We start from the raw sequence: 230686 nt of genomic DNA, 5'->3' as shown, positions 1-230686 counted from the left end.
AGGCGGGGGAAGGGCGTACGGAGGACTTCAGGGAAATATGGCCCGCTGACGCTGGGGATTCCCGGATGCACTGGCGCTGGATCGAGCAGCTTAGCGGCGGCCTGCGCAATGGCAACCTGGAAGCCCTGGAACAGGTCGTGGCGGAGCTTAAGCGGTATATCGGTCATATGGATGAGCATCGGGCGTATGCTGCCGTTAAACTGCTGCATTACTTGCTGATTCATCTGCTGCGCGAAATGCGCGAGCTGCAGATGCTGCCCGGCGAGCAGGAGGAAGCTTTGTGGCAAAGGCTGCAGCGCTCGCTTAGCCTCAAGGACCTATTGTCCCTGATCGTATCGTTGATTGCGCAGTCAAGATCCTGCCTCTCATCCAAAAAGACCTCCGAGCTGCTGATGATGACCGCGGAGAACTACATTCAGCGGCATTTGGGCGACGATTTCGGCATTGAGGAGCTGGCCGATCATCTCGGGATCAGCACGAGTTATTTCTGCCTGCTGTTTAAAAGCCACTTCGGGGAAACGTTCGTCGAATACCTGACCAAACAGCGGATCGAATTGGCCAAATGCCTGCTGCGGGAAAGCGGGCGCTCGATCGCCCAGATCGGCAGCGAAATCGGCTACCAGGAGCGGCGCTACTTTACCAAAGTGTTTCAAAAATATACCGGGATGACGCCTTCCGATTACCGTCAGAAGGAGACGAACGCATCCTGAGCGGGGAGATGGACGGGATATGAACGCAGGAGCACTCACTTTGGAGCAAAAGGTCGGGCAGCTGTTTATTTGCGGTTTTCACGGCGTAACGCCGGATGAGCATATTCGGACGCTGATCCGGCAATACCATATCGGCGGGGTCGTGTATTTTCGCCGCAACATCGAATCGGCCGCGCAGCTTGCGGGTTTGTCGCGTTGCCTGCAAGCGATCAACCGGGAGGCGTCCGCAGTCCCGCTGTTCGTTTCAATTGATCAGGAAGGCGGCATGGTCGCCCGGCTGGATCATGAAGGGATGAGCCGGATTCCGGGAAATATGGCGCTTGGGGCGGCAAACGATCCGAGGCTGACGGAACGGGTGGCCGCTCTGGCCGCAAAGGAGATGGCCCTGCTTGGCATCAACTTTAATTTTGCGCCCTGCGTCGACGTCAACAACAATCCGGCGAATCCCGTCATCGGCGTGCGTTCCTTCGGGGAGAATCCGGAGCTTGTGGCGCAGCATGGGGCTGCGGCGATTCGCGGTTACCTTAGCCAAGGCGTGATCGCCACGGCCAAGCATTTTCCCGGGCACGGCGACACGGACGTCGATTCCCACCTCGGGCTCGCCGTGGTGCCTCACGGCAAGGAGCGGCTGCACGAGGTCGAGCTGGTTCCGTTTCGGCGGGCCATCGAGGCGGAAGTGGATGCGATGATGACGGCGCATGTTATTTTTCCGGCTTTTGAGCCTGACGAAATTCCGGCGACGTTATCGCGGCGCGTGTTGACCGAATTGCTGCGGGAAGAGCTGGGCTACCGGGGACTCATCGTCACCGATTGTCTGGAGATGCAGGCGATTTCCCGCCATTTCGGAGTAGCGGAAGGTGCCGTGCGCGCGATCGAAGCCGGGGCCGACCTGGTCCTCGTCAGCCACACGATGGCGGAGCAGGTCGCCGCGATCGAGCAGGTATGCGCGGCGGTGCGCGGCGGGCGCTTAAGCGAGGAGCGGATCGATGCGTCGGTGGCGCGGATTTTGGCGCTGAAGGCGGAGCGGCTGGGGGGCGCGGCAGGCGAGACGTACGCGGCGGCGTCCGGGCCGCCCGATCCGCTGACGCCGCAGGCGGAAAGCGCCGGCTTGCTCCGCCGCTGCGCCGAACGCAGCGTCACGCTCGTCTGCGATGCCGGCAACCTGCCGCTTGATCCGGCTAGGCCCGTGCTGGTCGTGTGGCCGGAGCTGCGCCACCGCACCGAGGTCGATGAGCCGGCGGTGCATTCTTATACGCTTGCCGATGCGTTAAAGCCGCTGCATGAGCAGGTCGTCCTTGCTCTTATCGGCTCGCGTCCGGCGGATGCGGAAATCGCCGCCGTGCTCCGGCAGAGCGAAGGTTTTGAACAAATCGTCGTGATCACCTACACGGCGGAGGGAGAAATCGATGAAGGGCAGAAACGCTTGGTGAATGCCCTTATTCAAGCCCGGGGCTCACGGCGGCGGCTGATCGTCGCTTCTTCGCGGAATCCTTACGATATCCATGCTTTTCCGGACGTCGGCACGTATTTGTGCCTCTACGAAAATCGTCCTTTTGCCCTGGATGCGTTGGCCGGGGTGCTGACCGGAAAACTTCGGGCCAAAGGAGTCTTGCCGGTGAGCCTGAGTACCCGTTATTCCACGGGGAGCGCGAGGGACAAATAGTTTGTCTAATTTTGTATATAATCTTTAGAAACTTTTCCCCTTTACATGCGTTTAATAGATTGTGAGATCACGAGGGATCTACATAAAAATGGGAGAGTAAAGGGAGTTTAGGCATGAATTTGAAACGATTGTTAATCACCACGATTTTGGCAACATCGCAAATTGCCATGGTTCTTCCGGCAAGCGCAGAGGAGCTCATCCAGGGGGATAATCCGGGCGCGAACAGTGTTTCGGAGCAAACGATAGATCAGGCCACATCGACTGATCAAAGCGGGATGAATGAAGACAATGCGGGTCAGGTTCAAACCGGAGGCCAGACCGGGGACTTAGAGCAGACAGGAAACGACGACACGGACGGAACTGCGGTTCCTGCGGAAGGGCAGGACGGAACGAATGAAGGGAACGGCGATGTGCCGGTGACGGAGCCGGCTACGACGCCAGTGACTCCTGGCTCCCAAACGACCACGACGGGTTCGGGCCAGCTGATTTTGATGGTAAACAGCAATAAAATGTACCAAAACGGGAAGGAATACCTGGCCGGCTATCCGATGGAAGTCAAAGACGGCGTATCCTACATCTCGATCCGCGCCATTGTGGAGCGGGCCGGATTTGAACTCTCTTTTGATAATAATACCAAGGAAACGATCATTAAGCGCGGCAGTGACGAGCTGCGTTTTAAACTGGATACGACCTATTACAAGGTAAACGGCGTGACGCAAACGATGAAGGGGAAATCGTATTCCGTCAAAAACAATTTCATGGTGCCGTTGACGGCGATCACCAAAGCTTTGAACATTTCTTATCAATATGATTCGGTGGGCAAGCGGGTCATCGTGAATCTGGCGACACTGCCGGAAGCTTCTTTTACGATCGGCAATAAGGAGATTATAGCCGGCGAGACACAGGTGCAATATATCACCCAATCCTCTTCTCCGATCGGCCTTGAGATCGTCAATGAAGAATGGACCGGCCGGCAGGACGTGTTCACGGAGCCGGGAAGCTATACCGTTACCTACCGGGTTCAGGATTCCAGCGGCCAGTGGAGTAAACCGTACTCCTTGACCATCAACGTATCGAAGCCGCATACGCCGCCGGTAGCCAACTTCACCACGGACAAAGATACTTACAAAATGGGTGAAGTGATCACCTATACGGATCTTAGCACCGATGAAGTCGGCATTAAAGACCGCATTTGGGAAAACAAGAAATTGGCCTTCTTTACACCGGGCCCGCAAACGATCCGCTTGAAGGTCGTCAACCAGTTCGGCCTGTTTTCGACGGTCGAGAAGACGATCACCATTACGAACGACTTGCTGTATACCGAAGACAATTTCAACAAGCTCTTTACCCCGATCGGCGACAAGTATGCCTTCGATGGTACGACGGTGCCGAGCTGGGAAAAAGTGCAGTATACTTATACGTCCGACCCGGTCACTCTGATTCGCAGCAACAGCCCGGAGACGGTATATAAGAAAGGCTTGTTGTACCGGGAAACCGCAATCGGTGCAACGCGCTTCATGGTCCATCACGTGAACTCTACCGGACAACCGATGGACATGTACGTGATTGCGACGAACAACAATACGGAAACGGCCCATTTGACCCAAACATATCTTGGGTTCGGCGGACCGAGCCCTTATGCCACGGCGGCGGGGAAAGTGTCCGTGCAGCGGTATTTCGAATCGATGCAAACCGGCGACAAATATAAAGACATTTGGATCGCTCCGGGCGAGAGCAAAGTCATCCTGAACGAGCTGAGCGCGAGTACCATGAAGCAAGGGGACGTCATTTCTTTATTTGCCGATTTATACAGTGATCAAACCATGCAATATAACGTGGTGATGGTCGATAAAGGGCAGGACCCGTTCAACGCGCTGCCTTACCTGGCCGCCCTTCCGGAGGACGTTCATAACCGGGGAACTTACATGGAATCCACCCGGAACATTGAAGTCACCAATCTGGTCGGAGATAAGCCGGCCCGCCTGATGATTGGCGACAACTCAAGCGATCCGTTCCAGATCGGCGCGGACGGAGTAACTCAAGCCTATAAAATGAATGCCGGCAATTTCGGCATGTTGTATAAAATTAAGCTGTACCGCGTTGCGCCGAATACGCTCGTGACGTTTAACCCGCGGGGCGGAAGATATATGGGCGTCATTATGGTGAACGGAAGTATCGTAAACCTGGCCAATAACAGCGCCAGCTTAAAGGCTCCGAACGAAAACGGCGTGCTGTTCCGCACCGGGGAAAGTGAACAGACGGTAGAGCTGCTGTTTACGGCGGCTCCGGGCAGCAACCTGCCATTCAGCATTCTGTTCCAGCAACTGCCGGAAAAGAAATTCTAAACGGAAACCAGGCACGGCGATCGCCGTGCCTGGTTATTTTTTAGAAATGTTCTTGATCGGCTTTGCTCCAAAGATTAATTGCAAATCACATTTTGCAACTATTCTATAATCAAAGCCCTGTCTCATTGACGGGGCTTTCGATTTGCGGCATTATTAAAGAAGACGCATGTAGAAACGGTTTAAGACGGGAGGAATGTCACATGCTGTCGACAGAGGAAATTATCAAAGTGATGTCCAGCCGGGGGCTGCGGATTACGGATCAACGCAAAAGTTTGGCGAAGCTGTTTGCCGAGACGGACGGTTATTTGACCCCAAAGGACGTTTATGACTATATGGGCAAGAAATACAGCGGGCTCAGCTTTGATACTGTATACCGAAATTTGCGGGTGATGGAGGAACTGGGCGTACTGGAGCAGATTGTGTTCGAAGATGGGCTGAAGTTCAGGGCCTCCTGCAGCAGTGAAGGAGAACATCATCATCATATGATCTGCCTGCAATGCGAAAAGACGTACCCGATTCATTTTTGTCCGATGCCGCTGACCGATGCGCCCGAACAGTTTCAGGTGGTGAAACATAAATTCGAAGTATTCGGGTATTGTAAAAACTGCCGCCCGGACGCGAAAGAAGCGCAGGTTCCGGAGCAGCACGGGGTGTCCTGAAATGGGCGTGGTGCGCAAGACGTTTCAGGCTCCGATATACGTTTACCGCAAATTTATTTCTCCTCTGAAGCCGCCGACCTGCCGGTTTTATCCAACCTGCTCGGCATACGCCCTGGAGGCGATCGAGGTTCACGGGCCGCTGAAGGGATCCTGGCTGGCGGCCAAACGCATCGCGAAATGCCATCCTTTTCATCCGGGAGGCATTGATCCGGTTCCGCCGAAAGTGGAAAAACGGCGAGATGGACGCGGAACACCGCCGGTAAGGGACGGCCAGGCCTGACGTTAAGCGTTGAGTTGGTGCGCCGCCCTGCTTGACACGGCCTAAAACTTTTCCTAAAATAAAGAAAGTTATATACTTCCAGTGAACGGATAAGTACAAAGAAGGGATTCAGCCACAGAGAGCCGGGGGAGCTGCAAACCGGTCTGAATTCGCTTTGGAAGATGGTCCGGGAGGAACCGCTTTCGAGCCGGCCCCCGCGTTTTTACGGACGGATGGGTAAGGGAGCGGCGTAAATCCGGCGTTAACGGAGGGGTCGTTTATCGACCTGCAGAGCCCGCTGTCTGCGAAGGCGCGGGGAATTTGGGTGGCAGCACGTGAGCAAACTCTCGTCCCATAGGGGACGGGAGTTTTTTTGTTGCATTTAAATGCGTGTTCAACAACCTCTTAATAAGGAGATGAAAGAGTATGTCTAACAACAAACCTACCTTTTACATCACAACGCCGATTTATTACCCGAGCGACAAGCTGCATATCGGGCACGCTTATACGACGGTGGCCGGCGACGCCATGGCGCGCTACAAGCGGCTGCGCGGGTATGACGTGCGCTACTTGACGGGGACCGACGAACACGGGCAAAAGATCGAGCGCAAAGCGCAGGAGAAAGGCCAGACCCCGCAGCAGTTTGTGGACGGCATTGTCGCCGGAATCAAGCAGCTGTGGGAGAAGCTGGACATCTCTTATGACGATTTCATCCGCACGACGGAGCCGCGGCATAAGCAGGTCGTTGAGGAGATTTTCGACCGGCTGGTTAAGCAAGGCGATATTTACAAAGGCGAATATGAAGGCTGGTACAGCATTCCCGACGAAACGTACTATACGGAATCTCAGCTTGTTGATGTAGTCCGGAACGAAAAAGGCGAGGTTATCGGCGGGAAAAGTCCGGAAAGCGGTCATCCGGTTGAATTGGTGAAAGAAGAATGTTACTTTTTCCGGATGAGCCATTATGTGGACCGTCTGCTTAAGTATTATGAGGAAAATCCGGACTTCATTCAGCCGGAATCGCGCAAAAACGAGATGATCAATAATTTCATCAAACCGGGGCTGGAGGATTTGGCCGTATCGCGGACGACGTTCGACTGGGGCGTAAAGGTGAAAGGCGATCCGAAGCACGTTGTGTACGTGTGGATCGACGCTTTGTCCAACTATATTACCGCACTGGGGTACGGTACGGATAATCCGGAGCTGTTCGAACGGTATTGGCCGGCGGACGTGCATCTGGTGGGCAAGGAGATCGTGCGTTTCCACACAATTTACTGGCCGATCATGCTGATGGCCCTGGGGCTGCCGCTGCCGAAAAAAGTGTTTGGTCATGGCTGGCTGCTGATGAAGGGCGGCAAAATGTCCAAATCGAAAGGCAATGTCATGGACCCGAACGTGCTGATCGAGCGCTACGGTCTGGACGCGACCCGCTATTATTTACTGCGCGAGGTACCTTTCGGTTCGGACGGTTCGTTTACGCCGGAAAGCTTTGTGCAGCGGGTAAATTCCGATCTCGCCAACGATCTGGGCAACTTGCTGAACCGGACGGTTGCGATGATCGACAAATATTTCGGCGGCGAGGTGCCGGCGTACCGGCCGAATGTGACGCCGTTTGACGCGGATCTGGTTAAGGCGGCGGAAGAAACGGTCCGCAAGGTGGAGGAGGTGATGGAGAATATGGAGTTCTCCATCGCTTTGACCCACATTGGGGCGTTTATCAGCCGCACGAACAAATACATTGATGAGACGCAGCCGTGGGTGCTGGCGAAAGATGAAGCCAAGCGGGCGGAGCTCGCTTCGGTCATGGTCCATTTGGCCGAATCGCTGCGTTTTGCTTCGATTTTGCTGCAGCCGTTCCTGACGCAGGCGCCGGCGAAAATCTGGGCCCAGCTCGGGATCGCTCCCGGGGAGCTGACGACCTGGGAGAGCCTGCATACGTTTGGCCTGATTCCGGCCGGTATGAAGCTGGTCAAAGGCGAGCCGATTTTCCCGCGGCTCGATGCGGAGCAGGAAGTCGAGTTCATCGTGAACTCGATGAGCGGAGGAGCGCCGGCCGGGGCGGAGGCGGCCGTACCAACAGAGGCGAGCGCTGCTGCGGCGGCACCGGCGGCGGAGCGGCCGGAGCTCAAGGACGAAATCGGCATCGACGATTTCGCCAAGGTGGAGCTGCGAGTGGCGCAGGTGCTTGCCTGCGAGCAGGTAGAGAAGGCCGACAAGCTGCTGAAGCTGCAGCTGGATCTCGGGTTCGAGCAGCGCCAGGTTGTATCCGGCATCGCCAAGTTCTACAAGCCGGAGGAACTGGTTGGGCGCAAGGTCATTTGCGTCACCAACCTGAAGCCGGTGAAGCTGCGTGGCGAGCTGTCGCAGGGGATGATCCTCGCGGCTTCGCAAGGCGATCAACTGACGCTGGCTACGGTTCCGGACTCGATGCCAAACGGCGCGGTCGTCAAGTAAGTTTAACGGGGCTGCGGTCATTCGCCCAAAAAACCGCCGGGAGTCCATGTACTCTTTGGCGGTTTTTTGTTTTTTGCGGGCTTTTTCGAGGAAGACTAGAATGTAGCCGGTCCGGTTATCGCTGCCCACCCTAACGGACCCCAGCGCTCTGATTTGCCCGAAAATGGCCAAAATGTTCGTTGAAACGCCGAATAAGGTCATCTGTAGTAAGATGGCCGGCACTGTAGTTTTACAAAAGCGGCCTGAATTAATAGTTGACAATCGTCTATGAATGGCCCTATAATCCTTTTGGTAATCATTACGATTAAGAAAAGGAGAGATAATCCATGCGTTTACATAAAAAAAGCTGGATCATACCGGCTGCTCTGCTGCTTGCGGGAGCACTGCTGCTTTCCGCGTGCGGGAAGGATTCCGAAGGAAAGATTGTAGAGGGCAAAGTTAATGTTGTGACGAGCTTTTATCCGATATATGAATTCGCCAAGGAAATTGGCGGGGAGAATGCGAATGTCATCAACCTGCTGCCGACGGGTGTGGAGCCGCATGATTGGACGCCGCGCAGCCAAGACATTTTGAATACTTCGAAAGCCCAATTGTTTCTGTACAACGGTGCCGGGCTTGAGGGCTGGGTGCCCAATTTCCTGAAGGGGCTGGGGAATGACGCCCAGGTCAAAACGGTGGAGGTCAGCGAAGGCATTGAGTTGATTCGGGCGGAAGGCGACGACGGCCATGGACATGGAGCGGTGGCTGAGGAATCTGAGGAAGCAGGCCATTCGCATACGGAAGGAACTCAGGATTCGCATGAAGGACATGACGTCGGCGCATCCGTCGATCCGCATACCTGGGTAAGCCCCAAATCCGCGATGGTTATGGCGAAAAACATCAAAGACAGCTATGTCGCGGTCGACCCGGAGCACCAGGCGGATTACGAAGCGCGTTATGAAACGTTGACCGCTAAGCTGCAGGCGCTGGATGCCGAATTTACGGAGCAATTGTCCGCCGTGACCCGTTATGAAATCGTCGTCTCGCATCAGGCGTTTGGGTATCTGTGCCGCGATTACGGTTTGACGCAGCATGCGATCATGGGGCTTTCGCCGGAAGCCGAGCCGCGGGCGCAGGATTTGGTCGCTTTGTCGAAGCTGGTGAAGGATCGCGGAATCAAGTATGTTTTCTTTGAGGAACTGGTCTCGGATAAATTGGCCAAAACACTGGCATCCGAAGCCGGCGTGCAGACGCTGGTGCTGAACCCGGTCGAAGGCTTGACCAAAGCGCAGGAACAGGCTGGGGACAACTATTTCACCTTGATGAAGAAAAATTTGCAAAATTTGATTCTCGCTCTACAATAAGAAAAGTAAGAAGAAACGATGATCGACGAACATTCAATGAAGACAGACCGCATTTAGCGGAGTTTTTCTTGCGATATTAGGGGGCCATTGCTCCGGAAGGAAAGACGTTATGAAATCCGACACTACTGCGGCCTTGGAGGCCGTTTGCCATGACAGTATCATTGAGCTGGACCATGTCTCTTTTGCCTATAAAGAACAAAAAGTGATTTCCGACTTCAGCTTCGTCGTCCGGGAGCGTGATTTCGTCGGGGTAATCGGCTCCAACGGAGCGGGCAAAACGACCCTGCTGCGCATGATGGTCGGTTTGCTGTCGCCGACGGAGGGGGAAATCCGCTTGTTTGGCGAGCCGATCCGGCGTTTTCGCGACTGGGAACGTATCGGATACGTGCCGCAGAAAAACGCGTTTAACCCGCTATTTCCGGCGACCGTTCGCGAAGTGGTAATGTCGGGATTGTACAGCAACAAAAAGATTTTCCGCCGTATCGGACGCGAGGAGCAGCGTAAATGCGACGATGCGTTAGAGGTGATGCGGATCGGTGATCTCGCGGGCAAGCGGATCGGCCAGTTGTCGGGCGGGCAGCAGCAGCGCGTTTTTTTGGCCCGGGCCTTGGTGAATAAGCCGGATTTGCTCGTATTGGATGAGCCGACCGTCGGGATCGACGCGCAGACGCAGGCCGATTTTTTTGAATTGATTTTTCATATGCACGCTCACCATCATATGACGTTCCTCATGGTTTCCCACGATATCGAAATGATCGAAGGGCGTCTGGGGAGCGAGCCGCGCGAGCGGTGCGGCGCGATTAAATTTTATGTGCGCCATTCGCATGAGCAGGATTGCGCCATCCCTGACCTGCAGCATTCGCTGAATTAGCCCTTACGAAGTGAATTTTGCTTCGCAAAATTTTTAGGAGATGTGAATCTTGGAAATCTTAACCGCTGATTTTTTTCAAAGAGCGTTGGCCGGAGGGTTGCTTATCGGGTTGACGGCGCCGTTGATCGGGATATTTCTGGTGCTGCGCCGCTTGTCCATGATCGGGGATACACTGGCGCACGTGACGATTGCCGGCGTCGCTTTGGGCTTTCTCGTCGGCGTATACCCTGTAGGGATCGGGCTGGCCTTTGCCGTTGTCGCTTCCTTTGCGATCGAAAAGCTGCGCAAGGCGTACAAAGGTTATGCCGAGCTTTCGATCGCCATCATTATGTCGGGCGGGGTTGCTTTGGCTTCCCTGTTCTTTACGCTGGGAATGGGTTACAATACGGATGTAGTGAGTTATTTGTTTGGAAGCATTTATACGCTTGATACCACTGATCTGTATGTCGTAGGGGGCGTGACCGTCGTTGTTGTTGCGGTGGTGTCCTTGTTTTTTAAGGAATTCTTTCTGCTCACTTTTGAAGAGGACGCGGCGTCTGTCAGCGGGTTGCCCGTAAAGCTGCTCAATTTGCTCATCACTGTAATGACGGCGCTCGTGATCAGTACGGCGATCAAAATCGTCGGTGCCTTGCTGGTATCCGCGTTGCTGACGATTCCGGCGGCCTGCAGTTTGCTGATCGCCCGCAGCTTCAGGACATCCGTCATTTTCTCGGTTATTGTGGCCGAAATCGCCGTGATTGCCGGTTTGATGACGGCGGGAATTTGGAACTTGGCTCCCGGTGCGACGATCGTGCTTCTGCTGATTTTTATGCTTATATTAACCTTGCTTGGTAAAAAAGGCTTATCTGCTTAAGCCGGCGGTTATGGCGTTTATATAGTACTGAACTGGAGGTTACGATGGCCGATATCAATCTGGGACTCGCTTTCGGCGCGGGGGTGGCTTCGTTTATTTCCCCGTGCTGCCTGCCTTTATACCCTTCCTATCTATCCTATATCACCGGGATGTCGGTTCAGCAGCTGAAGACGGAACAGAGCAAGCGGGAGGTCCGATTCCGGACGATGACCCATACGCTCGCCTTCATTCTCGGTTTTTCCGTCGTTTTTTTCACGCTTGGTTTTGGCGCGGGGTTGTTTGGCGAACTGTTTAACCAATACCGGGATCTGATCCGCCAGCTTTCCGCCATTTTGATTATATTAATGGGGTTGTTTTTGCTCGGCATTTTTCAGCCTCAATTTCTGATGAAGGAGCGCAAGCTCGACCTCAAATTCAAGCGGGCCAGCTACATCGGATCGTTCATTTTCGGCGTCGGCTTTTCCGCCGGCTGGTCTCCCTGTGTCGGGCCGATTTTGGCGGCGATCATCGCGCTTGCCGTCAGCGAACCGGGGACATGGCTTGGCCTGATTACGGCCTATACGCTGGGATTTGCCGTGCCTTTTTTTATTCTGGCGTTTTTTATCGGTTCTACCAAATGGATCGTCCGCTATTCCGCGGTGATGATGAAAATCGGCGGCGCCCTTATGCTGCTCATGGGCGTACTGTTGTTTACGAACCGCATGGCTCAATTCACCATTTGGCTGCAGCAAATTACTCCGGAGTGGCTGAAGTTCTGACATGGGTTGAAGCGAAGAAAGTGTGCAAAAGTGCACTTGCCAACGGACAATCATAACATGTATCATTAACAGAGTAGTGTTTTTTTGCGTACAATGAAGTCTGCTTCAACACATGGAAAAGAGGGAATCATCAAATGCCAACGCCCAGTATGGAGGATTATTTAGAGCGAATCTACAAGCTGATCGACGAGAAGGGATACGCGCGAGTATCCGATATCGCGGAAGGTTTGGAGGTTCATCCTTCGTCTGTCACGAAAATGATTCAGAAATTGGACAAGGATGAATACTTGATTTACGAGAAATATAGGGGACTGGTATTGACCAGCAAAGGCAAAAAAATCGGAAAACGGCTCGTGGACCGGCACCATCTGCTGGAGGAGTTTCTCGGCATGATCGGGGTCGATCATGAAAATATTTATAAAGACGTGGAAGGGATCGAACATCATCTGAGCTGGGATTCCATTACCCGCATCGCAACGCTGGTGGAATATTTCAAACGCGACAGCTCGCGGATTCACGATCTGGAAAACGTGCATCAGGAGTTATTAAACGAATCCTAGAAGAAGCATCTGTCTTATGACCAAGGCAGATGCTCTTTTTTTCGTAAAACCGCAACTCTTGGGCTCTCCAAAGCGTTAATAAAGAAGTAGACGGATTTGTCCATACATAATATTTTTTGGAGGTTACTGATGAAATTTCGCACTTGGTTTATCCCTCTTCTCGTTCTCCTGCTTGTGTGGCCGCTGGGCGGGCAGATGAAGGCGAGCGCAGCTGACGCCATTACGATACTATTGGACGGGACGAAGTTATCCACCGATGCCCCGCCTTATATCAAACCGCAGCAAAACGTGACGATGGTTCCGCTAAGGGTCATTAGCGAAGGCTTGGGCGCAAGCGTGGCGTGGTCGCAGGCCGCGAAAACGGTCACGATCCAAAAGGACGGCAGCACCCTGGCTCTTGTCGTCGGTGAGCAAACCGCTCAGGTCAACGGTGCTCCGGTAGGGCTTGACGTTTCGGTGGAAAATACGCAAGGGCGCACGATGGTCCCGCTGCGCTTTGTCAGTGAGCAGCTTGGGCTGGAGGTTGATTGGAATCAGCAATCGAAGACGATCTCGCTCTCCACGGGGCAGGAAGCGGAAACGCCTGCCGCCGGCATGGATAAGGATACCGGCAAGGACGACTCGCAAATCGGCCTGCCGCAAACACCGCAGGCGCCGCAAACACCGCAGACGGGAACGGCCGCGGACGGGCTGCGCGGCGTCTGGGTGTCCACCGTATCCAATCTGGATTGGCCGAGCAAAAACTCGTATGGAAATGCGGAAGCGCAAAAAGCGGAATACATCAAGCTGCTTGACGATGTGCAGGCGATGGGGATGAACGCGGTGTTCGTCCAGGTTCGCCCTTCGGCGGACGCTATTTACCCTTCCGAGCTTGTTCCTTGGTCCTCTTACTTGACGGGTACGGCCGGTAAAGATCCGGGGTACGATCCGCTGGAGTTTTTGATCGAGGAAACGCATCGTCGGGGCATGGAGTTCCATGCCTGGTTTAATCCGTTCCGGGCCAGCACGGGCGGGGATGCCAGCAAGCTGCCGGCGAACCACGTCGCCAACGAGCACCCGGATTGGATCGTGAAATTCGACGGCAAGCTCTATATTAACCCGGGCATTCCGGAAGCCAGGGAACACGTGATCGAGGCGATTATGGAGGTCGTCCAAAACTACGATATCGATGGCGTCCACCTGGACGATTATTTTTATCCGACGGGAGAAACGGCATCAAGCAAATTTAACGATGACAGCACGTTCAAACATTACAATGCCAATCAAATTTCGAGCAAGGGAGACTGGCGCCGGGATAACATCAATCAATTTGTGCAGGATCTCGGGGCCGGCATCAAGCAGGAGAAGCCGAAAGTCTCGTTTGGCATCAGCCCGTTTGGGGTATGGCGCAACAAAGCGAACGATATGACCGGCTCCGACACAAAGGCGGGCATCACGGCTTACGACAGCACTTATGCCGATGTGCGCGCCTGGATCAAACACGGCTGGATCGATTACGTTGCTCCGCAACTTTACTGGAGCCTGACGCGCAAGGAAGTCCAATACGACGTGCTGGCCAATTGGTGGGCCGGCGAAGTTCGGGGCACAGGCGTGAAGCTGTACATCGGCCATGCTCCGTACAAGATCGGCACCCCGGAAGTCGGCTGGTCCAGCGCATCGGAAATGATCAACCAACTGGAGTATAACCGTCAGGTCCCGGAAATCAGCGGCAGCATCTTTTTCAGCGCCAAAGACCTGCGCAAAAACCCGCTTGGGCTGATTCCGCTGCTTAGGGAATATTACGGTTTGTAAGATTTTTTACTGGATTTGCTTGACAACGGAGTTTGGATCATATAAATTCGTACTCATACTATCTCATATGAAATAGCCGTGATTAAGGACATAAGCATCCATTTCGCGCCCCCAGAGAGGAGGCCAGCGAGCTGAAAGGCCTCTGCCGCGAGGGAATGCTTCCCGCCTTAGGAGCTGTACGGGAGAACATCACAGTAACCCGTACCGGATTCCGCCGTTATCCGGATTAGAGCATCGTTGCTTATTGCGAGAAACGGTGAAAATAGGGTGGTACCACGACACATTCGTCCCTGACGAATGTGTCTTTTTGTGTTTATGCGGTTATTTCATGAAACGATAAGGAGGTCATTTACAGTGCGTCAAAGCAGGTTATTGTTGCCTACGCTAAGGGAAGTTCCGGCCGAAGCCGATTCGGCCAGCCATGCTTGGCTGCTGCGGGCCGGTTATATCCGTCAATTGGCTGCAGGGGTTTATACCTATTTGCCTTTAGGCAGGCGCGTTCTTCGCAAACTCGAACAAATCGTCAGAGAAGAGATGGATCGGGCCGGGGCTCAGGAATTGCTGCTGCCGGCGCTGCAGCCGGCCGAGCTCTGGCGTGAGTCGGGCCGTTATTCCCGCTACGGAGCCGAACTCATGCGGCTGAACGACCGCCACGGGCGGGAATTTGTGCTTGGACCGACGCACGAGGAGGCGATTACTAGCTTGGTTAAAGGGGAGGTTCATTCTTACCGGAAGCTGCCGGTTTCGGTATACCAAATCCAGACGAAATTCCGGGATGAACGGCGTCCCCGCTTCGGTTTGCTGCGCGGCCGGGAATTCCTGATGAAGGACGCCTATTCCTTTGATGCGGACTGGGCCGGCCTTGATGTTTCCTATTCCTTGATGTACCAGGCGTACCGGAATATTATGGAGCGTTGCCAGCTTGACTATCGAGCCGTTGACGCGGATTCCGGCACGATTGGAGGCGAAGGCGGGTCCCATGAATTCATCGTTTTTGCCGGCATCGGCGAGGATGTTGTGGCCGCCTGCGATCATTGCGATTACGCCGCCAATATCGAAAAAGCCTCCTCATCGCATAGCGTGAACACGCCGCCGCTGCCCGGAGGCGCCGCTTTGGAAAAAATGCATACGCCCGAAGTGCATACTATCGAGGAACTGACACAGTTTTTGCAAGTTCCGCCCGAGCAATTGATCAAAACGCTGATTTATGTGCTGGACGGCAAACAACCGGTGGCGGTTGTCGTACGCGGAGATCATGAAGTTAACGAACTGAAGGTGCAAGCCTATGTGGGCGCCGAAAGCATTGAGCTTGCCGATCCGGTTACAGTGGAGCAAGCAACCGGCGCACCGCCCGGTTTTGCGGGTCCGCTCGGCTTAAAGATCCCGATTCTTCTCGACCGGGATGTCAGCACGCTGCGGGAGGGGATCGCGGGAGCGAATGAACGCGATTACCACCTGCGGCATGTCAGCCCGGCCCGGGATATCGTAACAAGTCATATCGGCGATTTTCGCAATGTCGTAGACGGAGAAACCTGCCCGAATTGTCAGGCAGGAAAGCTGAAGTTATCCCGGGGGATTGAAGTGGGGCATATTTTTAAATTGGGGACAAAGTACAGCCAAATGCTGGGCGCGTCCTATTTGGACCGGAACGGCAAGCAGCAGGATATCATTATGGGATGTTACGGAATCGGCATCTCGCGTTTGCTCTCCGCTGTGGTCGAGCAGCATTATGACGAGCGCGGAATCGTTTGGCCGGCAGCTCTGGCTCCTTATCGGGTGCATATCATTCCTGTTTCCGTAAAGGATCGGCAGCAAATCGAACTGGCCGAACAACTGTATGAACAACTCGCCCGGAAAGGAATCGAGGTGCTGCTGGACGATCGCGAGGAACGCCCGGGCATCAAGTTCAATGATGCCGACCTGATCGGCATCCCCAACCGCATCATTATCGGGAAAACAGCCGAACATGGCGTGATTGAGTTTATAAAACGCGGGAAAGCAGAGGTTGAAAAAATAACGGTAGAAGAGGCACTTTCCCGCTTCGCGCCCCCGCTGCAGTAAATCTCCGCATACGTACAACCTCTGCCATCATACATAAGCAGTAGACTTGTGTATGGGATGGGGGCTTTGGGACCGATGCTGATGAACGGCGTGTTTGAAGGCGGGGGCGTCAAAGGCATTTCGCTGGCGGGAGCGGTCAGGGCGGCCGAGAAATACGGGGGGGTGTTCCATCGCGTAGCCGGAACCTCGTCCGGGTCTATCGTGGCTTCACTGATCGCAGCCGGGTATACCGCGGAAGAAATGAAGAACATCATCCTGTCCACGTCGTTTCCCCGCTTTCTGAAACGGGCGCGAATCTTCAATATGGCGTTCATCGGGCCGGCGATGCGGGTGATGCTCAAAAAAGGGCTATACTCGGGCGAGGCGTTTGAGGATTGGATTCGGCAGATTTTGCTGGCCAAAGGCGTAAGGACGTTTGCCGACCTGGCCCAAGGCAAGCTGACGATCATCGCATCGGATATTACAAACGGCAAAATTCTGGTGCTGCCGGACGACCTCTCTAAAATCGGTATTCGCCTGGAATCGTTCGAGGTTGCCAGGGCGGTACGGATGAGCTGCAGCATTCCGTATTTTTTCGATCCCGTGCTGCTGCGCCTGCCGCCAAAGCTGGCCAAAGGCAGGCCGTTTTCCGAACAATTTCTTCATATTGTCGACGGAGGTTTGCTCAGCAATTTTCCGCTTTGGCTGTTTGACCAGGAACCGCCGCGTTGCGGAGAGCGGATTCCGACGGTCGGGTTTCAAATGGTCGGCAAAAACACCAATCAACCGCATGACATTCGCGGGCCGTTTTCCATGCTGCAGGCGATCGTGGAAACGATGCTGTCGGCGCATGACGAAAGATATATCGAACAGTCCAACCGCTATCGGACGGTCAAAATTCCGACGTTGGGGTTTGCCACAACGCAGTTTGATATCAACGAGGAGGAGAGCCTGCTGCTTTACGAATCGGGCTTTCGTGCCGGCGAGCGGTTTTTCGGCAAATGGAATGTCCAATATTATGAAGAGCAATTTAACAAATACCAGCTGGCGAATCCAGGGGCTTTTAAGTGATAGGTTAGGCTTTTGGGGAGAGCAGGCGAAACCTAAAAAAGCAGGGCGAAAGCCATCTTGCATGGCTTAGCGTCCTGCTTATTTTCACTTTAATGGTATTTGGGCAAATCGTCGTCGTTTTTGCCTTTATGGCCGTCAATGACTTGAAAAGGATAAGACTTGCGTCTTTCGCTAGAGGAACTGCGCCGTTGTTCGGCGGCCACTTTGGCCATCGTCCGCGCGGAAGGTTTGATTTTGGGCTGCTGCTTTTTCCGGTATTTCCGCGGCGGGAACTTGTATAGTAGGAATACGACGCCGAGGATAGCGACCGGAACGATGATATTCGCTAAACCAAGGGTACGCCGAACAAATACCGCGTCAACGATCCCGATTACAGCCAAGAGCATGATGATCCCAAACATGATGCCTTGTTTTTTCATGCTTTCATCACCCTTTCAGAGGATCCAAAGTGGAGCTTACCGGCGATTCCACGACATGAACTTTCTCCAGCTCGGCATCCAACTCGCGCATGCGGTTAAAAGAAGCGATCGACACTTCCACCTGATCATCGCTCGGTTCCTTGGTCGTGAGAAGCTGGAGCCAAAGACCCGGGTATCCGAGGAAACGCAGCACCGGAATATCCCGCACGGCGTTGGTGAACCGCAGCAATTCAAAAGAGATGCCAATGACCAGCGGGAGCAGCAGTATCCGGATGTACATCCGTTCCCATACCGTATCCCAGCTGAAAATCGGCAGCGAATAAATGATCACGCCGACGATGACCGTCAAAATAATAAAGCTGCTGCCGCAGCGGTAATGCAGGCGGCTGTATTTTTGCACGTTCTTGGGCGTTAATTCTTCCCCCGCCTCATAGGCGGAGATGACTTTATGCTCCGCTCCGTGATACTGGAACAGCCGCTTGACGACCGGGGTTTGCGAGATAAGCCATAGATAAGTCAGCAGCAGCACGATTTTGATGACGCCTTCCACGAGCGAGTGCAGCATTTGGTTAGCAAAAGCGTGCTGGAACAAGTACTGCTCAAGCAGGGCGGGAACCAGCGTGAAAATGACTTTGCCGGCGATAAAAGACAAAACCCCGGCGACGGCGACGCCGACCAGCATCGTTAGCGAAAAACCGGACTCCTCTTTTTCCTTTTGCTTGGCGCGTTCCTCCGGCGCCACCTCATCATCCGCCATGGCTTCGGCGGAATAATTCAAATGCTTGGAGCCTTTCGCACTGGAATCGACGATGCTGACAATGCCGCGGATGAGCGGAATTTTGCGCAGCTTTTTGACCCAGTTTTTATCTTGTTTGGGAACCTCTAAAAAAGTAATTTCTCCCGTTTTGCGGCGCACGGCTGTCACATTGACATGTTTGCCGCCGAACATAACGCCTTCTATAACGGCTTGGCCGCCGTAAATCGTGGGTGCGGATTGCTCAGGCAAGTATTTCACCTTCCTACAAGAGATATAAGTTGAAATAAGTTTTGTGCGAACGGACGGCGGACATCATTCGTAATGATTCCATTGTATCGAACTTTACGGGCAAATTCTAGTTGTTTAGGCTTTTTGGATTTGAGCATACTAACCAACAAAATATTTCTATATGGGAAGGGTGGAAACGCATGAATCAACCCAAGCGGCAAAACCGGGAACCCGAAGGGAACAAGCAGGAGCTTTCGCGGGGGAGCGGTCATGAGGAGAGCCTGCAATTTTACGGGCAGACCTGGCGGCAGCATAGGAGGGAGCGGACGAACATTTGGTTCTATTCCCTCGAGATCGGTTTTTTTGCCGGCCTGATTTGGGGGGCGGTCAAAGGGCTGTTTTATTTCTTGCGCTTCACGACGGTTGTGCCCGGATATCTGGTGGAGCCCTTTTTTAAAAGATCCTTTTTGCACAGTCAAGCCGGTTATTATGTCGGATGGCTCTTCTTCATCGTTTTTTCCATTTTGGCTACGCTTATCTACACGCTCTTGTTCCGCAAGCTGAAAGGGCCGGGACCGGGAATCCTGTACGGCATCGTTTGGTGGGGGCTCATCTTCGGCATTCTTGGCCCGATGTTTGGAATGACCCGTCCGCTGCTTGAGCTTTCGAGAGATACGCTCATCAGCGAATTTTGCCTCTATTTATTATGGGGATTGTTCATTGGCTATACGACGGCGGAGGAATATACGGACGAAAGGGAGCGCGAACCGAAGAAGTCTTCGGAGGGCGTGCTGCAGTAAGACAAAAAGCTTCTCAAGCGGCTCTCTTCTATGTTAAAATTACTTTTGGTTATTTTTCGGGAAGGGGGAGAGCTTGTGTACCGCATCCTGGTTATGAACGGACCGAATTTAAACTTGCTGGGCGTTCGCGAACCGGGCGTCTATGGCTCCGAGACGCTTGGCGATATTGAGGATCGTCTGCGGAAGCTGGCAGGGGACCATGAACTTGCGCTCTCATTCTTTCAGTCGAATCATGAGGGAGCGCTGATCGACCGGATTCATGAAGCCTTCGGGAACGCTGACGGAATATTGCTCAACCCCGGCGCGCTTACGCATTACAGCTATGCTCTGCGGGATGCCTTGACATCGGTGCGCATCCCCGTTGTGGAGGTGCATTTGTCGAATATTCACGCGCGCGAGGTTTTCCGGCATACTTCGGTCATCGCCCCGATTGCGGTGGGACAAATTGCCGGTTTTGGATCGTACGGTTATGAAATGGGGCTGCTCGCGCTCAAACGCCATGTGCAGACGAAAAACGCCTAAGCTGGCGGATCGCGCAACAGAGCTCTAAGTGAAAACAAGGGAGAGTTTGTTATGGCGAGCACTCGAGTTGTTCGGCTTCGCGAAGCGATGAAGCTTCAAAATATCGAAGCGCTGCTGATTACCGGAGAGGTGAACCGCCGCTATTTGACGGGATTTACGGGAAGCTCCGGCTACGTGCTGGTTACCCCGGAGAAAGCCTGGCTGCTGACGGATTTCCGTTACTTGACCCAAGCCGCCGAACAGGCGCCCGGGTTTGAAATCGTCGACCACGGCGCGTCCGTTACGGGGACGATCAAGTCCTTGCTGGCCCAGGAGAACCTGGAACGGCTCGGCTTTGAGGAAGAGCATGTCGTTTTTTCGGCTTACCGCACTTATGAACGTGAATTGAAACCGACCGCGCTCGTTCCGGTGAGCGGGTTGATCGAGGAGCTTCGGTTGTACAAGGACAGCGAGGAATTGGCGCTGATGAAAGAAGCGGCGGAACTGGCCGATCGCACATTCCTACATATGCTGGACGTTCTGAAGCCCGGCGTCAGCGAATGGGACGCGGCGCTGGAACTGGAAACGTTCATGCGCAAGCACGGGGCCGAAGGCACTTCGTTTGACACGATCATCGCCTCCGGGGAACGTTCGGCGCTGCCGCACGGCCGGGCCAGCGAGCGCATCATGCAAACGGGCGAACTGGTGACGATGGATTTCGGGGCGTTCATGAACGGATATTGCTCCGATATCACCCGTACCGTCGCTTTAGGCAAGCCGGCCGACAAGCTGCGCGAAATTTACGATATCGTGCTGGAAGCGCAGCTGCACACGCTGGAGCATCTTCGTCCGGGCATGACCGGACGGGAGGCGGATGCGCTGGCCCGGGACATCATCGCCCGCTATGGGTACGGCGAGTATTTTGGGCACAGCACCGGGCACGGGCTCGGCATGGAAGTTCACGAAAATCCGCGCGTGTCCAAAACGAGCGATACCGTGCTTAAGCCGGGTATGGTCGTTACGGTGGAGCCGGGGATTTATTTGCCGGGGCTCGGCGGCGTACGTATCGAGGATGATGTCGTGATCACCGAAACCGGCGTACGGCGCTTGACCGAATCGACGAAGGACTATATCGCGCTCGGCTGACAAGCGGCCTTCGGCGGATAAGCCAAAGGCAAAAGCCGGCGGAATGGCGAGGTTATGCGGGTACTCCCCGAGTGTGGGGTAACAGCAGATAACAAACGTCACTGTTAATTTAGGGTATTCTTTAAATCAAATATAATAAATTTGTTAACCCACTTGAGGAGGTACTTTTGTGATTTCAGTAAACGATTTTAAAACAGGCTTGACCGTCGAGGTGGACGGCGACATTTATACGGTGCTTGAATTCCAGCACGTTAAACCGGGCAAGGGCGCTGCTTTCGTCCGCTCCAAGCTGAAAAATCTGCGCAACGGCAACACAGTGGAAAAAACATTCCGCGCCGGTGAAACGATCGGCCGGGCCATGATCGAAAACCGCGACGTTCAATATTTGTACGCCAGCGGCCAGGAGCATACGTTCATGGACAACGAGACGTACGACCAGTTTACGCTGTCGTCGGATCAGCTGGAATGGGAACTGAACTTCCTGAAGGAGAATATGAACGTTAAAATCGTCAGCTACCAAGGCGAAATTATCGGGATTAACCTGCCGAACAGCGTGGAGCTGAAAGTCATCGAAACCGAGCCGGGGATCAAAGGCAACACCGCAACCGGGGCAACCAAAAACGCCAAAGTTGAAACAGGGCTTAACGTTCAGGTGCCGCTTTTCATTAATGAAGACGATGTGCTGTTGATCGATACGCGCGAAGGCAAATATATTTCGCGGGCCTAAGCGGTTTTGCGATGAAGTTTCGGACGGGAACGCCAGGACGATAGACTGGTGTTCCCGGAAGAATGCTGCATCCTCCACCTTTCAAGGTGGGGGAATTTTTTGTAATGTCCGCCAAAGCATTGACGACCTTCGGGTCCTTCGTATTATACTGGTTTAAAGCGTTACTGGTTCAAATGGTTGTATGCTCCGAGGAAACGGGCACATTAGGGAGGGTCTGACTTGGCTTTATACGTGATGAAATTTGGAGGCAGCTCCGTCGGCGATACGGAGCGGATGCAGCGTGTGGCAAAACGCGTTGTCGACAAGCAAAAGGAAGGGCACCAGGTCATGGTGGTCGTATCGGCGATGGGGGATACCACCGATGATCTGATCGATCAGGCGAAGCTGCTCAGCAAGGAACCGCCGCTACGGGAAATGGATATGCTGATGACGACCGGCGAACAAATTTCCATTGCTTTGCTGGCGATCGCGATAGATGCGCTTGGAGCCAAAGCGGTTTCGTATACGGGATGGCAAGCGGGCTTTCGTACGGAATCGGTTCACGGCAAAGCGCGAATCACCGGCATCCAGCCGGAGCGCGTGCTGAAATCGCTGGAGGATGGATATATCGTCATCGTCGCCGGATTCCAGGGCATGACCGAGGACGGGGAAATCACGACGTTCGGCCGCGGCGGTTCCGATACGACGGCGGTGGCGTTGGCGGCCGCGACCTCGGCCGATACTTGTGAAATTTATACCGACGTGGACGGCGTCTATTCGACCGATCCGCGGATCGTGAAAAACGCGCGCAAGCTGAATGAAATTTCGTATGACGAGATGCTGGAGCTCGCCAACCTGGGGGCTGCGGTGCTGCATCCCCGCGCGGTGGAATACGCCAAACATCACCAGGTGCGCCTCGTCGTCCGTTCCAGTTTTAACCAGAATGAAGGCACAGTAGTTAAGGAGGAAGCCAAGATGGAGCAAGGAGTAGTAGTCAGCGGGATCGCCTACGATAAAAATGTAGCCCGGATCAGCATTATGGGGGTTTCCCACGTTCCCGGCGTACTTGCGAAAGTGTTCGGTTCGCTGGCGGAAGCGAAAATCGACGTCGACATTATCGTCCAGAGCGGCGTACAGGACGGAAAGGCCGATTTCTCTTTTACCGTTGCTTTGTCCGACTGCGAAAAAGCGCTGAAAGTGCTGGAAGGCATCCGCAGCGAGCTTCCGTATGAAGAAGTGACTTCGGAAGACGGCTTGGTCAAGGTTTCGATCGTTGGCGCAGGCATGGTCAGCCATCCCGGCGTTGCCGCGGAAATGTTCGACGTGATTTCCAAACAGGGGGTCAACATCAAGATGGTCAGCACCTCGGAAATCAAAGTATCGTGTGTCATCGACGCCGACAAGTTAAATGAGGTCGTGACCGCGCTGCACACCGCTTACGGCCTGGATACGGAAACGCAGGCGTTTGTAGGCGGGCCTAAGGAGCGCCGGTAGACCGAAGCGAATATACGTTTTTGCATAAGGAGCACCTTCAAGCCAGCGGCTTGGGGTGCTCCTTTTTTTAGAGGCTAAAGGACTCCAGAGACCTTATCTGCGGAAAAATGGAGGTTTGCAAAATGTAACGGACACAGATGACCCTATTTACCTCGAATTGGCCCTGATGTACACGTTTAGAACGAAATAACGTCGTGTGGGTCCGTTAGGCTGGGAAATACCCGGGAAATGGGCGGATAAGGTCGCTGGTGTCCGTTAGAGCTGTGTCCACAGATTAGAAAAAGCCGAAGTTCTCGGCACTTCTGATTATGAAAGAAGGGGAGGGTTTCTCATAGTAGAACTGAAGAGGGATTGGGTATGGGTTTGCACGACAAAGGACCTCGCCGGCGGCGAGGTCTTTCTTTTCTATTAATAAATAGAAATGTACAGGCATATCGTTAAGAGAGCACGATTTGGACAAGGAGGCGAAGATGGATATGCTCGATAAATTTGTAGTCAGCATGGCGGCGCTGCGAATGTTTTCCGGGACCATCGAGGTTTTGGCGGCCCTGCTCATGCTGAAGCTGGGAAGGGTGGATAAGGCGCTGGCCGTCAATTCGGCCCTGGCACTGGTCGGGCCGACGATCCTGATCGTCACGACGTCCATCGGACTGGCTGGAATTGCCGACAAGCTGTCCTGGGGAAAAATGATCTGGATCGGCTGCGGCGTCGCCTGTCTCTTAATCGGGATTTTGAAGAAATGATAGATTGCCCGGAATAATGACAAAGTACAGGCATACATATGAGGTATAGCAAAAAACAATTCATTAAGAGGTTGTTGAAAAACACGCACATTAAGAGTTTTGGGGGTACGCCATGAACCCAAGTTGGTTAACCGTATTTCCCGACAACATCCGGGCCTTGCTGCTCAAACTGCCGCCTTCCGTTTTTCCCGTTCTGGAGGAGATTCGTATCCGCGAGGGGCGCCCGCTTGAGATTAATTCCGGCGGCCGCTACTATTTTCTGACGCCGGACGGAAGCCTGACGCAAAACCCGGAGTCTGCTTACAAGCCGGGAAAACAGGACGGCAACCGGCTGCTTGATCTGATCACCAACCACTCGCTTTATACGATGGAGGAAGAGCTTCGCAAAGGCTTCATCACGATTGCGGGGGGCCACCGGATCGGACTGGCCGGCAGGACCTTGCTGAGCGGAGGAAAGGTGGAGCATCTGCGCGATATCAGCGGCTTTAATGTGCGGATCGCCAGGGAGGTTAAAGGCATTGCCGACCCGATTTTGCCAAGGCTGCTCGATTTCAAGCACAGAAGCGTATATCACACGCTGATTCTATCTCCCCCGCAGCAGGGCAAAACGACGCTGATCCGCGATTTGGCGCGGCAAATCAGCAGCGGAACCTGGGGCCACCCGGAGGCGTCCTGGCCGGGGCTGAAAGTGGCCGTCGTCGATGAACGTTCGGAGATCGCCGGCAGCAAAAAAGGCGTTCCCGGATTTGACGTCGGTCCCCGCACGGACGTGATGGACGGCTGCCCGAAAGCGGAAGGGATCATGATGATGATCCGTTCCATGTCGCCGGACGTGCTGATCGTGGACGAGATCGGACGGCCGGAGGATGCCGAAGCTTTGGCCGAGGCGCTGCATGCCGGCGTACGCGTCATCGCCACGGCGCACGGGTCGAGCGTGGACGACCTGTCCTCCCGGCCGGCGTTGTCCAAGCTGTCGGAGACCGGCTTTTTCCAAATGTACGCGGTGCTTGCGCGCACGGAAAAAGGACTGGCTTTCAGGCTTTGGGACGGCAAACGGCGGGGAATCCAGCTGCACGGGGCCGGATGGAAAGGCAGGGAAGAACATGCTTAAAATGTTTGGGGCTGCGCTCGTCATATTGGCCGCTACCCTGGCCGGATGGGTGCAGGCGAGGCAGTTCGCCAGCCGGCCGAACCAGATCCGCAGGCTGATTCTGGCGCTCAAGCGGCTGGAAACCGAAATTATGTACGGTTTTACGCCGCTTCCCGACGCACTTCGGCGGATCGGGGAACAAAGCCAGGAACCGGTCAGAGCCATCTTCGTCACCGCGGCGGACAACATGAGCGCATCCAACCGTTTGAGCGCCCAGGAGAGCCTGGAGCAGGCGGCCATCAACGTTTGGAAATTTACCGCCATGAAGGCTCCTGAGCAGGAGGTGATCCGCCAGCTCAGCTATACGCTTGGGACAAGCGACCGGAAGGATCAGCTAAGACATCTGGCGACGGCCGTCCGGCAGCTGGAGAGCGAGGAATCCGCGGCGCGGGAAGAGCAAGCCCGTTATGAGAAAATGTACCGCAGCTTGGGGCTTTTGTGCGGAGCGTTCATCGTCATTCTGTTCTACTGAATTCATTTCCCTCCAGGGCTGATTCGCCTGTGAAATTGATCGTGAGGTGCCAAATCAATGAACATAGAAGTGAACGCCATTTTTCAAATCGCGGGCATCGGCATTATTATCGCCATGATCCATACGGTGTTGAAGCAGATGGGAAAAGAAGACATGGCGCATTGGGTAACGCTGATCGGGTTCGTCGTCGTGCTGTTTATGGTCATCCGGCTGCTGGATAGTCTGTTTCAAGAAATCAAATCGATCTTTTTGTTCCAGTAGGTGACGCCCGGTGGAAATTATCCAGGTTGTAGGGCTCGGACTGATCGCGACGGTGCTTATTCTGGTCATCAAAGAACAAAAGCCGATGTTTGCCTTTTTGATCGCCGCCAGCACGGGCATCCTCATTTTTCTGTATTTGATCGGCAAAATCGGAAGCATCATCGAGGTGCTGGAGGATTTAGCCGAAAAATCCGGCGTGCAGATGATCTATTTAAAAACGATTCTGAAAATCATCGGCATCGCCTACATCGCCGAGTTTGGGGCGCAAATCGTCCGCGACGCGGGGCAGGAAGCCATCGCTTCGAAAATTGAAATGGCGGGCAAAGTGCTGATCATGGTGCTCGCCATCCCGATCATCAGCATCATTATAGAAACTGTAATCAAGCTGCTGCCGGCTTAAAGTAAGAGTTCAAAAAGTCAGGTTTTCAGCACCGAACAACCTCTTAAAGAGGGTGGGGGACGGATGATAGGAACGACAAACGGGCTTTGGCGCGGCAAAACGCTGTTTCTGATCGCCCTCGGGGCACTGCTGGTGTGGCTGATGCCTCAGGTCTCGCTGGCCGAAGGTGCGGACGGCGGTTGGATCCAGCGGCAAGCCGAAGATCTGCCGACCGACCAGGTGGAGACTTACTGGCAGCAGTTGATGAAAGATTATGGCGGTTTTTTTCCGGATCAGAAGCTTCCGTCCTTTATGGATATGCTTTTGCAGCAGGATCAAAGCTTCAGCCTAAGGACGGGGTTAACCGGTCTGATGAAATATATGTGGCACGAGGTGCTGTATAACGGCCGCATTTTGGTAACGATCGTGCTATTGTCCATCTTCAGCATGATCCTGGAGACGCTGCAAACGGCGTTCGAGCGCAAGCAGGTCAGCAAAATCGCGTACTCCATCTGTTATTTGGTCATCCTCGTGCTGGCGATCAACAGCTTCCATGTAGCCATAACGTATGCCTCCAAGGCCATCGGCGGCATGATCGATTTCATGATGGCGATGGTGCCGCTGCTGTTCACGCTGCTGGCCTCGATGGGGGGCGCGGTTACCGTGACAGTCACCCACCCGCTCGTCGTGTTTATGGTGCACGCGGTTGGCACGGCGGTGCATACGATCGTTTTTCCGCTGCTCTTTTTCTCGGCGGTCCTGCATATCGTCAGCTCCTTATCGGACAAATACAAGCTGACCCAACTGGCCGATCTGCTGCGCTCCATCAGCATGGCGTTTCTCGGAGTGCTGCTGACCGTCTTCCTGGGGGTCATCTCCGTGAAAGGCATCGCCGGTTCAGTGACGGACGGGGTGACGCTGCGGGCCGCCAAATATTTAACCGGCAATTTCGTGCCGGTTGTCGGCAAGGTGTTCGCCGACGCGACGGACACGGTGATCTCCGCTTCACTGCTGGTGAAAAACTCGATCGGGCTCGTCGGCGTCATCATTCTGCTGTTCCTCTGCGCCTTCCCGGCGATCAAAATCATCACGCTGGCGCTGATCTTTAACCTTTCGGCAGCGGTGATGCAGCCGCTCGGCGAATCGCCGATCGTCACCTGCCTGGAAACGATCGGCAAGAGCATGCTGTACGTTTTTGCCGCGCTCGCTGCCGTTGGATTGATGTTTTTTCTGGCGATTACGATCATGCTCACCGCCGGCAACATTACGGTCATGATGAGGTAAGTGCGGGGCAGAGGCCCGCCGATAAACGGGAAGGTGATCCGAGCGATGAACTGGCTTGCGGAATGGCTGAAAGAAATCATTTCTATCGTACTCATCGCCGTCTTTGTCGATCTGCTTCTCCCCAATCGCGCAATGGAGCGTTACGTCAAGCTTGTCGTCAGTCTGCTGATCTTGCTGACGCTGATTTCCCCGGTCATGCGCTTCTTTAGCTCCGACGCCAAGAAAGAGCTGGAAACGGCTTTTTCCGAAAGTATGGAAGGGCTGGAGAACGAAGCGGCGGGGCAAAGTACGGATGCGATTCTGCGGCAGGGCGAAGAGCTGCGCCAAAAGCAGGAGGCCGAGGCGCTGCAGTGGGCGGGCGAGGAAACGGCGCGGCAAATGAAGGAGCAGATCGAACGTGAGACCGGGCAGCCGGTAGAACGTGTTTCGGTCAAGCTGATCACAAAACCCGTGCAGCCGGGTGCGGACAAGGATGGTGGTAACCCGCCGGCAGCGGAGCCGGTCATCTCCGGGGTTGAGGTGGTCATGGCCGAGGCCAAAACGGAATCGTCCAACGCGGACAGCGGTGCTTCCGGACGGGGGCCGGAGATAACGGTTGCACCTATCGAAAAAATAACGGTCCGCGTTGGCGCAAACGCAAATGAGAGTTCCGAACAAATGTCAAGCGGCGGTGCGGACGGCCAAACCACCGCGGCGATGGCCGGCTCCGGTGGCGGCGCGGCGGAAAGGAAGCGTTCCGGGGAGAACGGGAATTCAGTGAATGGAGCGGAGCCGGAAAAGCTCGTGACGCAAATTGAGGAACTGCTGAGCAAAAACTGGGGGGTTGCCGAAAATGCAGTAACGATCATCCGGCCGCAGGCGGAAAAAAGCTAGTCGGGAGGTGAAGGGACATGCCGGGATGGCTGAAAAAGCTCGAGCAATGGATCGGCAAAGGCGCGGACGGGAAGAAGCGCGCAAATACGTTCCGCCTGCTGCTGATTCTCGGATTGGTAGGCATCGCGATTATGCTGTTCAACTCTTTTGTAAACGTCAAGGAGATGGATAGCGGAGGGGAAGGCAGAGAGCCGCCGGTGATGCAGGATGTGGCGCCCACGGGTATGGAAGAGAGCGCCACAGGCAGCGACTTCAGCAGTATCGAGTTGTCGCTGGAGAACAAAACGAAGGAGATTTTGGAAAAAATCGTCGGCGTCGGCGCGGTGGATGTCCTCGTTACGATCGATTCGACGGAGGAAGTCGTCGTGCAGCGCAACATCAAAGATACTCAGGAGTTGACCGAGGAAAGCGACGCGGACGGGGGGAAACGGCATGTGACGCAGTATACCCGGGACGGCCAAATCGTAACTTACGAGAATTCCGGCAGCGAGCAGCCGATCGTCACGAAAAAAATCAAGCCCAAAATCAGAGGCGTTCTCGTCGTGGCGCGGGGTGCCGAAAACAAAACGGTGAAAGGCCTGATCGTGGACGCTGTCGAGAAAGGATTAAATGTTCCGGCATATCGGATCTCCGTTGTTCCGCGCAAGCAGTCTCAGTAGTTCTTCAGTCGCGATGGTTAAGAAGAGGGAGACATCAATAAATTGACTTTTAGGAGGAAACACTCATGAAATCCAAAAGACAAACGATTTGGCTTGTATCGATGCTCAGTTTGATGGTTGTTTTATCGGCTTATTATCTGTTTACGGAAGAAGGGCCGGCGCCTTCGGCGAAGACCGACGGCCAGCAGGTCAGCATGGAGGGCGGAACGGCTCAAAACGGCGCGCTGGAGGAATCCGGGCTGTCCCCGCAAGATGAAGTGATCCTTTCCGAGATCACAAGCGATGGCGAAGCCGGCAGCGACGCCGTGACCGACGACGAAGCCGCCGCGAAGACGGATGAAGCCGGAGCCGCGGAGGAAGGAACCGCAACCGAAGAAAGCGGGGCTGCCGGCGGCGCGGCGGATACGTCCTCCCAGCAAAGCGGAAAAGAAGCGGCCAAAGACGGCGAAGCGGCAGCTCAAGGGGAAAAAGCGGCAGAACCGTCTGCTAGTGCGGGGGGTTCGGAACAAACCAAAACCGACGAAGACGTGTTGAATCAAATGGAGGCGCAAGGCATTACTTCTTCCGATTCGCTGACGGCCTACCAGTTTGAACGGACACAGGAGAACCTCCAAAAGCAGGAGGAACTGATGAAGGCGATCAACGATGATAACAAATCGCTGGACGAGGCCGCCATGGCGCAGCAGGAGTTAAACGCTTTGGAGGAAAAAGAAGAGAAAATTTACGACATCGAGGAGAGACTGCGCCAGCAATATGCCAACGCCGTAGTGACCGAAGCGGACAACAAATACAAAGTCGTGGTCGTCAGCGAAAAAATGGAGGCTAAAGAGGCCGTAAGCATTATGGACCTCGTAATGAAAGAGCTTGATGTGTCCCAGGATAAAGTGAGCGTGCAATACGTCACTCAATAAAGCACGGCCGTATGTTGAAATGGAAAATACGCAGGGGTTAGGAAGAGTCCGGGGAAGCTTGGACTCTTTCCATTTTGATCGATTATGATATAATACATAAAGTTATGAACTGATGGTCCAGGCAATAGGCTAAGGCTTTCCCGACAAAGCGAAGGAGAGAGTGAAGACATGTTTAATTTGAACGAAATCAAAGAATTGATTGAATTGGTAGACAAAACGTCCATTCAGGAAGTGGAAATTGAAAACGAAGGCGCACGCCTGTGCATTCGCAAGCCAGGCAAAAGCGAAATCGTTCAAGTGCAGCCTCAGTTGGCAGCTGCCGTTCCGCAAAACGTTCCGGCGGCCATGGCGATCGCTCCGGCTGCGAACGAACCGGCGGCTCAGCCTGCGAAACCGGCCGAAAACGCGGCTAACCTGCATACCATCGCTTCGCCGATGGTGGGAACCTTCTATCGCTCATCCTCCCCGGATGCCCAGCCTTTCGTCAACATTGGGGACAAGGTTGGCGAGAAGACTACGGTCTGCATTATCGAAGCGATGAAGCTGATGAACGAGCTGGAGGCCGAAGTCAAGGGCGAAATTATCGATATTCTTGTGGAAAACGGCCAATTGGTAGAGTACGGACAACCTCTTTTTTTGGTGAAGCCGGAGTAAGTCGGGGGCCAGCCGCCCCTGATTTTTAGTGAGAGGGCAAGGAGGATGGAGGACAGATGAAATTTCATAAAATATTGATCGCGAACCGCGGAGAAATCGCGGTGAGAATCATTCGGGCATGCCGCGAGCTGGGAATATCCACGGTCGCGGTTTATTCTGAAGCCGATAAAGACTCGCTGCACGTGCGGCTTGCCGACGAAGCATACTGCATCGGCCCGACGTTGTCCAAGGACAGCTACCTGAACCTGACCAATCTGATGAGCGTGGCAACGTTAACCGAATGCGACGCCGTGCATCCGGGTTATGGCTTTTTGGCCGAAAATGCCGATTTCGCCGAGATTTGCGGCTCCTGCAACATCACGTTTATCGGCCCGTCTCCGGAAGCGATCAACCGCATGGGAGATAAAGCGGTGGCCAAGCAAACGATGAAGGACGCGAACGTTCCGGTCATCCCCGGTTCCGAGGGCCTCATCGAGGATCTGGACGAAGCGGTCATGGTCGCCCGGGATATCGGCTATCCGGTCATCATCAAAGCGACCGCCGGCGGCGGCGGCAAAGGCATCCGCATCGCTGAGGACGAAGAGTCGCTGATCAAGCAAATCACGACGGCCCAGCAGGAAGCCCAAAAGGCTTTCGGCAACGCGGGCGTATACCTTGAAAAATACTTGACGGGCATGAAGCACGTGGAGATCCAGATCATGGCCGACAAACACGGGAACGCCGTTTACCTTGGCGAACGCGACTGCTCCGTGCAGCGCCGCCGGCAAAAGCTGGTGGAGGAAGCGCCGTGCCCTGTGCTGACCCCGGAAAAACGCCGCGAAATGGGCGAGGCCGCCGTGCGCGCGGCTCTGGCCGTCAATTATTCCGGCGCGGGGACGCTGGAGTTTTTGCTAGGTCCGGACGGCAAGTTTTATTTCATGGAGATGAATACGCGGATTCAGGTCGAGCATCCGGTCACGGAGATGGTTACCGGCATCGATCTCATTCGCGAGATGATTTCGGTGGCCGAAGGGAATCCGCTCTCCTTTACCCAGGACGATGTGGTACTGAACGGCTGGTCGATCGAGTGCCGGATCAACGCCGAGGATCCGGCGCGCAATTTCATGCCTTCGCCGGGCAAAATCGGTTTTTACCTGGCCCCGGGCGGACCTGGCGTTCGCGTGGACAGCGCGGCTTACCCGGGATATACGATTTCCCCGCATTATGATTCGATGATCGCCAAGCTGATCGTGTGGGGAGCGACAAGGGAAGAAGCCATTGCGAAGATGAAGCGGGCATTGTCCGAATTTGCCATTGAAGGCATTCATACCACAATCCCCTTTCACCAGAAGCTGCTGAATCATCCGACCTTCGTCAAAGGCGATTTCGATATCAAATTTCTGGAAGAAAACGAGATTTAAGACGCCGCCGGAAGTTTGTCATAATGAACCCAAAATGATATAGTATGTATAATAAGTGCGCAGTATCAAGGGATTGAGCAGCGTCATACTTATTGAGAGGTGGATGAGTAGAAAATGAGTACATTGCCTACGGAATTCGAACGCACGGATATCGGGGAAATCCAGATCGCTCCGGAAGTGATCGAAGTGATTGCCGGTTTGGCCACCGTCGAGGTGAAAGGCGTGGCCGGCATGAGCGGCGGTTTCGCCGGCGGCATTGCCGAACTGCTCGGAAGAAAGAATCTTTCCAAGGGTGTTAAAGTCGAAGTCGGACAACGTGAAGCGGCTGTAGACGTATCCGTCATCATCGAGTACGGCAACCGTTTGCCTGAAGTCGCCTCGGAAATTCAACGCAACGTCAAGCGTTCCATCGAAACGATGACCGGCCTGAACGTCGTGGAAGTGAATGTGCATATCCATGACGTCATTTTTAAGGCGGCCGAAAAAGCCGAAGATGCGGAGCCGACCCATCGCGTGAAATAATGTACTTTAGGTGCGAACCCCCGACCAATCAGGGTCAGGGGTTTCTTTTAAGGAGGCTGTACCCGTCGTGGCCAAAATTTTAGACAGACTTTTGCTGTTTGTATACAGCTTGAGCATCGGAATTCTATCCGTCATCGCGATCCTCCTGCTGACGGACGCCGTGCCGCTGGATTTGAACGTGATCCGGGAAAAAAATCTGTACATAGCGGCTTGGGTGGTTGCCGTCGTAATGTTTTTGCTGAGCATCCGCTTTTTTTACATTTCGGTAAAAAGAGAGCGCGGATCCCTGCCGTCCATCGATCAGCGCACGGAATACGGGGATATTCAAATTTCCGTGGATACGATCGAGAACTTGTCGTACAAAGCGGCTACCCGCGTACGCGGCATCAAAGAGGTCAAGACGCGAATCCGGATTACGGAAGCGGGCCTGGAAATCGTGGTGAGAGCCCTTGTGGATGGAGAAACGTCGATTCCCGCTCTAACGGAAGAAGTGCAAAAACAGGTTCACGATCACGTGGAGGAAATTACGGGGATCCCCGTATCCTACGTTTCGGTTTACATCGCCAACCTGGTTCATTCGCCTGCCGTCAAAAGCCGGGTTGAATAGGGGTGAGTAGCGGGGTGTTCTGGAAGCAATTGTGGGAGAGTCACAGGGGACGCTTGCTGGGCGTGGCTGCGGCGGTATTCTTATGCCCGATTTATCTGTTTTTCGGATTTTGGAATATGCTGTTTTGCGCGCTGCTCCTGTTTATCGGGTATACGATCGGCAAACAAAAGGATTTGGATCAAGGCCCGCTGTTGCCCTGGGGCGAGATCTGGGAATGGTTGTCTTCGCGCTGGCGTCCTTTTAAATGATTCCTGTGATAAGCTTTCTCCGGAAAAAGACGATGTTGCCATTTTGTGGAGAAAGCCTATTACGGGTTTTTTTGTGCGTAGAGAAGGTTTTGGTGAAAAAGTGATGATCGGCGCGTTTTTGGTCCATGCTGAAAAGTAGGATCGCGATTAAAGGAGGAAGCAGATGAAACGGCGATTGGCGAGAGAAATTGCAATTCAAAGTTTGTATCATATGGAAATGAATGAAGTGGAAGCGGAAGAAGCGGTTTCGATGCTGCTTTCCGAAGCTGCGGGGGACAATGAGAGCGAAGTCAAGCTGACCGATGCCGAAGGAGACAAGGCGTTTGTCCTTGAGCTCGTAAACGGGACCTGGAGCCGGAAAGACGCGATTGACGGGCTGCTGTCCGATTATTTGAAAGGATGGCAGATCAGCCGGCTTTCGAAAGTCGACCGTCAGGTGCTGCGGCTGGCGGCTTACGAAATGATTTTCCGCGAAGACGTTCCGGGCAAGGTTGCGGTCAACGAAGCGATCGAACTCGCCAAGCATTTCGGTACCGAAGAATCGGGCAAATTCGTAAACGGCGTACTCGGCAAAATGATTCAGGACGTGGAACAGCTCAAAAGCAAAATTTAAACCATTTTACCGGCAGAGGAGAGGATGACAATGTCAGCACCGATTATTAACGGAAAACAGGTTTCGCAGAATATTCGCGCGAGCCTTCGCGAAGAAGTGGAAGAGCTTAATAAGCAAGGGTTTACGCCCGGACTTGCCGTCGTTCTCGTCGGCGAAGATCCGGCGTCCCAGGTATACGTCCGCAACAAGGAAAAAGCGTGCCAGGATCTGGGCTATTATTCCGAAGTTCACCGTTTGCCGGCATCAACCTCGCAGGAGGAGTTGCTCGCTTTGGTGGACAAGCTCAATCGCCAAAACAACATTCATGGGATATTGGTTCAGCTCCCGCTGCCGAAGCATATCGACGAGAAGGCCGTCATCGACGCGATTTCCGTGGACAAGGATGTGGACGGGTTCCATCCCGTCAATGTCGGCAACCTGGTGATCGGGGATGACAGCCTGCTTCCTTGCACACCTGCGGGAGTCATCGAATTAATTAAGCGCACGGGCCTGGAAATCGCGGGCAAGCATGCGGTGGTGATCGGCCGCAGCAATATCGTGGGCAAGCCGGTATCCCTGCTGCTGCAGCGGGAGAACGCGACCGTCACGATGTGCCATTCGCGGACGGCGAATATGAAGGAATTGACCAAGCAAGCGGACATTTTGGTCGTGGCGATCGGCCGGGCCAATTTTGTGGACGCTTCCTATGTCAAGCCGGGCGCGGTCGTGATCGACGTCGGCATGAACCGGCTCGAAAGCGGGAAGCTGGCCGGAGACGTCGATTTTGACAGCGTCAAGGAAGTTTCCGGTCCGATTACGCCGGTGCCTGGCGGCGTTGGTCCGATGACGATTACGATGCTGATGCAGAACACGCTGATCGCCGCCAAACGGCTGCAAGGATTGGCGTAAAGGGCTGGCCTGTCATGGAGCAGCGGATATTAACGATCAAGGAATTGAACCGCTACATCAAAATGAAGCTGGATTCGGACCGCCTGCTTTCGGAGGTATGGATTCGCGGGGAGATTTCCAACTTTACGCACCATTCCAGCGGCCATATGTATTTTACGCTGAAGGATGAAAGCAGCCGGATCAAATGCATTATGTTCGCCTCGTACAATCAGCGTCTGCCGTTCAGACCGAAAGAAGGGGCAAAGGTGATCGCCCGGGGCAATGTGACGGTGTATGAACGGGACGGGCAATATCAGTTTTATGCGACCCATATGCAGCCGGACGGGATCGGCAGCCTTTACCTCGCCTTCGAGCAGCTGAAGCAGAAGCTGGAGGCGGAGGGGCTGTTTGCGCCGGAGCGGAAGCGGCCGCTGCCGCGCTTTCCGCGCACGATCGGCGTCGTGACGTCGCCGACCGGCGCGGCGGTGCGGGATATCCTGACGACGCTGCAGCGCCGTTATCCGCAGGCGGCCGTGATCCTGTACCCGGTATTGGTGCAGGGCAAAGGCGCGGCGCCGTCCATCATCAAGGCGATCCGGGTGCTAAACGCCATGGGCGAAGCCGACGTGCTGATCGTCGGCCGGGGCGGCGGCTCGCTTGAGGAGCTGTGGGCGTTCAACGAGGAGCAGGTCGCGCGCGCGATCTACGAATCGGCGGTGCCCGTCATCTCGGCCGTCGGCCACGAGACGGACTTCACCATCGCCGATTTCGTCGCCGACCTGCGCGCCGCCACGCCCACCGCCGCCGCCGAGCTCGCCGTGCCGCACACGGCCGAGCTGCGCGCGCTGCTGCGCCAGCGCGAACAGGTGCTGCAGCAGGGCTTGCAGCACCGCCTGCAGCAGGCGCGCGATCGGCTGCGCCGGCTGCAGCGCTCGCCGGCGCTCCAGCAGCCGCGGCGCAGCCTGCTCCAGCACGCGGAGCGGCTGGACCGGCTGTCGATGCGGCTGGCGAGCCGCATGGAGACGCGCCTTACGCTAAGCGGCGCGTCCCATGGCCGCCTGCATCAGCGGCTGCTGCGGTACCATCCGCAGGAGGCGCTGCGGTTCGCCAAGCGGCGGCGGCAAGAGGCCGACCGGCTGCTGCGGCAGGCGATGCTCGGCGCGCTCAAGGAGAAATCCCGGCTGCTTCAGGCGGGCATTCGCCAGCTTGACGCGCTCAGCCCGCTGAAAGTGATGGGCCGGGGCTACAGCCTCGTCTACGATGAGCGGGGGGAAAAGCTGATCAAAACGTTGGCTGACGTTGAACCCGGCGATAGCGTGAAGGTGAAAATGACGGACGGGGTACTCGATTGTCAAGTACGGAGCATGACGCGGGAAGGAGCTGGACAAGATGAAGGAACAGGAAGCGCTTGAATTGGGTCAGGCGGAACAACCGGAAAAGAATTTTGAAGAAGCGATGAACGAGCTGGAAAATATTGTTTCGGAGCTGGAGCGCGGCGACGTGCCGCTGGAAAAGGCGATCGATCTGTTCCAGCAGGGCATGCGGCTGTCCCAGTTATGCGGCCAAAAGCTGGCCCAGGTGGAACGCAAAATCGAAATGATCGTGGAAGAGGACGGAGAAGTGAGCAAGAAGCCTTTTCAACCACCGGCGGGCGACAGCGATGATTTTTAAGGAGAGCGGTGAATAGCTTTGCAACACTCGGCGATTGAACAATATATGGCGGAGGTCTCGGAACTTGTGGCCTCCCGCCTGCAAACCGCGATCCCCGCGGAATGGAGCGTGCCGGAGACACTGCGCAGTTCGATGGAGTATTCGCTGATGGCGGGGGGCAAGCGGCTGCGGCCGCTGCTCGTCGTGGCTGCGGCGGAGGCGCTGGGAGGAAGCCGGGATGCCGCGCTGCCCGTCGCTTGCGCCGTAGAAATGGTGCATACGTATTCTTTAATCCACGACGATTTGCCGGCCCTGGACAACGACGACTATCGGCGCGGAAAGCTGACCAACCATAAAGTGTTCGGGGAAGCGATGGCGATTTTGGCCGGGGACGGTTTACTGACCCACGCTTTTCACAGCATCACGCAGGCGGGACGGCGATACGGGGTGCCGGCGGAACAGGTCCTCGCGATCGTGGAGGATCTGGCGCGTTATGCTGGCCCATCCGGCATGGTCGGCGGGCAGGTGGCCGATATGGAAGGGGAGCAGGGCTTAACCGAACTGGAGCAGCTTCGGTATATTCATGAGCATAAGACCGCTGACCTGATCGTTTTCTCCGTCAAGGCCGGAGGAAGAATCGCCGGAGCGGCGGATGAACAGCTGAAAGCGCTTGAGCAATACGGACGCAGCGTCGGGCTTGCTTTTCAGATTCAGGACGACATCCTGGATCTCGTCGGCGACGAGCGCAAGCTTGGCAAAAAAACGCAAAGCGACGTCAAGCAGCAGAAAGTGACCTTCCCTTATTTTCTGGGCCTGGAAGCCTCCCGCGCCGAGGTGGAAATGCTCACGGCCGCGGCAAAAGCCGCGATCGGAGGCGGAATCGTGCCACAACCGGAGCGTTTGTTGGATATTGCCGATGTCCTGGTGCGAAGGGACCACTAGGATTATTTTTCATCGCTAGACGGGGCTTGATCGATTTCGACAACATCGTGACATATGGTATAATGAACGTTATTAACAACAAGAGAGAAATCCATTTTAGGAAAGCGGGGAATGGCTGTGCTGCTTTCACAAATTCATGAGCCTGCCGATCTGAAAAACCTGTCCTTGGACCAATTGACTTCGCTTGCGGCGGAAATACGCCGCTTTTTGATCGAAAAGCTGTCGGTGACAGGCGGGCATTTGGCTCCCAATCTGGGCGTGGTGGAATTGACGATCGCCCTGCACTACTGCTACAACAGTCCCGAGGACAAATTTATTTATGACGTTGGCCATCAGGCCTATGTACATAAAATATTGACGGGACGCATGGACCGGTTTGACACGCTGCGCAAGTACAAGGGATTGTGCGGGTTTGTCAAACGGAGCGAAAGCGAGCATGACGTGTGGGAAGCGGGCCATAGCAGCACTTCGCTCTCGGCGGCCATGGGCATGGCTTTGGCGCGCGACTTGAAAGGCGAATCGCACCGGGTCATCGCCGTGATCGGGGACGGAGCGCTGACCGGGGGGATGGCGTTTGAAGCGCTGAATCACATCGGTCACGAGAAAAAAGATCTCATGGTGATCCTGAACGACAATGAAATGTCGATTGCGCCCAATGTGGGAGCGATGCATAACTATTTGACCAAACTCCGTTCCGACCGCAATTACCTGCGGGCCAAAGACGAAGTGGAGCAACTGCTCAGGAGGATCCCGGCGATCGGCGGCAAGCTGGCCAAAACCGTGGAACGGATGAAGGACAGCTTGAAATACATGATGGTTTCCGGCGTTTTGTTCGAAGAGCTTGGTTTTAAATATCTCGGTCCGGTGGACGGTCATGATTTGCCGGGCTTGATCGAATCGTTTAAGCAAGCAAACAATGTGAGCGGCCCGGTCCTGGTTCACGTGTTGACGACCAAAGGCAAAGGGTACACGCCGGCGGAAATGGATTCGCACAAATGGCATGGCGTCAGCACGCCGTATAAAATCGAGTCTGGCCAGCTGCTCAAGGCGGTCGGCAATCCGACATATACGGAAGTGTTCGGACAAACACTGATCGAGCTGGCCGAACAGGATGAGCGCATTGTCGCGGTCACTCCGGCGATGCCGGGCGGCTCGGGGCTGGTGAAATTCGCCGAACGCTTCCCGGACCGGATGATCGACGTAGGCATCGCCGAGCAGCATGCGGCGACGATGTGCGCGGCTTTGGCGATGGAGGGCATGAAGCCGGTTTTCGCCGTGTATTCCACCTTTATGCAGCGCGCTTACGACCAGATCGTGCACGATATTTGCCGGCATAACGCGAACGTAATGTTCGCCATCGACCGGGCTGGATTTGTCGGGGCGGACGGGGAAACGCATCAAGGGGTTTTTGATATCGCCTTTTTGCGGCATATTCCGAACATGGTGCTGATGATGCCGAAGGATGAAAACGAAATGCGCCATATGATGAAAACAGCGCTGGAATACAAAGACGGTCCGATCGGCTACCGTTATCCGCGGATTAACGTCCCCGGCGTGCCGCTGGACGAGGAGCTCGTGCCGATTCCGATCGGCAGCTGGGAAATGGTCCGCGAAGGGGATGGACCGGTAATCATCGCGGTCGGCCCGATGGTGCAGGTGGCCGAGGAGGCCGCCGACATGATGAAGCGGGAAGGCGTGACGGCCTCCGTCGTCAACGCCCGGTTTTTGAAGCCGCTCGACGAAAGCATGCTGCTGAAGCTGGCGCACGGCAGCGGAGAGCTGATCGTGCTGGAGGAAGCGTCCCAAGCGGGCAGCCTGGGCAGCGCCGTCTTGGAGTTCTTTGCGGAGCGCGGCATCACCGGGCTGGACATTCGCCTGATGGGAGTTCCGGACCGCTTCATCGAACACGGCAGCATTAAGGAGCAGTTGGAGGAAGTTGGCTTAACGGCGGAGGGGGTTGTTCTGGAACTGAAAAAATTCCGTTCCGATCAGCCATATATCCTCGCCAAGAAGGTTAAGCCGGTATAAGTAAATGTGAGATAAGACAGGAGATTTTATGTCGGTTTCCAAGGAACGGATAGACGTCCTGCTCGTGGAGCAAGGATTTTTCGATAGCAGGGAAAAGGCGAAGGCGGCGATCATGGCCGGGCTCGTGTTCGGCGGGCAGGAGCGGATCGAAAAGGCCGGCACTAAAATACCGCGCGATACCGCGCTCACGGTAAAGGGCGCGATCCATCCTTATGTCAGCCGCGGCGGGCTTAAACTGGAGAAGGCGCTGAAACGGTTCGGAATTGATCTAACGGGCCGGACGATGCTGGACATCGGGTCGTCCACCGGCGGTTTTACCGATTGCGCCCTGCAGCATGGAGCCGGTTACGTGTATGCCATTGATGTCGGTTATAACCAGCTTGACTGGTCGCTCCGCAACGATGAGCGGGTCAACGTAAAGGAGCGGACTAACTTTCGTTATATGACGCCGGAGGATTTGGACGGGCCGAAGCCGGATTTTGCCAGCATCGACGTCTCGTTCATTTCGCTGAAAATCATTTTGCCCCCGCTCCTGGCTTTGCTGGAAAGGCCTGCGGATATCGCGGCGCTGATCAAGCCGCAGTTTGAAGCGGGGCGCGAAAAAGTCGGGAAATCCGGAGTCGTACGGGATCCCAAGGTGCATCTGGAGGTGCTGGAAACGGTGCTTTCTTTTGCCGGGGAGCTGGGGTATTCCGTGCAAGGGCTGACCTTTTCTCCAATTACCGGCGGGGAAGGAAATATCGAATTCCTGGCGCATCTTCGCCTTGAGGCGAACGCCGCAGCGGCCGTTCAGGACGGCAACGGAGAATCCGGGCGGCAATGGATCCGCGAAATGGCCGAACACGTCGTTAAGGAGGCGGCCGAAACCTTCAACGGAGGCCCATCAAAATGATGGGTCTTTTTTTGTTATGCGTAAGCTTAGTAGACGATACTGGAAATAACGTTAGCATGATGGCAAGTGAAGACTTGAGATAGAGCTAGAAAACGGCAAAACTGGTCTATTGAAGAACTCGGGTACAACATAAAGGAAAAAAAGGGCGCTATTTCGGCGACATCCCCCATGTAGCGTGCAATAGAGGAATTTTATGGCGCTATTTTCACATTTAGTGACGAAAGGCTGCTTTTCGACCTGTTCATCGAAAAATAAGACCCAAAAGTTCCCCTATTGGTGATAAATGGGCTCAAATCAGAAAATAAGACCCAAAAGTTCCGCTATTTTATAGGGGCGATACTGAGCACAAGACTAATATAGAACAAAGCGATCCATGGCCCCCGTCCGCAGATAAGCCATATTATTTCCGGATCATTCTGCTAGCTATTGCCAAACGAACGTTTGTTCCCTATAATAAAGGGAAATGAAGCTAGTCCATTTACCATATGACGATAAATTGTTGATTGTTCCTGACAGGAGCTTGGGCGTGTGCGTCGAAATAGATTGTTTGAGGTGATTTCGAGTGGGGGCATTCTCGGACGGTCTTTTGATGGTGCTTATCGCCGCGTTTGCGGTGTATCTGCTTTATCGCGGATTTCGTTCCTGGGTCCGCAAGCCGTTATCCTTAAGAACCAGCATAGGTTTTGCTTTGAACGAGGAAATCTTGGACCATCCGGCGGTCGATCTGCTGGAGCAGGCCGGGTATACGGTCGTCAGCGACAAGCTGAAGGTGCCGCTCGCTTTTCGGGTGGATCGGGATATTTTGCACAGCCGCTTGTTCATTGACTATATCGTGATCAAAGACGGGGAATTCTATCTGGTAAGGATGGCGAGGGACCGGATCGCCATCGAGTGGACGGGCAGCGGCGTGCGGAAAGAGCTTTTGCCTTACCTGCTCCTATATCCGGAATGCGCCGGCGTTCTTTATGTGGACGCTGAGCAGGGCGACATCCGGGAAATCTCCTTGACGACGGATGAAGACGAAGATGAAGATGAAGCAGCCTTGTAAGGCTTATGGAGGGCATTTATGAAAGGACAACGACATATTAAAATCCGCGAGATCATCGCAGCGAAGGAAATTGAAACCCAAGACGAACTGGTGGAAGCTTTGCGCGAGGCCGGTTACCAGGTGACGCAGGCAACGGTATCCCGCGATATTAAGGAATTGATGCTGATCAAGGTGCCGACCGATGACGGCAGATACAAATACTCGATGCCGACCGCACAGCGCTACAATCCCGTGCAGAAATTGCAGCGGGCCTTGATCGACAGCTTTGTACATATCGATCATACGGGTAATCTGGTCGTGATGAAATGCCTTCCGGGGACGGCAAACTCGGTGGCGGTTCTGATCGATAACATGGAGTGGCCCGACCTGCTCGGGACGATTTGCGGGGATGATACGATTTTGCTGATCTGCCGCAGTGAGGAGTACAGCTTATACGTGATTGAGCAGATCATGAGTTATATTTCCGGGTGAATCCTGAGGATCTGAAGATCTCTGATTAAAGAGGGGAGTGGCCTTCACGTGTTAGTTCATTTATCGATTCGCAATTTGGCGGTTGTTGAAGCGGTGGATATTTCGTTTGCTTCCGGTTTTCATGTGCTGACGGGCGAAACGGGCGCCGGCAAATCGATCATTATCGATGCGCTTGGATTGATCGCCGGAGGCCGCGGCTCGGCCGACTTGATTCGTTACGGCTGCGATAAGGCCGAAATGGAAGCTTCCTTTGATTTGCCGGAACATCACCCGGTTTGGGCTACGTTAAACCGGCTGGGCATCGGCGGCGATTCCGGAGAACTGCTGATTATCCGCCGGGAAATCAGCATGCAGGGGAAAAGCTCTGCCAGAATCAACGGCCAGCTCGTCAATCTGTCGATGCTGCGCGAAGTCGGTGACGAATTAATCAATTTGCACGGGCAGCACGAACACCAGACGTTGCTCCGTCCGGAGCGCCACTTGGAGCTGCTGGACGCCTACGGCGCTAATGTGATCGAACCGATCAAAACGAAATATCAGCAGACCTATGCCGAATTTGTCCGTATCGATAAAGAATACAGCGACCTTCGCAATACGAGCCAGCAGGCGCTGCAAATGCTGGATCTGTACCGGTTCCAGATCAACGAAATCGCCGCGGCCGCCCTGAAACCGGGGGAAGATGAATGGTTGAACGAGGAAAAGGTCAAGCTATCCCATAGCGAGAAGATGATGGACTCGGTGTCCCGGGCTTACGAGCTGCTGTACGGGCCGCAAGGCCTCGATGCCATCGCCAAGGCGATCGCCCGCCTAAACGAAGTCGCAGGTTATGACAGTAAAGGGATTGCTCCGCTGGTTGAACAGCTGCAGTCCGCTTATTACCAATTGGAGGACGCCGCATACGGTTTGCGGGGGTACCGGGAGCGCATCGAATTTAACCCCGAACGGCTGGAGGAAGTGGAGGAACGGCTTGACTTGATTTCCACCCTGCGGCGCAAATATGGAGACGATGTTCAGGGGATATTGGATTATTTCGAAAAAATCCGCAAGGAAGCCGACACGCTTGAAAATAAGGATGAACTGCTGGAGCAACTGCAGGCCAAACGTTCGGAAATGACGTCCAAGCTGTTGGCGGAGGCTGCCGAATTAAGCGCGGTGCGGCAGCAAATCGCCGAAGAGCTTGCTGGGCAAATCGAAAGCGAATTGAAGGATTTGCAAATGGAACGAACCAGTTTGCAGGTCAAACTAACCTGGAATGAAGACCCGCAAGGCCTGGATTGGCAAGGCAAAAAAGTAAAGCCCGGCAAGCAGGGGATCGACAGCGCGGAATTCCTTATTTCTCCCAACCCGGGGGAACCGCTAAGACCGCTGAGCAAAATCGCCTCCGGCGGGGAATTGTCACGGATGATGCTGGCGCTGAAGAGCATTTTTGCCCGCCATGATCAAGTGCCTGTATTGATTTTTGACGAAGTGGACACGGGGGTCAGCGGGCGCGCCGCCCAATCGATCGCCAACAAGCTGTCGCGTCTGTCCGGCACGTGCCAGGTTTTTGCCATTACGCATCTTCCTCAGGTGGCTTGTATGGCGGACCGTCAGTATTTGATCGAAAAAGTTGTGGACGATGGCCGCACGATGACCCGCGTGAACCCGTTGGATAAAGCCGGACGCGTAAACGAGCTTGCCCGTATGCTGGGCGGCGTGGAAATCACGAAAAAGACACGGCACCATGCCCATGAAATGCTGAAGCTGGCACAGGCGCAGAAGGATGGTTTATTAAGTACGGCACAATGATTGACAGTAATAAAAGACCTGCCCCGGGGTATCTTAAAGGTACGCAATTGGCGACCACCTTTTCGTCAAGCGAAAGAAGCTAAGGGAGCGTGACAGCCATTGAACCCGAACCTCAGGAAAAGAATGCTCGGTCTTTTACTTGCTTTCTTCTTTTGTTTCATCGGTACGTCCGCAGCGAAGGGGGAAGCGCCTGTTCTGCCGGACGAGCTGCGCCTGTTCCAAGGTCAAGGCACGCAAATTTCGTTAGCGCTGCCCGTACAGGCCGAAGTCAGTGTGGATCGGCCGGATGTCATCCGATTAAACGGACAGCCTAACCCTTCCATGAAAGTGTCTTTGGGACATCCGCTCAAGCTTTCGTCGCTTCGGAGCGGAGAAGCCAAACTCCGCATGAAATTATTCGGTCAAATTCCTCTTAAGACCGTAAAGGTCAACGTAATTCCTGATTTGAAAGTGATTCCCGGCGGCCAAACGATTGGGGTAAAAGTAAAATCCGCAGGAATTTTGGTGGTTGGCCACCATCAGGTGATCACGGAGACGAACAAGCTGTCTCCCGGTGAAGTGGCTGGAATTCAAGCTGGAGATTTGATCACGCACATCAACGGCATTAAGTTGAAGGATGTTCGGGATGTGGCCGAAATCGCCGAAGAGGCTGGTAAAAACAAACGACCGATGCAGGTGACCTACAAACGGGACAGCAAGGAATACACGACTTCTTTAACTCCGGCTTTCGACAAGCAGGATCACGCATGGCGGCTGGGGCTGTATATACGCGATTCGGCGGCAGGGGTAGGCACTTTGACGTTTTATGCTCCTGAGCAAGGTGTATACGGGGCGTTAGGGCATATTATTACCGATATGAATACCCAAACGCCGATTGTCGTGGGCAGCGGTCAAATTTTGCAGTCCAGCGTTACCTCGATTTCCAAAAGCGAAAGCGGGGAGCCCGGCGAGAAACGCGCTCATTTTCTGAAGGAAGGCAAAACGCTCGGCAATATCGAACGCAATACGCATTTTGGAATTTGCGGCAAGATGACGCAAAATCCGGAGCATAGCGTTTACCAGAAACCGGTGCCCGTAGCGTTTGCGGAGGAGGTCAAAGAAGGTCCCGCTGAAATTTTAACGGTTGTGGAAGGCCAGCGGGTCGAACGTTTTAAAGTCGAGATCGTGCATGTGTCCAAACAAAGCGTGCCGGAAACAAAAGGGCTGGTTCTGAGGATCACGGATCCCCGGCTGGTGGCGAAAACCGGCGGGATCGTACAAGGTATGAGCGGCAGCCCGATTATGCAAAACGGAAAGCTGATCGGCGCCGTAACCCATGTGTTTGTGAACGATCCGAAATCCGGCTACGGCTGTTTTATTGAATGGATGCTGCAGGACGCGGGAATATTGGAACGTCAACAGAACACTTTCCAAAATCTTAAGGCGAGCTAAAGCCTTAAGATTTTTTTCTTTTTATCGACATCCGGCAAGCAAAACGGTGTATAGGTTTGTCGAAAACATACGAACAACATCGCTTTGTGTAAATAAATATTTAATTATATCTTAACACCGCAAAAAAATAAAGAAAAATAATTTTCGACAGAAGGAATTTACTTTTGCGTGTCGAATCCTTATTCTGGGAAGAAGAGAACAACAAAAAAACCTATCCATTTACCTGAAGGAGGAAGTTGGAAAGTGCAAAAAATCGAAGTGTTGTTGGCGGATGATAACCGAGAATTTACGAATTTGCTTGCGGAATATATTTCGGAGCAGGACGATATGATCGTCTCTGGAATCGCCTATAACGGAGAAGAAGTGCTGGAGATGATCGAAAACGCGGCCAAAGTACCGGATGTTCTGATCCTGGATATCATCATGCCGCACCTGGATGGTCTGGGTGTGTTGGAACGTATCCGTGATTTGAATCTGAATCCGCAGCCCAAAATCATCATGCTGACCGCTTTCGGGCAAGAGAACATTACGCAGCGTGCCGTCCAGCTCGGCGCTTCTTACTACATTTTGAAGCCGTTTGACATGGAGGTGCTCGCCAATCGAATTCGTCAGCTCGTTGGCGTACAGCATATGACGACAAGCGGGGCTCCTGCGGCAGCTTTTGCGAAATCGAATGTAGTTCCGCTTGGCAAAGGCAAAAACCTGGATGCGAATATTACTTCGATCATTCATGAAATCGGAGTTCCTGCGCATATTAAGGGTTACCAGTATTTGCGCGAAGCCATCACGATGGTCTACAACAACATCGAAATTTTGGGCGCTATCACGAAAACGCTGTATCCCGCGATCGCGGAGAAGTTCAAAACCACACCATCCCGTGTGGAACGCGCCATCCGGCATGCGATTGAAGTCGCCTGGACGCGGGGCAACATTGATTCCATCAGCCATCTGTTCGGCTACACGATCAACATTTCCAAATCCAAACCAACGAACAGCGAGTTTATCGCGATGGTGGCCGACAAGCTGAGAATTGAGCACAAAGTGTCTTGAAAGGATAGGGAGTAGAGGTACGACAATGGATTTCGGATTTTGGAAACGGCATCCAGCCAGTTCGATTTTGGCGACGAATATCCGAAAATGCCGTTTTTATACCGACAAACTTTTGAGTAGTAAACCAAAATACCGCTTATTTATTGGTTCCTTCGGAAACCGGTAAAGGAGCGGTGTTTTTTTAACATTGCGCGCCAGAATTTATAAAATTTCGGGTAGGGTAGTGGGCGATGCGTAGGTAGAGAGAGGGGGAGAAAAGGAGTCTGGGGGCTAAGGGACACCAGAGCCGTTATTTTCGGAAAAACGGAGGTTTGCAAAATGTAACGGACACAGATGCTCTTATTTACCTCAAATCGGCCTGGATGAACTGGTTTAGAGTGGAATAGGGTCATGTGTGTCCGTTAGCCTGGGAAATACCCGGGAAATGGGCGGATAAGGTCACTGGTGTCCGTTAGAGCAGCGTCCAAAGTAGAAGTCAGAGCCATTAATAGAGCTAGAATAAAAAGGACGCCGTCAGGCGTTTTTCTTATTACGGGGTGGGGAAAATAACGGCAAAAATGGACCGAGCCAAGACAAGCGGCCCACGGTTGAACGGCGTTGTGCACGTAGCCGTTTGAGCCGCAAGATGGCCATAAAGCGCGAGATCCCTGCATGGCTGCTGGGCACCATTAAATCCGCTTCCACACCTTCTCCGGCTGATGCTCAGGCTGCGTAAGCTGCGTTTCGCCGCCTTCAAGCGCAAGCCAGCTGTCGAATGCAGCCCCGTTCTCCCGCAGCTGAATCACCCGCGCTCCCCGCGGGAACCCCTCGCGTCCATAGCTGTTGTAGCCGGTAGCCCGCCCGTAATGCAGGCGGATGCCCTGCAGCTCACCCCAGAAATCATTCACATGATCATGCCCGCAGAAGACACCCTTGACATCCTGCCTGTCCACGAAGGAGGCGAACAAACCGGAGTTCACCTTGGGACAGCCCATCCCTTCGTAATTGTGTCCGTAACATACATGGTAGTCCCATAATTCATTGTATTCCGGCAGGGGAATGTGCAAAAAAGCAAGTGACGGCACAGCCTGCCCGCCGTTCACCTCTGCAAGCGCAGCAGATTGCTCCAGATACCAGCCGATTTGCCCGTGGGTAATCCACTCGAAGCCGCCGGGCGGATGAGCCGCATTGCTCCCGGAGTCGAATAAATAAAGGGCAGCCGCCGGGGCTCCTTCGGCTGATTGCAGCAGGATAACCGTGTGCCCCAAGCGGTTTCCCAGCTCTGGCCCTTCCTCCGTCAGACAGCGAGGGACACTTTGCTGCAGGCGGATCAGTTCATGTTTAGCGGAGAGCGAGTGTCCGGCGTCATGATTGCCGAAGATAGCAGCCCATGGCATGCCGGCTTCCAGGACGGCGGCTACTGCATTGCTGTAGGCGGTAATCGGATCGGGACAATCCTCATAATGAATGACGTCCCCGGTAAACAGCACCAGGTCCGGCCCTGTTTTACGTAAAATATCCTTCATTAACCGGGCTGTACGCTCGTCGTGCTCCGTACCGCTCCAGTGCAAATCGGTAAACTGGACGATGGTGAATGTTCCGTCCGGGCGGAATGACAGGTTGCGCATGGCGGGGCCCTCCTTATTCTTCTACAAATCAGCTGTTTTTTGTTTAGTGATAAGGTTTGCTAATACGTCTAGAGTTAACGGCTCGAACTTGGAATATATTAATATTTTCATGTTTCACCACTAAAAAGTAAAGCTCGAAGATTACATAGCAATCTTCTTGTAGCTTGCAATTGCGCGATGCGGAAAGTAGACGTTATGAGTGGTACGTTTCAAATGCAAAGGCGCTCAGTTGCAGCCGGGAAGCGGCCGCTTTTCATTTTTGAAGGTTGACAAGATGGGCCCGCAGATATATTCTGCCAATGAACATATGCTCATGTACAATGATTGCTGGAGGCAGATTTGATGGAAAAAGATGTGCATTCGTTTTTGAGTCCGGATACAATCGAAAAAGTTTCGACGATTTTTAAAGCTCTGTCGGATCCTACCCGAATTAAAATTTTGTATTTGCTCTCCGAAGAGGAGTGCTCGGTGACGCATATGTCGGAGGTGCTGAACCTGTCGCAATCGGCGGTATCCCATCAGCTTAGCACACTGAGGAATTTGCGTCTGGTGAAATACCGCAGGGAAGCAAACACGCTGTACTATAGCTGTGATGACGAGCATGTCATCTCGCTGCTTACCCAGGCGATCCAGCATGCTAAATGCGATTAGGAAAGGATGGGTTATGATGGATAACGATTGGGAGTTGGATTTGGAATCCTGCCGGGGGTTGGCGGAGCGTCCCGAATTAAGCGAAGCGGACAGACAGCTCGTGCGCGAAATGATCGCCCAGGCGGAAAATCTGGCGGCGGAGAACATCCGGCTGCGGAAGGCCCTGCTGCGCGCTTCCCGGAACGGGGCGCGGATGTCGAGCAAACTGAAGGAAGCGCTATACGAATAAACCAAAAAGCTGTCCCGTTTCGAAGGAGCAACTTCGCGGGGACAGCTTTTATTCATGTTGATTTTGCTCGGCTTGCGCGGGTTCTTTTTTGCGGAATCTCGGGCCTACGTAATTGCGCTTACGGTCACGAAAAAAAATCCAGCCGCCCAAAAAGCCGACGCCCGCGGCAAACAGCAGCAATCCAAGCCCAAATTGAAGCCAATCGAACGTGACTTTGGTTAGCGAATCGTCGCCGTGTTTGGACATATAATCAAATAGGGCATCCTTTATTTTAAGGAACCCGGTCATGGCGGCGATACCTGGTACAACCAGCATTAGAATCGCAATGAACCGGGAAATCATCAGCTTCATGGAGCAGGGTCGTCCTTTCCGATCAGAAATGGCGTTCCTCTTCATCATACCTTGTTCGGCATGTTCTGTCCATTTCAGGGCGGATTTGTATTAAGGGCAAAACAAGGTAAAATAGGAATTGGATTTGTGGCGTAGACGCATGGGACTTATATATAGCGATTTTAAAAAGAATGGTGGAGATTTGATCATGGCAATCCAATGTGATGTGGCGGTTTTAGGAGGAGGCACTGGAGGTTACATCGCCGCAATTCGTGCCGCCCAACTCGGCAAAGAGGTCGTAATCATCGAACAGGACAAGCTGGGCGGAACCTGCTTGCACCGCGGCTGCATTCCGAGCAAGGCGCTGCTGCGCAGCGCGGAGCTGTATGCGCAAATGAAGGAAAGCGCCGCTTTCGGCATTGAGACGAGTGGGCTGACTTTGGTGTTCCCCAAAGTGCAGGAGCGAAAACGGCAAATTGTCGAGCAGTTGCACAAAGGCGTTCAATATTTGATGCGCAAGCACAACATCAAGGTGATTCAAGGAAAGGGCAGGGTCACCGGGCCTTCGATCTTTTCCCCGAAAAGCGGGGCGGTTGCCGTGGAGCTGGCGGACGGCGAAATGGAGACGGTCGTCCCGGCCAATTTGATCATCGCCACCGGTTCGCGGCCGCGGACGCTGCCCGGCTTGGTTCCTGACGGGAAGCATGTGCTGAGCAGCGATGAGGCGCTCGTATTGGAGGAGCTTCCGGGTTCGATGATCATCGTCGGCGGCGGGGTAATCGGCGTGGAATGGGCTTCCTTGCTGAGCGATTTCGGGGTGGAAGTCACGATCGTGGAAGCGGCGGGCCAGTTGCTCCCGGCGGAGGACGAGGATGTGGCCCGCGAACTGCGCAAGCAGTTGGAGAAACGCGGCGTAAAAGTGCTGACTGGGGTCAAGGTGGATCCCGAATCCTGCGAGATTCAGGAGGGGCAGGTACATATAACGGCACTGCAGGGAGAGAAGCCGCAGCGGCTGCAGGCGGACAAGCTTTTGCTTTCGATCGGCCGGCAAGCGAACGTGGAGAACATCGGCCTGGAAAATACCGATATCGGTTTGGAACGGGGGTTCATCCGGGTAAATGAATATATGCAGACGACGGAGCCGCATATTTACGCAATCGGAGACTGCATCGGCGGTTTGCAGTTGGCCCACGCCGCCAGCCATGAAGGATTGACGGCCGTGCACCATTTGGCCGGAGAGAGCTCATACGGCTATCACGCTTCCCAGGTGGCGCGCTGCGTTTATACCCGGCCTGAGGTCGCTTCAGTGGGGCTTACCGCTAAAGAGGCCAAAGCCAAAGGATATGAAGTGAAGGAGGGCAAAGTTCCGTTTTCAGCGATCGGGAAAGCGCTGGTACACGGGGAAAGCGGAGGGTTCGTCAAAATGGTCGCCGATGCCCGCACGAATGATATTTTGGGCGTCCACATGATCGGTCCGCATGTTACCGAGCTGATCAGCCAGGCCGCACTAGCACAGCTGCTTGACGCGACGCCGTGGGAGATTGGACAAGCGGTGTTTGCCCATCCGACGCTCTCGGAAATTATCGGGGAAGCGGCCTTGACTGTCGAAGGAAACTCGCTTTCTTTATAAACATTCGCGGATAAAGTTTTCTTTTTGGCGGAAAAGCGTTTATAATAAGGTTATTCCAAGTCTTAGTACCAGGTTTTAAGATTAGATGTAACAAGGTGCTAACCTTGCCTTTCAACCCAATGTAAGTTAAACGAAGGAGGTAACTCCCATGAACGCCAAAAGTTCAGTGCAAACCAAACCGAAACATGAGCAACTCGGATTGTCGGACGAAGAAGTTGTCGAGATGTACAAATACATGGTGCTCGCGCGCAAATTCGATGAGCGCTGTCTGCTGCTGCAGCGGGCGGGAAAAATCAATTTTCATGTCTCCGGCATCGGGCAGGAGACGGCGCAGATCGCTGCAGCGTTTGCGCTTGACCGGGAGCGCGATTACTTTTTGCCCTATTACCGCGACTACGGTTTTGTGATGGCGGTAGGCATGACGCTGGAGGAGCTGATGCTGTCGGCGTTCGCCAAAGCGGGCGACCCGAACAGCGGCGGCCGGCAAATGCCGGGCCACTTCGGCAGCAAACGGCTGCGCATCGTGACGGGCTCAAGCCCGGTAACAACGCAGGTTCCGCATGCGGTTGGCTTTGCTTTAGCCGCCAAAATGCAAAAAAAGGATATTGTCTCGTATGTGACGTTTGGGGAAGGCTCCAGCAACCAGGGCGACTTCCATGAAGGCCTGAACTTTGCCGGCGTTCAGAAGCTGCCGGTCATCTTCCTCTGCGAAAACAACCAATACGCTATATCCGTGCCGATCAAGAAGCAACTTGGCGGCCGGGTGGTCGACCGGGCTCAGGGCTACGGCTTTCCGGGCATCCGGGTTGACGGCAACGATGCGCTTGAGGTTTACCGCGTCGTGAAGGAGGCCAGGGAACGGGCCGTGCACGGGGAGGGGCCGACCTTGATCGAAGCGATGATGTACCGCCTGTCCCCGCACTCCACTTCGGATAACGATCTGGCATACCGGACGAAAGATGAAGTTGATGAGAACTGGAAAAAGGACGGCATCCCGAAAATGAAATCCTATCTGATCGAACACGGCTTGTGGAGCGAGGAACGGGACGAAGCGATGCTTAAGGAGATCCAGCAGCAGTTGAAGGACGCGTTGGAGGCGGCGGAAGGCGCGCCGTACCCGAAACCGGAGGATACGCTGCTGCACGTGTACGCCAGCGAAGGAGAGGTGTAAGTTATGCCGGTGATGGAATATATCGACGCGATTCGTCTGGCGATGAAAGAAGAAATGGAGCGCGACGAAAGCGTGTTTGTGTTAGGGGAAGACGTCGGCGTCAAGGGTGGCGTGTTTACGACGACGAAAGGGCTGCAGGAGCAGTTCGGGGAGATGCGCGTCATGGATACGCCGCTGGCGGAATCGGCGATTGCCGGCGTAGCGATCGGCGCGGCTATGTACGGTATGAAGCCAATCGCCGAAATGCAATATTCGGATTTTATGCTGCCGGCCACCAACCAAATTATCAGCGAAGCAGCGAAAATCCGCTACCGCTCCAATAACGACTGGAATTGCCCCGTCGTGGTGCGCGCGCCAATCGGCGGCGGCATTTTTGGCGGGCTGTACCATTCCCAGTGCCCGGAATCGATCTTTTTTGGCACTCCGGGCCTAAAAATCGTCGCCCCTTATTCGGCTTACGATGCAAAAGGCTTGCTGAAAGCGGCCGTTCGCGACCCCGACCCCGTTCTGTTCTTTGAAAACAAGAAATGCTACAAGCTGATTAAAGAGGATGTTCCCGAGGACGATTACATCGTGCCGATCGGAAAGGCGAAGGTGCTGCGCGAAGGTACGGACATTACCGTGATCGGCTACAGCCTGCCGCTGCATTTCGCGATGCAGGCCGCCGCAGAACTGGAGGCGGAGCAGGGGATCAGCGCGCATATTTTGGATTTGCGCACGCTGCAGCCGCTGGACCGCGAAGCGATCATTGCGGCGGCCCGCAAAACCGGCAAGGTGCTGATCGTGCACGAGGACAACAAAACCGGCGGCGTCGGCGCCGAGGTGGCGGCGATTGTCTCCGAGGAGTGCCTGTTTGAGCTGGACGCGCCGATCGCAAGGTTGTGCGGGCCGGACGTGCCGGCGATGCCAATCAGCCCGCCGATGGAGAAGTTTTTTATGCTTAGCAAGGATAAAGTCAAAGAAGCGATGCTTCAATTGGCGCTTTATTAACGGGAGTGAGGATTCGATGTCAAACCAAAAAACGTTAACCGACGTCGCGTTGCCACAGCTTGCGGAATCGCTCGTTTCGGCGACCATTGGAAAATGGCTGAAAAAGCCGGGAGATCCGGTCGAGCAGTACGAACCGATTTGCGAAGTTATCACGGATAAAGTCAACGCTGAAATTCCGTCGACGGTGGACGGGATTATGGGCGAAATCCTGGCCGAGGAAGGCCAGGAAATCCAGGTGGGAGTTGTTATCTGCCGGATTGAGACGGCTGCGGAGTCCGCTTCATCCCCGGCCGGCGAAACCTCGCTGGTATCGGCCGGGGATGCTTCCGCGCAGGCCCCTGCGCCGATTCCTGCAGCCGGCGACGGCTCGCTGCGCAGCCGTTACTCGCCGGCGGTGCAGACGCTGGCGGCCGAGCACGGCCTGGATCTGCGCCAAATCGCCGGCACCGGGCTGGGCGGGCGCGTGACCCGCAAGGACGTGCTGGCCTATATCGAGCGTGGCGGGGCTGCTTCGGCTTCGGCGGCTTCCGCACCTGCGGGAGCCGCGGCCAGTCAGCCGGCGCAGCAGCAGCCGGCGGCACCGGTGCTGCAAACGCCGTACACCGCTCCGGCCAGTACGATCCCGGCCGGGCTGAACGCCGCCGTTTCCGAGCCGGTGCGCAATTCCGGCCTGCATTTGACGGAAACGCCGCGCATTCCGACGATCGAGGTGGAACATGGCGACCGGTCCGAATATTTCATCGACGTAACCCCGATCCGCAACACGATTGCGACGCGGATGCGCCAAAGCGTGTCGGAAATTCCGCACGGCTGGATGATGATCGAGGTGGACGTGACGAACCTCGTGCAGCTCCGCAATAAGCTGAAGGATGAGTTTAAGAAAAAGGAAGGCGTCAACTTAACGTATTTGGCTTTTCTTCTTAAAGCCGTCGTCGGCGCGATCAAGGATTATCCGATCATGAACTCGGTTTGGGCGGTGGACAAAATCATCGTCAAACGGGACATCAATATTTCGCTTGCCGTAGGCACCGAAGATTCCGTCATGACGCCTGTGATCAAAAAAGCCGACCAGAAAAACATCGCCGGCCTGGCCCGTGAAATTGAAGAGCTGGCGTCCAAAGTCCGCTCCGGCAAGCTGAAGCTTGACGATATGCAGGGCGGAACGTTCACCGTGAACAACACGGGGTCCTTCGGTTCTATTTTGACGCAGCCGATCATCAATTATCCGCAAGCCGCTATTTTAACGTTCGAGTCGATCGTAAAGCGGCCGGTCGTGATCAACGACATGATCGCCGTGCGTTCCATGGCCAACCTTTGCCTGTCCCTCGACCACCGCATCCTGGACGGCGTCATTTGCGGCCGCTTTATGCAGCGGGTGAAGGACAATATGGAAAGCTACTCTTTGGATACTCAGGTATACTAATTCCAACCTAAAAAGAGGCGAAAAGCAGATGAACAACATTCCCTTGCAAGTGATGTATTATCCGATGATGGAGTACGGGGAAGCGTGGGAACTGCAGAAGCGCTTGGTTAAAGCGATAGACGGAGAGCAGCAGCAGGAGCACCTGCTGCTGCTTCAGCATCCGCCGACATATACGATTGGTTCCCAGCGCCACCCCGAGCATTTGCTGCTTGGTCCGGAAGAGCTTAAGAAGCGGGCAATTTCCGTGTTTGAAATCGACCGCGGCGGAGATATTACATACCATGGCCCGGGGCAGCTGGTCGGTTATCCGCTGCTCTGGCTGGAGGCCGGCCAGGGCCTCGATTTACACGGTTATCTGCGCCAGCTGGAGCAGGTGATTATCAATTATTTGGCCCGTTTTGGGGTGGAAGGCAGCAGAAAACCGGAATATACCGGCGTTTGGGTCGGGGATGTCAAGATTTGCGCCATCGGCGTGAAGTTTAATAAATGCCGCCATAAAAGAGGTTTCATTACGAGCCACGGTTTCGCTTTAAACGTGAAGTCGGGCATCCAGGAGGATGGATTCCGCGGCATCGTTCCTTGCGGCATCCAGGAATACGGGGTGACTTCGCTGGAAGACGTCACGGGCCGGAAATTTACCGTTGAAGAGACGGCGCGCGACATCGTTCCGCTGTTTTTCGAGGTGTTCGGGCGGTCCGACGCGTTTGCGCCTAACGGTAGCGAATAAACAGTGGCTCCAAAAAAGCGAGCAGCGTGGAAGCCAGCATCGCAAACAGCATCAAATATACGACGATTCTCATCCATTTTTTTTGCATAGCGAAAACTCCTCCAACATAAACGTATATTTTCACTTATTCTATCGTAACGAAGAAAGCGAGGAAAGTCCAATGATCAACGCAACCAGAGTCATCGGACAGTTTTTGGAGCTGGTGCAAATCGACAGCGAAACGAAGCACGAACGCCTTATCGCGGATTACTTGAAAAACAAGTTGTCCGAGCTCGGCTTGAAGGTAGTGGAGGATGAATCCCAAAAAGAGACCGGCCACGGCGCCGGCAATTTGATCGCGACCCTACAGGCCAGCGAAGGCGTTCACACCGAGCCGTTCCTGTTCTCCTGCCACATGGATACGGTAGAGCCGGGGAAAGGTATTAAACCGGTCGTGGGCGAAGACGGATGGATTCGCAGCGACGGGACGACGATTTTGGGCGCGGACGACAAGGCCGGTCTGGCCGTGCTGCTGGAAGTGATTCAAGTGCTGCGCGAACGGGAAATCCCCCATGGAAAAATCCAGTTCGTCATCTCGGCCGGCGAGGAATCGAACCTGAGAGGCGCAAGAGCGCTTGATGTCAAGCATTTGGACGCCAAATTCGGGTTCGCTCTCGATACGAACGGCGAAGTTGGGACGATATGCGTCGGCGCTCCGACCCTGGCGCGGGTCGAAATCGAAATCTTCGGCAAATCGGCGCATGCCGGGGTCAATCCGGAAGACGGCATCAGCGCGATTCAGGTCGCCGGCAAGGCGATTGCCCGGATGAATCTCGGCCGTATCGATGACGAAACGACGGCCAATATCGGAAAATTTGAAGGCGGCGGCCCGACCAATGTCGTCGCCGACCACGTCAAATTGTACGGAGAGGCGCGCAGCCTTTCCCAAACGAAGGTGGAACGGCAGCTGCAGGAAATGAAAGAGGCTGTGGAAGCGGTTTGCCGGGATTACGGAGCCAAGGGGAATTTTCACAGCGAATACATGTACAGCGGGTTCAATATTTCCGAGCAGGAGAAAGGGCTTCAGATTGCCCGGAAGGCGGCGGCAGCGCTAGATTTGTCCGGCGATACCTTCGTCTCCGGCGGCGGCAGCGACGCTAACGTGCTGAACGGCTTGGGCATCCCGACCGTGAACCTCGCGATCGGGTACGAGAATATTCATACAACAGAGGAAAAAATCAAAAAGGACGACATCGTTAAAGCGGCGGAATTCGCGCTTGAAATCGTCCGGCAATCCTGCACTGTGTAAACGGTCCGGGAACGCGGCAGCCCAGGGGCCAAAAAGGCATCTGGGCTGCCATTATGTTAATGCTGCAACGTTGCCGCCCGGGCCGCTTTATGCCCGGTTTGCCCCGCAGACGAATAGGTTTGCCAGCCCGAGGTTTGAATAATATGCAGGGCTTGGTTGAAATCTTCCAAATACCTGCAGATTTTGATTCTTTCCGCTTCGGGCGGATGGTAGATTTCCATTCGGCGCCGCAGGTTTTGCATCGCCTCCTGCAAATAACAGGAGGCCGCGCCGAAGCGGGCGGCGGCCAGGTCCCCGCTTTGTTCGGCAATCGCCTCAAAAATCGCTGCGGCTTCGGCATAACGCCCCTCGTCGTAGCACATTTCCGCCCAAATATAGCTAAGCTGCAAAAAAGGGGGAGAAGGCTTGCTTAGCGTTTCGGGATCAATCAGGACAATCCGCTCTTTGGCCAACGCCGTATAACCTTCTTTGTACAAGGACTGCACCAGCGCGCTGAGCAAATGGATATCGCTTTGTCCGGCTAATTTATCGGCAAACCGGATTCGTCCTTTTACCACGGAGTTTTGAATCAATTGAACCAACTTGCCCATATTCTGAGGTTGTCCGATGGGACTACGCATATTTCACCCCCCGCTTTCTATTAACCTGAAACGATTTAACTGAATAATTCACAAACGGGTATCGATCAGATCCGTCAATTTCGCCGAAGGTCCCGCTTCTTTCAGCCACTGGTTCAGCAAAATACGGATTTGCCAGGCTTTGCCCTGGGCCCGAACGGCGGTTGGAGAAAAGCAGCTTTTCATTTTCAAAGGCTCCTTTCCCGAGCAGGTTTGATATAATAACAGCATATGCCTTGGTTGGACAAGTTATGTGCAAAGATTCGCGCGCTATATAAAAGGAGGACGTAAAAAACATGGCAGCTGATCAATTAAAAGAAACGACGGTTTCGACCGATCCGGTATTTTCCGGGAAAATAATCTCTTTACAAGTCGACACGGTCAAGCTTCCCGACGGAACGTTGGCGACGCGGGAGGTCGTGAAGCACCCCGGGGCCGTTGCGGTGCTGGCGATCCATGAAGGGCGGCTGCTGCTCGTCGATCAATACCGCCAGGCGATGGGACGCTGCGAGCTGGAAATTCCGGCGGGCAAGCTGGAGAAGGGAGAAGATCCGATGGAGGCGGCCGCCAGGGAGCTTCAGGAGGAGACGGGCTACACCTGCGGCAAGCTGACGCATCTGCATTCTTTTTACACGTCGCCGGGCTTCGCGGATGAGGTCATCCATCTGTATTGGGCCGAGGAATTAAGCCCCGGAGAAATGGAGCCGGATGAGGACGAATTTCTTGAAGTCCATGAGGCGACGCTGGAGGAAACGCTGCAGCATATCGCCGATGGCCGGATCGCCGATGCCAAGACGATTATGGCCGTATATATTTGGCAGCTGCGGCTGACCTGGGAAACGGCGGTTCGCTAGAAATGCGGCGTGAAACTGAAAAACTGAACTCTGTTTTTGCCGATTTGCACATTCACATCGGCCGGACCGGGCGGGGGGAGCCCGTCAAAATCAGCGGCAGCCGCGATTTGACGTTTGCGAACATCGCGAAGGAAGCCGCTCTGCGCAAAGGGATCGGGCTGGTCGGCATCATTGACTGCCATTCCCCCGGCGTGCAGGAGGACATTGCTCAATGTCTGGAGCGGGGGGAAATGCGTGAGCTGGCCGAGGGAGGCATCGCTTATCAAGAGACGACGCTGCTGCTCGGCAGCGAGCTGGAGATTCGCGAGCCGGGAATGGGGCCGGCGCATCTGCTGGCGTTCTTCCCAACGTTTGCAGCGATTCGCGGGTTTACCGGCTGGCTGGAAAAAAGGATGAAAAACGTCACCTTAAGCTCGCAGCGCGTATACGCACCGGCACGTACATTGCAGGAAGAAGTGTATTCGCGCGGGGGGATGATCATCCCGGCTCATATTTTCACGCCGCACCGCAGCATTTATGGCACCTGCGCGCCGCGTATGGCCGACGTGCTGGACACGTCGCTGATCAGCGCCGTCGAGCTGGGCCTGAGTGCGGACAGCGAAATGGCGGGGCTGATCAGCGAGCTCGATCCGTTTACGATCCTGACCAATTCGGATGCCCATTCGCTCGGCAAAATCGGCCGGGAGTACAACGAGCTGCTGCTTGGCGCAGCGAATTACCGGGAATTCGCCAAAGCGCTGAAACGCGAGGACGGCCGGCGCGTCGCCGGCAATTACGGGCTGAATCCCCGGCTGGGCAAATACCATCGGACTTATTGCAGCAGCTGCAGCTATATTATCGACGAAGCGGAGGCGGCGGTGGAACGCTGCCCGTATTGCGGCAGTCCCAAGCTGGTGCGCGGTGTCTACGACCGGATTCGCTCGATCGCGGACCGTCAGGCTCCATCAGTGCCAAAGCACCGTCCGCCATACCACTACCAGGTGCCGCTGGAGTTCATCCCGGGCCTCGGACCGGCGAAGCTGGAGCTTCTGCTTGCCGCATTCGGGACGGAAATGAACATCCTGCACCATGTCCCGGAAGCGAAGCTCGCCGAAGTCGCCGGGGCCGAGCTGGCGGCCCGGATCGCCGAGGCGCGGAGCGGCAGGCTGGAGCTGGCCGCCGGCGGCGGGGGGATTTACGGCAAAGTGAAGAAATCCTGATTGCCGGAAGGCGCTGGTTAGGCATAAGGAAGGAAGCTTGTTCATAGTTTTAAAATACACAAGTATTTGAACAAGCGAGGGGGCTTTCTTACATGCTTCAACCGTTACGCCATTCGCTCAAGGACCAAACCCCGTTGTACGTGTTTGTTGCGGTGCTGTTTCTGATGGGGGTCGTGTTCGGAGCGCTGATGGTCAATGCGCTGACGCTGGAGCAGCAGCAGGATTTATCGCGATATTTCGGCGACTTTTTTCTATCGATCAACGAGGGCGGAACGGGGTTTCAGCCGATGTCCTACTGGGAAGTCGCCGTTTTACATTTGAAATGGTTGGGCTTGATTTGGCTGCTCGGACTGTCCGTGATCGGTCTTCCGGGGATATTGATCCTCGACTTTTTGAAAGGTGTGCTGATCGGCTTTACGGTGGGCTGCCTGGTCGGACAATACACCTGGAAAGGGCTGCTGTTCGCCCTTGTCTCGATTGCGCCGCATAATCTGATCGTGATTCCCGCTTTGCTGATTGCTAGCGTGGCCGCCATAAGTTTTTCGCTAAATATCATCCGTTCGCGGGTGCTGCTTGGCGGCAGCGGCAACGCTTCGCGCCCGTTTCTGTCGTACACCGGCCTGACGCTGGCGATGGCCGCCGTGCTGCTTGCGGTTTCCTCGTTCGAAACGTGGGTCACTCCGGCGATGATGGCCTGGGTTACGCCGATGCTCGGGGCGAATGCATTGTAGATATTGAGATGATTGGCTTTGGGCCGTTAACACTGTAAAAATTGTAATTTGTAAAATGCCTGAAGGAAAAAATGCTTCTAACGGTTGCCACAACCGCTATTTGTTCCAAAAACGTTGATTTCAAATTCTAACGGCTGCCATGGCGCTTAATACGCTTAAATCCGGCTGTTTTTATCTAGTTTCAGGCAAATAGCGGCGTTCACAACCATTAGAATTTAGAGAAGGTCTTTTTTTGTAAAATAGCGGCTGCTACAACCGTTTAGATTTTCGTGGGCGCATGATATTTCCATTTGATAAATGGATGGGTGAAAAGCATGAAAGCCATAACGATTAAGCAGCCTTGGTCGAGTTTTATCGCGCTTGGAAAGAAAACGTTCGAGACACGAAGCTGGCGGACTCATTACAGGGGGGCTCTTGCCATCCACACCGGGGCAAAAGTGGACAAGGAGATTTCGGCAGGGGTTGTGGAATTGGGAGCATGACACGAGAGGCCTTTGAAATCGGCGACTAATGGCCGGCTTTTACGAAGGGCCAAACATCGGCCTTCAAAATAGCGGCACTTTATGTACTTATTATCCCGGTCCCGAGCATGTTCATCCCATTAGCGGTATTTTATGTACTTATTTTCCTAAGAATGGTTCAGCACGCGGGCAAATCCTTGCGACCGGGGAAAATAGCGACATAAATTGCTTCTATTTCTCTCAAATGGACGGATGTCTCCGGAATAACGCCATTTATTGCCCTTATGTTTTTCGCTGGAGTTTCATGGGCCGCTGGTTTTTGCAGTTTTTTTGTATCGGAGTAATACCAAAAGAGCGCCGCTGACTTATCGGAGGAGTTCTGCTCATCAAAGCAGGCTCAAAATGCCGAATATCAAAAAAATTACACCTAACACGATGGTAATGACCCCGGCAAATTTGATGTAATCGATAAAACCGGCACTTGGTTCCGAGTCCCTTTGCAAGCCTATTGGCCGAAAAAACCAGGATGTTGGCTTCTTGATTGCAAATATACCCAAACCGATGACTAGAACCCCAAACAGGAGCAAGAAAATTGTAAAAAGCATTTGATCATCTCCTTAACAATTATTACGGGCGCGGAAGGAGAATAGTTCCGTATATGGGAATAACCGCCTCTAAATTATTTGCCTGGTTCATCCCGAAACTGTGGCCGTGCTTTGTACTTTTTCGACTCTAGCAAAATGTTTGACTTTGTTGAATGACTCCCCCTATAATGAAAGAAGTGGTTATTGAGTTTATTGGATGTGCGGGAATGGCTGGGGGAGGGAGAACATGGAAGCAAAGATCGAAAAAATCAAACAACAGCTGCAATCCCACGGTTACAAATTGACGCCCCAGCGGGAAGCCACGGTACGCGTGTTGCTCGAAAACGAAGACGATCATTTAAGCGCGGAAGATGTGTTTATGCTCGTTAAGGATAAAGCGCCGGAAATCGGTCTGGCGACCGTTTATCGCACATTGGAACTGCTCAGCGAGCTTCATGTTGTCGAAAAGATCAATTTCGGCGACGGGGTGGCCCGGTACGACTTGCGTACGGACACGACAAAACATCACCACCATCACCTGATTTGCGTACAGTGCGGGGCGATGGACGAAATCCGTGAGGACTGGCTTGGTCCGCTAGAGGAACGGCTGGAGAAAGAGTTTAATTTTACGGTGCTGGATCACCGCCTCGATTTTCAGGGGATCTGTCACCGGTGCAAAGATAAGAACAACGATCCGTCGGGGACTGGCGATACGAAATAATGATCAAGGTGAGCTCCATACGGCTGCGTGCCGTAAGGGGCTTTTTAGTTGTCTATCGGGGCTCATCGGAGTGAACGCCAGGCAAAAGCTCCCCGCTTTTTTCCGGAGCTTCCGCATACTCGTCCCTCCCTCTTTATATACTGAATAGAGAAGGCGCCTATGCCCTTGCCGGCCAGGGGGCCGAAGTTTAGGGAAAGAGGGATGACCGATGGTGATTTCGCTTCGCCGCTGGCTGCGGTCCGTCAAATATTTGCTCCTGTTCGCGGTGCTCACGTATACTTTGTATAGAACGTTTGGGCTTTTGGAGGCATATATGTTTCAGGAGGATAAATACCGGATTCCGGACGGGTCTGCCGTGAAGGTGTTTCATGCCGGTATTCCCGGCAGCGGGGAGACGGCGTCTTTGGCTGACCGGCTGAAGTTCTTTTATTGGTACGGAGAATAATGGACTTTTTTGTCTAACTTCTTGGGACTATCGGCAGGGAATCGCACCATGAACGTGGAATATTTCATCTGACCAGAGAAAGGGGGGCGCGGAGCATGGAACAATATGCGGCCTCTTTTATTGCATTTTTGACCGAACGGAAGGACTTGAGCGGTTCGACGCTGGAGGCCTACGGGCGGGATGTAAAGCAGTACATAGATTATTTGCGCCAGCGGCGGGTGGAGCATTTCCGGGAAGTGACGCGGGCCGGGATCCAGCTCTACTTCTCGGCGATGAAAGAGGAAGGCAAGGCTCCCGCCACGGTGATGCGCGTGTCGGTGACGCTGCGCGCTTTTTTCGAGTATTTGCTTAGGGAGCGGGTCATCGATCAGGACCCGTTTGTCCTGGTCGAGTTGCCCAAACTCGACAAAAAACCGCCGCAAACGTTGTCGGTGGAGGAAACGGAGAAACTGCTGGAGACCCCGGATCCGGCCGCTCCGCTGGGCCTGCGCGACAAAGCGATGCTGGAGCTGCTGTACGCCACGGGAATCCGCGTGTCCGAGCTGATTTCGCTGGACGTTCATCATGTGGATACGGCGCTGCGGTTTTGCCGCTGCCGCGGCGACAGCGGGAAGGAGCGCATTATTCCGTTCGGCAGCGTGACGGCGGAATGGCTGGAACGTTATTTGCGGGAAGGGCGGCCTCATTTGGCGCTGGCGCAAACGGAGGCGGATCAGGTGCTGTTTCCGAATCGGCGCGGCGGGCGAATCAGCCGCCAGGGCTTCTGGAAGGTGATTAAGAAATACGGTCAAGAGGCCGGAATTAACGCGGACATTACGCCCCATACGCTGCGCCATTCCTTCGCCGTTCATCTGCTGGAACGCGGAGCGGATGTAAGATCGGTGCAGGAGATGCTGGGCCATGCCGATATGGCCACGATCCAGATGTACTTAAATCAGGCGAGACCGAACTTGAAATCGGTGTATGACGCCGCCCACCCGCGAGCCGAGCGCAAGCCGGAACAGGGGAAAGGGACGGCGGCCCCATCGTATTGACCGGCGGTATGGTTTTGGCCAGGCAAGGAATAACTAAGCAACAAATATTAATGAGGTAGTTCAAAAAGGAGAGATCCAATATGCAAAACGGAAATCGGTTCAGAAAAATATCGGTGATCGTGCTGGACAGCGTCGGGATCGGCGAGCTGCCCGACGCGGCGAAGTTCGGCGATGAGGGGGCGCACACGCTCGGTCATATTTTGCAAACGGTCGAAGGCACCAAGCTGCCGAATCTGCAAAAATTAGGCCTCGGCAATATCGCGGAACTGCCGCATTTGGCTCCTGCCGCCGACCCCGCCGCCTATTACGGAAAGATGGCGGAGATTTCCGCGGGCAAGGACACGATGACCGGTCACTGGGAGCTGATGGGACTTAAAACCGAAACGCCGTTTCAAACGTACCCGAACGGATTTCCCCAGGATTTAATCTCTCGTTTTGAGCAAGAGACCGGCCGGAAAGTGATCGGAAACAAGCCGGCTTCGGGGACGGAAATTTTGGTGGAGCTTGGGGAAGAGCACATGAAGACAGGGGCGTGGATCGTGTATACATCGGCGGACAGCGTGTTTCAAATCGCCGCCCATGAAGAGATCATCCCGCTGCCCGAGCTTTATCGCGCATGCGAAATCGCGCGCAAGCTGACGCTTGAGCCGGAGCATTCGGCCGGCCGGGTCATCGCCCGTCCGTTCGTCGGCTCGCCGGGCAACTTCCAGCGCACGCCGAACCGGCACGACTACGCGGTGAAGCCGCCGGAACCGACCGTGTTGAACGCGCTGAAAAACGCCGGCAAAGAAGTGGTGGCTGTCGGCAAGATCGGCGACATTTTCTCCGGCGAAGGCATTTCGGCTTCGTTCCCGACGAAGAGCAACCGGCACGGCATCGAAGAAACCCTGCAGCGCCTGGATCAGGATTTTTCCGGCTTGCTGTTTACGAATCTGGTCGATTTCGATTCCCTGTACGGTCATCGGCGCGATCCGCAAGGGTATGCCCGCGCCCTGGAGGAATTCGATGCGGCTGTTCCGGATCTGCTCGCCAAGGTTGGCGAAAACGATTTGCTGGTCATAACCGCGGACCATGGAAACGATCCGATTCATGCCGGGACGGATCATACGCGCGAATACGTGCCGCTGCTCATATACGGGCCGTCCTTAAAGAACCCGGGCAGCCTTGGCGTGAGAGGAACGTATGCCGATCTGGCGGCCACGATCGCGGACAATTTCGGCGTTCAAGCCCCTGAGCAAGGCATCAGCTTTTTAAGCCAATTGAAATAAGAAATGGGAGGACCACGTTATGACGACAACTTTAACGATAGGCATGATCCGGGATGCGGCGGAGTACATCCGCTCCCGCTCGGCGCATTCGCCGAAGGTAGGCCTCATTTTGGGTTCGGGCCTCGGCGTGCTTGCCGATCACATCGAGCAGCCGGTCACGATCGCTTATAAGGATATTCCTTATTTTCCGCAATCCACGGTGGAGGGTCATGCCGGCGAGCTGCTGATCGGCACCGTTCAGGGGACGCCGGTCGTGTTGATGAAAGGCCGATTCCACATGTATGAGGGATACGGCCCGGAGCTGACGGCTTTCCCCGTGCGCGTCATGAAGGAACTCGGGGTATCGACGCTGCTGGTGACCAATGCGGCCGGAGGCGTTAACACCTCCTATTCGCCGGGCGATTTAATGCTAATTTCGGACCACATCAACCTGACCGGCAAAAATCCGCTCATCGGACCAAACGATGAGGAACTGGGACCACGCTTCCCGGATATGTCCCAAGCGTACAGCCGGCGTCTGCGGGAAACGGCCCGCCGGATCGCTGCCGAAAAAGGCGTTTCGCTTCAGGAGGGCGTCTATGCCGGTCTGCTGGGCCCGTCTTACGAGACCCCGGCGGAAATCCGCATGCTCCGTACACTGGGAGCCGACGCGGTCGGGATGTCGACCGTTTCCGAGGTGATCGTGGCCAGACACGCCGGGCTTGAGGTGCTGGGCATTTCCTGCATCAGCAACATGGCTTCGGGAATCTTGGATCAGCCGCTTTCTCATGAGGAAGTTATGGAGACGACCGATCTCGTGCGCGAGAAATTTTTAAGCCTTGTTTTGGCTATTATTCCCAAAATGTAATCCGAACGGAGGTAAAGATCGATGAGAGCTGTAGATCTGATCCGCAAAAAAAGAGACGGGCAGGAGCTGACGGCCGAGGAGATCGGCTTTTTGGTCCGGGGGTACAGCGAAGGACGGATTCCCGATTATCAAATGTCCGCCTGGGCGATGGCCGTTTATTATCAAGGCATGAGCGCGCGGGAAACGGCGGATTTGACGATGGCGATGGCTTCCTCCGGCGAAACGATCGACTTAAGCTCGATTCGCGGCGTCAAGGTAGACAAGCACTCCACGGGCGGCGTCGGCGACAAAACGACGATCGTGCTTGGTCCCTTGGTGGCGGCGGCCGGCGTGCCGGTCGCCAAAATGTCCGGCCGGGGCTTGGGGCATACCGGCGGAACGATCGACAAGCTGGAAGCGATCTCCGGATTCTCCGTTGAACTGGGCAAGGACCGGTTTTTTCGTCAAGTGAACGAGATCGGCCTCGCCGTCGTCGGCCAAACCGGCAATATGACGCCGGCGGACAAGAAGCTGTATGCGCTGCGCGACGTCACCGCGACGGTGGACTCGATCCCGCTGATCGCCAGCAGCGTCATGAGCAAAAAAATCGCCGCCGGCGCCGACGCGATCGTGCTGGACGTCAAAACGGGCAGCGGCGCGTTTATGAAGACGCTGGAGGATTCGATTCGCCTGGCCAAGGCGATGGTCGATATCGGCACGCAGGTTGGACGCCGCACGGTGGCGGTGATCAGCGATATGGACCAGCCTTTGGGCTACGCGATCGGCAATGCGCTGGAGATCAAGGAAGCCGTCGCCACGCTGCGCGGCGAAGGGCCGGCGGATCTGGAGGAGGTCTGCCTGATATTGGCTTCCCATATGCTGATCCTGGGCGGCAAGGCGGCTGACGAAGAAGAAGCTTATGCGCTGCTGAAGGCCAAACTGCAAAGCGGAGAGGCGCTGGACAAGCTGAAAGGCATGGTCTCCGCCCAAGGCGGCGACACATCGCAGATCGATCGCCTTGATCTGCTGCCGAGCGCCGAACTGCAAATTGAGGTACGTTCCGAAAGAAGCGGCTACGTCGATTCGATCCAGGCCGAGGAGATCGGGCTGGCGGCGATGATGCTCGGAGCCGGACGGGAAACGAAGGATTCCGTCATCGATCTGGGCGCCGGCGTCGAACTGCGCAAAAAAATCGGCGATCCGGTCGAAATCGGCGACACGTTGGCCATGCTGCACGTAAACCGCGACCGCGAGAGCGGCCGGGCCGAGGCGGAACGCCGGGTGCTGGGGGCTTACGGCATCTCGGGGACGAAGGTTCCGAGAAGACCGCTGGTGTTTGCGCTCGTCACACCGGACGGCGTCAAAAGATTCTAACAGAGGTAGTTCAACCTTCTCGGTGCTGAAAAGCCGACTTTTTGAACGCGCATTAAAGCTTTAGACGGCATTTTCCGAAAATCGCGGGTTTTGTGATTTTCGGGGAGTGCCGTTTTTTTGCGTTCAGGAATAAAATCCCACTTTACAGCCGATACTAGGTTAGCAGAATCCAGAGTTTTTAAAGGGGGACTAATCTTGAACAGACGGCTGTTAATTTGGTTAGCCGCGTTCGTATTGGCCGTTTCGGTCTGGCCGAATTACGCATCTGCCAACCACGGCGGCCCGCATGAAGAAGATGACGCGATCGCCCTGGCGGAAAATTCCCGTTCCGCCGTGCTTATCGATGCGGATACCGGCACGGTAATTTATGAAAAGCAAAGCCATGAGCAGCTGCCGCCGGCCAGCATTACGAAAATCATGACGATGCTGCTGACGATGGAGGCGGTCGACAAAGGCACGCTGAAGCTGAGCGACAAGGTGACGGCCAGCGAATACGCTTCGTCGATGGGCGGCTCGCAAATCTTTCTGGAGCCGGGCGAAGTGATGACGGTGGATGAGCTGCTGAAAGGCGTGGCGATGGCTTCGGGGAACGACGCATCCGTGGCGCTTGCGGAAAAAATCGCCGGCTCGGAGAAAGCGTTCGTGAAGCTGATGAATGAGCGGGCCAAGCAGCTAGGCATGAAGGACACGCATTTTGCCAACTGTAACGGTTTGCCGGTCGAAAATCACTACACCTCGGCGCACGACATTGCCATCATGAGCCGGGAACTGCTGAAGCATGAGGGGATTACGAAGTATACCGGGGCTTATCAGGATTACTTGCGCCAAGGCACGGAAAAGCCGTTTTGGCTCGTGAACACGAACAAGCTCGTTCGGTTCTACAGCGGCGCCGACGGACTGAAAACCGGCTACACGTCGGAAGCGAAGTTTTGCTTGGCAGCTACCGCCAAACGCGACGGACTGCGCCTAATCGCCGTCGTGCTCGGCGAACCGAATACGAAGACGCGAAACAGCGAAGTTTCGGCGATGTTCGATTATGCTTTTTCCCAATATACCTTGCATCCGATATATCAAGCCGGGGAGACGATCGGCAAGGTGAAGGTGCAGAAGGGGATGAACGCGCAGATCGACCTGACCGCAGCCAGACCGCTGAATGTGCTGGTGAAAAAGGGCGCGCCGGCGGAAAGCATTACGCACAAGCTGGTCGCTCCGGAAAAGCTCGCGGCTCCGATTAAAGCGGGGCAATCGATCGGCAAGCTCGTCGTTTATCAGGACGGAAAGATACTTACCGAATTTGATCTGACCGCGCCGGCCGATATCGGTAAAGCGGGCTGGTGGACGTTGTTCAAACGGACGGCCGCACACTTGTTTTTTGTAGATTAATAGGGCTTTTCTTCTAGTTTTGTCACCCGGCAGGAATCGGCCGGCGGATCGTAGAATTGTTGTGTTCATGTCAGGGAGGAGAGTGAACAAAACGTGAATTTGCATGTGGAAATGGAAACACGCCGCGACACACTGATCGTGCGCTTAAGCGGGGAGTTGGACCATCATACGTCGGACGGCGTCCGGATGCGTATGGATGAGGAGATCGGCCGGGGGAACTGCCGCAATCTCGTTTTAAGCCTCAAAGAGCTGCTGTTTATGGACAGCTCGGGGATTGGCGTCATTCTCGGAAGATATAAGCTGATCAAGCAAAAGGGCGGCAAAATGGTCGTGTGCGACGTGAATCCGCCGGTTTACCGGTTATTGGAGATGTCGGGCTTGTTTAAAATCATGCCGATCTTTGAAAACGAGGGATTGGCGCTTTCGGAATTGGAGGTGGCCCTGTGAGCACGAATCAAGGCAGCAATTTTATGTCGCTCAAGTTTGCCGCCAAATCCGAAAACGAATCGTTTGCCCGGGTGACAGTGGCCGCATTCGTATCGCAGCTCGACCCGACGATGGACGAGATTACCGATTTGAAGACCGTCGTATCCGAAGCGGTGACGAACTCGATCATCCATGGCTACGACGGAAATCCGGAAGGGGTCGTAACGATTTCCGCCGAGATTGAAGTCGATACCGTCACGCTGATCATCGAGGACCAGGGCCGCGGAATCGAGGACGTGGAGCTGGCCAAACAGCCGCTGTACACGTCCAAACCCGAGCTGGAGCGTTCCGGCATGGGATTTACGATTATGGAAAATTTCATGGACGAATTCGACGTCGTAAGCGAAGTGGGCGGGGGCACCCGCATCCGGATGAAGAAAAGGATTGTATCCAAGAAAGCTTTATACAATTAGGGGTTGGATCTATGGATGCCGAAGTGAAGCAAGCCTCGAGAGAGTTTTTGGACGATGCGGAAGTAAAGCGGTTAATCGCCCTGAGCCAGGCAGGGGACAACGCTGCCAGGGACCGGCTGGTAGGCTGCAATATCCGGCTCGTCTGGTCGGTCGTGCAGCGGTTTATGAATCGGGGGTACGAACCCGAAGATTTGTTTCAAATCGGCTGCATTGGACTGCTAAAGTCGGTGGACAAGTTTGACCTCAGCTATGATGTGAAGTTTTCAACCTACGCGGTCCCGATGATCATCGGGGAAATTCAGCGTTTTTTGCGCGATGACGGAACGCTGAAGGTCAGCCGGTCGCTGAAGGAAATGGCCAACAAAGTGCGCAAGAAGAAGGATGAATTGTCGAAGCTGATGGGCCGCCTCCCCACCGTCAAGGAGGTGGCTGAGGAGCTTGGGGTGACGCCGGAAGACGTTGTGTTTGCCCAAGAGGCCAACAAGCCGCCGGCTTCCATCCATGAGACGGTATTCGAAAACGACGGGGATCCGATCACGTTGATGGATCAGATCGCCGACGAATCCCAGGAACGCTGGTTCGACAAGCTCGCCCTGCATGAGGCGATCGATGGTTTGACCGACCGGGAACGGCTGATCGTCTATTTGCGGTATTACCGGGACCAGACCCAGTCCGAGGTCGCTACGCGGCTGGGCATATCCCAGGTGCAGGTTTCCCGGCTGGAGAAAAAAATACTGCAGAGCATCCGCGATCAAATCGCGCAATAACCGGTTGAGTTAGATGGAAATCCCCTTCAAGCAGGCAGTGCAAACGAGCCGCCATGTCTTGGAGGGGATGTTTTTGTATTCACACATCCTATATAATAGAAGCATGTTCGACTATAAAAATTGATGGCAAGGAGATTTTTGACGATGAGTGTACATATCGCTGCCAAACCGGGCGACATTGCGGAAACGATTCTTTTGCCGGGCGATCCGCTGCGGGCGAAATTTATTGCGGAAACGTATTTGGAAGGCGTAACATGCTACAACGAAGTGCGCGGGATGCTCGGATTTACCGGGACTTATCAAGGGAAAAAAATATCCGTCCAAGGAACCGGCATGGGGATTCCCTCCATTTCGATTTACGCCAATGAATTGATTAAGGAATACGGGGTCAAAAATTTGATTCGCGTTGGCACCTGCGGCGGAATGCAGGAGCATGTGCATGTGCGAGACGTTATTTTGGCCCAGGCTTCCTGCACGGATTCCAGCATGAACCGCCATGTGTTCGGCGGGTTTGATTTTGCGCCGATCGCCAGCTTTCCGCTGCTCAAAACGGCTTACGAGTTTGGCGTCAAAAAAGGGCTGAAGCTGCATGTCGGCAGCATCTTCAGTTCGGACATGTTCTACCGCGATGATACAACCGTTACGAAGCTGCTGATGAAGTACGGTGTGCTTGGGGTGGAAATGGAAACGACCGCGCTGTATACGCTGGCCGCCAAATATGGCGTAAACGCGCTGACGATTCTTACGGTGAGCGATCATCTGCTGACCGGCGAGGAGACGACCTCCGAGGAACGGCAGACGACGTTCAAACAGATGATGGAAGTGGCGCTGGACACTGCGGTGACGTTGTAAGATCAAGCCGCATTTCAGAAGGCGAGGGAGCGCACTGCCTGCGTTTTATGGAGGCTGCGGAAATAACGGTAAAAAAGGTCCTTATTTTCGTCAAAAAAGGTGATATGACCCAAATAAAGGACTTTTTTACCGCTATGTATAGAGATTTGAGGTCATATGGCGTTTTTTCAAGCTCGTTTCCCAAATAGGGCCCTGAAATTCCGCTATTTTGCACTATCGGGGAGAATTACAAAAATAGCGCCATAAAATACCGCTATTTTCAGCAACAGTAGCTGCTTCCCGTGCCCATCCACACTTCAGAGGACCGCCTGAGCGAAATTGTCCGGCGGTTTTTTGGCGTTATGGCGTTTTGGTGTTGTGGTGTTATGTGCATTCTCATTGAATTTTGTTGGCCGTGTGTTAAACTCATTCATTGATCGGTGGCTTTAGCAACGGCTGTTCGTTTCAAACCCAAAATGACAGCGCTTTCCTGTCGGTGGTACGGCCGGCTGCCGATGATGACAATCCCCCCTATTTTTCTAGAGAGGAGATTCTTAGAAAGGAGACAAGCCATAAAAAGATTTTTTACCGATCGGCCGATTCAGTCCAAGCTGCTGATTTCATTTTTGCCGATATTGGTGCTGTCGGTGGCGATGACCGGATGGTTTTCTTATCTTTCGGTTGCAGGCAAGCTGCAGCAGACGACTTATTATTCGCTGTCCGATTTGGTTCAGCAAACCTCGCTGTTTCTGGACGACAAATTTGCCACGGTGTTTGAGCAACTGGTGAGCATAGAGGACCATCCTTCGTTCCGCAGCATTTTGGCGGGGGAAGGGCAGGGCTACGACCAGCGCCGCTATGATGACATTATCGGGCTGCACGACCGCTTCGAGGAGGTTTACCATACTTATTTTCAGATGATCGATTCGATTTATGTCGGCTTCAACAACGGGCGTTCGTTCAATTTGCAAAAAGAATTCGTCCCCCGCCGGGTCAGCGCGGACCTTGCGGATTGGGTGGGCGAATATCAGCAGGCCGAACGCGGTTATTATTGGCTGAACAGCCATCAGGACGGGGTGTTCGATACGGTGGAGTCGCGAAAGGTGTTGAGCAATTTCAAAATCATCGGCACCCCAAGCTCGGAAGTCAGCGGACTGATTCTGATTAACTTACGGGAGAGTTATTTTCGCGACATTATGGAAAATGTCAAAATCAGCCCAAGCGGTACGCTGGCGCTGATCAGTCCGGACGGGACGCTGTTCTCCAAGCCGCTGGACGAGCGTTACGAAGTTACGGAGGAGACGATCGCGGAATTGCGGTCGCTGGCTGGAGAACGGGGGAGTCTGACCGCGCGGAGCTCCAGGGGGGAGAAGCTGACCATCGCTTACGATACGCTGCCGCTGAATAGGTGGGTGCTGGCGGCGATCGTGCCGGAACGCGATATTTTGGCGGGCGTCCATTCGATTAAATACATATCTCTTGGCATTACGCTCATCGTCCTGCTGGTGTTTGTCGTCGTGGCCGCCTGGGTGGCCCGAAAGTTGACGGATCCGATCCGTTACTTGTCCAAACAGGTGAGACGCTTCGAGCAGGGCAATCTGCAAGCGAACTTTCAACTGGATGAGCGCAACGAAATCGGGGTGCTGGCGAACGGTCTGGCCAGTCTGTCGGAGACGGTCAGGCAGCTGCTGCAGGAGGTCCGCGACAAAGAGCGGCAAAAGCGTCGCATCGAGCTGCATGCCTTGCAGGCGCAAATACAGCCGCATTTTTTGTACAATACGCTCTGTTCGATCAAGCATCTGATTGACTTACGGGAGAAGGAGAAAGCGTCGGAAATGGTCGCGGCGCTGACCCGGTTTTTCCGCATCGGCATCAGCAAAGGCAAAGAGGTCATTCCGATCGGTGAAGAAATCGAACATGTCCGCAGTTATTTGCAAATTTTGCACCTGCGCTACAGTAAAGATTTCGAGTTTAGGATTGACGTGACGGACGAGCTGCTCACGTTATCCATCCCCAAGCTGACGCTGCAGCCGCTGGTGGAGAACGCGATTTACCATGGCATCAAAACGAAGCGGGGCCGGGGGATCGTTTCCATTACCGGACGCCGGGCGGGCGATAAAACGATCCTGGAAGTGTACGACAACGGCTCGGGAATCGCCCCGGACAAGCTGGTCCGGCTAGCGGGTTCTATCCGGGCTGAAAGAATCAATGAGGCCGAAGAGCCGATCACTTACGGTCTGCGCAATTGCCACCGGCGGCTGGCGCTACATTTTGGCGCTCCGTACGGTCTCAAATTGGAAAGCGTATACGGGGAATACACCCGGGTGATCGTTGAATTACCTTTTACGGAGAAGGGGGAGGAATATGACAGTGAAGCTGCTGATCGCTGACGACGACGAGTGGATTTGCGAAGGGCTGAAGCGCAATATCGATTGGAGCGGCGCCGGGGTAGAGGTGGTTGGCACGGCCTCTGACGGCGAAGCCGCCTGGGAGCTGGCGCTTGAGCTTACGCCGGACATCGTGCTGACGGATATCCGCATGCCTTTTTTGGACGGGCTTGCGCTGGCTGCGAAACTGCGGGAACTGAGGCCGCGGGTGAAAACAATTTTCCTCACGGGTTACGACGATTTCAACTACGCCAAACAGGCGCTGAATTTGCAGGCGTTTGACTACATTTTGAAATATGAGGACAATGGAAAAATCTTGCAAACGGTCGTTGCCGCCGGAGAGCGACTGCTTCGAGAACGGCTGGAGGAGGAGAAGCTAAGCAAAAGCCGTACACTGATGGAAAATCAGTTATTTGCCCATCTGTTTGAAGGCTGCTTCAACGGGGAGTGGGTGCTCAGCGAGCTGGATCTTTTGGGTTTGGAGCTGTGCGGGAATGATTTTCAGGTGGCTGTCATCCGGCCGGAAAATTTGACGCGTTACTCCAGGTCCGGCGATCATGAGGAAATCGACCTGCTGTTGTTCTCCATCCGCAATATATGTATGGAGTTATTAGCGGACGGGGGGAAAGGCGGCGACTCGCCGCAGTGTTTCTTCGCGGTTTACAACCGGCAGGCGAATTTGGTCTTCTGCTTGCCCGAACCCGGGGCCGCGGGTGGCCTGTCGCCTTTGCTGGAACGGACGCGGCGGGCGCTAGAGCAGGTGCTGAAAATTCCATTCAGCATCGGATGCGGCGGATGTTTTTCGGGTTATGACGGTATCGCCGCATCATACCGCGAAGCGCTGGCGGCGGTTCAGGTTCGGGAGGTGGCCGGCGCGGCGGGGGTGTTCGTCAGCGGCGAGATTTTGCCGCAGCAAAGCTCGCATCAGGTGTTGCTGAAGAAGATGGAAGCCTACATTCACGCCCATCTCTGCGACGAAAGCCTGAATCTCACGGCCATCGCCGCCGCGGTGCACATCTCGCCTCCCTATGTCAGCACATTGTTCAAAAGATACAAACATATCAACCTGGTCGACTACATCATTTCGGCGCGGATGGAGCGGGCGGCGGAAATGCTGGTTAAAACCGATTACAAAGCGTATGAAATTGCCGAAAAGACAGGTTATCCGAACTCGCACTACTTCAGCGTTCTATTTAAAAAGCATTACGGGATCTCCCCGACGGATTATCGGAAAAAGTACCAGCCGTTTTAATCATTTAAAGAAAACAAACCTTGTTTATAAAATATTGAATTCCGCCGCCTCCGGGTCTGGATTACGATAGACGCGGAGGTGCTGTTATGGAGACAACTAGACCGGCGCAAAGCGCGGGACCGGCGGCGGCTGCGGGCCTGACGTGGGGCGGCAGGAAGAAGGAGAGCTATCTGCCGTACCTTTTTATCGCGCCTACGCTGCTGCTAATCGCAGGAGTAATGATTTTTCCCATCCTGCGCGTGTTTGACCTCAGTCTGCAGAGCTACGATTTCACTCGTCTGCATGAGGCCGGGTATATCGGCCTGGCCAACTTTCGCCGTATTTTCACGGAGGACACGTTGTTTTACGAATCGCTTGGCATCACCGTTAAATGGGTGCTGCTGGAGGTGGCGCTGCAGCTGATATTTGGGCTGATCGTCGCTTTGCTGCTCAATGAGAGCTTCAAGCTGCGCGGGCTGGTGCGTTCGCTCGTGCTGATTCCGTGGGCGGTGTCCGGGGTGCTGACGACGATGCTGTGGTCGCTGATGTATAACCAGCATATCGGGGTTATCAACGATCTGCCGCGGCGGCTTGGTCTGATCCGGGAAAATATCGCCTGGCTGGCCAACACCGACACGGTGTTCGGCTCCGTGATCGTGGCCGAGCTGTGGCGGGGCATTCCGTTTTTTGCGATCACGCTGCTCGCCGCACTGCAGACGATTCCCCGCGAAGTGTACGAATCCTGCGAGGTGGACGGCGCGGGCAGGTTCCGCAAGCTGCTGTATATCACGCTGCCGTATTTGAAGGAGTCGATCGTGTTCGCCACTTTGCTGCGGGCGATTTGGGAATTCAACTCGATCGACATGATTTTCACCATGACCGGCGGCGGACCGATGAATATGACGACAACCCTGCCGATTTACATGATGAAGACGGCGATTTTGGAAGGGAATTACGGATACGGTTCGGCGCTCGGAGCCGTCACCTTCCTGCTGCTGCTGGTGTTTGTCGTCGTTTACTTGAGACTGAACCGATCGGAGGCGGTGTAAATGAGCCGGCGATGGGGCCGTATCGGGACCAGACTGCTGCTGTTTTATATCCCGCTGGCGTTAACGCTGCTGTTTGTGCTCGTTCCGTTTTTATGGGCGCTATCGACTTCGCTGAAGCGGGAGTCCGATGTCATAAGCAGCGCGGTTTCTTACATACCGCATCCGGTGACGCTGGCGAATTACGTCAAAGTGTGGACGCAGAACAATTTCTCCGGCTATTTTCTCAACAGTCTGCTGGTATCGGTGGTGTCGGTTGCGGTGATCACCGTACTGGCTTTGTTGAACGGTTATGCGCTGAGCCGCTTCAAGTTCCGGGGGCGGGGCGCGTTTATGCTGATTTTGCTGGCCACGCAAATGATGCCGGTGATCCTGTTCGTCATTCCGCTGTTTCTCATTTTTAAAAATTTAGGACTGATCAACTCGCCGCTGGCGCTCATCCTGTTTTACATCGTGTCGCAGGTGCCGTTCAACACGATCCTGATGCGCGGGTTCATCTCCGGCACGCCGCAGGAAATCGACGAGGCGGCGATGGTCGACGGGGCCGGGCGGATGCGGATTATCTTCTCCATCATCACGCCGATCGTGCTGCCGGGGATCGTGGCGACGAGCGCGTTTGCGTTTATCGGCGTCTGGAACGAATTTTTGGTCGCTTTTTCCTTTATTACAACGCCGGAGCGCTTTACGATTCCGATTGGGCTGAAATTTATGATCGGTGAATTCAGTGTCGAATACGCTTCGCTTGCTGCGGGCAGCATCATCGGACTTATCCCGCCGGTACTGCTGTTTATGTATATCCAGCGCTATTTGATCCAGGGCCTTGGCGGCGGCGCGGTTAAAGGTTAATCCGGGCCGGTGCGGCAATCCATTTTACGGAGGGAAAAAGAATGAAGAAAACATTAGGGTTTCGCTCGCTTGTTTTGTTAACGTTTTCAATCGTGCTGGTGCTTGCCGGCTGCGGAGGGGTGGCCAAAACCGGGACCGGCGGTTCCGGCGGCGGAACTAAGGAAGAAGCGGAAGCGAAAACGAAGATCAGCTTCTGGGCGGCGGCGGTGACACCGGAGCGCAACGCTTTTTTTGAACAAATCATTCAGGAGTTTGAGGAGCAGAATCCGGATATCGAAGTGGACTATCTCGGCGTTCCAGGAGACCTGTCCGCCTATGAGCAGAAGGTCAATGTGGCGATTTCCGCCGGACAGGCGCCCGATATTATGAACGATTTCAAGGCCGATCTCATCACCCGAGACGTGCTTGAACCGCTGGACGATTATTTTGCGGCTTGGGCGGATAAGGATTTGATTTCGCCGGAGATCATCGCGAGCAACCGGAAGCTGGATGCGAAAGAAGGAAAGCTGTACGCGCTGCCCTACAGCTCGCAGACGTGGAATTTGTGGGTGCGGCCGGACTGGTTTAAGGAAGCCGGGCTTGCGCTGCCCGAAACTTGGCCGGACTTTTTTAGCGCGGTAGAGAAGCTCACGGATAAGGGGAAGGGCCGTTACGGGCTTAGCATCCGCGGCGGGGCAGGCAGCGCCAACACGCTGGAAATGCTGATGTATTCCTATTCGGGCATTACCGATTATTTTACCGCAGATGGCAAACCTACGATCAATGACCCGCTGCATGTGGAATTCGTCGAAAAATATCTGGGCGCCTACAACGTGTTCACCCCGGAAGACGACCTGAACAAGGGGTGGAGCGAACTGGCGGCCACGTTCCAGTCGGACAAGGCGGCGATCGTCGTGCATAACCTTGGCTCGGCCAGCTCGCATGAAAAGGCGTTTGGCGGCGACCGCAATAAATTCGCGGCGGTTCCTTTTCCGGCCAGTGTGAAAGGGTATAGAGAGCATCCGGGCCTTGCGCCGCTGGGGCTGACGATGTCGAAATCGGCGCAGTACAAAGACGCGGTTTGGAAATTTATGACCTTCTACCTGTCGCATGACATCAACAGCCGCTACTCCAAGCTATATGGGGAAATTCCCGCCAACAAGGAAGCGGCGCAGGATGCCTGGGTGCAGGAGATTCCGTACATGAAATCGGCTTCCGAGCTGCTGAACTCCCCGGACACAAAGTTCGCCGACACGCCTTACTATTTGCCGGGATACAGCAATGTGCAAAAAGCGGTAGAGCCGTTGATTCAGAAGACGATGGCCAAACGGATGAGCGCCCAGGAATTGCTTGACGAGTGGGCGAATCAGCTGGCTAGAGAAAAAGCGAGCTACGATCAATCCGCCAATTAAAAGGGTGGAGGTCAATAAAACGATTGGAGGAACGTTTGATGCGCATTCATGAGATCAGCCCGCGGGGTTGGGTTCCCGACCAGGGGGACGGGACATACCGGAATCCGATCATTTTCGCGGATTATTCCGATCCTGATATCATCGCGGTTCATGACGAATTTTATATGGTTTCGTCGAGCTTCAATCACATGCCTGGCTTGCCGCTGCTGCATTCCCGCGATCTGGTGAATTGGACGATCATTAATCATGTGGTCCCGAGTTTCGATTGGCCCGGATATGACCGCGTGCAGCACGGGAAAGGCGTCTGGGCGCCGAGCCTGCGTTATCATGACGGAAAGTTTTTGGTGTTTTTCAGCACGCCGGATGAAGGGATTTTTATGTGCCAAGCCGCCGATCCGTTCGGGAAGTGGACAGTGCCCCATCTCGTGCGCGCGGCCAAAGGCTGGATCGACCCTTGTCCGTTCTGGGACGAGGACGGCCGGGCCTACCTGGTGCATGCCTTCGCTTTTAGCCGCTCCGGCCGCAAGCATCTGCTGCAGCTTTTCCGCATGGCGCCGGACGGCACCCGGCTGCTGGATGAAGGACGGATCATTATCGACGGCACGGTGGATCATCCGACGCTCGAAGGTCCGAAATTGTATAAACGAGGCGGGTATTACTATATCTTTGCCCCGGCGGGCGGCGTGGAGAACGGCTGGCAGAGCGTATTCAGAGCGAAGTCGATCGACGGGCCTTATGACGACAAAATCGTGCTGCATCAAGGTGAGACGGATATCAACGGCCCGCATCAGGGGGGTTATGTGGAGCTTGAATCCGGCGAGTCTTGGTTCGTTCATTTTCAAGACAAAGGCGCTTACGGGCGGATCGTTCATTTGCAGCCGATGCGTTGGGTCGACGATTGGCCTGTGATGGGGCGGGTTTCACCCGGTTCAGGCGGCGAATCGGGCAAGAATGGCGAGGCAGGTGAGGGAGAGCTCGGTGATGGTGTGCCGGGTACGAGGGAGCTAGGTGAGTGTGGGTTAGGCGAGCGTGCGCCCGTTGATAGAGAAATCGGTGAGTGCGGGCCAGGTGCGAGGGAGCTAAGTGAAAATAAGCTGCACAAGAGTGGCCCCGGTGAGCCGGTGGATCGTTGGAGCAAACCGCGAACGCGGGCAGCGTTATCCGGATCCGGCGATGGGAACCCGGATATTCCGCAGACCTCGGACGATTTTCGCTCCGCCACGCTTGGACTGCAATGGCAGTGGCAGGCCAATCCGCGGGCGGAGTGGTTTAAGCTGCAGCCTGAGGCGGGGAGTCTCCGCCTTTACGCGCTGCCGCTGCCGGACGGATGCGAGCGCTTGTACGATACGCCGCAACTGCTGCTGCAAAAGTTTCCGGCGCCCGCCTTTAACGCGACAACGCAGCTGACGCTGGAACGTTTTACACCGGGCAGCCGGGCGGGGCTCGTCGTGTTCGGCCGGCAGGCGATGGCGCTGCTGCTTAGACCGCTTGAGGACGGGGGGGGCCTGCTTGAGCAGGTCGCCTCGGAAAGCGGGCAGCCGGACGCGATCGTCGGGGCCGTGGCGGTGAATTCCGCCGAAGTTGTTCTGCAAGTTGCCGTGCAAGAGCCGGGCAACTGCCGGTTCCGGTATAGTCTGGACGGCGGCCGGCAGTTTACGGATATCGGCGAGCCGTTTATCGCGGAGAAAGGCGTGTGGGTCGGGGCGAAGGTAGGTATCTGCGCGTTTGAGGAGGACCGGACTAGCCGGTCGAGCCAGGCCTCCCGGGAGGGCCGGCCGGCGGTGCCGTCGAGAACCGCTTGCTCCGATTCTGGGTCAACGCCCTGCGCCGATTTCAAAGGCTTCGATATCCGGGTCATTTGAAGCAGCGGCGAGAAGGAGGCCCAAAAGTGTCGATTTCTGATTGCAACAGCTTTCTCTAAACGCGCTAACCAGGTCGTTTCGTGTTTAATGGATTTCTAACGGTTGCCATCGCCGTTAAATCGCTGGTTTTACTCGTTTGGAAAATCTAACGGATGCCACCGGCGTTATTTCAGCTATTTTAGTCCGTTAAGGGTGATTATGGGGTAAATAGCGTCGATTACATCCGTTAGAAATTCGAATGCCTCATTTTTGCGGGAATAGCGCTTGTGGCAACCGTTAGAGCATTGCAGCAAGAGCAGATTATAGCAAGAGCAGATTACAGCAAGAGCAGATTGCAGCAAGAGCAGATTACAGCAAGAGCATTCAAGCGATAGCAATTAAAGTACATTCCTTAGCCGGTATGTACGGTATCGCTGTTGTCCGCTGGCGACAATCAGGAGCTTCTTGTTTACGAGTGAACGGAGAACAATCCTCGTCCGGTTTTGCGACAGGTGCAGATGTGCGGCCAGTTCACGAGCTTCAAATGCGCGCAGCAATCTGCGTCCGAATCGTAACGTTTCCGCTTCCGCCCAGCTTAGTTCGCAAGGGGTGTCTATTGACAAAAATTTTCCGACAAAAGAAAGGACCAGTTGCTTGCACATTCCGGGATCATCACGTATGGACAAGTAGGCGATAGGCAGGAAATACCAATCGTCAAGAACGAGCAAAGCCTGTTTCATACATAAATCTTTAAATCGGGAGACTTCTACGTCCCGGGCATGGGATCGATAACCGTGGATTTCAATACACCCTTTGGAGCCGCCGGGCATATAGGCAAGATCGAGATAGCGGTAGCCGTTGTTAAAGTCCCGTACCTCATATTCGGGATATAGATGATCAAGGCTTCCAATGGCCGGGAACCAGATATTGCGCAAAAAATCGACCGTTCCATGCCCTAATCCACCCAGCAACAGTTCTCTTCTTCTCGGACTTTTCTCTTCCACAATTTGCTTCCTTAACCAATCCTGATAGACCAGTTCAAACAAACTGTCCGCACCACCTTAACTTATGGAATCAAACAAAAAGCCGCCCTGACAGACAACCCAAACAGAGTTGTATGGTCAGAGCGGCATGTGCTTCACGCCGTTTTTTTCAAAGTATCATATTTTGGGGCGCTTATCAAGCCTATGGACGATAACTGTATGTTGGTGATGTAAACCTCTTGCTCAGTACTCCCGCCAAAGAGTAAACCGCCTCCTCCCATGGCATACTATGGGCAATACGTTAGTGAAGGGGTGAAACGGTTTGGAGAAGGATGCCGCTTCTGCCGTCTATTTGCGTCTTCGCAAGCAAGCGGGGCTGCCTGCCGGGGTTCCGATCCGGCTGGGGGATGTGGCCAGCGTACTGGCGGATTCCGGGCTTGAACGAAGGCTGCTGGAGCTGGTGCTGATCCGTCCGGAGCAACGTGACGGAAATCTGATCGTGATCGACATGATGCAGGTGATCTCCGTGATCCGGGAGCGTTTCCCGGGTTTGCGCGTTGAATTTATCGGCGAACCCCAGGTGCTTGTCGAGATGGTCAAAAAGGAGAAAAAGCCTTCGCTGATCTTGTTTTGTTTCGTATGGCTGCTGCTGTTTTTCGGGGCCGCACTGACAATCATGAATTTTCATGCGGATGTGAGCATGCCGGAGGTGCAGGTGCGGATCGTGGAAATGCTCACCGGCAAGCGGGACGAGCATCCTTACCTGTTCCAGGGAGCCTATTCCGTAGGCATCGGCTTGGGGATGATCGTCTTTTTCAATCACTTGTTCAAGAAAAAATGGAACGAAGAGCCTACCCCGCTGGAAGTGGAAATGTTTTTGTATCAAGAAAACTTGAATCAATATGTCATCGCCGAGGAATACCAAAAAATGCACCAAACCGGCACGTTAAAGGGGAAATCCTGATGCCCCCCTTCACCTCGGGATTGGCCGTGCTTATCGGCTTGGCGGGAGGCATTGCCGTCGGGGCGGGCATGATTGCATTCTTTATTGTGCTGGATATCATTCCTAGGCTGGCGCAGCTCACGAACTCTTACGGTAAAGTTCATTGGTATGAGGGCGCGATGGTGAGCGGCGCTTTTTTGGGAACGGTCGCCGATTTCTGGAATTGGAAAATAGCCGGTTCCTGGACGGCCGAAGGGCTCGTCGGATTGCTGAACGGGATTTTTGTCGGCATGCTCGCGGCGGCTTTGACCGAGGTGCTTAATGTCCTGCCGATTTTAGCCAAACGCTTGCATATGCAGCGTTATTTATTCGGACTTATGCTCGCGATGGTGTTCGGCAAGATGGCGGGCTCCTTATTTGAATGGTTCATCTACAGACCTTAATTTCGATAGTAACGGAGGTTGACCGGTACAATGATGAAAAATGAACAAAACGGGCTGGGGCAAGATGATGCGGACCGTCCCCAGGTGATTCCGGATTTCATTCCGGGTGAAGAGGAGAATGTGCTCGTCAACGATCACTATCCGGAGAGCAAAACGGTATATCGGAAAAAGGAAAAGGAGCGGTCCGATAATATCAAGGAATCGATCATATACTGGCAAAAAAGCGACAATATCAGCAGAAGCTTGTCCACAACGAAACATACGCTGAAGGAAGTCGTCGGCCTGGGCGAAAGCTTTGACATGGTAATCCGGGACATGGCTTTCGGCGGCAAAAGCACGTTTTTGTTTTTTATCAACGGTTTTGCCCGAACTGAAGTAATGCAGGAAATCCTTAAGCGCTTGACTTACCTGACTCCGGAAGATCTTACAACGGGTGCGCTGCGTTCATTTTTTGAGCTGTATATTCCCCATATTCAGGTGGAGAAGACGGACAAACTAAGCGATGCGATAAACAAAGCGCTGACCGGTATGAGCGTATTGTTCATCGACGGGGAACAAACCGCCGTGCTGATGGATACGCGCAGTTATCCGATCCGCAGCCCGGAGGAGCCGTCGCTGGAACGGGTCGTTCGCGGCGCCCGCGACGGGTTCACCGAAACGCTCGTCACTAACGTTACACTCGTACGCCGCAGACTTCGCGACCCTGGGCTCAAGTTTGAAGTGATGAGCGTCGGACGCCGCACGCGCACCGATGTTTGCATCGCCTATGTGGACGATATCGTCGATAAAACGCAGGTGGATTCGGTTCGCGAAAAGATCAAGGAGGTTAATATCGACGGCATCCCGCTGGCCGACAAGCAGTTGGAGGAGGCGATCGTTCACCGGGGCTGGAATCCGTACCCGCTGGTGCGCTATTCGGAACGTCCCGATGTGGTCGCTTCTCATTTGCTGGAGGGACGGGTTGTCGTGTTTGTGGACACTTCGCCCAGTGTCATGATTTTGCCTACGACCTTTTTCGATTTGTGCCAGCACGCGGAGGAAAACCGGCAAACGCCGTTTATGGGCACTTATTTGAGGTGGGTGCGCTTTTTCGGTATTCTGGCATCCCTGTTTCTGCTGCCGCTCTGGCTGCTGATCGTCGTTCATCCCGAATACAAACCGGCGATGCTAGCTTTTCTCGGGCCGGAGAAGACGGCGAAAATCCCCTTGATCGCCCAATTTCTAATCGTGGAATTTGGCGTCGATTTAATGCGGATGGCCGCAGTCCACACGCCGACCCCGCTGGCCTCCGCCATGGGCCTGATCGCGGCCATCTTGATCGGGGACATCGCCGTAGAGACCGGCTTTTTCGTCAATGAGGTCGTACTGTACATGGCCGTAGCGGCTATTGGGATGTTCGCGACGCCGAGTTATGAACTGGGATTGGCCAACCGCATCATCCGGCTTGCTCTTTTGCTGGCGGTGGCGATATTCGGGGCCCCTGGATTCATTGTTGGGGTAACCGCGTTTATCGTGCTGCTGACGATGCGGCGTTCGTATAACGCTTCATATTTATGGCCATTTATACCATTTAATGCAAAGGCCATGGCGGCCGTATTGGTCCGCGTTCCGGTCATGACTTCCAAACAAAGACCGTCGTTCAACAGAACGCGGGACAATACGAGAATGCCGAAAAAATAGCGGGTCACAAGCTTGTCTTGCAAATAACACAAATGTTATTCGAAAAAATCCATTTTTCAGTTCACGAGTTGTTTGCTATACTGGTGTAAAATTGAAAGTGGAGGACTGCATAGAATGTATTTACACGGTACCAGCAAAATCAACGCAAAAGGCCATCTCGAGATCGGCGGCTGCGACACGGTTGAGCTGAAACAACAATTCGGCACACCGCTCTATATCGTAGATGAAGCACTTGTTCGGCAAAGATGCCGTGAATATATGGATGCTTTCCGGGCATCGGGGCTGTCCTTCCAGGTAGCTTACGCCAGCAAAGCGTTCTGTGTCATGGCAATGTGCCGGCTGGCCGAAGAGGAGGGATTGTCGCTTGACGTCGTCTCCGAGGGCGAATTGTTTACGGCTTTGCAAGCAGGCTTTCCCGCGCAGCGTATCCATTTTCATGGCAACAACAAGACGCTGGATGAACTGGAAATGGCCATGTCCGCAGGCATCGGCTGTTTTGTAGCGGACAATTTTACCGAGCTGCATATGCTGCAGGCGCTCGCCGCGGAGAAAGGCACTAAGGTCAACGTGCTGCTGCGCGTGACGCCGGGCGTGGAAGCTCATACGCATGAATATATTTCCACCGGGCAGACGGATTCCAAATTCGGTTTCGACATCGGCAACGGCTCCGCGTCTGAAGCGGTGGAGTTGGCTTCCCGGAGCCTCAATCTAAATCTGCTCGGGGTTCATTCCCATATCGGTTCGCAAATTTTCGAGACGGAGGGCTTTCAGCTTGCCGTAGAGCGCGTCGCCGCGTTTGCCATGCAGGTGAAAGAGAAGCTGAACGTCGTATTTAAGGTGGTCAACCTGGGCGGCGGGTTCGGCATCCGTTATACGGAAGAAGACACTCCGCTGAAGGTGGCGGACTACGTCCGCGCGATCACCGATGCGGTCAAAGAACATTTTTCGGATTATCCCGAGCTTCCGGAAATTTGGGTGGAACCCGGCCGGAGCATCGTCGGCGACGCCGGCACTACGCTGTACACGGTGGGAACCAGCAAGGACATCCCCGGCGTGCGCAAATATGTGGCGGTCGACGGCGGCATGACGGACAACCCGCGTCCAGCACTGTATGACTCCAAATACGAGGCCATGCTGGCTAACCGTGCTCATGACGAGAATGAGGAGACCGTATCGATTGCCGGCAAATGCTGCGAAAGCGGCGATATGCTGATCTGGGACGTGGAGCTGCCGAAAGTGAATAGCGGCGACCTGCTTGCCGTCGCTTGCACAGGGGCGTACAACTACGCCATGGCCAGCAACTACAACCGGATTCGCCGTCCGGCGGTCGTGTTCGCCCAAGACGGGCACAGCGACCTTGTCGTGAAGCGGGAATCGCTGCAGGATTTGATTGCGTGCGACGTTATTCCGGAGCGGATTTCGAAGCAACCGTCTTTGAAATAATCGGATCTTTATATAAGCAGCGGGGCCGGTTACGTCTTTCCACCAGCGAAAGGCGGACCGGTTCCGCTTTTTTGCGCGCCGGGCGTTTTTTTAGTAAACTGAAAGAGGTTTGTCCAAAGACGTTATAGAAGAAGGGTGTGTAACGATATGAAAAAAGGCAAAATCGTTTTGGAAAAGGGCGGAGAAGTAGAAATTCAGTTTCTGCCGGAAGAAGCTCCGGGTACGGTAGCCAACTTCGAGAAGCTGGCCAACTCCGGATTTTATAATGGACTGACGTTCCATCGCGTGATTCCGGGCTTCGTGGCGCAAGGTGGTTGCCCTCACGGAACGGGCACCGGCGGCCCTGGCTACACGATCAAATGCGAAACGGCCACCAATACGACGAAGCACGAACGCGGCGTTTTGTCGATGGCGCATGCCGGCAAAGACACGGGCGGCAGTCAGTTCTTCATCGTTTATGAACCGCAGCCGCATCTGAACGGGGTTCACACGGTATTTGGCAAGGTTACTTCGGGGATGGAGCTAGTGGATGAAATCCGCCCTGGTGACAAGATGAAGGAAGTAACGGTTTGGGACGAGTAATCGAGCAATTAACCCCTTCAAAGGATTTGTTCCTTTGAAGGGGCACTACAGTATTTCGAAGGTCATTTATCCGCGCTCTCTTTATTTTTTAAAATGGCAATTTTATCTTTGATCACGTCAGGCAGCGGTAAACCCAATCGCGCATAATTTTCGGTTAAGGAAATTACCTCATTGGCATACCAAAAATAAATACTGGCGTTCATCACAATTTGGGTATTCATGACGATATCAATATGATTGGCAATTAAAACGGAAAGCATCATCAAACCTTTTTTTAGCAGCCCCCAAAAAGAAACGGAGCTTTTAATCCCCTTTTTCTCTTTCAGGCTGGCCAGCACTCCGGTCAGATAGTCCGATGCCATTAAAATAATGAGTAGGGTCATCACTGGACTCCAACCTCCATACGCCTTTACGATTGAGCCGCCGATAAAACCAACAGCTCCATAAAGCCCAATTTCACGGACTGTCAAAGGTTTTAAATATAAGCCTATCGAATCTTTGATTTCGATCAATTTTATGTATATATTCATTCCGAGCCCCTTTCTTAAATAAAAGCAAAGACTCCCCGAAACGAGGAGCCCTTAAGAATTAGTATATAAACCAGTATGAGCCGTTTGATTTACCTTTAATAAGCATTGAACTGTTCAAGTCGCTTACATCGCGCTTACGAATGCTGGCCAGCACATCCAAGTCGTTTAGACCGATTACCCTAGGCGTAATCGTTGAAGGCAAATCAGGCACATTGATGCGAATATCGGCTTCTTGTTCAACCTTCTGCTTTGCGATTAAAAAGCCGGACAATTCATCAATTTGTCGTATGTCGATAGAAGCTTCCAGGTAATTTCTTTCTTTAACTAAAATTTCCCCATCGATTTGGGTCATATATTTGATCAGCATAGATGCCGGTAAATCAGGAGTATTAATTCGAATGATTAAATCTCTGTTACTGTAATAGGGAATATCAATCGTTGAATCCAAAGAGCTTTCTCCCAAAGCTCTGACGGTTATTTCTCCCCAAAGATCGGGTTTGGATATGATAATTTCGGCTTCATAATCTTTATCGATTGTAGTCTTAACAGTCAGAGTGCCTTCCAAGAGATTGGCAGCTCGTTTATAGTTAGAGATAGTAATTGCTGCACCAATGTCCGGGCGAGAAACGAGTATGCCGCTGTCAATTTCGCTTACTTCATTTCTCGCGACAGTTAAAATACTCCGCAAATGAGCATTGGGATCAACGTTCATCCATGAGTATAAATCAGGTACATTGATTGCGATGTCTGCTTCATAATCTTTAGCGATTTTATTGGCGATTGTCAAAACAGCCTCAAGATATTCTTGCTTTCTGTGGGCGATAGTAACTTGGCCTAATACATCCGGTCTTGATGCTCCAATAGCTGCATTTTTTTCCTCGAACAAAGGGCTTTCATATCTGTGCACATACAAAGTGGATGGTAAATATTCTAACCCAACGTCGCTATGTACCGTAAGATAACCGGTGATATCTTTATTGCCTTTGCCAATGATAAATATAGTCCCATCAAATTGGCTTCTGCCTAAACTATAAATTTGCGATGTAACATATTTTATAATAAGCAGTGGTGAATTTTGCGATTCCCGGGTAAAAAAGCTAAGCGTATTATTTTCGGGAGTTCGTATGATAAGTCCGTAATTAAGTAATTGCCCGGATTCCCATTGATTAGCAACATCCAGCAGGTCAAATTCAATGTATCTCTCTTTTGTATTGATTGTATAAGCACTGCCCAGTAATCGTGTGGGGTAAGGCTTATTGGCATGAGTAACACCCATTTCCCGCCATATCGTATTGGGTTGATGTAATTCGATAAGAGAGCCTGCAGGAAAATCAATATAATATAGCCTGAGCTTGGCGCTTTCGATTAATTTCAAATCGCGAATGCGATCGGATAGCTCGCCAAAGTGAATAAAAGACTCAAATGATTCTTCGTCATTTTTACCTGTGAGCATACTTTTCGTATCGCCATAGTTGATGGTTCGCAAATCTTCTCTCGATCTTGTCGAAGCGTCCGCTAGGGGAGTCAGACCAACTTCTTTTCTCGGAGCTTCCAATAATTCGAATTTACCAAATAGGCGATTATAAGGTCGAACTTGTATAGCGGCTTCTAGGTATTCGCCAGCCATTGCCTCAATAAACGACTCTATGTCATCATTCCCGCGATACATTACCTGTATCGAAGCGGGAAGGTCGAAGTTCTTAAGTGTGCGGATAGAAATGGTACTGTTTAAACTTTCTTCATCCGGCTTCATGACGACAAGCTCAGACACAAGTTCCTTCTCTTGAGGGATGTAAAGCTTATACTTGCCTGTGACTTTGTTGGAAAGCCTGTCTTTTACTCTAACTTCCCCGGTTAACTCAAAATTATGATATTCATCCAATCATTTCACCCACTCACCTCATTGTATTGAGATTTAAGATTAAACAGGATCTACTTTAGCCCTGATTTCAAATTGCCCATTGGGATCGGGCTCCGCATTGATTTGAGTTGCAATCCGCACGTAAAACTCATTTTCTTCATCAGGTTCAATAAACTTGTTAAACAAAATAAAATCCTCCGGTATGAATGGGGAGGAGGTATAGGACATTTGAATTTCTACGCCGTCAGGCAGATTTTCTTTCTGTACTTCCAACAGCAGGTTTTGGACACGTTCGCCCAACTGGTTTTTTACTATGACTTTTTGATCGATCGTAGTTTGACCGGCGACGATGATATCGAAATCAAGATATTTGAGAATTCCGCCAAAAGTATCTGAATAATATTGTTTATTTTCATCCATGAACATCAGACCGGAGTAAGTGCCGACAAATTTGGTTTCCCAAACATCCGTCTGTCCCCAAGCATCCTGGAATTCAACCTTCAGAGCATTTTCCACCCCAAAAATAATATCCCGTTCCGAAATATTCAATTGAATATTCAGTGGGGAAGGGGCCAAACTCGTAAATGCTCCATCTTGCGGGTAATAAGGCTTCCCATTGAGGAAAACTCGATATTGTACTTTGCCCTTATCCGCGTCGTCCAAATTTCCAATCAGTTTATTGCCAGCAACTTTAATATTGATTGTCGCTAATGAATTCAAAAGATAAAAAGCTGCACTAGCGAATTTTACATCCTCTAATGGAGAGTTAGTTATTATTTTAATGTTATCTACTTTAATGGGATCATTCATATGAATTGATTCATCTATGTAGTAGGCCAGGCGAATATTCCCACCTTTGTCCTTAAAATGTTTTTCTTTAAGTTTGCCTACGTCATGTATAGTCATTGCGTCATTCTGCACTTGATCCAAATCATCAATATTAATAACATTCCATACACCATATCTACATGATTCCCATGTGTCTCCTTGATCAAATGACATTAGCATTTTAAGTTTTCCGGTATCTCCAACCTTATTAGCAATAACGTTTTGAATCGTGCCGAAAATCTCAAAATCGTTTGGAGTAATTAATATCTGCTCAAATGGCAATGCATTCATTTCAATGTCCAATTCATCAATTTCTTCGTCTTCTGCCCATGTAACAACCTCAAAATCGCCTTCAAGATCATCCAGCGGGCTATAGTTAGCATCAATCACAAGTTCAGCAGATTCTTTTGATGGGTCATCTGTGTAGTACAATACATCAACACTATCACTAAACTCGTCATATAGGGTAAATGGTTCAGTTTCTAAAGTGATTGTTGATTCCGTTTTGCTTGGATCATCAGTGTATTCGATTAGTTTGATAGTCTGTCCAGCAAACTCGTCTTCGAGGTTGAATGGCTCGGTTTCGATGCTAAATTGCACTTCTGTTTTATTAGGGTCATCTGTCCAATGGTGTAACTCAACATCACCATGAAGTTCTGCCCATGCTGATTCTGGAATAGTTGAAATATCATTTAATCCATAAGTTAAAAATAAATCCTCTGTTAGATTTGTTCCAATAGATTCAAACTTATTATCTTTATAAGTCTTATATTCATTTTCATTAAATATAAGTGACTTATACTCATAAATAACTTCCATCATTTCTAATTCATATATAAAAACAGTTCCTGAATATGATGAACTAACGTTAAGTCTATAGTACATGTACTGATTTGAATTATCGAAGTTATACTCTCTTTTTTCTGCATCTCCAAATTTGAATGAAGGACTATTTGTAACATAATGAAGAATATCATAATTCACATTATCGTTAGAACCCTCAAAAGTCCAATTTTTAGGACTGCAATTATTTGACCCAGTACTAACAATAGTATATTTTGCAATTGTCTTTTTTTCTGGAAATCTATATGCTAATTTGAATGAACCACTTCCGCTTGCATATATTGAAGAATTAATTCTATCAAATGCCTTCCATGCTTCATACCCATTCATCCATACGCTACTTGCACTAGCAACTCCACTTGGAGTAGTGTTACTTGTCATTTTTGGTATGGCTGTTGTATTGCTTACATATGCCATTTTGATCACCTCTTTCTAAAGGAAGTTATAAGATAATAATTTTCTCAATTGGCGTTTTATTAGTATCGATCTTTTGCTTAAACACTTTTCCTGTGCCTAAAGAAGTAAAAGTTTCAGTAATATATATTTTCTTGCTTAATTGTTCATGAAAATTCACTTCGTTATTATTTGGTATTCCGTAATTTACAAAAGTAACTTCATTATCATTTTCTAAAAATAATAATGTACTTTCTTTTAAAGAATTTATACATGTAGGGGTTTGAATTAGATATTGGTCTTCATATACTAATTCGTATACAGTTAACTCGGTAATTCCCCAAGAATTAGTTCCAAATCGAGTCTTACATTTTATTCTTATGCCACTAACTTTTGCTTCCTCTATGTCATATGTTAATGTTTCATTTACTTGAGAGTGGCTTCCACTATGAAGCACTTTCCATGTTCCATTTATATTTCCTTCTAAGTCCCATGTTGCCATGTTATCATATGCATTAGACCCGATTGACAATGAATACCTTTTTAACTTGTAGATTTTAGGAAAAATAATAGTAAAATATTCTGGTAGAGATGGGTTTATAGCTGATCGAAAGTAGGTACTCATTGACCTATCAACTGCATAAAAGGGATACGTATTCATACTTGTAGTGGAAATTGTAAACCCATTTCCACTATTACTAGTCATTTTTGGTATTATACTAACATATTTACTCATAAAAACCGCCCCCTCTTAAAGAATAATCTTATCTACTCTGTGCCTTGAAAGATCAATCGTATGCTGAAAAGCCCTGCCGGCACCAAGCGTGGTTTCTGTTCGTTCGACTTTCTTTTCTCCTAACGAAGACTCAAAACTTATCTCATCAACTCCATGATTAATGAAGTCGCTCTCTGTGCAATTTGACATATTAACTAGCAATTTATTAGTTTCAAATATTTCCATTTCACCAAGTGCAACATAAGTATTAGATGATGTTGCTGTGATGTTAAGTCTGTAATACATGTATTGTTTTTTATTCTTAAAAAGGAATGTTTTTTTCACATCAGAAGTCCAATCACCAATCCCCGACTGACTGTCTAAAATATCCCATATAGTTCCATCGTTGCTTCCCTCAAATTTCCAATCTTTTAGATTATGACCATTGTACGATGCGTAATATTTTAAACTATAAGCTGATACTATTTTTGGTTCAGCAAATTTATAAGACAATATTGCTTTTCCGCCGACATTACCAGATAGCCATTTGCTGTCACTTTGATCAAAAGCTAAGTATGGATAAACTCCAGAACCATAAACAGAACTTGTACTTGCCACACCGCTTGGTGTTGTGTTGGAGGTCATTTTGGGTATTAAATTAGTTTCATCAGGAATCTGAGTAATTGAATATATTCTATTATTTGCAGATAATAAAAACTTTTTAGCTATTGGATCAATTACATCGTTATAAATCTCAATATCATCTATTTGACCATTAAAAAAGACAGACGAAGAGGGGGTACATCCCAAATGTAAATTTCGACTTCCAATATATTCTGTATCTGATAATTTAGTAGATGCGACAGGATGATTCATATTATCAACATACACTTGTACATTGTTCAGTGAGTCTTGAGTGTAAAGAATATCGTGCCAAACTCCATCATTAATATAGGGCAATGATGGTACATCTAGTGAGTACTGTCCACTAACACCTTTCAAAAAAAATAATCTTAAAAGGCCATTTCCTGTTTGAATTATAAGTCCTTTTTCTGAGGAATCGTTACATGTAGACAATATTACCCCTGTATCCGATGTTGTTCTAAACCTAAATCTGATACTTTTTTTACCAATTGGAATAATCTTATTGCTAAAAACAACCTTACTATCGCTTCCATTGAAACTCAGCGCACTGCCACTACCATTCCATCCAGCAACTCTAGCTACTCCACCGTTGATTGTGCCAACAGCAGTTCCTTTGCTATCTGCAACATTTCCACTTACTTCATCGAATTTGAACCAAGCCACTCCGCATTTATCCATCAAATACTGCGTATACAAAGGGTTATAAACAGCCATTATCTCACCATCCTATCCAAATAAAACTTACATTCAATTTAGAAAACAAAAAGAAGCAGCAGATAATCTTCTGCTACTTCGTACCTATACTAACTATTTCAAAATACTTTTTCAAATCAATTTTTTCTTTAAACACTTTACCATTTCCTAGCACTTCGCCAGAAGCGGTATTATCATCCATAGGTAAGACAAAGGATTTTGTTTTTCTATCTAACACAGATAGATTATCCATTCCTTCTTTTTTAAAAGTGTCTAGGGTAGGTAATGTTGCCGAAATTGTTTTCCATGATGATTTGTATGTTTTGTATTCATTTTTTATTTTAATAAACGATTTATATTGAGGTGGTAATTCAATTTCAAGAACTGGACGGAAGCCGAAAATGTAGTTGTTGGCACCATTTATCGTGCTGCTTACGCCACTACCCCAAGTCCCAATCGCGAAGTTAGGGCCACCTCTCAATACTCTGTGAGAAGAGGTTTGCTCTGAAATAGTCCTAGTAGTGCTAGACCAGGACCAAATAAGATTCCAATTCCATACATTATTATCTCCTGCTGTAATCGTTTCGTTAAGAGTCGAGTTGACAATATATTTATCACATTCGTTGTCTTTATAAGAAGATGAAACACCACCTGTCATGAGCCTTATTGTTTTAATATCTCTTTGATTTTTTGATGTTATAAAAGGTTCAAATCCTTGAGGTAAAGCATATTTAAATTTCGTTTCGCCAAAATTGTACGTTACCTTACTTAACCACTTAGAAGAGTGGAATGGATACCATTCAACACCTTTTTCTATTTCTTTTGTCGCCAACAATGCTCCATTTTTATAGAATGAAATATATCCATTATCAAGATCAAAGGCAACACCAATAGTGTCACCAGAATTGATCGTCACATCAGTTGTTATATTATATGGAAGAATGTTGCCTTCAAAATCAATAGCCAATACTTTATTAACACTAGCAACAAATTCAGCACTATTTGTACCATTGCCCGTAGAAATATTAGAAAGCTTATCGATTAATCCAGTCATAAATCTAAATCCTCGACCAGATGTTTGTGTTGACGTACTGATACAGTAAGCTTCATAATACCATTTCCCACTTTTGACTCCATTGGTGGCTCTAATAACTTTGTACAACGCCACAGAGCTATCATCGTTATCCATTACAGTTAAACCTAAATCAGTAACAACTGTTATCGGATTTCCATCGGTAGCAAAAACAACGTATGGCAGTTGAATACCGCTTCCACTTGCAATACCGGCACTGTTCAATGAGTCCCAAGAAATACTATGTTGAATATTACGATCTGCCAAGAGTATCTTTTTCTTATTCCAATCTTCAACCATGATAAAGTAAAAATCACCATTAGGAGTTGCTGTGCTTGTAACAGGAATAAAATCAGAAGTTTCTTGTCCTAGACCACTAAACACTCCCACTTGTCCAGAAGCAGCTTGATAATGACAACGAATGCGTTTGCCCACTTCAAGGTCTTTAGGGTCTGTTACTTCATCAGGATGGAGTATTCTACCTGAACTATCGATGTCAATAAGATCAAGTGACATGTTATAATTAGATGAATTTTGTTTGTCAGAAATCAGTTCAACTGTATGTCGAGAATAGTTTAGTCCCTTTTTCTCAAAAACAAGGGTTTTAAATTGATTAGCATCTGTTGTATATTCTGAAAACTCTCCAACCAATACACCGTCAATTTTGACAACTATTTTATCTGTTCTTGTTGGTGCCAAAACATCAGTTATTCTAACTTTATCTCCAATAAAATCAAATAAAAAACTTTCACCTTTTTGCATGAGATATAGTGCATTACCATTAGAATAACCAACGTTTGAATTTATGATTAAATTTCCTTTCCCCTTTACTATTGATGCTGTTGCCTCATACCTTTTCCAACCACTCTCAGGTTCCGTTAATGGTTGTCCAACTATAGCCATATATTACACCTCCTTGTACTCAAATACTGGACGGAAGCCTATTCTTGTCGACGAAGCACTTGATCCTACAAACCCAAAGGCACTCAGCAGACCCGTCTCAGGACTTAAAATTCCTCTATACACTCGTATCGTATTTCCGCCTTGCATAGTGCCGTCCACCCTAGAAATGTTGTTAGTGGTTGTATCTTGAGTCCATGTTGCTGCGTTCGAATTATAGTGAAACACATCATCCAACGTTTTACCAACTTGAATCTTATTTATAGGAAAGTTCACAATATATCTATCCCACTCATTAGCAGTAGGCCATCCACCATAGCCTTGGTCAGTTAGGCTTCGATTCCCATTCGCATCAGCATAAGCAACCCCACCAGTAGGAGAGCGCAAAATGCCTTTCACACCAGCAAATATTTCGGGCCTTCCTTGAATTACTCTGGAATTTCCATTCAAAGAATCCCATGACTGGCTATTTTGAACGACTCTATCAGCTACAAGAAGTCCTTTGTCAACTTTGATGAAATAAAACCAACCTGTTACAAAGGAGGCCGCAGGAACTCCGGTAAGCGGATATTCAGATCCTCTTTGGGCGCCCGCTCCCCAAGTATTTGCCTCTTTATCATAAAATCCGTGTATATAATCACCAATCTTCATATCTTCGATCTGATTTCGCAATTGCCCCGTAGTCGCTGGAACTGGCATGATCACACCTCCGCTCTGCTTAAGCTATTTATTTTCTTGAACTTAGATTTTTTTACATCTGAAACGAATACTTTTCCTTCATTTGTCCATGCCTCATCTTTAACTCCATCGAGGACATAGTTTTTCTTAAACTCTAGGAAACCATTTGAGGTATTCAAATAATCATTGTTGTATTTGCCTTGCTCATTAAAATCATCGACGGTTCGTGTTGAATTAATTCTGTTTGCGGTGATTTCAATTTTGATTCTTGCAAATAGGCCAACGGGGGACAGAATACTTCCATCCGCATAATTGATTTCAACATAATCCGTCCAAGTAATGCGATCATTGGATGACTGCGTATAAATTTTGTAACTTCCGCTTCCTTTGGAGATCACATCTCTAGCGACTCTTTTAAATGCAGTAAAATTATCTTTTATATTTATAATTTCAGATTCCCAATATCCCGTATCAACAAATATCGAGTTTACAGCATCATCAATACCGACTTCGCGCAATTGTAATTTTCCGTCTTTGATTTCTGTATTAACAAAGGTGCCTTTGGTTAGATCAATAGGTATTTCAATCTCCTGTGTTACGGCCATCTTATTCATTCACCCTCCAGGATTAAGTGCATAAAAGACACTTTCATGTACTTAAAAATATTCATCAAAAAACGTTCCACTAATCTTTTTAATGTCTTTTTCATTTGTCATGCGAACAACTACAACATTGTATTTTTCATCCTTATGGTATCCGCCCAATAACACCTCAATAGGGAAGCTGGACAGCGCAACTTTGTTTTTGATTTCATCCACCAATTCAGAATCATTCGCTGTGAATTCCGTTTTGTAAGAGCCAGGGGAGAGGGTGATGTCGTAAGTGCTGTCATCCGTTTCTATGGTTAAAACATTATTGGAGTCCGTTATTGCTTTTTCACCATTTATTGTTGTGTTTCCCCAAACCCGCTTGTAACTGTCAATATAAAAACCTTCCATATAAAATCACCTCATTATTTGATTTCCCAATTGATAACTCCCATTTGGTTCTTTACTAACGGTGCATTGATCGCGTTTACTGTCAACCCGTTTACACGAATTATTAATTTTCCGTCTAAGTCTTGGTTAGAGCTGATTTTTATTTCGAAATAAGGGCATTGCCGGTAAGGGAGATGGAGGATGTTAAAAAAGTTGATATGTACTCCTTCAAGCTCCATTTTCTTTTTGTATCCAAGACTGTACTCTGTAATTTGTTGGTTTGATGTTTTTAAGCCGCTTGAGAAGAAGTCTGCTTCAGCGATGGCATTTTTATAGGTAATAATGTCGTTATATAAAAAAGTCCTTCCGGTTAACGGATACTCTTGAACGTCGGTGACGTACGAGACCATGATTCGATTTCCGTTAATATTGAATATGCCGTTAGCGACATCAAAAAATATTTGAGACCCTTCACCGATAAGTCCAAATTTTATTATTTTTTCTTTATCTATATCATAAAAGTTGTTAGGCTTTTTTGTGTTCAAATCAAATTCAGATAAATAGGTATTATCGTAGTATTCGGCAACCCAAATAAAGGATTGAGTAGGTACAGGCGACTGGCGATATTGTTTATTTTCAAAAATCAAATTTGCAAAACTCCTCCCATTGTATTGTGAGAAAAAAAGATGGGGGATGAGCCCCCATCTTTTTAGTAATTAGTTATACATAACGGTAAGAAACACGGATTTTAAATTGTTGTCTGCCGGATTTGGCATCCAGCGGCACGGCGGCCTGAAGACTTACCGTGGCATAATTGCCTGCTGCATCCACAGGATTACCGTTATTATTTACACCTAAAATCTCTTTAGCTCCAGGCTTAAGTGGGGTAGGGTAAAGTGCTCCGGTAAAATCCTTGGTTGTGGCGCCTGTGGTGCCAATCGGTTTGGAATAATCTTTACCGATAGCGGACGACGGATCAGCCAGATCCGTTTCGCCAAGACTGTCTACTTGGGCATGGAACCAGTTATTTTTAACGACTTCAACTTCGTTGCCTACCGTATTGCCAAGACCGCCGGACATATCGCGAGTAGTGATCGTGCAATCTTCCATTTTGGACACATCCTCGGCTTTGCCTTTATTGTTCCAAATATTGAATGTGTAAATAGGGGAGAGGTCTCCCGCATCAATAATTTTAAAATCGAATGGAGCGGTTACTTCATTTGTGTGTGTTGCGTCATACCAGCTAATAATAGGTTGAGCCATGATTGCATTTCTCCTTTATGAGTCGATTATTTTGTTCTTATTACTAAATAAATGGACATGCTTTGCACATTAATGCCGAGATCCTCGACATTAACTCGGAACATGTCACCTTTATTTACGGTTTTTGTTTTGATCGTTGCCGTTTTATCATCGGCGTATTCCAATGCCTTAAAATGCAGCTTCTTGTCCAGTACGCCTGTCCAATCCATGAAGTTTCTTGATTTTTCAATATTAATAAAGGTTTCCGTGTCTCCAGAAACTTTGCAAACTGCGTTTACAGAAAGTAATTCTCCATCATACAGAAAAGGAATGATTTGCTGCTGTACGCCAAACTCCAATACTCCATCCAGATAAATAACGATCACCCGTTCATTTAGAGTAGAAGGGAAGGATTTTAGCTTTAAATGCTCCGCAACACTCATCAATCCGTCTTTGTATTCACTGACCGGCTGAATATTTTCACCAAAAATATCGATAAGAACCCAATCATTGCCGTCATATCTGTATCGCTTGCCATCCTTGTACGTCTGAACGGTCCAACCAACCTCGGGATGGGGGTACGTGGCATATAGCTCTTTCATATCCGCTACAGCCGTTTTAAAGGCTAACTTGGTCGTTTTGTACGCATCCAGGGCCAAATCTCTGGCTCTGTCCGCTTCATCGGCGGCTCTGTTGGCGTTATCCGTAGATTTTTGCGACTCCTCGATAACAAGTCTGGTTTCGGAAATCAGTTCTTCTACGCGGCCAATGAGTTGATTGTTTTCAGCTAATTTGCGTTCAATCTCATCAATGTAGTCTTGTAAAGTTACCACGATATCAGGATTTCGGCTAACGAGAGCATAGATTCGGGAAGCCGGATATAATATTAAACCTCTACCTTTATAGCGGCATAAAATAGCCTTTCCGATTAATGATTCATGGACCTGGATCGAACCAATCGAATAATTAACCAGAAATTCATTGGGGGCAAGCCTCGGCCTTTTTTCATATACCTCTTGATCAATTTCTACCATTCCCGAAATATGTACTCTATCCGTAATAGAAGGGATCTCCAATAGCGTGATCATCCCGTTTGACTGCACAACCAGAGAATCAGCGCGATCTTTGTATGGATCGTCATCCGTGCCTTTTCTCATGATAATCGTGATTGGGTCATTATACTGAAGCTGTGTTATTAAATCTGGCAAATAATCACCTCCCTACTGAAGAAGCTTAAATTGGTATCTAAACTTAATGTCTGCAATGCCATGGACCCGTAACACATTTTTTCCGACAGGGAAGCTTAAAAAATTGTCGTTAAAATCTTTATATCTATAAGTAACAGCTAAGCTGGTTTCGATATCTTGGTTCTCATTGTCTACAAAAACAGTCTCGCCGTCGATTAAGTTATTGAATTTAAACTCTTCATTATTGTGCGTTAAATTGACAATGGAGAAATCGCCATTGCCTTTTTTGGTGATCCAGATCTCAGGGCGGCAGGGAAGATCTCCTTTGTTATCGAAAACTAATACCGGTTCGAAATAAAAGGTAACGCTTTTGAACACTGGTTTATGCTCATACGCCTTGGACTGCATTAGCACCCGATAGACGATACTTGCTCCGTACAGACCGGTATCTTCGTTGATTTCCGGGATTTGCCCTCCGTTCACGCAATTCCGCCATTCTGTCCAATGATATCCGCCGTCAAAGGATACTCTGGTTTGAATGATGACTTGGGTGTTTTTGGGAGCATCACTTTCCCAGGTTATTTTGGTCATCGCTCCATCGCAGTTTATTGGAATAGGGAGTGGGGGAGAGGTGTACACTCCTCTTAAATTGATTAGGGATATCCATCTGGCCATATCTATATCACCATCACTCGATTTTTCCAAATGGACGATAGAGGGCGGCCGCACCGCTTTCCTGCCATTTAGCGATTTTATAGCTGTGCCATACGGCGTTATTGTCATAGGTGGTCGCCCCATCGACTAAGACCCAGCCAGGTTCTGTATCCCCGGATTCACCGGACTGAATGCAGACATAAAAGCGGCCGTTATCTACCGTAGAGAAGACTATATCATCAACTTGATACACATGGTTGGGATTCCAGGTGTTGCCGCCTCTGGTGTCCTGTACAACCCCGCTATCCGAGACTGGAAAAATAGGTTCAATCAGTCCGCTATACCCCGTTTGTATGCATGTGTAGTAGTGTCCGTTATCTTTAGCCGGAACCACGCGATCCCCATTCGCATATGACTTTAATTTCTGCCATTTTGGGGCGGCAATCCCTGTGCGGATGTTAACCCATCCGACATAACCGCCAATTTCCAAATGATTTGCGTAAAGGATATGTTTGCTGGGCCAATTTCCGCTTACGGGGGGAGAATCGGCATAGTCGGGTGAAATATCGTCCAATACTTGAAAATTGGCAGCTAAAGCTTCCAGCGTAGGCCCGATTTCATCCACTTCCCAATCCGGCTTGGTCAATCGTAATTTCTTTGTATATGTTGACATTTTTTACTCCTTTCTTTAAGCAGTAAACTGTTGATCCAAATCAGCCCACTTCGTGCTATACGGGAAATCGCTCCACTTTATTCTTTGGGGATTAAGAATTAAACTTCCGTCCGCATCGACGACCAGCGATTTTTTGTCTCCTTGCCTGAAATCATTGCTTGTATTTGAATATGCACTCTGTTCCCACTGGTATAGACGAGAGGTCATAACAGGGGAATAGGAGTAGGGGCTGTCGCAAAGAAAAGTAAGACTTACATATCCCTGACTTAAGCAATTATGGACTAGTGTTGGATCATCTACTACAATCGCGTAAAATATCCGCTCGGGGCTTCTCCCGATCTCATTGGTAAAATATAATTCCTGATAATAATCATGTTCCGTGAGCCATCGCGCCACCTCTCTCAGTTTTTGCGTGTCGTAGTAATCTTCGAATGCAAAGGAAACATTAAATTTAAGCGGACTTTTGGTTACACTTTGCAAATAAGGCCGGTCACGGCCTTTAGCCGCCAGGAGATTTGCTTCTCTCGAGGCGGCCAAAGCTTCCTCTTGCATCCCGCTATTTACATTGACGTTAATGACTCCGAATTTCTCCGATACAATGCCTGCATATGAAAAATAAAGGGAATCCCTGATCGCCATAGTTCACCTTCCTAACTTTCAAATTTCACTTTCTCGTTCCCGTCTTTTATGGTTGTTATTGTGCCTAGGCAAGTTTCTACCCGAGATCCAATCAGAGCTATCGCTTTCCCTCCTAGTTTTCCTCTAGTGCTGCCGGAAGTGATTTTTCCCTGTCCAGACCCTCTTGTGGGAGAAGTCGCTGTATACCTGCGAGAGCTAGTACTTGAAGGAATAGGAGGATAAGCTTCCCATGTCTCATTTGTTTTGTCACCAACTGTTGCGACATTTTCACCTTCAATTTTAAGTCTTGAAGAGGAAACAGAGACCGATCCTGTAATTTTTGCTCCTGTGCTTCCGCTTCCAGCGTCAACCCACTTAGGCCCCTCGTCGGTATCTCTCCTTCTTTGGATGTCATAGGTTACATGCCCAGACTTTACAGACTCATTAATTTCTGAGCCGTTAATAGCTACTCCTGCCATAATTAAGCCTCCTTTGAACTGCATAAAATTGGCCTTATATAAAGACATAAAAAAAGCCACCCGAATAAATTGGGTAACTTTAAGCAAAATTATATTCTGTACCACTTACATTAATTTTACCAGTGGAAACAATATCAATCTCTCCATTATTTTTAATAGTAATTTTAGTTCCACTTTCATGTTTAATATCAATATATCCAGTAGCTACAGATAGTTCAATACCATCATCTTTAAATAATAATCGTCTTTCTTTCTGGTAATTGCTATTGTAGTAAATAAAATCCCATTCTGTCTTTATCTTTTCTATGAACGCTTTTCCGCCATTAGGGGTGCGGTCACCAGCACCCATTTGAATATACGGAGTAGCTAATTCACCGCTCCCACGAAACCCCAAAATCATTTTATCTGCTTCGGCCATTTCGTGAATCATTACAGGCCAAGCAGTGACATCTGTTGTCATTTGCCCGCTTTGAGAACTATCTATCCAATAAAGGGGTCTTCCATCTGGCAAAGTTTTTTGACTATCAGAGCCATCAGCCATCCCAGTTATAAATTTTTGTATATTGCCTTCAATACGAATATAATCTGACCAACCATTTAATACCGTATTTGTCAATGTTGTTAAACGAGAAGAGGTTAAATTTGAAATGAAACCATCCGTTGCAGTCACTATATTTGCTGCGATTAGTTGGGCATCAATTGCACCTGCTCCCACTACATCCCAATTATTCATATAAATCTTTCGTTGACTGGAGTCCATTAACAGCAGGTTGTTTCCATCCGTCACTGTTACTTTTTTGAATTTAGCCGTTCCATCCATCGCTATACTGGCTACGGCGTCATTAAAGTTTTCAGCGCCAAACCAGAGGCCGTATTGCGGATACATTTTAATCATTCCACCGCGGTTATCGCGCAACTCCAAATCAGACCCTCTGATATGGCCATCCTTAAACAAGCTGTTCGTAATTTCCGCAGAATCGGCAAACAGTTTGTTCATCCAGACATTGCCATACATGTCCGCATGGAGCGGGGCGGTCGCCCACACTGAACCTCCCAATTGGAAACCTTCATGGGTCACCTTGAATATTCTTTCGCCCTCACCGGCCTGAAAATTGCCAATCATATAAAGATCGCCATCCGTAGAGGTATAAAAGGTTTTCTGGAAGGCGCCATTTTTGTTTCTTTCGATAAAAAATCCCTCATCGGCGGTAACGTTCGTTCGATTTAGAACCGTAAGATTGTTGCAATCGGCAGGGGAGGCATAGCGATTAATAAACATGCCGAATTTATCCGGTGTTTCTTCCAGTAGACCCAGCTTCAGCACCTGACGGCCACAGCGGTCATCGATCATTAATCTCGATCCTTCGATGGTAAATACACCGGTTGTGTCCCCGATAACGACTCGTTGTCCAAGTATGATTTTACCCAAAACCATTTCCGCGATCACGCCGTCCGGAGAAATGGCCGTTTCGTACTTCAACCCCCCGGAGCGAGTCAGACCCAATACACCGTGTGTTGCTCTCAAGAATCTTAGCGGATCATTGGGATCGATAATCGTAATACCTTTACGGTCGATGGTTACAAACTCATTTGAGGCCATATTGATTTCATTGGTGACCTTGTTCCAAAAATGATCAAATAGCCTCGACATTTCGGAGGAATCCACAACGGCTTGGCCCCACTTGGTTTTACTCACATCAACCAGGACATTCGTGTTCTTGGAATCACTGAGAAACTTCTCTATATTTTTACTCTCGTCATTAACGCTCTTGGCATTGGACAAAGTCAATTTGATGTCGCTTTTGTCAAAGTCATAGTTGATTTGCGTGATTCGGGCGGTAACATTCGTATTTGTGGGATCATATTTGATATTTACAAAATCCCCCAAAACCAGCTTGCTCCAATTGCGCTGTTCGCCCACAATCGCCAGGAAGTTAACGATGTCAACCTCGATCGATAACTGCGGCTGCTGCAGCTCTTTAAATTTATCCTGAACCGCTTGATACAGATCTTTTTCATCGACATATACATCGTCACTAAAATCCCGCTCAATGACAAAAGGATTTAATTCATGGAGCTGATCCGCCGTGAAATTGCTTTCTGCCGACAGAGCGGCTTGCAAGGAGGAGATATGCTCTTTCACTTCCTTGATTTGCCGGTTTTTATGATCGATTTCAAGCTGTTTTAGGTTGATTTGATTCTGCTTGTTATCCAGACTGTATCTTTCGATAATTTCTTGCTCATTATTGGAGTTGTTCCATTCATCCAGACTAATGTTGGCTACTTGAATAAATACGCTTGAATTGCCTCCATTAAGCACGACTTGCGCGGAACCAGCCTGGTTGATTTTGCCCAACAGCATCCATTTGCCCGCAGAAATTCCTTTACTTTGCCCATTCAGATAAACGGAAACACCGGAAGGGTTATCAACCTTGATCATAGCCGCATAAGCATAAGAACTGTTGAGTCCAAAGCTTCTGGATGTGTTACCGCTATGCACGTATTTCTCGAAAAACATTTTTTGGTCAAACTGCTGGCTAAGCATCGTATCTGTAACCACAGCTTCGTCATTCTGTAATTTGTTTAAGTCGGCTTCCAACTGGTTTTGCTCCGCTTCAAACTGCTCTAATTGGTTTAAGTAGGACTCAAACAGACCGTTTTTGGATTCGACGAGCTCCTGTAAATCAAGCAAAGCATGGCATAAAGAATCGGACATATGATAGGAAGAACTAATGACATTGCGTTGTTCATCTCGCTTAAAGGGATACATAAAATAACCGAAATTTTCAATATACCCTTGTCCGGTAGGATTGACCTTATGAATCGTCAGCCCGTCTTTACCGGTGCCTGTCAGTCTAGTAACCATTTGATCGGACGTTGTCGTTTGGTTCATGCTTTTTAAATATTTGCCCCAACTGAACGTTAAGCCTCTATTTAACCCGAACAGCTCCGGTTTCTTGAAGCTTACTGTCCTGGCATCCGTGTCAAATTCAACAATCGCATTATAGGTCTCCGCCACGGCATAAATGGCCTCAAGCACGGTAGAAGAGGGGAATTCAAACGCTCTATACGTCAAGTCGAAGTCCGCGTCGATGTATCCAATATTCCAAATCGTATTTGCGAGCAAATCGGTTAAAACCTGCCTGCAATAATAAGAGGTAACACTGTAATTTTTGATTAATTTGTTGGAAAGCTCATGTGCTGTAGAGTAACACTTTACGCTTTTGACGTCCTGATCTTGTTCGACGGCATCATTGATATCAATAACGGCGAACCATTCCGTTTTATGATTGGTAACGACCTGGATTAAATATTTCTCGCGTAACAAGTCAACATTTTTATTTCTGACTCGTTTATGGTGGATATCCAGGTTGTAGGGGAGGCTGAACGATAATTCATAAACCTCGTTTAAAGCTGTTTTTAAACTATCATTGAATATCTCACTCAATTTACTGATCGGCTCTCTGTTTGGTTTGCACAAAAAATATTGCGGATGAATCGGCCTTAAATTGTAGTCAATATCACCAAGCAAAAATTATTCCCCCTTTCAAATAAGAAAAGAGCAGGCCAATTATGTCCCGCTCTTAAAGAATCCTTTCTTATTTGCTTTATTTAAGGCAATCTGGAATTTATCCAATAATCCTGTTGCTGTTTCTTTATCATTCGCTTGAATAACGACCTGCTGTATGATGGTGCTATTACTGTTGTTTCCACCTGCTGAAGCAGGGGAAGGGACCATATGGTTCAAAGTAAAATTGGAGATACCGTTGGAAATTTTGCTGACCACCGTATTTATAAAATCTACAGGGTCATTCAAAATGACCTCACCTTTTTTCAAAATGGAAGGCACCTCATCCGATTTCAAAAACTTGCTCCACCATTTTCCGGTCGTTGTTCCTTCTACGCCAACTTCACCGCCATCATGGTATACTTTAAGATCTTTTAATGTGGCATAACTTCCGTCCGGAAAACCATATTGTTTCCTTAGAGCCTGATTCTCTTCAGATAATGAAGCAAAAATGCTCTCCAATCTAGCATATTGAGCTTTGTTATTCTTGGACTGCGCCATTTGTAATCTTATAGTCTCAGCTCGCTGTTTGTTGCTTAAATAGGTTTTCCAGGCGGCTTCTTTTTGCGGATCTGGTGTTTGCCCTGGTTGATCGCCGTTATTTGGACCGCCAGAGGGAAGGCTGGGAGTATAACCGGATTGATCGTCAGGGGATTTAGAATAGTCCCCATTCGCATACTTTTGTAAGTTCTCAAGGCTTTTTTGCAAGGTATAGTTAAGATTTTCGAAAGCTTGATTGGTTGTAAAAGCATGACCCTGCAAGGTAGTGAAGTAATTTCCGTATTCCGTTTGAATTTCATTGATCGCGGCTTTCACTACGGTCGAATCTTGACTCAGCAGCCTTTGTTTTAAATCATAAAATTTCTTTTCATTTTCTAATCTGCTGTTGTATTCCTGTTCTATAGCTGTTTGTTGGTCATCAAGATTGTCCTTAATGGAATCACTGAGTTCATCTTCCATTTCCTTGTTTTTATCAGCGTATTTTTTTCTATCATCAAGCTGATCTTGTAATCCTTGCTTGCGAAGTTCACGTTCCCGGTTAAGTTTAAACTCATCGATTTCTTCATTTTTGGTATCGAGCTGCTCTTGCAATTCTTTGGTCTTGGCCTTACCTTGCATCGAGGTGTCCATAGACCATTTGTTTATTTCATCAATGATCTTTTGGCGTTCCTCAAGCTTTTGGTTTAGCTCTTTGGTATAATCCTCGTCGGAAGCTTGCCGGTCAAAAGCTTTAATTTGAGCATTGATATATTCTTCAAATTGTTTATATTCATCGTCGATATTTTTAGTTCTTTCCTGATGACGTTCTTCTTCTTCTTTGCGCTCTTGGTTAATAGCATCTAATTTCAGGTCTCGTTCACTTTCAATTGCTTTTTTTAACTCATTGATGATATTATCGGCAGCAGCTTCACGGAGCTGTTTCGTTTGCTCCATATTCGATTTGATGGCGGCTTCATTATCCATCCAAGCTTGAATTTCCTGGTTTAGTTTAGTGATTAATTCTGTTTTTTGATCAGCTGTTAATTTATCGCTTTGAATTTGCTCGTTTAAGGTATTTATCACGGATTGATGTATAGCTTGTTGCTGTTTTAGCAGTGGAATCTGCTTTTCAAGTTCCTGATTGTATGCGGCAGAACCTTCTGTTAGCAGAGATAATTTAGCGCTTGAAAAGTCAATCTCTGACCCGACTTTTTCAACCACAGCCGCATATTCATCTAAAGTACTCTGAACGATCGTGAAGTTTTTTTCCTTAATCTGTTGATCCACATCCCACCATTTCGTACTATTCTCAGCTTTAGTTTGATCATACTCGCCGGAAGTAATCTTATATTCGGCCACCATTTTATTCAGTTGCTTGTTTTGTGCTTCAATTTCTTTTTGCTTTTGCTCTAAAAGGGAGATCTGCACCTGTTCCTCTTTCCGCCATTCAGCGGAAGTAGGAGAGAGACGCGATTGTTTTCCTTGAGAAAGTGATATTTTATTCTCAAAATCGGAAATTCTATTTTCTGATTCAGTGACTGTATCATCGATGACTAGTAAGTATGAGGCATAAATTTGTGCATCCAAGTCAGCTACTTTTTTCTTATCATCATCTGTAGTCTCTAGTTCGCTTTGAGACAGGACTTCAGTTTTGTTCTTGGAGGTAGAAGGTGTTACGTAAGTTACGTCACTATCATCAACAATTCTTCTTGCTCCTTGATATTTAGGGGCCCAATAAGAACTGTTTAGATTTGCGGTTTTAAGACCTAATTCTTCACCCATCTGGATAAATTTGTTATCCCCCATATAAATGCCAACATGGGAATTATCTTTGTTTGTGGTCTTAAAGAAAATAAGATCGCCAGGTTTCAGATCTTTTTTATCGACGGCAGTTCCTTGTTTGGCTTGTTCCGCTGCCGTTCTGGGCAATTTAATGCCTAAAAATTCTTTGAACATTTCCTGTACAAATTGAGAACAATCTGAAACTGCCTCTGTAACAAATTGTTCATACGTTCCTTTAAACTCTCCGCCAATTTTGCCGTACTTAAATCCTCCTTGCAAATCTTGTGCAGCAGACAACATATTGCTAATTTTATTACCAGCACCATTAGAATTTGGAGAGGCAGTAAACGATTTTTTTGATGTTGTAGCTGCATTTGTAGATATAAGAGTGGAAGGGGTTTTAACACCTTCTTCATAAATCTTCTTCTGTTCTTTAAGAAGTTTAATTTCTTCTAAAAGTGATTTCCTGTATTCTTCAGAACCTTTTTTAATCCTGGATCTCTTACTTTGTAAATTGCTTAATGCTTCTTCAATTTCTTTTAAGCGTTTTTGTTGTTCAGTAAGCAGTTCATTTGTTTCAGCGAGCCTTTCGTTATTATTTTTATCAACACCTAAACCATAATCGGTTATACCGGTTAGATAACTGTTGGCTAACTTTTCTAATTCTTCAAACTCGGAGATATTTTCTTTTAATGCGTCAAATTCAGGTTGCAGTGCAGATAATTTATTTTTAAGAAATTGAGTAAAACCCGAACCTTCTTCTTCGAGTGGTTGGCGAAATTTACCTAAACCAGCAAAGAGTAATTTATCAAACTGCTTAGAGGAATTTAATTCGGATTCTGTAGAATTCATTTCTTCTTCAATTTTGGATAGATTCTTTTTTGCATCTGCAAGATTTCCAATGGCTTTTAATTCTAATCCATATGACTTAAGATTTTTAACAGAGTTATTCATTAAATCAATAGCCCTCTGTTTTTCATCATTTATACTTATTTTAAATAATTCAATTTTACTATTTTTTAGCTTAATTACCGCTTCTCTTTCAAAGGTATATCCGTCCTTAGTTTTCTTTAGATGATTACTAAGTTCAGGGTATTTTTGAATCAAATCCGTCATGGAAGAGGCGTTTTGAGACTGACCCTTATCAATATCTGATAGAAGTTGATTTAGGGGAACTATCTCGTCTTTTGCAGAACTGAATGATTCCCCAAGTTTTTTAGTTGCCTCACTGAAATTATAAAGATTTGGGGAAGGATCATACTTATAACCTTTCGAATCTTTATAAAAATCTGACGCAGATTTTGATGCTTTTTCAATGCTTTCTATCAAATTTTTTATGGATGCATTTGGTATACCGATTGATTGACCTAATGCATAAATATTATCCGATGCCTTCTTGATACCTTCAGGGCTTTTTATTAGATTAAGTTTATTTAACTCTGTAATAAAATTCGAAAGCTCATAGGATTTGTCTTCTAATTGTTCAGCGCTTAATTCACCAATATCAAGAGAATTTGTAATTTCGTCAAACTGTTTGGAGAGATTGTCGGATAATTCAACATTATTTTGATCGAGAATAGTTCGAGTGAGACTATTTAAATCATTTCTTAAAATATTAGTGTGAGTCGCTAATTGCTGCTCAGCTATGATACGCTGTCTCTCTAATTTGTTTAGAGTAGATTCGCTATATTCTATAAAGGTTGCGCCATATTCGTGAGGGATGTACTCTCCTTTCAAACCTATCTTTGACTTAATATCATCGACATCTTTCTTTGATTTTTTAACATTTTTTAGATCTTTTTTAAAATTATCTTGAGCATCGAGAATTTGCTGTTTTTGCTCATTGTCGGCCAGCATTTGGGCATATTTCAACTCTTCTTTTATCGCTTCGGCATTTTTAAGATGTTTATTACCTTTATCATCGATTGAGTCAACGAGGTTGGGCATTAAATCAGATAATCTCTCAACCAAATCTGTATATTTTTGCTCTTGTTCAAGGTCGGCAAAAACAGTTCCACCGTTTGTGAGTTCATGAAGTTTATTATATTCATCTACTAATTTTATGATCGTATCTTTGTGATTTATCCAAGAATCTGCTACGATTTTATTTTGTTTTTCCAATTCTTCTTGAATCTTTTTTTGTTCTTGAAATTTATTATATAAATAAGTAAGACCTGAAACTACAGCGGTAATGGCTAGTGATAAACCCAGGCTAAGAAGTGTTTGAAGACCAATTGCAGCCACCCTTGCTGCTATTAATTGCATCTTCAGTTTAATTAAATTAACTCCCATCACTTGAGTGGAGCGTGAGGCTCTCGTATATGCTGCAGAAAGTCGATCTACATAATTATTTAATTTATTTAAATGGGGAGACATTGATGAAAATATTTTGACCATGGACTTTCCAGCATTACTAAAATTCAGCATTATACTTAAAGATGAAAAGATTGCAACATTAAATAACCCAAAAAAGTCTATTAACTTTGCAAGTACATGTACTAAAGATGTATTCATATCTATAATAGCTTGCCATTGTCCTGATTGTCCCATGGTTATCGCTAAATTTTCCCACTCAGTTTGCATTTGCTGGATTTTGGCTTCAAGCGACCCCATGTATTCAGCGTTTTCCCGCATGGCCGAACCCTGGGAAGTCACTGCGGTTTCGCTGGCTCTTGTTGAAACATCATATTGGTTCATTAGAGCCAGAAAGCTCTGCATTTGATTTTGCCCAGCCAATTGAGTGGCAACATTTTGCTGCTGCTCGGATGTTAAACCGCTCCATTTCTCCGCGAGTTCATCCAAAATAGCCGAAGTGCCTTTTGTATCTCCGTCTAAGCTTTTCATGGAGATCCCGATGGAATTCAGCACTTCTCTCGATTGTTCCAGGGTTGCTATTCTTGAATAAATCGTACTTAGGCTATTACCAATCGAAGTACCATTCGCGTTCGTTGCGGCAGCAATTGCGGTAGTGTCCCCGATGACTTTTTCCATGGAAACACCGTAAGTGTTAGCCGCCGAACCGGCTTCAATCAAGCTAAGGGATAAATCCTTTGACGAGACGGTGAAGTTGTTGTCAACATTGGATAATGAATCGGCGACCCGGACGCTGTCTTCAGCCTTGACATTGAAGTCGTTCATCGCCGCCGTCAGTGTTTTAACGGCTCCGCCAGGGGTTAACTCCGAAATATTCTGCAGCAAAGCGGCCGTTTTGGTGAGCGAAAGCGTTTGTCTTACGTCATATCCCATTCTGGCAAATTCAAGAATAACATTATGTACTTCCTTGATGGACCTACCGAGCTCATTGGATATCTCGATATTACCATTTAGCATTTCGTCAAAATTGGTGTCCTCGTTCATTACTTTTTTTAACTGAGTCATTTGCGAGTCTACTTCAATAAGTGTAGCCACTATGCCTTGAAGATTTGCTGACACTGCCTCGGGCATCCATGATGTAAATGGTTGCATCGCTTTTTTCATGGTTTCGATAGCACTTGCCGATTTAATTGCGGCATCGCCTGCTTTATCGTTTGCGTTCTGATTATTAGTTGAAGCGCTTATATTCTGCAAGTTAATTTCTAAATCTTTAATTTTTTTAGCGATGGCAGAAGTATCGATATTTAACTTGAGATTAAGCTTGTTGATTTTGCTCTCTAATCGCTTAATCGCTTGATTCAAACTACGTCTTGCATCATTTTCATTAACCGTCAATCCTATGATGACACGTAAATCATTTGCCACGTCATTCACTCCTTTTTATTTAACCTTTACGCAAAATAAAAGAGCCAACGGTTTGGCTCCTATGGTTTCGAGTAAAGATGGTACTATTCTTGAGTCTCGAACCCCAGATTTTCGAATTTCTCGGCGAGCGTTTCATATTTAAATTGCTCATCACCCGTGAAAGCCAGGCCGCAATTCAGAACAGATTGAGCAACACTTTGTATCATGTTTTTCTTGTCCATCGTCAACTCAATATAAAACTCCTCATTCAGCAGAGGGAGGAGGGCGGCGTTAAATACATTTAGGTCTTTAATATCGTAACGTTGGTAATCTCCTTCGTAAATAACGATAGGGTTGTCTTGTTCATCAAGCCGGCAATGTTCTTTAATTAACTCATAATATTCGTCCCTGAATTGGTGCTCTCTTTCGACGAGTATTTTTAAAAATCTTGTGCGCATGCGCGAACTATAATCCGTGAGTTCCAATTTATATAAAAATGAAATAGCGTAATCCAATTCATGGATATAGAATTTAAGCATCTATTTGTTCCCTTCTTTAATTGGACTTTTGACCAAACATCACATTCATAATCATATCTTTGTTTTCTAAATTGGAGTCATTGATGTAGTTGTATAGCTGCTGCTGCATGTCTTTATTTGTTTTTACCAGCTCCTGATAAGCATCAAGCTTTTTCCACATCCGGTCATAAACTTTCTGGATCTCCGCTTTATCGAATGAATCAAAAATCTTTTCAGCCAAGTCGCTGTTTAAAATATTATTCAAAACACTCACTTTGTCTTCGAAATTGAAATCCAGCTGCGTTGTTAATTTTGAGAAATAAAGCAGGATGTGCATATGCAAATAATCCAAAATTCTGTTATCTTTTAACTCCCCGAACTTTTGACTGTATTCGGATGTAAATTCCGCAAAGTCCGAAAGCATCTGATCAATACGGGTAGGGGAGAAGTGCACGTAAATTTCCGTATAACGTCCATCTTCAAAGCTAACCTTTTTTAATTTCTCAAATTGGGCGGCTTCCTGGATTAAAGAATCAAGTGTAACTTTTTTCTTTCTGCTTCGCGTGTTCACTTTTGCAGCGGTTGTTTTTTGAGTAGTCAACAAAATTCATCTCCCTTAACTGGCTTTGAAATAGAAAGAGAGACACCAATGTGGTGTCTCTCTGCATTTTTTACTCCTCTTCAAGCAAATCAATAACTACCATCGCGGTGGACTTGCGGTCCTTAAGCACATCGGCCGTAAACGTGAATGGTTGAGGCTCGCCGGAGCTCGCCATTCCGATCGAGAAGTTCGGTTGAATTTTTAGTTTAGGAATTGTGTAGAGCGCTTCGACGTCCTTGCCGTCTTCGTTTCTCCAGAAAGTCGTTCCTTCAAGCTTATAAGTGCCAGGGAACAAGTCCGAAGCAATGGTCATGCTTTGAGTGGAGGCGGAAGCGGTGTAGTAATAATCGGCAATAACCTTATCGCCGGCTTTAATTCCAGTAACCGCACTCAAGTCAATTTCTTCTTTAACAGGGGTTGCCGCAATCGTTACATTCAATTTTTCGTTTAAGGATGTTTCATCAGATGTTTTGTAGAAATAGTATTTTTGATTCGTCAGCGGGGCTTTGGATAATGTAATTTTAGAATCGGCGGAAACCTCAACAACTTCTTTTTTATGTACGATTTTCGCGGATTTATTAAATTTAGATCCAGTGAGGACGGCCAACGATTCTTTAGAAATCAAGGCATCTTCCATTTTCATCGTAATGTCTTTATCCGAGTCCCAGCCAATAAGCCGCGGATGTCCTTTTCCACCGCGTGCATAAACCGTCGAGCCGGCAAATTCAAGCGTGCTCGTCGTCAAGCTCTCAAGATAAACAACGGGTTCACCAGTCTTGACATCTTTCAGTACAACATCCATAATTTCACGAGATCCATAACGCATAGTATAAATTCCTCCTAATAATTAACGTATATTTTAGATTTAAAAATATTTAAGCTTTGCTCATCCAATGTTTAATTTCAACTTTTTGCGGGTCAGCGCCATGTAAAATGGATTGAATGCTGATTTCATAATCATTAAGCTGCTTCATTTTATTAAACTGATTGTTAAACTGAAATATATTTAAGTCAAAGACGTTGAAAATATTGATCCCATTTGCATTAGTGCATAATATGGAGACCAAATCATAGAATGTAAGGTTTTCAGAATCATCGGTCGAGTTTTTCTTTAAAGCTTGGATTTTTCGTCTATTTTCCAGTTGTTTTTCACGGAGCTTTCTAACCCGATCGTTGGCAGGATTAAAATCATCGAAATCAGGTTCAGAAAGACAGTTTTGGATTTTGACCACTTTTAGTATTTCGTTATAAATATCATTCGTTATTTTTTGATTATTTATATATAAACTGTCTGTATAATAGATGTTAGACGATCCGATGATAAATTTTAATCCGGAATAGTATAGGGAGTAGATGTTAGCCGACTCGCCGAACATTTCAATAAAGTCGTAAATGCCGAGTTCATCCGGAAGGGTATTTATATAATCTTTGTGAATCAGTTGATCCTTCGAAAGCATCATCAAGGAGAGATATTGGCTGTAAACATCGTATCCCAGCTCAATGATGTCTCTAATTTTAACTGGATAAATAGGGATGCCAGAAACAACTACCGGCAGGTTAGCAAGGGACTTTAATTTTATATTTTCGCTATCCACTTGAATCACCTAAAGGTAAGTTGTTGTTTGATCTTGTCTTTTAAAGCCTTTGCGGCTTTGAAAGCCGGTTTTTTGCTGGCCGGAACAGCAACTTCTTCACCGGTTTGAAGATTGCGAGCTTTGCGTGCGGAAGTATCCTTGGATTCAAAGCACCCGAAACCGGGAATATTTACTTTTTCTCCATTGGCGATGGTTTCTGCAATCATTTCGAATACGATCGGCACAAGTCTTTTAGCTGCTTTTTGCTCTACACCCGTATGCTCCGCCACAGCTTTAATCAATTCTGTTTTGTTCATTTTTTCCCCTCCTTCTAAGTCATTTTGGGGAACACTTCATCTAAACCGCATGGGTTTAAAATTTTTGTTCCCCTTAGAGACGCTTAAACATTTTTGCTTCTTCTCGATAAAGCTTGATTTTCCGGCCTTTTTATAAGCCTATCCCAAAGAACTGGCTTGAAAAGTTTTTGAAATATGCTGATTTTTCAACGTAAAATGAGTGAGATCTAAATCGTTACACTTTTTCTTGTTCTGTGCTTTTTTACTCTTAAACGGAGTTGTTCTTGTTCATTTTTTTCTGCGCAATCTTCACAATACTTCGTGCGGTTAGACTTCATTTCGATTCTTTTACCGCATGTTTCACATAAGGTATGTTTGCCGGCATACTTGTTTTTTAAATTCTTTTTGAGGTTTTCTAGCATTATGTCGCCAAAACATTCCCATAAGGTAGTTTTATAGCTGCTGTTTTTATATTTATATAAATATTCAATGAGCATGTCGGCTACATACGTTTCATCATATCCATCAGATAGGAGCTGATTTCTAATGGATGAATAAATATATCTATAGTTGCTTTTGGATTCATCATCATGATTCAGCATATAATGACTTTTCAAATCAAGACTTTTATACCTATCGATGATCTCTTGATTTAAATGAACAGAAAGAGTGGGGCTGCTCATTAATATTTTATAGTCGAAGTTTCCCAGATTAGCTGCTTTAAAATTGAGTCTAGGATTGGGAATGATGTTATTAAGTCTGTTTACTACGCTTTCATTCGCTTCATTGACTTGATTTACATCTTTTCCTTTGGCAAAGATAAAGAAATAAGGAACTTTTGATTTCGTATATTGAGTTATTATTTGCTTTTTATCATTTGGCCGTTGTACTTTATATAGCGTTTTAGCGTAATCAATTGTAAAGTTATTTTCCATACATAACCATTTGATGACATCTAAGCTTACCGCATCGCTATTCCAGATTTTTGTGATATCATTGCTGATCGTACCGATATTTCCCCCTGTGTACGCCGTGATCAAACCGCTGTAGACCGTTCGCTGGCTGATCGGTTCCGCTTCGGCTTTGGCCATATTGTAAAAAAGAGGGACGATATCCTTCATATTGCGTTCGGCCACATCCACGAGTTTTGGCTCTGAGCAGACCAGGCTTTTATCCCCATCATTATCAAACATCAATAACTTGCTAATCGGATCATGGCAGCTTGTATAGATTCCTTTACTAATAAACCAGCGGCTTTTCTCTTTGTCTATCTTATTTACTCTTATAGCATGTTCACGATATAGATGGGGGCTGCGCAGGCAATCGAGCTTAACTCCATCGTCAAACAATTTGCAGAATACTTCGTTGTTTTCCAATAAACCTGTGGGAGATTTATCATTTAAAAAAGTATATTGGCAAAACGCATATAAATCGGGGCATAGAAAAGCATACTTGCCTTCAATATCAACTTTTCCCGACTTTGCTTCCTTCACCAAACTTTTTTTGACTTGTTTTAAAATTTCTTTACTATAGGTGTCATTAAGCAGCTCCGGATAAATCTCCAAAGCTTGCTGGTAGTAATTTTTATGCATATTAGAGGCTGTCACTCCAAGTATGCGTAACATGGTATGGCGATCCTGGCCAATGTTCATGATGTTTTTTATAGAATTTCGGCTAATATGTGCAAGCTCTTCATGGGTCATATCGGTTAGAGTTTGAAGCATTTGGTAATTTAATTTCGAGTTATGAACGATGTCTTCCTCCTCGTTGCATTTTCCCGCTTGACAGCCGTACTCAACGAAATTCTGTTTATATTCGTCCCAGGAAGAATAGTATTTCCACATTTTAAACTGGCTTTTTGTAAAAATGATTTCAATACGGTCTTTTAAAATGTCGTATTCTTTCCCATAGATGTCTTTGACGACGACCTTTTTTAGCTCGGCCTTTTTGCTGTTTTCCCTAATAAATTTATCGAAAGGGAAGGGCACTAGCAATCCTTTGATCCAGGGAAGCCGAACCATCATGCTTTTTTTGCTTTTTTTGGGTAGAATCATTCCGCAGCCGTCCGTATGTGTGATCGGAACATCCATCGTTTTTCTTTCGATTTCGTAATTTTTTTCATTGATAAAATCAACAACACAGTTCACTTTTGTTTCCATATCATCGACCACGATCGTTCTGTTTATATCAAAATCGTCCCAAGGATCGGTCGCGCTGTTGCATAGGGCAAGGTAGGCCAAATATTTATTAATATTTACGCCGCCGTTCTTGTTAATCTTCTCGGTTGAAAGACCGCACATTAACGAATCACGATGCTTTTCGAAAACTTTTTCTTTTATAAAAACCGTTTTTTTCGTTCTAATTTGTCCTGCGCTAGCTGTAAAACAAATATACTTTTCCCCGCGAAACATAAAACCATCTAGAATTAAATCTTCAAGGATGCGAAAAAAATAAGTTTGAACATAAATAATATCTTCCGACAAAGTGTCTGGAGGTATTTGCAAGGTTCTTGTTAAAACGGAATCAAAAATGGAAATAATGTTTCTTTCATTGGCCGCATGAGATCTTAATGTTCTTATATCACCATTTCGTTCAAACTCATCACCTAATAATTTTTTGAACTTTTTTATGCGTTGATTTACATTTTCAAAATAGGTGTCCAATCTTTGTTGGTAAACGTTATCCAATGATTTTTTAGCTTTGAGTTTTTTTAATTGGTTTCTATAAATATAATGCTTGTTAAGCTGACTATGCATTTTATATTCAAGATCATTATAAAAACAGCTTGTGTCTACACTATATATATGTACTTGCTTATCTAAACTAATTTTGTTCATCCCCTTTATTTAGCGGTAGGGACATGGATGCATGTCCCTTGATATTAGTCAATTTCATGTTCACTCAGTACTTTATCCCATATAATGGACACATCGCTTGCCGTAAGAGGATAAGAAGCTGAAGATTTCCAAGTAAAAATATCGCCATGTATTGCAGAGACGGTTTTTTCATTGAGAATTTTTGAAACATAGTCCAGAGCCTTTTTCCTTGAAGTAGATTTAGTAGGGAAACATACCGGAATGGTAATATGTCCGCATACATAATATTTCTCGTTAAGCCCCATTTGATGCGCCATTGTATGATCATCTCCGTTTATTAAGTATAACCGCTTATTACCGATATGGTAATAATAACATGGAAATTATTCTTATGCAAACAAATGTTCCCATTCCTAATCATAGACTATTTTAAGGAAATTGTTATATTTTCTTTTTATTTGGCCTATGCTATACTTGCTTAGAAGAAAATTAAGGATATATTTTTAAGGGAGATGAAAGTCCTTGGTAGAATTTAATAGCCATGTTTATGAAATTCTTTCCGATGTGCTAGCTGATGTGTCTAAACATAGAGATCAACAACGGGATATTGAAGATTATTTAGTTGAACATCATAAAATGATTCGCGGCACCTTTATTGAACTCGTCACTCAACCTGAGAAACTTGAGCAAATACATGAGGATGTAATTCCGGTATTCGTCAATGCCATTTATGAAATCACCAAGGACGAAAGACTGTTTCTACCTAACTTATTCTCTCAGAAAAGTATAAAAAATTTAAAGTTGTTCAAGTTTGAAGAACCGGAACAAATAAAGCTCCCTTATGTCATCTCAAGTGTAATTCGAGTAACCAGCGAAGATTTTTTAACGGCCATGTCGTATAAAGATCTCGCGAATCTATGGAACCATAAAATTTTGACTTATAATTTTCAAACTCAACGGTTATCTAAGAAGAAAATCAACTCTAAAGGTGCCATTGTCGAAAAAGCCGATATAAAAACCAAAAGTGTCAAAAGCATAAAAAAATTGATGCTTGAAGGTAAATATAATCCTTCAACTTTGCTGCTTAATGTTTTAGTGGACGGGAAGAGCGGCGTTAGCTTCGAAGATGGAGAACTAACGATCCAGGAAGGATCGACCGTAAATATCATTGACGGAATGCATCGCTTGATGGCCATTGTGGAAATCATCGAGGAAAACCCCGATTTTGAAGGCTATATGAATATAGATATTAAGCATTATCCCATTGAAAAGGCGCAAAAATTGCTTGCTATTACCAATACAGTGAATCGGTTTGATAAAACACTTGTAAAATATTATGGCAGCGAAGAGTACGGCCAAGAAATTGCCAAGTATCTCATGACATTACCGGTTTTAAAAAATCGAATAGAGATTAAAACCGCCTTAAGCAAAGGGATCACGATCACCAATTTTGCCATATTGTCCGAGGGAATTCAGTCCATCTTTAATCCTGAGACGACCAAGGACAAATATGACATTCAAGACGTGCTTAAACGTTTCTACGAATATTTGATCCCTTCATATGAAGAGGTTCTTGTGAAAGAACGCACTAGAAATCTTGAGGTATCATGGCTCAGTCACCATAATATGCATGTCGGCTTTATTGTGATTGCCAAAAAGCTCTATGACAAATACGGAAAGGAATTTCCGGTCGATAAAATTGTTGAAGTCATTGATGGAATCGACTTTGATAAACAAACCTCCGCTCTCACTGAAATCATGGGGGGACAGGGGAAGACCAATTCCAATAAGGTAAAACAACAAATTAAAGATTATATTAACGACGAGGTCGATCGGATTTTGAAATAAAAGCCAAAAGGGGTGATTCAGGATGAATATTATTCATGAGAACAAACTATTTAACGAAAAAGTTAAACGTGAATACATGGCTGCACATAAAAAAGGGACCCAGGACATTCTGGAGCGATTATTTAAGATTGCCTATCAATTCGAATCGGATTTAAATAAAGATATATTTGACTTCACACGGGAAGAGTTGAGAAAATTATTTTTTACATTTTTACCAACCACGGAAAGCGCATCGAAATCAGCAGTCTTGTATATTAATAGATATATAGACTGGGCTATTGATGAGGGTTATGCTCAAGGTATGAATCCTTTAGACGGAACTGACGCGGAGTGGAAAAAGCAATTTGCCATTAAACCGGATCATGTTTTTATCAGGGATGAAGATATAAAGAAAATGCTTGAGAAAATTGTTAATGCTCAAGTAGCGGTTGTTTTTTACGCCCCTTTTATTGGCATTAAAGGGGAAGGAAACGCAGAAATCGTTAATTTAAAGAAACAAGATGTTGATTTTGATCACCTTACCGCTACGTTGACCGATAGTAATGGAAGCCAAAGAATAATAAAAATCGACAAGACCTTTGGCGATCTCTGCCAAAAAGCAATCAAGGAGTTTGAGTTCGTTAAAGCCAACGGCGAACCAGATAAAGAGGTCAAATCAAAATATGCTAATTTAATCGATAATGAATATATTGTCAGGTCCGTGGATACTAGGGTAAAACACAAAGAGGAAGCGGACAAAAATGTAGTTTATAGAAGACTGAAAACGATAAAAAAGTACTTTAGTGAAACCGGAATTACTCCCAAAACAGTAGCTTATTCCGGTATGTTGGCTATAGCCAAAGATTTTTACTTAAAAAATAAACTTAATGATAGTTACAAAGAGATTATTCAGCAATTTAATATTACCGAGGCTACCCTAAATCGTTATAAAGAAACTTTCTTAAATGTTGAACAAATTAAGAAAATGTATAAATTGTCCTAGGGAATTCCTCTAGGCTTTTGTTTTCTTGACTTATGAAAATAAAAATTGCTATATTTGAGCTGAAGGAAAGGAGTAAAAAATGTCTAAATTCATTAAATATGAAACGTTGTTGAAATTTCAAGGAGATGATTTTGAAGTATATGAATCCAGCGATATGATTAATGGGCGACAATACCATTTATCTATTGAAGGGTACATAGGAGTAAAAAAATTAAGTGACCTGATTGATTTGTACAAAGATTTTTCAAACCTGTTTTATAACTTTCTTAAAGATAAAAATTATCCGGAAGAAGAAATAAAGCAATGGAACACGATATATAGCTCGAGAGATATTCAGATCTGCTTTGAAGGGAATTGCTATTGGGTATTTTTAAAAGAATATAAATCCTCTTATATCTGGAATTTATATTTATACTTACAAGATGTTATTGCTCAGCTAGAGGATGTTAATAAAAAAATAAAACATGCCAATATTTAAATGTAAAAAATACAAAAGGAGAATGAATATGAGAAAGTATCAAAGAACATATACAAAATTCAAGCTTCCTGAAGGAAACGTAGTTATACTTTGCTGGAGAAATGAAAAGGAATTGATGAGATATATGAAGAAGTTCCCCGAATACATACTAGTAGATAAAAGCAATACACGATTTGAAAACTACACTTTGTGATGAGGGAGGGGACGATTTATTTCTGGTATATCGCCCCCCATTTTTGCTTATTTTCCCTGATTCGCCGCCTCATCCTTCACTTCTTCGCGCATCCCTTCAATGGCGTTCAGCCGTCTTTCGTTTTTCTCCTCGATGTGCTGTTTCTCTCCACCGGAGATTTCGTCGGCATGCTCGCTTAGATAGTCCTGCCCTTCACGGAAATTTTCGATCGTATCTTGAATGCTGTCCTGCAGTTTCTCCACGTTATCGGAACGATCATCTGGTTTGGCCACGTTAAATTCCTCCTGAAATGTAATGATTTTAGTTGGGGATTTCGTGGTTAAGGTTGCCTTTTTCGGCGCGATTTATTCATTTTTAGCGGGTGTGCTGATGATTTTTCGATATTCCAATGGAGTCATACCGGTTGATTTTTTGAATTGCTTGCAAAAGTAAGACGTATCGGAAAAACCAACGGAAGCCGCAATCCAGTTCACCGTTTTATCACGGTCCGAGAGCAGTTGCTTGGCTTTGTTTATACGAATCGACAACAACAATTGCAAAGGGCTCATCCCGTATTTATGTTTTACGCAGCGAATAATATGGGCGGGATGGAAGGCGTATTGCTCGGCCAACTCGTTCAAAGTAAAATTCTGCCCATAGTTTAAAGTAAACAGATCGTAAATTTCGGCCGCAACGTCTTTTTCAACAGTACGTTCATTAGAGTCGCAAAAAATGGTCAGTATTTTAAGAAACAGCTGTTGGTATTGAATTTGCGAAATGGTGGAAGGGTAAAACAGCTTTTCATTATGATATTTATCGATTTTGACTTGCGAAATATCGTCCATATGGCTTTTTAGGACATCGTGAAGGCTTTTATCGATCATCCCGTACTGCGGCAGTGAAATATAAAAAGTATCTTTTTTATAATACTTGTGTTTGTTCATTTTGGCGGATACATAGGAAATGGGACTTTCCGAATAAGAGTAACTGCCCGTTGTGGAAAAATGAATCCAGGAAAAGGTAGTGTCGGCCGTACACGATTTGTATCCCTTATGCAGATTGTCCGGCGGTAAAATTAGAAATTGTCCGGGCTCCACCGTATATTTTCGTCCGTTTTCCTCCAGGTAAAGCGCTCCGCTAAATACGAAAATCAAGTCAAAGGTATTGTTAAGAATACGACGTTCATGAATATCGCCTTTGCGAAAGAGTGAAATGCCTCCAACAATAAGGTGGGGCAGAGGAGGACAACTAAAATTAATATATAACATTCTAAATCCTCCATGTTCATTTTGTTTCATTAAAATAACACGGAAAACGGGAAATATCAATGGGTAAAGTCAATTCCAGTTCCTGGCGAGTTTGAGATATGAACTAGAAATGTTCATAATATTATATTTTATAAGTTAATAATGAACTATTTTTTGTTCATTTTAATCATTCAAAAAATCGGGCCAGGCTTCCATACTTAGTGTATAAACTTTCATTCCGTCGACGATGAATAAGTTTTGAAAGCGCATTATCCTAAAGCAAGCAACTTCATGAATGAGGTGACAAAAATGCTGGGAGTATTAAAAAATTACAAATTTTCGATTATTTTGCTGGCTGGCGTGTTGGTCGGCGGGATTGCCGGAACGATTCTTGGCGAACGCTCATCCGTATTGCAGCCCTTTGCGGATGTTTTTCTGAATCTGGTGTTCTGCATTATCGTGCCGCTGGTTTTTGTATCGATTGCCAGCTCGATCGCCAGTATGACGAATTTAAAAAAATTAGGAAAAATTCTCGGCATCTTTTTTATGGTGATTGTGGTTACGGGCTTAATTACTGCCGTACTGGCGCTGATCAGCGGACTCATTTTTAATCCGGCGCTGAACTCGCATGTGACTTTCGGAGAAGCGGTGCAAGCCGACAACAACTCTTTGGATTTGGTGAGATTGTTTACGGTTTCCGATTTTGTTGAGCTATTGTCTTTAAAAAATATGATGGCCTTAATCGTGTTTGCCATTTTGTTCGGGATATCCGTAAGCTCGATCGGGGAGATTGGAGAGCCTGTGGTCAAGCTGCTAAACAGCTTGTCCGCCGTGTTGAACAAAATCGTATCGATCATCATGTATTACGCGCCTGTCGGCATTGCCTGTTATTTCGCCACATTAATCGGAAAAGTAGGCAACCAGGTGGTCTGGTCCGTGGCCCGGGCTTCCATCATCTACTCCGTCTTCTGTATCTTGTTTTTCATCTTATTTTCAATTCTAGCTTCTTATTACGGCGGGGGGACCACCGGACTTAAGCGGTTCTGGAAAAATATTTGGCTGCCGCTGACGACCGCCATGGGAACCTGCAGCAGTACGGCCTGCATCCCGGTCAACCGGCTGGCCGCCAAAGATATGGGCATCCCCGATGAAATCAGCGATATCATTATTCCGCTGGGGGCAAGCGTGCATAAAAACGGGGTTGTCAGCGTTCAAATGATTAAAATCGTGTTTTTGTTCGGAATTTTAAACATAACGATGGGGCCGACGGATATGGTTACGGCGATTATCGTAGCTTTGATTAGCGGAATTATTGTCGGCACGATCCCCAGCGGAGGATTCATTGGCGAAATGTTTATCTGCACCGCTTTTGGCTTCCCCATGGAAGCGGTTCCGATTCTGGTAATTATGGGCACGATTACGGATCCGTTCTGCACGATGGTGAATGTTACGGGTGACACGGCTATAAGCATGGTCATTGCGCGGATTATCGAAGGGAAAAACTGGGTGAAAAACAAAATCGGCAACTTAACACAAGCTTGAGATTAGAGAGGATGTACGAATATGGATAGGGAAGAGGTCAAAAAACACCGGCTGGAGATCGTGAAACTTGACTGCGAGAGCATTTATATAGGCAATTTGTATACGGTGGATACCGATCTGCAGCTGCCTTCCAAGGGAAAGCATGGCTCATCCATTACCTGGGAATCGAAAGAAATTCTTTTTTTAAGTCATACTGGCAAGGTCACCAGACCCACCCATGGGGTTGGAAATAGAATCGTTCCTCTGGTGGCCACGGTTACCTTTGAAGGGGAATCCCTACAGAGAACCTTTGATGTCACCGTGCTGGAGGAAGAGTATAAAGCCGAGATCGTTGAGGTCTATCCAGTAGAGGTCCAAACGATAGCAGGAATCAAGCCGGAATTGCCGACCGTGGTTGTCGTCCGAAACGATACCGGAAGCCGGACGGTAAGCCATGTATCTTGGGAGCCGCTCGAAAGGGAAAGCTATCAAAAAACGGGTGCCTTTACGATCAAAGGCAAGCTGGGGGAAACCGGATGGCAGGCTGAAGCAAAAGTGACGGTGATGACGGATGCGGATGAAATGATCCCGCATACCCCAAAAGTATATGCTTTTGGCGGTCAAAGCGTACAGCTTGAGGCGGATACGGAGTTTGGAGCGGCGATGAACCGTTCACTGGAGTATCTGTTATCCGTGGATGATGATCAGATGTTATATAATTTTAGGGCAGCCGCTCATTTGGATGTCAAAGGCGCAAAACCGATGACGGGCTGGGACGCTCCGGAGTGCAACTTAAAGGGGCATACGACAGGGCATTATCTATCCGCTCTAGCGCTTGCCTATAGTGCGACAGGGGGGAATTCGGCCATAAAAGACAAAATGGACTATATGATTGCCGAATTGGGCCGGTGTCAAAACATCATGTCGGAGCTGCCCGGCTACCATCAGGGTTTTCTAAGCGCTTACTCGGAGGATCAGTTTAATCTGTTGGAAGAGTACTCCACCTATCCGACGATTTGGGCGCCTTATTATACCTTGCACAAAATTATGGCCGGACTGCTGGACTGCTACACCCTGGCCGGGAATAAAAACGCCCTGGTGATGTGCATTCGGTTAGGCGATTGGGTATACCGGCGGTTGAGCCAGCTCTCCAAGGAACAACGCCAGAAAATGTGGTCACTCTATATTGCCGGAGAATTCGGCGGCATGAACGAGGTTTTAACGAACCTGTACCTGATCACGCAGAACCGGAACTACCTGGCAGCCGCAAAATATTTTGATAATGAGAAATTATTTTTTCCTATGAAAGAAAATATGGACACACTCGGCGACATGCACGCCAATCAGCATATTCCGCAAATCATCGGCGCTTTGAAACTATTTGAGGCGGAAGGCGAGAAAGCCTATTATGAGGCGGCCAAAAATTTTTGGCATATGGTTACGGAAGACCACGCTTATCAAATCGGCGGCGTCGGCGAAACGGAAATGTTCAAAGAACCCGGCAAGATTGCCGCTTATTTAACGGATAAAACCGCAGAGACCTGCGCCAGCTACAATATGTTAAAGCTGACCAAAGAATTATTCTGTTTTGAACCTAAAAAGGAATACATGGACTATTATGAGAGAACCCTTTACAATCATATTTTGGCTACGGAAAACAGCAAGCGGGCGGAAGGGGGGAGCACCTATTTCCTGCCTTTAGCCCCGGGTTCTTGCAAGAAATTTGATACCCATGAAAATACCTGCTGCCATGGCACCGGTTTGGAAAACCATTTTAAATATCAGGAAAGCATTTATTTCCATGACCAGGATAACTTGTTCGTAAACCTGTATATTCCGTCCACTTTGTCATGGAAAGAGAAAGGGATCACCGTATCGCAAAAAAGAAATAGAGGAGAATTTACCGAGACGGTGCAGTTTTTTGTTGACGGCGGGGAAGAGTTAAGTATCCGCTTTAGAGTTCCCGAGTGGGCGGCGGAGCGCTCCATCACGGTAAAGATTAACGATGAAATTGTAGCAGTCCCGGGCCAGGCGGACGGATATATTCAAATTCAGAAAGTCTGGGAACACGATAAAGTAGAACTGATTTTTCCTTATTCTTTAAGATTGGTAAGTGCTCCGGACGATCCTCGAATAAAAAGCGTTTTGTACGGACCTTATGTCCTGGCGGCCATCCACGAGGAACAGGATTTTATCGCCTGGCCTTACAGTGAAGAACAATTCGTAGAGCGAATGAAAAAATCGGAAGGAGATTTGCATTTCACTCTGGACGGCACGCGGTTTGTTCCGTTGTATCAAATCCAGGATCAGCGATATCATGCTTATTTTAGGTTCGCGGAGTGAAGGAATGGCTGCGAATATGAAGGATCAATAGCAAAGTCGTGCCCGCGCATAGAACCTCTTATGCGAGGCACGGCTCTTTGTACCTGAGTGTCTCTGTATGTAATGGTTCAGCCCCTCCATTGCATCCTCTTCAGCCATGAAGTGGCCAGCAGGCTTAAAGCACATCCTATCGCGAAGCCTACCGCATAGGTAAACCGATCATCGAAGATATAGATAGTTTCCCACGCGGCATTGCCTGCCACTAAGGAAACCAGCACAACGATAATCGCCTGAACAGCCAGCTCAAACCAGCGGAATATCATAGAACTCTACTTTCGAAATTCAGGATCATATTCCTTTTCCAAACCGGTTGTCATGTTGACCACAACGATAGCGCGGTCACCCGTTGGCTCAGGAGTTGGAGTAGGTTCAGGTTCAAGGTCATCAGTATTTATCATATCAAATTCATAAATTTCAATATCTTGGCGATTGTAACGTATTGGAATTTATTGGTGTTTAAAGTTTTTTGAGCAGATTGAGTGAGCCATAGCCCAAGCTTTCCATGAACATCGGCGAATTACGATCCGGGTTTGGCGAGAGTACGAAGATGGTTGAATTGAACGGGTTTATAACGACCGTCAAACCTATCTGCGAGAGTCAAGTTGTTGATCGAAAGGGGAATGTGAGAGTGGATTAAAATCGAAAATATTATAAGCGCAAGCATTAAATAGATCCTTTATTATGAGCTGTTAGTTCTCGATGAGGAGCTATAGGATAGTGATAACAGCTAGCGGCATGATGCCAGAAAACCGGAGATTCGTACTAGTGTGCCCAACGTTGGCGGGGCTAAAAAGATTCGTTAGCGGTGATCACCCGAAACGAGCTGCAAAAGAAACAGGCTACGGTGCTCTAGACCCCCATGACCTGTTTCTTTTTGGATTCTATCGGGAAGAAGAGGTGAAATCAATGACCATGCGACCCTGGATTTTGCCTTCCTCCATCTCCTCAAAGATATGGTTGATCTCCTCGATCGGACGTTTGCTGACGATCGGCACGACTTTGCCTTCTGCAGCGAAGCGGAAAGCCTCCTTCAGGTCCTCGCGGGTTCCGACCAGGGAACCGATGACCTGAATGCCGTCCAGGACGAGACGCGGAATGTCCAGGTCCATCTTGTCCGTCGGAAGGCCTACGGCTACGACCCGTGCGCCTGCCTTGACTACGTCAATCGCCTGGTTGAACGGCTTCTTGGCCACGGCGGTAACGACAGTGGCGTCTAGGCCGGCCCCGTTTGTCAACTCCTTAGCTTTGTCGGCCGGATTTTCCTTCAGGCTGTTCACGGCATAATCCGCACCGACGCTCAGTGCCAGCTCCAGCTTCTCGTCGCTGATATCGAAAGCCACTACTTTGGCGTTGAACACGTGCTTCGCGTATTGCACGGCGAGGTTGCCCAAGCCGCCGATGCCGAAGATGCCGATCCACTGTCCGGGTTGGATGCCGCTGACCTTAACCGCCTTGTAGGTCGTCACCCCGGCGCACGTGACGCTGGTCGCGGCGGCCGGGTCGAGCTGCTCCGGCACTTTGACCGCGTAATCCGCCCTGACGATGCATTGCTCCGCCATCGCGCCGTCTACAGTATATCCCGCATTTTTGACTTCGCGGCACAGCGTTTCCCGGCCCGTCAGGCAATATTCGCAGCGCCCGCAGCTCTCGAACAGCCATGCGATGCTGACCCGGTCCCCAACGCGCAGGCTCGTGACCCCTTCGCCCAGCTCAATGACTTTGCCGATGCCTTCGTGGCCCAGCACCCGGCCTGTCACGTCGCCGAAGTCTGCGTTTTTGACATGCAGATCGGTATGGCATACCCCGCAATATTCCATTTGGACCAAGGCCTCGCCGTGCTTTAGGGGACGAAGCTGCTTGTCCTCGATGCGGACGTTTTGATCCTTCGTGACAACTGCTGCTTTCATGATCATGGAATCTCCTTTGACTAATATCGTTGAAATCACTGCTTCATGCAGAGCTATCCGATATCATTAGAATTCCGCTATGGAAATATACCTTAAGCATACTGTAGTCCCTTTGCGTAAGAGTCTGTCCTAAATAACGCGATTCACAGACATATTTACAACACGTCTTTATTGCCGGTGGAATGGCTGGTCACCACGACGGGGCCAAATCCCCCTGGGGAGTGATTTATTGGGAAAAAGATTAATTAATTTCAAAAATATCTCACGAAATGCTACGGTTAGGCATATGACATATTATAAAAACTTTTCAAAGGGGATAACAAAATGAGTATGACTTCGTCTACTATCGACAACCCTGCCTGCTGTGGTTTAGGTTGGCCACCAAATTTTATTCCATCTCCACCATTCATTCCTATTCCTCCTACTCCTGATAACTTGAGACCTTGTATAAATCATTGGGTGTATTTTTGGATAAATGATCCAGATGCACCATATAGTTCTACTTGGATGTTTGTAAGAGGTGTTAATTATTATCGAAACACAGCTGAAGGATGCGTATTATTCAGAGATCGACAAGGTAGGTACTTTTATAATTTTGTTTTTATAAATTTGTCATTATCAAACATGTACATTTGTTATCCTCCCATTCCTTAAACTATATTTTAAGACAAAAAAAAGTGCCATTCCAAAGATGATCCTACAAATTCAGTTTTTAAAATATAATGAATGTATAAATCAAAATTCTACGTTTTATTTAAACTATGTTGCTTAAGATGTTTTTTCGAGATAGAAAATAAAAAAAATAACTCACTGCCAAATAAAGTAAGCGGGTTTCTCCTTCTTGTACCCAATGTCAATCACCTTTCTGTTTTGAGCCGATTACAGGGATCCTTTTTACATACTGATTTAACAACTATTTTACTGAACACGTACCGGAAACGCTGCAACTGGAATTTACTGTGTCTCGAACCATTCGGCTTGGAGCCAAATCAGTACCATAGCTCTTTTCCGCCAAAGTTACGGAGCTGGTTATATGCTTGCCGCCGTTGTGAACGGAAGCGAACTCCACGCCAACGTGACCGCCCCGATGCCAGCACCGGTGGTATCGGGCAGTCTGGTGTCGCCGTCAATGATGACGTATGTCATAAGCCAGAAGTACTTGGACAGCCTGCCACTGTATCGGCATGCGTCAGGGCATCAAGCTGTACGCCAAACGCTGGCGAACTGGATGATCGCGGGTGCCGAACGCTGGCGAACTGGATGATCGCGGGTGCCGAACGCTGGCTGACGCCGCTGTTTGACATCAATCTGTACGATTACCAGACGGAACAAGGCTGCGAATATCCAAGCAAATTTCTCGCTGGATTCTCGGGGGATCTGCAGACCGACGGGGATAGCCTGATTCTGGAGGCGTTCTCGGATTGGCTGAAAGCGCAGCAGTCGCGTGTACTGTCCAATGGCCTGCTCGGTACGGCACTATCTCCTGCTATAAATCAGTGGGAGAAGTTAACATCTCAACTTTCGCAGCATGAAATTGGCAAATAAGCGTCGATGTAACTGGGCGAAGCGGTTATCCAGATCTGGAGTTGACATTGGATCAAAGTAAGACTTGGTCCATTGCTGAATGGAATAGTTGCAAAATGTACAGTTACTAAACCGAAAATGCTGCCACAGCTACTGTTTAGGTGTAAAACCTGCAATTACTCCGCTATCTTTCGAAGAAGAGATAAAGAGACGAGAAAATAGCTGTATGAAATGCAATTAAACAAATGATTGGGCAAATGGATGTAAAGTTAGTTGTATGATTTGCAATTAATGGTCAGAGTGGGGCCTTTGCCCGCCATCCGAGCAGCCGAAATAAATAGGCAACGGTGTTTTGCTATTTTTGTCAATGCTAAGATTTTATTCGTATACCGTCTATACAGCATCAGCGGTTAAGCCGATTTTGGTTCTGCAAAAGTTGAGTTAACATGATAAAAAATAATATATCGAATAAAGTTAAAAATGCAGGGAATCATAAACATATAAAAAACATTTTACGAAAGGAGAATAATATGCCAACAGACTTCCCTTGTAAAATTACTTCAGTCAATTACTCAGAAAACCCAGAGGATATAAATGGATGGGAGGCTAAGTGTTTTGCATTTACCACACCTTCAGGTGTAACAACTTATCTAGTATCCTTAAAGGGGCCGGATGTAGATTGGAGTGGTGGTTTTGCTGGAAAAGAAGGTAAGGAATTTCTTCCCCGTAAAACGGATGGAACCTTATTTCGTGTTACTTGGAAAGCTGAAATAAACTAGTTACAAAGACAGGTCGTACAACTAAACAAATTAATTGGAATAATTTAACCTTAACTTCTTATTCTAGTATTGGTGTTTAGTTGAAATATCGTCAATAGCTTGAACAGCTAGTTCCAGCGATTTAATTCTTCTTTCTAAGAGCGTTTTTTGGGGACTACCAGCCTTTAACTTAGCATAAGTGTTTTGAATTGATGGGAATAAGCCAATAAGAACATCGCGAGCTTCTGTTAAATCTACCTGGGTGTAATGATGAGGTTTTTGATTCCAAACGTTTTCTAACACGGATAAGCCGATGTAAGCAGCATTGAGTCGTTTCTTTACTAACGTAATATTTGCGCCGTTTTGAGTCATTTGCAACAAGGCTTTCTCGAGTTTTCTGATTGTCGATTGTAAAGATTCGATTGATTCCGTTTTATCTACATTAGATACGTTTTTCATGTTAGTTCTGTCCTTTCTTCGTTTCTGAATTTTTTGTTTCCCAATAGGCTCCTATTTACGCATCTAGTAAAAGTATACAATATTTAAGCAAGTGCTAAGGTATGTCCGTCAAATACCTTGATTTCGGAGTATCAATTCTAGAAAAAATTAGCAATGACATATAATTCAGACATGTAATTTAATTTAGAGGCGAGAGTCCTTGCATTTTTCATTTTGTGGTGGTAACATTACCGCAGAGCCTGTGACATGATTAGTTGGATTGTACATGCCATAGGACAACAACCAAATAAGCTACAATCCTTCGGGGCAGGGTGAAATTCCCTACCGACGGTGATGGCTGAAACGGATGGCGGCAATTTTCGCCGGTGGTAGTTATTCCTCCGTTTCAAGCACGAGTCCGTGACCCGCGAAGCGCCTGAACAAGCGCAAGCGGCTGAGCCGGTGAGATTCCGGGACCGACAGTATAGTCTGGATGGGAGAAGGAAAACGCGAAGAAACACGCACGTTTTAGTTATTTTCGTATTTCGGGCGTGTTTGCAACCAAAGAGTTTTTTTGTATTTCAAGTTCCGTATTTCACAAAGTTTAGTTGCGTGATGGAATGGAGGCTTGAAAATACGGCGTCTTTAGGCTATCCGTCTTTATTGATGGTATTGGCTTTGTCGTCCGCTCTTTTTGCTTGCGTAGGATAACTCTCATACAACCCTGCCGGATTGGTTTCGGCAGGGTTATTTGGTTTGGTTTGAGGTTTTGGTGTGATCTTGGATTTAGGGGGGAGGTGACTGGCAATGCAAGTGATCGATGATGAATACTACATGGGGCTTGCCCTGGACATGGCCGAGCGGGCTCAGGGTCAAACCGGCGTCAACCCGGTGGTCGGCGCGGTGGTCGTCAAAGATGGCGCGCTCGTCGGCCTGGGGACGCATCTTGAGCGCGGCACGCCGCATGCGGAAGTTCATGCGCTAAACATGGCCGGAGCGAACGCCAAGGGCAGTAGCGTTTACGTTTCGCTGGAGCCCTGCAGCCATTACGGTTTGACGCCGCCTTGCGCCGAGCGGCTGATCACCGAGGGAGTCAAGCGGGTCGTCATCGCTTGCGAGGACCCGAATCCCCAGGTTGCCGGAAGAGGCATCGCGATGCTCCGCAGCCAGGGGATCGAGGTAAAGGTAGGCGTACTCCGGGAACGGGCCCTGAAGATCAACCGTAAGTTTATCAAATTTATTACGACGGGGCTTCCCTATGTCACGGTTAAAACGGCCAGTACGCTCGACGGCAAAATCGCCTCCCGTACTGGGGACAGCAAATGGATTTCCAATGAAGGGGCGCGGGAAATCGTGCATACGATGCGGCATCGGCATCAGGCGATTATGGTTGGCGTTTCCACCGTCCTGGCCGACGATCCGCAGCTCACGACCCGGCTTTCCGTTCCGGGGCTGTCACCGGTCCGGCTGATCGTCGATTCCACGCTGCGGATTCCCGAATCCGCCAAGGTACTGCAGGATCATGCGGCCCCGACGATCCTGCTTACGACGGAGCTGGCCGACCCGGCTAAAGCGGAAGTGCTAACAAGCTTAGGCGCAGAAGTGATGCGCTGCGGAAGCGGGCCGCAGGTGGACCTCAAGCTTGCCCTCGAGCAGCTCGGTGCGAAAGGTATCTCGTCCGTCCTGGTGGAGGGCGGCGGCCGCTTAAACGGTTCGCTTTTGCAAAACCGGCTTGTGGATGAAATCGTTCTGTTTTTTGCCCCCAAGCTGATCGGCGGCGAAGAGGCGGCGGCGAATTTCAGGTTTGACGGCTTCGATTTGATGCGGGACGCCGTTACTTTGCGGGATATGGAAGTGACGCAAATCGGAGATAATGTGTGTATCCGGGGTTATCCGGTTTGGAGCGAAACGTAAATGAGCCAAAGGAGGAAAAGAGATGTTCACGGGACTGATTGAGGAGATCGGGACGATGAAATCGATCGGCCGGAAGGGAGAAGCGATGCTGCTGGAAATCTCCGCGCGGGTGGTCACCGAAGATATCAAGATCGGAGACAGCATCGCCGTCAACGGAGTTTGTCTCACGGCCACTGCTTTTGACACCTCCTCCTTTACGGTCGATGTGATGCCGGAAACGTACCGGAATACGAATTTGAAAGATTTGAAGCCGGGCAGCCGGGTCAATCTGGAACGGGCGATGGCGGCAAACGGCCGTTTTGGCGGCCACATCGTTCAGGGGCATGTCGACGGCGTCGGGAAAATCGTCGGCACCAACCGGGACCAGAATGCGGTCGTATACGAAATCGTGCCGCTTCGATCGTCCTTGTTCAAATATATCATTCCCAAAGGATCGGTTGCGGTGGACGGGATCAGCCTGACGGTTGTGGAGGCCGGAGGCGGGAAATTCAAGGTGTCGATCATTCCGCACACCCTTGCGGAGACAGTGCTGGCGTTTAAACGTCCGGGAGATACCGTGAATTTGGAAGGCGACGTGCTGGGGAAATACGTGGAGCATTTACTGTTATACGGAAAGGAACACGGCGAACCGGAGGATGATGGTTCCGGCAGTATGTCCGGAATCGACCTGCCTTTTTTGGCCGCCAACGGTTTTGCCTAAAGTTTGTTGAAACAGGAGGGGAAAAAGCATGAGCGATATACGTTTGGACCGTGTGGAAGATGCGATCTACGAGTTAATGCGGGGCAAAGTCATCATCGTCGTGGATGATGAAGACCGGGAGAATGAGGGGGATTTCGTCGCCCTGGCGGAAAAAGCGACGCCGGAAGTGATCAATTTCATGATCACGCAGGGGCGCGGACTCGTCTGCCTGCCGATCACGCAGGAGCGGGCCGAAGAACTCGATCTAAAGCCGATGGTTGCGCAAAATACCGATTATCACGGGACGGCTTTTACGGTTTCCATCGACCATGCCGATACGACGACGGGAATTTCCGCCTACGAACGCTCGCTTACGGTCGAAGGGATTATGGACCCGAACGCGAAGCCTTCGGACTTCCGGCGGCCCGGCCATATGTTCCCGCTGATCGCCAAAAAAGGCGGCGTGCTCCGGCGCGCGGGCCACACGGAGGCCGCGGTCGATTTGGCCCGGATGTGCGGCTCGTATCCGGCGGGGGTTATTTGCGAGGTGATTAAGGAAGACGGGACGATGGCCAGACTTCCGGATCTGGCGGAGATTGCCAAAACGTTTGATCTGAAGCTGATCAGCATCAAAGACTTGATTCATTACCGCAACGAAAAGGAAAAGCTGGTCAACCGCGAGGTCGAGGTGCGGATGCCTACCGATTACGGCGAGTTCCGTGCGGTCGCTTATACAAACGACGTCGACTCGAAAGAACATATGGCGCTGGTTAAGGGCGAAATCAACAGTGACGAGCCGGTCCTCGTCCGCGTTCACTCCGAATGCCTGACCGGCGATGTGTTCCATTCGCATCGCTGCGACTGCGGCCCGCAGTTTGAAGCGGCGCTGCGGCAGATCGAGGAAGCGGGAAGCGGCGTGCTGCTGTATATGCGCCAGGAAGGGCGCGGCATCGGGCTGATTAACAAGCTGAAAGCCTATAAGCTGCAGGAGGAAGGTTACGATACGGTCGATGCCAATCTGAAGCTTGGTTTTCCGCCGGATCTCCGCGAGTACGGGATCGGAGCGCAAATCCTGAAGGATTTGGGTGTGCGGAAAATCCGCCTGCTGACCAACAATCCGCGCAAAATCAAAGGCCTGGAAGGATACGGCTTGGAAGTGGTCGAGCGGGTGCCGATTCAAATGATGGAAAATGCCGACAACACCAAGTATCTGCATACGAAACAGGCGAAGCTTGGACACCTGCTGCAATTCGACGATCTGGAGCAAGACGAGTCGCAATGATATTTTATTCCAAGATGAAAGGTATGATTTGATATGGCTAACGTATTTGAAGGGCATTTAATATCGGAAGGGTTAAAATATGCAATCGTCGTGGGGCGTTTCAACGAGTTTATTACGAGCAAGCTGCTTTCCGGCGCGCTGGACGCGCTAAAGCGGCACGGCGCCAAGGATGAGGAAGTCAGCGTCGCCTGGGTGCCGGGAGCGTTTGAAATCCCGTTTGCGGCGCAAAAACTGGCGGAAAGCGGCAAATACGACGCGGTCATCACGCTGGGCACCGTTATCCGCGGCTCCACCTCGCATTACGATTACGTCTGCAACGAAGTCGCCAAAGGCGTAGCGGCGGTAGGATTGAAAACCGGCGTTCCGACGATCTTCGGCGTATTGACAACGGAAAATATCGAGCAGGCGATCGAACGCGCCGGCACCAAAGCCGGGAATAAAGGTTGGGACGCGGCGATAACGGCGATCGAAATGGCGAACTTGACGAAACAGTTAAAATAGTGCTTATTTAATGTAGTACTCTAATCGACGTTAGGGTACTACTTTTTTCATTTTTAAGGTAAACTTATTTACATATGTATGGTTACGGGTGGAGGATGTTCATTGACGACAGTATTGTACAAGCTGGAGACCTTCGAGGGACCGCTGGATCTGCTTTTGCATTTGATCGATAAGGCGGAGATCGACATTCAGGATATTTCCGTCAGCGAAATTACGGATCAGTACCTCGAATATTTACAAGATATGCAGGAGCTTGAGCTTGAGTTGACGAGCGAGTTCCTGGTGATGGCGGCGACGCTGCTGTCGATGAAAAGCAAGATGCTGCTGCCCAAGCCGCCCGTAATCGAATTTGACGATGATTTCGCTTATTTGATGGAGGATGAAGAGGACCCGCGGGAAGAACTGATCCGCAAGCTCATCGAATACCGCAAATATAAAGAAGTCGCCGGGCACTTGCACGAACGCGAATGGGAGCGGAGCCTGATCTTTTCCAAGGAGCCCGAGGATTTAACCCCGTTTATGCCCGAGGTGGTGGAGAACCCGGTCAAAGGACTGCACGCCGCCGATTTGATCGCCGTGTTCCAGAAAGCGCTGCGGCGGGCGGCCAAGCGCAATACGGTAGCGCGAATTCACCGGGATGAAATATCGGTCAAGGACCGGATCAAGGAAGTGGTGTCGGCCCTTCAGGAATTGGGGAAGGGCGGAAGGCTGCTGTTTTCGAAGCTGCTGCATGACGGGATGTACCGGCATGAGATCGTCGTGACCTTTTTGGCGGTGCTGGAGCTGATGAAGATGAAGCAGATCGTTTGTTACCAAAACAGATTGTTTGATGATATTGTCATGGAGTGGAGAGGGGAAGGAAAGATCGATGAATTTTCAGGAATTGAAATCGATTATTGAGGGATTGCTGTTTCTGGCCGGGGAAGAAGGCCTCAGCCTGAAACAGCTGGCCGAGGTAACCGAGCAGCGGCAGGAGCTCGTCGCCGACGCGCTGGAGGACATGAAGTCGTCGTTCGAGCGAGCCGGAAGAGGGCTGCAGATCGTGCAGATCGCGGGCAATTATCAGCTCGCGACACTGCCGGAGCACGTTCCTTATTTCGAGCGTCTGGCCTACTCCCCGTCCCGTTCTTCCTTGTCCCAGGCGGCGCTGGAGGCGCTGTCGATCATCGCCTACCGGCAGCCGATTACACGGATTGAAATCGAAGAGATCCGCGGCGTGAAATCGGAAAGGGCGATCCATACCTTGGTGAATAAGGACCTGATTGAAGAAGTGGGCCGGGCGGAGGCGATCGGCCGTCCGATTTTGTACGGGACAACCAAAGCGTTTTTGGATTATTTCGGGCTGGCGAGCCTGGGCGACCTGCCGGATTTGGCCGATTTCGAAAGTCCGGAGCAATTGGAGGAAGAAACGCAGCTGTTGTTTCAAAAGCTGGAGGAGCAGCAGCTTACATTCGATGATGTGGACGGCGAAGAAGGCGCCGGCTCCAAGGAAAATTTTTGAAAACAGGCCGTTTAAAAGGTGCAGCCACCTTTTAAACGGCCTGTTTTGACAGAAGGGGAAGAGGAATCTTGGGGCTAAGGGACACCAGAAGCGTTATCCGAGGAAAAATGGAGGTTTGCAAAATGTAACGGACCCAGACGACTCTATTTTCCCCGAATTGGCCCGGTTGAGCTCGTTTAGAGCGAAATAGCGTCATATGAGTCCGTTAGGCTGGGAAATATCCGGGAAATGGGCGAATAACATCGCTGGTGTCCGTTAGAGCAGCGTCCACAGATAAGAAAGTAGCCGAAGTACTCGGTGCTTCGGCTCGTCAAAGAAGGGGAAGGGTTCTCGTAGTAGAACAGAAGAGGGAATAGGTATGGGGTGGAAAGTTTACGGCCCGCCTTTAGAGTCAGGTTCTAACCTTAAAGTAAGTTCCATAGGAACCTGACTCTAACAGCGGGTGGAACCCCATACCCATCCCTCCAATCGCTCAAATGTAGAAGTCAGAGCCAAAGGACGCCGTAAGGCGTTTTTCTTAGTTCGCGAATTTTTTCCTGTCCGGAAAGGCATACTACGATGGAGAATTTTATTTGATAGGTATGGAGGGCTTTCCCGTGTGGATTTGGCTCGGAGGCATCCTGATCCTGCTGCTGCTCGTCATTTTTTTGATTTTGATGTCCAAAGTCCGCCTGCGTTTGTTCATCCGGAAAGTGAACAGCGACGATACGATAAAGCTCGATATAACGATGCTATACGGGCTGATATCCATGCATTATCAGGTGCCTTCCATCCTGTTGAAGAATTGGCGGGAAGGGCTGGAGATCGAGCAGGAACGAAGCGAAAACATGATACTCGATTCGTCCAGCAAAAAGCAGAGTGTCGACAAGGATAAGGTGAATTCGTGGATCGACAATTTTGAGCGATTGATGAGGACAACGAAAGGTTTAAAAAAATGGATGAGCGCAACGCTGCGCCGGGTGACTTTTCAAGGATTGGAATGGTCCACGAACGTCGCGTTGGACGATGCCGCTCATACGGCAACCCTTACCGGAGCGCTGTGGGGACTCAAGGCGACCCTGGTCGGATGGTTGTCCCGGTATGTCACTTTACAACAAAGGCCCAAGCTGTTTGTCGTTCCCGTCTTCGGCAGCAAGCCGTTATTTTCCACAGAACTCAGCTGCATAGCGGAAATTCGCTGCGGTTATGCTATATATGCAGGACTGGTACTTATAGTTCGCGTGTTAAAAGTGAAGGGAGGAGTGAAAAAATGGCTGACCATCCTATCCAAGGGTTAATGCAAACGGCGATGGAAAACATCAAGGAAATGGTGGATGTCAATACGATCGTAGGCGAGCCGGTGCAAACGGCGGACGGCGGCGTCATTTTGCCGATCAGCCGCGTCGGTTTCGGATTTGCCGCCGGGGGCAGCGATTTTAACGTGGACGAAAAGAACGGTGCGTCTTCCCATGAAGGGGGCAATCTCCATCCGTTCGGCGGGGGCAGCGGCGGCGGCGTCTCGATTAATCCGATCGCCTTTCTCGTCGTCGGGAAAGCGGGCGTTCATATCGTTCCATTGGATAACCAAACCCATCTGGTGGAAAGAATCATCGATGCTGTTCCGGGGGTTATCGACAAAATCCAATCCATGTTTCCGGGCACCAGCACTGCAAATGGGGGCATGATGATGGCCCAAAACGTCCAGGCAGCCCAGACCGCACAGACCGGTATGAACGAGCCGAATGTGAACCCAGCCGTTAATCCGTTTGCCTGATCGACCGATCCTTTCCGGGACATCCGGGAGGGGTCTTTTTTTGGCGGGAAGCTTGGACATACTCCCTCTTTCCGCCGCATATAGTTAACCAAGAACTCGCTACATAATACCGGAGGAATCTATGATGAGGAATTTATCACGATCCCGCGTGCTGAGAAGCTTATACGGAAAAGTGGCGGGGATATTGATTTTGCCGCTTCTGTTACAAACGGGGGCGGTCCAGGCTGCCCCGGCCGAAACCGAGCCGCAGATTCACGCCCAGGCGGCGGCATTGATCGACGTGACTTCGGGGCGGATTTTGTACAGCAATGAAGGGGACAAGGAGCTGCCGATCGCAAGTTTGACCAAAATCATGACCGCCATCGTGGCGATTGAGCATGGGAAGCTGGAAGATACCGTTACCGTCGGGCGAAATGCCTATGCTAAAGAAGGGTCGTCTTTGTTTTTGCGATTGGGCGAAGAGATGAGCCTGGAAAATATGCTGTACGGCTTGATGCTCCGCTCGGGCAATGACGCCGCCACGGCGATTGCCGAGCATGTCGGCGGTTCCGAGGAAGGCTTCGTGTACCTGATGAACGAAAAAGCGAAATTGCTGGGCCTGACGCATTCGCATTTTCAAAATCCGCACGGCTTGGATGCGAAAGGCCACTATTCTTCGGCGAACGATTTGGCCAAGCTGACGGCCTACGCGCTCAAAAACCCGCAGTTTAAGGAAATCGTCCGTACGCCAAGCAAAAAGGCGCCGAATCCGAACGATCCTTGGGACTATAAATGGCTGAACAAAAACAAAATGCTCCGCTTCTACGAAGGAGCGGATGGCGTAAAAACCGGGTATACGAAAATCGCCAGGCGCTGCCTTGTCAGCTCGGCGACAAGAGCCGGTCAGCAGCTGGCGGTTGTTACGTTGAACGACGGAGATGATTGGAACGACCACCAGAAGCTGCTCGATTACGGGTTTGCGCATTTTCCGCTGACGAAAATCATCGAGGAGGGCCAAACGGTAAAAAGCGGATTGATTACGGGAACCGGCTTCAGTTACCCGCTGGCCGAAGGGGAAAAAGGGAGAATCGAAAGAAGGCTGAAGCTCAGTTCGCTGGCCACCGCATCCTTTGGTTACCGGGGAAAAATCAGCGTGATGCTGGACGGCAAAGAAATCGGCGCCGTTCCTGTTTATGAACAAGCGACGGGCAGGCCGTCTACGGACCAAGCAGCCGATACCTTAAAATTTCCGGAAGCCTGGGGAGGGACGTTCAAAAAGGTAGTCCAAACCTTGCTGCTGGCCGAATAAAAAGGCTGCTCCTGTATGAAAGGTAAATGGGCAGAGGAGGGGGAAATCGTATGGTCAATAAAATATGGCTTGCGCTTATTTTGATCGGGTTTGCGTTTGCGGCGGCCAAAGGGGACATCGGGATGGTGACGCAAGCCGCCTTCGACGGGGCGGCAACGGGGGTAACCGTCTGCTTTGGATTAATCAGCGTGCTGGTATTTTGGCTCGGCATCATGCGGCTGGCGGAGGATTCCGGCCTCGTTAAGGCGATCTCGCGCCTGCTTGGTCCGGTGGTCGCCTATCTGTTTCCGGATGTGCCGAAAAACCATCCGGCCATGGGGTATATTTTGTCCAACATGAGCGCCAACCTGCTGGGCCTCGGCAACGCCGCCACCCCGATGGGAATCCGGGCGATGCAGGAGCTGCAGCAGCTCAATCCCGACAAGGAAACGGCGTCGCCGGCGATGTGTACGCTGCTCGCGCTGAACACCGCGAGCATCACGCTGATTCCGACGACGCTGATCGCGATCCGGATCAACTTCCATTCGGCGAATCCGGCCGAAATTGTCGGCTCCACCTTGCTCGCCACCGCGATTGCCACCGCGGCCGCCATAGTTGCGGACCGCTGGTACCGGAGGCGGAGCCTGCGCAGGACACCGCCGCAGTCGCCCCCGTCTACGCCGTCTACGATACCGCTGGAGAGGTGATGCCGCTTGCTGGATTGGCTTAACGTAGTATCCGCCTGGGCGGTGCCGGTGATGATCGCTTTTATCCCGTTATACGCTTATTTTAAAAAAGTGCCCGTTTATGAATCATTCGTTGACGGGGCCAAAGACGGGTTCTCGACCGCGATCGGCATCATCCCCCATCTGGTGGGCATGATGGTGGCGATCAGCGTATTCCGCGCTTCGGGGGCGCTGGACGTGTTGGTCGGCTGGATGGGGCCGCTGCTCACGCGGCTGAACGTGCCGCCCGAGGTGCTCCCGCTTGGCTTCCTGCGGCCGCTGACCGGAACCGGGTCGCTCGCTTTTACGACCGACCTCATCAAAACGTACGGCCCGGATTCGATGATCGGGCGCATCGCCTCGACGATTCAAGGAAGTACGGATACGACGCTGTACGTGCTGACGGTTTATTTCGGCGCGGTCGGCATCAAAAACGGCAGGTATGCCCTTAAAGTTGGCTTGTTTTCCGATGTGGTCGGGTTTGTGGCCGCGATCGCCGTTTGTTTGCTGCTGTTCGGATGATTTGATGGAGCCAGGGCCGTTCATGGCGCTTTCCAAGCTGCCGGGGGCGGCTTTTTTCTGCGCGTGCGGCAGCTATTGTGATTTTGTGCTTCTATAGGTATCATGTGATATGAGGTGACTATTGATCATGGAAAGATTGCAGAAAATATTGGCCGGTGCGGGCGTGGCTTCCCGCCGCAAATGCGAGGAATTGATTTTGAACGGCAAGGTGCAGGTGAACGGCGAAACCGTTACGGAGCTGGGCACCAAGGCGGACCCGGCCGTTGACGTCATTACGGTCGACGGCAAACCGATCGGCGCGGAAAAGAAGCTGTATCTCGTATTCAACAAACCGAAAGGAGTTATTACGAGCGCTGCGGATCCGCAAGGCAGAAAAATCGTCACCGATTATTTAAAAGGCGTCAAGGAGCGGGTTTATCCCGTAGGACGGCTTGATTACGATACCGAAGGGCTGCTGCTCCTGACCAATGACGGGGAATTCGCCCATTTGCTGACGCATCCGAAACACCATGTGCCCAAAACTTATCATGCCACGGTCAAAGGGGTGCCGCACGGCAGCGACCTTGACAAGTTGAAGAATGGAATCATGCTTGAGGACGGCATGACAGCTCCGGCCGAGGCGGAGTACCATGACGTTGATCCGGAAGGGAAGTTCGCCACCATCTCCATAACGATTCATGAAGGCCGAAATCGCCAGGTGCGGCGCATGTTCGACGCGATCTCCCACCCGGTGACCAAGCTGAAGCGAATTTCATTCGGCGATCTGTATCTCGGCAATTTGAAGCGGGGCCTGTTCCGCCACTTGACCAAAGAAGAGGTCGACAGCCTCTACAAGCAAGCCCGCAGCACTTCCCCTACCCCTGCTCCCAAGCGCAAATAGTGCGGCGATATTGCCGCGCTTTTTTGCGCGTCACATAATATTCATATTTCCCAAGGCTGAAATTGTGGCAATTTTCGTTATAATGTTCATAGAGTGTTCACGAATTGTTCAACACTTTATGATTATGTTCATAGAAAGGAAGTTTTCGATGGGAAAGGCAAGACGGCCGATTCAGATCGTGATATTAGCGCTGATCGTCATCCTTGGCGGTTATGCGATCAGCAACGCGGTGTTTGGCGATGACTCCGGCAAGCCCGTCGTAGGGGAGAAGCCTCCGGCGTTCAAGCTGCTGGGTCTCGACGGCAACGTACATACGCTTGACGAGTACAAAGGCAAAGCGGTAGTCATCAATTTCTGGGCGACCTGGTGTACGTATTGCGTTAAGGAAATGCCCGCCTTGCAGACCCAATGGGAAAAGTGGAAAGATCAGGACGTTGTCATTCTTGGAGTCAATACGGGGGAAGACGAGATGACCGTGGAAAACTTCGTCAAGCAGACCGGCGCCGGATTTCCTATTTTATTTGACAGCGACAACAAGGCGGTGCGCGATTATGGCATCGTGCCGATGCCGACGACGTTTTTTGTGGACAAAAAAGGCAAAATTGCCTCCATCCATCAGGGCGAGCTAAACCTCGACACGCTGGACGATCAAATTGCGCAGCTGGTTAACCCTTGATAGGAAAGGAGGAGTAAGATGGCGTTCATCGAAAATACGAAATGCGAATGCGGCCACCAGAACCGGGTTGGCACCGTGCTGTGCGAATCCTGCGGCAAACCGCTGCAGGACGACGGGGCCCCCGGGGAACTGCTGGAAATGCGCTACGACGGCGTGGCCAGAAGATCACAGCGGGCCAACCCGAATTTCATCGACCGGATATGGAATTTTTTCTCCTCGGTGAAAGTTGCGGTTTACCTGATCATCATCACGCTGATCGGCGCCAGCTTCGGCACGATCTTCGAGCAGGAAAGCAATTTTATCAATTTTGATCCTTCCACCTTCTACAAAAATAAATACGGAACGATCGGCGAGATTTACTACAGGCTGGGTTTATCGCACACGTACGAATCGTGGTGGTTCATTCTGCTGCTGGTCATGATCGGGGCCTCCCTCGTCATCTGCAGCCTGGACCGGGTGCTGCCGCTTTACAAAGCGCTTTCAAAACAGAAGATCCGCAAACACCTGGAGTTTTTGACCCGGCAAAAAATCGTCTACCAGGGCAAGCTCACCGAGGACGGTGAGGCGTGGGTCCGGAGGGCGGTTCAGCCGCTGCGCAAAAAACATTACCGCGTCCATACGGACGGGGATGCGCTGCTGGCGGAAAAACAGCGGTTCAGCCGCTGGGGGCCGTATGTCATCCACATCGGGCTGATTATTTTTTTGCTGGCCGTATTGTTCCGCGGACTTCCGGGACTGCATATGGACAAACATTACTGGTTCCCGGAGGGGGAAACCACACGGATTCCCGATACGAATCTGTATTTGAAAAACGAAAAATTTACGGTGGAATATTACAGTGAGGATGAAATGTCGGACGACTTCAAAAAAACCGGCAAGATCGTCCCGAAGCTGTACGAAACGCAGGCCGTGCTGTACGAATGCACCGCCGATTGCGACGATCCCTCCAAACAGCCGAAGCTCAAGGAAGTGGAGCGGCATGCAATCCGGGTCAACGACCCGCTTAACTATAAAGGACTGAAGGCGTATCAGTTCGATTTCGATCTGACGCCAAAGCTGCGCTCCGTGCAGCCGGTGCTGGTGGACAAGGTTACCGGGGAGCAGTACGGGAAATTCAAGCTGGAGATGAAAAATCCGCAGCGCGAATTTAAGCTGGGGCCTTACACGCTGGAGCTCCAGAACAAATACATGGAATTTTCCCTGAATGAACAGGGGCAGCCGGTCTCCTTGTCCGGGGAGCCGAACGCGCCGGCCTTTTTATTTTTGGTCAAAGGTCCGGATTTGCCTAAGGAAGGCGTGCAATACATTTACTTCCCGAAGCAGGTTGACAAGGAACGCTTCCAGCAGGATGCGATCAACGAGAAGCTGGGCGGATTGCAGAACAAGCTTGCGGTTGATGTCCTCGGCATGGAGGATGTCGATTTCATCAGCGCTTCCAGTTATCTGAACATCCGTGTCGATCGGGCCATGCCATTTGTCTGGCTGGGGCTGGCGATCGTCATGCTTGGGCTCGTTCTCGGATTCTACTGGCAGCACCGCCGGATTTGGCTGCGCGTGGACGGCGGCAAGCTGACGCTGGGCGGCCATACGACGAAAAACTGGTTTGGCATGCGCCGCGAGGTGTCCGCATTCCTGAAAGCGATGGGCATCGATGCGGATGAGAAGTCATTGGAAAACGGAGGAGAACGTCCATGATATTTTTGGAAATCAGTAGGGCCGCCTTTATGATCGCTTTTTTCCTTTATTGCGCCGCCTTTATTTTTTACATCGTTGCCGTGACCGGCAAAACGTGGAGAAACCGCGACCCGAAGCGGCATGAGAACAAGTGGGGACGCCTCTCGTTTGCGACTTCCTCGCTGGGCCTCCTCTCGCACCTCGTCTATTGCGGAACGCGCTGGGCCTACAGCGGACATGTGCCCGTCAGCAATATGTACGAGTTCATGACGTTTTTGTCGATGATGATTATGATCGCCTTTACGGTTGTCTTTTTGATCTACCGCAAAATTTTGCTCGGCGTGTTTGCGCTTCCACTGGCGATTATCATTATGGCTTATGCCGCTGTATTCCCGCAGGAGGTTCAGCCGCTGATTCCTTCGCTCCGTTCCATATGGCTGTATATCCATGTCACGCTGGCGGCAACGGGGGAATCTTTTTTTGCCGTCGGGTTTATCGCCGGATTAATGCATTTGCTGCGGGTCATCGATTTTAGAGGAACCGATAAATCCGCGCGCCGGCAAAATCGGTGGATTGAAATTACGTTTTTTTCGATTATGATAGTAGTGGGCTTTCTTGTTTCCGTATTCGCTTTCCGGGCCGCCGGATATGAAGCGGTATTCATACAAAATGAGACAAAGATTGACAGCCAAGTACAAGGGGATAGTACAATAGGAAAAGAAGTTTATCAGCTTCCGCCGATCGTAGCGCCATATCAAAGCGAACCCGAGCAAATCAAACCGTTTTTGGGAATGGCGCAGCCTTTGTTCGAGGCTCCTTCCTGGATGAGCGGCGCCAATGCCGGACGCAAGCTGAATACGATCGTCTGGGCAATACTAACGGGTGCGGTGCTTTATGTATTAATTCGTGCGATCCTTCGCAAACCGCTCTCTCAGGCGCTGGCTCCGGCGGTGCGGGCCATCGATCCGGACGATCTGGACGAAATCAGCTATCGGGCGATCGCGATCGGGTTTCCGATCTTTACCCTGGGTGCGCTTGTGTTTGCGATGATTTGGGCGCAGCAGGCTTGGGGAAGATTTTGGGGTTGGGATCCGAAGGAAGTATGGGCCCTGATTACATGGCTGTTCTACAGCGCGTATCTGCATCTTCGTTTATCGAGGGGCTTCCAAGGCCGCCGGGCTTCCTGGCTAGCGGTTTTGGGCTTCCTCGTGGTCATGTTCACATTGGTAGGGGTTAACCTGGTTATCGCCGGCCTGCATTCTTATGCGGGCACCGATTAAATAGCAGTAAAGCAAAAGGAAGCTCACGCGCACTAGGTAAGAAGATGGAGGGGTTGTTGTTAATGTCAGATGAAACGAACCGCATTTTGGTAGTCGACGATGAGGAGCGAATCCGTCGGCTGCTTAAAATGTATTTGGAAAAAGAAGGCTATGAAATCGATGAGGCCGAGGATGGGGAAACGGCTTTGAAAAAAGCGACGGTCAATGACTACGGCTTGATCGTGCTTGATGTCATGCTGCCGGGAATCGATGGTGTCGAGGTTTGCAGCCGTCTGCGGCAAGTCAAATCGACGCCGGTGCTGATGCTGACGGCCAAAGGCGAGGAAATCAACCGGGTTCAGGGATTTGAGGTAGGCGCCGACGACTATGTCGTTAAGCCGTTTAGCCCCAGAGAGGTGATTTACCGGGTGAAAGCGATCATGCGCCGCGCCTCGGCGACAGCCTATCTGTCCAAAGAAAGCGGGACTAGCAACAATATCGTGTTTCCTCATCTCGTTATCGAGCATGACGCTCACCGGGTTACGGCAAGCGGCCAGGAGGTCAGCCTTACGCCCAAAGAATACGAGCTTCTGCATTATTTGGCGGTTTCCCCGGATAAGGTGTTTTCCCGGGAGGAGCTGCTGAAGGACGTCTGGAACTATGAGTTTTTCGGCGATCTGCGGACGGTCGACACCCATGTGAAGCGGCTGCGGGAGAAACTCAACAAGGTTTCGCCGGAAGCGGCCGCGATGATCACGACCGTATGGGGTGTCGGCTACAAGCTGGAGGTCGCGAAGTAAGGTGAACTTCTGGAGAACGCTGGTCGGTAAGCTTTGGATTACGATAACCTGCCTCGTTGCTTGCGTGTTGATGCTGATGGGCCTGTTTCTGCTGCCCTACATCGATACGAATTTCACCAATTCCGGAGCCGTGAAGAGACTGTTTGTCATCGTCGCGATGATCGGGTTTTCGCTTACGACTTTTTTTGCGTTGTTTCTGTTCACAAAAATCACGCAGCCGATGCAGAAGCTGATTCAGGCTACCGATTCGGTGCGCAAAGGCAAATACGATACGCGCCTTTCGCTGAGAACGAGCGATGAAATCGGCGAATTGGCGATTACGTTTAACCATATGGCGGAAGAACTGGAAAATACGATCCGCAGCCTTAAGCATGAGAAGGAGCATTTGTCCAGCGTGCTGCGCAGCATGAATGACGCGGTGATTACGCTGGATCGGGAAGGTTCCGTCATCTTGACGAACCCGCCGGGAGATCAAATCCTAAGCATGTGGGGAGATTTTGACGAAGAAGATTCCGGCTTCGAGCTGGGCGGCAAAGACGCCAAAGGCAAGCTGGCGCCTCAGCCGCTGTTGCCGATGTTTCGCCGGGTGCTTGACCAGGAAGGCGATCAGCGCATGAACGTTCATGTCATGCAAGGTGTGTGGTCGGTCCATATGGCCCCATTGTCTTCGGACGGGGAGATCCGCGGCGCGGTCGCCGTCCTGCGCGACGTTACCGAAGAGGTGCGCCTGGAGAAAATGCGCCGGGATTTTGTGGCCAATGTCTCGCATGAAATCCGCACGCCGCTGTCCATGATGCAGGGGTACAGTGAAGCGCTGCTTGACGGGATGGCGTCCTCCCCCGAGGAAAGCGCGGAATTGGCGCGGGTGATCCATGAGGAATCGCTGCGAATGGGCAGGCTTGTCCACGAGCTGCTCGACCTTGCCCGGATGGAAGCGGGCCATACCGATATGGAGAAGCGGCCGATCGATTTTCGCGAGCTTGCCGAGCGGGTGTACCGCAAGTTTATGGTCCGGGCCAAAGAAAATGGCATCAACCTGAAGCTTGAGCTGAGCGAAGGCCCGCTTCGCCTGGAAGCGGACGAGGACCGGATGGAGCAGGTGCTCACCAACCTGCTGGACAACGCCTTCCGGCATACGCCGGAAGGGGGAACGATCGGCATTTCGGCGGCTACCCGGGACGGAGAGTCCGGCAAAGAGCTGTACATTTCGATTCAAGACAGCGGGATAGGGATTCCGAGCGACGACCTGCCGTTTATTTTCGAGCGCTTTTACAAGGCGGACAAAGCCCGCGTACGAGGCGAAAACGGGGGAACGGGCCTCGGCCTTTCCATCGTCAAAAACATCATCGACGCCCATCACGGCTCGATCCGCGCCGAAAGCGGCGTCGGCAAAGGAACCGCTTTTCACATCGCGCTCCCTGTCGAAACGGGACAATAATCGTAAAAAGAAAAACATCCTTCATGAGAGAAGGATGTTTTTTTGTTGAATGCCGCAGATAAATCTTGTTCACCGTGGAACATTATTCAAAAGTGATTTGCAGCGCTATATTCAGTTCGGGCAGCTTCGTCAGATCGTCAAGCACTTCTTTCGTCACGGCCTTGTCCACCGTCAATACCATGATCGCTTCCCCGCCGACCAGCTTGCGGCCAACCTGCATGGAGGCGATGTTGACGTCGTTTTTGCCGAGCAGGGTGCCGACGCTGCCGATAATCCCCGGTTTGTCATTGTGCGAAATGAAGATCAGATGTCCTTCCGGAGCAACGTCCACCGGGAACTTGTCGATTTGCACGATGCGGGCTCCATAACCGTTAAGCATCGTGCCGGCGATCCGGCGTTCCGCGCCGTCCTGCGTTTTCAGGGTTGCGCTGATCAGGTTGGTGAAGCCCTTCGTCGCCGAAGCTTGGGACACGACCACGTTGATGTCGCGGACTTTCGCCAGGTGCATGGAGTTGACGATGTTTACATCGCTGCCGAAATGGCGGGACAAAACGCCCTTGATGATGTAGCGCGTAAGCGGCTGCGTATCCACCTCGGCCAGGTCGCCGGCGTAATCAACGTGAATTTCTTTGACCGCCTGGTTGTTAAGCTGGGACAGGAATACGCCGATTTTTTCGCCAAGTTCGAAATATGGCTGCAGCTTGTTCATGACGCTAGGTGCGACAGGCGGCATGTTGACGGCGTTCTTAAACGGCTCGCTGCGCAAAATGTGCAGCACCTGCTCCGACACGTCGATCGCGACATTTTCCTGAGCCTCCACGGTGGAAGCGCCAAGGTGAGGCGTGACGATGATTTTCGGATGGTGCAGGAAAGGATGATCCGCTTCCGGCGGTTCTTTTTCGAAGACGTCAAAGGCGGCTCCGGCCACAATCCCTTGATCAATCGCTTCAACCAGCGCCTGTTCGTCGACGATGCCGCCGCGGGCGCAGTTGATGATCCGCATGCCTTTTTTCATCACTTCAAATTGCGGACGGGCGATCATATGCTTCGTTTCCGGCGTAAGCGGCGTGTGCGCCGTAATGAAATCGGCATTTCTAACGATTGTATCGACCGTGGCCAGCTTGACCCCAAGCTTTTCGGCGCGTTCTTCCGTCAGGAACGGATCGTAGCCCAAAATCTCCATGCCGAACGCTTTGGCACGTTTGGCGACTTCGCTGCCGATCCGGCCCATGCCAAGTACGCCAAGCGTCTTGTTGCGCAGTTCGACGCCGAGAAATTTACGATCCCACTGGCCCGAGATCGTTTTGGCGTAGGCCTGCGGAATGTGGCGGGCGAGCGCCATCATCATGGCGAAGGCGTGTTCGCAGGTTGTGATCGTGTTGCCGTCCGGCGCGTTAATAACGATGATACCGCGTTTCGTAGCGGCCTCCAGGTCGATGTTGTCGACCCCAACCCCTGCGCGGCCGATCACCTTCAAGTTTGCTGCGGCGGCCATGATTTTTTCGGTGACTTTCGTTTGGCTGCGCACCAGCAAACCGTCATACTCGGGGATGATCTGTACAAGCTCGTCCTCGCTGAGTCCCGTTTTCTTCTCAACCACGATGTCGTCTGCATCCACCAGCTGCTGAATTCCCATATCGCTGATCGGATCCGATACTAAAACTTTGAACATGTTTTGGCCTCCTAAAAGTTTTGTATAGCAAGGCTTCCCCGAAAGTTCAACGTACAAAACTCTCTTCGGAAGCATAAGCTTAAGTTTTGTATAGCAAGGCTTCCCCGAAAGTTCGACGTACAAAACTCTCATCGGAAGCATAAGCTTAAGTTTTGTATAGCAAGGCTTCCCCGAAAGTTCAACGTACAAAACTCTCATCGGAAGCATAAGCTTACGGTGATACATTAGCGCTGTTTTCCGTTACTGCAGAAAAGGATGAAGATAATGGGTTGCGGTCCCAAAGCGGCCGTTCCCGGCCATGCTAAAGGCGCGGAGACATTAAAAAAACTCCCAATCCGCACACTACTTCCGTAGTAAGGGACGAGAGTTGTTCGTGGTACCACCCTAATTCGCTGCGCCTTCGCAGAGGCAGCCTCATTTGTCATCGCTGACAGACTGATAACGGAGTTCACCGACTGCGCCTACTGAAGTTTCAACGCAGTGACTCAGGATCGCTAAAGTTCATCGTTCCGCTACCGGTTCGCAGCACCACCGGCTCTCTGGAGCTTTCCGACAACTTCCTTCCTTCAAAGCCTTTCGTCAAATGTAATTTTTCATAATGTAACACGCCCCGCCGCAAGGTGTCAACTACTTCCCGGATAAATGACGGCAAAAGCCCGCGCCGCATCCCGGGGGCTTTTGCCAAACTTGAACCCGGCTGATTTTTTGGTTATGATTTTACTAATGTCGAAAATCGTCTGTTATCCCCGGGAACGGCCGATCTTCCTGTCAGTATTCCGTGAAAATAGGGAGCTCGGGCACCAGCTCGGACGCATAATACGACGATTTGAAGCGGGAAAATTCATCCCCTTTGACGGCTTCAGTTTCTGTGACAATTTTCACAATGGAAGACACAGTTTTAAGATTTAAAGCCTCGGCTCGGCCGCTTTTGATCATTTGGTCAATTTTCGCGGTCATGTCTTGGGGAAGGTAGGCTTCATAGCGCTTTTCGCTCAGCATCATATCGGCTACCGCTTTGTTTTTGACGGCTAATGGATATTTGGACCATTCCTGGGCCGGGATGTTTGCTTTATAATCGAACGTGGCCGGGATTTGGCTGTTCGTCTTCGCCGTCCATTTGAGAATCGATGAATAAAATTTGTTTTGCGCCTCAAGTCCGAAGTTTACCGCTTCAACGGTGAACTCGTTTTGTTTCAGCGCAGCCGCGAGTTCGGCTCCTTTTTTGTTTTTTACCGCTCCGGCGCCTTGGTTGAACAGCTTCAAGCTTTTCATATAATCGGTTTGCGCCTCCTTCAGCAGAGGAGAAGAATCGGTTATGTATTGAGCTGCGATCTGCTCATATCCACGATCGGCAATTTCGCGGATCTCCTTCAGATATTCGCTTGATTCGGAGGACGTTGCGTCCTGTTCCAATAGCTCCAGGCGGGAAAGATACGCTTCCTTAAACTGCTGATACGGCTGAAAAACAACGTAATAAAAAGAGACCAAATCCTGCTGCTGATAGGAGACTGCCGTTTCCTGCCCTGGCGGCACGACCTTCAGGTATGCGTATTTTGCTTCGATTTTGTCCATGCCCGTCTGAAAGCCCCATAGAAACGTGCCGAATCCGACGATCAGCGTGAACAGAAAGCCCATGATAAAGAGCATTTCCTGACGGGTATTTTTTTTGCTATTCATTATGAATTCCTCCTTACAAATGGTTTTGAATAGGCTAAAATAATAATAAAGGACAGGGATTGACAAAAACTATGAAAAAATTCAAATTCGGCAAGGTGAAGATCCAGAAAGTCGATCCCGGGCAGCTGGACGATCGGTTGCTTTTGATCAATTTATATTTGACGCAAGGGCTTACTTTATTTATCGGCTTAATCATCATTTTTTTTCAAAAAAGAAATCCGCTATCTTTGCTGGCCTGGCCGGAGCATGCCGAATTCCTCTATTGGAGCCTGGGACTTGCCGGGGTGATGTTCGGCGCTGACTTTCTGCTCTCCCGGTTTATTTCGGAGGAAAGCATGGACGACGGAGGGATCAACGCCAAGTTGTTCCGCGGACGCCCGATCTGGCATATTGCGGTCATTTCGGCGATGGTCGCCATCTGTGAAGAACTGCTGTTTCGCGGAGCGATCCAGCATGGCATCGGCGTCTATTGGACGAGCATTCTGTTCGCCGCCATCCACGTCCGCTACCTGCGGCACTGGATTCCAACCGGCTGGGTATTTGCCAGCAGCTACGGGTTAGGGTTTATATACTTGCAAACCGGTACGTTATGGGCACCGATTGTGTGCCATTTTCTGATCGATTTCGTATCGGGATTAGTGATCAAATTTCGGAGGGAGACATGAGCGAACGTTTGAGCCGATTGGAACGTTACAGTCGCGGCACATCGAAAACAACACTAGAAAATCGCCGGACCCGGGTTCATCGCGAGGAGAAAACCGAAAAAAACCGGAAGAAGCGCAGTACGCGGGCCGAGAATACAGCAGCCGCGGAGGTTTCGTTCGAAGGGCCGCCGTTAAAGACGGCGATTCCACCCGCTAGGGTGGAGCCCTCTGTGATCGGGGAAGAGGAGAATGTGATGGGGCTGCCCGCCCGCAGGGAACTGTTTCCGTCGCAAAGGCTGAAATGGACAAGATGGTTTTTTAACTCGCTATTATACATGTTCGTCATCATTTTAGTTTTTTTGTTATGGTGGGGGGTCAGCGATTCGCCTTGGGGCCAAAGCCACGGCTTGTGAGGGCCGGCGGTTGCCAGGCCAAAAGGCCGCGAATTGCAAAAGTGCAGGCGGTTTTCGGCTAAAGGATCCGATAATGGTGCATCAAATGTAAAAGTGCATTTCATATTCGGTCAAAAGCATCGTTTTGTCGAATGGCCTTCAATAGAATGTACTTTTGCACTTCAACGGCTCAAAAATGGGGATTTACGGGGAATCAAATGTACTTTTGTAGTTGCTCACGTCAAGCGGCTCCCTAACGGACTCAATTGACGTTATTCGCCTATTTCCCGGAAATTTCCCGCTCTAACGGACCCTGAAGGCCTTATTCAGCTTAAATGGAGGACATTCGAGCCGATTTGAGCGTAATAAGAGCGTCTGGGTCCGCTGCAATTTGGAAACCTATCGTTCAGGGCCGATTAGGGTCTCTGATGTCCGTTAGCGCCGCTACAACTCGATAAGGCCGCCCCATGGTTTGGGCGGCCTTGTTCATTTACCCGGCGTCCGCCGAATCTGCGGCCGGATCGGGCCCGATGCTTTCGGGGTCCACGAATCCGTAGCCTTTGTCTTCCAGCTTCGTCAACAACTCGTCCAGCGCCTCCACGGTCCAGGGCAGTTCATGCATCAGGATGTTGCTTCCGGCATGCAGCTGATCCAGCACATTTTGAATGACGGCGTCCGGCTTGTTTTTGTTTTTGCTGTCCCAATCCAAAGACCCGTTGGACCATGTCATGTAGATCAAGCCGTTATCATCGGCGATTTGATGCGTAACGTCGTTTCCGGAACCGAACGGAGGCCGGAAAAATCTCGGAGTCTCGCCGATCGTCTCCTTCACGATGGCTTGCACATCCTCAATTTGCTGGCGCATGTTTGCTTCGCTCTCTTTTTTGAGGTCGATGTGGTCCCAGCTGTGGTTGCCGACAATTTGACCGCGCTCGTGAATGAGCTGCAGAAGTTCGGGATGCGCTTTAACCCGGTAGCCATTGACGAAAAAGATCGCCTTGGCGCCGTGCTTATCCAGTGTATCGATTAATCCCTCGATCATTTCCCGTTCTTTCGGACCGTCGTCAAACGTCAGCAGAACCACTTTTTTGTCGGTTCCTTCCTCGTTGGGTACGACATTGTAAGCTTTGTTGATGTGGTACAGCAGCTCCGGCTTCTGCGATTCGCCGGCGGCTTCCCCCGATCCGGGGTCGGATTTGCTATCCTGCGGCGCCTCCGTCGCAGTCTGGATTTCGTTTCCGCCCGCCGAATCGGCGGTTTCCTGAGACTCCGGCGCGGGTACGGCGGTATTCGCCGCATTCTCTTCGCCCGGAGCGCTTGAATCAGTCTGGCCGGCGCTTGAGCCACTCTGGCCGCAAGAGCTGAGCAACACGCAAGCCGCGGCGACGAGCAGGATTTTTTTGTAAAGCAAACGGGTCATCTCGCTTTCCTGTATTTATGCCGCATGAGTTTGTTGTAAACCGCGAACACTACAGATGATTTTAACATATCTAAGGAGGTATTTTGGGTGAGATCTTCCTCATTTTTTGGCGGAGTGTTGGTCGGGGCCATCGCGGCGATGTGGGCCTCGCAGCGGAGAGGCGGAATGATGTCCATCATGAACGGGGCGGGAAGCGCCTTGAAGCTTGCCGGTCTGAAATCCGATATCCTGGGGGGCGGACAAGGGCAACACGGTTCGGAAGGTTCCGAATCGCACCGTACGGGGTATGCTTCCAAGGTAACTGGACAACATCCTACCGGGGCAGGAAACGCCCAGGTGTATCCCAGTTCGGTTTCTGCGTCAGATGCGAAACATTCGAAGGAATACAATTTGAAGCAAATCACCGATTTTATTAAAAGCGACGCGGGTGTGCGCCGGGAAGTGGAAGCGATTCTAAAGGAGACGAATACGGCCATTCCGGGACTATAATCCCCAAAATGACGGAATCATTTTCCGCTGCGGTGAAGTTCGGCGGAAAATGATTCTTTTTTGTCTATTTTATTGCGTGCATTTAAGGTGAATAAATGATAACATACATATCAAAGAACCATTTCCAGCACACATTACAGCAGGTTTCATAATCTGTTATTACACGGTATAAAGAGAGGAGGATCCTGTATGAAGATAGAAAGACTTGGCCAGGATAAGATACGGATTTTCCTCACGTTTGACGACTTGAGCGAACGCGGCATTCAGAAAGAGGACATGTGGCAGGAAATTCCAAAGGTCCATGACCTGTTCACCGAAATGATGGATCAGGCTTATAACGAAGTAGGCTTTGACGCCACGGGACCTCTCGCAGTGGAAGTGTTCGCCCTCCCCGCTCAAGGGATGGTCGTCATCGTAACGCGCGGTAAATACGATCACCATCATCACGGGATCGGATCGCCCTATGAGGATGAACTGCCGGAAGAAGTTTATGAAATGGAAGTAACGCTGGAACAAAGCGATACGATTTTGTATTCGTTTGACGATTTCGAAAACTTGATCGAAGCAGCTCACGTTTTGCAGCCTATGCTCCAAAATGCTGGCAGACTGTATAAATATAACGGGAAATGGGTTCTTCAGCTGGAGCCTGACGAATTGGATGAAGGCAAGCATCCGGCTTTAATCGCGGTATTGGCCGAGTTCGGCGAAGCGACGTCGGTGACTACGGCGATGCTTGAGGAATATGGCAATCTGGTGATGGCCGATAACGCGATCGACGTCATTTGCAGCCATTTCAAACGTCAGGATTAATCGGCGTGCTAAAGGTAAAACAGCTCGGATTCATCAAGAGAGGGATAAGGAACAGCGAACGGCAGACAAGGGGGGATAACCGTTGCTCTTTTTCTCGATAGCAACGGCAGCGGTAGCTCCCGGTCTTGCCTTGCTTACTTATTTTTATCTTAAGGACAAGTATGATACGGAACCGCTGCATATGGTCATCAAAGTATTTTTGCTTGGCTTTTTGCTCGTTTTGCCGGTCATGATCATTCAGCGCGGCTTGATGCTGTGGCTTGGCGACAATCCATGGGTTTCCGCATTCGGGATCTCGGCCGGCGTCGAGGAAGCCTTTAAGTGGTTTGTCCTGTTCCATATGATTTACAATCATACGGAATTTGACGAACCTTATGACGGTATTTTGTATGCGGCGGCGATCTCACTTGGCTTTGCCACGGTTGAAAATGTTATTTACGCCTTTGCGAGCCACGCTACGATTGGATCATTGCTGGTTCGGGCGCTGCTCCCGGTTTCCGGGCATGCGCTGTTCGGCGTTATGATGGGTTACTATTTGGGCCGGGCCAAATTCTCGGAAGGTGCGGCAAGCCGTAAGTTTTTGCTCTATTCCTTGTTGCTGCCGGTTTTTTACCACGGGGTTTACGACTGGATTCTTAACAATACGACCCAATATTGGCTTTGGTACATTGTTCCGCTGATGGTCCTTTTGTGGTACGGCGGACTGGGCAAGATGACCCGGGCGAACAGCCGCTCGCCGTTTCGGTTGACGACGGGGGCCAAGGGACAAGATTAATTTAAGGAAGAATAGGGCATCCTATTTCCAGGAATGGCTGCGGATTTGCGGCTTTAAACTGGAAAGGGGTGCCTTTTTCGTGCGCGTCAAGGTGAAAATTACGTGCAAATCATGCGGAGAGCGTTTTGTGCTGCGCGGCAAAAAAGAACGGGGCCATATCGAAACCGGATTCAAGCAATGCTTGTGCAACAACCGGCACGACTTTGAAATTGAAGAAGAAGCGCCATTATAACATGTGTTCAAAAAGTCAGGTTTTCAGCACCGAGAAGGTTGGATGAAGCTGGGTCTGAGTAGCGGAGCGTAGGTTAGGCTACATGAGCAACGGAAGGCCCGGCTGAATTCAAGATTCGACGTCGAATCCACTACGTAACCCTGCTTCGTGATCAAAAGATGACTTTTTGAACAACCTCTTTAGGATGCATAAAGTTCCTTCCTTCTTGTCAAACTAATTCCAACCAGTTAAAGAAGGGAGAGAGCACTAGCCCAATGTATAAACGTCTGAGTGCGATATTATTTCCGGTTACGGCGATTTTATTAATCGGCGCCTTAGTATGGGGTTACCAGGAAAACCAGGAAAAGAATTCGATTTTGATCAAAGCGGAGAACCAATATCAACGTGCGTTTCACGATCTGTCGTATCATGTGGACAAGCTGCATACCGAACTGGGCAATACCCTTGCGGTCCATTCGGCGTCTACCGGATCGCATCGTAAAGGCCTGGTGAACGTCTGGCGTATTACGAGCGAGGCGCAAAACGAAATCAACCAGCTTCCGCTAACGTTGTTGCCCTTCAACAAAACGGAGGAGTTTTTGTCCCGGATTTCGAAATTTTCCTATCAAACGGCTGTCCGTGATTTAACCAAGCAGCCTTTGACCGAAAACGAGGTGAAAAACCTAAAAGAGCTGTATAAAAGCTCAGCGCAAATTTCCCAGGATTTGCAGGGCGTTCAAAACAAGGTCATCACCAAACGTTTGCGTTGGATGGACGTGGAAACGGCGTTGGCCAGCGAGAAGGAACCCCGCGACAACACGATTATCGACGGCTTCAAAACGGTGGACAAAAGAGTCGGCGAATACCCCGAGCTCGATTGGGGACCGTCCATTTCCAGCATGTACAACAAACGGTCGGTCAAAAAGCTGGGCGGTAAGCCGGTCACGATTCAGGATATCAAGCGCAAGGCCGCTGATTTCATCGGGATGAAGGATCCGTCGGCCGTTCAGGTGTTGGAAAACGGGCGCGGCACGGAATGGGCTTCATATACGGCTAACGTACCGGGAGGACAAAACGGGGAAGCCTGGTCGCTTGATTTTACGAAAAACGGCGGACATCTGATTTCCTATAACCATAATCGGCCCGTCGGCCAAAAATCGGTGGATGCAAATACGGCCAGAGCCCGCGCCGACGAATTTTTGGCGAGTAAAGGTTATTCCGGTTTAACGCCGGTTTCTTATGACGAATACGGCAACGAGGGGAACTTCACGTACGTGAGCAAAGATGGGGACGTGCTGATTTACCCCGAGAAAGTTACGCTTCGCGTCGCCCTCGACAACGGCCAGGTGACAGGGCTTCAGGCCAGCGACTATGTGTACGAGCGCGAGAACAGAAGTGCGATCAAGCCGCCGAAATTGACGCTGCAGCAAGCCCGCAAATTTTTGAATCCGGAGTATAAGGAAACGTATCACCGAATGGCGCAGATCGAAAACGACCAAGCGGAAAAAGTGCTTACTTACGAGTTCGGCGGAGCCATTAACGGTTCGAATTACCGGATTTACATCAATGCGGATAACGGCAACGAGGAGACCGTGGAAGAAGTCAGAACGAAAAAAGGGGCGGTTCAATCGTAAAGCTTGAGTTCAACCTCTTTCGAACAACCTCTTAATGGAACACGCGAGTATGTGGAGGCAGTTTAACCTTCCGTGCTCGCGTTTTATTGTTATCCGCTTTAGTTTTCGAGAAGATTTCCGCTACAATCCCGTCCAGGCGTGATATAATCAGGTGGAAGCCAACAACTGAAATAGGACGGTGGGAAAACTTGTTTCCTAAAGTGAACGATCTCGTATACATTCAGGTCGCCTCGACAGACAAACATGATACGGATAAAGAATGTAAATCGCGGATCGCGGACGTAGAAGAAGAATCGTTTCTGATCGAGGTTCCGATCGAGAGCGGAAGCGGGCGCATCAAGAAGCTTTACATCGGGGACGAGCTTTCCATTTATTTTTTGACCGATGACGGGGTTAAACATTATTTTAATACATACGTGCTGGGCTTTGCCGACGAGGTCGTACAGCTGGTGCGCATCCGCAAACCGGAACCGGAGACGATCACCAAAATTCAGCGCCGCAATTTTTTGCGGGTTGTAGCCGCGCTGGAAATCGCCGTCAAAACGAAAAACAATGTCCGCTTCGTCACTTATACCGAAGATGTCAGCGGAGGCGGCGTCTCTTTTGTTTGCGACGGTACTTACAAGCTCGTTCAAGGCGACCAGCTGTTCTGCTGGCTGCTGCTTTCGTTCAAGAACGGATCGCTCGATCACGTTCCTTTTGAGGCCGAAGTGGTGCGCACGAAAAAGCTGGAAACCGGAAAAACGATGATCATGATCAAATTCGTCAGCATCTCCGATATGGAGCGGCAAAAGCTGATCCGCTACTGCTTCGAGCGCCAGTTTGATTTTAAAAATCGTTAGGCCGGCGGGTTTCCTCCTTTTAGGATTTGGAAAAGCTATCTTTTGATGGCTTGTCATAAAATGATGCAAGGAGGAAATGGAGATGCGGGAAACGAACGATGACGAAGCATATACGGCGCTGTTTTTAGAGTTCTCCGGTAAGGTCGAAAAAACGCTGAAGAAGGCGGTGATCGCGCTGCTTGCGGCGCTTTGCCTGTTCCAGGGACTGCTGCGGATTCCGGAGCTCAGGCCGTTCCTCGCTTCGGCGGATCAATTCGAAGGAGCCCCGCTCCATAGAGGCGAGTGATGAAAAGCTAGGCGGATAAATCGGGCGGTTAAGCCTGTTCTTTCTTTTGCATCCCTTTGCTAACTGTGGTATAATTTTCACGTCGCAGGCAATGCCTGCTTTTTTCTTGAGGATCAGTTTTTGAGGAGGAATGCCCCTTTGGCAAGCGAGGCGTCAACATCACAGGCTAAGATCAACATCGCGATCGACGGTCCTGCTGGGGCAGGAAAAAGCACGATAGCCCGCATGGTTGCCGGCAGATTGTCCTATGTATACGTCGATACCGGCGCAATGTACCGGGCGGCGACATGGTATTTTCTGCAGCAGGGCATTGGGCCGGATGAGGTGGACAAAGTGCTGCAAATCGTCCCCGATCTGGTGATTGAATTGTTGCCCGGCGAGCATGGACAGCAGGTGATCGTGGGCGGCCAGGACGTGACGGAAGAAATCCGTTCCATGGCGGTAAATGCGAAGGTGTCCCGATATGCGCAAATCGAGGGGCTGCGAACCAGGCTTGTCTCGCTGCAGCGGCAAATGGCTTTGCGCAAAGGCGTCGTCATGGACGGCCGCGATATCGGCACTACCGTACTGCCCGACGCGGAAGTCAAGATCTACATGACGGCCAGCGTTGAGGAACGGGCGCGCCGGAGATACAGGGAAATGAAAGAGCAGGATCGGGTTTCGTTTGAGGAACTGGTTAGTTCCATCGCCGAACGCGACCGTCTGGATCAGGAACGGGAGGTATCCCCTCTGCGGCAAGCGCCTGACGCGACATATCTGGATACGACCGAGATGAGTTTGGAAGAAGTCGCGGACCGGATCGTTTCCTTATGCAGAAATTATGGAAGTGAGAGAGGAACAAGATGATTTACCGCTTCTGTCGCGCTGTACTTCGCGCGTTATACAAGCTGCTGTTTCGCTTGGAAGTCACCGGGTTGGAGCATATTCCGCAAGAGGGCGGCGTTCTTCTTTGCTCTAATCATCTTACGCTGCTGGATCCGCCGACTATCGGCATCATGGTGAAACGCAAAGTGCATTTTATGGCCAAACAGGAATTGTTTCAAATATTTGGCTTCGGTTGGCTGATCACGCAGCTTGGCGCTTTTCCCGTCAAACGGGGGGGCGTGAGCAAGGAATCGATCAAGACGGCGTTAACGCTGTTGCGTTCGGGGCATGTGATGGGGATTTTTCCCGAAGGCCGCCGGGTTAAAAACGGGGAAGGCGGCGGGATCGGCAAGAAAGGCGCGGCAACGTTCGCCCTTCGCAGCGATGCGGCCGTAATTCCGGTAGCTATCGTAGGCAATTATAAACTGTTTCATAAAATGAAGGTGGCGTATGGTCCGCCCGTCGACTTGTCCGAATTTAAGGATAAGGGTGTCCCGGATGCGGCCGAAAAAGCCACGGAGAAAATTATGGCCGCGATCACAGCGCTCAAGGAACTGTGAGGCCGTACCCCCTTGCCGGGAGTTATGCATGAAGGCAGGGGACTTTTGGGAAGCTATATTTTAGAGATGTTTTGAACTTCGCTTCATGCGGGTTTAAATAAATGGGTTTTTGAATTGAGGAGGTTATTGACATGTCGGAAGAAACAAAAAATGTTCAGGAAGCTGCGGAAGTGGCAAACCAGGATGAAATGGAACAAATCGTTTCCTTGAAAAAGGGGGACACCGTCAAAGGGACGATCGTCAAAATCGAGGATAACCAAGCTTACGTAAGCATTGGATATAAATATGACGGTGTTATTCCTATCCGCGAATTGTCCTCCGTTCACTTGGACAATGCGGCGGAAGCCGTTCAAGTCGGCCAGGAAGTCGAAACCAAAGTCGTGAGCATCGACGACGAGAAAGAGCGCCTCGTTCTTTCCAAACGCGCGATCGACAGCGAAAACGCCTGGGAAGAGCTGGAGAAGAAATTCGCCAGCCAGGAGACGTTCGAAGTTACCGTGGCCGACGTCGTAAAAGGCGGCATTGTGGCTGACGTAGGGGTTCGCGGCTTCATTCCGGCATCGATGGTGGAGCGCCATTTCGTGGAAGATTTCAGCGATTACAAGGGCCGTACGCTGCGCGTTAAGGTGAAGGAACTGGACCGTGAGAACAACAAAGTCATCCTTTCCCAAAAAGACGTGCTCGACGAAGAATTCGAAGCCAACAAACAAAAGGTTATGGGCGAGCTGCAGGAAGGGCAAGTGCTGGAAGGCACGGTTCAGCGTTTGACGCAATTCGGCGCGTTTGTTGACGTAGGCGGCGTAGACGGCCTGGTTCACGTGTCCGAAATCGCCTGGAGCCACGTGGATAAACCGGCTGACGTTCTGAGCGAAGGCGAAAAGGTCAAAGTGAAAGTGCTGAAAGTCGATCCGGATAAAGGCAAAATCAGCCTCAGCATCAAAGCCGCTCTTCCAGGTCCTTGGGATACGGCAGCCGAGAAGTTCCATACTGGCGATATCGTAAGCGGCGAAGTGAAACGCCTCGTCAATTTCGGCGCGTTTGTGGAAATCGCACCGGGCGTGGAAGGACTCGTTCATATCTCTCAAATCTCGCATAAACATATCGGTACCCCGCATGAAGTGCTGAAGGAAGGCCAAACGGTACAAGTTAAAGTGCTTGACGTCAATCCGTCCGAAAAACGGGTTAGCCTCAGCATCAAGGAAACCGAAGAAGCTCCGGCTCCAGCTCCGAGAAGCGAAAAACCGTCCAAAGGCAGCGGCGTGAGAAAAGAAGATTTGGGCGATAACCCCAATGTTTCGCTGAACAACCAAGGCCTTAGCATTACGCTCGGAGAGCGCTTTGGCGACAAACTGAGCAAATTGAAATAAGCTCTATGTAACAGGCTCGATCATCGGCGGACCCTGAAGAAGCGGGTTCGCCGATTTTGTTTGTGGCCGCTCGAAAACCGCCTGAGAGCGCCAATGTTAGCTATTTTATGTTTTTTTTGCTATGATGAAATACGTGTATTGGGACGAAACAAGGTGATTTTAATCATATAGGATGGAACGCTTACGAACCTAGGAGGAATGTCTATGGCAAGACCCGTAGTAGCTATCGTCGGGAGGCCGAATGTGGGGAAATCGACGATTTTCAACCGCATTATCGGCGACCGCCTCGCCATTGTAGAAGATAAGCCGGGAATTACGCGCGACCGGATTTACGGGGTTTCGGAATGGAACGGCAAGCCCTTTAGCATCATCGATACGGGCGGTATTGAGCTGGATGACGAAGAACCGATCTTGAAGTCGATTCGGATGCAGGCGGAACTCGCTATTGAAGAAGCGGACGTTATCGTCTTTATGTGCGATGGCAAAGCGGGGGTTACTTCTTCGGACGAAGAGGTGGCGGCCCTGCTGTACCGTTCCGGCAAACCGATCGTCGTGGCCGTCAACAAGGTGGACAATATCGGGCGGATGGAGAACATCTACGAGTTTTACAATTTGGGCTTCGGTGAACCGATCGGCGTCTCCGGCAGCCACGGAACGGGCATCGGCGATTTGCTCGACGCGATTACGGACAATCTTCCGGAACAGGCGGAGGACGAATATGACGAAGATGTTATTCGCGTAGCCCTTATCGGCCGGCCCAACGTCGGAAAATCTTCACTGGTGAACGCTATTTTGGGAGAAGAACGGGTTATTGTCAGCGATATTGCCGGTACGACGCGCGATGCGATCGATACCCCCTTCGAGAAGGATGGTCAGCGTTACGTCCTCATTGACACGGCTGGGATGAGAAAGCGCGGCAAGGTTTATGAAACGACCGAAAAATACAGCGTCATGCGCGCGATGAAAGCAATTGAGCGAGCGGACGTGGTGCTGGTGCTGATCAACGGCGAGGAAGGCATCATCGAGCAGGATAAGCATATCGCCGGTTACGCCTACGAGGCCGGCAAAGCGTCCATCTTCGTCGTCAACAAATGGGATGTGGTTGAGAAGGACGATAAAACGATGCACCAGTTCGAGCAAAAAATCCGCGACCATTTCCTGTTCATGACCTACGCGCCGGTCGTTTTCCTGTCGGCCAAAACGAAGCAGCGCCTGCACAAGCTGCTGCCGGTCGTGCAGCATGTCGCCGATCAGCATGCCAAACGGGTGCAAACGCATTTGCTGAACGACGTCGTTTCCGATGCCATTGCGATCAATCCGCCGCCGACGGACAAAGGACGCCGTTTGCGTATCAATTACGTGACCCAAGTAACCGTGAAGCCGCCGACGATCGTGGTATTCGTGAACGATCCGGAGCTGATGCATTTCTCCTATGAACGGTATCTGGAGAACAAAATCCGGGCGGCATTCGATTTTGAAGGAACGCCAATCCGGTTGTTTACGCGGCGCAAGTCTGATGAAGGTTAGGGGAGAATAAGGTGACTTTACCCATCGTAGCAGTAATTGTTTGTTATTTGCTGGGCTCGGTCAGCTTCAGCGTGGTCCTGTCGAAGCTCTTGAAAGGGATCGATATCCGCCAGCACGGCAGCGGCAACGCCGGAGCGACCAATACCCTGCGCGTGCTCGGCAAGGGCCCGGCGATTCTGGTGCTAGCGCTGGACGTATTGAAAGGGATCGCCGCCGTATGGCTCGGACGCTGGCTGGGAGGCGGCGATGAGTGGACGGCGGCGCTTTGCGGCATTGCGGCGATCATCGGCCACAATTGGCCGATTTATTTTCGCTTTCGCGGGGGAAAAGGGATCGCCACGACGATCGGCGTAATGGCTACTCTCTTTTTCTTTCCGGCCTTATATGCCGGTATCATCGCTATTCTCTCGATTGTGTTTACCCGTTACGTATCCTTAGGTTCCTTGATCTTTGTGTTTTTGACGCCGATTTTTCTTGCGGTTTCCGGCGAATTCGGCCCCTATTTTTGGACGAGTCTGATTATTGGCGTGTTCGCCTTCTGGAGACATCGCACGAATATCGTAAAAATCGTTCAAGGGAAAGAAAACAAGCTGGGCTCCAAAGGAGGAAAACGAGTTGTCTGAGAAAGCCGCCGTGCTGGTGGCGGGCAGTTGGGGAACGGCACTAGCCAGCGTGCTCGCCGACAAAAATATGGAAGTGTCCCTATGGACGCGAAACGAAGCGCAACAGGAAGAGATCAACGCTTTGCACCGCAATGAGCGGTTTTTGCCGGGGGTCGCGTTGCCGGGCAACCTGAAGGCCACGACCGACTTGGAGGCCGCCGTCAGCGGTACCAAAGCGGTGGTCATGGTCGCCCCTTCCTCCGCCGTGCGCGAGGTGGCCCGTTCGCTGAAACCGTATTGGCGCGAGGACATGCTGGTGGTCCATGCCACCAAAGGTTTTGAAATCGAAAGCCTCAAGCGTATGTCGACAGTCATCTCGGAGGAGCTTGGCTGCGAGGAGGGACGGATCGTCGTGCTGTCCGGACCTAGCCATGCGGAGGAGGTCGTCAAGCGCAGCCCGACCACGGTTGTGGTCGCTTCGCTGGTGGAGGAACAAGCCGATTTGGCCCAGGACTTGTTCATGAATTCATACTTCCGCGTCTATACGAACCGCGATATGATCGGGGTTGAACTGGCCGGAGCGCTGAAGAATATCATCGCTTTGGGGGCCGGGATGTCCGACGGGCTCGGCTATGGAGACAACGCCAAAGCGGCGCTGCTGACCCGCGGGCTTGCGGAAATTACCCGGATCGGCGTGGAAATGGGCGCCAATCCGCTAACGTTCGCCGGGCTGGCCGGCATCGGCGACCTGGTCGTGACGGCGACGAGCCGGCACAGCCGCAATTGGCGGGCCGGATATATGCTTGGGCAGGGTAAGCCGCTCCCGGAAGTACTGAGCTCGATGGGCATGGTGGTTGAAGGGATCCGGACGACGAAAGCCGCTCATAACATTTCGGAGAAATACAAGGTACAGATGCCGATCGCTGCGCAGCTGCATCATGTCTTGTTCGAAGGACTGGACCCGCGGACTGCGGTGGAAGCGCTGATGGGGCGCGACCGGAAGACCGAAATGGAGGTTATGTCGCTGGAAACCTGGGAGCAGTGGCATTCCTAGAGCCCGTTTTGCGTAGACAGCTTCACCTTTCCTACGGCCTCCTCATACATTGGTGAAGAGGACAGCGGAGGAGGCGAACGCATGAGCAAAATATCCAAAGATGCGCTGAACACCATCAACAAAAAAACGGGCAAAAATATTACGGAGGGCTCGGTGAGAAAACTGGCCAGCACCGTCAAACCGTCAACGATGCAAAACGAAGCGGAATTGCGGAAATTGATCAAGCAGGTGTCCACGATGGCGAAAATCCCCGTTTCGGAAAGTACGGTGTCGGAAATCGTCAGCGCCGTGAAAAAAACCGGGATGAATCCGTCCAATATGGAAGCCATGATGAAAATGATGATGAAAAAATAGTTATTGGGGCCATTCCCCACACATAGGCTCTGCGGCGTGGAAGCTGCAGGGCGTTTTCTTTTTCGTGTCCGGCCGGCGCGTAGCCTATAAAGCGGCAAGATGCTATAATATGGATCATATCAATCCAAACGAAATGGGAGAATCATACCGATGGATGCAATGACGAAAATGTGGCTATCGATCGCAGCCGTTTTGATTATGGGATTATCCGTGTTTTTGATTACGTTTGCACGGGCGAAAACGAAAGGCATCGTCAAGGGAATCCTCTCGTTGCTGGCTTTTGTCATCATGCTGGCGGGCTTCCTTACCGGGCTCGTTTCCATCACATAAATTCCGTTAGGTAACAACGTAAAAATCAGGCAGGAAAGAGAAGAGGGAGTTAACATGAATGGAGATCGGAGCCATGTTTTTCCGGGAATAACCGCGGCTATCGGGCAAATGGCCGGATTGTGCGCGGGGGCCGAGGACAAATGGTTGCTCGGAGGCAGCTGCGGCTTGTGGCTGCAGGGCGTCAGGCTCGATACGCAGCCCCGGGATATTGACGTGTATGCCGATGAGGCGGACGCGCGGCTTGTGCATGAACGGATGCGCGAGTTTGCCACCGATGTCCCCCGGCAAGACCGGACCGGCTCGTACGCGTCGCTGCTTAGCCATTACCGCCTTGACGGCGTGACGGTTGAACTGGTGGGCGGATTTGAGGTGAAAACGGACAGTGCTTTTTACCGGACCGAAATCGCCGGGATTCTGGAGGAGAATGCCCCCCTTGTCCGTTTGGGCGGGGCGGAGCTTCGCTTGATGCCGCTGGCCCATGAGTTTGTTTTTAACGTGCTGCGCGAGCGGCCGGACCGGTATTTGGCGATTGCGGAAGTTATCCGCGGCGAGGCTGACCGGCACCTGCCGCTGCTTTGCGAGCTGCTGCGGAGAAATCAATGGACGGCCGGTATCGTCGGAAAAATGGCCGAGGTGCTGGATCGCCCGCTGTTGTCCGGGCCGTGGGGTGAATACGGCGGCGGACAGGCCTAAGGAGGCGCGGCGTGGAGGTTCAAATCGAGTTTTGGCCGCAGGGCAAAAAAGTAAAAGTACGGCCGGGAACGAGCGTGCTGAGGGCGGCTCAGATGGCTAGACTCCATATCACGACCCGCTGCGGCGGCCAAGCCGCTTGCCTGATGTGCAAGGTCCGGGTGGAGAAGGGCTACGAGGGCGCGTTGTCCCCGCTCTCTTCGGCGGAAGCGCGCAAGCTGGGCCCGCTGGCGGAGGAAGGCATCCGGCTCGCCTGTCAGGCCAAAGTGATCGGACATGCCGTTATCCATCTCCCGGAGGACCCCTTAAAAGCGGCCGTACGCAAAAAGTTGATGCAGCAGACGGACGAGGACAGTTTGTGGTAATGCACCTTAAGAAAGTATGAAAAGGATGGAATTGAAGGATGCTGGGAAACCGGAAGAATCGTAGATTGGTTGACGCCATGGCGCGGCAAATCGCTTTGGGCTTGCTGCTGCTCGCCTTCATATCGTTGCTGTCCGGATGCATGTATCGCGGAGAGCAGCATGCCGGGCCGGCTTCTTATACGGATAGCGTGGACCGCATTCAGCGGGCGCTGGACCGATTTCAGGAGAAGGAAGGAATCCTGCCGATTATCACCGCCGGGCAGGAGACGCCGCGATACGAGAAGTACCGGATCGACCTCGACCGCCTGAAGCGGATGGGGTATCTCGACGAAATCCCGTCGGCTGCCTTCGAAAAGGGCGGCAACGTCTATTTTCTCGTCATCAATGAAGAAGTGGACCCTACGGTAAAAGTGCTGGATCTCCCCACCGTGCAAAAGGTCAACGATATCCAGCGGAGTGTAAATGCCTATCGTTCCTCTCACGGCGGCAAGCTGCCGGGAGTGGAGGCGGAGGAGACGTATCCGGGGCTCTATACGGTCGATCTTTCGCTTATCGGGGCAGAGGACGATGAACCGGTCAGCGTATACTCCGGCAAAACGTTGTCCTACATTATGGATTCCCAAGGAACCGTATATGTGGACTATGCCTTTGACATGATGCAAATCATCGACAAGACCCAAGCAGCCCCGGAGCAAGGCGAGGACTTAAGAACAAGACTAACGGACAATTCGTATTTTGTCCCGGTCAAATCGCTGCCCTACCGGTTTATCGACGGGGCGCCGGTCCCGGTAATAGAGTCAGAGTGAGTAACAGCGTGCCAGGCGCATCGCTGGGTTGCACGGCCGTTCGGAAAATTTTCCGGACGGTCTTTTTGCTATTCAGCTTATACAGTCATACTTTTTTCACTAGAATCATAAAAATGGAGCATGGCGGATAAGTGCCCGTCTTGTTCGGCGCGAATCGGACGATAAAAAAAGTAGGCTTGGACGGTGATTGCCGTCATATTTCCGCATCTGGTACATATGCTGTTACTAGTCCAAATGCAGGTACGAGTTTACGCCGCTTCGTTCAGCTTCGATCCAAGCTTGGTTTACGGCGGCGGACATGGGCAAGAGGAGCTGCCGCTCCTGCCGTAACAGTGGAGCCCGAAAATAATGGTAAATCTACGAAGCGGATGCTCGGGGAGCATTTTTCCTTCGGCGAAATTTGAGGAGGGGATATCATTGGTATTGGAGAAAGTGGACATTTTTAAGGACATTGCCGAACGAACCGGAGGCGATATTTATCTGGGCGTCGTTGGAGCCGTCCGCACCGGAAAGTCGACGTTTATCAAACGTTTTATGGAAACCGTCGTGCTTCCGAACATCGCAAATGAAGCGGACCGGGTTCGCGCCGTGGATGAACTTCCGCAAAGCGCCGCCGGCAAAACGATCATGACGACCGAACCGAAATTCGTGCCGAACAATGCGGTTCAGATCAAGGTGGCGGAAGGTCTGGAGGTTAACGTAAGGCTCGTCGATTGCGTCGGATACGCCGTGGAAGGCGCAAAAGGCTATGAGGATGAAAACGGACCGAGAATGATCTCCACGCCATGGTTCGAAGATCCGATTCCGTTCCAGGAAGCGGCTGAGATCGGAACGCGCAAGGTGATTCAGGAACACTCCACGCTGGGGGTTGTCGTTACGACGGACGGGACGATCGCCGACATTCCGCGGTATTCCTACGTCGAATCGGAGGAACGGGTCGTCGCCGAATTGAAAGAGGTAGGCAAACCTTTTGTGCTCGTCATCAACTCGACGCGCCCGAACAGCGAAGAAGCCCAGCAGCTGCGCGGCGAGCTGGCGGCCAAATACGATATCCCCGTCATCGCGCTCAGCGCCGCGACGATGACGGAAGAAGACGTAACCGGCGTGCTTCGCGAAGTTCTGTACGAGTTCCCGGTTCACGAAGTCAACGTCAATCTGCCCAGCTGGGTTATGGTGCTGAACGAAAACCACTGGTTGCGCAGCAATTATGAAAATTCCGTCCGCGATACGGTGAAGGACATCCGTCGCCTGCGGGATGTCGACCGGGTCGTCGGAAACTTCATGGAATACGATTTCATCGACCGGGCCGGCCTCAGCGGGCTCAACATGGGCCAGGGCGTTGCGGAAATCGATCTGTACGCCCCGGACGATCTGTACGACCGCATCCTGGTGGAAGTGGTCGGCGTGGAAATCCGCGGCAAAGACCATCTGCTGCAGCTGATGCAGGAATTTACGCATGCCAAACGGGAATACGACCGGTTTGCCGAAGCGCTGGAAATGGTCAAAACGACCGGTTACGGCATAGCCGCTCCATCGCTGGCCGAAATGATGCTCGACGAGCCGGAATTAATCCGCCAGGGCTCCAGATTCGGGGTCAGACTGAAAGCGACGGCTCCGTCGATCCACATGATCCGCGTCGATGTCGAATCGGAATTTGCCCCGATTATAGGCACCGAAAAGCAAAGCGAGGAACTGGTCCGCTACCTGATGCAGGACTTCGAAAACGACCCGATCAAAATTTGGGAATCGGACATTTTCGGCCGTTCCTTGCACTCGATCGTACGCGAAGGCATCCAGGGCAAAATCGCCATGATGCCGGACAACGCCCGCTACAAGCTGCAGGAAACGCTGGGGCGGATTATCAACGAGGGCTCCGGCGGCCTCATCGCCATCATTTTGTAACAATTCCTCCTCAATAACCGTGCGTGTGCTGATTTTTGGCCGCGTGCGGTTGTTTTGTTGCGTCAGGTTCGGTCCGGGGCGGAGTAAATATAATGTGGAGAAGGACTGCCCAGTGGGATCAACTGCAAAAGTACTTCTCATTTACTCAACTTTCGCAGCAATAATCGGCAGACAAGCCTTGATTTAGCTGGGTAAAGCAGAATCCATTGCCGGCAGTGTCACAAATCGACGCCAGGTGAGGGGGTTGCCTAAAGGGACTGTCTAAAGTGTTCGTGCCTTGGGGTCCCTGCCTGCTGCTTGCCTTTGCACGATTATCCCTTTCGTTCAGAGAGCTGGAGGTGGGGGCTAGAGTAAGGGTTCCAAAAAAAGAGAGAAAAAGAGATAAGGAAAAATGAGGCGGTTCAGTTGAGATTTTCGGCTTGATTAGGGAACGTATGTTTGGTATAATGAAATAAATGGAACGTGCGTTCGTAAAATCTTGATTCGGGGGCGAGTGAACATGGAGGTCAATACGGGAACGGAACTTCAACCATTCACCAGCCGTTATAACAGCGATCAGGCCTGCATGGAGGCGCTGATCGCGATGAAGTGGCGAAGCGGCTTTGTCTGCCCGCGCTGCGCTCACACCCGGTGCAGCCGTCTGACCTCCCGGCATATCCTCTTGTTCGAGTGCGGAAAGTGCAAGCATCAAACGTCGGCTTTGGTCGGCACGATTTTTGAACGAACGCATCTGCCCCTGCTCAAGTGGTTCAAAGCGCTGGAGTTGTTCCTACTCCCTGACGGCATCTCGGCGTTGCGGCTGAGCCAGGTAATCCGGGTCACCTACAAAACCGCCTGGTTGATGCTGCATAAAATACGCCATGCCGTGGGAGAGTTCGATGCCTGAGAGTTGCTCCGCGGAGACGTGAAGGTGAACAGCGATCTGTACGGGCGTAATCCGTCCCGGCTTCAGTTTTCGCATCCGTATGCCTCGGCGGTCGTAGCGGGATGCACGGTCACGGAGTCGGACGAGCCGGAGCAGGTCAAAATCCGCCTGGTGCCGCATAAGAGAGGAGACGGACAAAGGGCAAACCGTCACGAACTCGCCGCGTTCATCAACGGGCATGTGGATATCCGTACATCGGCGGTAGAGTCGTTTCCTCTAGCCTTTCGGCTGTATGCGCCCTTGCGGAAAGTGGTGAGAGAGGCGTGGGAATCGCTGAAGAGTACGTATGTAGCCTTGGGACTGAAGCATCTGCAGGCGTACCTGAACGAGTACACCGTACGCCGCTCGCTGCGCCGGCCCGGAGCAGAAGAAACGATGCGGCAGAAGTTGCTGCACATGTGTGTGGCGATTCCGTCAATCCCTTACCGCTGGCTGATCGCGCGCCAACCGAACCAGCCCCTTGCGGCTGCGGCCTGATCTTGGCGCTTGAACGGTGGGGGAGTTTGACGCAAATCAACTTAATGGGTAGGGGTTAGCATGAACAGTCCGGGCGGTTGCTGCAGATGGAAGGGTTCAGGCTACAGCAAAATCATGGTCTTTTCGTTTCCCTCGCTTCTTGTCCTTGATCTCCTGTCTTGATCTCTTGTCCGGTCTGTTTCACCTCTCCTAAACCTGATTCCTTCTCCTAAGCCCGTCTAAATTATCTCGAACCTATCTGCTTCTCCACCAAATATTTTCTTCTCCCGAGCTTGTCTGTTTCTCTGCTACCTGATCAAACGGGATAATCGTGCAAAGCGTCCGGACAGCGATGGTCTGCCGCCCACCTTCCCTATCCTCAAGCTTTCAACGCCCTTGGCAGTTGATTTAGGTCGGGCTGATGGTCTCTATAACAATGAAAGACACCTCTTTGCCAGCCGCCTATCTTAATTCTTTGAAAACCTTCAGTTCAAGGACTCAAGCTGATTTTTGCTCCGCGAAAGTTGAGAAAATAAGGCTTTTTTATATCGCGGCAGGCGTTTATATATTAAACTTGTATAATGAATTGAGTCAAAAATTTCCAAAGGAGCAAGACATGTCAAACCGTAAATGGACATTTATCCTGATCCCCATCTTCCTGCCGTTCGCCTGGCTGCTGTTGCAATTCACGCTGTCTTCTCTGCAAATTCACCAGTTTGCAGAGCAATTGAAGACGGTTTCACCAACAGACAGGGGTTCCGAAACAAAAGTGGTCTTGATATCGCAGGAATTGGATAATTTTTTCTGGCGGTCCATCGAACAAGGAGCCCGAAAGGAAGCGGAAAAGCACGGCATGCGGCTTGATTATATCGGTCCGGGCCGCATTAATCCGTCCGAGCAGATCAAACTGCTGGATAAAGCGATCGCCGCCAAGGCGGACGCCATTCTGGTTCAAGGCATAAATGATCCGGAGTATCGCCGATTAATCGATAAAGCGGCTGGACTTGGCATCCCCGTCATCACGATCGATACGGATGAGCCGGACTCCCAAAGACTGGCTTACGTCGGAACGGATAACGAAGGAGCCGGAAAGCGGATGGGCGAGCTGGTGGCGAAGGCTTCCGGGGAGCGTGGCGACATTGGAGTTGTGATCAGCAACGAGCGCGTCGAGAACCAGCGGCTCAGGCTTGCCGGCTTTCGTTCCGTGATCGGCCGTTATCCCGGGCTCCGCATTGTGGAGATCCGCTCCTCGGACATTTCGCGGCTTCAGGCAGCCCAGCAAGCTCAGAACATGCTCGTCCGCTATCCGGAGATCCGCTACATGGTTGGATTCAGTGCGTTGGACGGCCCTGGTATTCTGGAAGCCTCGGAGCGGGTCGGCTCGAGGAATCTGCATATTTTCGCTTTCGACGATATGGCCGAGACGTTGGGAGCCATCGAAGATAACAAAATCGAGCTGACGATTGTCCAGCAGCCTGCGGAAATGGGGGCCATGGCTATAAAAGTGCTGAATGATTATTTAAAGGGGAATGATCCGCAGGAATTAACATATACCCGGGTGTTTGAAGTACATGCGGACTCTTCCGACAATGTGGCCGGAGATGGCGAACGATGACGATCAGAACGAAGCTGCTTTTATTCATCCCCCTCCTGGTTGTGTTCGCCAATATCATCGCTTATTTTGTTTTTCAAAGCGGAAAGGTCGTACAACAGAGCTACGATGAAATGCTTGGCCGAATTTTGCTCATCGAGCAAACCTCCGAAGCGGCGGAGAGCAATTTAAAGCTCCTTTACACTTATCTGCTTAATCCGAGCGACGACAAGGCTGTGCAGGGCCCGGCAGAACGACAATTGATGCAGTTGAACGGCAGGATCCGGGAAGTCTCCGGCACGGCTGATTCTTCTTTCTCCGAGGAGGACTACGCGAACTTGCTGGCCACATTTCTGGAACAGAAACAAGCCGCGGTTCTGGACGCAAATACACAGGATCCTGGGGAGGCTTTTGAACATTATATTGAAGCGGAGAAAACCGTCGGCTATATCCACGAGGAGGGACAGCGGCTGATCGATGCCGAACTGGCTTATTACCGGCCGATCATCGAGAACCTCCGAAACCAGAATGAGCGAATGAACGGGTTGGGAGCGGCGTTGTTCGGCATGAACGCACTGATGGGGGGCATGCTTGCGATCTGGGTCTCGCGCAGCATTACCGGCCCTGTCGGACGGCTTGTCGGACTGGCGAAACGGATCGCCACAGGCGACCTGAATATCGGGCCCCAGCCGCGACGGGATGATGAACTGGGCGTATTGTCGGAGGCCATTTCGCAAATGTCCGCCGATTTGAGCATCCTCATCGAAAAGGACAAACAGAGCCTGGAAATGCGGCGGCTCGTGAAGGAATTGGAGCTTAGGGCTCTGCAAAATCAAATTAATCCGCATTTTTTGTTCAATACCTTAAATGTGCTCTCGCAAATGGCGATCCTGGAAGGGGCGGAGAAGACCAGCGATCTGATCGTTTCGCTGTCCAATCTGCTTCGGTACAGCCTGCAAAAGCTGGACAAGCCCGTAACTCTCCAAGAAGAGCTGGATCATATCCGCGAATATGTAACCATCCAGCAGGCGCGCTTCCGGGACAGAATTCGCTTTGATCTTCACTATGACGCTTCCGTGCTTCAGCAGCAAATTCCGGCCCTGACAATCCAGCCGCTCATTGAGAACGCTTTTCTTCACGGTGTGAAAGATATGGAGGGCGGAGCCGTCATCGCGTTGACGTTGTCGAAAGCGGGCGCGGACGTGCAGATTGAAATCTCGGATAACGGAAAGGGCATGCCTGAGGAAACCTGTCTGTCCGTGCTCCGTCTCGAAGACGCAGATGAAAGCGGCAGTTCAACGGGGCTGGGAATGCGAAACGTGTTTAAGCGGCTGCAGTTGTTCTACGGAAAGGAAGGAATGGTTGAAATCAGCAGTAGTGCAGGACAAGGTACGGCCATAACAATACGAATTCCGGCCAAGAAGGAGAGTGAACGGACTGATGTATCGGTTGTTGATCGCGGATGACGAGGCCCTGGAAAGGGAGGGGCTGGAATTGACCGTGGAACGGGCGATGCCGGGGGTATTCCGGTTTATTCATGCCGGCAACGGCCGCATGGCGATCGAATGCGCGGAAGAGCACCGGCCCCATATTGCCATGCTGGATATCAACATGCCGGGAATCGGCGGGCTTGAAGCGCTTCGTGAATTAAAGGAGCGTCTTCCGGGTACCCGATTCGTGCTCGTCACCGCTTATGATTATTTTGCCTATGCCCGGGAGGCGCTCTCTTTGGGCGTAAAAGAATACATCCTGAAGCCGGCGAAGCGAGAAATAGTCATCGGTACGCTAAAAAGGCTGATTGAAGAAATTGAACGCGAGAAGCGGGGACGTAAAGAAGAATTGGAGCTTAGGCATAAAATTTCACAGCTGAAGCCGCTCGCGGAAAACGAGCTGGCTTTAATGCTTATGGTTGACCAGACGATGGATTCCAGCGCTTCCCAGCTGTCGGAATGGCTGGACTTCCCTCTTGATCGGGGAAGCGCCATCGTTGCCGCCTTTGACGGATATACGGACGAGCAGGACAAAAAGAAAATTTACGATCATTTCCGAAGTTATGTAAAAACACACGGCCCTGATTCCCTTGTAAGCTCCTTGATCGACCATCATATGGCCATTTTTTTACGAAAGCCGCCTGCCACCGGCGAAAACGGCTGGCGGCAGTTGGCCGAACGCCTTGTCCAGCAACTCCTCGAGCTTGCCCGGCAACAGCTCGGCATCCAGGCGGCCATTGGCGTCGGATCGCTGCATAGCGGCGAGGAAGGGTTTCGCAAGTCCTATTTCGAAGCCGTTTTTGCCTCCACCCTGCATAAGCAGGGTGAGGGGTACTGCCGCTTTGACGAACTGCAGCCGTCAGAGGCCGGAAACGTTTCTTTGCTTGCCGTCAAAGCGGTGAAAGGAAGCCATCAGCAGACCTATATCATGTCAGCGCTGCAACGGTTGCGTGAACAGCGGGAGGTCCAAACGCTGACTGTGCTCGTCAGGGCGAAAATGTATATCGAGGAGCGGTTCACCGATGAACTTTCACTGGAAGAAGTGGCTGATTACGTCCATTTGAATGCTCACTACTTCAGCAAAATTTTTAAGCAGGAATACGGGGAAACGTTCATCGACTTCGTAACCCGGCTGCGGATTGACAAAGCCATTTCGCTGATTAAAGCCGGCAATCTTACCCTTAAGGAAGTTAGCTTTGAAGTGGGTTATAAGGACCCGAATTATTTTAGCCGCGTGTTTAAAAAAATAACGGGTGTCCCGCCTACCGAGTTCAAAGGGCAAAAATAATAGACAGATTCATCCATGCCGGCCAGCGGCATGGATTTTTTTAAGCTCGAGTGTGAAAGTAATGCTAGGTTCAGCCCTAACGCCTCCAATTCGGGAGTCAAAGCCAAAATCGTGCATGAAAAGGTCTGTTTAGTGAAGGCGATAACCGGCCTTTCATTCATCAGCGCATGCTATACTTCTCCTCGAAGAAACGAACTGAGGTTTCAGAAATCGGGAGGGGAGAGATAAAATGGCAATAGTCATCAAGTCTGAAAACGCTAAACAGAAAGCGCTTCAACCGGAAAAACAGAGTATGCTTTTTGTTACGCTGGTATCCATCGTAGCCGCGCTCGGAGGTATCCTGTTCGGGTTTGATATCGCGGTAGTTTCGGGAGCCATCGACTTTCTGCAGCAGCGTTTTTCGCTGAATGAGTTTCAGGTTGGCTGGGCGGTGTCAAGCCTGATTGTCGGGAGTGTCACGGGAGCGGCTTTGTCCGGTTATCTGAGTGAAAGGATTGGCAGAAAAAAGGTATTGCTGGCCGCCGGATTTTTGTTTGTCGTCGGCTCGATCGGATCGGCGCTTCAAGACACATTTACCGGGTATATTATCTTTCGTATGATCGGCGGCGTCGGCATAGGCATCACCTCCACCATTTGCCCGGTGTACAACGCGGAGATCGCTCCCGCCCAATACCGGGGCCGTTTGGTCGCTTTAAATCAGCTGGCGATCGTAACGGGCATTTTTCTGGTTTATTTTCAGAATTCGTGGATCGTCAGCATGGGGGATGAAGCCTGGGGTGTCTCAACAGCCTGGCGCTGGATGTTCGGAGTGGGAGCCGTTCCCGGGCTGATCTTTATGATTTTGATGTTTTTCATACCAGAAAGCCCAAGATGGCTTATTAAACGGAATCGGCCCTATGAAGCGCTGCCGATTCTGCTGAAAATTCACGGTGAAGAAGCCGCTAAACAGGAAGTGCTTGAAATCAAGGAATCGTTCCAAAATGAGAGCGATTCATTCAAACAATTGTTTGCTCCCGGTATTCGGGTTGCTCTTTTTATCGGTGTTATGCTCGCCATTATACAGCATATTACTGGCATCAACGCCATTTTGTATTACGCGCCGGTTATTTTTAAAGGGATGGGACTCGGTACGGACGCCTCATTGACCCAGACCATCTGGATCGGGTTGATCAATGTGTTGTTTACCATCGTATCCGTATGGCTGATCGACAAAGCGGGACGAAAAGTCTTGCTGATGATAGGCACCTCGTTAATGACCTTCTGCCTGATCATTATAGGAGCCGCATTCAAAATGGATTTGACCACCGGCCCGCTCGTGCTGATCATGATTTTGGTTTACGTGGCCTCCTACGCTATCTCGCTTGGGCCGATCGTATGGGTGATGATCTCGGAGATCTTCCCGAACCGCGTTCGCGGCAAGGCGGTCGCCATCGCTTCGATGGCATTGTGGGCCGGCGATTATCTGGTATCCCAGTTATTCCCGCCTCTGCTGAGTTCAGCCGGTCCGTCCATTACCTTCTGGATATTCGGGGTCATCTCGCTTTTCGTCGTCGTCTTTATATGGCGAAAAGTTCCCGAAACCAAAGGAAGATCGCTCGAACAGATGGAACATATGTGGCTTGGGAAATGACTTTGTTTTCAAAAAACGCCTCTGAAGTCAGACCGCTTAAATCGGGATGCTTCAGAGGCGTTTTGTCGTGTAGAACTGGGGGCAATACCGGCCGTTTACGGAAAATTCGGCTTCGCGCCTTGAAATCACTTGAAATTATGCATGGGCTGTATTACTATAAATTTGTTCCGAACGCCCCTGGAGCGTGCCGTTTCGGCATTTTTAGGGGAATTTGTACGCATAGGATACGAAAATTACGTATATTCTGCGGTAAAACGGAAACACAAATAGCAAGAGGTAATAATTTCCTACAGTGGGAGGTGAATCAACATGAACAAATCCGATTTGATTTCTCAAGTAGCAGAAAGCACGGAGTTGTCCAAGAAAGATGCGACGAAAGCGGTGGATGCTGTTTTCGAAGCGATTTCTACGGCGCTTCAGAACGGTGACAAAGTTCAGCTGGTAGGCTTCGGCAACTTCGAAGTCCGCGAACGTTCCGCACGTAAAGGCCGCAACCCGCAAACCGGAGAGGAAATCGAAATCCCTGCGAGCAAAATCCCTGCGTTCAAGCCGGGTAAAGCGCTCAAAGACGGAATTAAATAAAGATTTCTACATATCTTCCGTGCACAAAAAGACCGTGGGCTTCTCGTTCACGGCTTTTTCTTTTCGCGTGAACCAAAGCATTGCACAAAGATAAGTTGAAGGGAGAGGCGCGGCAAATATGGATAACCATCAGCAAGCAGGCGGAAATGAATATGGCGCGGCCAGCGGGGATTATTGGGTGATTAAAGCCAAGGAGCAGGGAGTTACCGTAATCGGGCTGACCCGGGGAAAAGATACGCGTTTCCACCACACCGAGAAACTGGATAAGGGCGAAGTGCTGATCGCCCAGTTCACGGATCACACCTCCGCGGTGAAGATTCGCGGCAAGGCCGTCGTTTATACGAAGTACGGTACGATCGATACGGAAGAGTGAATTTTCTTTCGGCAGGCATAGCCTGCTTTTTTTCTATGTACAATGGGGTATAGGAGTACTCGGATAACCTCGCGCCGAATGGCCGAGCATATCAAAGGGGGATGCCCCATGAAGTATACACCGCTCATAAAAATGGCTCTGCTGACGCTCGGCTGCGCGGCGGCGCTGGCTTCCGTCTCGTGGTTAAGCGAACGAAGCGGAGCGCCCTCGCATACGGCCGCCGTATTCGCAGGGCAGAAGCCGGCCGAATTAACGAACGACAATTTGGTGGACGGTCTGTCCTCGCTGGATCTTCCGGTGCCGATCGGCAAGGTGGATTTGACCGGAGGTATTTTGTCCGTGGACCTTAAAGTCACCGAGGATGATTTCAGCGCCGACCGCATTTACCAAGGGATGGCGGAAATGCTGGCGTTTTCGTTCGAGCGGACGAACAACGTCGACCAGCTGCTGCTGCGGTTGTTTGCCGAAGACCGCTGGCTCGGTGCGAAATATTTGCTGCTCGCCGCCGATGTCCGCCGCAGCGATTGGCGGACGGCCGATTTGGCGGAGCTGCGGCAAACGGGCGACCGTCAGTTGTCCGAGGCCCTGAGGCAGCGTCTAAGGGTGACGGAAACGCAGCTGTGGATGTCGCGTTTCCTCCGCGAACCGGCGGTCCGTTAACCGACAGCCGCTTCCGCCGGCGGCTTGTTTCCCGGCGGGATTACCGCTTCGGCTGGTTGGCGGGATTTAAGCGTCCAACCTCTGTGCGCAGGGAATTAACATGTGATATAATATACAAGATTGCGACATATTTGTAATTTGAAACGTGGTAAGAACAAGCGGCTCGGACGGAGGCAAAGGATGAAACCTTATCGCATAACTGAATTGGCAAAAAAATATGTCTCCTATGACATGATCTCAGCACACACGGCGCTTCCGGAATTCCCGGTGCCCCGTGTTCGTTTGCTTTATGCCTTTTTAAACGACCGGCAGAGCCAGGCGGTGGATGCGGCCGAAACCTGCGCGCTGGCTGCTTTTCTCGTGCAGCTCGGCATGGATACGCACGACCTGATCGATTTGGATGAACGCTCGGGGAAGGAAACCTCCGCCATGCGTTCGCGTCAGCTCAAAGTGCTGGCGGGCGATTATTTCAGCGGCGTGTTTTACGACCTGCTGGCCCAGGCCGGGGAAATCGGCATGGTTTCGTCCATGAGCGCGGCGATCTGCGAGGTGAACCGCCTGAAGGTCGAATTGTACAGCAAACTCAAGCGGAGACTGCTGTCCGCGGAAGAGTATTTGAAAGAATGCGTCCATGTCAAAATGGGGCTTTTTCTTTCTTTCTCCCATCTGCTGGACAAGTCGGCGCAAAATTTATGGCGGCTGCTGCTGACCGAATTGAGCCGCTGTGAAGTGATGCTGGACGAGATGAAATCGAGCGGCGAGCTTCCGAAGGACCGCCAGGGATACGCTTTTTTGCGAATTATGGAGACCGGCGCCGCCGAGGACCTTGAATCGGTTGCCGAGCGGAAGGTCGGGGAGCGGGAATGGTCCCTTCTGCTGGTTAAATACAACGTGAGGGAACAGCTGATGTCCATGCTTCGCCAATCGGTGGACCGGGTGCAGGCGCTGCTTCATGAATGCAAGGTGGAAACGGCGCAAAGCGAGCTGAAAGCGATCCTTGAGCCTTTTATCGCCGCGTCGTCCCCGGCGCGCCGCTCCGTGCAAGAAGGGTAGGTATTATTGATGAGACATATGTCACCCGACTCGAAGGAACAGTACGTACATGAAGTGTTTGAGAACATTGCGCCGAAATACGATATGATGAACGATTTAATCAGCTTCGGGCGCCATAAGGCTTGGCGCAAATTTACGATGGCCAAGATGAACATGCCGCCGGGGGCTGCGGCCATCGATTTGTGCTGTGGCACCTGCGACTGGACGATCAGCATGGCCGAGACGAGCGGGGGGAAGATCACCGGGCTCGATTTCAGCGAACACATGCTGGAATACGGCCGCCGCAAAATTAAAGAGCGCCGTTTGGAGCATACGATTACCCTGGTTCAGGGCAATGCGATGGAGCTGCCGTTTGCCGATGATTCGTTCGACTATGCCACGATCGGCTTCGGCCTCCGCAACGTGCCGGACCTGCGCCAGGTGCTGCGGGAAATGAAACGGGTCGTTAAGCCGGGCGGGATGGTCGTTTGTCTGGAGGCGTCCAAGCCCACCTGGCAGCCGTTTAAGGGCATCTATTATTTTTACTTTCAAAAAGTACTTCCGATGCTGGGCAAGCTGGTAGCCAATCGTTACGAACAGTACAAATGGCTGCCGGAGTCCCTGATGCAATTTCCCGGCCGCGAGGAACTCGCGCAGATTTTCCGGGAGACCGGATTAACGAAGGTCGAAGCGTATCCTTTAACCGGCGGGGTTGCCGCCTTGCATCTTGGAACAAAGGAGACGCATCATGTTTAGAAAACTCGCAATTTTCCTGCAAATGATCAAATTCGAACATACGGTATTCGCGTTGCCTTTCGCCTTTATGGGCGCGCTGCTCGGGTCCCAGACGATGAACAACCATCTTCCGTCCTGGTCCCAGATCGGCTGGGTGCTGCTGGCGATGTTCGGGGCCCGGAGCGCGGCGATGGGGCTGAACCGGCTGATCGACAGGGTCAGCGACGCCAAAAACCCGCGCACGAAAAATCGGGCCATCCCCGCGGGGCTCTTGAAAATCGGGGAAGTGGTCGTCTTCGTCATCATTTCGTTCGCGCTGCTGTTCTGGGCCGCCGCGGAGCTTAATCCGCTGGCTTTGAAGCTGCTGCCGATCGCGGTCTTTATGCTCGTGTTCTACTCCTTCACCAAACGTTTCACCTGGCTCTGCCACATCGTGCTTGGCCTGACGATCGCGCTTGCGCCGCTCGGCGGCTGGGCGGCCGTGACCGGCACGGTGAACTGGGCGGCTATGGTATTTTTTGTGACGATTACGTTTTGGATCGCCGGATTTGATGTCATTTACGCTTGCCAAGACGTCGAGTTCGACATCAAGGAAGGGCTGCATTCGATCCCGGTTCGCTTCGGCGTCGCCAAGTCGCTGAAAATCGCTCAAGCCTTCCATATCATCACGGCGCTTGGCTTTATCGCCCTGCTGCTCATGACCGATCTCGGCTGGTGGTATATCGCGGGCATGATCATCGCTTATTTAATTTTGTTCTACGAACACCATATCGTGTCGCCGGGCGATCTCAGCCGGCTGCAAACCGCTTTTTTTACGATGAACGGCGTGCTGAGCATCGTGGTCTTTTCCTTTACTTTGATTGATTTGGTGGTGCGGCATTACTGATGGACAAACAAAAGGCTATCGTCGTCGGGATCACGGGGGCCAGCGGCTCGATATATGGCGTCAAGCTGATCGAAACGCTGCTGGAGATGGAATTTACGGTGCACCTGGTCGTTTCAGGGGCGGGCTGGCGCGTGCTGAAGGAGGAGCTCGGCTGGAAAACGTCCAGCCGGGAGGAAACGCTGCAGGGGCAGTTCGGGCATTTGCCCGGCAAGCTCGTGCACCACAACGTGGCCGACATCGGCGCGTCGATCGCCAGCGGCTCCTTTCTTACTTACGGCATGATTGTGATGCCTTGCTCGATGGGGACGCTCTCGTCGATCGCCAGCGGCGCATCCGATAATTTAATGGCCCGGGCCGCGGACGTTATGCTGAAGGAAGGCCGGCCGCTCGTGCTCGTACCGCGCGAAACGCCGCTCCATGCGATCCATCTGGAAAATATGCTCAAGCTGGCCAGGTTGGGTGTGCGCATCATCCCGGCGATGCCGGCGTTTTATTTTGGACCGCAAACGATCGACGATTTGGTTAAATTTTTGGTTGGCAAAGTACTGGATAATTTGGGCATTGAGCATGCCTTGTTCAAAAGATGGGGGGATGACCATGTACAACCAGGAGAATAACGACATCCTCATCGGAAAAATCAAATACAGCAACGTATGGCCCGTGTTTCATCATTTCGACGTTTCGCGCCTGCCGCAAAGCAGCCGCCTGGTCACCGAGGTGCCTTCGGCGCTGAACCGCAAAATGCTGAGCGGCGCGCTGGATATATCCCCGGTGTCTTCTTTTGCCTTTGGTTACGGTGCGGAACGGTTTTTGCTGCTTCCCGATCTTTCCGTCAGCTCGGACGGCCCGGTCAAATCGATTTTGCTGTTTTCGCGTAAGCCCCCGGAACAGATCGCGGGCGGAACAATCGCGCTGACAAATACGTCGGCGACTTCGGTCAACCTGCTTAAGATCATTATGGAAAAAGCTTACGGCGGGCGTCCGACCTATTGGGACAGCGAGCCCGTTCTTGATGACATGATGGAGGGGAGCGACGCCGCCCTGCTGATCGGAGACCATGCCATCGAGGCTTCCTGGCGGGACCACGGTTATATCGTGACCGATTTAGGGGAAGTCTGGAAAAAATGGACCGGTTACGGAATGACCTTTGCGGTATGGGCCGTGCAAAAGACGTTTGCGGAAGCGAACGGCGAATATCTGGCTGCGGTGTGCGAGGCGTTTGAGGAGAGCAAACGGAAAAGCCTGGGCGATTTGACGCCGCTCGCCGAGCGGGCCTGCCGCGAAATCGGCGGAACGCCGGAGTACTGGACCCGGTATTTCGGCAGCCATATCCGTTATGATTTCAGCGAACATCGCCGGACCGGCCTGGCTTTATATTTTCGGTACGCCTACGAAATGGGTCTGCTTGATCATCAGGTGGAAATAGAGATATGGAGTGACAATTCGTTGACGCGGGTGAAGAAATGAAGATGTTGGATATTTTCGGCGCACTCAAAAAGGATATGGATTTTATCGAGCAGCAGCTGTACCGGAGCATCGACGGCGATGACGGCATCCTGAGCGAAACGTCCCTGCATCTGCTGAAGGCGGGAGGGAAGCGGCTGCGGCCGGTGTTCGTCCTGCTCGGCGGCAAGTTCGGCGACTACGATTTGCAGCGGCTGCAATATATCGCCGTTCCGCTGGAGCTGATCCACTCCGCATCGCTCGTTCATGACGATGTGATCGACGATGCCGAAACCCGGCGCGGGAAGCCGACCGTCAAGTCGAAATGGGACAATCGGATCGCGATGTATACCGGAGATTATATTTACGCCAAAGCGCTGATGCAGGTAACGCAGCTGGGCAACCCGTACATACACCGGACATTGGCCAAAGCGATGGTGCAGATGTCGATCGGGGAAATGGAGCAAATCCGCGATTTCTTCAACACCGAGCAAAGCGTCCGCGATTATTTGCTGCGCATCCGCCGCAAAACCGCGCTGCTGATCGCCATCAGCTGCCAGCTTGGCGCGATGGCGGCCGAGGCCCCGTCCAAAGTGAACTTATTGCTTTATCGTTATGGTTACAATGTCGGAATGGCTTTTCAAATCCGCGATGATCTGCTCGATCTGTTCGGCACGGAAAAAGTGATCGGCAAACCGCCCGGCAGCGATATGCGGCAAGGAAACATCACGCTTCCGGTCCTTTACGCCCTGCAGGAGCCGGAGCTTCGGGAACCGCTGCTGCGGGAAATCCGCGGCATTCAGGCGGGGGACGGCAGCGGGGACGTGTCCCGGGCGATCGAAATGATCCGGACGAGTCGGGGAATCCACCAGGCCGAGGAGCTTGCGGACCGCTTCATCCGGAAAGCGCTGGACGCGTTAAGCGGCCTTCCGGACAGTAAATCCCGGACTCATTTGCAGGATATTGCGCACTTTGTCAATAAACGCTCCTACTAGGGGAGTTCTCGGTGCTAGAAACCTGACTTTTTGAACACGAATTATTTAGCTTTACGCTTTACGGGTTTCGCTTTTTTTTGGTAAAATGCAGGTGAAACCGCCTTCTTCGAGGCGATGTTCATTACGACGATGCGATTATTTGGGAGGGAACCCATGGAACGAACGTTTTTGATGGTTAAGCCGGACGGGGTACAACGAGGTCTGGTCGGCCGGATCATTAGCCGGTTTGAGGATAAGGGCTTTCAGATGATCGCCGGCAAGCTGGTGCAAGCATCCGAAGCCCAAGCCAAAAAGCATTACGCGGAGCACGAGGGAAAGCCTTTTTTTGATGAACTGGTCGGCTTCATTACGTCCGGGCCGGTCTTTGCCATGGTGTGGGAGGGCGACGATATTATCGCATTATCCCGGATGGTGATCGGCAAGACGAAAGTGACGGAGGCGCTCCCCGGCACGATTCGCGGCGATTTTGCCGCCCATACGCCATTTAACCTGATCCATGGTTCCGACGGACCGGCAAGCGCGGAACGCGAGATCGCCAATTTTTTCGCCCCGCAAGAACTCATTAACTATTCGAGAAGTGTAAGCCAATGGATATGAACCGGATCATCCCTGATTTTGATCGGGCAGACAACGCAGAAACGGCACCGGATCCGGATTACCTGGGCTTTATTCAAAGCATCAAGAAGAGCACGGGCATCGATCTGGCCCAGTACAAGGAAGCGCAAATGAAGCGCCGTTTGACTACGCTCCGCAACAAAAACGGTTTTCAAACGTTCGCTGATTTTTATGCGGCGATGATGGGCAACAAGGCGCTTTTTTACGAATTTCTCGACAAGATGACGATCAACGTCTCGGAGTTCTGGCGTAATCCGAACCGCTGGGAAGTGCTGCGGGACAAGATTTTGCCCGAGCTCTCCAAGGACGGAGGCAAGCTCCGGGTGTGGAGCGCCGCCTGTTCCACGGGGGAAGAACCGTATACGCTGACGATGATATTGGCGGATTTGGGCCTGCTGCCCCGCACCTACCTGCTGGCTTCGGACATCGACGACGGGGCGTTGGCCAAAGCGCAGGAGGGGCTGTATCTGGAACGTTCGCTCAAGGATGTGCCCAAGGACGTAGCGCAGCGTTATTTTTCGCCGGAAGGTGCGCTGTACCGGTTTGACGCCAAACTGAAGAAAGCTGTGACGTTCAAGAAGCAAAACCTGCTGCTGGACCGGTTTGAGGAAGGTTTTGACCTCATCGTCTGCCGGAACGTGATGATTTATTTCACGGAGGAGGCCAAACAGAGCCTTTACCATAAGTTTGCCGAAGCGCTCCGCCCGGGCGGCGTTTTGTTCGTCGGCAGCACGGAGCAGATTTTTTCGCCAGGCCAATACGGCTTGGAAGCAACCGAAACGTTCTTTTACCGGAAAAAAGCTTAGATTCCTGACGGATCAAGGTCGATTCGGCTTTTAAGGGTCGAAGCAGATGCTTTCGAAGTGCGTTTTTTCAAAACGCTTTAGGTCGGATGAAGCCAGGGAGTGAGTAGCGGAGCTAAACTTTTTCGTAGAAAACGGCCTCGTAAGCATTGGCTGGTAAATCCTACGTGAGCAACGGAGCGACCGGCTGAATTCAAGATTCGATGCCGAATCTGCTACTGCGAGATACTTCGCCATCAAAAGCCGACTGTATATTCCAGCTTGTATTTTCCAATACTTGTAATCATAAGGTCATTTGGCATTGGAGGACAGGCCATGGACAAAAGAAAAGTGATCGAAGCTTACAGACGGGGATTTTTGACGCCGCAGGAATGCGCCCAGGTGCTGGGCATTGAAGGCTCCCACCTGAAGCGGATGCTTGAGGATTTCCCGGCGGATCCGCGGCGGCCTGCCGCTTTGGACAACCACCCGGCTTCGGGGTAATGTCCGCGAAACACAGGAATAGCGTTAAACTCGCGGTGCGTGAATTTTTAAGGCATAGCCTGCTTTCCCTGAGGAGATCCTCGGGAGATGACAGGTTATGCTTTTTTGCACCTTATAGCCAGAATTTATAATGTTTCTGGTATGGTAGAGGGCGATGCGCAGGTAGAGAGGGGGAGAAGAAGATGAATCAGGGGGCTAAGGGACACCAGAGCCGTTATTTTCGAAAAAACGGGAGTTTGCAAAATGTAACGGACACAGAAGACCTTATTTCCCTCAAATCGTCCTGGATGAACGGATTTAGAGCGAAATAGGGTCGCCTGTGTCCGTTAGGCTGGGAAATACCCGGGAAATGGGCGGATAAGGTCGCTGGAGTCCGTTAGAGCAACGTCCATGCAAAGTAAAAGTAAGAGCCATTAAAGGACGCCTACAGGCGTTTTTCTTGCTGCGGAAAAAGTGGCTCGGATAACTATGGGGTGCCCGCAAAAATAGCGGAACTTTATGGTCTTATTATCCGGATATGCGCATGTTCATCACCGTTAGCGGAATTTTTTGTCCTTATTTTCCTTGAATGGTGCAGACCGTCGGCATATCGCTAACGATTTGAGAAATTAGGGACATCATTTTCCGCTAATTGTCTTGGAATGGGGGATATCGCCGGAATAGCGCCTTTTTTTGTCCTTATGTTTACGCTGGGATTACTTCAGTCACCATCGTTTTTTCATGTCTCGTCCGCTAATGAAGAGGCGGAAATAAACAAGAAATTACCGCAATGTTGAATCACCCGCGTGACATACCCGTTGATAAATATTATAATGAGCAAAGAAATTATCGGATTTTAGTTCTTTACAGTTTAACAGTTTAAAGGGGGAACGCATCATCATGAGTTTACGTTATTTGACCGCCGGGGAGACGCATGGACCCCAGTTGACTGCGATTATCGAGGGGTTGCCGAGCAATCTTCAGCTGGATCCCGATGCGCTCAATATTGAGTTGGCCCGCCGCCAGAAAGGGTACGGCCGCGGCCGGCGGATGCAGATCGAGAAGGATACGGCGCAAATTGTCGGCGGCGTCCGGCACGGGTTTACGACCGGGGCGCCGGTGGCGCTGGTGGTGGAAAACAACGACTGGAAGCATTGGCAAAAAATTATGAACACCTGGCCGATCGAAGGGACGGACGAAGAGAAGCGGAGAGTGCACCGGCCCCGTCCCGGACATGCGGATTTGAACGGTGGCTTGAAATACAACCTGAAAGACCTGCGCAATGTGCTGGAACGCTCCAGCGCGCGGGAGACCGCCGTGCGGGTGGCCGTCGGCGCCGTAGCCAAGCAGCTGCTAGAACGCTTCGGCATGCGGATCGCCGGGCATGTCATCCGCATCGGCGAGATCGAAGCGCCGCCGCATAACTTGCCGCTGGAGGAGCTGGCGCGGGTCACCGAAGCGTCGTCGGTCCGCGTAGCCGATCCGGAGACGGAGAAGAAGATGGAGGCCTACATCGACAAAATCAAGGAGGATGGCGACTCCATCGGCGGGATCGTCGAATGCATTGTGGAGGGCGTACCGGTCGGGCTCGGCAGCCATGTGCAATACGACCGCAAGCTGGACGGCCGGATCGCCCAGGCGGTCGTGTCGATCAACGCCTTCAAGGGTGTGGAGATCGGGATCGGCTTCGAAGCCGGAACGATTCCGGGCTCCCAGGTGCATGATGAAATCCTCTACAGCGAGGAGCGCGGATATTACCGGGCGACCAACCGCCTGGGAGGTTTTGAAGGCGGCATGACCAACGGCATGCCGGTCGTGGTGCGCGGCGTGATGAAGCCGATTCCGACGCTTTACAAGCCGCTGCAAAGCGTGGACATCGACACGCGCGAGCCGTTTGCGGCTCAGGTGGAACGCTCCGATGCCTGCGCCGTTCCGGCGGCCAGCGTGGTGCTGGAGCATGTTGTGGCCTGGGAAATCGCCAAGGCGTTCCTGGAGAAATTCGGCGGCGACTCGATCGAAGAAGTCGAACGGAATTATCAGGGTTACCTGAACCAATTGGAGAGCTACTGATGAGAACGCTGCAGGTCGATTTGGGAGAACGCTCGTATCCGATCTACATCGGCGGCGGTTTGCTGGGGAAAGCGGGAGAGTATTTCGAGAAACATCAGTTGTCCAAAAAAAGCCCGGTGCTGCTCGTAACCGATGAACATGTGGCTCCGCTATATTTGCAGACGGTGGAATCCTCGCTGCAGGCGAGCGGCTACACGACGGTGAGCAAAGTGGTGAAAGCCGGGGAAAAATCGAAATCGCTGGACGTATACGAGGACGTCATGACGACGGCGATCGAAGGCGGTCTGGACCGCCGCTCGGCCGTAGTGGCCCTCGGCGGCGGCGTCGTCGGCGATTTGGCCGGCTTCGTGGCGGCCAGCTACATGCGCGGCGTGCCGTTCGTGCAGATGCCGACGACGATTCTGGCGCATGACAGCAGCGTAGGCGGCAAAGTGGCCGTCAACCACCGGCTGGCCAAAAACATGATCGGCGCCTTCCATCAGCCGGAAATGGTGCTTTACGACGTGGACAGCCTGCAAAGCTTGCCGCCCCGGGACGTGCGCGCCGGCTTGTCGGAGATGGTGAAGCACGGTTTGATTTGGGACGCCGAGTTCGCCGCCTGGTGCCGCGAGCACGCGTCCGAGCTGCTGGCGCTTGATCCGGAGGCGCTTGGCTATGGGCTGACGCAGGGCTGCGCCATCAAGGCAAAGGTCGTGTCCGTGGACGAACGGGAGCAGGGCCTCAGGGCGATCCTGAATTTAGGGCATACGCTGGGCCATGCGATCGAGGCCATCGGCGGGTACGGCGAATTTTTGCACGGAGAAGCGATTTCGATCGGGATGGCGGCGGCCGCGAAGCTTGCGGTGAACCGGGGCCGGGATGCTGCCCTGTATCAAGAAACCGCCGCTTTGCTGAAGCGCTTTGAGCTGCCGATGGCGATGCCGCGCCATTTGGACGAGAAGAAGCTGATCGGGGCGATGATGCACGACAAGAAGTTTAAGGAACAGCAGCTGGTGTTTATTTTGCCCGTCGCCATCGGCAAGGTGGAAATCGTCAGCGATGTGGCGCTGGACGAGGTGCGGCGGGTCATCGCGGAATTGAAAGAGGAGGGACCCGATGTATAATCGAGGAATTCGCGGGGCGACAACCGTGACCCGCAACGAAGAGCAGGATATTTTGCAGGCGACGGCCGAATTGCTGAAAGATATCGTGAACCGGAACGAAATCGTACCCGAGGATATCGCCAGCGTCTGGATTACGGTAACCCCGGACCTGGACGCGACTTTTCCGGCCCGGGCCATCCGCGGCTTGAGCGGCTGGGATATGGTACCGCTGATGTGTTCGACCGAAATTCCGGTGAAAGGCGGTCTGCCAAAATGCATCCGCCTGTTGCTTCACGTGAACACAACCAAAGGGCAGCGGGAAATGAAACACGTTTATTTGAACGAAGCGAAAAGCCTGCGTCCGGATTTGAGCACGTCCAATTCTTAATCCCTGCCGGCTGCCCAAAAACCGGTGTTGCCAAACGGGCGCAAGATAAGGTATAGTAAATTTAAGATTTTTCATGAGCGAGTTTTGAATGTTTAGATCGTTTATAGCCGAGTAGAGTATAGATGAGATGAGTCGAGTTTAGTTGAGTGATAGCCAATGCTCACCATAAGCGGTCACGTACGTTATAGTTTGCCGTCTATCAAACAGGAGAAGGAACGCAGATGGATGACCGTCCATTTCGTTTGGAACCCGTGTTTTGATTGCACCCGGCAGCCTCTAACATTTGCGGCGTGGCGTACTTGGGCGGAGTGGCTTTTCCTAAACCGCAAATCCTACAACCTCTACTTCGGTAGAGGTTTTTTTATTTGGTTTTTTTAAATCCCGATAAGGAAGTGAGAGACATGGCAACCCCGCAAGTAGAACAGGTCATTGCTTTGGCTAAAGATTACAATCTGATCCCGATTACCCGGACGCTGCTCGCCGATTTGGAGACGCCGATCCGGATTTTCCGCCGCGTCGCCCAGCGGGAGCGGGCATTTTTGCTGGAGAGCGTGGAGGGCGGGAGCCAGTGGGCGCGTTATTCCTTTATCGGCACCGACCCGTTTCTGACGATTGCGGCGAAAAAAGGAGAAGTGGTGCTGGAGCGTGCGGACGGCAAAGAAACGCTGCGTTCGGGGAAACCGCTCGATGAGCTGAAAGCGATCCTGCGGGGTTACCACAGTCCGAAGCTTCCGGAAATGCCGCCGTTTACCGGCGGGGCGATCGGTTTTTTCGGCTATGACCTGCTGCAGTATTATGAAAAGCTGCCCGCCCACCGGGTGGACGATCTGAGTATGGACGATATGCAGTTTATGTTCTGCGATCAAGTGATTGTGTTCGACCACGTCAAGCAGCGGATCCTGCTGGTCGCCAACGTGCACGTCAAGGAAGGCGACCGCGACGAGGATATCCGGCGGTCCTACGAACTGGCGGAGCGGAAGCTGGACGAAGCGGCCGACCTGCTGCACCAGGAGGGGCCGAGCGAAAGCTTCAACCGCCGGCCGATGCCGGTCGTCACCGATTTGGGCGATGTCCGCTCCAACCTCACGAAGGAGCAGTTTATTGCCAATGTGGAGAAGGGGAAGGAATACATCCGCGCCGGGGATATTTTTCAAGTGGTGCTGTCGCAGCGGTTCCATATCGAAACCGAGGTTGATCCGCTGCATGTGTACCGGGTGCTGCGTACGCTGAACCCTTCCCCGTATATGTACTACCTCAAGCTGGACGACGAGATCATCGTCGGTACATCGCCGGAGGCGCTGGTGAAGGTGGACAACGGGCGGGTCGAGACGCGGCCAATCGCCGGCACCCGGCCGCGCGGGGCGACAGAGGAGGCCGACCTCGCGTTGGAAGCGGAGTTGCTGGCCGACGAAAAAGAGCGCGCCGAGCATCTGATGCTGGTCGACCTGGGCCGCAACGATTTGGGCCGGGTTTCGGAATTCGGCAGCGTCAAATGCGAGTCGTACATGGAAATCGAACGGTATTCGCACGTGATGCACATGGTCTCGAAAGTTTCCGGTGAGCTGCGCGGCGACAAGGATTTTTTCGACGCTTTTCTGTCCTGCCTGCCGGCCGGAACCGTATCAGGTGCTCCGAAGCTGCGGGCGATGGAGATCATCGCCGAGCTGGAGAACGAAGCCCGGGGCACCTATGCGGGAGCGATCGGGTATCTCGGATTTTCCGGCAACATGGATTCGTGCATCACGATCCGGACGATCGTATTCAAGCATGGGAAAGCTTACGTGCAGGCCGGCGGCGGGATCGTCTGGGATTCCGTACCGGAAAACGAATATCAAGAGTCGGTGAATAAAGCCAAAGCACTGCTGACGGCGATCCGCACGGCGGAGCAGATGTTTCCGCCCGCGGCCAAGGACGGCGATGTGCTGAACCAAGACTATTTATACGAATATATCCCGGGAAAATAAAGAAAGGAGCGAATGGCTATGGCAGGACAGCAAGCGGTGCAGGATGGGATCAACCGCCTGATTCAAGGACAAAATTTGGGACGGGAGGAAGCGCGCGGCGTTATGCAGGCGATCATGAACGGCGAGTCGACGCCGGCGCAAATCGGCGGATTGCTGACGGCGCTGCGCATCAAAGGCGAGACGGTCGAGGAGATCACCGGTTTTGCGGAAGCGATGCGCGGGGCGTCGAGCCGCATTGTGACGGAAACGAGCCGGCTGCTTGATACTTGCGGAACCGGCGGATCGGGCATCCATAAAATCAACATCTCGACGACGGCGGCGATCGTGGCCGCGTCGGAGTCGGTGCGGGTGGCAAAGCACGGCAACCGTTCGGCCTCGGGCCGATCGGGCAGCGCCGACGTGCTGGAAGCGCTGGGCGTTAACATTCAGCTTGATGCTGAGCAGGCCAAGCGGTGCCTGGACGAAATCGGCCTCTGCTTTATGTTCTCGCAGCTTTATCATCCTTCGATGAAGCATGCGGCCGGCCCGCGCAAAGAGCTCGGCATCCGGACCGTGTTCAATATGCTCGGGCCGCTGACCAATCCGGCCGGCGCGGATCGCCAGGTGCTCGGCATTTACGACCGCACGAAAACGGAAACGATCGCCGTGGTGCTGCGCGAGCTGGGCTCCAAGCGGGCGCTGGTCGTCAGCAGCGAGGAAGGGCTGGACGAAATCAGCCTCTCGTCGGCAACGCGGGTATCCGAGCTTAAGGACGGCGCCGTGACGACGTACGAATTGCAGCCGGAGGATTTGGGGCTTGGCAAGTATCCGCTCGGCGAAATGATCGGCGGCGATCCGCAAACGAACGCGGCGATTGTGGAACGCGTGCTAAGCGGAGAAAAAGGCGCCTACCGGGATATCGTGCTGGCGAATGCCGGCGCTTGCATTTACGTCGCCGGGCTGGCGGACAGCATCCGCGAAGGCGTCGCCGTCGCCGCGGCGGCGATCGATTCGGGCAAGGCGCACGGCAAACTGGAGCAGCTAATTCGGACAACGGGGGAATTAAGTTATGTATCTTGAGCGGATTGTGGAGACCAAAAAAAGCGAAGTCGAGCAGTTGGCCGCCGTTTTTTCGCTGGCCGGCGCCGAGCGGCGCATCGCGGAGATGGCGCCGGCGCGGGGCTTTCACCGCGCCCTGGCTTCCGGACGCAGGCGGGAAATGGGCTTGATCTCCGAAGTGAAAAAGGCTTCGCCGTCCAAAGGCCTGATCCGCCCCGATTTCCATCCGGCGGAGCTGGCGAAAAGCTATGAAGCGGCGGGAACGGACTGCATTTCCGTGTTGACGGACGAGAAGTATTTTCAGGGGAGCGGCGCTTATTTGACCGCCATCCGCGAGGCGGTCAAGGTGCCGCTGCTGCGGAAGGATTTCGTCATCGACGAGCGGCAAATATACGAAGCGCGGCTGCTTGGCGCGGATGCCGTGCTGCTGATCGCGGCCATCCTCAGCGATGCGCAGCTGCGCGATTATCTTAAGACGGCGTCAGCGCTTGGACTCGACGCGCTCGTGGAAGTGCATGACCGCGAGGAAATGGAGCGGGTGCTGGCGTTAGGATCGGCCGGACTCATCGGCATCAACAACCGGAATTTGCGGACGTTTGAGGTGTCCTTGGAGACGACGGCCGCGCTTGCCGAACTGGTACCGCCCGAAGTGACGCTGATCAGCGAAAGCGGAATCCGGACGCAGGAAGACCTTTCGTATTTGGCGGCGAACGGGGCCAAAGGCGTGCTGATCGGCGAAACGTTTATGCGCCAGGCGGATGTAGGGAAGGCTGTTCATGATTTGATGGGGCCTTTGCCGGCAGCGGCAGCGCCCGGGGTTACAGGGGAAAGAAGGGCTTCCCATGAGTGATGCGGCAGCGGTAAAACAGAAGGAAACGGCGGTAAAAATTTGTGGACTTCAAAGCGTTGAAGTGCTAAAATCAATGATGAACTTGCCCGTGGATTACGTCGGATTCGTGTTTGCGCCAAGCAAGCGGCAAATCGACGGCGCCCGGGCAGCGGAGCTTCTCCCGGTGCTCCAGGAGTGGAGCGGGGGGAAACGTCCGCAAAGCGTCGGCGTATTCGTCAATCCCTCGATCGAGGAACTGGAGGACGTGCAGCGGCAGGCGCCGCTCGATATTCTACAACTGCACGGCACGGAAAGTCCGGAGTTTTGCCGGGTGGTCAAGTCGGCTTTTCATGTGAAAGTTTTCAAAGCATTTTCCGTAAAACAAGACGGATCGGTTCATGGCGAACGGTCCTTGGAAGCATATAACGGCATATTGGACGGGATTTTGCTCGATACTTACGACCCGAAATACGGCGGGGGATCGGGTGTGACTTTCAATTGGAACTCCGCTGCCCCATATCAGCGTTGGGCCGAGGCGCAGGGTATTCCTTTTCTCGCCGCCGGCGGGCTGCACCCCGGGAACGTGGGGGATTTGCTCGATGCGCTCTGTCCCGACGGGGTCGACGTTTCGAGCGGGGTGGAGACGGACGGGGTTAAAGATATTGCGAAGGTTGCCGCCTTCGTAGAGAGGGTGAAGCATAACATGAAGCAAGCGCAAGTGCCTGATGAACACGGACGCTTTGGTCCGTTTGGCGGCCGTTATGTGCCGGAAACACTGATGAACGCGCTGATCGAACTGGAAGAGTCCTATTTAAAATATAAAGACGATGCTGAATTTCAGCAGGAGATCGCTTATTTGCTGAAGCAATATTCCGGCCGGGAGACGCCGCTGTATTTCGCGGAGCGCCTGACCGAGCATTTGGGCGGAGCGAAAATTTATTTGAAGCGCGAGGATTTAAACCACACCGGGGCCCATAAAATCAACAACGCGATCGGTCAGGGGATTTTGGCCAAACGGATGGGCAAGAAAAAAGTGATCGCCGAAACCGGCGCCGGGCAGCACGGCGTGGCTACCGCCACCGTCGCCGCCTTGCTCGGTCTGGAGTGCAAGGTGTTTATGGGCGAAGAGGATACGAAACGCCAGCAGCTCAACGTGTTTCGGATGAAGCTGCTGGGCGCCGAGGTCATCCCGGTCATGTCAGGCACGCGGACGTTGAAGGACGCCTGCAATGAGGCGCTGCGCTATTGGGTCAGCAACGTGCACGACACGTTTTACATCCTCGGTTCGGCGACCGGGCCTCATCCGTATCCGATGATGGTGCGCAACTTCCAGCGCATCATCGGCGACGAGACGAGACGGCAAATGCTGGAGTCCGAGGGAAGGCTGCCGGATATGCTGGTGGCCGCGGTCGGGGGCGGAAGCAATGCGATCGGGATGTTTTACCCGTTTATCGAGGACAAGGATGTACGGCTCGTCGGCGTCGAAGCGGCCGGGAAAGGCGTGGATACCGAATTCCACGCGGCTACGATGACCAAGGGAAAAAGAGGCGTGTTCCAGGGCTCGATGAGCTACTTGCTGCAGGATGAATACGGCCAGGTGCAGCCGGCACATTCGATTTCGGCCGGACTGGACTATCCGGGCATCGGGCCGGAGCATTCTTATTTGAAGGATATCGAGCGCGCCAAGTATTTTCCAATCACCGACCGAGAAGCGCTGGAGGCGCTGCAGCTGCTCAGCCGGACGGAAGGCATTATCCCCGCGCTGGAATCGGCGCACGCCGTGGCCCAGGTTGTGAAGATGGCGCCCGGGATGAGCCCGGGTGAGATCGTCGTGATTTGCCTGTCCGGCCGCGGCGACAAGGATGTTGAATCGATTATGGCATACACGGAAGGCGGGGAATCGTTATGAGTACGGCGCTGGTCAATTTGCTGGATGCGACGTTTGCGAAGCTGAAGTCGACGGGAAAAACGGCGCTCATTCCGTTTATTACCGTCGGGGATCCCGATCCGGAAACGACGCTGGACATTCTGGCCGTGCTGGAGCAGGCCGGAGCCGATATCGTCGAGCTGGGCGTGCCTTATTCCGACCCGCTTGCCGACGGTCCGGTCATCCAGCGCGCCTCCGAGCGGGCGCTGGCGCACCAAATTACGGTAGAGACGTGCATTCAAACGGCGGTCAAGGCCAAAGCGCGCGGCATCAGCCTGCCGTTCGTGCTGTTTACGTACTACAATCCCGTTTTGCAGATAGGGCTGCCGCGCTTTTTTGACCTGCTGCAGGAAGCGGGTATCAGCGGCTTGATCATTCCCGATCTGCCGTACGAAGAAGCGGCGGAGGTGCTGGCGTTGGCGGATGCCGCAAATGTCAGGCTGATCCCGCTCGTGGCTCCGACGTCGAGCGGCCGGATCACACAGATTCTGGCCCGCGCCCGCGGGTTCGTGTATTGCGTGTCTTCGCTCGGGGTTACCGGGGAGAGAGCTTCTTTTCACGCCAGTGTCGATGAGTTCATCGCTTCGGTAAAAGCCGAGACCGATCTGCCCGTGGCCGTCGGCTTCGGCATCTCCAACCGGGAGCAAGTCGAGCGGTTTTCGGGCATTTGCGACGGAGCCGTCGTCGGCAGCGCAATCGTGCGCAAGATCGAAGAAACGCTTCCGCTGCTGGGAAGCGAGTCGACCAAGGACCAGGGATTGTTGCAAATTCGCGACTTTGTGGCACAATTGAGGGTATAGTGGTTGTTAGCTCAACTTATATAGCCGGGAGAAAGTTAGCAGAGGGAGGAATAATGCATGTTGCCCAAACCCCAGATCGTGGGTCTGCCGGTATATCAGCCCGGTAAACCGATCGAAGAAGTAAAAAGAGAGCTTGGCCTTGAAGATGTGATCAAGCTGGCTTCGAACGAAAATCCGTTCGGCTGCTCTCCGCGCGTTCGCGCCGCCATTGAGCAGGAGTTTATGAACATCAGCCTGTATCCGGACGGCAGCGCGGCGGAATTGACGGAGGCGGTGGCGGGGCATCTTGGAGTCAAGGGGGAGCAAATTATTTTCGGCTGCGGTTCGGACGAAATTATCGCGCTGATTGCCCGCGCGTTTTTCCTGCCGGGTGACGAAACGGTGATGGCCGACCAGACGTTCAGCGTCTATAAGAGCAACGCCGATATCGAAGGCGCGGTCAGCATCGAGGTGCCGTTAAAGGACGGTACGCATGACCTGGATGCTATGTTCGCCCGCATCGGCACAAAAACGAAGATCGTTTGGGTCTGCAACCCGAACAATCCGACCGGAACGATCGTGCCGCGCGAGCAGCTGGTTTCTTTTTTGGATCGGGTTCCCGGCCATGTGCTCGTCGTCCTGGATGAAGCCTATGCCGAGTATGTAACCGATGTTTCCTATTCCGAAGGAATCGGCCTGCTCGATAAATATCCGAACCTGATCGTACTGCGGACGTTCTCGAAAATTTACGGGCTCGCTTCGCTGCGGATCGGTTACGGTGTCGGCCAGCCGGCCGTGATCAAGCTGATCAACCAGGTGCGCGAGCCGTTCAACACGTCCCGCATCGGGCAGGCGGCGGCCAAAGCGGCCTTGGCCGATCAGGAGTACGTGCAGGGCTGCCGCGAGAAAAACCGCAGCGGGATCCAGTATTTATACGAGCAGTTTGATCGCTTGGGCTTGTCGTATTTTCCGGCTCACGGGAATTTCATCATGGTCGACGTTAAACGCCCGGCCGCGGACATGTTCCAATCGCTGCTAAAGCTCGGCGTTATCATCCGCGCCGGTTTTTCCAAATATCCGAATTCGATTCGGGTTACCGTCGGTTCGGCGGAGCAAAACGCGAAATTTGTAGGTGCTTTGGAGCAGGTGCTGAGCAAGTCGGCCGCAGAGGTATAATTCAATCTTTGGTTCGCATATTCGCAGAAAACGAGTGAGATTACATGACAACGAAAATTGCCATATTTGGGGTAGGTTTAATCGGGGGATCGCTGGCGCTTTGCCTTAAAGGCAAGCCCGGCATCACCGTCGTGGGGCACGCGCATCGTCCCGAATCGCTAAAACGCATCGTGGAGCGCGGCGTCGTGGACGCCGCGACGCTTTCCATGGAAGAGGCGGCCGCGGATGCCGACTTTATTTTTTTGTGCGTACCGGTCGGAAACCTGGAGGAGTACCTGGCGAAGCTGAACCGGCTTCCGCTCAAGCCGGGCTGCATCGTGACGGACGTAGGCAGCACCAAAGCGGCGGTGGCCGCCTGTGCCGCGGCCATTTCGCGTCCGGACGTGTTTTTTATCGGCGGCCATCCGATGGCCGGGTCCGAACGTTCCGGCGTAGAAGCGGCCTCTTCCTTGCTGTTCGAGAATGCTTATTATGTGCTGACTCCGTCTCCGGACGTTCCGGAGGAGGCATACATACGCCTTGAGCGGCTTCTAGCGTATACGAAGGCGCAAATTGTCCGCGTCGATCCGGTATTGCACGATGAAATCGTCGGCGCGATCAGCCATTTGCCGCATATTATCGCGGTCGCGCTGGTCAACCAGGTGTGCGATTACAACAGCTCCAACGAGCTGTATCGGATGCTGGCGGCGGGAGGGTTCCGGGACATCACCCGGATCGCGTCCAGCGAACCTGTCATCTGGCGGGATATTTTGCTTAGCAACCGTAAGGTGATGCTGGATTTGCTGAAGGATTGGAACCTGGAGATTGAAGGCTTCGTCAAACTGCTCGAGGACGAGAACGGAGTTGGCATCGAGGAAGCGTTCCAGAAAGCGAACCGCTTCCGCAGCGAGCTCCCGGAACGGCGCAAAGGCACGATCACTTCCTTGTTCGATATCTACATCGACGTGCCCGATCATCCGGGCATTATCGGACAGATCGCCACGGAGCTGGGAACGCGCCACATCAATTTGAGCAATATGCAAATTATCGAAAGCCGGGAGGATGTGCCGGGCGTGATGCGCCTTTCTTTTCGCCAAGAAGGGGAAATGGAGCGCGCCAAAGAGCTGCTGCAGGGGCTGGGTTATACGGTATATGTTTAAGCCGGGCGAGTGCGGCAGCTGGTAGGCAGCCCGCGAGAGATGGCTCGAGGAGCAGTGCCCGGGTAAAGTAAAGCCGTGGGTAAGATAGACTGCAATCGCGCAAGAAGGACCGTAAAATGGTATTCCGTACTATTCGCTGTGCGCAAAGCCAAGCAGGCTTTGCGCACAAATTATGAAAGCGCTAAAAAAAGTTGTTGACAAAATGAAAACGGATACAATATACTAAGACTACAGTATGGTTTCTCTCCACTCCTATCCAATATCTGTTGCTCCTACGTGAGCAAGGGCCGCTTCGAAAGAAGCGGTCTTTTTTTTTGGTGTTGACGGCCTTTTGGCGGATGAACGGAGATTTTGGATGAGGCTAACGGACTGTGAAGACCTTATTCGGCAAAAAACAGCCACTTTGAAATCGTAACGGACTCAGTTGCGCTTATTTGGCTCGATTTACCGGATAAATCAGTGAAATGCGGGCAATAAGGCCGGTGGTGTCCGTTAGGCTGGGAAATACCCGGGAAATGAGCAAATAACGGCTCTGTGGTCCGTTAGCCTAGAATGTGGTCCGAACAGTTGTGTCTATAACAGAGTGTACCATTTAGTTGTGCCCGTATAGTCGCACCCTGTAGACGTTGCCCTTACAGACGTTGCCCTTACAGACGTTGCCCTTACAGACGTTGCCCTTACAGACGTTGCCCTTACAGACGTTGCCCTTACAGATGTTGCCCTTACAGTCGCATGCCCTGCAGCCTGCGGCCGTTAAAGTCGAGGTTCCTCCCGGCCCAAATGCCGCTTGCGGTAGGCCTGCGGGCTGAGGCCGTGTGTTTTCTTAAACGCCTTGCTGAAATAGTAAATGTCCGGGAAGCCGGACTGCTCGGCAACCTCTTTGATCAACAGCTCGGGCTTAAGCAGCAGCTCGCAGGCTTTGGCCAAGCGGATCCGGTTCATCTCCTCGATGAGAGTCCGCCCGGTCTTCTGCTTGTAAAGCCGGGAGAGATGACCATAGCTCATATGCAGGGAAGCGGCCAGTTCCTCCACGTTCAGGCGGTCGCCGCGAAAATCCTCCAAATAAATTTCCACCTTGCGAACGAGGGCATCCTTGGTTCCGCCCGGTTCCGCCACGGAAAGGCGCCCGGTGCCCGGAATCGAGGCTAAAATTTCCAGGAACTGCACGAGCAGCAGCTGCAAAAAAAGCGGCGTCCGACCGGCCCCTGCCTCATGAAACAATTGGATCAGCAGCGGCCGAATTCCGTAATCGTCGCGGTAAGCGCCGGGAGGCCAATCTTTCAGGCGGCTCAGCCGTCCGAACAAACCCTGCCCGGCCGCGGCTTCCGGACTTTCGCCGGCCAACGGCCTGAACCGCCAGCGAAAGCATACGCCCTCGTGCGGATCGTCACGGTAGTAAACATGGGAGTGGGTCATGCCCGGTGGAATCAGAAAAAATTCGCCTTCGCGGACCATGACGTCTTTGTCCATAAACCGGGTTTGCATGCGGCCGGACAACACGTAGTTGAACTCATACCAGGTATGGGCATGGGCCGGGCATCTTCCGCCGCCTCCGTTTTGTTCAATCACGATATCGACCCAGTCAATTACGGAGTCATCGACGCGGATTTCACGGCATAGTCCATTCAGTACGGAGGACAGCTCCTGCCGCCATTTTTTCACGTCCATCGGTTGGGCTCCTTTTTGTCCTTTTGCCCCAATCATATCATAATAGGACAAAAATTGATGAGGATTAGTAATTTACTTCAGGCCGTCCCGGAACGCAAAATGGGGGTTGAAGTTGATACTTGCTCCAAAGGGAGGAACATGGTTCATGTTTTGGACGGAAGAAAAATTAAACGCGCGGATTCGCGAGCTCGAAGCTTATCGCTACCGCGATGCCCTGCCGATCGCCGAATTCCGCGCGCAGGTCGACGAGGAAGGGCGTATCGGAGACAGACCGCCGAAGGGCGGGGAATGGAGTGCGATGCCGGCTGGTGAACGCTGGGAAGGGCGCGATCTTTATTTGTGGCTGGAAGCCGAGGCGGAAATTCCGCAGGCATGGAAAGGCCGCCGGGTCGTCGGCGTATTTGATTTCGGGAAGACGGGCGGAGGGAACAACTCCGGTTTCGAGTCTTTGCTGTATGTCAACGGTGAGCCTTTTCAAGGGGTGGACTCCAACCATCAGGAGGTGTTTTTCCCCGAAGAAGCTGCCGGCACTTCCGTATTGCTGCAATTTCGGCTTTGGTCCGGCCTGGAGGGCGGGGGTACACCGAGACTGCAGGAGCACCGGCTGAAGCGGGCGGAAATCGCCTGGCTTGACGGAACGGCCGATCGTCTCTATTATACGGCCCGGGCCGTGATGCAGACTGTGGAGGTGTTACATAAACACGCTCCGGAACGGACCGACCTGCTAACGGCGTTGGATCGGGCATTTTTGCGGATCGATTGGTCGCAGCCGGGTTCCGAGGCATTTTATAACTCGTTGGCGACGGCGGAAGAGCAGCTGTCGCGGGCGATTTCGGCGCTGCCCAAATCGTCTCCGGTTACGGTCCGCTGCATCGGACATACGCACATCGACGTGGCCTGGCTGTGGCGGCTCAAGCATACCCGGGAAAAAGCGGCCCGCTCCTTCAGCACCGTATTGCGGCTGATGGAAATGTTCCCGGAATACGTTTTTTTGCAAACGCAGTCTCAACTATATGAGTATTTGAAGCAGGATTACCCGGAGCTTTACGAGCAAATCAAGGAACGGGTCAAGGAAGGGCGCTGGGAGGCGGCCGGAGGGATGTGGCTGGAAGCCGACTGTAATTTGACGAGCGGCGAATCGCTGGTGCGGCAGCTGCTGTACGGCACCCGTTTCCTGCGCGAAGAGTTTGGGTCGGAGTGCACATATTTGTGGCTGCCCGACGTTTTTGGGTACAGCTGGGCTTTGCCGCAAATCCTGCGCAAGTCGGGCATCAATACGTTCATGACGACCAAAATCAGCTGGAACCAATACAACCGGATGCCGCACGACACGTTTAAATGGCGCGGGATCGACGGCAGCGAAGTGCTGACCCATTTCATCACCACCCCGCAGGACGGCAGCTTCTGGTGGTATACCTACAACGGCAACATCGAAGCGTCCAGTGTGCAGGGCATCTGGGAAACGTACCGGGACAAGGACATCAACAAGGAGCTGCTGTTGTCTTACGGCTACGGGGACGGGGGCGGCGGCGTCAACCGGGAGCATCTGGAGCTGCGGCGCCAGCTCGAAGCGATGCCGGGCTTGCCGAACGTCGTCATCGGGCGGGCGGATGAATATTTCGCCAAGCTGCATGAGACGGTGGAAGCGGCGGACCGTTATGTCCACACGTGGGACGGCGAGCTGTATCTCGAGTACCACCGGGGAACCTATACGAGCCAGGCATATAATAAAAAAATGAACCGCAAGCTCGAACTGCTCTCCCGCGACGCCGAATGGCTGCTTAGCCTGGAGGCGCTGCTGGCTGGCGAAGGCTGGACCTCTTATCCGAAAGCGAAGCTCGACGAAAGCTGGAAAACGATTTTGCGCAATCAGTTCCATGACATTATTCCAGGATCGTCGATTCCCGAGGTGTACCGTGATTCCAAATTGGAATACGAGCATGCCGCAGCGCTGCTGCAGGAATGCCGCAGTCAGGCAATCCGCGGGTTGACCCGAGGCGCCCTGGCTCGCGATGCCGCGAACGGTGCCCCTACGGTAGGCGATGCCGTGACCGGCGATGCAGCGAACGATACCGCCACAATAGGCGATGCCGCGATCGGCGATGCTGTGAACGGTGACCCGGAAGGCGAAGTGACCTACACCGTTTGGAATCCGTCCTCCTGGACGTATAGCGGCCTGGTCGCCGTCCATGGCGCCGCGCCTGGCGGACGCTGGAGCGATCCCGACGGGCGCGAGCTCGACGCCGAATTTGACGGAAGCACGGTATGGGTGAAGGTGGAAAACGTCCCTCCGTTGGGATTTAAGACGATAAGCCGCAGCTTGAACGGGGAGGAGGCGCTGTCCGATTCGCAAGGAGTGTCTGCGGAAAGCGGCGGTGCATCCGCTGCCCCCTTTAAAACGCTGCCGAACGGTATCGAGACTCCGCTGTATCGGATCGCCTGGAACGAGCGCGGCCAGTTGACTTCGGTTTACGACCGGGCCGCCGGCCGCGAGGCGCTCGCTCCCGGAGAACGCGGCAACGTTCTCCAGGTATTTGAAGACAAGCCGAAAATGTTCGAGGCTTGGGATATCGATATTTTTTATCAGGAGAAGATGCGCGAGGTTGAAAACCTGGTGGAGTGCCGGGTTACGGCCGGCAAGTTGCGGGCGGAGGCCGCTTTTACCTGGCGGTATATGAACTCCACGATCAGCCAGCAAATGATCCTGTACTCGGGCGACCGGCGGATCGAGTTCCGCACGCGGGTGGATTGGCAGGAGCGCCAGCAGCTCTTAAAGGTCGCTTTTCCGGTAGATGTGCGGGCAACGGAGGCCACCTACGACATTCAGTTCGGCAACGTCAAACGTCCGACGCATTGGAACACCTCCTGGGATCTGGCGCGGTTTGAGTCGGTCGCGCACCAGTGGGCCGACCTGTCGGAGCATGGTTACGGCGTGAGCCTGCTGAACGACTGCAAATACGGTCATGACATCAAAGACAACGTGATCAGGCTGTCGCTGCTGAAATCGGCGACCTATCCCGATCCGGAGGCCGACCGCGGGGAGCATACGTTTACTTATGCGCTGTATCCGCACGAAGGGCATTGGTCCGAGGGCGAGACCATACAGGCCGCCGCGCTGCTGAATCAGCCGGTGTATGCCACGCGCGGCCAGGCAGCGGCAGCCGCTTTCTCCTTGCTGCGGGCTGTACACGTCAGCGGAAGCGGTGAAGTGGCGATCGACGCGGTCAAAAAAGCGGAGGACGACGACGCCTTGATTGTCCGCTTCCACGAATATAAAGGCGGCCGGGGTTCGGTTCGCCTGGAGAGCGATCTTACGCTCGTCTCCTGGCAGGAAACCGATCTAATGGAACGGCCTACCGGTGAGGTTCAGGAAGGTGCTGCCGAACTGCGGATTTCGCCGTATGAGATCAAAACGGTGAGGCTCGCGCTCCGCTGAGGCGGCGGGAAATCCCGGCACGCACGGCAACGCGGAATTGACACTCCAGGAAGATCGAGGTAAAGTAGTGATAGTGAATCGAATAGGAAATTCCACTAGGGGCGCCGTATTCGGCTGAGACAAGAGCGTATCTTGGACCCTTTGAACCTGATCTAGTTCGTACTAGCGTAGGAAAGTGGAGCCGGTACCGCGCCGTCCGCACGTGATCACGATATATGCGTCTGGCCCTCGCGCGTTCAAGCCGCTCCTTCTACGGAGCGGCTTTTTTGCTGCTTCGTAAAGCCGCTCGTCGTCCCCTGGATGCTCCTGTATCGAAGTTCACATTATATCGGAGGTGGAGGACGATGAGTTTTACGAAAACGCTGCGCGAGCAGGCGAATGAGGTTTTTGAAGCGATTTTTCAGCATCCTTTCGTACGGGGAATCGCCGACGGCAATTTGCAAAAAGAGCAATTGATTCATTACGTCAAACAGGATTACGAGTACTTGAACGCGTACATGCGGATCTATGGGATCGCCATATCCAAGTGCGAAAGCCGCAGCGATATCGCCCTGTTTAACGAACAAATTTCCTTTATTCTGAATAGCGAAATCCATCCGCACCACAATTTTTGCGCCGTCGCCGGGGTGCGTTTTGAAGATCTGCAGGGCTTTCCCCTGGCCCCGTCCGCGCATCATTACATCCGGCATATGCTGACGGTGGCGCATGAAGGCAGCCTGGGCGAAATTTTGGCTGTACTGCTGCCCTGCCCCTGGACGTATTTGGAAATCGGCCGCAAGCTGCTGGACGAAGTCCGCCCGGAGCCGGACCATCCTTTTTACGATTGGATGCAATTTTACGGCGGCCGGGTGACGAATGTGACGCAGAGGTTCCAGGACGCCCTCGACCAATGGGCGGAAACGAGTTCGGAAGCGGAGCGCCGGAGGATGGCGGATCATTTCATGCAAAGCTGCCAGCTGGAGTACCAGTTCTGGGACATGGCCTACAAGCTGGAGGAATGGCCGGTTCGGACGGGACGTCAGAGCGATGAAACATTGCCGCGGGTGTATTAACGAAGGGGGCTGAATTTTAATGAGCATATTGGAAAAAGAATTGGCCGCTCTGCTTACAAAAGTGCAGAACACGAAGCCGCTCGTGCACAATATGACGAACGTCGTCGTGACCAATTTTACGGCTAACGGCCTGTACGCGCTTGGGGCTTCCCCGGTGATGGCTTACGCGCCGGAGGAAGTGGCCGATATGGCTCGGATCGCCGGGGCCCTCGTGCTGAACCTGGGGACGCTGTCCAGCGCCCAGGTCGAGGCGATGATCATCGCCGGCTTGTCGGCGAACGCCCATGGGGTCCCGGTGCTGCTGGACCCGGTCGGGGCGGGCGCGACGCGCTTCCGGACGGAATCGGCGCTGCGCATCCTGCGCGAGGTCAAGGTGTCGCTGCTAAGGGGGAACGCGGCGGAAATCGCCCACCTGCTCGGGGAAAGCCGCGACATTAAGGGCGTGGACGCCGGGGAGAGCAGCGGCGCGGATCAGGCGGAGCTGGCCGTGCGGGCGGCGCGGAAGCTAAACACCGTCGTCGCCGTCACCGGGCGCGAGGACGTGATCACCGACGGGAAGCTGTGCCGGATCGTCAGCGGCGGGGATGCGCTGCTGACGCAGGTGACCGGCACGGGCTGCCTGCTCACGTCGGTGTTGGGCGCCTTCGCCGCGGTGGAACGCGACCTGCTGCTGGCCGGCACCGCCGGGCTGGCGTTCTACGGCGCCGCCGCGTCCCGCGCCGCGGAGCGCACCGCGTCCGCCGGGCCCGGAAGCTTCCAGATCGCCTTCCTCGACGAGCTGGCCAAGCTGCACCCGCACTCGCTGAAGGGCCACGCGGCGGTCAGCGAGCGGGAAGCCTCCGCCGCCGGCGGGTGGTGGGTCGGATGAGCGGCGCGGTCCGGAAGGCGCTGACGATCGCCGGGTCGGACAGCGGCGGCGGGGCCGGCATCCAGGCCGACCTGAAAACGTTCCAGGAGCTCGGCGTGTTTGGCATGTCGGCGATCACCGCCGTCACCGTCCAAAACACGCTGGGCGTTCGGAACGTGTACCCGCTGCCGCCGGAGGCCGCGGCGGAGCAAATCGAGGCGGTCGGCTCTGACCTGGCCCCGGACGCGCTGAAAACCGGCATGCTGTTCAGCGCCGAAATCATTCGCGCGGTGGCGGCGCAAATCCGCGCCTTCGGCTGGTCCCGGGTCGTCGTCGACCCGGTCATGATCGCCAAAGGCGGCGCCACGCTGCTGCTGCCCGAAGCAGTTGCGGCGCTGAAGGAGGAGCTGCTGCCGCTGGCGCAGGTGGTCACGCCGAATATCCCGGAGGCCGAGGCGTTATCCGGCATCCCGATCCGCGGCATGAGCGAGCGCCGCGAGGCGGCCAAACGCATCCACAGCCTCGGGGCGAAGCACGTCGTCATCAAAGGCGGGCATGACGAGAGCGGCCGCGGCGAGCGGATCGTCGATCTGCTGTATGACGGCGCCGGTTTTACCGAATTTGGCGGGCAGCGGATCATGACGCGGCATACGCATGGTACGGGCTGCACCTTCTCCGCGGCGGTCGCGGCGGAGCTGGCGAAGGGAACGGCGGCCGCGGAAGCGATATCTACCGCGCGGGCGTTTATCCAGGCGGCGATTGAAGACGAGCTTGCCCTGGGGCTGGGGCACGGTCCGACGAATCATTGGGCGTACCGCCGCAGAATGGAACAGGGGGGGCGGCCATGAGCGAGCGTATTTCCGCTGCGGTTATGCGCAAATCTCTCGGCGTGTACCTGGTGATCGGCAGCATTAATTGCCGGCAAGAGCCGCTGCAGGTGGCCGAGGCGGCGCTGGCCGGAGGCGCAACGATGATTCAATTCCGGGAAAAGGGGCCGGGCGCGCTGACCGGGGAGGCGAAGCTGAGGCTCGCCGAAAAGTTGCAGGCAGCCTGCCGGCGGGCGGGCGTTCCTTTTATCGTCAACGACGATGTCGAACTTGCCCTGGCGATTGACGCGGACGGAATCCATGTCGGCCAGGAGGACGAATCGGCCGTCCGCGTCCGCGAGCGGATCGGGGGCCGGATTTTGGGCGTATCCGCGCATACCGTGGAAGAAGCCCGGCTGGCCATTCACAGCGGCGCGGACTACCTCGGGATCGGTCCGGTCTATCCGACCGGATCCAAGGCCGATGCCCGCGAGCCGCAGGGCCCCGGCTTCATCCGGCGGCTGCGCGAATGCGGAATCGGAGCGCCGCTCGTCGCCATCGGCGGGATTACGGCCGCAAGAGCGGGCGAAGTAATCCGGGCGGGGGCGGACGGAATTGCGGTTATATCCGCGGTCACACAGGCCGCCGATGTCCGTAAAGCGGTGGAGGAGCTTCACGCCGCAGCGGATTTCGAACACGAATAAACTGACCAAAATGAAAGCAGGGCTGTCCATGAAGCGGACGGCCCTGCATTATTTTTCAACAAATGACCATCGGTTTATTTTTTTAATCCCGGCTTCTGTGGTATAATATGAATTAATTTTGGCTATAGCATGTCGCCGCAAATGAATTTTAGGATAGAAGTTTACATAAACAACCGCAACTTTTTTGATCCTGTTCGGTAATAATTAATGGAAGAATCGAACGGGAAGAAGCATTTGGAACTGCGAGGAGGTTTCGCCCCGAAATGACCGATTCCCAGATGATACGTGAGATTAAGGAAGGCAACACGGAACTGTATTCGGAGCTGATGCGAAGGTATCAGCGCAAGATACTGGCCTTCGTTTATCACATGTTGAAAAGCGCTCAATTGGAGCAGCTTGCCGAAGATTTATGCTCGGAGACGTTCTATAAAGCATTTCGCAGCTTGCATTCCTTCCGGGAGGTGGACGCGTCTTTCTCCACCTGGCTTTACACGATTGCGCGGAATACGGTGCTCAGTGAGCTCCGCAAGCAGCGCAGCGGAAATGTTCCGCTCGAAGAGAGCGGGTACGTTCCTGTGGCACCCACCGAGGTCGTCCCGGAACAAGCCGTTCTACGCAGCGAGAAGGTTGGCATGGTGCGCGAAGCGATCAACAAATTACCGGAGAAACAAAGGTCTGCTTTGATTTTGCGCGAATACGATCAATTGGACTACCAGGAGATCGCGAGTATTTTGGGACAGAGCGTCAGTGCCGTAAAATCGCTTTTGTTCCGCGCCCGAAGCAGCGTCAAAAGCCAGCTTGAACCCTACTTTTACGAACCGGTCTACGAGCATTACGAAGGGATGAAAAGCAGATGAATTGTAGAGAGGCCCAAGAACTGTTCGGTTTGATGCGAGACCTGCCCGAACAACATCCTCAGCGCAAAGAGCTGGAGTGGCATCTTTTGGGCTGCGAGTCTTGCAATGCTGAATACCATTGCTGGCAGGAAAGCATGGACATGCTGCAATACATACCCATGGAAGTGACCGAGGAACAGGCTGAGGCCGTGAACCTCAGGGTCATGGATCGTATCTATGCGGAATCGCCGTGGCTGGCGCCGGATGTCAAGGCCGGCGTGTCCCGAGGTTTCCGTCGGCGCATTATCGGTTGGGCCGCCAGTTTTTTGGCCGTATTCTTGTGCAGCTTTATTTTCCTGCTTGTGGATCACTCCGCCCAGCGCGAGGCTTCGAAACCGGTGACCGGTATCCTTCCGACAGCCGTTGCTGCTCCGGGTGCCGAGACATCCGAGCAATTGTCGTTCGCTCTGCCGAGCATTTCTCCCGGGATCGTTGAGCCGTTTGCCGTTCAAATGGGACCGGCCTATCCGCAATACTGGATGCTGCTTTCGATGGCGGGCATGCTGCTTGCTTTGATTTCCTGGAAAGGAATCCGCCGTTCCAAAAGATAACTTACGGGTTTAAAACGCTTCTTCCGCTGCCAAAGCGGGCGGGGCGTTTTTTTTCATACTCCCTACATGAAAAAGAAGAGCTGTCGAGAATTCTCGACAGCTGATCATTATTCCGCTTGTCCGGTTTGCAGCGGTTCGCTGTTCTCTTTAAGAACATTTCCGTCCGTATCGAGAAAACGGATGAGCGGTTGTTTATCGTTTTTATAGTAAGCGGAGTGTACGTACAATTGGCGGATAATCGGATCAAACAAGCCTGTCATGAGCCCCACGCCCAGTTCTCCGCCGGCTTCGGCTGTGTCGATAACAAATTCAATGGTTTGATCGTCAACCATCGTTACATTTTTAAAAGGAGACTCTTCTCCGTCTTCTGCGGGTTTACCGAGTTCGTCGAGCATTGCCTTAAAATCTTTGCGCGATAGACGTACTTTTTCCCAATCACTGGCCTCCATGCCGTCCCAACCTTTGGAATCCAGCAAATCCTTGCCTTGGCTCTCGGCCTCTTGCTCATCCGCTTTTTCTGTATTATCTCCGGAGGTCTCTTTGACGGACGCGTTTGTAGGTGCGGTGTTGGCAGGCTCGCTGCTGCTATCGCTTTTTCCCCCGCCGCAGGCCGCTAAAGCGGAAAGCATTAGGATCGATGTCATCATTACGGCTAAACTTTTTTTCCATGGTTTCATCATCTGTTACTACCTCTTTTCCCGATGTTGTTCGTCATAAGCAGTGAAAATAAGGGCTCAAAACCGAAAAATAGCGCTTAATCCATCAATAGAGCACGAAACACACTTCAATTTCTAACGGACTGGAATGCCGTTATTCCGGAAAAATCGGGGGATTTTGGAAGCTAACGGACTCCAGAGCCGCTATTCTGCATGTAACTGCCGGTTTCTAGTCATTTTCAGGCCAATAAGGTCTCTCCTGTCCGTTAGCCGAAGTTCGACGACCATGGCTCGCTCCCAAAGGTCATCCGTCAAGCGCTTTTTTAAGGCCGCGCCCTTTAGCCGCATTGTGCGGGTGAAAAGTCCTAATCACAACCTATGTATAAGAAAAAATAGTCTTATAGAATTAGTATACGTTAGGTTTTCACAGAAGGCTAACCTAATAATGGAAAATGGGATTGCCATAGGTTAAATGCGGGTCTGTCTTCATTATTTGTACGCCGTCTGTACGCCGATATAAATTTTTCTTATAATAAAGTAATACTCGCTAAAGCTGTAAACGGGAATTTGATGTACACATAAGGAGGATGATTATGCTCGTTGGGTTAATACGCCACGGACTTACCGACTGGAATGCAGCGGGAAAAATCCAGGGGCAAAGCGATATTCCGCTAAATGAAGAAGGAAGAAGGCAAGCAAAGCGGCTGGCGCACAGACTGCAGGAGGAGAAGGAATACCGCTGGGATTTTGTCATTACGAGCGGGCTGTCGCGGGCGCAGGAGACGGGCTCGATCATTGCCGAGGCGCTGGGCATTCCGCTGTACGATCCCGATTCGCGGCTGATGGAGCGTGCGTTTGGCCAGGCCGAAGGACTGACGTCGGAAGAGCGGGAGACGTTATGGGGCAAAAATTGGGATGAGCTGGAACTGGGACAGGAAAAAGATGCGGATATTCGCAAACGCGCGCTTGCTTTTATGAAGGATTTGGCGGAGCGGTACCCGGACAATAACGTGCTTGTCGTTTCGCACGGCGGATTGCTTGCCCAACTGTATATCGCCTTGTACCAAAATAAATACAGCGAGCGGATCGGCAATTTGTCGTTGACGATTTTGGAGAAGAAGGAAGAGGATTGGCAGATGCAGCTATACAATTGCACCCGCCATTTGGAAGAAGCAATCGAAGAAAAGAAGTAATCCCGGCTGAGGCCGGGTTATTTTTTTTCTGTATAAATTCGCATGCTGCGGAATAAACGCCGGTAAATAATCCCATAATGGAATTAAAACGGCGAGGCGGTAAACTATGAATCTGGCGGATATGCTTTCTTTTGCCGATATCGGACAGCTTAGCAGAATAGCGGATCATTACAGGTGCGAGTGCAGCGGCCATTCCAAGCATGAACTGATCCAGTCCATCCTGCAAACGGTGGGGCGCCGCGATTTTATCGATCGGCACGTCAGCGGAATAAGCATGGAGGATTTGCGATTCTTGAATACGCTGCTATTCGGCGGGCGCCGCCAGTTCAGCCTGGAGGAGCTCATCGCTTGCGCGCAAGCGTCGCGGTTTACGCAGGATGCCAAGGACCGGGAGAGCCCGCGGGAAATGATCGCCAGGTTCCGGCAGCGCGGCTGGCTGTTTAACGGAAGCACCCATCAGACCCGCTATCTGTTTGAAGTGCCCGAAGACTTAAAGCGGCGGTTCAGGGAAGCGCTGGAGATCCAGTTTAGATCCGAAGTGAGATCCGCGCCGGCCGAGCCGCCGGTATACCGTGAAGAGCCGGACATGCTGGCGGCCGATCTGCTGCTGTTTTTGCGGTATGTATGCCATCATGACGTCCCGCTGGGCAATGAAGGCGTTATGTACCGGCGAAACCAGCTGCAAATTATGGAGTCGCTGCATGTGTCCGAGGCGCTGGCCGGCAAGGGCTGGCGGTTCGGGTATGGCCGGCGGTTCAAGGATTATCCCAACCGGTTTGCTTTGCTGTACGATTATGCCTACCATTCCCGTCTCATTCAAGAGAATGGCAGCCAGCTAGAGTTGACGGAGTCCGGAAAAACGTATCTGGAGGAAGGTAAAAAAGAGCCGGCGATCGAGCTCGTCCGTTTTTGGTTAAGGCTGTACAAAGGTCCCATTCCCAATTTGCTGTCGCTTGTCTATTGGATCGAACGTTGTTCGAAACAATGGGTGACGGTGTCCTCGCTGTACGGCAGAATAGAATCGCTGATCAAGCCGTTTTATTATGATACTCCCGCTTCGATATTTGAGGAACGGATCCTGCTCATGATGCTGCATCTCGGCATGGTGCGTATCGGGGAGGACGAGCAGCGCGAACGTTACGTTCAGGCGACGCCCTTCGGTCATGCGGCGGTGGCGAAACTGCAGGAAAAATAAGTTTGACAACGCCTTAGGGTGCTGCTACAATCACTCCCAAATTCCAAGCTAAAGGGGAGCGTGAGCAGCGTGTTGATTCGTTATCAAGGAAAGCTGCCGGTCGTGGATGAAACCGTATTTGTCGCCGATGGCGCTAAACTGATCGGCGATGTCACGGTGGGAATCGGGGCCAGCATTTGGTACAATGCCGTACTGCGCGGAGATTTGGCGGAAATTGTGATCGGAGATCGGACGAACATCCAGGACGGCGCGGTCGGACACGTCAATACTTCCCAGCCGTTGATCGTAGGAAACGACGTATCCGTCGGACATTCCGCGATCATTCACGGATGCCGCATAGGCCATGGCACATTAATCGGGATGGGGGCGATCGTCCTAAACGGCGCCGACATCGGTGAATATGCTTTAATAGGAGCAGGTTCGATAGTTACGGAAAACAAAAAAATTCCACCCTATACTCTTTCTCTGGGCTCGCCGGCCAGAGTCATACGCGAACTGACGGAAGAAGATTTACAGCGCATGAAGCTGACTGCGGAAAGTTACGTGGCGAAAGGAAAAGAATATAGGATCTCTTAAACTTTTTGAACTCGATTTAAAACCATGGTTTGGAGGTGCATCCTATGGATCAGATGAAGGTTACTTATGAAGCAATGCTTAGTTTGGCGGCCGAAATGATATGGGACGAAGCGCTCCGGAAGCATCGCTCGGAACAAATCTACAGTGAAATTGATACCGCCTTGGCGAACGGCGATGAGGTTGCCTTCCGGCTCCTGACGGATGAACTGAAGACATTGGAAGAACGTTAAAGTTGGATCATCCGCAGCAATGTATAATGTAGAAAAAGGTCGAGCAGCGGCGAAAAACGCTGCCCGGCCTTTTTTATCGAAGACGGCTTTAATTGAATTTCCGCACCGCCGGGGTAAACATGCCGGAAGGATGGCATTGTCAAACGTTCGTGTTTATAATTGGGGAGGATATCATCAGGAAAGGGGATAAGGACGTATGAAGTTCAGTGAAGTAGAGGCTTCCGGGTGGGAGGAGCTGCGTCCGTATTTGGACACCTGCCTCATCCCGGTCACGGGATTAACCGGCTTGGAGCAGCCGCATGAAGTGACGGAAAAATTGGAAAGACTTAAGGGTGTCATGGATTGGGTGGAAATCCCTTTTAAAGGCAGAGTCGTGACTTATCCCTCATTTCAGTATGCAGGCGACCGTTTGTCCCAAACGATCAACGAGGTTTGCGAAAATGTCAAGCGGAGCGGATTCGTCTATGCGATCGTTATATCCGCCGACCTCGATTGGGCCGACGAGGAGCTGCCGAACGCCGATCTCATCGTAACACCGGGGCGATTTTCCGATTCCGAAGGCGGAACCACGGCTGGAAGGGTTAAGGAAAAAGTCCAGCATTTATGGACAACCGGGTCAAGGGTTTGAATGTGACAAATTATCGACATTTTAAAGGATGACAAGGTTTTGCCGCCGGAAAAAGATGTGACAAATTCTTGACGCTCTTAAAACGCTAATATATTATTAATATGTCTTAGATGATGTTGTGATTAATGTCATTGAAAATCAGGAAGAATTGGTTGCAAAGGGGGTTGAAGACATATGAGCAATCAGCATGACCAGCATGAATCATCGCACAAACCGCCCATTCGCAAAGAAATGTCCCGTCGGCAATTTCTTACATACACCCTTGGGGGCGCCACTGCATTTATGGTGGGTGGTGTGACGCTTCCCATGGTTCGGTTTGCCGTAGATCCAATTCTGCACAAAAAAGGCGAAGGCACTTTTGTAAAAGTGGTCGAAGTCAGCAAAATTACAAATGAGCCGCAGGAATTTTCCTTTGAATTGCAGCAGCAGGATGGATGGTATCAAAGTACGGCATCGCTTACAGCGTGGATCCGTAAAGACGAGAGTGGAAAAATTTATGCGCTTTCACCGATCTGTAAACATTTGGGCTGTACGGTTGGCTGGAACAATGACAAAAATTTTCCGAACGAATATCATTGCCCATGCCATGGAGCTCATTACACGATCGAAGGCAAGCAGCTGGCGGTTGCGCCGAAGCCGCTTGACGAGTACAAGGTCATGGTGAAAGACAATTGGGTGTATTTGGGTCAGACGACCCCGAATACGATCGTGAAATAAGGAGGCGTAGATACCGATGTTTAAAAACGTATACAACTGGATTGACGAACGTCTGGATATCACGCCGATATGGCGGGATGTCGCCGATCACGAGGTTCCGGAGCACGTCAACCCGGCGCATCATTTTTCCGCTTTTGTTTATTGCTTCGGCGGTTTGACGTTTTTTATCACGGTCATCCAGATTCTGTCGGGGATGTTTCTCACGATGTATTACGTTCCCGATATCATCAACGCTTACGCCAGTGTTGAATATTTGCAGACGCAGGTCGCCTTTGGCCAGATCGTCCGCGGGATGCACCACTGGGGAGCGAGCTTGGTTATCGTTATGATGTTCTTACATACCCTTCGCGTGTTCTTTACCGGCTCCTACAAAGCGCCGCGCGAAATGAACTGGGTTGTGGGCATGCTGATTTTCTTCGTCATGATCGGACTCGGCTTGACGGGCTATTTGCTGCCATGGGATAACAAAGCATACTTTGCGACAAAAGTTACTTTGGAAATCGCCAACTCCGTTCCGGTACTCGGTCCGGTCATCAAAGAACTGCTGCAGGGCGGTACGATTGTCGGCGCGGAAACGCTGACCCGTTTCTTCGCGATTCACGTGTTCTTCCTTCCGGCCGTGCTGTTGATCCTTCTGGTAGGACATTTCATCATGATCCGCCGTCAAGGGATTTCCGGCCCGCTTTAAGCTACCTCTAATAAATATGGAGAAGGGAGGGCATAGAGGTTATGGCCCACAAGGATAATTCGAAGGAAAAGATCGTATACGTCGGGGATTCGCGTGTACGTAAAGGCAGCGGATTTATCACGCCTCCGGATTACACGGCATACCCGGGTAAATCCGAAGCGTTTATCCCTAACTTCTTGCTGAAGGAATGGATGGTAGGCGTCGTGGTGCTGGTCGGCTTTTTGGTGCTGACGATTGCCGAACCGGCTCCGCTGGGTTATCCGGCCAATCCGACCGCATCGGTCATTCCGATGCCGGACTGGTATTTCTTGTTCCTGTATCAATTTCTAAAATATCCGTACGCATCGGGCGATTATGTCGTGCTCGGTACGCTCGGGATTCCGGGGGTTGCTTTCGGCAGTCTGCTGCTGGCGCCGTTTTTGGACCGCGGCAAGGAGCGCCGCTTCTACAAGCGTCCGATCGCTTCCTCGCTGATGTTCCTTTCGCTGGCGTCGATCGTCTATTTGACGAACTTTGCCTGGACGCATTACCAGGAGGAACTGAAAGCTACGGGGCAAGTTCCGGAGCATATTCAGCGGGAAGAAGAGGCGCGGGAGAAGCGGGAACAAGGCTTGCCGACTTCCAATGCGCCCAAACAGCAGGAAGTTGCGATCGTGGACAAGGATGATCCGGCGATGGAAACCTACAAGAAAGCGACTTGCGTTTCCTGCCACGCGGCTGACCTGAAAGGGGCTGCCGGTCCTTCCTTGCGCGGTGTAGGCGACAAACACGGCAAGGAAGAAATCATGTCGATCATCAAAGAAGGCTACAACGGCAAAATGCCGGCTGTGTACGATACGGCGATCAGCGCCGGCGTAACGGACGAGGAACTCGACCATCTGGCCGAATGGCTTGCGAAACAAAAAACGGAACAGTAAAATAGAAAGTATACGAAAACCTGATCGTTGATTCGATCAGGTTTTTTTGAAGATTATAGAATTTACAACTCAACTTTCGGTGCGGCCTAAACGAAAACCAGCTAAAAAGCGGATCGAGTATGGGTTTGACAGCGATGGAATACGGGGTTTGAAGCCGCTATTCGGGAACTTGAACGTGCTGAAACCTTTGCGTGGAAAGAACGATAGGCCACACCAGTCACATTGCATTATAAGGTAGAGTGGAGAAAATACCACGAAATGCAAAAGTGCAGGCGGTTTTCGTCGAAATTCCCCGAAAAAGGTGGTTCAGATGTAAAAGTGCAGTTCATTTCTGGTCAAAAGTTACGTTTTTATCGGATAGCCCTAAATGAGATGTACTTTTGCAGTTGATCCCATTTTTGCACTGAGTGTATTGGTTTACATGACAAAGGACCTCGACATCGGCGAGGTTTTTCTTGGGAAGGAGCAGTCCGTTGAAATTATCGTATTTCTGGAGCCGGGCCTTTTTATCGTCCCGTCCGATTTTGTGGGCCTTATTCGTATGCAACTTGCTGGGGACGATTTACGGGTATATTTGGTATGATTCGCAGCTGCGGTTTACGTGGGAGAACCATCCGCACTGGCAGATTATATTTGTGCCCGACAGCCCTATGGCAAGCCTCTTTTTCACGTTAACACTGCTGTTTCTTCTGTTCCCGCAGGCGCTGGGAAGGTTCACGGCGATCCGTTCGCTGCTTGAAGGACTAGCTGTCGTGACGAGCGTGAAATATGGTGTATGGGCGGTGTCGATGATCTTTGCCGGCGCTTATCAGGGCGGACCGTTGGCCTGGCAGGACTGGATGCTGGTCGCATCGCATTTGGCGATGGCCGTGGAAGCGCTGCTGTACGTGCGCCTATACCGGTTTGGGCCGATCATGCTGCTTGGCGCCGGGGCCTGGACGCTGCTGAACGATACAGTCGATTATACATATGAAGTATATCCGTGGCTGCCGGAAACGTTATGGGACGATGTTCCCGCGGTTACGGTGTTTACCGTTGCTCTGACCGCCGCGAGCGTCGTTGCAGGGTGGCTGGCGCTGAAAGGCGCAAAAAGAGCTTAGTCAACTTTTAATCACGAGGCATATCACGAAGCGAACTCGACATCGAATCTTGAATTCAGCCGGGTGGGGCGGATGCTTCCGAAGCATGTTTCCTGCGGAAACATTTCAGTTGCTCACGTACTCTCACAAGAGCATATGCTTAGCGTTTTGAAAAAACGCACTTCGGAAGCATACGCTTCGGTGCTGAAAACTTGACTTTTTGAACATGTACTTAAACGTTCAAAGTTCTACCCATGGACAGCCTGCCATACGATGATGGTAGGGAGGGATGTCCGTGAAAACGAAAGGAAAGCTCGGGTGGCTGCTTGTGCTGTTGCCGCTGTTGCCGCTGCTGCTGCTGGCGGATGGCGCGATGGCTGCGGCCTCGCCGGGAGAGAAGGGGGCAAGCGGCCCGGCTCCGGTTTCACAAGTGTCCGACGAGGAACGCGGTGATAAACTGAAGCAGCTGGAAGCGGCGGCGGAAGCGCTGTACGGCCATATGCAGCAAGGACACGCCCAGGAAGCCCATGCCGAGATGGAAAGGTTGATCGCCGCCCTTGAAGGCGTTTCCTTCAAAGGCTTGACGTCGGTGGAAGGCATTCATGCGCTTGCGGAAAGCATTATGAACGTAAGGGAGACGCTGGCAAGGGCCGAGATCGTCCCCGAAGAATGGACGCGTTCTTCCGCCGTACTGCGGCTGGCCGTAAACAGCCTGCTTCATAAGGACAAAGGGCTGTGGCTGCAATATTATAAAGTGATGGCCGATGACATGCAGCAGATGAGCAATGCTCGCGTGGGGGGACAATCGGAGAAACTGCGCGCGGCTTTTCAAAATTTACAGCAGCATTACGAAACCATCCGTCCGGCCGCTGCCATTCGCCGCGATCCATCCGCAGTCAACCGGTTTGATTCGTGGATGTCTTACGCCGAAAGGTTAAGCAGTGACAAGCCGGTGGACGAAGCGGCTCTTAAACAGGCGATTCGCCAGGGGGAAAGCGCGCTGAAGGCTCTGTTCGGACGCAAAGGCGAGGAACCCGTCTTCCTGCCGATCGCCGGCTATGAAAACCCGTGGTATTGGAGCGGCCTGATCGGATTATGGATCGTGCTCGCTTTAGGATACACGGGCTTGCGTAAATACCGGGCCGCCCAGGCGATTACGGGGGTGGGCGGAACGGATGAGGATTCGTACCGGTACCGCTTATAACAGCAGCGAAATAGCCAGTGGTTAGGGATCATTTCCAATCCTTTACCACTGGCTATTTTTGGCTCATTGGCGGCGCGGTAGCCGCGATTTTTTCTCGCCTCAGTCTTCCTTAAACCCTTCACCGTGCACATCATGCACATCGCTGATAATGATGAACGCCCGCGGATCGACCGATTTGGCAATGCGCTGAAGCCGCCGGATTTCCTGCCGCGAGACGACGCAGTAGGCCATATGCTTGGCCTGCTTGGAATAGGCGCCGATTGCCGGAATCAACGTGACGCCGCGTTCCATTTCCTTCGTGATGATGTCGGCGATTTCCGGCGCGTGATCACTGATGATCGTAAACGCCTTGGCGGAATATGCGCCTTCCTGAATGAAATCGATCACTTTGGAGGCGATAAACACGGCGACCAGTGTATACAAAATGTTTTCCTTCCTAATATAAAACAACGACATCCCGATGATGACGACGTCCAGCGTCAGGATGACCTGGCCCATACTGAAGCCGTATTTGCGTCCCAGAATCCGGGCGACGATGTCCGATCCCCCGGTCGTTCCGCCGAAACGAAAGACGATCCCGAGGCCGGCCCCCAGCGTCACCCCCGCATACAAGGAAACGAGAATATAGTCGGTCTGCGTTTCAAACGGCAGGATCCAGCCGTAATCGATCAGCCGTTCGAACAGCCACAAGAAAAAAGAAAGCGAACCGATCCCGATTCCCGTCCAGACGATCGAGCGCCCCCCTAAAACCTTCCAACCAAGGAGAAAAAGCGGAATGTTAAGCAGCAGGTTGGAAAGCGACGGAGAAATGCCAAACGCATAATTGAGCAGCAGCGTAACCCCTGTGACGCCGCCTTCCATCAATTGATTCGGCAGTATAAAATAAAGAAGTCCAAACGCGTATACCGCGGTTCCGAGCAAAATCGGCAAAAGCGTTTTGAAAACACCGGCCAGCTTGTTAGAAGACATCCAATCCCTCACCTGTTCCAAAGTAGAACTCTTTGCATTTTTTAACCTATATTAGTATACCTTTTTCCGCCCCGATTAAAAAAGGATTTGTTTTCGCCCCGCCTTTACGATAACATAGGGAAAAACGGGAATATTGTCGGAGGGATAGGCGCTTGAAGACGTTGAAAGAAAAAACTCTGGCGGAGATGCAGCGCGAAGTGGACCGTTACATATCGCAGTTTAAGGAAGGCTATTTCAGCCCGTTGTCCATGCTGGCCCGCATGAGCGAAGAGGTCGGCGAACTGGCCCGTGAGGTAAACCATACGTATGGCGAGAAGCCGAAAAAGCCGGAAGAAGCCGAAAATTCCATCGAGCTGGAGCTCGGCGATATTTTATTTATTACGATCTGTTTCGCCAATTCCCTGGGTATCGACCTTACGGAGGCGCATGACAGGGTGATGCATAAATTCGCAACCCGCGATGCCGACAGGTGGACGAAAAAGAACACCGAATAGCCATATCCTTCATATGCTGTTAATGATCATCCCTATAAATAAGGGGGGCGGCAGATGAAGGCGGAGGAATTTTTGTATAAAGCTTACCGGAGCATCTATGAAAACGACTTTGAGCAGGCGCAGCATTGGTTTGAGCAGGCGCTGGCCGCCGAGCCGGATCATGCGGATATCCATTACCGATACTCGATTACGTGCGCCCGAAGCAACCGTTTAGACAAAGCGTTGATCCATGCCAGGTTAGCCGCGGCGCTTGCTCCGGACCAGGAAGAATACAGGCTGCATTATGACCGGCTGCAGTCGATGGAATTAACGTATATGGCCAAGAAACAGCTGGAAGGTCATAAAGAGGGCGGCAAGAACGCGGCCGAACCGGCTTCGCGGATGCTCAAGCGAGCGGTCGAGCTCGATCCGCTGTCCGTGGATGCCGGCGATCGCATACGGGGAACTGGGACGGTATGAGCAAGCTCTCCACGCCGTGAGGGAAGCGTCCGCGCTGCCCGTGAACGCCAGTATAGCCGAAGAGCTGCAAGAGTTGGAGCAGCGTTTCAAGTCCAAAATCAAACAATCATCATAGTTAAGAATGCGAGGAGATGTACATGTCGGATCCGATTAAAGTAGCCGTGGCCGGCGCTGCTGGCAGAATGGGGAAGGAAGTCGTCAAAATGGTGCTCCAGGACCCCGATCTCCAGCTGGTGGCGGCCGTTAGTGTATCAAATGCAGGGCTGGACGCCGGGGTTATGGTTGGCCTGCCGGAATGCGGAGTGACGCTTTCAGACAACCTGGAACAGGCTTTGTCGGAGCATCGCCCGCGGGTGCTGGTCGATTTTACGACGCCGGCGTCCGCTTACGCCAACACCGAACTGGCAATCCGGCTCGGCGTTTCTCCGGTTGTCGGCACGACCGGATTCACCCCGGAGCAAATCGAAGAGTTGGACAAGCTTTGCCAAGCCCAAGGGATCGGCGGGCTGATCGCTCCGAATTTTTCGATCGGGGCGATCTTGATGATGAAATTCGCGGCGCAGGCGGCGAAGTATTTCCCGCATTTGGAGATTATCGAATACCATGGGGATCAGAAGCTGGACGCCCCTTCGGGGACCGCGGTGAAAACGGCCGAACTGATCGCGAAAAACCGGCAGGAGCTGCGGCAGGGTAATCCGCAGGAGGAAGAAACAATCGAGGGCGCGCGCGGCGGCTATTACAACGGCTTCCGGATTCACAGCGTCCGGCTGCCGGGCGTGTTCGCCCAGCAGGAGGTCGTGTTCGGCGGTTTTGGCCAAACGCTGAAAATCCGCCACGACTCCTATGAACGGGCAGGATATATGCCGGGAGTTAACCTGGCGATCAAAAAAGTGCTGGAGTATGAAGGCATGGTTTACGGCTTCGACCATTTTGTTGAATAATAAGGGGAGATTATGACCGCATGATAAACATTGCATTTATTGCTCATGATCGTAAAAAAGAAGATATCGTCAATTTCGCCATCGCTTATGAACATGTGTTTAAGGATAAAAAGCTGTATTCCACCGGAACGACAGGCAAACAAATTATGGAGAATACGAGCTTGAAAATCCATCGTTTTCTGTCCGGTCCGCTGGGCGGCGACCAGCAAATCGGTTCGCTGATCGCCCAGAATGATATGGATCTTGTCATCTTCCTGCGCGATCCGCTGATGGCTCAGCCGCACGAGCCGGACATCACGGCGCTGCTGCGTCTGTGCGATGTGCACGGCATTCCGGTCGCCACGAACATGGCGACCGCGGAAATTTTGGTGCGGGCGCTGGACCGCGGCGATTTCGCTTGGCGCGAGCTGGTGGAGCAGTATAAACCGGGACTAGGCCAATGAGCGCGCCGCTGGATATTTTGATTTTCGGCGCTCATGCGGACGATGCCGAGATCGGAATGGCCGGCACGATCGCCAAACACGCCGCCGCCGGATACCGGGTCGGCATTTGCGATTTGACGGAAGCCGAGCTGTCCTCCAACGGCAATCCCGAGCTGCGCAAGCGGGAAGCGGATGCAGCGGCGAAGGAGCTCGGTCTGGCCGCGCGCCTGAATTTGGGATTGCCGGACCGCGGGCTGTTCGGTACGCCGGAACAGATCGCCGCCATAGCCGAGACGATTCGCGAGCATGCGCCGCGCATCGTGTTCGCCCCTTATTGGGAAGACCGGCACCCGGATCATATCGCCTGCAGCAAGCTGGTGGAAGAAGCGGTTTTTAACGCCAAGCTGCGCCGTTATATGCCGGACAAGCCGTCGGTCCCGGAGCCGGAGCTGTACTATTATTTCATCAATGATTGGAAGACGCCCGACCTGGTGGTGGACGTCACCGGTTTTTATGAGGCGAAAGAGCGGGCGCTCGGCTGCTATCGTTCCCAATTCGGGCAAGGCGCCCCCGGCGAGGATGTCGCCGGGACGCCATTGAACCAGGGGTATGTCGAACGCGTAAAGGCCCGTGACGCACTGCTTGGGCAGCGGAAGCTCATTCCGTACGCCGAAGGTTTTGCGGTAAAATCGGCTTATCAAGTTAATCTATTCGGGTCCCGACGCACATAATCATAATCAGGGAACTTGAACATGAAGGAGGCCCCCGCCATATGGATCCATTTTTGAAAATAGGCATCACCTGTTACCCTTCCTTGGGCGGTTCGGGGGTTGTAGCCACCGAGCTGGGGAAGCTGCTGGCGGAAAAAGGGCATGAGGTGCATTTTATTTCGCATAGCGTTCCTTTCCGTCTGGGAGGTTACCATAAAAACATTTTTTATCATGAGGTGGAAGTTAGCGATTATTATGTGTTCCGCTATCCTCCTTACGATTTGTCGCTCGCGACGAAAATGGCGCAAGTCGCCAAAACACAGAAGCTGGATGTTCTGCATGTCCATTACGCGGTTCCCCATGCCGTTTGCGCTTTTTTGGCCAAACAGATGGTCGGCGACTCGCTGAAGGTCGTCACCACGCTGCACGGGACGGACATCACCGTGCTGGCCCAGGACGAATCGCTGAAGGACTTGATCCGGCTGGCGATTAACGAAAGCGACGCGGTAACATCGGTTTCGCTCGATTTGACGCGGGAGACGCGGGAGGTGCTGGACATCACCCGGGATATTGATTTGACTTACAACTTCGTCGACGAACGGGTGTATTATCCCCGGGACGCGGCCGGCTGCCGCGCGGATTTCGCCGAGCCCGGCGAAAAAGTGCTGATGCATATTTCCAATTTCCGCCCGGTCAAACGGGTCGGGGACGTCGTGGACATTTTCCATCGCGTCAATGAAGAAGTGCCGTCAAAGCTGCTGTTCGTCGGCGAAGGACCGGATCTCCCGAAAATCCAGTTGAAAATCAATGAGATGGGACTGAGCGACCGGGTGCATTTTCTCGGCAAACAGGACGATATCGCGCACGTCATTTCGATGGCCGATATTTTGCTGCTGCCTTCGGAGAAGGAAAGCTTCGGGCTGGTCGCTTTGGAAGCGATGGCCTGCGGCGTGCCGACGGTCGGAACGATCGCCGGGGGCATCCCTGAACTCGTAAAGCACGGGGAAACCGGTTTTCTCGCCCCGATCGGCGATACGAAACGGATGGCCGAATACTGCCTGACATTGCTGAAAAGTCCGGAGCTTGGCGCAAAGATGCGGGAAGCCTGCCTGAACCGGGCGAGAAACGACTTCAGCAGCCAGCAAACCATGGCCAATTACGAAGAGATTTATTACCGCGTGTTGAACCTTGAGGCTCCGCAGTTGAAGCCGGCTTGCAGCTAAACTTGGAACGGGCGCGGTAAACCCGCTTCGGCTTACGGGAGCGGGGAACGTTTGGAGGTAAGCAAATGAATCGCTGGACACAGGTAGACCCCCTGATGGTGAATCAGGGGGAAAAGGTGCTGCATACTTTGCTGGAACGCGGGTTTCAGGCTTTTTTTGTCGGCGGCTGCGTGCGCGACGAGCTGATGGGCCGGCCGGTTCACGACATGGATATCGCCACCTCGGCAAAACCGGAGGACGTAATCGCTATTTTTGAGCGTACGGTTCCGACGGGGATCGAGCACGGCACGGTTACGGTGCTGATGGATGCCTATGCGTTTGAGGTAACGACGTTCCGCAAGGAGTCGCAATACGAGGACCATCGCCGGCCCACCTCGGTGGAGTTCGTGGACGCCGTTGCCGAGGATTTGCTGCGCCGCGATTTTACGATGAACGCCATCGCCCGGGACATCCATGGGGCGCTCATCGATCCGTACGGAGGCCAAGGCGACATCAAACGCGGTCTGATCCGCTGTGTCGGCGCGGCCGAGGAACGGTTCGAGGAGGACGCTCTGCGTATGCTGCGGGCGGTCCGCTTCGCCTCGGTGTTTGGCTTCCGTCCGGCCAAAAGCCTATGGAGAGCGCTGCTGCGGGTCAAGGACAAGCTGACCTACATCGCGATGGAGCGCGTACGGGCCGAGCTGGAGAAAGTCGTGCTCGGTCCGCGTCCGCTCCGTGGCTTGGCCTTGCTTGAGCGCAGCGGGCTGCTGCGGCATGTGAAGGCGGCGCTGCCGGAGGCCGTGGCGGGCGATGCGGAGCCGGCGCGGCTGACGCGGCAGCTGCTTGCGGCCGAGCCGCGGCGGGAGCTGCTGGCGGCGCTGGCGGAGCTGCCGGCAGAGCCGCAGGCGCTGCGCTGGTCGCTGCTGCTGCAGGCGCTCGGCACCGCCGGTGAGGACGTCATTCCGCTGATGAAGGGGTGGACGTTTCCGAACAAGGCCGCCGAGGAGACGGCGGCAATCGTCCGCTTCGACGAAGCCTGGGCGCGGGCCGAGGCCGAGGAGAGCGACGAGGCGCCCCTTCGCCGCCGCTGGGTCGTCCTGCAGGTGACGCTTGGTCAAGCGGCGTCCGCGTTTTGGCTGCGCCGGCAGGCGGCCGTTTTGGCAGCCGCGTCCCTCCCCGAAGCGCAGCGAATAACAGAGCGGGAGCGGCTCGCACTCGCGCGGCGCTGGCATGGGGAAGTGCGGGTGCACGCTTTGTCCGAGCTGGCCATCAGCGGCAAAGACGTGCTGGAGCTGGCCGGCAAAAAAGGCGGCCCATGGCTTGGCGAACTGATGAAGCGGCTGCTTATTTCGGTGGCTGCCGGGGAGATACATAACGATAAGCAAGCATTGCTGAATTACGTGAAAGCGGGGTTAAGCGAAGCATGGAAGCAAACCGATTGATCGACATGCTCCTGGAGCATCCGGGGCAATATATATCCGGAGAGGAGATTAGCCGCCGCCTCTCGATCAGCCGGACGGCGGTCTGGAAGCAGATCGCCAAGCTGCGCGAGGAAGGCTACGAGTTTGAATCCGCCCCGCGCCGGGGTTACCGGCTTGTCCGCAAGCCCGATAAAATCACCCATTCCGCCTTGGTCCGGGCGCTGCAGGACCGCGTTTTATTCGGGCGGCAAATCCGGCTGCTCGAAAAGACAGTCTCAACGCAAGCGGAGGTGCGGGAGCTGGCCGAGGCCGGAGCTCCGTCCGGCACCCTGGTCGTCGCCGAGGAGCAGACGGGCGGCCGCGGCCGTCAGGGCCGGGCCTGGTATTCGCCGCCGGGCAAAGGCGTGTGGATGAGCCTGCTGCTGCGTCCGGACCGGCAGCCGCTGTCCTTTGCGCCGCAACTCACCCTGCTGATCGCGGTAGCCGTGTGCCGCGCCGTGCGCCATACAGCAGGCGTTGACGCAGGCATCAAATGGCCCAACGATTTGCTCGTGGGTGGCCGCAAGATATGCGGCATCCTCGTCGAATCGGTTGGAGAGGACGAACTGATCCGCTACGCCGTCGCCGGCATTGGGATCGATGTCAATCTGGAGGCCAAAGACATCCCGCCCCAGCTTCAGGATGTCGCGACATCGCTGCACATTGAAAGCGGCCGCCGTATCGACCGGGCGGAGCTGATCGGAGCGGTGCTGGCGGAAATAGAACAACTGTACGAGCTTTACCGTCAGGAGGGCTTTGCGCCGATCGGCCATCTTTGGGAAGCTTTGTCGGTTACGCTGGGCCGGCGGGTCACCGTCAAAACGCCCGCCGGAGACGTAACGGGGCTGGCGAAGGCTCTCGATCCTTCCGGGGCGCTGGTGCTGGCGGGGGATAACGGAAACATGCGCATTATATTTTCCGGCGAAGTGCAATTTGGCGGATGAAAAACGTGACGTAATTTGTTATACTGTGCTCAGGAGGCGGTATCGGCACCCGTTCGAACTGCACTCTAAGCGGCTGTAGGTTAATGTGATGAAGCCTGAGTTGGATTCTGCTCTGAGCCGAAGAGGACCGAGACAGAAGGGACGAAGCAAGTGACTCCTTCTATGAATTCGGACCTTTTTAGTGCCAAACTAAAAGGTTTTTTTTGTTGTGCGCGTTTTTTCGGTATACAAAGGTACGCGAATCAACGCGGGCGGCAAGCCAACCGAAGGAGATGGGAAAATTGGCTGGAAAACAAGCATTAAACATCGTGAAATTGAAAAAGATGAAGCAGGATGGTTCGCCGATTGCGATGATTACCGCCTACGATTATCCGTCGGCGCAATTGGCGGAAGAGGCCGGCGCGGATGTGCTGCTCGTCGGCGATTCGCTCGGCAATGTGGTTCTGGGCTACGATACGACGGTCCCGGTGACGCTGGACGATATGGTCTATCATAGCCGCGCCGTGGCCCGGGGGGCGCAGCATACGTTTATCGTCACGGACATGCCGTTTATGACGTATCACGGAAGCCTTGAAGAGACGCTGAAGAACGTCCGCCGCCTGATGCAGGAAGGGCACGCGCATGCCGTGAAAATGGAAGGCGGGGCCGAAATCGCCCTGGCCGTTCAGGCGATCGTGCAGGCCGGAGTGCCGGTGCTGGGCCATATCGGACTAACGCCGCAGTCGGTCAACCAAATCGGCGGCTACCGCATTCAGGGCAAGGATGCGAAGGATGCCCGGCGCCTGCTGGAGGACGCCAAGGCGCTGGAGCGCGCGGGGGCGTTTGGGATCGTGCTGGAGTTGGTCACCGAGGAGGTGGCGGAGGCGATTTCCAAGGAGCTGTCCATTCCGACGATCGGCATCGGCGCGGGCCGCGGCTGCGACGGCCAGGTGCTCGTGTTTCACGATGTTCTTAAATATACCCCGGATTACCGGGAAAAACGTTTCGTCAAAACGTATGCCGACATCGGAGCGCAAATCCGCAGCGGCATTTCGGAATATGTACGCGAGGTCAAAACCCGCGCTTTCCCGGCCCAGGAGCATGTGTTCGCCGCGGAAGACGGCGTGCTTGAGACGTTGTACGGCAAAGGAAAGGTGGAAACAAAAGCATGAAGACCTTTACGGAAATCCGGGCGCTTAGGGAACATTTGCAGGCGGAGCGTTTGGCGGCGGCGGGGAAAGGAAAAAACTTGCGGATTGCCCTTGTCCCAACGATGGGATATTTGCATGAGGGCCATGCCAGCCTGCTGCGTAAAGCGCGCGGCGAAAACGACCTTGTAGTGCTAAGCGTGTTCGTCAATCCGATTCAGTTCGGGCCGAACGAAGACTTCGAACGATATCCGCGCGATGCCGAAAAGGACTTGGCGCTCGCCGAACGAGAAGGCGTGGATGCCGTGTTTATGCCGAGCGTAGAGGAAATGTATCCCCGTCCGACCCGGACCCAGGTCAAAGTCGCGGAATTGACGGAGCGCCTCTGCGGCGCTTCGCGGCCGGGGCATTTCGACGGCGTGACGACCGTCGTGAGCAAGCTGTTCCATATCGTGCAGCCGGACCGCGCTTATTTCGGGCAAAAGGACGCGCAGCAGGTGGCCGTGATCGCCCAGATGACGGAGGATTTGAATTTTGACGTTGAAATCGTCCCATGCCCGATCGTACGGGAGCCGGACGGGCTCGCGCTCAGCTCGCGCAACGTATATTTAAGCCCCGAGGAGCGCAAGGCGGCGCTTGTGTTGTCCGGAAGCCTCCTTCAGGCGCAGGAGAAAGCCCGGGGGGAGGGGCCGGTTACGGCCGGTGAGATTCGCGCGGATCTGATCCAGGCCATTAACGCGGAACCGCTGGCCGATATCGATTACGTGGAAATCACCGATTTTCCCGGTTTGTCTCCGCTCGTTGATACGAAGCGGCTTGACGAAGGAAGCCGCGAAGCCGGCGTGCTCATCGCGGTGGCCGTGAAGTTCGGTACGACGCGATTGATCGATAACGTGATTTTGACCAAAAAGGGGATGGCCTAATTGTTCAGAACGATGATGAAATCGAAAATCCACCGGGCGACCGTGACGGAAGCGAATTTGAACTATGTCGGCAGCATTACGATCGACGAAGATCTGATGGAAGCCGCCGATATCCTGGAGAACGAAAAAGTGCAGATCGTCAACAACAACAATGGCGCGCGACTGGAAACATATGTGATCCCGGGACCGCGCGGCAGCGGCGTCATCTGCCTGAACGGCGCGGCCGCACGGCTCGTGCAGCCCGGCGACAATGTCATTATTATTTCCTATGCGATGATGTCTCCCGAAGAGGTGCGCAGCCATAAGCCGACCGTCGTCTTCGTGGACGAAAACAACCTGCCCGTGGAAAAGGCGGATCAGGAGCTGCATGCGGTTATCCGTTGATTTGCCCGTCCCGCGCGCCTGAATTTCGCCGCCAATCGGAAGCAAATATATGCAATTGAAGCTTGCGGGAATGAAAAACCCGCCCGGAACAAAAAATGATCTTAAGGCTCGGACCGATTTCATTTTCGTTAAGGGTGGGATGCGAATGATGTTTCAGCATGTTTTTGCGGAAATGAATGAGATGTTGGATGATATTTCGCGTAAATATCCGCTGGCCCAGGGCGTCCAAAAGCAGGAACTCGCGCAAAAATGGCACCTGCTTAAGCACATGAGCGACGGGATCATTGAAGAGTGGCTTTGTTTCGAAGAGAAGATGGCCGCGATGCGCCAAAGATGGGGCAACCTTGAAACCGAGGAGGTCCTGTCGCTCCCCGAGATCGAATCGGGCCCGTTTATCAAAGGGCAAGGTTATTACAAATTGATGATGTTTACCCAGGCGTTGGAGCAGTTTGAGCAGGTGCTGAAGCAGTATCCCGGGAGCGTGCTTGGCCGGACCTTCTTGGGCATGTGCCATCTGCATCTGGAGCAAAGCGAGGAAGCCGCGCGGCAGTTTTGGCTCGTTCTGGAGAACGCCGGAAACAAACGGCTTCGCTCGATCATTTATAATGCGCTGGGCTGCATCGAAGCGCAAAAAGGGATTTTGGCCAAAGCCAAGGAATACTTTACTTTGGCTCACCACAGCGATCCGTCCCTCGCCGAGCCTTTGGCGAATCTTGAGGCTTGTCTGAACAGCACGGGCAAATTGTATTATGGCAATGAATTGGCTTCTTTGCTGTAAACCGTTGTTATCGTTGGCATGATCGAACGTTATTTTGCGTAAACCGGTTGAGCGATGCGTAAATCCGCCTATGAGCGCGAGCGCATCGCTCTTTTATTTTGTGATTTTAATTACACATAACGCCCGCCATGAATTTTCAAATCGCTCTTCTTCTGTTATGCTGTAAAAGAGACTGGAACGAAAGGGACTTAAAAAGCAATGAAATATGCCGTGCTCGATTTTGAAACGACGGGCAACCAGTCCTCCGATGAAATTATTCAAGTGGGACTTGCCATTATAGAACCGGATAAGTCGATTTCGCAGGTATATCACTCCTTCGTCAAACCGGGAATACCGATCCCGCCGTTCATCACGGGATTGACCGGCATCACGGAAGACGATGTCAAGGACGCGCCGGACCTGGACGAAGTGATGATGGAGATGGTTCCGCTGCTAAACGATGTGGTGCTGGTCGGGCACAATGTCGCTTTCGACTTCAACTATCTGCAAAGCGCTTTGGACAAAACGGGCTATCTGCCGTTTACGGGGCGGATTCTGGATACGATGGATTTCCTGAAAATCCTCTTTCCTTCGCTGACCTCTTATCAGCTGGGGCTCGTGGCTGCTGAATTTGAGGTCCAGCATGACCGTCCGCACCAGGCGGACAGCGACGCCTTGGCGACGGCGCTGATCTTCCTGAAATGCCTGGAGGAATGCGAGCGGCTGCCGCTTTTGACGCTGCAGCGCCTCGCGGATTTGTTTGCGGGCGAGGACAGCGATCTCGGTTGGTTTTTTGACGCCATGGTCCAGGAGAAGGAACGCGAAACCGAGCAAAGCGATGACGGTTACATCTACTACCGCCAATTCGCGCTGCAGGCGGAGGATTGGATGGATATCGAATCTCCGCGGGGCGCTATGGCGGAGAATCCGCTGAAGGGTGTGTCCTTCGAGCAGTTCATGGAGCAGGTAAGGGAGCGCTTGCGCGAAAGGCTGCCCCAATACGAGGAGCGGGACGCGCAAAACAAGATGCTGGAGGAAGTGAGCCGGGCTTTTGACGAAGATAAGCACCTGCTGATCGAAGCGGGGACCGGAACGGGGAAATCGCTTGGTTACTTGCTGCCCGCGATCTACCACAGCGTCAAACGGGAAGAAAAAGTGATGGTCAGCACGCATACCATCAATCTGCAGGAGCAGCTTCGGGAAAGAGACGTTCCGCTGCTCACCGAAGTGGTGCCGTTTCCTTTCCTGGCTGCCGTATTTAAAGGCAGGCAGCATTATTTGTGCTTGCGCAAATTTGAACATAAAATAAATAGAAAAGACTTTGCCACGCCGAAAGAAGAGGTAATGACGGCGGCGCAAATGATCGTGTGGCTGACGCAAACGGCCAGCGGCGACGATGAAGAGCTCAATTTGGGCAATCGCGGCGGCGATTTCTGGGAAACGGTGGCCAGCGAATCGGACTCCTGCCTCGGACGGTCCTGCCCTTGGTTCCGCAAATGCTTTTACCATCGGGCCAAACATGAAGCCGGGGTAGCCGATGTGGTCATTACGAACCACTCCAAGCTGTTTACCGATATCCAAGCCGGGCATCAGCTGTTGCCGGGATACGAGCGCCTGGTCATCGACGAGGCGCATCATTTGGAGGATGTGGCGGGCAAACATCTGGGCATTCACATGAAGTATTTTACCGTTATTCATACGCTTACCCGGCTGTTCAAGGACAGCAAGACCGGCCAACTGCCGAATCTCCGCATCGCTTTGCAAGCGGCGGGAGGCGAAAAAACGGTCGAATGGTGCTCGGTCATCGACGAAATGTACCCGACGCTGATCGATGTGAAGGAGAGCTGGGACAAGCTCAGCGAGCTGCTTTTTGCGATCATGCCGGAACGGAGCGACGCGGCGCCCGGCGATCCGGGGCAATTCGTTTACCGTCTGCTTCCGCTGAAGAAACCGAAGGAATGGGATACGCTGTCGGCGCTGGAGAACCAGATTTACGTCGCGCTTGGGGACGTGCTTCGCAAGGGCGACCGCATGCTCGCCCAAATCCGGGAAGAGCAGGAGGATTTCGGCTCCGAAAGCCTTATGACCGACATCAACGGTTTATTCAAGGATTTGGCGAACGAGCGGGAGGCGCTGCGTTTCTTCATGAAGCTGGAGAGCGAGGAGACGGTTTACTGGATGGAAGCGAACGGGAATTACCGCAGCCGCTCCCTGCAGATGTATGCCGTTCCGATCGACGTTAGCGCGCAGTTGAAGGAATACTTTTTCGGCAGAAAAAAAAGCGTGGTGATGACCTCGGCGACGCTGTCGGTCGACAAGTCGTTCCAATATATGATCGAACAGTTGGGACTGACGGAAGCGGCCGAGCAAGACCGGCTGAACACGTCGATGCTGCCGTCGCCGTTTGATTACCGCAGCCAGGCGCTGCTCGTCATTCCGCGCGATTTTCCAAGCGTAAAGGGGAGCGTGGGCGACGACCATTTCGTCAGTACGCTGGTGCATTCGCTCGCCGATACCGCGGTAGCGACGCAAGGCCGCATGCTGGTGCTGTTTACGTCTTACCGGATGCTGCGGCAGGTGTACGATCCGCTGAAGGAGCTGCTGTCGGCGCAGGGGATCACGGTCATCGGCCAAGGCATGGACAGCGGCAGCCGCAGCAAGCTGACAAGGCGGTTCCAAGGCCAGGCGGCGTCCGTGCTGCTGGGGACGAGCAGCTTCTGGGAAGGCGTGGACATTCCGGGCGAAGCATTGACGAGCCTGGCGATCGTCCGCCTGCCTTTTCAGCCCCCCAACCACCCGCTCGTGGAAGCGAAAAGCGAACGGCTGCAGAAGGAGAAGAAAAATCCTTTCATGAAACTGTCCGTGCCCCAGGCGGTCATCCGCTTCAAGCAGGGATTCGGCAGGCTTGTCCGCTCTTCGCAGGACCGGGGGATCGTGGTTGTTTACGATACCCGCATCTTGGAATCTTACTATGGGAAATACTTTTTATATTCACTGCCCGGGCCGAAGATGGAGCATATGCCGCTCTCTCAGATGGTTCCGCGCATATCGGAATGGTTAAATCCGGGAGACGAAGACGTCTCTAAGTCTGCGTCAGAATAGGGGGATAAACGTATGAAATCCGAAAAAATTTCCGATGCCGTGGTACGCCGGCTGCCGGTGTATTTGCGGTTCCTCAACGAGCTGAGCCGGCGCGAGGTGCCTACGGTGTCCTCGCAGGAGCTCGGCCAGAAGCTGGACCTCAATCCGGCCCAGATCCGCAAGGACCTGGCCTACTTCGGCGATTTCGGGCGCAAGGGCATTGGCTACGATGTCGCGTATTTGATCGAGAAAATCCAGCAAATCCTTAATCTCGACCAGCAGATCAACGTTGCGTTGGTCGGAGCCGGTAATTTGGGGCACGCGCTTTCGAATTACAACGCTTATTTGAAGGACAACATGAAGATCGTGGCGGTGTTCGACGCGTCTCCGGCGAAGATCGGCACGCAAATCAACAACATCACGATCCAGCCGATCGAAGAGCTGACGGAAACGGTGCGGGAGAAAAATGTCCGGATCGGGATCATTACCGTGCCGGATTTCGAAGCGCAGCGCGTGGCGGATCAACTGGTGGCGGCGGGAATCGGGGCGATTCTGAACTTTGCTCCTACAATTCTGAAGGTGCCGCCGGAAGTCCGCATCCATGCCGCCGATTTCACGACCGATTTGCTCAGTTTGGCTTATTATTTGGATAACGGAAACGGAAAGGAACAACCTGTCCATGAGTCGTAAATGGTTAATTAAGAACGGAACCTTTGTCGTGTTCGAACAGGCCCGTTCCATTGTTGAAGGCTATATGCTCGTCGAGGGCGACACGATTTCCTATATCGGCGAGCAGCTTCCGGAAGGCGCGGAGGACGCGGAAACCTTCGACGGAAAAGGGCTGCTGTTCATGCCGGGGCTGATCAATACGCACGGCCACGCGGCGATGTCGCTATTGCGCGGTTACGGCGACGACATGGTGCTGCAGACATGGCTTCAGGAAAAAATGTGGCCGATGGAAGCCAAATTCACCGCCGGCGATGTGTATGCCGGGACGGCGTTGTCCGTGCTGGAGATGCTAAAGGGCGGGACGACCACCTTCCTGGACATGTACGACCATATGGATGAAGTGGCCAAAGTGGTTCAGGAGTCGGGCATCCGGGCCGTGCTGATGCGCGGCGTTATCGGGTTGTGCCCGCCGGACGTGCAGCAGCAGAAGCTGAACGAAGCGATCGCGTTTGCGAAAAATTGGCACGGCCGGGCGGACGGCCGAATCACGACGATGATTTCGCCGCATGGGCCATACACTTGCCCGCCGGAATTTTTCGAGAAATTCGTGCAAGTCGCTCATGATATGGATCTGCCGATGCATACGCATATGTCGGAGACGCGGGCGGAAGTGGAGCAAAACGTGAACGATTACGGGGTCAGACCGGTTCAGCATTTGCTGAACCTCGGGATGTTCTCGCGGCCGTCGCTGCTTGCTCACGCCGTGCACTTGACCGATGAGGAGATCGATATTTTGGCGGCCCATAACGTGGCGGTGTCGCACAATCCCGGCAGCAACCTGAAGCTGGCCAGCGGCGTGGCGCGGGTGCCGGAACTGCTTGGCAAAGGCGTGGTCGTTTCGCTCGGAACGGACGGGGCCGCCAGCAACAACAACCTTGATATGCTTGAGGAGGTCCGCCTTGCTGCGTTGATCCACAAAGGCGTTTCCGGCGATCCTACCGCCGTTCCGGCGCTGGAAGCCCTCAAAATGGGCACGGAATACGGGGCGAAGTCGGTGTTTTTGCCGAACACGGGGAAACTCGCGGCCGGCATCAAGGCGGATTTTATCGCCCTGAATACGGAACAGGCCCATTTTCTTCCGAAGACGGATTACATTTCCCATATCGTCTATTCGGCCGGGTCCAAAGACGTTGAGCATGTATGGGTTAACGGCGAGCAGGTGGTCAAACACGGGGCTTGCCTCACCCTTGACGAGGAGCGTATCCGCCACGAGGCGCAGGCAGCCTTCGAAGGGCTGCTGGCCCGGTAGAGGTTTGGCTTTGATTGGTGCGTGAGGTTGCAGCAGTGTGGCTGTGGTCGTGATCGTGGCTGAGGTTTCAGTTGCAGCGGTGGCTGTGTCGTGGTTGTGGCTGTTACTGTAACTGAGCCTGTGATTTCGCCTATGACTGCGCCAGCGCCTGAGGTTGCGCCGATTTAGCGGTAAAAAAGGGCGTTATTTTCGGATATGAAGATATACCGCCGCAATAAGGGACATTTTTGTCGCTATTTTCCTGCACATGGCCTGATATAGGTGGATATTGCCGTCTACGGAGGAAATAAGACCTAAATTTACCGCTATTTTGCGGTTTCAAGGTAATATTGTTCGAATAACGACCCAAATTACCGTTATTTCTCTGCGAATGTGCGAATGTGGGTTTAAACGACTGGCTACAGGGGAAAGGAAGAGAAGGGTGAGAAAGAGAACCAAGTGGCTCCTGCTTTCGCTGCTGATTTTA

At 51.8% G+C, this 230686-nt stretch carries 231 protein-coding genes, 1 pseudogene, 2 riboswitches and 1 other annotated feature (2 of these 235 only partly in view); of the genes and pseudogenes, 187 read left to right on the top strand and 45 right to left on the bottom strand.

Features of this window, described 5'->3' with window-relative positions; all coding sequences use genetic code 11:
• The 14 genes from EHV15_RS28880 to EHV15_RS28815 all read left to right on the top strand — a co-directional run.
• On the top strand, positions 1-710 hold the final stretch of the coding sequence (locus EHV15_RS28880; protein ID WP_128634279.1) for a response regulator. 916 nt of this gene lie to the left of the window's left edge; 710 of the gene's 1626 nt are visible here — the last part of the coding sequence; its start codon lies beyond the left edge, outside the window; the stop codon is at positions 708-710.
• 19 nt (positions 711-729) lie between these two features.
• A complete protein-coding gene (gene nagZ, locus EHV15_RS28875) occupies positions 730-2373 on the top strand; it encodes a beta-N-acetylhexosaminidase (protein ID WP_128634278.1) in 1644 nt (547 codons plus the stop codon).
• 113 nt (positions 2374-2486) lie between these two features.
• The gene (locus tag EHV15_RS28870; protein ID WP_128634277.1) at positions 2487-4718 is read left to right on the top strand and encodes a copper amine oxidase N-terminal domain-containing protein; all 2232 of its coding nucleotides are present in this window, start codon (positions 2487-2489) and stop codon (positions 4716-4718) included.
• A gap of 200 nt (positions 4719-4918) precedes the next feature.
• On the top strand, positions 4919-5377 hold the full coding sequence (locus tag EHV15_RS28865; protein WP_128634276.1) for a Fur family transcriptional regulator: 459 nt from the start codon (positions 4919-4921) through the stop codon (positions 5375-5377).
• Between the two features lies 1 nt (position 5378).
• A complete protein-coding gene (gene yidD / locus EHV15_RS28860) occupies positions 5379-5657 on the top strand; it encodes a membrane protein insertion efficiency factor YidD (RefSeq protein WP_128634275.1) in 279 nt (92 codons plus the stop codon).
• Positions 5658-6062: 405 nt separating this feature from the next.
• Positions 6063-8090, top strand: coding sequence for a methionine--tRNA ligase (metG, locus tag EHV15_RS28855; RefSeq protein ID WP_128634274.1), 2028 nt, complete (start codon positions 6063-6065; stop codon positions 8088-8090).
• Between the two features lie 326 nt (positions 8091-8416).
• Positions 8417-9433: a metal ABC transporter substrate-binding protein gene (locus EHV15_RS28850; RefSeq protein ID WP_128634273.1), complete on the top strand. Its 1017-nt coding sequence runs from the start codon at positions 8417-8419 to the stop codon at positions 9431-9433.
• Positions 9434-9542: 109 nt separating this feature from the next.
• Positions 9543-10304: a metal ABC transporter ATP-binding protein gene (locus EHV15_RS28845; RefSeq protein ID WP_128634272.1), complete on the top strand. Its 762-nt coding sequence runs from the start codon at positions 9543-9545 to the stop codon at positions 10302-10304.
• A gap of 49 nt (positions 10305-10353) precedes the next feature.
• Positions 10354-11157 carry a metal ABC transporter permease gene (locus EHV15_RS28840; protein ID WP_128634271.1) on the top strand — a complete coding sequence of 268 codons (804 nt, stop codon included), beginning with the start codon at positions 10354-10356 and terminating at the stop codon, positions 11155-11157.
• 44 nt (positions 11158-11201) lie between these two features.
• Positions 11202-11915 (top strand): cytochrome c biogenesis CcdA family protein, encoded by a 714-nt coding sequence (locus EHV15_RS28835; RefSeq protein WP_128634270.1) that lies wholly within the window; start codon positions 11202-11204, stop codon positions 11913-11915.
• A 134-nt stretch (positions 11916-12049) separates the two neighbouring features.
• Entirely contained in the window at positions 12050-12475 is a 426-nt protein-coding gene (gene mntR / locus EHV15_RS28830; protein WP_128634269.1) for a transcriptional regulator MntR, read from the top strand.
• Between the two features lie 129 nt (positions 12476-12604).
• Entirely contained in the window at positions 12605-14266 is a 1662-nt protein-coding gene (locus EHV15_RS28825; protein WP_128634268.1) for a family 10 glycosylhydrolase, read from the top strand.
• Positions 14267-14620: 354 nt separating this feature from the next.
• Positions 14621-16327, top strand: coding sequence for a proline--tRNA ligase (locus tag EHV15_RS28820; protein ID WP_128634267.1), 1707 nt, complete (start codon positions 14621-14623; stop codon positions 16325-16327).
• Between the two features lie 75 nt (positions 16328-16402).
• Positions 16403-17377 carry a patatin-like phospholipase family protein gene (locus EHV15_RS28815; protein WP_128635591.1) on the top strand — a complete coding sequence of 325 codons (975 nt, stop codon included), beginning with the start codon at positions 16403-16405 and terminating at the stop codon, positions 17375-17377.
• An 89-nt stretch (positions 17378-17466) separates the two neighbouring features.
• On the opposite strand, the gene EHV15_RS28810 is transcribed toward EHV15_RS28815, so the two are convergent.
• Both EHV15_RS28810 and EHV15_RS28805 read right to left on the bottom strand, forming a co-directional pair.
• Entirely contained in the window at positions 17467-17796 is a 330-nt protein-coding gene (locus EHV15_RS28810) for a hypothetical protein (RefSeq protein ID WP_128634266.1), read from the bottom strand.
• Between the two features lie 7 nt (positions 17797-17803).
• Positions 17804-18802 carry a DUF1385 domain-containing protein gene (locus EHV15_RS28805; RefSeq protein WP_128634265.1) on the bottom strand — a complete coding sequence of 333 codons (999 nt, stop codon included), beginning with the start codon at positions 18800-18802 and terminating at the stop codon, positions 17804-17806.
• A 179-nt stretch (positions 18803-18981) separates the two neighbouring features.
• Between EHV15_RS28805 and EHV15_RS28800 the strand changes: the two genes are divergently transcribed.
• The 31 genes from EHV15_RS28800 to spo0A all read left to right on the top strand — a co-directional run bounded on the left by EHV15_RS28800 (position 18982) and on the right by spo0A (position 46371).
• On the top strand, positions 18982-19581 hold the full coding sequence (locus EHV15_RS28800; RefSeq protein ID WP_128634264.1) for a YqhR family membrane protein: 600 nt from the start codon (positions 18982-18984) through the stop codon (positions 19579-19581).
• A 30-nt stretch (positions 19582-19611) separates the two neighbouring features.
• On the top strand, positions 19612-20103 hold the full coding sequence (gene aroQ / locus EHV15_RS28795) for a type II 3-dehydroquinate dehydratase (protein ID WP_425464454.1): 492 nt from the start codon (positions 19612-19614) through the stop codon (positions 20101-20103).
• A 51-nt stretch (positions 20104-20154) separates the two neighbouring features.
• On the top strand, positions 20155-21228 hold the full coding sequence (locus EHV15_RS28790) for a M24 family metallopeptidase (RefSeq protein WP_128634263.1): 1074 nt from the start codon (positions 20155-20157) through the stop codon (positions 21226-21228).
• Between the two features lie 169 nt (positions 21229-21397).
• Positions 21398-21955, top strand: a complete 558-nt coding sequence (gene efp / locus EHV15_RS28785; RefSeq protein WP_128634262.1) for an elongation factor P — start codon at positions 21398-21400, stop codon at positions 21953-21955.
• Between the two features lie 219 nt (positions 21956-22174).
• The gene (locus tag EHV15_RS28780; RefSeq protein ID WP_128634261.1) at positions 22175-23428 is read left to right on the top strand and encodes an aspartate kinase; all 1254 of its coding nucleotides are present in this window, start codon (positions 22175-22177) and stop codon (positions 23426-23428) included.
• 476 nt (positions 23429-23904) lie between these two features.
• On the top strand, positions 23905-24171 hold the full coding sequence (locus EHV15_RS28775; protein ID WP_128635589.1) for a YqhV family protein: 267 nt from the start codon (positions 23905-23907) through the stop codon (positions 24169-24171).
• A 112-nt stretch (positions 24172-24283) separates the two neighbouring features.
• Complete coding sequence (gene spoIIIAA, locus EHV15_RS28770) at positions 24284-25282, top strand: stage III sporulation protein AA (protein ID WP_128634260.1); 999 nt, start codon at positions 24284-24286, stop codon at positions 25280-25282.
• Positions 25275-25793, top strand: coding sequence for a stage III sporulation protein SpoIIIAB (gene spoIIIAB, locus EHV15_RS28765; RefSeq protein ID WP_128634259.1), 519 nt, complete (start codon positions 25275-25277; stop codon positions 25791-25793). The genes spoIIIAA and spoIIIAB overlap by 8 nt, the downstream gene beginning before the upstream one ends.
• Before the next feature lie 57 nt (positions 25794-25850).
• Positions 25851-26054, top strand: a complete 204-nt coding sequence (gene spoIIIAC / locus EHV15_RS28760) for a stage III sporulation protein AC (RefSeq protein ID WP_009225775.1) — start codon at positions 25851-25853, stop codon at positions 26052-26054.
• Positions 26055-26064: 10 nt separating this feature from the next.
• The gene (spoIIIAD, locus tag EHV15_RS28755) at positions 26065-26454 is read left to right on the top strand and encodes a stage III sporulation protein AD (RefSeq protein WP_036621737.1); all 390 of its coding nucleotides are present in this window, start codon (positions 26065-26067) and stop codon (positions 26452-26454) included.
• A 63-nt stretch (positions 26455-26517) separates the two neighbouring features.
• Positions 26518-27717 (top strand): stage III sporulation protein AE, encoded by a 1200-nt coding sequence (gene spoIIIAE, locus EHV15_RS28750; RefSeq protein ID WP_128634258.1) that lies wholly within the window; start codon positions 26518-26520, stop codon positions 27715-27717.
• 45 nt (positions 27718-27762) lie between these two features.
• The gene (gene spoIIIAF / locus EHV15_RS28745; RefSeq protein ID WP_128634257.1) at positions 27763-28590 is read left to right on the top strand and encodes a stage III sporulation protein AF; all 828 of its coding nucleotides are present in this window, start codon (positions 27763-27765) and stop codon (positions 28588-28590) included.
• 17 nt (positions 28591-28607) lie between these two features.
• Entirely contained in the window at positions 28608-29249 is a 642-nt protein-coding gene (gene spoIIIAG / locus EHV15_RS28740) for a stage III sporulation protein AG (RefSeq protein WP_128634256.1), read from the top strand.
• Between the two features lie 65 nt (positions 29250-29314).
• On the top strand, positions 29315-30160 hold the full coding sequence (locus EHV15_RS28735; protein ID WP_128634255.1) for a SpoIIIAH-like family protein: 846 nt from the start codon (positions 29315-29317) through the stop codon (positions 30158-30160).
• A gap of 168 nt (positions 30161-30328) precedes the next feature.
• Positions 30329-30814 carry an acetyl-CoA carboxylase biotin carboxyl carrier protein gene (gene accB / locus EHV15_RS28730; protein WP_128634254.1) on the top strand — a complete coding sequence of 162 codons (486 nt, stop codon included), beginning with the start codon at positions 30329-30331 and terminating at the stop codon, positions 30812-30814.
• A gap of 56 nt (positions 30815-30870) precedes the next feature.
• Positions 30871-32214: an acetyl-CoA carboxylase biotin carboxylase subunit gene (gene accC / locus EHV15_RS28725; protein WP_128634253.1), complete on the top strand. Its 1344-nt coding sequence runs from the start codon at positions 30871-30873 to the stop codon at positions 32212-32214.
• A 114-nt stretch (positions 32215-32328) separates the two neighbouring features.
• Positions 32329-32736, top strand: a complete 408-nt coding sequence (locus EHV15_RS28720) for an Asp23/Gls24 family envelope stress response protein (RefSeq protein ID WP_128634252.1) — start codon at positions 32329-32331, stop codon at positions 32734-32736.
• Between the two features lie 67 nt (positions 32737-32803).
• A complete protein-coding gene (gene amaP / locus EHV15_RS28715) occupies positions 32804-33343 on the top strand; it encodes an alkaline shock response membrane anchor protein AmaP (RefSeq protein ID WP_128634251.1) in 540 nt (179 codons plus the stop codon).
• Positions 33344-33357: 14 nt separating this feature from the next.
• The gene (locus EHV15_RS28710) at positions 33358-33591 is read left to right on the top strand and encodes a DUF2273 domain-containing protein (RefSeq protein WP_036621763.1); all 234 of its coding nucleotides are present in this window, start codon (positions 33358-33360) and stop codon (positions 33589-33591) included.
• Between the two features lie 163 nt (positions 33592-33754).
• Positions 33755-34204 carry a transcription antitermination factor NusB gene (gene nusB, locus EHV15_RS28705; protein ID WP_128634250.1) on the top strand — a complete coding sequence of 150 codons (450 nt, stop codon included), beginning with the start codon at positions 33755-33757 and terminating at the stop codon, positions 34202-34204.
• Between the two features lie 30 nt (positions 34205-34234).
• Positions 34235-35092 (top strand): bifunctional methylenetetrahydrofolate dehydrogenase/methenyltetrahydrofolate cyclohydrolase FolD, encoded by an 858-nt coding sequence (gene folD, locus EHV15_RS28700; RefSeq protein ID WP_128634249.1) that lies wholly within the window; start codon positions 34235-34237, stop codon positions 35090-35092.
• A gap of 14 nt (positions 35093-35106) precedes the next feature.
• The gene (gene xseA / locus EHV15_RS28695) at positions 35107-36483 is read left to right on the top strand and encodes an exodeoxyribonuclease VII large subunit (protein WP_128634248.1); all 1377 of its coding nucleotides are present in this window, start codon (positions 35107-35109) and stop codon (positions 36481-36483) included.
• Entirely contained in the window at positions 36461-36742 is a 282-nt protein-coding gene (xseB, locus tag EHV15_RS28690; RefSeq protein WP_128634247.1) for an exodeoxyribonuclease VII small subunit, read from the top strand. Before xseA ends, xseB begins: the two co-directional genes overlap by 23 nt.
• Before the next feature lie 45 nt (positions 36743-36787).
• Complete coding sequence (locus EHV15_RS28685; protein ID WP_128635588.1) at positions 36788-37663, top strand: polyprenyl synthetase family protein; 876 nt, start codon at positions 36788-36790, stop codon at positions 37661-37663.
• A 111-nt stretch (positions 37664-37774) separates the two neighbouring features.
• The gene (gene dxs / locus EHV15_RS28680) at positions 37775-39691 is read left to right on the top strand and encodes a 1-deoxy-D-xylulose-5-phosphate synthase (RefSeq protein ID WP_425464453.1); all 1917 of its coding nucleotides are present in this window, start codon (positions 37775-37777) and stop codon (positions 39689-39691) included.
• A 28-nt stretch (positions 39692-39719) separates the two neighbouring features.
• Positions 39720-40583, top strand: coding sequence for a TlyA family RNA methyltransferase (locus EHV15_RS28675; protein ID WP_128634246.1), 864 nt, complete (start codon positions 39720-39722; stop codon positions 40581-40583).
• A gap of 562 nt (positions 40584-41145) precedes the next feature.
• On the top strand, positions 41146-41631 hold the full coding sequence (locus tag EHV15_RS28670; protein ID WP_128634245.1) for a hypothetical protein: 486 nt from the start codon (positions 41146-41148) through the stop codon (positions 41629-41631).
• A gap of 18 nt (positions 41632-41649) precedes the next feature.
• Positions 41650-42102, top strand: coding sequence for a transcriptional regulator AhrC/ArgR (gene ahrC, locus EHV15_RS28665; RefSeq protein ID WP_128634244.1), 453 nt, complete (start codon positions 41650-41652; stop codon positions 42100-42102).
• Positions 42103-42150: 48 nt separating this feature from the next.
• On the top strand, positions 42151-43890 hold the full coding sequence (gene recN, locus EHV15_RS28660) for a DNA repair protein RecN (RefSeq protein ID WP_128634243.1): 1740 nt from the start codon (positions 42151-42153) through the stop codon (positions 43888-43890).
• A gap of 99 nt (positions 43891-43989) precedes the next feature.
• Entirely contained in the window at positions 43990-45321 is a 1332-nt protein-coding gene (gene spoIVB / locus EHV15_RS28655; protein ID WP_128634242.1) for a SpoIVB peptidase, read from the top strand.
• Positions 45322-45564: 243 nt separating this feature from the next.
• Positions 45565-46371 (top strand): sporulation transcription factor Spo0A, encoded by an 807-nt coding sequence (spo0A, locus tag EHV15_RS28650; protein ID WP_128634241.1) that lies wholly within the window; start codon positions 45565-45567, stop codon positions 46369-46371.
• Positions 46372-47039: 668 nt separating this feature from the next.
• Here spo0A and EHV15_RS28645 read toward each other — a convergent pair.
• Positions 47040-47978 carry a metallophosphoesterase family protein gene (locus EHV15_RS28645; protein ID WP_128634240.1) on the bottom strand — a complete coding sequence of 313 codons (939 nt, stop codon included), beginning with the start codon at positions 47976-47978 and terminating at the stop codon, positions 47040-47042.
• Between the two features lie 342 nt (positions 47979-48320).
• Here EHV15_RS28645 and EHV15_RS28640 point away from each other — a divergent pair, with 342 nt between their 5' ends.
• The gene (locus EHV15_RS28640) at positions 48321-48629 is read left to right on the top strand and encodes an ArsR/SmtB family transcription factor (RefSeq protein WP_128634239.1); all 309 of its coding nucleotides are present in this window, start codon (positions 48321-48323) and stop codon (positions 48627-48629) included.
• Positions 48630-48642: 13 nt separating this feature from the next.
• A complete protein-coding gene (locus tag EHV15_RS28635) occupies positions 48643-48858 on the top strand; it encodes a hypothetical protein (RefSeq protein WP_246061817.1) in 216 nt (71 codons plus the stop codon).
• Positions 48859-48906: 48 nt separating this feature from the next.
• Here the strand turns inward: EHV15_RS28635 and EHV15_RS28630 are convergent, their stop codons facing one another.
• Complete coding sequence (locus EHV15_RS28630) at positions 48907-49209, bottom strand: DUF2627 domain-containing protein (RefSeq protein ID WP_128634238.1); 303 nt, start codon at positions 49207-49209, stop codon at positions 48907-48909.
• 187 nt (positions 49210-49396) lie between these two features.
• On the opposite strand from EHV15_RS28630, the gene lpdA reads away from it, so the two are divergent.
• From lpdA to lipB, 5 genes are all read left to right on the top strand, one after another.
• Positions 49397-50818 carry a dihydrolipoyl dehydrogenase gene (gene lpdA / locus EHV15_RS28625; RefSeq protein ID WP_128634237.1) on the top strand — a complete coding sequence of 474 codons (1422 nt, stop codon included), beginning with the start codon at positions 49397-49399 and terminating at the stop codon, positions 50816-50818.
• 148 nt (positions 50819-50966) lie between these two features.
• A complete protein-coding gene (locus EHV15_RS28620) occupies positions 50967-51989 on the top strand; it encodes a thiamine pyrophosphate-dependent dehydrogenase E1 component subunit alpha (protein WP_128634236.1) in 1023 nt (340 codons plus the stop codon).
• 3 nt (positions 51990-51992) lie between these two features.
• Positions 51993-52979 carry an alpha-ketoacid dehydrogenase subunit beta gene (locus EHV15_RS28615; protein WP_128634235.1) on the top strand — a complete coding sequence of 329 codons (987 nt, stop codon included), beginning with the start codon at positions 51993-51995 and terminating at the stop codon, positions 52977-52979.
• Positions 52980-52995: 16 nt separating this feature from the next.
• Positions 52996-54402, top strand: coding sequence for a dihydrolipoamide acetyltransferase family protein (locus EHV15_RS28610; RefSeq protein WP_128634234.1), 1407 nt, complete (start codon positions 52996-52998; stop codon positions 54400-54402).
• Positions 54403-54430: 28 nt separating this feature from the next.
• Positions 54431-55129, top strand: a complete 699-nt coding sequence (lipB, locus tag EHV15_RS28605; protein ID WP_128634233.1) for a lipoyl(octanoyl) transferase LipB — start codon at positions 54431-54433, stop codon at positions 55127-55129.
• Here the strand turns inward: lipB and prli42 are convergent.
• A complete protein-coding gene (gene prli42 / locus EHV15_RS28600; RefSeq protein WP_128634232.1) occupies positions 55113-55217 on the bottom strand; it encodes a stressosome-associated protein Prli42 in 105 nt (34 codons plus the stop codon). The two genes, lipB and prli42, sit on opposite strands and share 17 nt — an antisense overlap.
• Positions 55218-55289: 72 nt before the next feature.
• Between prli42 and EHV15_RS28595 the strand changes: the two genes are divergently transcribed.
• The gene (locus EHV15_RS28595) at positions 55290-56417 is read left to right on the top strand and encodes a M20/M25/M40 family metallo-hydrolase (RefSeq protein WP_128634231.1); all 1128 of its coding nucleotides are present in this window, start codon (positions 55290-55292) and stop codon (positions 56415-56417) included.
• Between the two features lie 56 nt (positions 56418-56473).
• Here EHV15_RS28595 and EHV15_RS28590 read toward each other — a convergent pair whose 3' ends face one another.
• Both EHV15_RS28590 and EHV15_RS28585 read right to left on the bottom strand, forming a co-directional pair.
• Positions 56474-57037, bottom strand: coding sequence for a tetratricopeptide repeat protein (locus EHV15_RS28590; protein WP_128634230.1), 564 nt, complete (start codon positions 57035-57037; stop codon positions 56474-56476).
• Between the two features lie 48 nt (positions 57038-57085).
• Positions 57086-57220 carry a Z-ring formation inhibitor MciZ gene (locus EHV15_RS28585; RefSeq protein WP_128634229.1) on the bottom strand — a complete coding sequence of 45 codons (135 nt, stop codon included), beginning with the start codon at positions 57218-57220 and terminating at the stop codon, positions 57086-57088.
• Positions 57221-57330: 110 nt separating this feature from the next.
• Here EHV15_RS28585 and EHV15_RS28580 point away from each other — a divergent pair, with 110 nt between their 5' ends.
• The 4 genes from EHV15_RS28580 to EHV15_RS28565 all read left to right on the top strand — a co-directional run bounded on the left by EHV15_RS28580 (position 57331) and on the right by EHV15_RS28565 (position 60300).
• Positions 57331-57888: an NUDIX hydrolase gene (locus EHV15_RS28580; protein WP_128634228.1), complete on the top strand. Its 558-nt coding sequence runs from the start codon at positions 57331-57333 to the stop codon at positions 57886-57888.
• 2 nt (positions 57889-57890) lie between these two features.
• Entirely contained in the window at positions 57891-59087 is a 1197-nt protein-coding gene (locus EHV15_RS28575; protein ID WP_128634227.1) for an endonuclease Q family protein, read from the top strand.
• 92 nt (positions 59088-59179) lie between these two features.
• On the top strand, positions 59180-59818 hold the full coding sequence (gene spoIIM / locus EHV15_RS28570) for a stage II sporulation protein M (RefSeq protein WP_128634226.1): 639 nt from the start codon (positions 59180-59182) through the stop codon (positions 59816-59818).
• Positions 59819-60132: 314 nt separating this feature from the next.
• The gene (locus EHV15_RS28565) at positions 60133-60300 is read left to right on the top strand and encodes an ASCH domain-containing protein (protein WP_128634225.1); all 168 of its coding nucleotides are present in this window, start codon (positions 60133-60135) and stop codon (positions 60298-60300) included.
• Between the two features lie 365 nt (positions 60301-60665).
• On the opposite strand, the gene EHV15_RS28560 is transcribed toward EHV15_RS28565, so the two are convergent.
• Positions 60666-60884: a DUF6199 family natural product biosynthesis protein gene (locus tag EHV15_RS28560; protein ID WP_128634224.1), complete on the bottom strand. Its 219-nt coding sequence runs from the start codon at positions 60882-60884 to the stop codon at positions 60666-60668.
• 226 nt (positions 60885-61110) lie between these two features.
• On the opposite strand from EHV15_RS28560, the gene fur reads away from it, so the two are divergent.
• The 17 genes from fur to EHV15_RS28475 all read left to right on the top strand — a co-directional run bounded on the left by fur (position 61111) and on the right by EHV15_RS28475 (position 79174).
• Complete coding sequence (gene fur, locus EHV15_RS28555; RefSeq protein WP_036621828.1) at positions 61111-61584, top strand: ferric iron uptake transcriptional regulator; 474 nt, start codon at positions 61111-61113, stop codon at positions 61582-61584.
• A 208-nt stretch (positions 61585-61792) separates the two neighbouring features.
• Entirely contained in the window at positions 61793-62029 is a 237-nt protein-coding gene (locus EHV15_RS28550; protein WP_128634223.1) for a DUF4227 family protein, read from the top strand.
• Between the two features lie 95 nt (positions 62030-62124).
• Entirely contained in the window at positions 62125-63063 is a 939-nt protein-coding gene (gene xerD, locus EHV15_RS28545; protein ID WP_128634222.1) for a site-specific tyrosine recombinase XerD, read from the top strand.
• Positions 63064-63143: 80 nt separating this feature from the next.
• Entirely contained in the window at positions 63144-64331 is a 1188-nt protein-coding gene (locus tag EHV15_RS28540; protein WP_128634221.1) for a phosphopentomutase, read from the top strand.
• 19 nt (positions 64332-64350) lie between these two features.
• Complete coding sequence (locus EHV15_RS28535; RefSeq protein WP_128634220.1) at positions 64351-65178, top strand: purine-nucleoside phosphorylase; 828 nt, start codon at positions 64351-64353, stop codon at positions 65176-65178.
• Positions 65179-65199: 21 nt separating this feature from the next.
• Positions 65200-66531 (top strand): pyrimidine-nucleoside phosphorylase, encoded by a 1332-nt coding sequence (locus EHV15_RS28530; protein WP_128634219.1) that lies wholly within the window; start codon positions 65200-65202, stop codon positions 66529-66531.
• A 195-nt stretch (positions 66532-66726) separates the two neighbouring features.
• Positions 66727-67914 carry a D-alanyl-D-alanine carboxypeptidase family protein gene (locus tag EHV15_RS28525; RefSeq protein ID WP_128634218.1) on the top strand — a complete coding sequence of 396 codons (1188 nt, stop codon included), beginning with the start codon at positions 66727-66729 and terminating at the stop codon, positions 67912-67914.
• Positions 67915-68007: 93 nt separating this feature from the next.
• On the top strand, positions 68008-68361 hold the full coding sequence (gene spoIIAA / locus EHV15_RS28520) for an anti-sigma F factor antagonist (RefSeq protein WP_128634217.1): 354 nt from the start codon (positions 68008-68010) through the stop codon (positions 68359-68361).
• Between the two features lie 23 nt (positions 68362-68384).
• Positions 68385-68813, top strand: a complete 429-nt coding sequence (gene spoIIAB, locus EHV15_RS28515; RefSeq protein WP_128635585.1) for an anti-sigma F factor — start codon at positions 68385-68387, stop codon at positions 68811-68813.
• Positions 68814-68824: 11 nt separating this feature from the next.
• Positions 68825-69580 carry an RNA polymerase sporulation sigma factor SigF gene (sigF, locus tag EHV15_RS28510; protein WP_128634216.1) on the top strand — a complete coding sequence of 252 codons (756 nt, stop codon included), beginning with the start codon at positions 68825-68827 and terminating at the stop codon, positions 69578-69580.
• 144 nt (positions 69581-69724) lie between these two features.
• On the top strand, positions 69725-70432 hold the full coding sequence (gene deoD / locus EHV15_RS28505; protein WP_128634215.1) for a purine-nucleoside phosphorylase: 708 nt from the start codon (positions 69725-69727) through the stop codon (positions 70430-70432).
• 605 nt (positions 70433-71037) lie between these two features.
• Positions 71038-72801 carry a sensor histidine kinase gene (locus tag EHV15_RS28500; RefSeq protein WP_178075986.1) on the top strand — a complete coding sequence of 588 codons (1764 nt, stop codon included), beginning with the start codon at positions 71038-71040 and terminating at the stop codon, positions 72799-72801.
• Positions 72776-74050, top strand: coding sequence for a response regulator (locus EHV15_RS28495; RefSeq protein ID WP_128634213.1), 1275 nt, complete (start codon positions 72776-72778; stop codon positions 74048-74050). Before EHV15_RS28500 ends, EHV15_RS28495 begins: the two co-directional genes overlap by 26 nt.
• An 86-nt stretch (positions 74051-74136) precedes the next feature.
• Positions 74137-75078, top strand: coding sequence for a carbohydrate ABC transporter permease (locus EHV15_RS28490; RefSeq protein WP_128634212.1), 942 nt, complete (start codon positions 74137-74139; stop codon positions 75076-75078).
• Positions 75079-75921 (top strand): carbohydrate ABC transporter permease, encoded by an 843-nt coding sequence (locus EHV15_RS28485; protein ID WP_128634211.1) that lies wholly within the window; start codon positions 75079-75081, stop codon positions 75919-75921.
• 41 nt (positions 75922-75962) lie between these two features.
• Positions 75963-77312 (top strand): ABC transporter substrate-binding protein, encoded by a 1350-nt coding sequence (locus EHV15_RS28480; RefSeq protein ID WP_128634210.1) that lies wholly within the window; start codon positions 75963-75965, stop codon positions 77310-77312.
• A gap of 38 nt (positions 77313-77350) precedes the next feature.
• Positions 77351-79174 carry a glycoside hydrolase family 43 protein gene (locus EHV15_RS28475; RefSeq protein ID WP_128634209.1) on the top strand — a complete coding sequence of 608 codons (1824 nt, stop codon included), beginning with the start codon at positions 77351-77353 and terminating at the stop codon, positions 79172-79174.
• A gap of 377 nt (positions 79175-79551) precedes the next feature.
• Here EHV15_RS28475 and EHV15_RS28470 read toward each other — a convergent pair whose 3' ends face one another.
• Complete coding sequence (locus tag EHV15_RS28470; RefSeq protein ID WP_128634208.1) at positions 79552-80199, bottom strand: transcriptional regulator; 648 nt, start codon at positions 80197-80199, stop codon at positions 79552-79554.
• Between the two features lie 259 nt (positions 80200-80458).
• Here EHV15_RS28470 and EHV15_RS28465 point away from each other — a divergent pair, with 259 nt between their 5' ends.
• From EHV15_RS28465 to EHV15_RS28445, 5 genes are all read left to right on the top strand, one after another.
• Positions 80459-81100 (top strand): stage V sporulation protein AA, encoded by a 642-nt coding sequence (locus tag EHV15_RS28465; RefSeq protein WP_128634207.1) that lies wholly within the window; start codon positions 80459-80461, stop codon positions 81098-81100.
• A complete protein-coding gene (locus tag EHV15_RS28460) occupies positions 81100-81522 on the top strand; it encodes a stage V sporulation protein AB (RefSeq protein WP_128634206.1) in 423 nt (140 codons plus the stop codon). Before EHV15_RS28465 ends, EHV15_RS28460 begins: the two co-directional genes overlap by 1 nt.
• Before the next feature lie 30 nt (positions 81523-81552).
• Positions 81553-83202, top strand: coding sequence for a spore germination protein (locus EHV15_RS28455; RefSeq protein ID WP_246061816.1), 1650 nt, complete (start codon positions 81553-81555; stop codon positions 83200-83202).
• 114 nt (positions 83203-83316) lie between these two features.
• On the top strand, positions 83317-84645 hold the full coding sequence (gene lysA / locus EHV15_RS28450; protein ID WP_128634205.1) for a diaminopimelate decarboxylase: 1329 nt from the start codon (positions 83317-83319) through the stop codon (positions 84643-84645).
• Between the two features lie 147 nt (positions 84646-84792).
• Positions 84793-85227 (top strand): peptidylprolyl isomerase, encoded by a 435-nt coding sequence (locus tag EHV15_RS28445; protein WP_128634204.1) that lies wholly within the window; start codon positions 84793-84795, stop codon positions 85225-85227.
• A 62-nt stretch (positions 85228-85289) separates the two neighbouring features.
• On the opposite strand, the gene EHV15_RS28440 is transcribed toward EHV15_RS28445, so the two are convergent.
• From EHV15_RS28440 to EHV15_RS28320, 25 genes are all read right to left on the bottom strand, one after another.
• Positions 85290-85757 (bottom strand): phage holin family protein, encoded by a 468-nt coding sequence (locus EHV15_RS28440; protein ID WP_128634203.1) that lies wholly within the window; start codon positions 85755-85757, stop codon positions 85290-85292.
• Positions 85758-85815: 58 nt separating this feature from the next.
• Positions 85816-87639, bottom strand: a complete 1824-nt coding sequence (locus EHV15_RS28435; protein WP_128634202.1) for a DNRLRE domain-containing protein — start codon at positions 87637-87639, stop codon at positions 85816-85818.
• A 39-nt stretch (positions 87640-87678) separates the two neighbouring features.
• Positions 87679-89706 (bottom strand): hypothetical protein, encoded by a 2028-nt coding sequence (locus tag EHV15_RS28430; RefSeq protein WP_128634201.1) that lies wholly within the window; start codon positions 89704-89706, stop codon positions 87679-87681.
• Between the two features lie 25 nt (positions 89707-89731).
• A complete protein-coding gene (locus EHV15_RS28425) occupies positions 89732-90418 on the bottom strand; it encodes a hypothetical protein (RefSeq protein ID WP_128634200.1) in 687 nt (228 codons plus the stop codon).
• A 15-nt stretch (positions 90419-90433) separates the two neighbouring features.
• Entirely contained in the window at positions 90434-91756 is a 1323-nt protein-coding gene (locus EHV15_RS28420; RefSeq protein WP_128634199.1) for a LamG-like jellyroll fold domain-containing protein, read from the bottom strand.
• Between the two features lie 73 nt (positions 91757-91829).
• The gene (locus EHV15_RS28415; RefSeq protein ID WP_128634198.1) at positions 91830-93710 is read right to left on the bottom strand and encodes an SPRY domain-containing protein; all 1881 of its coding nucleotides are present in this window, start codon (positions 93708-93710) and stop codon (positions 91830-91832) included.
• Between the two features lie 3 nt (positions 93711-93713).
• Positions 93714-94406 carry a hypothetical protein gene (locus EHV15_RS28410; protein WP_128634197.1) on the bottom strand — a complete coding sequence of 231 codons (693 nt, stop codon included), beginning with the start codon at positions 94404-94406 and terminating at the stop codon, positions 93714-93716.
• A 2-nt stretch (positions 94407-94408) separates the two neighbouring features.
• Positions 94409-94999, bottom strand: coding sequence for a hypothetical protein (locus tag EHV15_RS28405; protein WP_246061815.1), 591 nt, complete (start codon positions 94997-94999; stop codon positions 94409-94411).
• 42 nt (positions 95000-95041) lie between these two features.
• Entirely contained in the window at positions 95042-95383 is a 342-nt protein-coding gene (locus tag EHV15_RS28400; protein WP_128634196.1) for a hypothetical protein, read from the bottom strand.
• A 14-nt stretch (positions 95384-95397) separates the two neighbouring features.
• On the bottom strand, positions 95398-96009 hold the full coding sequence (locus EHV15_RS28395; protein WP_128634195.1) for a hypothetical protein: 612 nt from the start codon (positions 96007-96009) through the stop codon (positions 95398-95400).
• 73 nt (positions 96010-96082) lie between these two features.
• Positions 96083-96625, bottom strand: a complete 543-nt coding sequence (locus tag EHV15_RS28390; protein WP_128634194.1) for a hypothetical protein — start codon at positions 96623-96625, stop codon at positions 96083-96085.
• Positions 96626-96651: 26 nt separating this feature from the next.
• On the bottom strand, positions 96652-97812 hold the full coding sequence (locus EHV15_RS28385; protein WP_128634193.1) for a hypothetical protein: 1161 nt from the start codon (positions 97810-97812) through the stop codon (positions 96652-96654).
• Between the two features lie 12 nt (positions 97813-97824).
• Positions 97825-98466, bottom strand: coding sequence for a phage tail family protein (locus tag EHV15_RS28380; RefSeq protein ID WP_128634192.1), 642 nt, complete (start codon positions 98464-98466; stop codon positions 97825-97827).
• 13 nt (positions 98467-98479) lie between these two features.
• Positions 98480-99118, bottom strand: coding sequence for a hypothetical protein (locus tag EHV15_RS28375; protein ID WP_128634191.1), 639 nt, complete (start codon positions 99116-99118; stop codon positions 98480-98482).
• Positions 99119-99133: 15 nt separating this feature from the next.
• Entirely contained in the window at positions 99134-99757 is a 624-nt protein-coding gene (locus EHV15_RS28370; protein ID WP_128634190.1) for a phage tail domain-containing protein, read from the bottom strand.
• Between the two features lie 11 nt (positions 99758-99768).
• Positions 99769-100215, bottom strand: a complete 447-nt coding sequence (locus tag EHV15_RS28365) for a hypothetical protein (protein WP_128634189.1) — start codon at positions 100213-100215, stop codon at positions 99769-99771.
• Positions 100216-100294: 79 nt separating this feature from the next.
• Positions 100295-103747, bottom strand: coding sequence for a phage tail spike protein (locus tag EHV15_RS28360; RefSeq protein ID WP_128634188.1), 3453 nt, complete (start codon positions 103745-103747; stop codon positions 100295-100297).
• 39 nt (positions 103748-103786) lie between these two features.
• Positions 103787-109783, bottom strand: a complete 5997-nt coding sequence (locus EHV15_RS28355) for a phage tail tape measure protein (protein WP_128634187.1) — start codon at positions 109781-109783, stop codon at positions 103787-103789.
• Between the two features lie 83 nt (positions 109784-109866).
• A complete protein-coding gene (locus EHV15_RS28350) occupies positions 109867-110301 on the bottom strand; it encodes a hypothetical protein (protein ID WP_128634186.1) in 435 nt (144 codons plus the stop codon).
• A 16-nt stretch (positions 110302-110317) separates the two neighbouring features.
• Positions 110318-110881 carry a hypothetical protein gene (locus tag EHV15_RS28345; RefSeq protein WP_128634185.1) on the bottom strand — a complete coding sequence of 188 codons (564 nt, stop codon included), beginning with the start codon at positions 110879-110881 and terminating at the stop codon, positions 110318-110320.
• A gap of 70 nt (positions 110882-110951) precedes the next feature.
• Complete coding sequence (locus EHV15_RS28340) at positions 110952-111707, bottom strand: hypothetical protein (protein ID WP_128634184.1); 756 nt, start codon at positions 111705-111707, stop codon at positions 110952-110954.
• A 49-nt stretch (positions 111708-111756) separates the two neighbouring features.
• On the bottom strand, positions 111757-112476 hold the full coding sequence (locus EHV15_RS28335; RefSeq protein WP_128634183.1) for a hypothetical protein: 720 nt from the start codon (positions 112474-112476) through the stop codon (positions 111757-111759).
• A gap of 5 nt (positions 112477-112481) precedes the next feature.
• Positions 112482-112772, bottom strand: coding sequence for an HU family DNA-binding protein (locus tag EHV15_RS28330; RefSeq protein WP_128634182.1), 291 nt, complete (start codon positions 112770-112772; stop codon positions 112482-112484).
• A gap of 206 nt (positions 112773-112978) precedes the next feature.
• On the bottom strand, positions 112979-115588 hold the full coding sequence (locus EHV15_RS28325) for an RNA dependent RNA polymerase (protein ID WP_128634181.1): 2610 nt from the start codon (positions 115586-115588) through the stop codon (positions 112979-112981).
• A 44-nt stretch (positions 115589-115632) separates the two neighbouring features.
• Positions 115633-115884 carry a hypothetical protein gene (locus tag EHV15_RS28320; RefSeq protein ID WP_128634180.1) on the bottom strand — a complete coding sequence of 84 codons (252 nt, stop codon included), beginning with the start codon at positions 115882-115884 and terminating at the stop codon, positions 115633-115635.
• Positions 115885-116089: 205 nt separating this feature from the next.
• On the opposite strand from EHV15_RS28320, the gene EHV15_RS28315 reads away from it, so the two are divergent.
• The 3 genes from EHV15_RS28315 to EHV15_RS28305 all read left to right on the top strand — a co-directional run bounded on the left by EHV15_RS28315 (position 116090) and on the right by EHV15_RS28305 (position 118875).
• Positions 116090-117415: a DNA sulfur modification protein DndB gene (locus tag EHV15_RS28315; protein ID WP_128634179.1), complete on the top strand. Its 1326-nt coding sequence runs from the start codon at positions 116090-116092 to the stop codon at positions 117413-117415.
• Positions 117416-117437: 22 nt separating this feature from the next.
• Entirely contained in the window at positions 117438-118397 is a 960-nt protein-coding gene (locus EHV15_RS28310; RefSeq protein ID WP_128634178.1) for a tyrosine-type recombinase/integrase, read from the top strand.
• A gap of 79 nt (positions 118398-118476) precedes the next feature.
• Positions 118477-118875, top strand: a complete 399-nt coding sequence (locus EHV15_RS28305) for a hypothetical protein (RefSeq protein ID WP_128634177.1) — start codon at positions 118477-118479, stop codon at positions 118873-118875.
• 240 nt (positions 118876-119115) lie between these two features.
• On the opposite strand, the gene tlp is transcribed toward EHV15_RS28305, so the two are convergent.
• On the bottom strand, positions 119116-119340 hold the full coding sequence (tlp, locus tag EHV15_RS28300; protein WP_128634176.1) for a small acid-soluble spore protein Tlp: 225 nt from the start codon (positions 119338-119340) through the stop codon (positions 119116-119118).
• Between the two features lie 72 nt (positions 119341-119412).
• Positions 119413-120315, bottom strand: coding sequence for an AraC family transcriptional regulator (locus EHV15_RS28295; protein WP_128634175.1), 903 nt, complete (start codon positions 120313-120315; stop codon positions 119413-119415).
• Positions 120316-120603: 288 nt separating this feature from the next.
• Here EHV15_RS28295 and EHV15_RS28290 point away from each other — a divergent pair, with 288 nt between their 5' ends.
• Both EHV15_RS28290 and EHV15_RS28285 read left to right on the top strand, forming a co-directional pair.
• The gene (locus tag EHV15_RS28290) at positions 120604-121836 is read left to right on the top strand and encodes a dicarboxylate/amino acid:cation symporter (RefSeq protein ID WP_246061814.1); all 1233 of its coding nucleotides are present in this window, start codon (positions 120604-120606) and stop codon (positions 121834-121836) included.
• 21 nt (positions 121837-121857) lie between these two features.
• Entirely contained in the window at positions 121858-124158 is a 2301-nt protein-coding gene (locus tag EHV15_RS28285; RefSeq protein ID WP_128634174.1) for a beta-L-arabinofuranosidase domain-containing protein, read from the top strand.
• Between the two features lie 920 nt (positions 124159-125078).
• Here the strand turns inward: EHV15_RS28285 and adhP are convergent.
• Entirely contained in the window at positions 125079-126104 is a 1026-nt protein-coding gene (adhP, locus tag EHV15_RS28280; protein ID WP_128634173.1) for an alcohol dehydrogenase AdhP, read from the bottom strand.
• Positions 126105-126382: 278 nt separating this feature from the next.
• A complete protein-coding gene (locus EHV15_RS37955) occupies positions 126383-126514 on the bottom strand; it encodes a hypothetical protein (protein ID WP_281281681.1) in 132 nt (43 codons plus the stop codon).
• An 850-nt stretch (positions 126515-127364) separates the two neighbouring features.
• Between EHV15_RS37955 and EHV15_RS28275 the strand changes: the two genes are divergently transcribed.
• Both EHV15_RS28275 and EHV15_RS28265 read left to right on the top strand, forming a co-directional pair.
• The gene (locus tag EHV15_RS28275) at positions 127365-127649 is read left to right on the top strand and encodes a hypothetical protein (RefSeq protein WP_128634172.1); all 285 of its coding nucleotides are present in this window, start codon (positions 127365-127367) and stop codon (positions 127647-127649) included.
• A 425-nt stretch (positions 127650-128074) separates the two neighbouring features.
• Complete coding sequence (locus EHV15_RS28265; protein ID WP_128634170.1) at positions 128075-128407, top strand: hypothetical protein; 333 nt, start codon at positions 128075-128077, stop codon at positions 128405-128407.
• 63 nt (positions 128408-128470) lie between these two features.
• Here the strand turns inward: EHV15_RS28265 and EHV15_RS28260 are convergent, their stop codons facing one another.
• Positions 128471-128845, bottom strand: a complete 375-nt coding sequence (locus EHV15_RS28260) for a hypothetical protein (protein WP_128634169.1) — start codon at positions 128843-128845, stop codon at positions 128471-128473.
• Positions 128846-129138: 293 nt separating this feature from the next.
• Positions 129139-129333, top strand: a riboswitch (FMN riboswitch).
• 298 nt (positions 129334-129631) lie between these two features.
• Between EHV15_RS28260 and ribD the strand changes: the two genes are divergently transcribed.
• The 17 genes from ribD to EHV15_RS28175 all read left to right on the top strand — a co-directional run bounded on the left by ribD (position 129632) and on the right by EHV15_RS28175 (position 145695).
• Positions 129632-130738, top strand: a complete 1107-nt coding sequence (gene ribD / locus EHV15_RS28255; protein ID WP_128634168.1) for a bifunctional diaminohydroxyphosphoribosylaminopyrimidine deaminase/5-amino-6-(5-phosphoribosylamino)uracil reductase RibD — start codon at positions 129632-129634, stop codon at positions 130736-130738.
• 22 nt (positions 130739-130760) lie between these two features.
• Complete coding sequence (gene ribE / locus EHV15_RS28250) at positions 130761-131438, top strand: riboflavin synthase (RefSeq protein WP_128634167.1); 678 nt, start codon at positions 130761-130763, stop codon at positions 131436-131438.
• 28 nt (positions 131439-131466) lie between these two features.
• Positions 131467-132699, top strand: a complete 1233-nt coding sequence (locus tag EHV15_RS28245; protein WP_128634166.1) for a bifunctional 3,4-dihydroxy-2-butanone-4-phosphate synthase/GTP cyclohydrolase II — start codon at positions 131467-131469, stop codon at positions 132697-132699.
• A 33-nt stretch (positions 132700-132732) separates the two neighbouring features.
• On the top strand, positions 132733-133200 hold the full coding sequence (gene ribH / locus EHV15_RS28240; RefSeq protein ID WP_128634165.1) for a 6,7-dimethyl-8-ribityllumazine synthase: 468 nt from the start codon (positions 132733-132735) through the stop codon (positions 133198-133200).
• A 78-nt stretch (positions 133201-133278) separates the two neighbouring features.
• The gene (locus EHV15_RS28235) at positions 133279-134100 is read left to right on the top strand and encodes a segregation and condensation protein A (protein WP_128634164.1); all 822 of its coding nucleotides are present in this window, start codon (positions 133279-133281) and stop codon (positions 134098-134100) included.
• Positions 134069-134701, top strand: a complete 633-nt coding sequence (gene scpB, locus EHV15_RS28230) for an SMC-Scp complex subunit ScpB (RefSeq protein ID WP_128634163.1) — start codon at positions 134069-134071, stop codon at positions 134699-134701. The genes EHV15_RS28235 and scpB overlap by 32 nt, the downstream gene beginning before the upstream one ends.
• 596 nt (positions 134702-135297) lie before the next feature.
• Positions 135298-135978 carry a DUF2953 domain-containing protein gene (locus EHV15_RS28225; protein WP_128634162.1) on the top strand — a complete coding sequence of 227 codons (681 nt, stop codon included), beginning with the start codon at positions 135298-135300 and terminating at the stop codon, positions 135976-135978.
• Positions 135951-136454 carry a GerW family sporulation protein gene (ytfJ, locus tag EHV15_RS28220; protein WP_128634161.1) on the top strand — a complete coding sequence of 168 codons (504 nt, stop codon included), beginning with the start codon at positions 135951-135953 and terminating at the stop codon, positions 136452-136454. The genes EHV15_RS28225 and ytfJ overlap by 28 nt, the downstream gene beginning before the upstream one ends.
• A 121-nt stretch (positions 136455-136575) precedes the next feature.
• On the top strand, positions 136576-137742 hold the full coding sequence (locus tag EHV15_RS28215) for a D-alanyl-D-alanine carboxypeptidase family protein (protein ID WP_246061813.1): 1167 nt from the start codon (positions 136576-136578) through the stop codon (positions 137740-137742).
• A 50-nt stretch (positions 137743-137792) separates the two neighbouring features.
• Positions 137793-138428, top strand: a complete 636-nt coding sequence (locus tag EHV15_RS28210) for a nucleoside recognition domain-containing protein (RefSeq protein WP_128634160.1) — start codon at positions 137793-137795, stop codon at positions 138426-138428.
• Positions 138429-138434: 6 nt separating this feature from the next.
• Positions 138435-138968, top strand: coding sequence for a spore maturation protein (locus EHV15_RS28205; RefSeq protein WP_128634159.1), 534 nt, complete (start codon positions 138435-138437; stop codon positions 138966-138968).
• Positions 138969-139095: 127 nt separating this feature from the next.
• Positions 139096-139848 carry a pseudouridine synthase gene (locus EHV15_RS28200; protein ID WP_128634158.1) on the top strand — a complete coding sequence of 251 codons (753 nt, stop codon included), beginning with the start codon at positions 139096-139098 and terminating at the stop codon, positions 139846-139848.
• Positions 139849-139996: 148 nt separating this feature from the next.
• Positions 139997-140524, top strand: a complete 528-nt coding sequence (locus tag EHV15_RS28195) for a redoxin domain-containing protein (protein ID WP_128634157.1) — start codon at positions 139997-139999, stop codon at positions 140522-140524.
• 18 nt (positions 140525-140542) lie between these two features.
• The gene (resB, locus tag EHV15_RS28190) at positions 140543-142219 is read left to right on the top strand and encodes a cytochrome c biogenesis protein ResB (RefSeq protein WP_128634156.1); all 1677 of its coding nucleotides are present in this window, start codon (positions 140543-140545) and stop codon (positions 142217-142219) included.
• Positions 142216-143478, top strand: coding sequence for a c-type cytochrome biogenesis protein CcsB (ccsB, locus tag EHV15_RS28185; RefSeq protein WP_128634155.1), 1263 nt, complete (start codon positions 142216-142218; stop codon positions 143476-143478). Before resB ends, ccsB begins: the two co-directional genes overlap by 4 nt.
• Positions 143479-143540: 62 nt before the next feature.
• Entirely contained in the window at positions 143541-144257 is a 717-nt protein-coding gene (locus tag EHV15_RS28180; RefSeq protein ID WP_128634154.1) for a response regulator transcription factor, read from the top strand.
• Position 144258: 1 nt separating this feature from the next.
• Complete coding sequence (locus EHV15_RS28175) at positions 144259-145695, top strand: ATP-binding protein (protein ID WP_128634153.1); 1437 nt, start codon at positions 144259-144261, stop codon at positions 145693-145695.
• A gap of 82 nt (positions 145696-145777) precedes the next feature.
• Here EHV15_RS28175 and serA read toward each other — a convergent pair whose 3' ends face one another.
• Together serA and EHV15_RS28165 are read right to left on the bottom strand one after the other, a co-directional pair.
• Entirely contained in the window at positions 145778-147367 is a 1590-nt protein-coding gene (gene serA / locus EHV15_RS28170) for a phosphoglycerate dehydrogenase (RefSeq protein ID WP_128634152.1), read from the bottom strand.
• Between the two features lie 353 nt (positions 147368-147720).
• Positions 147721-147946: a binding site (T-box leader), on the bottom strand.
• Positions 147947-148135: 189 nt separating this feature from the next.
• Positions 148136-149044, bottom strand: coding sequence for a hypothetical protein (locus EHV15_RS28165; protein WP_128634151.1), 909 nt, complete (start codon positions 149042-149044; stop codon positions 148136-148138).
• A gap of 71 nt (positions 149045-149115) precedes the next feature.
• Here EHV15_RS28165 and EHV15_RS28160 point away from each other — a divergent pair, with 71 nt between their 5' ends.
• Together EHV15_RS28160 and EHV15_RS28155 are read left to right on the top strand one after the other, a co-directional pair.
• On the top strand, positions 149116-149709 hold the full coding sequence (locus tag EHV15_RS28160; RefSeq protein WP_128634150.1) for a CPBP family intramembrane glutamic endopeptidase: 594 nt from the start codon (positions 149116-149118) through the stop codon (positions 149707-149709).
• Positions 149706-150101, top strand: coding sequence for a hypothetical protein (locus tag EHV15_RS28155; RefSeq protein ID WP_128634149.1), 396 nt, complete (start codon positions 149706-149708; stop codon positions 150099-150101). The genes EHV15_RS28160 and EHV15_RS28155 overlap by 4 nt, the downstream gene beginning before the upstream one ends.
• 469 nt (positions 150102-150570) lie before the next feature.
• Here the strand turns inward: EHV15_RS28155 and EHV15_RS28150 are convergent, their stop codons facing one another.
• Complete coding sequence (locus EHV15_RS28150; RefSeq protein ID WP_178075985.1) at positions 150571-151500, bottom strand: polysaccharide deacetylase family protein; 930 nt, start codon at positions 151498-151500, stop codon at positions 150571-150573.
• 87 nt (positions 151501-151587) lie between these two features.
• Between EHV15_RS28150 and EHV15_RS28145 the strand changes: the two genes are divergently transcribed.
• The 49 genes and pseudogenes from EHV15_RS28145 (at position 151588) to EHV15_RS27930 (ending at position 195326) form a co-directional block, all read left to right on the top strand.
• On the top strand, positions 151588-151989 hold the full coding sequence (locus EHV15_RS28145) for a hypothetical protein (RefSeq protein WP_128634148.1): 402 nt from the start codon (positions 151588-151590) through the stop codon (positions 151987-151989).
• A 189-nt stretch (positions 151990-152178) separates the two neighbouring features.
• Positions 152179-152799, top strand: a complete 621-nt coding sequence (locus EHV15_RS28140) for a genetic competence negative regulator (RefSeq protein ID WP_128634147.1) — start codon at positions 152179-152181, stop codon at positions 152797-152799.
• Positions 152800-152881: 82 nt separating this feature from the next.
• Entirely contained in the window at positions 152882-153574 is a 693-nt protein-coding gene (gene prsW / locus EHV15_RS28135) for a glutamic-type intramembrane protease PrsW (RefSeq protein WP_128634146.1), read from the top strand.
• 79 nt (positions 153575-153653) lie between these two features.
• Positions 153654-153806 carry a hypothetical protein gene (locus EHV15_RS36715; protein ID WP_170180933.1) on the top strand — a complete coding sequence of 51 codons (153 nt, stop codon included), beginning with the start codon at positions 153654-153656 and terminating at the stop codon, positions 153804-153806.
• 254 nt (positions 153807-154060) lie between these two features.
• A complete protein-coding gene (gene ypeB, locus EHV15_RS28130; protein ID WP_128634145.1) occupies positions 154061-155419 on the top strand; it encodes a germination protein YpeB in 1359 nt (452 codons plus the stop codon).
• 188 nt (positions 155420-155607) lie between these two features.
• On the top strand, positions 155608-156261 hold the full coding sequence (locus tag EHV15_RS28125; protein ID WP_128634144.1) for a flagellar brake protein: 654 nt from the start codon (positions 155608-155610) through the stop codon (positions 156259-156261).
• Positions 156262-156343: 82 nt separating this feature from the next.
• Positions 156344-156547, top strand: a complete 204-nt coding sequence (locus EHV15_RS28120; RefSeq protein WP_246061812.1) for a hypothetical protein — start codon at positions 156344-156346, stop codon at positions 156545-156547.
• 138 nt (positions 156548-156685) lie between these two features.
• Positions 156686-157393: a (d)CMP kinase gene (gene cmk / locus EHV15_RS28115; RefSeq protein WP_128634142.1), complete on the top strand. Its 708-nt coding sequence runs from the start codon at positions 156686-156688 to the stop codon at positions 157391-157393.
• Entirely contained in the window at positions 157390-157971 is a 582-nt protein-coding gene (locus EHV15_RS28110) for a lysophospholipid acyltransferase family protein (RefSeq protein WP_128634141.1), read from the top strand. Before cmk ends, EHV15_RS28110 begins: the two co-directional genes overlap by 4 nt.
• 131 nt (positions 157972-158102) lie before the next feature.
• On the top strand, positions 158103-159338 hold the full coding sequence (gene rpsA / locus EHV15_RS28105; RefSeq protein WP_128634140.1) for a 30S ribosomal protein S1: 1236 nt from the start codon (positions 158103-158105) through the stop codon (positions 159336-159338).
• A gap of 204 nt (positions 159339-159542) precedes the next feature.
• Entirely contained in the window at positions 159543-160865 is a 1323-nt protein-coding gene (der, locus tag EHV15_RS28100; protein WP_128634139.1) for a ribosome biogenesis GTPase Der, read from the top strand.
• Between the two features lie 11 nt (positions 160866-160876).
• Complete coding sequence (gene plsY, locus EHV15_RS28095) at positions 160877-161488, top strand: glycerol-3-phosphate 1-O-acyltransferase PlsY (RefSeq protein ID WP_128634138.1); 612 nt, start codon at positions 160877-160879, stop codon at positions 161486-161488.
• Entirely contained in the window at positions 161481-162521 is a 1041-nt protein-coding gene (locus EHV15_RS28090) for an NAD(P)H-dependent glycerol-3-phosphate dehydrogenase (RefSeq protein ID WP_128634137.1), read from the top strand. The genes plsY and EHV15_RS28090 overlap by 8 nt, the downstream gene beginning before the upstream one ends.
• An 81-nt stretch (positions 162522-162602) precedes the next feature.
• Entirely contained in the window at positions 162603-162875 is a 273-nt protein-coding gene (locus EHV15_RS28085) for a stage VI sporulation protein F (RefSeq protein ID WP_128634136.1), read from the top strand.
• Between the two features lie 150 nt (positions 162876-163025).
• Positions 163026-163205 (top strand): DUF2768 family protein, encoded by a 180-nt coding sequence (locus EHV15_RS28080; RefSeq protein WP_036621912.1) that lies wholly within the window; start codon positions 163026-163028, stop codon positions 163203-163205.
• A 54-nt stretch (positions 163206-163259) separates the two neighbouring features.
• Positions 163260-163898, top strand: a complete 639-nt coding sequence (locus EHV15_RS28075) for a nucleotidyltransferase family protein (RefSeq protein ID WP_128634135.1) — start codon at positions 163260-163262, stop codon at positions 163896-163898.
• An 11-nt stretch (positions 163899-163909) separates the two neighbouring features.
• Positions 163910-164260: a 2Fe-2S iron-sulfur cluster-binding protein gene (locus EHV15_RS28070; RefSeq protein ID WP_128634134.1), complete on the top strand. Its 351-nt coding sequence runs from the start codon at positions 163910-163912 to the stop codon at positions 164258-164260.
• Positions 164261-164298: 38 nt separating this feature from the next.
• Positions 164299-165066 carry a DUF3939 domain-containing protein gene (locus EHV15_RS28065; protein ID WP_246061811.1) on the top strand — a complete coding sequence of 256 codons (768 nt, stop codon included), beginning with the start codon at positions 164299-164301 and terminating at the stop codon, positions 165064-165066.
• A gap of 183 nt (positions 165067-165249) precedes the next feature.
• Positions 165250-165396 (top strand): hypothetical protein, encoded by a 147-nt coding sequence (locus tag EHV15_RS36710; protein ID WP_178075984.1) that lies wholly within the window; start codon positions 165250-165252, stop codon positions 165394-165396.
• 93 nt (positions 165397-165489) lie between these two features.
• Entirely contained in the window at positions 165490-166968 is a 1479-nt protein-coding gene (gene spoIVA / locus EHV15_RS28060) for a stage IV sporulation protein A (RefSeq protein WP_128635578.1), read from the top strand.
• Between the two features lie 499 nt (positions 166969-167467).
• On the top strand, positions 167468-167854 hold the full coding sequence (locus tag EHV15_RS37665) for a transposase (protein ID WP_246061810.1): 387 nt from the start codon (positions 167468-167470) through the stop codon (positions 167852-167854).
• Positions 167855-167878: 24 nt separating this feature from the next.
• Positions 167879-168370: a hypothetical protein gene (locus EHV15_RS37660; protein ID WP_246061809.1), complete on the top strand. Its 492-nt coding sequence runs from the start codon at positions 167879-167881 to the stop codon at positions 168368-168370.
• Between the two features lie 595 nt (positions 168371-168965).
• Positions 168966-169964: a substrate-binding domain-containing protein gene (locus EHV15_RS28050; RefSeq protein WP_128634133.1), complete on the top strand. Its 999-nt coding sequence runs from the start codon at positions 168966-168968 to the stop codon at positions 169962-169964.
• Positions 169961-171406, top strand: coding sequence for a sensor histidine kinase (locus tag EHV15_RS28045; RefSeq protein ID WP_128634132.1), 1446 nt, complete (start codon positions 169961-169963; stop codon positions 171404-171406). Before EHV15_RS28050 ends, EHV15_RS28045 begins: the two co-directional genes overlap by 4 nt.
• Positions 171381-172718 carry a response regulator transcription factor gene (locus EHV15_RS28040; protein ID WP_128634131.1) on the top strand — a complete coding sequence of 446 codons (1338 nt, stop codon included), beginning with the start codon at positions 171381-171383 and terminating at the stop codon, positions 172716-172718. Before EHV15_RS28045 ends, EHV15_RS28040 begins: the two co-directional genes overlap by 26 nt.
• 229 nt (positions 172719-172947) lie before the next feature.
• Positions 172948-174348: a sugar porter family MFS transporter gene (locus EHV15_RS28035; protein ID WP_128634130.1), complete on the top strand. Its 1401-nt coding sequence runs from the start codon at positions 172948-172950 to the stop codon at positions 174346-174348.
• Between the two features lie 309 nt (positions 174349-174657).
• A complete protein-coding gene (locus EHV15_RS28030) occupies positions 174658-174930 on the top strand; it encodes an HU family DNA-binding protein (protein WP_036621920.1) in 273 nt (90 codons plus the stop codon).
• Positions 174931-175048: 118 nt separating this feature from the next.
• Positions 175049-175303, top strand: a complete 255-nt coding sequence (gene mtrB / locus EHV15_RS28025; protein WP_036621922.1) for a trp RNA-binding attenuation protein MtrB — start codon at positions 175049-175051, stop codon at positions 175301-175303.
• 108 nt (positions 175304-175411) lie between these two features.
• A complete protein-coding gene (locus EHV15_RS28020; protein WP_246061808.1) occupies positions 175412-175963 on the top strand; it encodes a hypothetical protein in 552 nt (183 codons plus the stop codon).
• Between the two features lie 180 nt (positions 175964-176143).
• Positions 176144-177016, top strand: a complete 873-nt coding sequence (locus EHV15_RS28015; RefSeq protein WP_128634128.1) for a heptaprenyl diphosphate synthase component 1 — start codon at positions 176144-176146, stop codon at positions 177014-177016.
• Between the two features lie 9 nt (positions 177017-177025).
• On the top strand, positions 177026-177751 hold the full coding sequence (locus EHV15_RS28010) for a demethylmenaquinone methyltransferase (protein WP_246061993.1): 726 nt from the start codon (positions 177026-177028) through the stop codon (positions 177749-177751).
• Positions 177744-178616, top strand: a complete 873-nt coding sequence (locus tag EHV15_RS28005) for a UbiA-like polyprenyltransferase (protein WP_128634127.1) — start codon at positions 177744-177746, stop codon at positions 178614-178616. Before EHV15_RS28010 ends, EHV15_RS28005 begins: the two co-directional genes overlap by 8 nt.
• Positions 178616-179233 carry a UbiX family flavin prenyltransferase gene (locus EHV15_RS28000; protein ID WP_128634126.1) on the top strand — a complete coding sequence of 206 codons (618 nt, stop codon included), beginning with the start codon at positions 178616-178618 and terminating at the stop codon, positions 179231-179233. The genes EHV15_RS28005 and EHV15_RS28000 overlap by 1 nt, the downstream gene beginning before the upstream one ends.
• Positions 179214-180083 carry a menaquinone biosynthetic enzyme MqnA/MqnD family protein gene (locus EHV15_RS27995; protein WP_128634125.1) on the top strand — a complete coding sequence of 290 codons (870 nt, stop codon included), beginning with the start codon at positions 179214-179216 and terminating at the stop codon, positions 180081-180083. Before EHV15_RS28000 ends, EHV15_RS27995 begins: the two co-directional genes overlap by 20 nt.
• The gene (locus EHV15_RS27990; protein WP_128634124.1) at positions 180080-181054 is read left to right on the top strand and encodes a polyprenyl synthetase family protein; all 975 of its coding nucleotides are present in this window, start codon (positions 180080-180082) and stop codon (positions 181052-181054) included. Before EHV15_RS27995 ends, EHV15_RS27990 begins: the two co-directional genes overlap by 4 nt.
• Positions 181055-181207: 153 nt before the next feature.
• Positions 181208-181651: a nucleoside-diphosphate kinase gene (gene ndk / locus EHV15_RS27985; RefSeq protein ID WP_128634123.1), complete on the top strand. Its 444-nt coding sequence runs from the start codon at positions 181208-181210 to the stop codon at positions 181649-181651.
• Positions 181642-182475, top strand: coding sequence for a CheR family methyltransferase (locus tag EHV15_RS27980; protein WP_128634122.1), 834 nt, complete (start codon positions 181642-181644; stop codon positions 182473-182475). The genes ndk and EHV15_RS27980 overlap by 10 nt, the downstream gene beginning before the upstream one ends.
• Before the next feature lie 312 nt (positions 182476-182787).
• The gene (locus EHV15_RS36705; RefSeq protein WP_178075983.1) at positions 182788-182955 is read left to right on the top strand and encodes a hypothetical protein; all 168 of its coding nucleotides are present in this window, start codon (positions 182788-182790) and stop codon (positions 182953-182955) included.
• Between the two features lie 879 nt (positions 182956-183834).
• Positions 183835-185004 carry a chorismate synthase gene (gene aroC / locus EHV15_RS27975; RefSeq protein ID WP_128634121.1) on the top strand — a complete coding sequence of 390 codons (1170 nt, stop codon included), beginning with the start codon at positions 183835-183837 and terminating at the stop codon, positions 185002-185004.
• On the top strand, positions 185004-186107 hold the full coding sequence (gene aroB / locus EHV15_RS27970) for a 3-dehydroquinate synthase (protein WP_128634120.1): 1104 nt from the start codon (positions 185004-185006) through the stop codon (positions 186105-186107). The genes aroC and aroB overlap by 1 nt, the downstream gene beginning before the upstream one ends.
• A complete protein-coding gene (gene aroH, locus EHV15_RS27965) occupies positions 186100-186474 on the top strand; it encodes a chorismate mutase (protein ID WP_128634119.1) in 375 nt (124 codons plus the stop codon). The genes aroB and aroH overlap by 8 nt, the downstream gene beginning before the upstream one ends.
• 401 nt (positions 186475-186875) lie before the next feature.
• Positions 186876-188438 (top strand): anthranilate synthase component I, encoded by a 1563-nt coding sequence (trpE, locus tag EHV15_RS27960; RefSeq protein ID WP_128634118.1) that lies wholly within the window; start codon positions 186876-186878, stop codon positions 188436-188438.
• Positions 188439-188456: 18 nt separating this feature from the next.
• Positions 188457-189497, top strand: coding sequence for an anthranilate phosphoribosyltransferase (gene trpD / locus EHV15_RS27955; protein WP_128634117.1), 1041 nt, complete (start codon positions 188457-188459; stop codon positions 189495-189497).
• Positions 189487-190326, top strand: coding sequence for an indole-3-glycerol phosphate synthase TrpC (trpC, locus tag EHV15_RS27950; RefSeq protein ID WP_128634116.1), 840 nt, complete (start codon positions 189487-189489; stop codon positions 190324-190326). Before trpD ends, trpC begins: the two co-directional genes overlap by 11 nt.
• Positions 190319-190981: pseudogene (locus EHV15_RS37655) on the top strand (phosphoribosylanthranilate isomerase); the annotation flags it as partial. The gene trpC and the pseudogene EHV15_RS37655, both read left to right, overlap by 8 nt.
• Positions 190982-191008: 27 nt before the next feature.
• Entirely contained in the window at positions 191009-192214 is a 1206-nt protein-coding gene (trpB, locus tag EHV15_RS37650; RefSeq protein WP_246061992.1) for a tryptophan synthase subunit beta, read from the top strand.
• Complete coding sequence (gene trpA / locus EHV15_RS27940) at positions 192211-193032, top strand: tryptophan synthase subunit alpha (RefSeq protein ID WP_128634114.1); 822 nt, start codon at positions 192211-192213, stop codon at positions 193030-193032. The genes trpB and trpA overlap by 4 nt, the downstream gene beginning before the upstream one ends.
• A gap of 57 nt (positions 193033-193089) precedes the next feature.
• Entirely contained in the window at positions 193090-194187 is a 1098-nt protein-coding gene (hisC, locus tag EHV15_RS27935; RefSeq protein ID WP_128634113.1) for a histidinol-phosphate transaminase, read from the top strand.
• Between the two features lie 44 nt (positions 194188-194231).
• Positions 194232-195326 carry a prephenate dehydrogenase gene (locus EHV15_RS27930; protein ID WP_128634112.1) on the top strand — a complete coding sequence of 365 codons (1095 nt, stop codon included), beginning with the start codon at positions 194232-194234 and terminating at the stop codon, positions 195324-195326.
• Between the two features lie 753 nt (positions 195327-196079).
• Here the strand turns inward: EHV15_RS27930 and EHV15_RS27925 are convergent.
• A complete protein-coding gene (locus EHV15_RS27925; RefSeq protein WP_178075982.1) occupies positions 196080-196994 on the bottom strand; it encodes an AraC family transcriptional regulator in 915 nt (304 codons plus the stop codon).
• 145 nt (positions 196995-197139) lie between these two features.
• On the opposite strand from EHV15_RS27925, the gene EHV15_RS27920 reads away from it, so the two are divergent.
• The 7 genes from EHV15_RS27920 (at position 197140) to EHV15_RS27890 (ending at position 205286) form a co-directional block, all read left to right on the top strand.
• Entirely contained in the window at positions 197140-200430 is a 3291-nt protein-coding gene (locus EHV15_RS27920) for an alpha-mannosidase (RefSeq protein WP_128634110.1), read from the top strand.
• Between the two features lie 87 nt (positions 200431-200517).
• Positions 200518-200621: riboswitch (TPP riboswitch) on the top strand.
• Positions 200622-200774: 153 nt separating this feature from the next.
• A complete protein-coding gene (gene tenA, locus EHV15_RS27915; protein WP_128634109.1) occupies positions 200775-201482 on the top strand; it encodes a thiaminase II in 708 nt (235 codons plus the stop codon).
• Positions 201483-201501: 19 nt separating this feature from the next.
• Entirely contained in the window at positions 201502-202350 is an 849-nt protein-coding gene (thiM, locus tag EHV15_RS27910; protein WP_128634108.1) for a hydroxyethylthiazole kinase, read from the top strand.
• Complete coding sequence (gene thiD / locus EHV15_RS27905; protein WP_128634107.1) at positions 202347-203177, top strand: bifunctional hydroxymethylpyrimidine kinase/phosphomethylpyrimidine kinase; 831 nt, start codon at positions 202347-202349, stop codon at positions 203175-203177. Before thiM ends, thiD begins: the two co-directional genes overlap by 4 nt.
• Positions 203174-203839 carry a thiamine phosphate synthase gene (gene thiE / locus EHV15_RS27900; RefSeq protein WP_128634106.1) on the top strand — a complete coding sequence of 222 codons (666 nt, stop codon included), beginning with the start codon at positions 203174-203176 and terminating at the stop codon, positions 203837-203839. Before thiD ends, thiE begins: the two co-directional genes overlap by 4 nt.
• Positions 203840-204102: 263 nt before the next feature.
• Positions 204103-204696, top strand: coding sequence for an RNA polymerase sigma factor (locus EHV15_RS27895; RefSeq protein WP_128634105.1), 594 nt, complete (start codon positions 204103-204105; stop codon positions 204694-204696).
• Positions 204693-205286, top strand: coding sequence for an anti-sigma factor (locus tag EHV15_RS27890; protein ID WP_128634104.1), 594 nt, complete (start codon positions 204693-204695; stop codon positions 205284-205286). The genes EHV15_RS27895 and EHV15_RS27890 overlap by 4 nt, the downstream gene beginning before the upstream one ends.
• A 107-nt stretch (positions 205287-205393) precedes the next feature.
• On the opposite strand, the gene EHV15_RS27885 is transcribed toward EHV15_RS27890, so the two are convergent.
• On the bottom strand, positions 205394-205966 hold the full coding sequence (locus EHV15_RS27885) for a hypothetical protein (protein WP_128634103.1): 573 nt from the start codon (positions 205964-205966) through the stop codon (positions 205394-205396).
• Between the two features lie 569 nt (positions 205967-206535).
• Here EHV15_RS27885 and EHV15_RS27880 point away from each other — a divergent pair.
• The 10 genes from EHV15_RS27880 to EHV15_RS27835 all read left to right on the top strand — a co-directional run bounded on the left by EHV15_RS27880 (position 206536) and on the right by EHV15_RS27835 (position 214369).
• Positions 206536-207135 (top strand): histidine phosphatase family protein, encoded by a 600-nt coding sequence (locus EHV15_RS27880; RefSeq protein ID WP_128634102.1) that lies wholly within the window; start codon positions 206536-206538, stop codon positions 207133-207135.
• A 106-nt stretch (positions 207136-207241) separates the two neighbouring features.
• Positions 207242-208330 (top strand): hypothetical protein, encoded by a 1089-nt coding sequence (locus EHV15_RS27875; RefSeq protein WP_128634101.1) that lies wholly within the window; start codon positions 207242-207244, stop codon positions 208328-208330.
• A 69-nt stretch (positions 208331-208399) separates the two neighbouring features.
• A complete protein-coding gene (locus tag EHV15_RS27870) occupies positions 208400-208906 on the top strand; it encodes a gamma carbonic anhydrase family protein (protein ID WP_128634100.1) in 507 nt (168 codons plus the stop codon).
• Between the two features lie 44 nt (positions 208907-208950).
• Entirely contained in the window at positions 208951-209136 is a 186-nt protein-coding gene (locus tag EHV15_RS27865; RefSeq protein ID WP_128634099.1) for an IDEAL domain-containing protein, read from the top strand.
• Between the two features lie 196 nt (positions 209137-209332).
• A complete protein-coding gene (locus EHV15_RS27860) occupies positions 209333-209764 on the top strand; it encodes a DUF2487 family protein (protein ID WP_128634098.1) in 432 nt (143 codons plus the stop codon).
• A gap of 174 nt (positions 209765-209938) precedes the next feature.
• On the top strand, positions 209939-210481 hold the full coding sequence (locus tag EHV15_RS27855) for a Rieske (2Fe-2S) protein (RefSeq protein ID WP_128634097.1): 543 nt from the start codon (positions 209939-209941) through the stop codon (positions 210479-210481).
• Between the two features lie 16 nt (positions 210482-210497).
• Positions 210498-211169, top strand: a complete 672-nt coding sequence (qcrB, locus tag EHV15_RS27850) for a menaquinol-cytochrome c reductase cytochrome b subunit (protein WP_016311825.1) — start codon at positions 210498-210500, stop codon at positions 211167-211169.
• 41 nt (positions 211170-211210) lie between these two features.
• A complete protein-coding gene (locus EHV15_RS27845) occupies positions 211211-212086 on the top strand; it encodes a menaquinol-cytochrome c reductase cytochrome b/c subunit (RefSeq protein ID WP_128634096.1) in 876 nt (291 codons plus the stop codon).
• Positions 212087-212559: 473 nt separating this feature from the next.
• A complete protein-coding gene (locus tag EHV15_RS27840) occupies positions 212560-213186 on the top strand; it encodes a DUF1405 domain-containing protein (RefSeq protein ID WP_128634095.1) in 627 nt (208 codons plus the stop codon).
• Between the two features lie 274 nt (positions 213187-213460).
• Positions 213461-214369 (top strand): sporulation protein YpjB, encoded by a 909-nt coding sequence (locus tag EHV15_RS27835; protein WP_246061807.1) that lies wholly within the window; start codon positions 213461-213463, stop codon positions 214367-214369.
• A gap of 99 nt (positions 214370-214468) precedes the next feature.
• Here the strand turns inward: EHV15_RS27835 and EHV15_RS27830 are convergent, their stop codons facing one another.
• Positions 214469-215338, bottom strand: a complete 870-nt coding sequence (locus EHV15_RS27830; RefSeq protein ID WP_128634093.1) for a YitT family protein — start codon at positions 215336-215338, stop codon at positions 214469-214471.
• Between the two features lie 185 nt (positions 215339-215523).
• Between EHV15_RS27830 and EHV15_RS27825 the strand changes: the two genes are divergently transcribed.
• The 16 genes from EHV15_RS27825 to EHV15_RS27750 form a co-directional block, all read left to right on the top strand.
• Positions 215524-215832, top strand: coding sequence for a nucleotide pyrophosphohydrolase (locus EHV15_RS27825; RefSeq protein WP_128635576.1), 309 nt, complete (start codon positions 215524-215526; stop codon positions 215830-215832).
• A gap of 54 nt (positions 215833-215886) precedes the next feature.
• Entirely contained in the window at positions 215887-216291 is a 405-nt protein-coding gene (locus tag EHV15_RS27820) for a tetratricopeptide repeat protein (protein WP_246061806.1), read from the top strand.
• A 137-nt stretch (positions 216292-216428) separates the two neighbouring features.
• Complete coding sequence (gene dapB, locus EHV15_RS27815) at positions 216429-217232, top strand: 4-hydroxy-tetrahydrodipicolinate reductase (RefSeq protein ID WP_128634092.1); 804 nt, start codon at positions 216429-216431, stop codon at positions 217230-217232.
• A gap of 20 nt (positions 217233-217252) precedes the next feature.
• Positions 217253-217675, top strand: a complete 423-nt coding sequence (gene mgsA / locus EHV15_RS27810) for a methylglyoxal synthase (RefSeq protein ID WP_128634091.1) — start codon at positions 217253-217255, stop codon at positions 217673-217675.
• The gene (gene bshB1, locus EHV15_RS27805; protein WP_128634090.1) at positions 217672-218385 is read left to right on the top strand and encodes a bacillithiol biosynthesis deacetylase BshB1; all 714 of its coding nucleotides are present in this window, start codon (positions 217672-217674) and stop codon (positions 218383-218385) included. The genes mgsA and bshB1 overlap by 4 nt, the downstream gene beginning before the upstream one ends.
• A gap of 41 nt (positions 218386-218426) precedes the next feature.
• The gene (gene bshA / locus EHV15_RS27800; RefSeq protein ID WP_128634089.1) at positions 218427-219587 is read left to right on the top strand and encodes an N-acetyl-alpha-D-glucosaminyl L-malate synthase BshA; all 1161 of its coding nucleotides are present in this window, start codon (positions 218427-218429) and stop codon (positions 219585-219587) included.
• A 65-nt stretch (positions 219588-219652) separates the two neighbouring features.
• Positions 219653-221008, top strand: coding sequence for a CCA tRNA nucleotidyltransferase (locus tag EHV15_RS27795; protein ID WP_128634088.1), 1356 nt, complete (start codon positions 219653-219655; stop codon positions 221006-221008).
• Entirely contained in the window at positions 220990-221970 is a 981-nt protein-coding gene (locus tag EHV15_RS27790) for a biotin--[acetyl-CoA-carboxylase] ligase (protein ID WP_128634087.1), read from the top strand. The genes EHV15_RS27795 and EHV15_RS27790 overlap by 19 nt, the downstream gene beginning before the upstream one ends.
• A 281-nt stretch (positions 221971-222251) precedes the next feature.
• Positions 222252-223121 (top strand): 3-methyl-2-oxobutanoate hydroxymethyltransferase, encoded by an 870-nt coding sequence (gene panB / locus EHV15_RS27785; protein ID WP_128634086.1) that lies wholly within the window; start codon positions 222252-222254, stop codon positions 223119-223121.
• A complete protein-coding gene (gene panC / locus EHV15_RS27780) occupies positions 223118-224020 on the top strand; it encodes a pantoate--beta-alanine ligase (RefSeq protein WP_128634085.1) in 903 nt (300 codons plus the stop codon). Before panB ends, panC begins: the two co-directional genes overlap by 4 nt.
• Positions 224021-224404, top strand: a complete 384-nt coding sequence (gene panD, locus EHV15_RS27775; protein WP_128634084.1) for an aspartate 1-decarboxylase — start codon at positions 224021-224023, stop codon at positions 224402-224404.
• A gap of 145 nt (positions 224405-224549) precedes the next feature.
• A complete protein-coding gene (locus tag EHV15_RS27770) occupies positions 224550-225182 on the top strand; it encodes a tetratricopeptide repeat protein (protein WP_411002269.1) in 633 nt (210 codons plus the stop codon).
• Positions 225183-225380: 198 nt separating this feature from the next.
• Positions 225381-228263: an ATP-dependent DNA helicase DinG gene (dinG, locus tag EHV15_RS27765; RefSeq protein WP_128634083.1), complete on the top strand. Its 2883-nt coding sequence runs from the start codon at positions 225381-225383 to the stop codon at positions 228261-228263.
• 12 nt (positions 228264-228275) lie between these two features.
• The gene (locus EHV15_RS27760) at positions 228276-228932 is read left to right on the top strand and encodes a redox-sensing transcriptional repressor Rex (protein ID WP_128634082.1); all 657 of its coding nucleotides are present in this window, start codon (positions 228276-228278) and stop codon (positions 228930-228932) included.
• Positions 228922-230220, top strand: a complete 1299-nt coding sequence (locus EHV15_RS27755; protein WP_128634081.1) for an amidohydrolase — start codon at positions 228922-228924, stop codon at positions 230218-230220. The genes EHV15_RS27760 and EHV15_RS27755 overlap by 11 nt, the downstream gene beginning before the upstream one ends.
• A gap of 421 nt (positions 230221-230641) precedes the next feature.
• Positions 230642-230686 carry the start of a cell wall elongation regulator TseB-like domain-containing protein gene (locus tag EHV15_RS27750; RefSeq protein WP_128634080.1) on the top strand. 441 nt of this gene lie beyond the right edge of the window, so the window shows 45 of its 486 coding nt (coding positions 1-45); its start codon is at positions 230642-230644; its stop codon lies beyond the right edge, outside the window.

The organism is Paenibacillus oralis (assembly GCF_003863965.1).
GTDB classification, from domain to species: domain Bacteria; phylum Bacillota; class Bacilli; order Paenibacillales; family Paenibacillaceae; genus Fontibacillus; species Fontibacillus oralis.
Note: the sequence above shows the minus strand (reverse complement) of the source record. Positions and strands in the feature narration are given on the sequence as shown.

Bases quoted from the DNA above. Each gene is read 5' to 3' on its own strand.
- nagZ (WP_128634278.1), top strand. From the start codon at position 730: ATGAACGCAGGAGCACTCACTTTGGAGCAAAAGGTCGGGCAGCTGTTT.
- EHV15_RS28870 (WP_128634277.1), top strand. From the start codon at position 2,487: ATGAATTTGAAACGATTGTTAATCACCACGATTTTGGCAACATCGCAA.
- EHV15_RS28865 (WP_128634276.1), top strand. From the start codon at position 4,919: ATGCTGTCGACAGAGGAAATTATCAAAGTGATGTCCAGCCGGGGGCTG.
- yidD (WP_128634275.1), top strand. From the start codon at position 5,379: ATGGGCGTGGTGCGCAAGACGTTTCAGGCTCCGATATACGTTTACCGC.
- metG (WP_128634274.1), top strand. From the start codon at position 6,063: ATGTCTAACAACAAACCTACCTTTTACATCACAACGCCGATTTATTAC.
- EHV15_RS28850 (WP_128634273.1), top strand. From the start codon at position 8,417: ATGCGTTTACATAAAAAAAGCTGGATCATACCGGCTGCTCTGCTGCTT.
- EHV15_RS28845 (WP_128634272.1), top strand. From the start codon at position 9,543: ATGAAATCCGACACTACTGCGGCCTTGGAGGCCGTTTGCCATGACAGT.
- EHV15_RS28835 (WP_128634270.1), top strand. From the start codon at position 11,202: ATGGCCGATATCAATCTGGGACTCGCTTTCGGCGCGGGGGTGGCTTCG.
- mntR (WP_128634269.1), top strand. From the start codon at position 12,050: ATGCCAACGCCCAGTATGGAGGATTATTTAGAGCGAATCTACAAGCTG.
- EHV15_RS28825 (WP_128634268.1), top strand. From the start codon at position 12,605: ATGAAATTTCGCACTTGGTTTATCCCTCTTCTCGTTCTCCTGCTTGTG.
- EHV15_RS28815 (WP_128635591.1), top strand. From the start codon at position 16,403: ATGCTGATGAACGGCGTGTTTGAAGGCGGGGGCGTCAAAGGCATTTCG.
- EHV15_RS28810 (WP_128634266.1), bottom strand. From the start codon at position 17,796: ATGAAAAAACAAGGCATCATGTTTGGGATCATCATGCTCTTGGCTGTA.
- EHV15_RS28800 (WP_128634264.1), top strand. From the start codon at position 18,982: ATGAATCAACCCAAGCGGCAAAACCGGGAACCCGAAGGGAACAAGCAG.
- aroQ (WP_425464454.1), top strand. From the start codon at position 19,612: ATGTTAAAATTACTTTTGGTTATTTTTCGGGAAGGGGGAGAGCTTGTG.
- EHV15_RS28790 (WP_128634263.1), top strand. From the start codon at position 20,155: ATGGCGAGCACTCGAGTTGTTCGGCTTCGCGAAGCGATGAAGCTTCAA.
- EHV15_RS28775 (WP_128635589.1), top strand. From the start codon at position 23,905: ATGCTCGATAAATTTGTAGTCAGCATGGCGGCGCTGCGAATGTTTTCC.
- spoIIIAA (WP_128634260.1), top strand. From the start codon at position 24,284: ATGAACCCAAGTTGGTTAACCGTATTTCCCGACAACATCCGGGCCTTG.
- spoIIIAB (WP_128634259.1), top strand. From the start codon at position 25,275: ATGCTTAAAATGTTTGGGGCTGCGCTCGTCATATTGGCCGCTACCCTG.
- spoIIIAC (WP_009225775.1), top strand. From the start codon at position 25,851: ATGAACATAGAAGTGAACGCCATTTTTCAAATCGCGGGCATCGGCATT.
- spoIIIAE (WP_128634258.1), top strand. From the start codon at position 26,518: ATGATAGGAACGACAAACGGGCTTTGGCGCGGCAAAACGCTGTTTCTG.
- spoIIIAF (WP_128634257.1), top strand. From the start codon at position 27,763: ATGAACTGGCTTGCGGAATGGCTGAAAGAAATCATTTCTATCGTACTC.
- spoIIIAG (WP_128634256.1), top strand. From the start codon at position 28,608: ATGCCGGGATGGCTGAAAAAGCTCGAGCAATGGATCGGCAAAGGCGCG.
- EHV15_RS28735 (WP_128634255.1), top strand. From the start codon at position 29,315: ATGAAATCCAAAAGACAAACGATTTGGCTTGTATCGATGCTCAGTTTG.
- accB (WP_128634254.1), top strand. From the start codon at position 30,329: ATGTTTAATTTGAACGAAATCAAAGAATTGATTGAATTGGTAGACAAA.
- accC (WP_128634253.1), top strand. From the start codon at position 30,871: ATGAAATTTCATAAAATATTGATCGCGAACCGCGGAGAAATCGCGGTG.
- EHV15_RS28720 (WP_128634252.1), top strand. From the start codon at position 32,329: ATGAGTACATTGCCTACGGAATTCGAACGCACGGATATCGGGGAAATC.
- nusB (WP_128634250.1), top strand. From the start codon at position 33,755: ATGAAACGGCGATTGGCGAGAGAAATTGCAATTCAAAGTTTGTATCAT.
- folD (WP_128634249.1), top strand. From the start codon at position 34,235: ATGTCAGCACCGATTATTAACGGAAAACAGGTTTCGCAGAATATTCGC.
- xseA (WP_128634248.1), top strand. From the start codon at position 35,107: ATGGAGCAGCGGATATTAACGATCAAGGAATTGAACCGCTACATCAAA.
- xseB (WP_128634247.1), top strand. From the start codon at position 36,461: ATGAAGGAACAGGAAGCGCTTGAATTGGGTCAGGCGGAACAACCGGAA.
- EHV15_RS28685 (WP_128635588.1), top strand. From the start codon at position 36,788: ATGGCGGAGGTCTCGGAACTTGTGGCCTCCCGCCTGCAAACCGCGATC.
- dxs (WP_425464453.1), top strand. From the start codon at position 37,775: ATGGCTGTGCTGCTTTCACAAATTCATGAGCCTGCCGATCTGAAAAAC.
- EHV15_RS28675 (WP_128634246.1), top strand. From the start codon at position 39,720: ATGTCGGTTTCCAAGGAACGGATAGACGTCCTGCTCGTGGAGCAAGGA.
- ahrC (WP_128634244.1), top strand. From the start codon at position 41,650: ATGAAAGGACAACGACATATTAAAATCCGCGAGATCATCGCAGCGAAG.
- EHV15_RS28645 (WP_128634240.1), bottom strand. From the start codon at position 47,978: ATGCGCAACCTGTCATTCCGCCCGGACGGAACATTCACCATCGTCCAG.
- EHV15_RS28640 (WP_128634239.1), top strand. From the start codon at position 48,321: ATGGAAAAAGATGTGCATTCGTTTTTGAGTCCGGATACAATCGAAAAA.
- EHV15_RS28635 (WP_246061817.1), top strand. From the start codon at position 48,643: ATGATGGATAACGATTGGGAGTTGGATTTGGAATCCTGCCGGGGGTTG.
- EHV15_RS28630 (WP_128634238.1), bottom strand. From the start codon at position 49,209: ATGAAGCTGATGATTTCCCGGTTCATTGCGATTCTAATGCTGGTTGTA.
- lpdA (WP_128634237.1), top strand. From the start codon at position 49,397: ATGGCAATCCAATGTGATGTGGCGGTTTTAGGAGGAGGCACTGGAGGT.
- EHV15_RS28620 (WP_128634236.1), top strand. From the start codon at position 50,967: ATGAACGCCAAAAGTTCAGTGCAAACCAAACCGAAACATGAGCAACTC.
- EHV15_RS28615 (WP_128634235.1), top strand. From the start codon at position 51,993: ATGCCGGTGATGGAATATATCGACGCGATTCGTCTGGCGATGAAAGAA.
- EHV15_RS28610 (WP_128634234.1), top strand. From the start codon at position 52,996: ATGTCAAACCAAAAAACGTTAACCGACGTCGCGTTGCCACAGCTTGCG.
- lipB (WP_128634233.1), top strand. From the start codon at position 54,431: ATGAACAACATTCCCTTGCAAGTGATGTATTATCCGATGATGGAGTAC.
- prli42 (WP_128634232.1), bottom strand. From the start codon at position 55,217: ATGCAAAAAAAATGGATGAGAATCGTCGTATATTTGATGCTGTTTGCG.
- EHV15_RS28595 (WP_128634231.1), top strand. From the start codon at position 55,290: ATGATCAACGCAACCAGAGTCATCGGACAGTTTTTGGAGCTGGTGCAA.
- EHV15_RS28590 (WP_128634230.1), bottom strand. From the start codon at position 57,037: ATGCGTAGTCCCATCGGACAACCTCAGAATATGGGCAAGTTGGTTCAA.
- EHV15_RS28585 (WP_128634229.1), bottom strand. From the start codon at position 57,220: ATGAAAAGCTGCTTTTCTCCAACCGCCGTTCGGGCCCAGGGCAAAGCC.
- EHV15_RS28580 (WP_128634228.1), top strand. From the start codon at position 57,331: ATGGCAGCTGATCAATTAAAAGAAACGACGGTTTCGACCGATCCGGTA.
- EHV15_RS28575 (WP_128634227.1), top strand. From the start codon at position 57,891: ATGCGGCGTGAAACTGAAAAACTGAACTCTGTTTTTGCCGATTTGCAC.
- spoIIM (WP_128634226.1), top strand. From the start codon at position 59,180: ATGCTTCAACCGTTACGCCATTCGCTCAAGGACCAAACCCCGTTGTAC.
- EHV15_RS28565 (WP_128634225.1), top strand. From the start codon at position 60,133: ATGAAAGCCATAACGATTAAGCAGCCTTGGTCGAGTTTTATCGCGCTT.
- EHV15_RS28560 (WP_128634224.1), bottom strand. From the start codon at position 60,884: ATGCTTTTTACAATTTTCTTGCTCCTGTTTGGGGTTCTAGTCATCGGT.
- fur (WP_036621828.1), top strand. From the start codon at position 61,111: ATGGAAGCAAAGATCGAAAAAATCAAACAACAGCTGCAATCCCACGGT.
- EHV15_RS28550 (WP_128634223.1), top strand. From the start codon at position 61,793: ATGGTGATTTCGCTTCGCCGCTGGCTGCGGTCCGTCAAATATTTGCTC.
- xerD (WP_128634222.1), top strand. From the start codon at position 62,125: ATGGAACAATATGCGGCCTCTTTTATTGCATTTTTGACCGAACGGAAG.
- EHV15_RS28540 (WP_128634221.1), top strand. From the start codon at position 63,144: ATGCAAAACGGAAATCGGTTCAGAAAAATATCGGTGATCGTGCTGGAC.
- EHV15_RS28535 (WP_128634220.1), top strand. From the start codon at position 64,351: ATGACGACAACTTTAACGATAGGCATGATCCGGGATGCGGCGGAGTAC.
- EHV15_RS28530 (WP_128634219.1), top strand. From the start codon at position 65,200: ATGAGAGCTGTAGATCTGATCCGCAAAAAAAGAGACGGGCAGGAGCTG.
- spoIIAB (WP_128635585.1), top strand. From the start codon at position 68,385: ATGTCGCTCAAGTTTGCCGCCAAATCCGAAAACGAATCGTTTGCCCGG.
- sigF (WP_128634216.1), top strand. From the start codon at position 68,825: ATGGATGCCGAAGTGAAGCAAGCCTCGAGAGAGTTTTTGGACGATGCG.
- deoD (WP_128634215.1), top strand. From the start codon at position 69,725: ATGAGTGTACATATCGCTGCCAAACCGGGCGACATTGCGGAAACGATT.
- EHV15_RS28495 (WP_128634213.1), top strand. From the start codon at position 72,776: ATGACAGTGAAGCTGCTGATCGCTGACGACGACGAGTGGATTTGCGAA.
- EHV15_RS28490 (WP_128634212.1), top strand. From the start codon at position 74,137: ATGGAGACAACTAGACCGGCGCAAAGCGCGGGACCGGCGGCGGCTGCG.
- EHV15_RS28485 (WP_128634211.1), top strand. From the start codon at position 75,079: ATGAGCCGGCGATGGGGCCGTATCGGGACCAGACTGCTGCTGTTTTAT.
- EHV15_RS28480 (WP_128634210.1), top strand. From the start codon at position 75,963: ATGAAGAAAACATTAGGGTTTCGCTCGCTTGTTTTGTTAACGTTTTCA.
- EHV15_RS28475 (WP_128634209.1), top strand. From the start codon at position 77,351: ATGCGCATTCATGAGATCAGCCCGCGGGGTTGGGTTCCCGACCAGGGG.
- EHV15_RS28460 (WP_128634206.1), top strand. From the start codon at position 81,100: ATGCCCCCCTTCACCTCGGGATTGGCCGTGCTTATCGGCTTGGCGGGA.
- EHV15_RS28455 (WP_246061816.1), top strand. From the start codon at position 81,553: ATGATGAAAAATGAACAAAACGGGCTGGGGCAAGATGATGCGGACCGT.
- lysA (WP_128634205.1), top strand. From the start codon at position 83,317: ATGTATTTACACGGTACCAGCAAAATCAACGCAAAAGGCCATCTCGAG.
- EHV15_RS28445 (WP_128634204.1), top strand. From the start codon at position 84,793: ATGAAAAAAGGCAAAATCGTTTTGGAAAAGGGCGGAGAAGTAGAAATT.
- EHV15_RS28440 (WP_128634203.1), bottom strand. From the start codon at position 85,757: ATGAATATATACATAAAATTGATCGAAATCAAAGATTCGATAGGCTTA.
- EHV15_RS28430 (WP_128634201.1), bottom strand. From the start codon at position 89,706: ATGGCATATGTAAGCAATACAACAGCCATACCAAAAATGACAAGTAAC.
- EHV15_RS28425 (WP_128634200.1), bottom strand. From the start codon at position 90,418: ATGAGTAAATATGTTAGTATAATACCAAAAATGACTAGTAATAGTGGA.
- EHV15_RS28420 (WP_128634199.1), bottom strand. From the start codon at position 91,756: ATGGCTGTTTATAACCCTTTGTATACGCAGTATTTGATGGATAAATGC.
- EHV15_RS28415 (WP_128634198.1), bottom strand. From the start codon at position 93,710: ATGGCTATAGTTGGACAACCATTAACGGAACCTGAGAGTGGTTGGAAA.
- EHV15_RS28410 (WP_128634197.1), bottom strand. From the start codon at position 94,406: ATGCCAGTTCCAGCGACTACGGGGCAATTGCGAAATCAGATCGAAGAT.
- EHV15_RS28405 (WP_246061815.1), bottom strand. From the start codon at position 94,999: ATGAATAAGATGGCCGTAACACAGGAGATTGAAATACCTATTGATCTA.
- EHV15_RS28400 (WP_128634196.1), bottom strand. From the start codon at position 95,383: ATGGAAGGTTTTTATATTGACAGTTACAAGCGGGTTTGGGGAAACACA.
- EHV15_RS28390 (WP_128634194.1), bottom strand. From the start codon at position 96,625: ATGGCTCAACCTATTATTAGCTGGTATGACGCAACACACACAAATGAA.
- EHV15_RS28380 (WP_128634192.1), bottom strand. From the start codon at position 98,466: ATGGCCAGATGGATATCCCTAATCAATTTAAGAGGAGTGTACACCTCT.
- EHV15_RS28375 (WP_128634191.1), bottom strand. From the start codon at position 99,118: ATGTCAACATATACAAAGAAATTACGATTGACCAAGCCGGATTGGGAA.
- EHV15_RS28370 (WP_128634190.1), bottom strand. From the start codon at position 99,757: ATGGCGATCAGGGATTCCCTTTATTTTTCATATGCAGGCATTGTATCG.
- EHV15_RS28365 (WP_128634189.1), bottom strand. From the start codon at position 100,215: ATGGCAGGAGTAGCTATTAACGGCTCAGAAATTAATGAGTCTGTAAAG.
- EHV15_RS28350 (WP_128634186.1), bottom strand. From the start codon at position 110,301: ATGCTTAAATTCTATATCCATGAATTGGATTACGCTATTTCATTTTTA.
- EHV15_RS28340 (WP_128634184.1), bottom strand. From the start codon at position 111,707: ATGCGTTATGGATCTCGTGAAATTATGGATGTTGTACTGAAAGATGTC.
- EHV15_RS28330 (WP_128634182.1), bottom strand. From the start codon at position 112,772: ATGAACAAAACAGAATTGATTAAAGCTGTGGCGGAGCATACGGGTGTA.
- EHV15_RS28325 (WP_128634181.1), bottom strand. From the start codon at position 115,588: ATGAACAAAATTAGTTTAGATAAGCAAGTACATATATATAGTGTAGAC.
- EHV15_RS28320 (WP_128634180.1), bottom strand. From the start codon at position 115,884: ATGGCGCATCAAATGGGGCTTAACGAGAAATATTATGTATGCGGACAT.
- EHV15_RS28310 (WP_128634178.1), top strand. From the start codon at position 117,438: ATGAATATTATTCATGAGAACAAACTATTTAACGAAAAAGTTAAACGT.
- EHV15_RS28305 (WP_128634177.1), top strand. From the start codon at position 118,477: ATGTCTAAATTCATTAAATATGAAACGTTGTTGAAATTTCAAGGAGAT.
- EHV15_RS28295 (WP_128634175.1), bottom strand. From the start codon at position 120,315: ATGTTATATATTAATTTTAGTTGTCCTCCTCTGCCCCACCTTATTGTT.
- EHV15_RS28290 (WP_246061814.1), top strand. From the start codon at position 120,604: ATGCTGGGAGTATTAAAAAATTACAAATTTTCGATTATTTTGCTGGCT.
- EHV15_RS28285 (WP_128634174.1), top strand. From the start codon at position 121,858: ATGGATAGGGAAGAGGTCAAAAAACACCGGCTGGAGATCGTGAAACTT.
- adhP (WP_128634173.1), bottom strand. From the start codon at position 126,104: ATGAAAGCAGCAGTTGTCACGAAGGATCAAAACGTCCGCATCGAGGAC.
- EHV15_RS37955 (WP_281281681.1), bottom strand. From the start codon at position 126,514: ATGAATGGTGGAGATGGAATAAAATTTGGTGGCCAACCTAAACCACAG.
- EHV15_RS28275 (WP_128634172.1), top strand. From the start codon at position 127,365: ATGATCGCGGGTGCCGAACGCTGGCTGACGCCGCTGTTTGACATCAAT.
- EHV15_RS28265 (WP_128634170.1), top strand. From the start codon at position 128,075: ATGATAAAAAATAATATATCGAATAAAGTTAAAAATGCAGGGAATCAT.
- EHV15_RS28260 (WP_128634169.1), bottom strand. From the start codon at position 128,845: ATGAAAAACGTATCTAATGTAGATAAAACGGAATCAATCGAATCTTTA.
- ribD (WP_128634168.1), top strand. From the start codon at position 129,632: ATGCAAGTGATCGATGATGAATACTACATGGGGCTTGCCCTGGACATG.
- ribE (WP_128634167.1), top strand. From the start codon at position 130,761: ATGTTCACGGGACTGATTGAGGAGATCGGGACGATGAAATCGATCGGC.
- EHV15_RS28245 (WP_128634166.1), top strand. From the start codon at position 131,467: ATGAGCGATATACGTTTGGACCGTGTGGAAGATGCGATCTACGAGTTA.
- ribH (WP_128634165.1), top strand. From the start codon at position 132,733: ATGGCTAACGTATTTGAAGGGCATTTAATATCGGAAGGGTTAAAATAT.
- EHV15_RS28235 (WP_128634164.1), top strand. From the start codon at position 133,279: ATGGTTACGGGTGGAGGATGTTCATTGACGACAGTATTGTACAAGCTG.
- scpB (WP_128634163.1), top strand. From the start codon at position 134,069: ATGAATTTTCAGGAATTGAAATCGATTATTGAGGGATTGCTGTTTCTG.
- ytfJ (WP_128634161.1), top strand. From the start codon at position 135,951: ATGGCTGACCATCCTATCCAAGGGTTAATGCAAACGGCGATGGAAAAC.
- EHV15_RS28215 (WP_246061813.1), top strand. From the start codon at position 136,576: ATGATGAGGAATTTATCACGATCCCGCGTGCTGAGAAGCTTATACGGA.
- EHV15_RS28210 (WP_128634160.1), top strand. From the start codon at position 137,793: ATGGTCAATAAAATATGGCTTGCGCTTATTTTGATCGGGTTTGCGTTT.
- EHV15_RS28200 (WP_128634158.1), top strand. From the start codon at position 139,096: ATGGAAAGATTGCAGAAAATATTGGCCGGTGCGGGCGTGGCTTCCCGC.
- EHV15_RS28195 (WP_128634157.1), top strand. From the start codon at position 139,997: ATGGGAAAGGCAAGACGGCCGATTCAGATCGTGATATTAGCGCTGATC.
- resB (WP_128634156.1), top strand. From the start codon at position 140,543: ATGGCGTTCATCGAAAATACGAAATGCGAATGCGGCCACCAGAACCGG.
- ccsB (WP_128634155.1), top strand. From the start codon at position 142,216: ATGATATTTTTGGAAATCAGTAGGGCCGCCTTTATGATCGCTTTTTTC.
- EHV15_RS28180 (WP_128634154.1), top strand. From the start codon at position 143,541: ATGTCAGATGAAACGAACCGCATTTTGGTAGTCGACGATGAGGAGCGA.
- serA (WP_128634152.1), bottom strand. From the start codon at position 147,367: ATGTTCAAAGTTTTAGTATCGGATCCGATCAGCGATATGGGAATTCAG.
- EHV15_RS28165 (WP_128634151.1), bottom strand. From the start codon at position 149,044: ATGAATAGCAAAAAAAATACCCGTCAGGAAATGCTCTTTATCATGGGC.
- EHV15_RS28160 (WP_128634150.1), top strand. From the start codon at position 149,116: ATGAAAAAATTCAAATTCGGCAAGGTGAAGATCCAGAAAGTCGATCCC.
- EHV15_RS28155 (WP_128634149.1), top strand. From the start codon at position 149,706: ATGAGCGAACGTTTGAGCCGATTGGAACGTTACAGTCGCGGCACATCG.
- EHV15_RS28150 (WP_178075985.1), bottom strand. From the start codon at position 151,500: ATGACCCGTTTGCTTTACAAAAAAATCCTGCTCGTCGCCGCGGCTTGC.
- EHV15_RS28140 (WP_128634147.1), top strand. From the start codon at position 152,179: ATGAAGATAGAAAGACTTGGCCAGGATAAGATACGGATTTTCCTCACG.
- ypeB (WP_128634145.1), top strand. From the start codon at position 154,061: ATGTATAAACGTCTGAGTGCGATATTATTTCCGGTTACGGCGATTTTA.
- EHV15_RS28120 (WP_246061812.1), top strand. From the start codon at position 156,344: ATGCGGGAAACGAACGATGACGAAGCATATACGGCGCTGTTTTTAGAG.
- EHV15_RS28110 (WP_128634141.1), top strand. From the start codon at position 157,390: ATGATTTACCGCTTCTGTCGCGCTGTACTTCGCGCGTTATACAAGCTG.
- rpsA (WP_128634140.1), top strand. From the start codon at position 158,103: ATGTCGGAAGAAACAAAAAATGTTCAGGAAGCTGCGGAAGTGGCAAAC.
- der (WP_128634139.1), top strand. From the start codon at position 159,543: ATGGCAAGACCCGTAGTAGCTATCGTCGGGAGGCCGAATGTGGGGAAA.
- EHV15_RS28085 (WP_128634136.1), top strand. From the start codon at position 162,603: ATGAGCAAAATATCCAAAGATGCGCTGAACACCATCAACAAAAAAACG.
- EHV15_RS28080 (WP_036621912.1), top strand. From the start codon at position 163,026: ATGGATGCAATGACGAAAATGTGGCTATCGATCGCAGCCGTTTTGATT.
- EHV15_RS28075 (WP_128634135.1), top strand. From the start codon at position 163,260: ATGAATGGAGATCGGAGCCATGTTTTTCCGGGAATAACCGCGGCTATC.
- EHV15_RS28065 (WP_246061811.1), top strand. From the start codon at position 164,299: ATGCTGGGAAACCGGAAGAATCGTAGATTGGTTGACGCCATGGCGCGG.
- EHV15_RS37665 (WP_246061810.1), top strand. From the start codon at position 167,468: ATGGAGGTCAATACGGGAACGGAACTTCAACCATTCACCAGCCGTTAT.
- EHV15_RS28050 (WP_128634133.1), top strand. From the start codon at position 168,966: ATGTCAAACCGTAAATGGACATTTATCCTGATCCCCATCTTCCTGCCG.
- EHV15_RS28045 (WP_128634132.1), top strand. From the start codon at position 169,961: ATGACGATCAGAACGAAGCTGCTTTTATTCATCCCCCTCCTGGTTGTG.
- EHV15_RS28040 (WP_128634131.1), top strand. From the start codon at position 171,381: ATGTATCGGTTGTTGATCGCGGATGACGAGGCCCTGGAAAGGGAGGGG.
- EHV15_RS28035 (WP_128634130.1), top strand. From the start codon at position 172,948: ATGGCAATAGTCATCAAGTCTGAAAACGCTAAACAGAAAGCGCTTCAA.
- EHV15_RS28030 (WP_036621920.1), top strand. From the start codon at position 174,658: ATGAACAAATCCGATTTGATTTCTCAAGTAGCAGAAAGCACGGAGTTG.
- mtrB (WP_036621922.1), top strand. From the start codon at position 175,049: ATGGATAACCATCAGCAAGCAGGCGGAAATGAATATGGCGCGGCCAGC.
- EHV15_RS28020 (WP_246061808.1), top strand. From the start codon at position 175,412: ATGAAGTATACACCGCTCATAAAAATGGCTCTGCTGACGCTCGGCTGC.
- EHV15_RS28015 (WP_128634128.1), top strand. From the start codon at position 176,144: ATGAAACCTTATCGCATAACTGAATTGGCAAAAAAATATGTCTCCTAT.
- EHV15_RS28010 (WP_246061993.1), top strand. From the start codon at position 177,026: ATGAGACATATGTCACCCGACTCGAAGGAACAGTACGTACATGAAGTG.
- EHV15_RS28005 (WP_128634127.1), top strand. From the start codon at position 177,744: ATGTTTAGAAAACTCGCAATTTTCCTGCAAATGATCAAATTCGAACAT.
- EHV15_RS28000 (WP_128634126.1), top strand. From the start codon at position 178,616: ATGGACAAACAAAAGGCTATCGTCGTCGGGATCACGGGGGCCAGCGGC.
- EHV15_RS27995 (WP_128634125.1), top strand. From the start codon at position 179,214: ATGTACAACCAGGAGAATAACGACATCCTCATCGGAAAAATCAAATAC.
- EHV15_RS27990 (WP_128634124.1), top strand. From the start codon at position 180,080: ATGAAGATGTTGGATATTTTCGGCGCACTCAAAAAGGATATGGATTTT.
- ndk (WP_128634123.1), top strand. From the start codon at position 181,208: ATGGAACGAACGTTTTTGATGGTTAAGCCGGACGGGGTACAACGAGGT.
- EHV15_RS27980 (WP_128634122.1), top strand. From the start codon at position 181,642: ATGGATATGAACCGGATCATCCCTGATTTTGATCGGGCAGACAACGCA.
- EHV15_RS36705 (WP_178075983.1), top strand. From the start codon at position 182,788: ATGGACAAAAGAAAAGTGATCGAAGCTTACAGACGGGGATTTTTGACG.
- aroC (WP_128634121.1), top strand. From the start codon at position 183,835: ATGAGTTTACGTTATTTGACCGCCGGGGAGACGCATGGACCCCAGTTG.
- aroB (WP_128634120.1), top strand. From the start codon at position 185,004: ATGAGAACGCTGCAGGTCGATTTGGGAGAACGCTCGTATCCGATCTAC.
- aroH (WP_128634119.1), top strand. From the start codon at position 186,100: ATGTATAATCGAGGAATTCGCGGGGCGACAACCGTGACCCGCAACGAA.
- trpE (WP_128634118.1), top strand. From the start codon at position 186,876: ATGGCAACCCCGCAAGTAGAACAGGTCATTGCTTTGGCTAAAGATTAC.
- trpD (WP_128634117.1), top strand. From the start codon at position 188,457: ATGGCAGGACAGCAAGCGGTGCAGGATGGGATCAACCGCCTGATTCAA.
- trpC (WP_128634116.1), top strand. From the start codon at position 189,487: ATGTATCTTGAGCGGATTGTGGAGACCAAAAAAAGCGAAGTCGAGCAG.
- trpB (WP_246061992.1), top strand. From the start codon at position 191,009: ATGAAGCAAGCGCAAGTGCCTGATGAACACGGACGCTTTGGTCCGTTT.
- trpA (WP_128634114.1), top strand. From the start codon at position 192,211: ATGAGTACGGCGCTGGTCAATTTGCTGGATGCGACGTTTGCGAAGCTG.
- hisC (WP_128634113.1), top strand. From the start codon at position 193,090: ATGTTGCCCAAACCCCAGATCGTGGGTCTGCCGGTATATCAGCCCGGT.
- EHV15_RS27930 (WP_128634112.1), top strand. From the start codon at position 194,232: ATGACAACGAAAATTGCCATATTTGGGGTAGGTTTAATCGGGGGATCG.
- EHV15_RS27925 (WP_178075982.1), bottom strand. From the start codon at position 196,994: ATGGACGTGAAAAAATGGCGGCAGGAGCTGTCCTCCGTACTGAATGGA.
- EHV15_RS27920 (WP_128634110.1), top strand. From the start codon at position 197,140: ATGTTTTGGACGGAAGAAAAATTAAACGCGCGGATTCGCGAGCTCGAA.
- tenA (WP_128634109.1), top strand. From the start codon at position 200,775: ATGAGTTTTACGAAAACGCTGCGCGAGCAGGCGAATGAGGTTTTTGAA.
- thiM (WP_128634108.1), top strand. From the start codon at position 201,502: ATGAGCATATTGGAAAAAGAATTGGCCGCTCTGCTTACAAAAGTGCAG.
- thiD (WP_128634107.1), top strand. From the start codon at position 202,347: ATGAGCGGCGCGGTCCGGAAGGCGCTGACGATCGCCGGGTCGGACAGC.
- thiE (WP_128634106.1), top strand. From the start codon at position 203,174: ATGAGCGAGCGTATTTCCGCTGCGGTTATGCGCAAATCTCTCGGCGTG.
- EHV15_RS27895 (WP_128634105.1), top strand. From the start codon at position 204,103: ATGACCGATTCCCAGATGATACGTGAGATTAAGGAAGGCAACACGGAA.
- EHV15_RS27890 (WP_128634104.1), top strand. From the start codon at position 204,693: ATGAATTGTAGAGAGGCCCAAGAACTGTTCGGTTTGATGCGAGACCTG.
- EHV15_RS27885 (WP_128634103.1), bottom strand. From the start codon at position 205,966: ATGATGAAACCATGGAAAAAAAGTTTAGCCGTAATGATGACATCGATC.
- EHV15_RS27880 (WP_128634102.1), top strand. From the start codon at position 206,536: ATGCTCGTTGGGTTAATACGCCACGGACTTACCGACTGGAATGCAGCG.
- EHV15_RS27875 (WP_128634101.1), top strand. From the start codon at position 207,242: ATGAATCTGGCGGATATGCTTTCTTTTGCCGATATCGGACAGCTTAGC.
- EHV15_RS27865 (WP_128634099.1), top strand. From the start codon at position 208,951: ATGGATCAGATGAAGGTTACTTATGAAGCAATGCTTAGTTTGGCGGCC.
- EHV15_RS27860 (WP_128634098.1), top strand. From the start codon at position 209,333: ATGAAGTTCAGTGAAGTAGAGGCTTCCGGGTGGGAGGAGCTGCGTCCG.
- EHV15_RS27855 (WP_128634097.1), top strand. From the start codon at position 209,939: ATGAGCAATCAGCATGACCAGCATGAATCATCGCACAAACCGCCCATT.
- qcrB (WP_016311825.1), top strand. From the start codon at position 210,498: ATGTTTAAAAACGTATACAACTGGATTGACGAACGTCTGGATATCACG.
- EHV15_RS27845 (WP_128634096.1), top strand. From the start codon at position 211,211: ATGGCCCACAAGGATAATTCGAAGGAAAAGATCGTATACGTCGGGGAT.
- EHV15_RS27830 (WP_128634093.1), bottom strand. From the start codon at position 215,338: ATGTCTTCTAACAAGCTGGCCGGTGTTTTCAAAACGCTTTTGCCGATT.
- EHV15_RS27825 (WP_128635576.1), top strand. From the start codon at position 215,524: ATGCAGCGCGAAGTGGACCGTTACATATCGCAGTTTAAGGAAGGCTAT.
- EHV15_RS27820 (WP_246061806.1), top strand. From the start codon at position 215,887: ATGAAGGCGGAGGAATTTTTGTATAAAGCTTACCGGAGCATCTATGAA.
- dapB (WP_128634092.1), top strand. From the start codon at position 216,429: ATGTCGGATCCGATTAAAGTAGCCGTGGCCGGCGCTGCTGGCAGAATG.
- mgsA (WP_128634091.1), top strand. From the start codon at position 217,253: ATGATAAACATTGCATTTATTGCTCATGATCGTAAAAAAGAAGATATC.
- bshB1 (WP_128634090.1), top strand. From the start codon at position 217,672: ATGAGCGCGCCGCTGGATATTTTGATTTTCGGCGCTCATGCGGACGAT.
- bshA (WP_128634089.1), top strand. From the start codon at position 218,427: ATGGATCCATTTTTGAAAATAGGCATCACCTGTTACCCTTCCTTGGGC.
- EHV15_RS27795 (WP_128634088.1), top strand. From the start codon at position 219,653: ATGAATCGCTGGACACAGGTAGACCCCCTGATGGTGAATCAGGGGGAA.
- EHV15_RS27790 (WP_128634087.1), top strand. From the start codon at position 220,990: ATGGAAGCAAACCGATTGATCGACATGCTCCTGGAGCATCCGGGGCAA.
- panC (WP_128634085.1), top strand. From the start codon at position 223,118: ATGAAGACCTTTACGGAAATCCGGGCGCTTAGGGAACATTTGCAGGCG.
- EHV15_RS27770 (WP_411002269.1), top strand. From the start codon at position 224,550: ATGATGTTTCAGCATGTTTTTGCGGAAATGAATGAGATGTTGGATGAT.
- dinG (WP_128634083.1), top strand. From the start codon at position 225,381: ATGAAATATGCCGTGCTCGATTTTGAAACGACGGGCAACCAGTCCTCC.
- EHV15_RS27760 (WP_128634082.1), top strand. From the start codon at position 228,276: ATGAAATCCGAAAAAATTTCCGATGCCGTGGTACGCCGGCTGCCGGTG.
- EHV15_RS27755 (WP_128634081.1), top strand. From the start codon at position 228,922: ATGAGTCGTAAATGGTTAATTAAGAACGGAACCTTTGTCGTGTTCGAA.